Origin of the sequence: Bradyrhizobium sp. ISRA464 (genome assembly GCF_029910095.1) — a bacterium.
In the GTDB taxonomy this organism is placed as follows: Bacteria; Pseudomonadota; Alphaproteobacteria; order Rhizobiales; family Xanthobacteraceae; genus Bradyrhizobium.
Genome location: NZ_CP094526.1, coordinates 8,239,012 through 8,462,457 on the forward strand (window position 1 = coordinate 8,239,012; position 223,446 = coordinate 8,462,457).

Genomic DNA, 223,446 nt, shown 5'->3' on the forward strand with positions numbered 1-223,446 from the left:
CTGCGCCTCGCTGCCGCCGCGCGACAGCGCCGACGCCGCTACGACGGACGTCGCGAGGAACGGCGACGGCATCAAGGTGCGGCCGATCTCCTCCATGACGATGCCGGCCTCGACGCAGCCGAGCCCGCTGCCGCCGAACTTCTCCGGCACCAGCAGGCCGGAGAAGCCCATCTCGGCAAAGGTCTTCCAGAGCTCGCGGGAGAAGCCGGTGGCATCCTTGCTGTCGCGCAGATGGCGCAGATGCGACACCGGCGCCTTGTCGCTGATGAGGCCGCGCGCGCTGTCGCGCAGCATGGATTGTTCTTCGGTGAGGACGAGAGCCATTGATGGGTTCCGAATCTACGACGATGAATTTTCCGACGGTTGAACCCCCTCCCCCTAAAAGGGGGAGGGTTGGGGTGGCGGTCAGGTGAAGATCACGCTCCCGGCAAATCGAGGATGCGCTTGGCGACGATGCCGAGCATCACCTCGCTGGTGCCGCCCTCGATCGAGTTGGCCTTGGTGCGCAGCCAGGCGCGCGGCCGGGCGCCGCCCCTGGAGCGCTCGCTTTCCCATTCCAGCGCGTCGATGCCGCCCGCCGACATCAGGATCTCGTAGCGGCGCTTGTTGAGCTCGGTACCGTAATATTTCATCGCCGACGAGAACGCCGGATGAGACTGCCCGGCCTTGGCGAGATCGACCGCGCGCTCCGCGGCCGCGGCGAGTGCCGCTTCATCCACCTCGAAGGTCGCGATCTGGCTGCGCAGTTGCGCATCGTCTAGCCGACCTTGCGCGTCCGCGCCGACGGAGTCCGCCGCGATCTGGCCGAGTGGACGGCCGACGCCGCGCTCGCCCATGCCCGAGATCATCGCGCGCTCGTGCTGCAGCAGGTATTTTGCGACGTCCCAGCCGCGGTTGACCTGACCCACGACATGCGACTTCGGCACGCGCACATTGTCGAAGAAGGTTTCGCAGAACGGCGAATAGCCCGAGATCAACAGGATCGGCTTGGTGGACACGCCCTTCGACGTCATGTCGAACAGGATGAAGCTGATGCCGTCATGCTTCTTCGCCGCCGGATCGGTGCGGACCAGGCAGAAGATCCAGTCGGCATAGTTCGCGTACGAGGTCCAGATCTTCTGGCCGTTGATGATGTAGTCGTCGCCGTCGCTCTCGGCGCGGGTCTGTAGCGAGGCAAGGTCGGAACCGGCATTCGGCTCGGAATAACCCTGGCACCAGCGGATCAGGCCGGCGGTGATCTTCGGCAGATGTTCCCTCTTTTGTTCCTCGGTGCCGTATTTCAGCAGCGCCGGCCCGAGCATGGAGATGCCGAACGAGGTGAGCGGCTGCCGCGCGCCGATCGCCGCCAGCTCCTGGCGCACGATCTTGGCCTCCTCGCCGTCGAGGCCGCCGCCACCATATTCCTTCGGCCAGTGCGGCACGGTCCAGCCCTTGTCGCGCATGCGCTCGAACCAGACGCGTTGCGCTTCGGAGGATAACTTGGCGTTGCGGCCGCCCCAGAACGTGTCGCCATCCGACGTCATCGGCTTGCGCATCTCCGGCGGGCAATTCTGCTCCAGCCAGGCGCGGGTCTCACTGCGGAATTTTTCGAGGTCAGCCATTGTGCGTTTCCGGTCAAAAATCGACGAATTGGAATCGACCTTAGCCAGCGCCCCGTGGAATTCAATATGTCTTGCGACCGCGCCATGCTCTGCTGTCGGTGGTCACTTTGCCCGATCGGGTGTATGCGCGAGATGGGGTAACGATTGAAAAGCAAGAGGAAACGGACATGCGGCTCAAACTCCTTTCGCCTGGCGAAATGAACGCCGCCCAAAAAGAAACCTATGATGAGTCGATCGCCGGCAAGCGCGGGGCCCCGCCGGCGCCGATGATGGCTTGGCTCAACAGCCCGGAGATGGCGCGGCATGCCACGCGCCTTGGCGAGGTGCTGCGCTTTGACACGATCTTTCCGGCAAAGCTGTCGGAGATCGCGATCCTCGTCACTGCCCGGCACTGGACCGCGCATTACGAATGGTATGCGCACAAGCGCCTGGCGCTGAAAGGCGGCCTCGACCCGAAGATCATCGAAGACATCCGGGTGCGACGCGTCCCGACCTTCGACGATCCCAAGGCCAAGATGATCTACGAGCTCGCCAAGTCGTTGCACGAGGGCCACGGCGTGGCCAAGCCGCTGTATGACGAGGCGGTCGAACTGTTGAGCCTGCGCGGCGTCGTCGAGATCATCGGGTTGTGCGGCTACTACACCATGGTGTCGATGACGCTGAACACGTTCGAGTTCGAGGTACCCGGCGGCGAACTGTCGGAACTGGCATAAGTAGCGGGCTCCGGCCCGCAACTGAGACGCTTCCGGAAACCTTGGGTTTCCGGATCGACCGCTCTTCGATCCGCGGATTCTGATTATATTAGGTTTAGAGGCTTCCCGCGGGTGGGAAGCCACACGCCAGCGGAGCCAGAACGTGTCGCAGACCCCTCCCATCATCGCGGGCACCCGGATCGGGCATGTCCATCTCAAGGTCGCCGATCTCGATCGTGCGCTGGGGTTCTATTGCGGCGTGCTCGGCTTCGAACTGCAACAACGCATGGGTTCCGGCGCCGCCTTCATCTCGGCCGGTGGCTATCACCACCACATCGGCCTCAACACCTGGGAGAGCAAAGGCGGGCATCCGCCGCCGCCCGGCACCACCGGCCTGTACCACACCGCCATCCTCTACCCGAGCCGCCCAGCGCTCGCCGACGCGCTGCACCGCGTGCTCTCCGCCGGCATTCCGCTCGACGGCGCCAGCGATCACGGCGTCAGCCAGGCCCTGTACCTGCGCGATCCCGACGAGAACGGCGTCGAGCTCTACTGGGACCGGCCCGAGGCCGAATGGCCGCGCACGGCCGACGGCAAGCTCGCGATGTTCACCAGGCGGCTGGACATCGAGGATCTCTTGAAGCAGCGGGTGGTATAATTCCGTAGCCCGGATGAAGCGCAGCGCAATCCGGGACTTGCGCTCGCTGGGACAAATTCCGGACCGCGAAGCGACGCTGGCTACGGTCTCCGGTGGATCATGATCGCGACGGCGGCGATCAACTCAAGAGCGACGCAGCCATAGAACGGCGGCGTGTAGCTGCCCGAAAGATCGTGCAGCAATCCGATCACGCCGGGGCCGAAGGAATAGGTGATCTGGTTGATCGCCGTGAGCAGGCTGACGAGCACGCCGAACGTGCGCGGATCGAACTCGCGCTGGACGATCAGCGACGGCAGTGTGATCACGTTGCCGACGGAGAAACCGAACAGCCCGCAGGCGGCGATCTGCGCGACATCGTTGTGCAGATTGATGATGACGAGCAGCGCGACGGCCTGGCTGGCAAAGGACAGCGCCGATGCCAGCCGCTGGTTCAGCCGGTCGATCACGAAGGAGAACGAGACGCGGCCGACCACCGCCATCGCGGTCAACAGTGCGATCGCGACCGTGGCGCGCTCGCGCCCGATCACCTGATCCAGGAACGCGATCAGATGGACGATGAAGCCGACCTGGGCAAACAGCACCAGCGCAAATGCGACCGAGACCGAGAGGAAGTTGATGTCGCGCAGCGCCCGGGCGCGGACCTGCGTTGCCGACGGCGCGTCGGCGGCGGCCAACGTGACCGCGTGGAGATGAGCCGGCGGCGGCCCGACGAAGATCAGGGTCACCGGCACCATCACCGCGACCAGCAGCGCGGCGGCGGCGATCATCGCGCCCGAAAAGCCGAACGCGCCAATTCCCGCGACCAGCAGCGGCACGCCGACGATGCCGCCGAAGCTCGCGCCATTGAGCGCAAGACTGATCGCCATGCCGCGCTTCTTGTCGAACCACAGGCCGAGCGTGTTGGTGATGATGGCGAGGCTGGTGCCGGCCCAGCCGAAGGCGAGCAAGGCGTCCGCGAGGTAGAGCTGCCAGGGCTCGCGCACCTCGCCGATCGCGACAGAGGCGACGGCCATCGCGAGCGTGCCCGCGATCAAACATTTGCGCGGGCCGAACGCCTTGATCGCCTCGCTGACGAAGGCAACGAGCGCCGCGCCGAACAGGTAGAAGAACGTCGTGCCCGAGGAGATCAGCGACGCCGGCCAGCCGTGCAGCCGCTGCAGCTCGGCGACATAGACGCTCTGGCCGTAAAAGCCGAGCCCCCAGCCGAAGGTTGCAAGCAGGAAGCAGACGACGACGATGCGCCAGCCCTCGTAGCGCAGCGAGGTCTCATCGGGCGGGGTGTATGAGGATGCGTCCATTTTGTTGCTCTTGCTTCTCACATCGTCATGACAGGGAATTGCCGGTTCTGACGATGTAAATAGCCACGCAAGGCAATCACTTCGATTCAGATCGAAGTGTCAGCAATTGGCAGCAGGAGACCTGCTGCGCATGCCCCTGCGGGAAGACCGCAACGCACCTTTTCGTTTCCGGCTCTTGCCTAGACGCTGGGATCCGGAATCTCGTCCATCGCCCGTAATTTCGCTCGGCGTTTGGCGAACGACACGAGCGACAGCACGACGAGGCCGAGCAGCACCGGCGGGAACACCACCATGTTGACGGCGTTCCAGCCGTAGTGGGCGAGCAACTGGCCTGAGGAGAACGAGCCGATCGCCATCATGCCGAAGACGAGGAAATCGTTGAAGGCCTGCACCTTGTTGCGTTCCTGCGGCCGGTGGGTTTCCAGCACCAGCGCGGAGGCACCCACGAAAGCGAAATTCCAGCCGACCCCGAGCACGATCAGCGTCGCCCAGAAGTGCGGTGCGGTGATGCCGGACAGCCCGATCATCGCGGCCACCGCTTCGAGGATCAGGCCGAGCGCGACGATCACCGGCGCGCCGAACCGCGCGATCAGAGAGCCGGTGAAGAAGCTCGGGCCGTACATCGCCACGATGTGCCATTGAATGCCGAAATTGGAGTCACTCACCGTGAGCCCGCACATCTTCATGGCGAGCGGCGCCGAAGTCATCACGAGGTTCATCATCGGATAGGCGATCACGCCGCACAGCGCGGCGGCAATGAAGCGCGGCTGCTTCGCGATCTCGAGCAGCGGACGGCCGCCATGCAGGTCCGCCGCCGCGGGCTTCGGCGCATCGACGCCGGACAGCACCGCCATCGCGACCAGCGCAACCAGCGCCTGCATCACAAAGGAGAAGGCGAACAGATAGGGCGGCCAGACGTCCATGGTCCATTGCACGAGCTGCGGCCCGAGCACGCCGGCGAACACGCCGCCGGCCATCACCCACGACACCGCCTTGGGCCGAAACTCGGCGCTCGCGCCATCGGCCGCCGCGAAGCGATAGGATTGCGCCACGGCGCCGTAGAGTCCTCCGAGGAAGGTCGCGCCGCAGAACAGCCAGAACGACGCGTGCAGGATGGCCCAGGCACCGAGCAAGCCGGTGAGCGTGCCGCAGCCGGTGCCGATGATGAAGGCGACACGGCGGCCATAGGCCCGCGAGATCGCGCCGGTCGGCAGCGTGCCAGCGGCAAGCCCGAGCACATACATCGAGAGCGGCACCGTCGCGAGCGAGATGCTCGGTGCCAGCGTGGCGCCGACGATCGAACCGGTGGCGAAGATCACGGCCGAATTGGCGCCGGTCAGCGCCTGCGCCGCGGCGAGCCGCAATACGTTGCCGCGCGCCCGCGCGTCGTCGGCCGCTTCGTCCAAAGCTGTCACGTCGGTCATCGGCATTCCCGCCCTGAGCGTCCCCCGGCGGGAGCCCCCTGTTGCCGGCACTATGAAGAGCGGGCTCGGCGCGATCAACCGACGCAAATGGGCGCACCCCATGCGAGAATGCAATGAAATGCGGCTCAGCAGATCATTCTGCCCGTTCCGTCATCTTGAGGCGCGAGCTTTGCAGCGCATTTGCACTGCTGGGCGAGCCGCGAAGGATGCACGGCCACCGTCCGGACCGTCGCGCATCGAGACGCCGCTTCACGGCTCCTCAGAGGCGGTGAATGCATGCAGTCCGTCATTGCGAGGAGCGAAAGCGACCAAGCAATCCATACTTCCGCGTACGCCGCGCGATGGATTGCTTCGCTTCGCTCGTCTTTCCGGTCATAGCGAGGAGCGTCAGCGAGGAAGAACCCATCCTGCTTCCTCTCGACCAGGATTGCTGTCGCGCGTCCCTATCGCACCAGCTTCTTGGCCGGCCGCTTCCCGGCGCGCAACGCGCCGGTCTTGTGCACCTTGGAACGTGGCGCGATCGGGGCGCCGCGTGGATATCCGCCCGGCCATTCGAGCGCAAGCGAGCTCGCAAAACCGAAAAAGCTCGAGCGGCTCATGCCGAGCTCGGCGGCGCGCTTGTCGATCCGCACGATCAGGCTCTTCGGCAGATAGACATTCACCCTCTCGGACGGATCAGGCGGATCCACACCGACGATGAAGTAGGCGGCGACGTCGGAGCCCTTCGGAGCCACGATCTGCTCGATCGGCGTCGGCTCCGGCAGCACGCGACCCTGCTCGACCCAGCCGTCGACCGCCTGCGCCAACGCATGCTCGGCGCGTTCGATCGCCTCTTCCTGCGATCTGCCTCCGGCCACACAGCCCGGAAAATCGGGAAACCATGCGCCGAACGCACCGCGCGGACCGCGCGGACCGCGCTCCAGCACCGCCGGATAAAGCCGCCTCTTCATTCTGGCCTCCGTTGTTGAGGTATGCTATTTAACACACAGGGGTGTGTCAAATGACACATTGTCAGGCGGAAGAGCGGACATGGACCCGCAAGCCGAGCTCCGCATCATCCCGGCGGCCTATCGCTACGCCCTCCTGAAGGACAAGATCGGCTGGAATCGACGGCGACCGGTGAGCGCAGCAGCTAGTCCCGCGCGAACGCCAGAATCATGTTGTTGGCCGGCATCTCGAACGCGTCAGCCAACTTCAGGCCGACGCTCCTGGCCAGTTTTTTGAGGTCGGCGATATCGCGCACGCCCCACTCCGCGTCACGCCCCCGCAACGAGGTGTCGAACACTGCATTGCTGAGCGCGGTGTGCTTGCCGTCGCGCTTGAACGGACCGTAGAGGAACAGCCGGCCGCCGAGGCGCAAATGCCTGTTAGCACCGGCGAACAGGCCCTCGGCGACGCGCCAGGGCGCAATGTGGATCACGTTGGCGCAGAAGATCGCGAGCAGCTTGTCCGGGTCGCTGCCCCCTGATGGCACAGGCGACCATTCCGGATCCGACAGGTCGATCCGCTGGGGCGGTCGGATGTTGGGGGAGGCCCGCATGGGCACGCCACGCCGCGATGCTCCTCAAATGCGCCGCGTGGAGATCGCTCGGCCACCAGGTGATGTCGGGCGTATGACGCGCGAAATGCACGACATGCTGTCCGGTGCCGCTGCCGGCTTCCAGCACGTCACCGGACTGGCCGGCCAGAAACGGCTGCAGCACCGTCCAGATCGGCTGATGGTTGCGGTGGAACGCGGCCGCATCGAGCCGTCCATCCGCCTCCCCCGGCTGGCCATCCTTGCCGAACTCTGCGACATACTCCGCCACCGCGCCCTCCTCGGCTCAACCCTAACTCAACCGCACGACCATGACAGGCTGAAGGCGTGCAACACGGCCTGGTTCCGCGCGCCATCGCGGTGCATCGCGCCGACGTTACCCCCCGACGCGACGCGCTTGTCCTGCACATTGCCAATCGATCGCCTTTGTGCTTTCCACTCTCTAATATTGCGATATTGCGATGGGATCATCGAGATTGAAGCCCGGGAAACACCCTTGATCGCCAACTTCTCCAAGCCGGCCCTCGTCCTGGCGCTGCTGGCAGCTGCGGGAATGGCTGCACCCGCGCAGGCCCAGTCCGCCGCCGAGGGCCAGAAGCTCGCCTTCGACCGCGGCAAGGGCAACTGCCTGACCTGCCATGTGATCAAGGGCGGCGACCTGCCCGGCACGATCGGCCCTGCGCTGACCGACCTCAAGAAGAAATACAGCCGCGACGAGCTGACCGCGATCGTGTCAGACGAGACCAAGCGCAACCCGCTGACCGTGATGCCTCCGTTCGGACGAAACCGGATCCTGACCGAGAAGGAGATCAGCGCGGTGGTGGATTTCCTGCAGACGCTGTGACGCCGCGACGGTCGTTTTAGGAGTATTTGGAATGAGCATCACGACCAACGAATTTTCCGGGACGCGCCGCCTGGTGCTGAAGGGCGCTGGTGTCGCCGCGCTGATCGGCCTCGGCGTCATCCCGTTCGACGTACGGCAGGCGCTCGCGGCCGCCAACGACCCCTATCCGACCGAGGCGTTCAAGCAGAAGAACGAGGCCGACGCGATCAAGGCGCTCTATGGCAAGACGGCCGAACCGTCCGACAAGGTGAAGATGGACGCGCCTGAGATCGCCGAGAACGGCGCGGTGGTGCCGATCTCGGCCACCACGACGCTCGCCGACGTGACTTCGATCTCGTTCCTGGTCAGCGAGAACCCGATCGCACTGGTGGCCTCCTACAGAATTCCGGCAGGCACGTTGCCGAGCGTCTCCAACCGCATCAAGATGGCGAAGACCAGCAATGTGATCGTGATCGTCGAGGCCGGAGGCAAGCTCTACAGCGCCACCAAGGAGGTCAAGGTCACCGTCGGCGGCTGCGGCGGCTGACCACGCATGATCCGGAAAAGTGGGAACCGGTTTTCCGACAAGATCATGCGCAAACTATAAAGGAATAATCCGATGGCATCGAGCATTCGCGTGCGCGCCACGTCAAACGGTGAGACCACCGAGGTGCAGGCGCTGATCCAGCATCCGATGGATTCCGGCTTCGTCAAGGACGCCAAGGGCGAGATCATTCCGCCGCATTTCATCCAGCAGCTGACCTTCGAGCATGACGGCAAGCCTGTGTTCATCGCGGACTGGGGCGGCGGCGTCTCCAAGGACCCCTATGTCAAGTTCGCCTTCAAGGGCGGCAAGAAGGGCGACGATCTGAAGATCAGCTGGGTCGACAACAAGGGTGCGACCGACAGCACCACGGCGAAGATTCAATGACGCCGCGCCTTGCCATTCATGTCGCAACCGCAGCGCTCGGGTTGGGCGTGCTGGCGTTCGCGCCTTCAACGCGCGCGGCGGACAAGATCGATCCTGTGGCCGACAAGGCCGCCTTCCAAAAATACTTCACCACCAAATTCCCCAAGCTGAAGCTGGAGGATTTCGTCAACGGTCCCTATTCGATGAATGAGGACCTGCACAAGCAGTGGGAAGAGAAGGAAGAGTTTCCGCCCTACGAGTTCTCGCTCGAGGCCGGCAAGGAGATGTTTTCGAAGCCGTTCAAGAACGGCAAGACCTACGCCGACTGTTTCCCGAACAAGGGCATCGGCATCCGCCAGAACTATCCCTATTTCGACGAGAAGGAGGGCAAGGTCGTCACGCTCGAGCTCGCGCTTAATCGCTGCCGCGAGGCCAATGGCGAGGCGCCGTTGTCCTATGTGAAGGACGACATGGCGGCGCTCACCGCCTACATGGCCTTCACCTCGCGCGGCAAGCCGATGGACATCAAGATCCCGAACGATCCGCGCGCGCTCGAGGCCTATCAGAAGGGCAAGGAATATTTCTATACCCGCCGCGGCCAGCTCAATTTCTCCTGCGCGACCTGCCATGTGCAGAGTCCGGGCGAGCGGATCCGCGCCGAGGTGCTGGCGCCGGCGCTCGGCATCCTGAACGCGATGCCGATCTACCGCTCGGAATGGAGCGGCATGGGCACGATCAGCCGCCGCTTCACCAGCTGCAACAGCCAGACCCGCGCCGTGCCGCTCAACCCGCAGGACGACGAGTATCGCAACCTCGAATACTATCTCTCCTATGTCAGCAACGGGCTGCCGATCTCGGGTCCGGGAGCGCGGCCATGAGAACGGCGACCATCTTCGCAGCCGTGCTGCTGATCGCGAACGGAGCGAGCGCCCTCGCCGCCTCCGAGGCCGACTACAAGGCGGCCTATGCCGCAGCCGAAGCCGCCAACAAGGAAGCCGGCTCGCTGCGCAACCAGTGGACCACCACCGCCTCGAAGCTGGCTGCGGCGAAAAAGGCCGCCGACACCGGCGACTTCGACACCGCGGTCGCGCAGGCCAAGGAAGCGGAAGCACTGGCAAAGGCCTCGATCTTCCAGGCCACCAGCGAGAAGCAACGCTGGAAGGACATGGAAATTCGCTGATGTATGTTGAGATGACAATGAACTCATTCCGCATCGCCGGTGCTACACCTCTCTCATCGGGAGAGGCCGCGCCAAAGGCGCGGGTGAAGGGTTACATTCTCTCGTGTGGCCCGCGGCCCCTCACCCGGCGCTGCGCGCCGACCTCTCCCCGATGGGGAGAGGTGAAGCGGGCCGGGCGGAGAAAATCATGATCATCCGCCGCCGGGATTTCTTGAGAGCGACGGCCGCCGCAACGCTGACGGCCGGCCTGCCGGCGCGCTTTGCGCGCAGCGCCGACACCGCAAGCGTCTACGATCTCGAACGCTTCGGCAATGCGCGCGTCCTGCACATGACGGATACGCACGCGCAGCTCAGGCCGGTGTTCTTTCGCGAGCCCAGCGTCAATCTCGGCGTCGGCGCGATGGCCGGCCAGCCGCCGCATCTGGTCGGCAAGGCGTTCCTCGACCGTTTCGGCATCCGGCCCGACAGCGCCGATGCCTATGCCTTCACCAGCGTCGAGTTCGAGAAGGCAGCTAGCCGCTTCGGCAGGCTGGGCGGCTTTGCGCATCTGAAGACGCTGATCGACAAGCTGCGCGCCGATGCCGGCCAGGGCCGTTCGATTCTGCTCGACGGCGGCGACCTCTGGCAGGGCACCGGGCTCGCCAACGCCGTGAAGGGCGCCGACATGGTCGAGGCTGCCAACCTGCTCGGCATCGAGGCGATGACCGGCCATTGGGAATTCACCTATGGCGAACAGGCGCTGCGCGACAATCTCGCCCGCTTCAAGGGCGAGTTCCTGGCGCAGAACGTGTTCCTGACCGAGGAAGCCGCGTTCAACGACGCCAAGGCGTTCGACCCGGCGTCGGGGCGCGTCTTCAAGCCGTCTGTCGTCAAGGAGATCGGCGGCCACCGCATCGCGATCATCGGCCAGGCATTTCCCTACGTGCCGATCGCGCATCCCAGGCGCTTCACGCCGGACTGGACCTTCGGCATCCGCGACGAGGAGTTGCAGAAGCTCGTCGACTTTCACCGCAACAACGACAAGGTCGAGGCGGTGATCCTGCTGTCGCACAACGGCATGGATGTCGACCTCAAGCTTGCGAGCCGCGTCACCGGCATCGACGTCATCCTCGGCGGTCACACCCATGATGCGATCCCGCTGCCGATCACGGTGACCAATGCCGGCGGCGTGACGCTGGTCACCAACGCCGGCTCGAACGGCAAATTTCTGGGCGTGCTCGATCTCGACCTCGCCAAGGGCAAGGTCGCCAATGTGCGTTACCGGCTGCTGCCGGTGTTCTCTGAGCTGTTGAAGCCCGACCCTGCGATGCAGGGGCTGATCGACCGGGTACGCGAGCCGTATGTCGGCGAGTGGAGCGACAAGCTCGCCTCCGCCGACCGCCTGCTCTACCGCCGCGACAATTTCTCCGGCACCGTCGACCAGTTGATCTGCGACGCGATGTTGAACGAGCTCGATGCCCAGATCGCACTGTCGCCGGGCTTCCGCTGGGGTCTTACCATGCTCGCCGGCCAGCCGCTGACCATGGAAGACGTGCTGTCGGAAACCGCAATCACCTATCCCGAGACCTACGTCACGACCATGACCGGCAGCCAGATCAAGGACGTGCTGGAAGACGTTTGCGACAATTTGTTCAACGCCGACCCCTATCATCAGCAGGGCGGCGACATGGTCCGCGTCGGCGGCCTCGCCTACACCTGCGCGCCGGCGGAAACCGTCGGCAAGCGCATCTCCGAGCTGAAGCTCGCCAACGGCAAGCATCTCGAAGCCCGCAAGAGCTACAAGGTCGCGGGCTGGGCGTCGGTCAACGAACAGAAGGGCGCGCCGATCTGGGATATCGTCGCAAAGCACCTGCGCGCCGGCCGGCCGCCGAACCGTGCCGCGCCGGGCGTGACGCTGAAGGGCGTCGACGACAATCCGGGTATCGTGAGGCAAGGATGACGATGCGGCAGGCGATCACCACGATGCTTTGCCTTGCGCTGATCGCCCTCGCGGCGCCGCCGACCTACGCCCAGCAGGAGCCGCCGCTGCAGGACAAGCCGTTTGCCGAGCACAAGATCGTGCTGCAGCTCTCCGACAACGATCCGAAGAAGCAGGGTCTCGTGATCAGCGTCGCCAACAATCTGATGAAGCGCTACGATCCCGACAAGATCGCGATCGAGATCGTCGCCTTCGGCCCGGGCATCGACCTGCTCAAGCCCGACAACCCGAACCGCAAGCTGGTCGAAAGCCTGGTCGCGCAGGGCGTGCGGGTCGATATCTGCCTCAACACCGTCGATACGATCGAGCGCGAGAATGGGAAGCGGCCGGACTACATCCCCGTCGCCACGCCGGTGCAGGTCGGGGTCGCGCAGATCCTGCGGCTGACCGAGAACGGATACACGCTGGTTCGGCCTTAGGGAGAATTGCCATGCTTCGTCGCCTTGCCACCGCTGGTGCGGTGTCGCTCGCGCTCACAGCAACCGCCTTCGCCACCGACAAGCCGCACCGCATCGCAATCCAGGTCGACCAGAACGACCCGCAGGTGATGAATCTCGCGCTCAACAACGCGACGAATGTCATCGAATACTACCGCGCCAAGAACGAGGACGTGGACGTCGACATCGTCACCTACGGCCCCGGCCTCAACATGCTGCGCAGCGACACCTCGCCGGTGCAGGACCGCATCAAGCGGCTGAAGGACCTGGTGTTTCCGGGCAAGATCCAGTTCTCCGCCTGCAACAACACCAAGCAGGCCATGGAGAAAACCGAGGGCCATGCCATCTCGGTGGTCCCGGACGCCACCATCGTACCGTCAGGCGTGGTCCATCTGATGGAGCTGCAGGAGCAGGGCTGGAGCTACGTCAGGCCTTAACGCCACGCACCTCAAAACCTCCTTAGGCCCCATCATCCTGAGGAGCCGCATAGCGGCGTCTCGAAGGATGCACGGCCCCCAATTCTTCAGCGCGCATTTGCCCCTCTTGCGGAAAGAGTCGGGCCGTCGCCCTTCGAGACGGCTGCGGAGCCTATCATCGGGCCGCGCTTCGCGCGGACCCGTTGGCAGACTCCTCCAGCGACAAGGGCAAAGCCGTTGCGCGCGGGGTGACGGTGACGGATGAGCGCAGGGATGGATTTGCTTTGAGCAGACCATATCTATGGAATAATATCCTCCTTGAGACTCGATCCGAAGAATAGGTAAGCCGCCATGATCTTTCGCCAGCTGTTCGACAGCGTGTCCGGCACCTACAGCTATCTGCTCGCGAGCCGCGCCGGCGGCGAGGCACTGATCCTCGATCCGGTGCTGGAGAAAGCCGACCGTTACTGCAAGCTGCTGCAGGAACTCGACCTGCGGCTGGTCAAGGCCGTCGATACCCACCTGCACGCCGACCACGTCACCGGTCTCGCCGAGCTGCGCGACCGTACCCAGTGCATCACGATCATGGGCGAGCAGAGCAAGGCTGACGTGGTGTCGATGCGCGTCTCCGACGGCGACAGGGTAACGATCGAAGGCCTTTGCCTCGAGGCGATGTACACGCCCGGCCACACCGACGATTCCTATAGCTATTTGATGGGCGACCGCGTCTTCACCGGCGATACGCTGTTGATCCGCGGCACCGGCCGCACCGATTTCCAGAACGGCAGCGCGCGGGAGCAATACGACTCGATCTTCAACCGCCTGTTGAAGTTGCCCGACGAGACGATGGTGTTCCCCGCCCACGACTACAAGGGCGACACCGTCTCCACCATCGGCGAGGAGAAGCGCTACAATCCCCGCCTGCAGGTGAAGTCGGTCGACGACTATGTCGAGCTGATGAACAACCTCCATCTGCCGAATCCCAAGATGATGGACGTCGCCGTGCCTGCCAACATGCATGTCGGCTTGCACCAGGACGAGCTCGCCAAGCAGGGGCTTGCACTGACCGCGCGCGACGCCATCGCGAGCCTCGGCCGGCCCGATATCTTGCTGGTCGATCTGCGCGAGAATGGCGAGCGAGCCAAGCACGGCACGCTCCCCGGCGCGATGCACGCGCCCTACCCCGGCATCTGCGAGAGCCTGCAGCCCGGCGGCATGCTGCGCGAGGTCGCGGCCGCAACCGGCCGCCGCGTCGTGTTCTTCTGCGCCTTCGGCGAACGCTCGGCGATGGCGGTGGCCGCCGCAAAGAAAGCGGGATTAGCGAACACCGCCCACATCGAAGGCGGCATCGACGCCTGGAAGAAGGCCGGCGGCCCGGTAATGCCCGGATGATTTCGTAGCCCGGATACAGGGTCAACGCGTCACCCGCTTCAATTCCGCCGTCAGGCGATCCAGCGCGTCGGCGAGCATCACGCCGCCGCACACGGTGAGCCGCCCGGGCAGCACGATGCGCTTGTCCGGCGGATAGAAGCGCTCCAGCGCGGGATGCAGCAGGAAGGCGCGGCCCTCGTCCTCGGCGCGATCGCCGGCTTCCGACACCAGAATGAAATCCGGCCGCAGCTTCACGATCGCCTCCAGCGAGGCAAATCCGCCGGCCTCGAGGCCGAGTTCGCCGGCGGCATTGACCAGGCCGACTTCAGTCAACAATGAGCTGACCAGGCTGTTCTTGCCGGATACCCAGCCGCGCCGCTCCAGCGGCAGCACGCGATAATGATGAGCGGTGACCGCGGCCCGCGCACGGGCGATTGCAGCATCGAGGCGTGCGATCTCGGCGCTGGAGCGATCCGCATGTTGCACGACATCGCCCATCTCGCGGATTTGTGCCTTCACCTCGTCGAGCGTGCGCGGCACGGAGAATTCGACAAGATGAAGCCCATTGGCCTTCAGCAGGTCGCGCGTCTCGCGCTTGTCGAACCGGCTGACCACCACAACATCCGGCTTCAGCACCAGCACGTCCTCGGCTCCGCCGGACAGAACAGGATAGCGCCGCGCCGCGTCGGCCGCCCAGGATTGCCAGGCATCGCGTGCGAACGGGCTGAGCCCGAGGATCTGATCCGGATCAGCCAGCGACAGCACGAGCTGGTCGGTGCAGACATTCATCGAGGCGATGCGTGGTCCGGCGGCGAGCGAGGCGCTGGCTGACATCATCCAAGCCAGAGCGGCAAACGTCAGCGCGCAAAGGAATGAGCAAAGCTGTCGGCCACGACGGGGCTGCGCCCCCTCTCCCGCTTGCGGGGGAGGGCTGGGGTGGGGGTCTTGCCGCGAATCGTATTGTGGGGAGAGCCCCCTCCCGCTGCGCTCGTTGAGCGCAGCGACTTCCCCCGGAAGCGGGAGAGGTGCAGCGAACTCGCCGTGATACCGCGCGCACATCACACGTCCGCCCAGGGCACGATCACCGCCTCGCGCTGATACTCGGCGCGATAGGCGCTGATCCGGAACACTTCGGCCATCACCGCTTCCGACAGCGCCTCAGCAGGCGCGCCCTGCGATGCCAATCGTCCCTCCGACAGCACCAGCACATGATCCGCAAAGCGCGCGGCGAGGCCGAGATCGTGGGTTACGACGATCACGAGTACGCCCGTGTCGGCGACGCTACGCAGCCTCTGCATCACGTCGATCTGATGGCGGGGATCGAGCGAGGCCGTCGGTTCGTCGGCGAGGATGACAGGCGCCTCCACCGCGAGCACGCGGGCCAGCGCGACGCGGCTGCGCTCGCCGCCGGAGAGTTCGGTGACGCGGCGGTCGCTGAACGCGGTGACATCGACCGCCTGCATCGCCCGCAGCACCGCCTCCATGTCGTCAGGCGACAGCCGGGCCGGATCGGTCGCGCCGTGCGGATAGCGGCCGAGCGCGACGATGTCGCGCGCCGGCAGCGGCCAGTGCACCATGTGCCCCTGCGGCAGATAGGCAAAGCGCCTGGCGCGCTCGCGCAAGGACAGCGACGACAGCGCATCGCCGCCGATCCTGATGTCGCCGCTGGAGGGGATCAGCCCGGCCAGCGCGCGGAGCAGCGTGGTCTTGCCCGCGCCGTTCGGACCAACCAGCGCCACCAGATGCCCCGACGACAGCGACAGCGAGATGTCGTGCAGCACGTCCCGGCGGCCGAGCGAGGCGTTGAGATTGGTTGCGGACAGCAGCGTCATGCCACGCCTCCGCCGAGCGCGCGGCGTTCGCGCATGATCAGATAGAGGAAGAACGGCACGCCGATGATCGAGGTCAGCACGCCGACCTTGATGTCGGAGGTCGAGGGGATGATGCGCACCGCGATATCGGCCGCCAGCAGCAGCGCCGCGCCCGCGAGCGCGCTCGGCACCAGGAGCCGCGCCGGATCGTGGCCGATCAGGGGCCGCATCAGATGCGGCGCGACCAGTCCGATGAAACCGATCGTCCCTGTCACGGCGACCGCACCGCCGACCCCGAGCGCGACACCCGAGATGACGAACAGCCGCAAGCGCCCGACATCGACGCCAAGGCTCTGCGCCGCCTCCTCGCCGAGCGTCAGCGCGCGGAAACTGCTTGCCTGGCTGAGCAGGACGACCGCGCCGGCCAGGATGAAGGGCAGCGCAATCGCGACATGCTGGAAGCTGCGGTCCTCCAGCGAGCCGAGCAGCCAGAACGCGATCTCCAGCGCCACGAACGGATTGCTCGAGAGGTTCATCACCAGCGCCGTCGCGGCGCCCGCGAAGCTGGAGATCGCGAGACCCGAGAGGATCAGGATCAACAGTCCGGCGTTGCGTCCCGCGATCGCAAGCAGGGCGAACACCGAGCCGAACGCCGCGATGATCGCTGCGACCGGCAGCGCGTAGGACCGCACGTCGGCGAGCCCCAGCGCGATCACCAGCACCGCGCCGAACGCCGCGGCCTGCGGCGCGCCGAACAGCGACGGCGAGGCCAGCGGGTTGCGCAGCAGCCCCTGCAGCGCGGCGCCCGACAATCCCAGAATGCCGCCGATCGCAAACGCCAGGATGGTCCGCGGCAGCCGGATCTCGCACACGATCACCTGCGCCACGTCGCTGCCGCCGCCGAATAGCGCCTCGATCACCTTGAGCGGCGAAAGCCGCACCGGCCCGATGCCGAGCGAGATCAGCACGAGCAACACCACGAGCGCCGTGAGCGCCACGGTCGCGCCCAAGCGGCGCCGCGCCGCGACCCCGGCCACCAGGGCAAAATCCTGCACGTTCATCGGATCAAAGCTCTTACAGCGAACGCCGTGGCAGGCAAGCGACACTCGGTGAAAACCGTGCCCGTCCGGCCGCAGCCGCACTTCCGCCGGGATTGACTTTGGTCGCCGGCCGAACCCTAGTGACCATGACGGTTCTTTCATGAGATGAAAAGGGAATGCGGTACGGCCCCCCAAGGCCGCGGCTGCCCCCGCAACTGTATGCGGTGAATCCTTCGTCACAGGCCACTGGGAATCTCGGTCCTGGGAAGGCGACGAAGGGTAACGACCCGCGAGTCAGGAGACCTGCCGTCAGCCGTGGTCACACGCGACGATGCCGGTCGGGGAGTACAGGCATTGGCTTCACCTGAGGTCGGTCAGCGTGAACAACCTGTTCAACGCGCTCTACTCTACTACGACTACGCCATCGCCAGCTCGTTCACCGCGGGCCGCTTCTCCGCCTATCCGCTGCCGGGCCGGACCTACATGGTGCGAGCGGGCGCGACGTTCTGACTTGTTGCGGCGCGGCGGAAGGCGATCCCGCCGCGCCGTCTGCTCGCATTTCAAGCGCTTGCAAACTGGGGTAGACTTTCCGGCAACCATCGACCGCGCAGGGGAAATGCATGGGCAAGGCCGGAAAGAAGAGCAAGGGCCGCAGCAAGGCCAGCGAGCCGCCGAAAAAGCCTCCGCCGTCCCCATCGGCGCAGGACGACGAGTATTACGAGGACGGCGACATCGCCACGCCGAAGCTCGACCGCCACGGCAATGACGACGAGCCGTTGTAGGCCCATACCTATCCACGCCGTCGTCCTGGCGGAAAGCCAGGACCCATTACCACTGAAGCGAGTTGGCGCGGGAGCTACGGCCCCAGCCTGCTACCAAACTTTCAGTGGTGGTTATGGGTCCCGGCTTTCGCCAGGACGACGTGTTGAAGCATCGTCCAAGAACCCCTCACTCTCGATCATTCGGATGCTCGCGGCATCGAGCAGATGCGCGCCAAAGCCGCCGCGCGATAGCGACGATGCGAGCTGCGGCGATGCCAGCAGGAGTGCAGCCGTCATCGCCAGCGGCAGCGCGCTTGGCCAATCGAGCCGCACGGGCGTCAGTTCCTCGGTGCTGCCCCGATAGGGACCGCTGCCCGCGGCGATGCGGCCGCATTCCCCGATGATGTCGCGCCGCGTGCCGTCGCGTGATGCGCTGCCGAGCAGCGCCAGCATCGCAAGATGCGTCCGCACGCCGGCGCGGCTCTCGGCAAGCGGCTCCGGCGTCTCGCCGCGCGAGACGCGCAGCAGCAGATCGACGAGATCGGTGCCGGCGCGGTGCGCGTTCATCGGCTCGACCAGCCGCGGATTGCAGTCGATCAGCAGCGGAGTTGCGCTGTCGAGCGGCATGATGACATCGACCGAGAGCGCGCCGTGCCAATTGAGGTGCGCGCCGATCGCCTCGAGATAGCCGCGGATCGCCGGCCGGCTGACGCTCTCCTTGATCGCCTCGCCGCCGCCGACTCCGGCGGCGACCTGCCGATAGGCATGGAAGCCAAGCAATTTGCCGTGGCAAAACACCGACTGCCCCTTCTCGGTGGTGCCGGTGACGAGGTCCTGCACCAATAGCTTGCCGCCAGGGTCGCCACTCCTTTCGAGATCGTAGAGCGCGAGATTGAGATCGCCTGCGTCGCGCACGATCCACACCCCGCGGCTGGCGGTGCCGATCGACGTCTTGATCACCGACGGAAACCGCGTCGCTTCGCGCAGTTCGTCGAGCGAAGTCACGATCCGGGTCGGCGGCTGCGGCAGGCCGAGCTGATCGAGCAGGCGGCTGAAACCTGCCTTGCTGTGCACCCTGCGGTAGCTGGCGAAATCCGGCAGTGCGAGCCCAGCGCGCGGCTTCAGCCGCGCCTCGGCCCGGGCGAACAGGAAACCCTGCTCATGGGTCGGCAACAGCACGTCGAAATGTTGCGATGCCAACAAACGCTCGACGAAGCGCAGGAAGCCGCCCGGATCGCTGCGCAGGCCGGGACAATGGTGGAATTTGCGGACAAGGCGCGAATAGCGCGCCAGGCACCAGCGCGAGGGGTCGCAGACCTCGATGTGATGGCCGGCCGCACCCAGAATCGTGATCGCCTCGCGGCCAGAGGTGCTGGATCCCTCTGACACGAGCACCCGGAGCGGCTTTTTGGCGTCGATCATGGCCGATCATCGCCGCACCGCCGCGCTTTGTCGCCGCCTTTAATGCCGCACGTGTCGATCCGGCACCCACCCCGGGGGCAGCCATGCAGCTGCGTTCATGGACAATTATTGGCCAATGTCTATTTTTCATGGCGCCCTGCCGGGCAGTGACGACATGGGGTTCTCTTTGAGATGGTCGACGTTCTGGCCGCACCGCAACAAGCGAAGGCCGACAGCGCGCTCCGCACGCTGACGGGGATTTCCGTCGCGCATTGGGTCAGCCATTTCCATATCTTCGTGCTGCCGATGCTGTTCCCGTTCCTGAAGCAGCAGCTCGGTGTCGGTTATGTGGAGCTCGGATTCGCGCTGACGGTGTTCGCGGTGGTCTCTGGCCTGACCCAGGCGCCGATCGGCTACCTCGCCGACCATATCGGGGCGCGCAGGATCCTGCTGATTGGGCTGGCCGTCGGCGGCTGTGCGTTGATCGGGCTCGGCCTGCACCTGAGCTATTCTTCGCTGATCGTCTGCGCCGTGCTGCTAGGGCTCGCCAACAGCGTCTACCATCCGGCCGACTACGCCATCCTCTCGGCGCATATGGACGCGGCGCGGATGGGCCGCGCCTTCTCGATCCATACCTTCGCCGGCTTCCTCGGCGGCGCGGTGGCGCCGGCGATCATCGCGGCGCTGGTCGCTTCAATCGGCGGGCTCGGCGCCCTGATCGTGGCCGGCGCAGTCGGCCCGCTGGTGGCGCTGTTTCTGATCGTGCTCGGCATCCCCGATGCGGGCGCGAACAGGACCAAGGCCAAGGACGACACCGCGCCGAAGGCCAGCGTGATCACGCCGGCGCTCATCGTGCTCACGGCCTTCTTCACGCTGCTCAGCCTGTCGACATCAGGCATCAACAATTTCGGCGTGGTCGCGCTGATGGGCGGTTATGGCGCATCGTTCTCGACCGCCAACATCGCGCTGACCGCATTCCTCGGCGCCAGCGCCGTGGGCGTGCTCGCCGGCGGCTATCTCGCCGACTGGACTCACCGCCACAGCCAGGTCGCGGCGGCCTGCTTCGCCGTCAATGCCGCGCTCGTGCTGCTTATCGCGCTGGTCAATCTGCCGTCGGCGGTGCTGACGCTGGCGATGGGCCTTGCCGGATTCCTCGGCGGCGTGATCGCGCCGTCTCGCGACATGATGGTGCGCAACGCCGCACCGCCCGGCGCCGCAGGCCGTGCCTTCGGCATCGTCTCCACCGGCTTCAACTTCGGCGGCATCGTGAGCCCGCTGCTGTTCGGCTGGATCATGGACCAGCACATGCCGCATTGGGTGTTCGGCGCCTCCGTGGTGTTCATGGTGCTGACGGTGCTGCTGGCGCTGGTCACCGAGCGCAAGCCGCAAACCTCGGAATATCCCGCCGAGGCGACGAGCCGACGCGCCTGACGCGGAAGCCCCTGGCGCGGCGTGATTGCGCCGCGTCGGATAGGTCGCGAGCGAAGGCGCATTCATTCCGATCGTCGCGACAGCACCTGCTTCAGCAGCGGCTCGATCCGCGACAGCTCATCCAGGTGAGCCGCGGACAGCTTGGCGAGATGATCGGCCGCGAGGCCGGTCAGCTTCAACAGCACCCGCCGCTGGTCGGAGGGATCGAGGACGCGCTCGACCAGCCCTGCCTCGGAGAGCCGGTCGACGAGCTCGACCGTGGTGTGGTGACGAAGCCGCAGCCGTTCGGCCAGATCGCCGATCGCGACCGGTCCGCCGCCCGGATAGCCCCGGATCGCCAGCAATGCCTGATGCTGCCGCGGCGTCAGGCCCTCGGCTTTCGCGGCCTCCTGGCTGAACTCCAGAAAACACCTGATCAGGTAGCGAAATTGCGACAGCGCCTCGTAATCGGCCTGGCTCGGAACCCGCTTTCGGGCCCGGCCAGGCGATTTCAGAGGATTTTTCGACGCTGCCATTCCATATCTCCGGCTTGTAATTATATCGCAATGCGATATGAGGCCGCCCATTGTCAACCTGATCCGGGCCTTCCGCCGTCCATGAGCGTCCTTTCCGCCAAATCGAACCTCCCCGCCAAGACCACTCACCGTCTCGGTGACTTCACGACCGACCCGCGCGTCGTGGTGATCTCGGCCATCGCCGTCGTTGTTGCCAGCGCCGGCGTGATCGCCGGCGTCGTGCTGCTGCAACTGATCAGGCTTGCCACCAACATCGCCTATTTTGGCCAGTTCAGCTTCGCCGACCTGAAGCTGCAGGACTCGCCACTCGGCCTTTGGGCCGTGCTGGTGCCGGTCGCAGGCGCGTTCATCATCGGCCTGATGGCGCGTTTCGGCAGCGAGAAGATCCGCGGACACGGCATTCCGGAGGCGATCGAGGCCATTCTGCTCGGCCGTTCCCGGCTCGACGCCAAGGTCGCGGTTCTGAAGCCGCTCTCATCGGCGGTCGCGATCGGCACTGGCGGCCCGTTCGGCGCCGAGGGCCCGATCATCATGACGGGCGGCGCGATCGGCTCGCTGATCGCGCAGATGCTTCCGGTGAGCGACAACGAGCGCAAGACCCTGCTGGTGGCGGGCGCCGCCGCCGGCATGACCACCGTGTTCGGAACGCCGATCGCCGCGATCATGCTCGCGGTCGAGCTGCTGCTGTTCGAATGGACGCCGCGCAGCTTCATTCCCGTCACGGTCGCGGCCGTGGTGGCGGCGGTCGAGCGCACCTTCCTTCACATGCCCACCCCGCTGTTCCCGTTCACCGGCAGCGTCGACATCTCGGTGATCCAGCTCGGCGCCTGGGTGCTGATCGGAATTCTCTCCGGGCTGCTGTCGGGCGTGCTCACCCAGCTCGTCTATGGTTGCGAGGATTTCTTCCTGAAGCTCCCGATCCACTGGATGTGGTGGCCGCTGATCGGTGGCCTGGTGGTCGGCCTCGGCGGCCTGATCGAGCCGCAGGCGCTCGGCGTGGGCTATGACAACCTTGCCGCGATGCTGCGCGGCGACGTGGTGCTGAAGGCCGCGTTGCTGCTGCTCGTGGTGAAGGCCATTATCTGGTCGGTCGCGCTCGGCTCGGGCACGTCGGGCGGCGTGCTGGCGCCGCTGCTGATCATGGGCGGCGCGATGGGGACGGCGCTGAGCGGCTATCTGCCGTCCGCGAGCCCCGGCTTCTGGGCGCTGCTGGCGATGGCGGCGACGATGGGCGGCACGATGCGCTCGCCGCTGACCGCAACCTTCTTCGCCGTCGAGCTCACCGGCAACACCCACGTGCTGCTGCCGCTGATCGCGGCCTGCGGCACCGCCCATGGCGTCACGGTGCTTTTGATGCGGCGGTCGATCCTCACCGAGAAGGTCGCCCGACGCGGCCATCATTTGGTGCGCGAGTACCGCGTCGATCCGTTCGCGTTGACGCGTGTGCGCGACGTGATGACCAAGGCGGTCGAGACGGTCCCCGATACCATGACGCTGCACGGCGCCGCCGCCTTCCTGACCAATCCGAAGACCGGGCACCCCAGCTTTCCCGTTGTCGATGCCAACCATCACGTGCTCGGGGTCATCGATCCGCCGGCCGTGCTGCGCTGGCGTCGCGCCGGCAAGCATCGCACCGCGATGCTCAACCAGCTGTTGACGGGAAGCAAGATCACCGTCGCCTATCCCGATGAATATCTTGATAGGCTCGCCGACCGCCTGATGCAGGTCAACGTCTCGCACCTGCCGGTGATTTCGCGCGAGGATCAGCGCCTCGTCGGCTATATCGGCTGGAAGGACCTGATGCGGGTGCGCGCCAAGCTTCAGGCCGAAGAGACCCAGAAGACATCCTTCTTCGGCGCACGATAGATCTACACCAGCCTCCGCGGCGGAGGGGCATCCGCTCCCCGCCGCGGAACAAATTTCCACCAGGCGGTCGCGCGATCTTGGCTGGTAAAACGCCGCCAACGCATCCCAGAGCTTCATCGGCAGCGGTTGACAGCATCATGGGCTCTCCCATGATGCCGGCTAACCAAGAACAGCCAACGGGATGAAATGCCATGACCTCGACCCCTGACCTCGTGATCCGCGGCGGGACCATTGCCGACGGCAAGGGCGGTGAACTCTTTGAGGCGGACGTCGCCATCGCCGGCGGCCGCATCGCCGAGGTCGGCAAGGTGCAGGCCAAGGGCAAGGAAGAGATCGACGCCAAGGGCAGACTGGTGACGCCCGGCTTCGTCGACGTCCACACCCATTACGACGGTCAGGTGACCTGGAGCCAGGACATCACGCCGTCGTCGCAGAACGGCGTCACCACCGCGATCATGGGCAATTGCGGCGTCGGCTTCGCGCCATGCCGGCCGAGCGACCACACCAGGCTGATCCAGCTGATGGAAGGCGTCGAGGACATCCCGGAGCCGGTGCTCAGCGCCGGCATTCCCTGGGAGTGGGAGAGCTTCCCCGACTACATGGACTGGCTGTCGAAGCGCAATTTCGACATGGACATCGGCGCGCAACTGCCGCATGCGGCGCTGCGCGTCTACGTGATGGGCGAGCGCGGCGCGCGCCGTGATCCCGCAACGCCTGAAGACAACAAGGCGATGGCGGCGCTCGCCGGAGACGCGGTGCGTGCCGGCGCACTGGGTTTCTCGACCTCGCGCACGCTCAACCACCGCACCTCGACCGGCGACTACACGCCGACGCTGAAAGCGGGCGAAGACGAATTGACCGCAATCGCCGGCGCAATGCACGGCGTCGGCCGCAGCGTGCTGCAATTCGTGCTCGACCAGAGCACCGTCCACGAAGATCTGCCGATGATGCTGCGGGTCGCTGACAATACCAAATGCCCGATCTCGTTTTCCGTAGCCCAGGCCGACAAGGCGCCGCGGCGCTGGCGGCAGACGATGGACACCATCAATGAAGCCGCCGCCCGCGGCCTGTCGATCACAACCCAGATCGCCGCGCGACCCGTTGGGCTGCTGCTTGGGCTGGAATTGTCGCGCAACCCGTTCCAGACCCATCCAAGCTACCGCGCGATCGCCAAGCTGCCGCTGGCCGAGCGGCTCGCGCATTTGCGCCGGCCTGAGGTGCGCGCGGCCATCCTGAGCGAAACGGCGACGGCGACCGACGATCCGCTGTTCTTCCGGCCGAACTACGACAAGATCTATCTGCTGGGTAATCCCCCGGACTATGAGCAGCCGCCGGAGAACGCGCTCGGCCCGCAGGCGCGCCGCCAGGGCCGGCAGCCGGAAGAACTCGCCTACGACGCGATGCTGACGGACGAGGGCCGCGGCATGCTCTATGTGCCGTTCCTGAATTATGCCGACGGCAATCTCGATGCCGTGCATGAGATGCTTCGCGAACCCAGCGCCGTGCCGGGATTGAGTGACGGCGGCGCGCATTGCGGCATCATCTGCGATGCCAGCTTCCCGACCTATCTCTTGACGCACTGGACGAGAGACCGCAGCCGCGGCGAAAAGCTCTCGATCCCGTTCGTGGTCGCGGCGCAGTCGCGCAAGACCGCACTGTCGGTCGGGCTCCACGACCGCGGCGTGATCGCGCCGGGCTTCAAGGCCGACGTCAACGTGATCGACTACGACCGGCTGCATCTGCATCCGCCGAAGGTGCACTACGACCTGCCGGTCGGCGGCCGCCGCCTGATGCAGCAGGTCGACGGCTACGACGCCACCATCGTCTCGGGCATCGTCACGCGACGCGACGGCAAGGCCACCGGCGCACGCCCCGGCAAGCTCGTGCGCGGCGCGCAGGGATTGAATTGATCGCGTAGCGACGTAGCCCGGATTCCGCGTCGTCATGGCCGGGCTTGTCCCGGCCATCCGCGTCTTCCTTCACGTGGAAAACCAAAGACGTGGATGCCCGGGACAAGCCCGGGCATGACGAGTTTGTGGGTAGACCTATTAAATCACCGGCATCGAACGCGCAGCACAACCGGCATATGCGATTGCCCTCCCCTTTCCGGGGAGGGTGAACCCATAGTCTCACGTCGGCGACACCGCGCCCTTGATCGCACCGGCCTGCTGCGGCGTGCCGGTCAGCCGGGCGCGTTCAGTGTTCGGCCACAACAGCAGCAGCCCGAGCAGGCCGGAGCCGGCCATGATCGCGGCATTGATGGTGAAGCCAGTCATGTAGCCCTGCAGCGCCGCGCCGGAATGCTGGATCACGTTGCCCATCACCATCGGCGCCAGGATGCCCGAGATCGTGTACAGCGCGCCGTAGATCGCGATGATCGCGCCGCGCTGCGATACCGGAGTGAACTCGCCGAGCATCGGCGGGCAGACCACATAGATCGACCCGCACAGGCCGGAGCCGATCACGAGAAGCGCGATCATCAGCGCGCCTGGCGTGACATGAGGTAGCAAGGCGAGGATGCAGCCGCCGACGATCAGCGGCACCGAGCCGAGCACGCCGCGCGCGCCACGGGTGGTGAAGCCGCGCGCCAGCATCAGCTGCGAGATCCACCCAGTGAGGATCACGATCGTCGCGCCAAAGATCCAGGGCAGGATCGAGATGAAGCCGGCTTGCTGCTGCGAGAAGCCGAGCCCTTCGATGATGAAGGACGTAAACCAGGTGAGCCCGAGCGACAGCGCCCAATAGGCGCCGAAGGTGGCGATGACGCAGCCGACGAAGGTGCGTGACGTCAGCAGTTTCGAGTAGGGAATCCGCGGCTCGTTGGCGGCGACCGCCGCGGTCGGCACCAGCGGCCCTTCCTTGCCGAGCGCGAACCAGGCAACGGCCCACAGCAGGCCGACGATGCCAAGCGCGCCGAAGGCGTGATGCCAGCTGTGATGGACGATGATCCAGTTCAGCGCAGGCACGGCGAGGATCACGCCGAACGCCGAGCCCTGCGACAGGATCGCGGTCGGCAGCGTGCGCTTCTCATCCGGAAACCATTTGTAGATGGCGTGGGCTGCGACCGAGAAGGCCGGCCCCTCGCCGGCACCGAGAATGATGCGACAGATCACCAGCGTCGTGAAGCTGACGGTCCCGATCATCGGAAACTGTGCCAAGGCCCAGACAACCGCCAGGATCAGCAGCACCCACCGCGTCGAAGCACGGTTGACGATAAAGCCGACCACGATCGCCGAGATCGAGAACAGCAGAAAGAAAGATGAGCCGAGGGTGCCGAACTGCTCCTGGGTGAGGCCCATGTCAGTCTTGATCGGCACGCCGGCAAGCCCGACCACGATCTTGTCCGCAAAGTTCACCACCATGAACAGGAACAACAGGAAGGTGATCTTCCAGGCGCCCTTGGGCGTATCCATGGGCGTCGGTTGCGTCGTCATGTCTGGCTCCCCGTCGTTTCGTTTGTCGGCTTCGTGAGATCGGCCCCTGCCGGAGATGCTAGCCACGCCTCGCCGGACAACGCAACACCGCATTTCCTCGGGATCCGTGGCCTCCGCGACACGACGGTCAATGGCTGCGCATCGCGCGTCCCGACATCGATCACGATCGCGTCGCCGCCTGATTGCACCGGTGATCTGTCATGGGACGGCTGCTATGCTCGCCACAACCAACCCCGAGGTCATGCCATGAACAGATCGATCCTTCGCCGCACCGCCGTCAGCACCGCGCTTGCGGCCATCGCGCTGCTCATCGCGCCAAATGCCCGCGCAGAGGACGCCGCGAGCCCGGACTATGCCACGATCGTCGCCGCGCCCGATCGCACGGATTCGGACCGCCTGGCCGACCAGCGCCGGCAGCCCGCCAAGATGCTCGCCTTCGCGGGGGTCAAGCCCGGCATGACGATCCTCGACATGGAAGCGAACGCGGGCTACAGCACCGAATTGCTGGCGCGCACCGTCGGCCCGACCGGCAAGATCTACGCACAGGACTCGGCCGACGTGATCGCGCAGCATGTGAAGGACAAGTTTGACACCCGCGCCCAGAAGCCGGCCATGAAGAACGTCGTTCATGTCGTACGCGACTACGACGACCCGATCCCGCCCGAGGTCTCGAACCTCGACATGATCACCTTCTTCTTCGCCTATCACGACATGACTTACATGCCGGTCGATCGCGCCGTCATGAACAAGAAGATGTTCGCCGCGCTCAAGCCCGGCGGCTTCCTCGTGATCGCGGACCATTCGGCCAAGCCCGGCGACGGCGCGAGCGTCGGCAAGACGCTGCACCGGATCGAAGAGGGCACGCTGAAGCAGGAGATCGAAGCCGCCGGCTTCAAGCTGGTCGCCGAGGGCGATTTCCTGCATCATCCTGAAGACCCCAGGAACATGCCCGTCTTCAAGGCGTCGGTGCCGATCGACGAGTTCGTCCTGAAGTATCAGAAGCCGCAATGAGGCACGGCCATCGCTCCGCCTGAGAAGACCACAGAGCTGCTCCGCGTCACCGGATTGACCAAGAGCTATCGTACGACGAGCGAGAATGTCGCCGTGCTGCGCGGCGTCGATCTGGCCGTTGCGACCGGCGAGAGCGTCGCGCTAACCGGCGAATCCGGCAGCGGCAAGAGCACGCTGCTGCATCTGATCGCGGGGCTGGACGCCGCGGATGGCGGCGAGATCAGGCTTGCCGACACGCTGGTCTCCGGGCTCGACGATGCCGGCCGCGCCGAGCTGCGCCGCGACCGGCTCGGCCTCGTGTTCCAGCAATTCAACCTGATCCCGAGCCTGACAGTTGCGGACAATCTCACCTTCCAGTCGCGCATCGCCGGGCGGCACGATGCAGCATGGCACGATGAGCTGGTCGAGCGCCTCGGCCTGAAGTCCCTGCTCAAGCGCTATCCGGAACAATTGTCGGGCGGCCAGCAGCAGCGCGTCGCGATCGGCCGCGCGCTGGCGCCGAAGCCGCTGTTGCTGCTCGCGGACGAGCCGACCGGCAATCTCGACGAGGACACTGCCGACGAGGTGCTCGCGCTGGCGCGCGATCTCGTGGCGCGCACCGGCTGCGGCTTCCTGATGGTCACCCACAGCGTGCGGCTCGCCGCGACGCTGGACCGCCAGGTCACCCTGCACGCCGGGGTGATCGCATGAGGCGCGCGCTCTGGATCCTCGCCGTGCTGCTCAGCCACTGGCGCCGGCATCCGATGCAGCTCGCGACCCTGCTGATCGGGCTGATCTCGGCGACCGCGCTGTGGAGCGGCGTGCAGGCGCTGAACCAGCAGGCGCGCAACGCCTATGACCGCGCCGCCGCCACCTTCGGCGGTTCGCGCACCGCCGTCCTGGTCGGCAAGGACAGCGCGACATTCCCGCAAAAGCTGTTCGTTGACCTGCGCCGCGCCGGCTGGCCGGTGTCGCCGATGCTGGAGGGCCGCGTCCAGATCGACGGGCGCAGCTATCGCCTGCTCGGCGTCGAGCCGGTCACCTTGCCGTCCGAGGTCGGCAACGCGCCCGCGATCGGCAAGGCCAGCCTGCAATCCTTCGTCACCCCGCCCGGCGAGATGCTGGTGGCGCCGGAGACGTTGCGCGACCTCGGCCTCACCGAGGGCGCGCGGCCGCAGGCGAACGGCATGGCCTTGCCTCCCTTACGCGTGCAGCCGGAGCTCGCGCCCGGCGTGCTGGTCGTCGATATCGGAATCGCGCAAGAGATCCTGAAGATGCCGAACCGGCTGTCGCGGCTGCTGATCAGCAAGTCCAAGACGCCGCACGCGGCGTTGGAGAGCGTGGCCGGCGACAAGCTCCGGCTGGTCGAGCCGAGCGCGGAGACCGATCTTGAACGGCTGACCGATAGCTTTCACCTCAACCTCACCGCCTTTGGCCTGCTGTCGTTCTTCGTCGGCCTGTTCATCGTCAACTCCGCGATCGGGCTCGCCTTCGAGCAGCGGCTGCCGATGCTGCGCACGCTGCGCGCTTGCGGCGTGTCGGCACGGATGCTCAACACCGTGCTGGTCGTCGAGCTGGTGTCGCTGGCGCTGATCGCCGGCCTGATCGGCCTGGTCTGCGGCTATTTCATCGCGGCGGCGCTGTTGCCCGACGTCGCCGCCTCCTTGCGCGGGCTCTATGGCGCGCAGATCCCGGGCCAGCTTTCGCTCAAACCCGTTTGGTGGTTCGCCGGCATCGCCATCAGCATTCTGGGCGCGTTGGCCGCGGCGGCCGCGAGCCTGACCAAAGCAATCCGGATGCCGGTGTTGACGTCGGCGCAGCCGCAGGCGTGGCGGCAGGCGCAGCGGCGCTGGCTCATGATCCAGAGCGCGGCGGCGATCGCGGTGTTCGCGGTGGCCGGCGTCCTGATCTGGTTCGGCGATTCCCTGCTCGCGGGCTTTGCGGTGCTCGCCGCGCTGATGCTCGGCGCGGCTCTGATCCTGCCGATGATCCTGGAGATCGCGCTCTCGCTTGGCGAGCGCAGCGCGCGGCGCCCGGTCGGCATCTGGTTCTGGGCCGACAGCCGCCAGCAATTGTCGGGCCTGTCGCTGGCATTGATGGCGCTGCTGCTCGCGCTCGCCGTCAATGTCGGCGTCGGCACCATGGTGAAGAGTTTCAGCCGCACTTTCCTGGTCTGGCTCGACGGCCGGCTCGCGGCCGACGTCTACATCAATGCCGCGAGCGACGCGCAGGCGACCAAGATCAAGGCGTGGCTGCGCGAACGCCCGGAGGTGAAGGCGATCCTGCCCGGCGGCCGCGCTGACACCAAGTTCGGCGGCGCGCCGATCGAGGTGCTCGGCCTGCCCGACCAAGCGACCTATCGCGACAACTGGCCGCTGCTCGAGAGCACGGCGAATGCGTGGATCCGCTTACGTCCCGGCGACGCCTGCTTCGTCAGCGAACAGCTGTCGCGGCGGATGAAGCTTGCGATCGGCGACCGGATCTCCGTGCCCACCCCCGGTGGCGACTGGCCGCTCGAGATCGTCGGCATCTATGCCGACTACGGCAATCCCAAGGGCCAGATCGCGGTCAACTTCGCCGCGCTGACGCGGCACTTCCCGCAGATACCGATGACCCGCATCGGCCTGCGCGTCGCGCCGGGCAAGATCGCGCCGCTGATCGCAGCGCTGCAGCAAACATTCGGGCTCGACGACCGCAATGTCGCCGACCAGGCGACGATGAAGGCGGAATCGAAACGGATCTTCAACCGCACCTTCTCGGTGACCGCGGCACTCAACGCCTTCACGCTCGGGGTTGCCGGCGTGGCGCTGTTGACCAGCCTGCTCACGCTCGCCAATTCGCGGCTGCCGCAGCTCGCCCCGCTGTGGGCGATCGGCCTGACGCGGCGGCGACTCGCCGCGCTCGAGCTGTTGAAGACCATGGCGGTCGCGCTGATCACCGCGCTGTTCGCGCTGCCGCTCGGGCTATTGGTTGCCTGGTGCCTGCTTGCGATCGTCAACGTGAAGGCGTTCGGCTGGCGGCTGCCGTTCCACGTGTTCCCGCTGCAGCTCATCGAGCTGCTCGCGGTGGCGCTGGTCGCAGCGCTCTGTGCGGCGGCGCTCCCCGTGGCTAGACTGGCACGCATGGAGCCGGCGAGCCTGATCAGGATCTTCGTCAATGAGCGCTGAGATCGGATGAGAGCAGGTTGCGGCCGCGAGGAGGTTATGTTCCCTCTCCCGCTTGCGGGGGAGGGTCAGGGTGCGGGTCTCACCACGAGTGATATTGTGGAGAGAGCCCCCACCCGTATCGCATCTACGATGCGATACGGCCTCCCCCGCAAGCGGGAGAGGCGAAGCGAGGTTGCGGATGCCCCGATTCATTCGACATAGAGTCGTCGCTAACCGCGCCATCACACGCCGCGCCTTTGCCGGCGGCGCGCTGGCGCTCGGCCTTGGCGGCAAGAGCTTCGCGCAGGGCTTTGCCGGCCTTGGCGAGAGTGCCGATGGATTTGCCGCGGTCACGCCGGGCAAGCAGTTCACGTTCCCCGCCGATCACGGACCGCATCCGGAGTTCCGGATCGAGTGGTGGTATGTGACCGCGAACCTGTCGGATACGAGCGGCGCGGCCTATGGCGTGCAGTGGACCTTGTTTCGCCAGGCCATGAAGCCGGGCGGACCGATCGAGGGCTGGGCCAATCAGCAGGTCTGGATGGGCCACGCGGCGGTGACCAGCGCGGCGACGCATCGCTTCGGTGAGAGCTTTGCGCGCGGCGGCGTCGGCCAGGCCAATGTCGAGGCGACGCCGTTTCAGGCCTGGATCGACGCCTGGGAGATGCGCGGGCTCGACGGCTTCGACGCGCAAACCATAGCACCGATCGAGGTGAAGGCCGCGGCCACCGATTTCAGCTACGCGCTGCGGCTGCAGGCCGACCGGCCGCTGGTGCTGCAAGGCGACCACGGCTACAGCCGAAAATCGGACCGCGGCCAGGCCTCCTACTATTACAGCCAGCCGTTCTTCACCGCGTCCGGCACCATCACCATCGACGGCAAGCGGATCGACGTCACCGGGCAGGCCTGGATGGACCGCGAATGGAGCAGCCAGCCATTGGCCTCCGACCAGACCGGCTGGGACTGGTTCTCGCTGCATCTGCCCGGCAACGAGAAGCTGATGCTGTACCGGCTGCGGCAGAAGGACGGCCGCGAAAACCTGCTCGGCAACTGGATCACATCCGACAGCCGCTCCGCGGAGATCGCTGCCGCCGGCAACAGCATCACACCGACCGCCACGACCGAGATCGACGACCGCAAACTGCCGACGTCATGGCGGGTCACGCTTCCCGCGCGCGGCCTCACCATCGAAACCACGCCGCTCAATCCGAGGAGCTGGATGGGAACCAGCTTTCCCTATTGGGAAGGTCCGATCCGCTTTGCAGGCAGCCACGCCGGGCTAGGCTATCTTGAGATGACCGGCTACTAGAGCATGATCCGGAGAAGTGTGAAGCGGTTTTCCGAAAAGATCATGCGCAAACAAGGAGCCAAAGCGCGATGACGATTCGATCCAATCTCGTCGCGCTTTAGGACACCGCCGGGAGAACGGTGCAGCGGTTCCGAAAAAACTATGCTCTCGCGACGGCGAAGCAAAAAATCGCGCCGCCTGTCACACCGGCCGCTGCTGCCCCGTTATGCTATGGGGCCAACGGAATGAGAGGAAATGCCCGACATGTACCACTACACAGCCATCGTCACCTGCCTTGCCGTCGCGCTCCACTTCTTCTTCGCGACACAGGTCGCGCGGGCCCGCATCCGCTACGACGTCAAGCTGCCGGCGATCACAGGCAACCCGGATTTCGAGCGCATTTACCGCATCCAGATGAACACGCTGGAATGGATGCCGATCTTCCTGCCGTCGCTGTGGCTGTTTGCGATCTATGTGGGCGACGTCGCCGCCGCTGCCATCGGCGCGATCTGGATCGTCGGCCGCATCGTTTACTTCATCGGCTATCGCGAGGCGGTGGCCAGCCGCACCCCCGGATTCGCCATCCAGGCGTTTGCAGCGATCATTCTATGGATCGGCGCGCTCGGCGGTGCGGTGTGGCGGCTCGCGCACGGATGATGCCACAACACTCCGCCGTCGTCCCGGCGAACGCCCGGGACGACGGTCGTGTTGGTTCACGCGCTACGCGTCACTTCGTCAGCGGACAGCCGCTGTCCTTGGCCGTGAAGAAGGCCTGGTCCCCGGGCACCACAGCGAGCTGCTTGTAGTAGTCCCACGGCTTCTTCGATTCCGAGGGCTTCTTGACCTCGAACAGATACATGTCGTGGACCATGCGGCCGTTCGCCAGCACCTTGCCCTGGGCGAAGGCGTCGTCGACCGGCAACTCCTTCAGCTTCTTGGCAACGGCGTCGGAATCCTTGGTGCCGGCGGCCTTCACCGCCTTCAGGTAGCTCAGCGTCGCCGAATAGGTGCCGGCATGGATCATGCTCGGCATCCGCCCGGTGCGCTTGAAGAAGCGTTCCGAGAAGGCGCGGCTCTTGTCGTCATGATCCCAGTAGAAGCCCTCGGTCAGCACCAGGCCCTGTGCGGCGTCGAGCCCAAGACCATGCACCTCGGCAAGCGTCATCAGCAGGCCGGCGAGCTTCTGGCCCTGCTTGACGATGCCGAACTCGGCCGCCTGCTTGATCGAGTTGGTGGTGTCCTGGCCCGCATTGGCGAGGCCGACGATCTTCGCCTTCGAGCTCTGCGCCTGCAGCAGGAAGGAGGAGAAGTCCGACGAATTCAAGGGGACGCGAACCGAACCGAGCACCTTGCCGCCGGCGGCGGTGACGATCTCACTGGTGTCCTTCTCCAGCGCGTAACCGAACGCATAGTCGGCGGTGAGAAAGAACCAGGTGTCGCCGCCAGCCTTCACCAGCGCGCCGCCGGTGCCGACCGCGAGCGCGTGGGTGTCGAACGCCCAGTGGAAGCCGTAGGGCGTGCAGGCGCTGCCGGTGATGGCTGACGTCGCAGCGCCGACCACGATGTCGATCTTCTTCTTTTCCTTCGACAGCTCCTGGACCGCGAGCGCAACCGACGACGTCGTCAGCTCGGTGATCATGTCGACGCCGTCGGCATCATACCAGCGGCGCGCGATCGAGGTGGCGAGATCGGGCTTGTTCTGGTGATCGGCGGTGACCAGCTCGATCTTCTGACCGAGCACCTCGCCGCCGAAATCCTCGATCGCCATCTTCGCGGCTTCGACCGAATACTTGCCGCCATAGTCGGCGTAGACGCCGGACTGATCGTTCAAGACGCCGATCTTCACGCCTTGCGCAAACGCCGGCGCCGCCAGCATCAGACTGCATGCCGCGACGGCGGCCAGAAATCCCGATTTCATTTTTATGGTCTCCCCACAGTTTCTATCAGGAAAAAACGGCGCAACCTTATTTTATAACCTTGCGGCTGCCCATCTCTTTCGGTTCAGCCAATAGTTCAACGCTCGCACGGCCTCAGCCCCCGTCGTCCTGAGGTGCGAGCCCTGCGGCGCACTTGCGCCGCTGGGTGAGCCTCGAAGGGCGAACGGCCTCTGACCGGGCCGCGCACCCTTCGAGACGCGCGTCCCGCACTCCTCAGGGTGACGGAGATGCTATGGCGTCTTCATCATCGTGCACCCGCGTCACGGCGCATCAACCCGCCGCGGATGCCGTGGTTGCCGCCGGCTTCCCTTCTTTCTTCCCTTCCGCGAGGTTGCGCACGACCATGTAGAAGATCGGGGTGAAGATCAGGCCGAACAGCGTGACGCCGAGCATGCCGAAGAACACGGCGACACCGACCGCCTGGCGCATCTCCGATCCCGAGCCCGTCGATACCACCAGCGGCAGCACGCCGAGGATGAAGGCGAACGACGTCATCAGGATCGGCCGCAGACGCAGGCGACACGCCTCGATCACCGCCTCCAGCCGCGGCCGGCCCTCGAGCTCGATGTCACGGGCGAACTCGACGATCAGGATCGCGTTCTTAGCGGCCAACCCTACCAGCACCACGAAGCCGATCTGGGTCAGGATGTTGACGTCCTGGCCCATGATGCGCACGCCGATCGTGGCCGCGAACAGACACATCGGCACGATCAGGATCACCGCAAAGGGCAGCGTCCAACTGCCATATTGCGCGGCCAGCACGAGATAGACGAACAGCACGCAGATCGGGAACACGTAGAGCCCGGCGCTGGCGCCGTTGACCTGCTGGTAGGACAGGTCGGTCCACTCATAGGCGAAGCCCGACGGCAGCGTCTCGGCCGCGAGCTTCTTCATGATGTCGATCGCAGTCGCCGAGCTGGTGCCGGGCAGGGTGTCGCCCTGCAGTTCGGAGGAAGGATAGAGATTGTAGCGCGCGACACGGTCGGGGCCGGAGATGTCCTTGAAGTTCACGACGCTGCCAAGCATCACCATGTCGCCATTGGCATTGCGGGTGCGCAACCTTGCGAGGTCGGTGGTCTCCTTGCGGAACGGCAGGTCGGCCTGCGCGGTGACGTGATAGGTGCGCCCGAACAGGTTGAAGTCATTGACATAGGTCGAGCCGAAATAGGTCTCGATCGTGTCGGTGACGTTGGCGATGGGAACGCCGAGCTTCTGCGCCTTGACGCGGTCGATATCGACGAACACCTGCGGCGTGTTGGCGGTGAAGGGCGAGAACACCGATGTCAGCCCTGGCGCCTTGCGTGCTGCGGCGACGAGTTCATCGGTGGCCGAGGCGAGCAGTTGCGCTCCCCTGCCCTGACGGTCCTGGATGCGCATCGTGAAGCCGCCGCCGGTGCCGATGCCGGGCACCGTGGGCGGCGGGATCACGATGATGAAGGCACCCTGGATCGATGCAAGGCGCTTGCGCAGCTCGTTGGTGATCTTGGTCGCGGTCTCTCCCTTCCTGGCCCGCTCCTCCGGTTCGTCGAACACCGGGAACAGCGCCGCGGCGTTGCTCGCCTGGGTTCGCGTTGCGCCGGAGAAGCCGGCGAAGGACGGCACGCGGACGACGCCGGGCACCTCGAGCGCAATCCGCTCGATCTCGCGCACGATCTCCGTGGTGCGCTGGAGCGACGCCGCGCCGGGCAACTGCACCGACACGATCACATAGCCACGGTCCTGCGCCGGGATGAAGCCCTGCGGCGTGGTGGCGAGCAGCCATCCGGCGCTGCCGATCAGCGCCACATAGACCAGCAGCATCACCACCGAGTGCCGGATCACGAAGGCGGCGGCCGCTGCATAGCCATGCGACAGCCGGTCGAACACACGGTTGAACAGGCCGGTGAAGGTCGACCAGCCGCGTGCGATCACGTTCCAGCGCGCCGCCGGCCGCTTCTCCTCATGCGGAACCAGGATCTGGGAGGCGAGCGCCGGCGACAGCGTCAGCGAGCAGAAGCAGGAGATCGCGGTCGCGACCGCGATGGTGACGGCGAATTGCTGGAAGAACTGTCCGGAGATGCCGCCGAGAAAGGCGGTCGGCACGAACACCGCGCACAGCACGAGCGCGATCGAGACCAGCGCGCCGCCGACCTCCTCCATCGTCTTGAGCGCCGCATCGCGCCGGCTCCCGCCGTGCCCGAGATGCCGCTCGACATTCTCGACCACCACGATCGCGTCGTCGACCACGATGCCGACCGCGAGCACGAGGCCGAACAGCGTCAGATTGTTGATGCCGAAGCCAAGCGCGGCCATCGCCGCGAAGGTGCCGACCAGCGACACCGGGATCGCGATGATTGGGATGATCGAGGGCCGCCAGCCCTGCAGGAACACCAGCACCACGACGACCACGAGGATCATCGCCTCATAGATGGTCTTGATCAGTTCGTGGACCGACTGGGCGATGAACTCGGTCGGGTTGTAGCCGATGTTGTAGTCGAGACCCTTGGGGAAGCTCGTCTTGAGCTGCGCCATGGTGTCGTAGATGTGCTTGGCGGTCGCAAGCGCATTGGAGCCCGGCCGCTGCGTCACCAGCAGCGCCACCGCGGATTTCTTCAGGAGGAAGCTGTTGGTGGTGTAGGCCAGCGCACCGAGCTCGACGCGGGCAACGTCGCGCAGCCGGACGGTGCGGCCGTCATTGCCCGCCTTGACCACGATGTCCTCGAACTGGGAGATGTCCTTGAGGCGGCCGGTGAAGGCGAGGTTGGGCGAAAAGGCGCGGTCCGCGATCGGCGGCTCCGCGATCTGGCCGCCGGCGATCTGCAGGTTCTGGGCCCGGACCGCCGCGATGACGTCGCTCGAGGTCATGCCGAGATTGGCGATCTTGTCGGGATCCAGCCACAGCCGCATCGAGTAGTCGCGGGCGCCGAACATCTGGATGTCGCCGACGCCGTCGAGCCGCAACAGCTGGTCGCGCACCTGCAACAGCGCATAGTTCGAGATGTAGAGCTGGTCGAACGTGTCGTCCGGCGACAGCATGAACACGACGAGCAGGATGTCGGGTGAGTTCTTGCGGGTGACGACGCCGTTGCGCTGCACTTCCTCGGGCAGGCGCGGTTGCGCGATCGCGACGCGGTTCTGCACCAGCACCTGGGCCTTGTCGAGATCGGTGCCGAGCTTGAAGGTAACGGTGATGGTGAGCTGGCCGTTCGAGGTCGCCTGGCTGTACATGTACAGCATGTCCTCGACGCCGTTGATCTCCTGCTCGATCGGCGCCGCGACGGTGTCGGATACGGTCTGCGCCGAGGCGCCCGGATATTGCGTGGTGACCGTGACGGTCGGCGGCACCACCTGCGGATATTCCGAGACCGGCAGCGTGGTATAGGCGATCGCGCCCACGATCAGGAGCACGATCGACAGCACCATCGCGAGGATGGGCTGGTTGATGGAAAGCCTGCCGAGATTCATGGCTTGGCACCTGCCGGGGGGTTGGCACCATCAGTCGCTTTTGCGGCTTGCGGGGTCACCTTGGCGCCGACGCGGGCGCGCTGGATGCCGTCGACGATGACGCGATCTTCCGCCTTGAGGCCTTCGCGGATCACCCGCAGGCCGTCATCGAGCGGCCCAAGCACGACCGGCCTTGCCTCCACCGTGTTGTCGTCCTTGACCACGAACACGATCTTGCGCGACTGGTCGGTCACGATCGCAGCATCCGGAATCAGCAGCGCCTCATAGGGCGACGAACCGATGATCCGGACGCGGCCGAACTGCCCGGGCAGGATCGAGAGATCCTTGTTCGGGATGATGGCGCGGCTGCGCAGCGTCGCGGTCGAGACGTCGAGGCGATTGTCGAGGAAGTCCATCTTGCCTTCGTGCGAGGGCTTGGTCTCGCCGGTCAGCGCCACCTGCACCGGGTTCGGCGTGTCGCGCGAGCTCGGCCGCTTGCCTTCGAACCAGAGCTTGCTGTTGCGCTGATAGGTCGCCTCGTCGACGTCGAAATAGATGTAGATCGGATCGAGCGACACGATCGAGGTGAGCAGCGTCGCGCCGCCCTCGCTGCCCTGCACGAGGTTGCCGGGTGTCACGAGGTGGCGGCCGACGCGGCCGGTGATCGGCGCCAGCACGTGGGTGAATTCGACGTTGAGCTGCGCGGCTTTCAGCGCGCCCTCGGCCTGCGTCTCGGCCGCGTGAGCCGCCTGCAAGGCTTGACGGCGCTGGTCGACGACCTGTTCGGAAACCGCATTGGTCTGGACCAGATTCAGCCCACGGTCGAGTTCGCGCTTGGCAAGCTCCGCCTTGGCGCGCGCATCCGCAAGCTGTCCCTCTGCCTGCAGCGCGACCGCTTCGAACGGACGCGGGTCGATGGTGTAGAGCAGATCGCCGGCATGGACGATCGCGCCGTCCTTGAACTCGACGCTGTTGACGAAGCCGCCGACGCGGGCGCGGACCTGAACCTCCTCGATCGCCTCGAAGCGACCGGTGAACTCGTCCCAGTCGGTGACCGTGCGCTTGACCGGCTGCGCGACCGTCACAGGCGGCGGCGGAGGCGCCGCCGCCTGCGATTGCGCCTTGTCATCGCAGCCGCCGAGCGTCAGCGCGAACAGCAAGCCGATCGGCGCAAGGCCGCGCCATGCGGTACGGTGAATCAAACGGCGCTCACGGCCGGTCGCCGGAGCTGGACGCCCCGCTCTGTCAGTCGCACTCAATTCCGTCTCCCCAAGGACTCGAACGTCGCAAATGAAATTGCTGTGATTCGACGAAAGTGGATTGCCGCTACGTCGCCGCGGCGGACGCCTCAGATGTGACTGCTCGCCAGTCTGTTCAAGACGGCGTCCCGATCAAGTAAAATAGTTTCGCATTCTGAAAGCCTTGCGACGGCGATACCGCGTCGGTGGGCAGCCGAAAGGTAAGAACGGCTGGCGTATCGGGCCTGTGCGCTCAGGCAAGCTGTCAAACTGCTCCGCAGCGGGACAATCAGAAGGCGAGTGGGTGACATCCAATTGTCACATCGCGGTGAAAATCCAACAATTGCGATGCTCGACCTCCCGCTGTACAGCGCCATCAAAGTTACTTTTGCGCCAGCACCTGCTGCTGCTTCCTGTTGCAGGCCCAGGTCTAGCTCGCGACGCAAACGACCCGACGAGACTGGGCAAGAATGGCAACTAAGGGGCTGGGGCGGCTCGGAAAGCACTGACGACGAGCGACAGCGAGATTTTGGCGCGGAAGGGCCGCAAAGCAAGCCGAATGGCGCGCAGAGTGGCCGCAAGGAGGTTTGCGCCGGCAATGCGCGTCTTTTCTGCAAGGTACGCGACGAAGCGGTCGAAGCCGAGAATGCTGAGCACGCGGGTGAAGTTGTAGCAAAGCGCCATCAGGCTCCATTCGCCGCGGACCTTGTCGAAGCCGCGCACGAGAAAGTGCTGATAGCCGGCGCGGCATTTGAGTGTTCCGAAAGGGTGCTCGACGATGGCGGAACGGCGGCGCATCAATGTGGCAGCCTCGGCGCTTTGCATCCTCATGCGGTGACGTTCGAGAACGTCCTCGTGTTCCCAGCGCGCGATGCTCCGGTAAGGCGCCTTCGGGGCAAGACACCGCGCGCTCAGGGGACATGCTGCGCAGGCCGCCTTGCGCGCCAGGTAGCGGATCTCGATGCGGCCGCTCGTGTTCGTCCAGCGCCCTTCCGTCGGGCGCAGCAGCTCGCCGGCCGGGCAACGGTAGGCATCGGCGTTCGCATCGTAACTGAAGTCCTTGCGGCTGAGGCGGCCTTCCTTGAGCTTGCCATTGCCCTCGTGCAGCGGCACATAGGCAACAATGCCGTCATCCTCGCAGGCCTTCAGGTCCTCGCTGGTGGAATAGCCGGCATCGGCCGCCACCTGCAGAGTCTCGACGTCGAGGGCCTCTTTTGCCGCCTTTGCCATCTCATGAAGATGGCCCGCGTCGTTGCGGTTGACGACCTCGCTGGCAACGATGAGCGTGTGCTTGTCGTCAACGACGCTCTGCACGTTGTAACCCGCAATGGTCTGGTCGCCCTTGCTCAGAAGCCTTGCGTCGGGATCGGTCTTCGAGAGTTGCCCCTTGTCGCTTGTCTCCAGGTTCTTGAGGTCGGCTTGCGCGCGCTCGCGCCGGGCCATCAGCTCCTTCACCTTCTCGCCGACATCGCCGCTGCCCTTGCTGCCATCTCCCGGACCGGCACATCGCTTGGCTTCCTCGGCATCGTTGGCTTCAAGGGCCTTGCCATAAGCCTCGATCTCCTTGTCCAACGCGGCGATCTGTTTGGCCAGCTTCCCTTGCGTGAAGATGCTGCCCTTGCTGGCGTTACCATGGAATAGCGCCCCGTCGATCGCAACGAAGGTCCCACCGATCAGGCCGAGGTCGCGCAGGAGCAGCACGAAACTGCGGTTCGCGGCCTTGAGCGCCGCCCAGTTCTCCTTGCGGAAGTTGGCGATCGTCCGATAGCCCGGCTTCATGTTCTTCAACAGCCAGATCAGCTCCAGATTGCGGCAGGCCTCCCGCTCCAACCGCCGCGACGACCTGATCTGGTTGATGTAGCCGTAAAGGTAGAGCTTCAGCAGATCGGCCGGATCGTAGGGCGGCTGCCCCACTTCGTCCGCGGCACGATCCGCATGGCGGAAGCCGAGCTTTGAAAGGTCGAGCGCGCCAACGAAACTGTCGATCGCCCGCACCGGATTCTGCTGTCCGACATAGTCCTCAATCCGGGGAGGAAGAAGACTGGGTTGCTCCCGGCTGTCGCCGGCCTTGAACGTCCGATTCGCCATGCGCCGAATCGTACATCAACTCCAAAAAATGCCGAGTTCTTGCCCAGCCTCGACGGGCAAATCAGTCAGAAACCTGTCAAGACCTAGCGCGAGAAATATTTCCGTTTTCCAGAAATACAACTCAGTCTATGATCCACCCGTCTCACCCGCTTGAGGGGCGCTTCGCGATCGTCACGAGTGTTGGGTTGGGATGCGGTGGACGCCTCACGTGCAACTGACGAGTGCGCATGAGGCGGACGGCGAAGTCGTGCAGGCCTGACGCCCTAGTGGCAGGTGTCTCATCCGCAAGGGGCAAGATCTCTCGCTGATGACGGTGACAACAAAGCCCAGTCTCGCCGGGGAGAGCACGTATAAGCCGTAAACCATCGCGCAGGGAAAGCCGGAGTGTTCTCCGGTCTCACCTGTGGTCCTACCCCGGTGCTTTTTTTGTTGCACCGGGCCCATGGGTGCGATCGGCACCCGGCTTTCCCTGCGCCCTCTGCTCATCAGGAGGGACAAGTAAACGCAAGACTCGGACGCATCGCGCCGCGAGAATGCGGATTCGTGAGTCACGGGGAACAGCGCGAGCCCACCACGCCCCGCAGCAGTCCCTGATGACGATCGCAATTTCCTCCGCTAACCTGCCGCCAACAGCCGCCGGCAAGGGCGGCGCATCGAGGGAGGACAGGCGCGTGCATCGAGGCCGTGTCGTATTTGGCGCCATGGACGAGGTGGTCTTCGGGCGCCCGGCCCGTGAGGCGATCGTCGAGCAGTTGGACCGGCTTGGCGCGCAGCGCGCCTTCCTGATGGTGTCGGGCACGCTGAACCGCGAAACCGACGAGATCGAGAAGATCCGGAACGCGCTGGGATCGCGCTGCGTCGGCGTCTTCGACAAGATGCCGGCGCACACGCCGCGCGCCGCCGTGATCGCAGCGACCGGGCAGGCCCGCGCCGCGAAGGCCGACCTGATCGTCACCGTCGGCGGCGGCTCGATCACCGATGGCGCCAAGGCCGTGCAGCTTTGCCTCGCCAACAACGTCACCACATCGGACGGCATCGACAAAATCCGCACCCGCGGCGGCGTTTCGCCCAAGATGAAGGCGCCGACCGTGCGGCAGATCAGCGTGCCGACGACGCTCGCCGGCGGCGAATTCTCCTCGATCGCCGGCGTCACCAACGAGGCCAAGCGGCAAAAGGAGATGCTGCGCCATCCGCTGGTGATGCCGCGCGCCACCATCCTCGATCCGGAACTGTCGGTGCACACGCCGGACTGGCTGTTCCTGTCGACCGGCATCCGGGCCGTCGACCATTGCGTCGAAGGCATCTGCTCGCGCGAGGCGCATCCTTACGGCGATGCGCAGGCGATCAAGGGCCTCGAGATGCTGGCCCAGGGCCTGCCCCGCGTGAAGGCTGATCCGAAGGACATCGACGCGCGGATGGACTGCCAGATCGGCACCTGGCTCTCGACCGGCCCGCTCGCCTCCGGCGTGCCGATGGGCGCGAGCCACGGCATCGGCTACGTGCTCGGCGCCGAGCATGATGTCCCGCACGGCTACACGTCATGCGTGATGCTGCCGGCGGTGATGCGCTGGAACAAGCGCGACAACGCCGATCGCCAGGCGCTGGTCGCAGCCGCCATGGGCCATCCGGGCGAGGACGCCGGCGACGTGCTCGACCGATTCATCCGCGACCTCGGCATGCCGCGCAGCCTGCGTGAGGTGCATGTCGGCCCCGAACATTTCGACCGCATCGCCGCGCAGGCAATGCGGACACCCTGGGTGCCGCGCAATCCGCGCAGGATCGATGATGCGTGCCAGGTCCGCGAGATTCTGGTGATGGCCGCCTAGAGCGTTTTCAAGCGAAGTGGATACCGGTTCGCGTGAAGAAAACGCGTCAAAACAAGAATCTAGAGCACGACGGGGGAACGGAGTTCGATGTACACCGGCAAGCATGCTTACCTGCGCCCGCTGCAACCCGCCTTCATCATGGCCGGGACCGGCGAGACCGTCACCTATCGCGAGCTGGAGGCGCGTAGCAACCGCCTCGCACACCTGTTCCGCAACCGCGGCTTGAGGCGGCTCGATCACTACTCGATCTTCATGGAGAACAACAACCGCTACCTCGAGGCCTGCGGCGCGGGCGAGCGGTCCGGCCTGTACTTCACCTGCGTCAACTCCTTCCTCACCGCCGGCGAGCTCGCCTACATCCTCACCAACAGCCGATCGCGCATCCTCATCACCTCGAAGCTGAAGCTCGACATCGCGCGCGAGGCGCTGAAGGAATGTCCGCACGTCGAGTTCTGCATCGTCGTCGACGGGCCGAGCGAAAGCGATCGCATCGTCAGCTTGCAGGAGGCCACGGCCGGCCTGCCGATCACCCCGATCGCGGACGAATATGCGGGAACGGCGATGCTCTATTCCTCCGGCACCACCGGCCGGCCGAAGGGTATCCTGCGGCCGCTGCCTGAGCAGCCGCCGTCGCAGAATCTGCCGCTGTTCGATTTCCTGATCAAGCTCTGGCACTATCGCGAAGGCATGGTCTATCTGTCGCCGGCGCCGCTCTATCACTCGGCGCCGCAGGCCGCGGTCAATCTCACCATCCGCATGGGCGGCACCGCCGTCATCATGGAGAGCTTCGATCCGGAGCGTTACCTCGAGCTGGTCGAGACATGGGGCATCACCCACAGCCAGCTCGTGCCGACCATGTTCTCGCGGATGCTGAAACTGCCCGAGGAGGTACGTAACAGCTACGACCTGTCGTCGCTGGAGGTCGCGATCCATGCCGCCGCGCCCTGCCCGGCGCTGGTGAAGGACGACATGATCAAATGGTGGGGCCCGATCATCCACGAATATTACGGCGCGACCGAAGGGCTCGGCTTCACCGCCTGCAACAGCGAGGAATGGCTCGCGCATCGCGGCACCGTCGGCAAGGTGCTGCTCGGCGACCTCCATATCCTCGACGAGAACATGAAGCCCTGCCCGAAGGGCACGGCCGGCACCGTGTGGTTCAAGACGGCGACGCCGTTCGAATATTTCAACGATCCCGCCAAGACCGCGGAGGCACGTTCGGCGGACGGCAGCATGAGCACGGTCGGCGACGTCGGCTATGTCGACGACGACAACTTTCTCTATCTCACCGACCGCGCCACCTTCATGATCATCTCGGGAGGGGTGAACATCTATCCGCAGGAATGCGAGAACCTGCTGATCACCCATCCCAAGGTCGCCGACGCCGCCGTGTTCGGCGTGCCCAATGTCGACCTCGGCGAGGAGGTGAAGGCGGTGGTGCAGCCGATCGAGGGGATCGCGCCCGGACCGGACTTGGCGGAGGAGCTGATCGCGTTCTGCGCCAAATCGCTGTCGCGGCAGAAAGTGCCGCGCTCGGTCGATTTCGAGGCCGAGCTGCCGCGGCTGCCGACCGGCAAGCTCTACAAGCGTCTGCTGCGCGACCGCTACTGGGGCAACAAGACCTCGCGGATCGTGTGACCGGGGCGACGCGGCGAGCCGGACCGATGCAATCGGCGATGCCACAGCGCGCAACGGACTGGCCCGTCGCGCGCATTTCGCGCTATGGTCTGCAATCGCAAGCCAGCTTCGCCGGAGGCCGCCATGCCGTCGCCCCAGCCGCGCGAGCCGGAGCCGTTACAGGCCGGAAGGCTCGAATTCACTGCCGCCGAGATCGGTGCGCTCGCCCACCTCTATCGCGGCGAGGTCTACCGCAGCACGGTCTGGCGCACCCGCCTCGACAGCTCGACCAACTGGGCGGTGGTCACCACCGGCATCGCGCTGTCGGCGACCTACAGCAGCGCGGAGGCGTCACCCTTGCCGATGGTGCTGGTCGGCCTGCTGGTCACCGTCTTCCTGCTGTTCGAGGCGCGCCGCTACCGCTACTTCAACGTCTGGCGCGCCCGTGCTCGGTTGCTCGAGACGGATTTCTACGCGCCCATGATCCGCGGCGAGGGTCCCTCGCCGAACTCGACCTGGACCGAACTGCTGGCCAACGACTACCGCAATCCCAGGTACCACATCAGCTATGCCCGCGCGATCGGCCGGCGGCTGCGACGGACCTATGGCTGGATCCTTGCGATCCAGGCCATCGCCTATTACGGCAAGCTGGCGATCCACCCTTTGCCGCTCACCGCGATAAGCGAGATCTGGGATCGCGCCTCGATCGGTCCGATTCCCGGAACCATGGTCGTGCTGGCCGGTATTGCGTTCCATTCCAGCTGGGCACTGTTCGCATTCATCACCCATCGCATCGAGGTCGCCGACCGGCGCAAGCGGCACGATTTGATCGCGATGGGCTGAGGCGCCGGGCGGAGCCTCTTGCCCGCCGCAACGCAATGCCTGCTGCAAGCCAGACCCGACCGGCGCGCGCATTGCCGACCCTCCGCCTTTCCCCTAGGCTCGCCATAACAACAAAAGGGAGGATGTGCCGATGGACGTGATCCCTCTGGAGTCCGGCTTCGGCGCCGAACTGCGCGGCGTTACGCTCGCCGATGTCGCAAGCAGTGATGCCGCTTATGCGGCGGTGCGCGCGGCGTTCGAGGAACACTCGGTGCTGGTGTTCCGCGGCCAGGAGGTCACTGACGACATCCAGCTCGCCTTCTCCCGCCGCTTCGGCCCGCCCGAGGTGACCAAGGTCGGCTCGATGGGCACCGGCTCGCACTTCGTGATCCTCTCGACCTTCGGTCCCGACGGCAAGGTGGTGCCGGCGGATCACCGGCAACAGCTGCGCGCCAAGGCCAACCAGCTCTGGCACACCGACTCCTCCTTCAAGCGCGTGCCGGCGCTGACCTCGATCCTGTCGGCGCGCATCATTCCCGAGCATGGCGGCGAGACCGAATTCGTCTCCACCCGGCTGGCGTTCGAGCGGCTAGACAAGGACCTCGCAAAGCGGCTGGAAAATTCCTTCGCCTGGCATTCCTATGCGCATTCGCGCGGCAAGGTGGCGGCGGGGCTGGCAACATCGGAGGAGGTGGACGCGCTGCCGCCGGTGTGCTGGCGCATGGTCTGGCGCAACCCCGTCAATGGCCGCGGCGCACTCTATCTCGCGTCCCATGCCTATGGCGTCGAGGGCATGGACGCCGAAGCGGGCAAGGCGCTGATCGAGCAGTTGACGGAAGCCGCGACCGCGCCCGGTGTCAGCTATCTGCATCAATGGAAGCAGGGCGACGTCGTGATGTGGGACAATCGCGCCACCATGCATCGCGGCCGTCCGTGGCCGGCGCATGAGGGCCGGCTGATGATCCGCACCACGATCTCGGCGACCAACGCGGACGGCGTGCCCGGCATGCGCCTGCCGACGTCGCAGGCGGCGGAGTGAAGAGATGCAGCTTCCCCGTCATCCCCGCGCAACGGGGATGACGGGGAAAGTTGGGAGTTCGCTGGATGGTCCATATCGGCGACAAACTGTCGCTGATCGCAAGCGGCATTATTCAATGGGCCGCGACGCTCTGCATGGGAACTGAGAGGAGAATCGTCGCTGCATAGCAAAACAAGCTGCAAAACACGGTGCATCGGCACCAACAATTCCGATCCATGGAAATTTTAATGTCAGGGCGTCATCCGAATTGCCAATCCCCACGCGACCCTCGCCGGTTGCCCGACAGCCTCACCATGGTATCGTCAATGCCAATCGGCCATTGAGACCGAAATTTGTGGAGGGGACCATGCGGAGCGTGCAAACGCTGGCCGTCGCGGTGTTGTCTGTTCTGGCAATCAGCGGCGTTTCACACGCCGGCGAGCCGAAATCGGGCGGCATTCTCAGGATTTATCATCGCGACAGCCCCGGCAGCGCCTCGATCCACGAGGGCGCGACCTACTCGATCAACGTGCCGTTCATGCCGATCTTCAACAATCTCGTCATCTTCGATCAGCACATCGCGCAGAACAGCGTCGCCACCATCCGGCCCGAACTCGCCGAGAGCTGGGCCTGGAGCGCCGACAACAAGACGCTGACCTTCAAGCTGCGCAAGGATGTGAAGTGGCACGACGGCAAGCCGTTCACCTCGGCCGACGTCAAATGCACCTTCGACATGCTGATGGGCAAGTCGCCGCAGAAGTTCCGGCAGAACCCGCGCAAGACCTGGTACCAGCAGGTCAACGACGTCACCACCAACGGCGACTATGAGGCCTCGTTCAACCTGAAGCGGCCGCAGCCGGCGCTGCTGTCGCTGCTCGCCTCCGGCTACACGCCGATCTATCCCTGCCACGTCTCTCCGGCGGAGATGCGGACCAAGCCGATCGGCACCGGTCCCTTCAAGTTCGTCGAGTTCAAGGCCAACGAATCGATCAAGCTCGTCAAGAACCCGGATTACTTCAAGAAGGGCCTGCCCTATCTCGACGGCATCGAGTTCACCATCATTCCGAACCGCTCGACCGCGATTCTCGGCTTCGTCTCCGGCAGGTTCGACATGACCTTTCCGACCGAAGTGTCGATCCCGCTGCTGAAGGACGTCAAGTCGCAGGATCCCAAAGCGGTGTGTGTCGTGGAACCGAACAACGTCTCCACCAACATCATCGTCAACTCGAGCGCGCCGCCGTTCGACAATATCGACATCCGCCGCGCGCTGGCGCTGGCGCTCGACCGCAAGGCCTTCATCCAGATCATGTTCGAGGGTCAGGGGGATATCGGCGGCACCATGGAGCCGGCCCCGGCAGGGCTGTGGGCGATGCCGAAGGACATGCTGGAGTCGATTCCCGGCTACGGCCCCGACGTCGAGAAGAACCGCGAGGAAGCGCGCAAGCTAATGCAGAAGGCGGGCTATGGCCCCGACAAGCACCTGCAGATCAAGGTATCGACGCGCAACATCGCGGTCTATCGCGATCCCGCCATCATCCTGATCGACCAGCTCAAGAGCATCTATATCGACGCCGAACTCGACGTCGTCGACACCGCGCAGTGGTTCCCGAAGGTCGCGCGCAAGGATTACTCGCTCGGGCTCAATCTGACCGGCAATGCCGTCGACGACCCCGATCAATCCTTCTACGAGAACTATGCCTGCGGCTCGGAGCGGAACTACACCAACTACTGCAACAAGGACATCGAGAAGCTGTTCGACCAGCAGTCGGCCGAGACCGATATCAACAAGCGCAAGAAACTGGTCTGGGAGATCGACAAGAAGCTGCAGGAGGACGTCGCGCGTCCGATCATCTTCCACGCGCGGACCGGCACCTGCTGGCAGCCTTACGTGAAGAATATCACGATCATGTCCAACAGCTCCTATAACGGCTATCGTTACGAAGACGTCTGGCTGGACAAGTGAGCGAAGGCACAGATGAGATGAGAATTGGTCGGCCTGGCGTGCGACATGTTGCACCTCTCCCATTGGGAGAGGTCGCGCCGAAGGAGCGGGTGAGGGGTTACACTCGACGGTGGAAGCTGCGGCCCCTCACCCGGCGCTTCGCGCCGACCTCTCCCCGCTGGGGAGAGGTGGAGACCTCGTTCGTATCAATTCAAGCAAATATCATCCTGTAACGTGTCGGCGACGAAAGGAGAGAGCCAGGGTGTTTGCCTATATCGTCCGACGCCTGTTCCTGATGCTCGTGACCCTGTTCGGGATCTCGGTCATCATCTTCGTGCTGCTGCGGGTGGTGCCCGGTAACATCGTCGACATCCTGTTCGACGCCGCGGGCTTCGTCGATCCGGCCGACAAGGCGAGTATCGAGCGGGAGCTCGGCCTGAGCCAGCCGATCGTGATCCAGTATCTGCACTGGATCGGCGGCCTGCTGCACGGCGATCTCGGTTATTCCTATGTCTCGGAAAAGCCCGCGCTGGAGGAGATCCTGCCGCGGATCCCGATCACGGCGCGGCTGGCCGGGTTGGCGCTGTTGTTCTCGGCGGCGATCGGCATCCCGCTCGGCGTCATCAGCGCCGTGCACCAGGGCTCGCGGCTCGACTATGTGCTGCGCGTCGTCAGCCTGAGCGGCCTGTCGCTGCCGGCGTTCTGGCTCGGCCTGTTGATCCTGATGGCGTCGGTCTCGATGTTCGGCACCATGCCGATCTTCAATCCGAATCCGAAGACCTGGCTCGAGGCGTTCACCATCTATGCCGTGCCGGCGATGGCGGTCGGCTTCCGCAGCGCAGCGCTGACCATGCGCATCACGCGATCCTCGATGCTGGAGATTTTGCGCCAGGACTACATCCGCACCGCGCGCGCCAAGGGCGCCTCGGAAGCTTCCGTCAACTACCATCACGCACTGAAGAACGCGGTGCTGCCGGTCATCACCGTGATCGGCATCGAGGCCGCGTTCCTGATCGGCGGCCTGATCGTCACCGAAACCGTATTCAACATCCCCGGCATCGCCCGCTTCCTGGTCGAGGCGCTGCGGTGGCGGGACTATCCGATCGTGCAGAACCTCGTGATGTTCATCGCTGTGGTCGTGGTGGTGGTGAATTTCATCGTCGACATGCTCTATGCCGCGATCGACCCGCGCATCCGGTTCGGAGACTAGCCGTGGCGACGATCAACTTCGAAGCCGAACTGCGACGCGCCGGGGCCAACGCCACCGGCGGCTGGCGCCGGCTCGCCTTCCTCGCCCAGCGCTACATGCTCGGCACGATCGGTCTCGCCATCATGCTGATGTTCGTGTGGATGGCGCTCTTCGCCGACGTCATCTCCCGCTACGATCCGCTCAGCGTCGATTCCGCCCACCGCCTCGCTTCGCCCTCCGCGCTGCATTGGTTCGGCACCGATTCCTTCGGCCGCGACGTCTGGAGCCGGATCATCCACGGCGCGCGGATCTCGCTTGCGGTCGGCATCGGCTCCACGGCGCTGGGCGCGTCGCTCGGCGTCATCGTCGGTCTCGCCTCCGGCTATCTGTCTGGCTGGGTCGATCTCGTGTTCCAGCGCGTCACTGACATCCTGCAATCGCTGCCGCTCCTGGTGCTTGCGTTGGTGATGACCGCAGCGCTCGGCCCGTCGTTGCCAAACGTGATCCTGGCGATCGCGATCCCGCTGATTCCCACCGTCGCCCGCGTGATCCGCGCGAACACACTGGCGCTGCGCGAGCAGCCCTTCGTCGAGGCCGCCAAGTCGATCGGCATGAGCGAGATGCGAATCGCGCTGCGCCACGTGCTGCCGAACACCATCGCTCCGCTGATCGTGCTCGCCACCGCCCAGCTCGGATCGACCATTCTCACCGAGGCGTCGCTGTCGTTCCTCGGGCTCGGCATTCCCGAACCCTATCCGTCCTGGGGCCGCATGCTGTCGGAATCCGCCGCCGAATATGTCCGCACCGCGCCGTGGCTCGTGATTTTCCCCGGCATTGCGATCAGCCTCGCGGTGTTCGGCACCAATCTGTTCGGCGATGCGCTGCGCGACATCCTCGATCCAAGGCAGCGCGGCTGATGAGCGAGCCAATGGCGGCAGAGACGGTTCTCGAGGTAAAGAACCTGCAGACGGTATTCTTCACGAATTCCGGGCTGTTCCGCGCGGTCGACGACGTCTCGTTTTCGGTCCGCCGCGGCGAGACGCTGGCGATCGTCGGCGAATCCGGCTGCGGCAAGAGCGTCAGCGCGCTGTCGATCATGCGCCTGGTGCCCGACCCGCCCGGCCGCATCATCGGCGGCTCGGTGACGCTGGAAGGCACCGACCTCTTGACCATCGACGAGGCCGCGATGCGCGACGTCAGGGGCAATCGCATCTCCATGATCTTCCAGGAGCCGATGACCTCGCTCAATCCGGTGATGCGGATCGGCGACCAGATCATCGAGGCCGTGCGCTTGCACCAGAAGGTCAGCAGCAAGGAAGCCTGGAAGCAGGCAGTCGACATGCTGCGGCTGGTACGCATCCCCGAGCCGGAGCGCCGCGCGCAGGAATATCCTCACCAGCTCTCGGGCGGCATGCGCCAACGCGCAATGATCGCGATGGCGCTCGCCTGCCGGCCGGCGCTGCTGATCGCGGACGAGCCGACCACCGCGCTCGACGTCACCATCCAGGCGCAGATCCTCGCCCTGATCGTCGACTTGCAGAAGCGGCTCGGCACCGGCTTGATCCTGATCACCCATGATCTCGGCGTCGTCGCGCAGACCGCGCAGCGCGTGATCGTGATGTATGCCGGCAAGAAGGTCGAGGAAGCGACCGTCGAGGCGCTGTTCGAGACTCCGCTGCATCCCTATACACGCGGACTGATGGCCTCGATCCCCGCGGTGCCCTCGTCCGACGCCAAGGCCGACGCGCGGCTGGTCGAAATCCCCGGCATGGTCCCGTCACTGACCAAGCTGCCGCCCGGCTGCGCTTTCGCGCCGCGCTGCAAGCTCGCGGTCGACCGTTGCCGCCAGGCCTATCCGCCGCTCGAGGAGGTCCGACCGAATCACTGGGCGGCGTGCTGGCGCGCCGACGAGATGGAGGAGGCGTCATGACCGAGCAGCGTCCGCTCCTGGAAGTCACCGACCTCATCAAGCACTACGCGGTGCGCGGCGGCGTCTTGCGCCGGCAGGTCGGCACCGTGCATGCGGTCGACGGCGTCAGCTTCTCGCTTGGCACGGGCGAGACGCTCGGCCTGGTCGGCGAATCCGGCTGCGGCAAGTCGACCGTGGCGCGCACGGTGCTGCGGCTGGTCGAGCCGACGAGCGGCGCGATCAAGCTCGATGGCGAGGACATCGCGCCGCTCAGCAAGACTGCGCTGCGGCCCTATCGCCGCTCGATGCAGATCGTGTTCCAGGATCCGTTTGCTTCCCTCAACCCGCGCATGACGGCGGGCGACATCGTCGGCGAGCCCTTGACCGTGCACGGCCTCGCGACAGGAAAGAAAAAGCAGGACCGCGTCGCGGAATTGTTCCAGCAGGTGGGCCTCAGGCCCGACCAGATGAAGAACTTTCCGCATCAGTTCTCCGGTGGCCAGCGCCAGCGCATCTGCATCGCGCGGGCGCTCTCGCTCGGTCCGCGCCTGATCGTCTGCGACGAACCGGTCTCGGCGCTCGACGTCTCGATCCAGGCGCAGGTGATCAATTTGTTGATCGACCTGCAGCGCAAGCAGAACTTCTCCTATCTCTTCATCGCGCACGACCTCGCGGTCGTCGCACATATCAGCCATCGCGTCGCGGTGATGTATCTCGGCCGCATCGTCGAGATCGCCGACAAGCACGAGCTGTTCGCCAACCCGCGCCATCCCTACACCCAGGCGCTGCTCGCCTCGGTGCCGATCGCCGATCCCAAGGCCAAACGGCTGGCACCCATGATCGACGGCGACGTGCCGAGCCCGATCAATCCGCCCTCCGGCTGCGCCTTCCACACCCGCTGCCGCTTCGCCATCGACCGCTGCAAAACCGAGCGTCCGGCGTTGAAGGAAGCCGACACCGGCCACCAGGTGGCGTGCTGGCTGAATGACGGGACGGGACGTAAAGATAGTCAGTGACCGTCATTGCGAGCGAAGCGAAGCAATCCATCGTGCGGCATATGCGGAGCCTTGAATTGCTTCGTCGCTATCGCTCCTCGCAATGACGCTATTTAGGCCGCTTGCTTGTCCGCCTCTATCTCCACCACAATCTTACCCGTCGTCACCTGCTCGCCCTCGGCGACATCGATCGACGACACCGTGCCCGCAACACTAGCGGTGTGCACATGCTCCATCTTCATCGCCTCCAGCGTCATCACCGGCTGGCCGGCCGCGACTGTGTCGCCGGCCTTCACCAGCACCGAAACGACACGGCCGTTCATGGCGGCGCGGACCTTGCCGTCGCCGCCAGCGGCCGCAGCACTTTCCGGCGGCGCCAACGTGAGATCGCGGACCGACAGCGTGACGCCGCGATGCAGGACATAGAGCCGATCGCCATCGCGCAGGAACCTTGCCGATTCCATCAACCCGTTGCGGCGATACCGGATGCTGTCCGGCCCGAGCTCGTCGATCTCGAGACTGAAGCGGTCGCCATTGCGGGCCGCGACATAGCTGCCGTCGCGCTCGCGCGTGATCTCGACCTCCTGCACGCCATGGCCAAGGTCGATCCGCAAGCGGAGCGGGAATGTCGCAGCGAGCGACCGGCCGCGCTGCCAGGGCGGCGCGTGAGGGTTGGTGACGTAGAGCAGCAGCGCGGCGAGCGCGACGTCGCTGGCCCGGTCGGTCCGCGGCGCCAGCAACACATCGCGGTTCTGAGCGATGAAGGCCGTGGTCGCCTCGCCCCTGGCAAAGACCGGATGGCGCAGGCAATCGATCAGGAAGCCCTGGTTGGTGGTGACGCCGAAAGCCGCGACCTGCTCCAGGGCGCAGATCAGCTTCCCCCGCGCCTCGTCGCGGGTCGCGCCGTGGCTGACGATTTTCGCGATCATCGAATCGTAGAATGGCGGGATCTCCGCACCCGACTGCAGCGCGTGCTCGACGCGAACATCGTCCGGCATCTGCCACAAAGCCATCGTGCCGGATTGCGGCATGAAATCGTGCCCGGCATCCTCCGAACAGAGCCGCACCTCGATGGCGTGGCCGGAGAAGGTGACGTCCTCCTGGCTCAACCCAAGCGGCTCGCCGCGCGCGACCCGGAGCTGCAGCTCGACCAGATCGAGCCCGGTGATCGCCTCGGTGACGGGGTGCTCGACCTGCAGCCGCGTGTTCATCTCCATGAAATAGAAATTGCCGTCGCGGTCGAGCAGGAACTCCAGCGTGCCCGCGCCTTCATAGCCGATCGCCTTCACCGCCTGCACGGCGACCGTGCCCATCCGCGCGCGCAGCTCCGGCGTCACGGCCGGCGACGGCGCTTCCTCGATCAGCTTCTGATGCCGCCGCTGCACCGAGCAGTCACGCTCACCGAGATGGATCGCGTTGCCATAGCGGTCGCCGAACACCTGGATCTCGATATGGCGCGGATCGACGATGGCACGCTCCAGAATCACCGTCGGATCGCCAAACGCACCCTGCGCCTCCGAGCGCGCACTGCGCAGCGCATCCGGAAATGCCGCGGCATTCGTCACCAGCCGCATGCCGCGCCCGCCGCCGCCGGCGACAGCCTTGATCATGACGGGGAAGCCGATCGCGTTGGCTTCCGCCAGCATGACGCCGTCGCTCTGGTCAACACCCTGATAGCCCGGCACGCAGGGCACGCCGGCCTCTCGCATGATCGCCTTGGCGCCGGCTTTGTTGCCCATCGCGCGGATCGCCTCCGGCGACGGGCCGATAAACACGAGCCCGGCGTCGCGGCAGGCCTGCGCGAAATCCTCATTCTCGGCGAGGAAGCCGTAACCCGGATGCACGGCGCTGGCGCCACTCGCCTTCGCTGCGGCGATGATCGCATCGATCTTCAGATAGGACTGCGCCGGCAACGCTTCGCCGATCTGCACCGCCTGGTCGGCCTCGCGCACATGCAGGGCATCGCGATCGGCATCGGAATAGACCGCGACCACGCCGTAGCCGAGCCGTCGCGCGGTGCGCATGATGCGCAGCGCGATCTCGCCGCGATTGGCGATCAGAATCTTGAAGAACGGCGTCCGCTTCACTGCTGCACCGCTCATGGCCGCGCCACCGAGAACTGCATGCGCTGCGGGTTGCGCGCCTCCGCCTCGCGGCAGATCGCCAGCACCTCGGCCAGCACGCTGCGGGTGTCGCGGGGATCGATGACGCCGTCGTCGAGCACGCGCGCGCTGGTCGAGAACACATCCATCTGGCCATCGAACACGCCGGTGATCTGCGCCTTCATCGCGTCAAGCTTCTCCTTCTCGATCGGCTTGCCGCGCCGCGCGGCCGCGGCCTCGGTGACGATCGCCATGGTCTCGGCGGCCTGCTCGCCGCCCATCACGGCGGTCTTGGCGTTGGGCCAGGAGAAGCAGAAGCGCGGATGGAAGCCGCGACCGCACATGCCGTAATTGCCGGCGCCGAAGGAGGCGCCGCAATAGAGCGTGATCTGCGGCACCGTCGCCGAGGTCACCGCCTGGATCATCTTCGAGCCGTGCTTGATCATGCCGGCCTCTTCATAGGCTCGGCCGACCATGTAGCCGGTCGTGTTGTTCATGTAGAGGATCGGCGTCCGCGACTGGCAGCAGGCCTGGATGAAATGCGTCGCCTTGTTGGCGCCGGGCACGTCGAGCGGACCGTTGTTTGTGATGATGCCGATGGCGTGGCCCTCGATACGGGCGTGGCCGCAGACCGTCGCCGGGCCGTAATTGGCGCCGAACTCGGTGAAGTCGGAATCGTCGATGAAGCGCGCGATTGCCTGGCGCATGTCGACGGGGCGCTTGTGGTCCATCGGCATGATGCTGAGCAGCTCCTCTGCGTCGTAGCGCGGCGGCTTGAACGCGGCCTGCGCGGACTGCGGACGGTCCCATGGCAGCTTGGCCATGATGTCGCGCGCGATGCGAAGCGCATCGCGGTCGTCTTCGGCAAGATAGTCGCCGAGGCCCGAGATCGAGGTGTGCATCTCGGCGCCGCCGAGCTCCTCCTCGGTCGCGATCTCGCCGGTGGCGGCCTTGAGCAAGGGCGGCCCGGCCAGGAAGGCCCGGGTGCGGCCGCGCACCATCACGATGTAATCGGACAGGCCGGTCTGATAGGCACCGCCCGCCGTCGAGGAGCCGTGGGTGACGGTGACGACGGGAAGCCCCGCCGCCGACAGCCGCGCCAGATTGCGGAAGATATTGCCGCCGCGGACGAAATCCTCGACGCGGTAACGCAGCAGATTGGCGCCGGCGCTCTCGACCAGCTGCACATAGGGCAGCTTGTTCTCCAGCGCGAGTTCCTGCACCCGCAACGTCTTGTCCAGGCCGTACGGCTGCAGCGCGCCGGCGTCGATGCCGGCATCGTTGGCGCTGACCATGCAGCGGATGCCGGAGACGAAGCCGATGCCGGCGATCAGGCCACCGCCGGGCACGCTCTTGTCGGCATCGGTCACGTCGAACATGTAGCCGGCGAGTGTCGACAGTTCGAGGAAGGGCGAGCCGGGGTCGAGCACCAGCGCGACGCGCTCGCGCGGCAAGAGTTGCCCGCGGCTGTGGAAGCGGTCCTTCGCAGCCGCCGAAGCGGCACGGGTGCGCTCCTCCAGCGCGCGCATCCGCGCGATCAACGCAAGCATGCCGTCGCGGTTGGCCTGGAAGGCCGCGCCGCCGGTTGCGATGGTGTTCTCGATGGTAGCCACTAGGCGCGCTCCGAAAAATACTCGCTGTACTTCTGCCGCAGTTCGACCTTGCGCAGCTTGCCGGTCGCGGTCATCGGCATCTCCTCGAGGATACGCACCAGCTTCGGCACCTGGAAGCCGCCGAGATGCTTGCGACAATGCGCCTCGATCCCGGCTTCGTCGGCCACCGCGCCCGGCTTCAGCTTGACGAAGGCCGAGACCGCCTCGCCCCATTGCGGATGCGGCAGGCCGACCACGGCGGCGTTCTGCACGGCGGGATGAGCCAGCAGCGTCTCCTCGATCTTGACCGACGCGACATTCTCCCCGCCCGACTTGATCATATCCTTCTTGCGGTCGAGGAACAGCACCTCGCCATTCGCGTCGATCAAGGCAAGATCGCCGGTATGATGCCAGCCGAATTTGCGGGCCTCCTCGGTCGCCTTCGGATCCTTGTAGTAGCCCATCATCACATTGGGGCCGCGATGCACCAGTTCGCCGACCTCGCCGCGCGGCAAGAGATTGCCGCTGTCGTCCATGATTGCGGTCTCGTTGACGATCAGCGATTCGCCCCAGTAATTACCGAAACGGTTGAGCTGCACCTCCGGCCGCGACATCGTCGTCGCCGGATACATCTCAGTCTGTCCGCTGGACAGCACGAAGTTCGGGCAGAGATCGGCGATGGCGCGCTCGAGCAGCGGTTTGCCCATCGGCGCCATGGTGTAGATGCAGCAGCGTAGGCCCGAAAGATCATAATCGCGCCGGCGCGGATGGTCGAGGATCGCCTGATACATCAGCGACAGCCCGACGAACACGGTGAGCCTGTCGCGCACGATCGCCTCCATGCAGGCGACGGGGTCGAAGCCGCGCATCAGCGCCATGCGGCCGCCGACCGAAAGATAGCTGAGCAGCAGCACATGGCCGGCGCAATGGAACAACGGGAATTGCCCGGTAATCCCGTCGTCGCGGGAGAGCTGCATCTCGATGCAGTTGCTCATCACGGCCATGACCACGGCGAGATGGCAATGCATCGCGCCCTTCGGCCGCGAGGTCGTGCCCGAGGTGTAGATGATCATCGCGAGATCGCGGTCGTTGATCTCGATCTCGGGCTCGATGTCGGACTGGCCCTGCAGGAGACCTTTGAATTCTTGCAGACCGGTCTTTGCGACGTTGCCGGTCAGGTCGATCGCGATCATCTCCATGCCGCGTGCCTCCAGCGCAGCGCGCCGGTCGGCCTGGGCGTGGAGATTGTCATCGATGATGGTGAAGCGCACCTCGGCATGGCCGAGGATGTAGTCCATGTCCGTCGGACCGAGCATGGTGTTGATCGGCACCCAGACCAGGCCGGCGCGATGGATGCCGAACAGCGCTTTGACGAACTCGACCGAGTTGTTGCAGATGGTCGAGATCTTCTCGCCCGGCTTCAGCCCGCGTTGCACGAGGTAGTTGGCGAACCGGTTGGCGTCACGTTCGAGCTCGGTGAAGGTGACGCGGCGGTCGCCGTCGGTCAGCGCAATGCGATCGGGAAACCGCCGCGCGGCGCGTTTCAGGAGGTCACCGATCGCGACCCGTCCGATGCGGCCTGGCCCGGCGACGCCGCCGGTTGCAGTTAGGTCCTGCATGTGGCTTTTCCTCCAGTTCATCGGCATCGGCGGTGAGCTACCTCTCCCCTCGTAGGAGAGGGTTGCGGTGACGGGGCTCTATCCATGGAGACAGACCCCTCACCCGGCATGCTTCGCATGCCGACCTCTCCCACAAGGGGAGAGGTTGATCGAGTTCGCGGTACTTTCGGGCCCACTCGCGATGCGCCGAGCTAGTGCCTGACCCCGAAAATCTGCCGCGCTTCAGCCGGGCTCGCAATCTGGCGTCCCGCGCGCTTCGCACAGGCCGCGAGCGCCTCGACGAGTTGCCCGTTCGACGTCACCTTGGTGCCGTCGCCGAGATAGAACGTGTCCTCCAGCCCGCTGCGCAGATGACCGCCCAGATCGGCCGCGCGCTGGTGCAGCGGCCAGATCTCGGCACGGCCGATCGCGGTGACCTGCCAATGCGCTTCCGGCGCCTTCAGCTTCAAGAGGATCGGCAAGAGCTCGGGATCGGCCGGCATGCCGGAGGCAACGCCCATTACGAAGTTGTATTCGAGCGGGCCGGAATACATGCCGGTCTGCCGGTACATGCCGACGCAGCGCACGATGCCGACATCGAAGCACTCGAATTCGGGGATCGTGCCGACCTCGTTCATCACAGCGAGATAATCCTGCACCTTCTCGACCGCGTTGTCGAACATCATCGGCGGCCAGGCCCAGGTGTTGTCGGCCTTCACCTTCAGATAGTTCAGTGAGCCGGCGTTGCAGGCGGCGATCTCGGGCCGCGTCTCGCGCACGCAGTTGAGCGCACCCTGATAGTTTGGGCCCGAGGTGCCGGTGGTGTGATTGATGATCACGCCGGGGCAGGCCTCACGAATCGCCTGCTGGATCTCCTTGCTGACACCAACCTCCCACGACGGCAGGTGGCCTTTGTTCGACTCCTGCTGGCGCAGATGGATGTGCATGATGCTGGCGCCGGCGTTGAACGCGGCCTTGGCCTCGCGCGCCATCTCTTCCGGCGTCACCGGAACGTTGTGCTGCTTGGGATCGGTAAGCACGCCGTTCAGCGCGCAGGTGATGACGGCCTTGTCGCTCATGATGTCGCTTTGTCCAGGTTGCAGCGCACTAGCGCTGCTGATTTTCCCATGATGAGAAATTTGTCTCGGCGCCATCTTGCGTTGACTGGCTACCCCGATGCTCTGATGCGGCGACACGTCGCCAGCCGGTCAACACAAGACGGAAAGCAACGCAGCGCGTTAACTTTGCCGCGAGCAAAAGCCCGGCGCGACACGCCGGCATCGCGGGGAGAACGTCATGGTCTCGATCAACCGGCGCACATGGCTCGCAGGCGCGACAGGCGCCGGCCTCACGGCATTCACTGGTCTCCGTCCCTCCTTCGCCGACGACACGCCGGGCGTCACCGCGACCGAGATCAGGATCGGCAGCACGACGTCACTGAGCGGCCCGGTGTCGGCGCTCGGTGTGCAGGCGCGCTGCCAGGAAGCCTATTTCAGGATGCTCAACGAGCAAGGCGGCATCGCCGGCCGCCAGATCAAGTACATCTATTACGACGACGCGTTCAACCCGGCGAAGACGGTCGAGCAGGTGCGACGGCTGATCGAGAGCGACAACGTCGCCTTCCTGTTCAACATGCTCGGCACCGCGCCGAATTCGGCGGTCGTCAAATACATCAACGCCGCAAAGGTCCCGCATCTGTTCCTGTCGGTGAACGGCGACAAATGGGGCGACTACAAGACCTATCCCTGGACCATGGGCTTTGCGCCGAGCGCGCGCACCGAGGCGCAGGTGTTCGCCAAGTATGCGCTGAGCCAGAACAAGAACGCGAAGTTCGCGGTGCTCTACCAGAACGACGATCTGGGCAAGGATTTCGTCGCCGGCACCAAGGACGTGCTGGGCGAGCGGTTCGCAAACCTGGCCGTGGCGGCCTCGCACGAGGTCACCGATCCCACGATCGATTCCCAGATCGTCAGCTTACGCGGTGCCAGTCCCGACGTGCTGATCTCGGGCACGACGGCGAAATTCGCCGCGCAGTCGATCCGCAAGATCCACGAACTCGGCTGGAAGCCGATGCACTTCATCGCCAGCGGCGCCGCCTCGATCTCCTCGACCATCGCGCCGGTCGGCTTCGACAAGGCGCAGGGCACGATCTCGTCGGCCTATGTGAAGGACGTCGCCGATCCGACCTGGGCCAATGACCCCGGCGTGAAGGACTTCGTCGCGTTCATGGCGAGGTACTTTCCCGATGGCAATCCGAAGGAAGGCTATAACCTCTATGCCTACACGGTGGCGCAGGTGCTCAAGATCGTGCTCGAGCAATGCAAGGGCAACTTCAGCCGCAGCAACATCATGGCGCAGGCGAACAACTTGAGGGACATCGAGGTGCCCACGCTATTGCCCGGCATCCGCGTCAACACCAGCCCGACCAACCACCACCCGCTGCGGCAACTTCAGTTGCAGCGGATCGAGGGCGACGGATGGCTGCGGTTCGGCGAGGTGATCGAGGGCGCGAATTTGTAGGTTTGAAAAATGCGAGTAGGCGGCCCTCTTCACCTCTCCCCTTGTGCGAGAGGTCGGATTTTACGCGCTAGCGGAAAATTCGGGTGAGGGGTTCAGGTCCCTCGATGGACCGCAACCCCTCACCCGGATTGCACCTGCGATGCAATCCGGCCTCTCCCACAAGGGGAGAGGCGGATCTACGCAAGCAGCTGCCGCGCGAGACCTAGGTCAACACCGGTTCGTTCACCGCCTGTCCGGTCCGATAGATCGCGAGATCGCGCGAGCCGGAGAAGATCGCGCGCGGCTTCAGACCATAGAAGCGGCGGATCGAGTGGCTGAAATGGGTCGAGTCGGGATAGCCGATGTCCTGCGCGAGATGCGCGAGGTTGATATCCTGGTTGGCGAAGTGCAGCAGATGCCGCGCGCGCTTCCAGGCGCGGAAGGAGCGGAAGGAGATGCCGGTCTCCTCCTTGAAGAGGTGCAGGAAGCGCGACGGCGATAGCCCCGCCTCGGCCGCACAACCCGCCGCGGTCACCGGCTCGCCGGAAAACTGGCCGATGCGGGCGATCGCGCGCACCACGCGCGGGTCGAGCACGCGTTGCGGCAGCGCATCGCCGAAGCACATGGTGTCGAACTCGGCATTCGAGATCGCGTCGCGATGTTGCATCTCGGCGAGCGTCGCATAGGCGGCCCGGATGCGATTTGCGAACAGGCCGGAGTCCGGGCCTTGCAGGCGGCGGGCGACCGCCTCAAACGTGCCGTCGGGCACGCTTTCCGGCTCGATCACCACCGCGATCGCCGAGCGGTATTCGCTGGTGATGGTGTGGCGCAGGTTTGGCATGGTCACGGCGAGCTCGCCATGGAACTGGCGGCCATCGCTGGTGGACAAATGCAGGCCGTCGCGGATCGCAACATAAACATAGAACGCGCCCGGACAGCGCTCGCGCGGGCGGCCGAGCAGCCCGGCGTAAAACACCCGTTCCGGCGTGATCAGCATCCGGTGGCCGGAATCTTGGTCCTTTGCGTGCACAATGGCATCCATGGCAGGCTCCTCCGCGCGCGGCTCTTTTGGCCACTGCGACGGCGGCTACCATAGCGCAAATTCGCAAGCTGTCACCGAAAGCGTGGGTTAATTCCGGGACAGACGGACGCCCGCCAAATCAGGGCCGCACCCTTGGCGCAACATTCTGTTCCACCCCGGCTTTTTGCTCTGCCGCCACCGCCCGCTTGTAGCCGTCGCGCTGCTGCAGGCGAGCCCAATAGGCCGCGACATTCGGCCCGAAATCCTTGGCGAGCCCGATATTGGTGGCGAGCCTGAGCGCATAGCCGTTGGTGATATCGGCGGCGGTGAAGCGTCCCGCGCAGAGGAATTCCGAATTCGCCGCCGCGGCCTCCACCGCGCGCAGGCGGCCCAGGAACCATTTTGCATAGTCGCCCGAAACCTGCGGGTGGCGCCGCTCCTCCGGCTCGAGCTGGCTGTAGCGGAGCACCAGCGTTTGCGGGAAGGTGAGCGTAGCGTCGGAAAAATACATCCAGTTCAGGAACGCGCCATAGGCCGGCTCGTCGACGCCGACGATCAGCGGCGACGGCCCGTATTTGGTGCCGAGGTAATGGCAGATGCCGGAGGACTCCGTCATCCTGGTCTCGCCGTCGATCATAAAGGGGATGGTGCCGAGCGGATTGATGCCGAGATACTCCTTGGCGAACACACGCGGCGGGAACGGCAGCATCTTCAGCTCATAGGGAAGCCCCAGCTCCTCCAGCATCCACAACGGACGGAACGAGCGCGCAGCGTCGCAGTGATACAGCGTGATCATCAGGCATTTCCCATGTTCTTTGGCCGCGCCACCATGGAGCGCGCGCGAGCCGACTGCAACAACGTCATCGCGCCGCGTTGCAGGATTCCACGACGCGGAGCCGACGAACTCGCTTCATGCATTGCTATGCTTGCGCAGTTCGAGCCTCGCGATCTGGTTGCGATGCACCTCGTCCGGACCGTCGGCAAGACGAAGCAGCCGGGCCGTTGCATAGGCCGCGGCGAGCCCGAAATCGTTGCTGGTGCCGCCGCCACCATGCGCCTGGATGGCCCAGTCGATGACCTGGCAGGCCATGTTGGGGACCGCGACCTTGATCATGGCGATTTCGGCCTTGGCGGCCCGGTTGCCGACGGTGTCCATCATGTGGGCCGCGTTCAGCGTCAACAGCCGCGCCTGCTCGATCATGATGCGCGATTCGGCAATCCGCTCCTGCGTCACCGTCTGTTCCGCGACCGGCTTGCCGAACGCAACCCGGCTTCTGGTCCTGACGCACATCTTCTCCAGAGTGCGCTCGGCGAGCCCGATCAATCGCATGCAATGATGGATGCGGCCCGGTCCGAGGCGCCCCTGCGCGATCTCGAAGCCGCGGCCCTCGCCGAGCAGCATGTTGCTGGCGGGGACGCGTACGTTGGTGAACACGACTTCCGAGGCACGGTCGGGCACGCCATAGAACCCGAACACCGGAAGCGGGCGGAGCACCTCGATGCCGGGCGTATCCATCGGCACCAGGATCATCGACTGCTGGCGATGCCGGTCCGGATTGTGCGGATCGGTCTTGCCCATGAAGATGCAGATTTTGCAACGCGGATCGGTGGCGTTGGTGGTGTACCACTTGCGGCCGTTGATCACGTAGTCGTCGCCGTCGCGCACGATCGAGCTCTCGATATTGGTGGCGTCGCTCGAGGCAACGGCCGGCTCGGTCATGGCGAAGCAGGACCTGATCTCCCCTGCGAGCAGCGGCTTGAGCCAGCGCTCCTGATGCTCCCTGGTGCCATAACGCGCCAGCACTTCCATGTTGCCGGTGTCGGGCGCCGAACAATTGAACAGCTCGGGCGCAAGGTGCGACCGTCCCATGATCTCGCACAACGGTGCGTATTCGAGATTGGTCAGGCCCGCGCCGTGCTCGCTCTCGGGCAGGAACAGATTCCAGAGCCCCTCGTCCCTCGCGATCGTCTTCAGCTCCTCGACGACAGGATAGACCTTCCACGGACCAAGCTCCTCCGCCTCGCGATAGAATCGCGCTTCATTCGGATAGACATGACGATCCATGAACGACTGAAGGCGATGCTTCAGCGCGATGACCTTTTGGCTTTCCTGATAGAGCATGTCTGCTTCCATTCCTGCTTCGACCGGCCGCGCGTTCAGCCTGCCGATCATGTCTGACGGCTATTTCTTCTGGCCCGGCAGCGTACCCATCATCTTGCATAAGACCATGAGCATCACCTCGTCGGCGCCACCGCCGATCGAGGTGAGGCGGCTGTCGCGATAGGCGCGGCTGACCGGCGTCTCGTTGGTGAACCCCATGCCGCCCCAATATTGCAGGCAGGCGTCGGTGAGCTCGCGGCCGAGCCGGCCGGCCTTCAGTTTGGCCATGGTCGCGAGCCGTGTCACGTCCTCGCCCTTAACCAGCGCCTCGCCGGCACGATAGATCAGCGAACGCAGGAGTTCGACCTCGGTCTGCATCTCCGCGAGCTTGAAGTGCACCACCTGGTTGTCGAGGATCGAGCCGCCGAACGCCCTGCGGTTGCGGGTGTAGTCGATCGTTGCGTTGATGATGAACTCGTGCGCCTTCAGGCAGGCCGCCGCGCCCCACAGCCGCTCCTCCTGAAACTGGATCATCTGATAGGTGAAGCCCTGGCCCTCTTCGCCGATCCGGTTGCGCTTGGGCACCCGGACATTGTCGAAGAAAATCTGCGCGGTGTCGGAGGAGCGCATGCCGAGCTTGTCGAGCTTGCGCGCGACCTGCACGCCCTTCGTCTTCATCGGCACGCAGATCAGCGACTTGTTGCGATGGACCTGGCCGTCGCTGGTGTTGGCGAGCAGGCAGATCCAGTCGGCCTGGGTGCCGTTGGTGATCCACAGCTTGCCGCCATTGATGACGTAATCGTCGCCGTCGGAGCGCGCCTGCGTCTTGATCGAGGCGACGTCGGAGCCGGCGCCGGGCTCCGAGACGCCGATGCAGGCGACCTGGTCGCCCGCTATCGCCGGAGCCAGAAACTCGCGCCGCACCTCGTCGGAGCCGAACCGCGCCAGCGCCGGCGTTGCCATGTCGGTCTGCACCCCGATCGCCATCGGCACGCCGCCGCAGGTGATGGCGCCGAGCTCTTCGGCCATCATCAGCGCGTAGGAATAATCCAGCCCCTGGCCGCCGAACTCGACCGGCTTGTTGAGGCCGAGGAAGCCGAGATCGCCGAGCTTCTTGAACAGCTCATGCGCCGGAAAGATACCGGCCTGCTCCCACTCGTCGACATAGGGGTTGATCTCGGCCGCGATGAATTTTTGCAGGGCACGGCGGGGTTCGTCATGGTCGGCGGTGAAGAGCATTGTGTTCTCGCGTTTCCTCGTCGTCTCGCTTTTCACCTCCCCCTGAAAGGGGAGGTCGGCGCGCTCGGCAACGCCGAGCGGGCCGGGTGGGGGCCAAACTGGCAGTCGGACTCGCGGCTTGACCCCCACCCTGCCCTCCCCCTTTCAGGGGGAGGGATCGCAGCCGTCGTCCAACTCGACCACAACCCCTCCAGCTTCGTTCAGAGCCCCATCTGCCGGCTCGCAAGATCCTTCATGATCTCTTCGGTACCCCCGCCGATGGCGTTGACCTTGACCTCGCGGTAGATGCGCTCGACCTTGACGCCGCGCATGAAGCCGGCGCCGCCGAAGATCTGCACCGCCTCGGAGGCGCAGTAAGCCATGGTCTGCGTCGCCTGATTCTTCATCATGCAGATCTCCGCGACCGGGCTTTCGCCCTGGCCGAGCCGCCACGCCAGCATTTCCAGCATCGCCTGCGAGGCCGCGACCCTCTGCGCCATGTCGACGATCTTGTGTCTGATGACCTGATGCAGCGCGATCGGCTTGCCGAAGGTCTTGCGCTCCTTGGCGTAGGCGATCGCCTCGTCGACGCAGACGCGGGCATAGGCCGTGCAGCCCGCCGCCATGCCCATCCGCTCGCTGTTGAAGTTCTGCATGATGATCTTGAAGCCCTGCCCCTCCTCGCCGATCAGGTTCTCGACCGGCACGCGGCATTCGTCGAAATGAAGGGTTGCGGTGTCGGAGGCCCACCAACCCATCTTCTTCAGCTTGGTGCGGGAGAGGCCGGGCGTATCGCCCTCAATCAGCAGCAGGCTGACGCCGCCGGCGCCCTCGCCGCCGGTGCGCACCGCGACCGTCAGATAGTCGGCGCGCATGCCGGAGGTGATGAAGGTCTTCTCGCCGCTGACGATGTAATGATCGCCGTCGCGCCGCGCCCTGGTGCGCAGGTTGGCGACATCGGAGCCGCCGCTCGGCTCGGTGATCGCGAGCGCGGAGATCTTCCGGCCCGACAGCACCTCCGGCAGCACGCGTGCCTTCACCTCGGGCCGCGCGGCGCGCGCGATCGGCGGCGAGCCGATGGTGTGGCTCATCAGGCTCGCGCTAATGCCGCCGGCGCCGGCACGCGCCAGCTCCTGCGAGGCCACGATCTTCATGAACTGGTCGGCGGCGATCCCGCCATATTCCTCGGGGAAGCCGAGGCCGAGCAGCCCGATCTCGGACGCCTTCACATAGAGCTCGCGTGGAAACTCGCCCGCCTCGTCCCATTGATGGGCGAAGGGCTCGATCTCCTTCGCCACAAAGCGGCGCATCACCTCGCGAAAGGCCTCATGCTCGCTGGTGTAGAACGGGTTTGCCATCCGCCTCGCTCCGTTGATTCCCGCATCCGACGATGTCCGGATTTCTCATCGCTAACTTGCGTCGAGTGGCTGTCCAGAGGCGACCGGGGTCCAGGCTGGCTGTTCCCAGCCACTAAACGCAAGACAGTATCCCGATAGGCCCCCTCCACTGCTGATCCATGCCATCGATTGGGCCAGGAACAGGCGGCGCAAGACTGCCGTTCCAGGAGGAGGGAAACGTGCCGGTTCGTTACTACGACTGGATCGCGCATCATTGCCGGCGCACGCCGGACAAGATCGCGATCGTCGATCTCGCCAGCGGGCGCCGCTTCAGCTATGCGGAGCTCGACGCGCGCGTCTCGCGCCTGGCCAGCCATCTGCGCGACAGCCTCAAGGTCGGCAGCGGCGACCGCGTCGCGGTGCTCGCGCTGAACACCACGGATACGCTGGAAGTGCAGTTCGCCTGCTTCCGGATCGGCGCAATCTTCCTGCCGCTCAACACCCGCCTCACCGTTCCCGAGCTGCGTTACATCACAGGCGACGCCTCACCCAAGGTGATGATCCACGACGACGATCTCGCCGACACGGCGCTCGCGGTCGCCAAGCTCTGCAATGTGGCGTCCATGATGCGGTTCGGACCGGGCGGATCGTATGAGGCCGGGATCGCGTCGGCCAGACCGCTCGAGCGGACCGAAGAGGTGATGCTCGATGACATCTCGACCATCATGTACACCTCGGGCACGACCGGTCAGCCCAAGGGCGCGATCATCACGCACGGGATGACGTTCTGGAATTGCGTCAATCTCGGCGGCCCGGCCTATATCTCACCGTCCTCGGTGCTGCTCACGGTGCTGCCGCTGTTCCACACCGGCGGGCTGAATTGCTACACCAACCCGGTGCTGCATGCCGGCGGCACCGTGCTGATCATGCGCACGTTCGATCCGGGCGAGGCGCTCAGGCTGATCAGCGATCCCACCCAGGGCATCAACGTGTTCTTCGGCGTGCCCTCGATCTATCAGTTCATGGCGCAGCATCCGGCCTTCGCGACTTCGGACTTCAGCCGTCTGATCAACGGCGGCGTCGGCGGCGCGCCGATGCCGGTGCCGCTGCTGAAGACCTGGGAAGCCCGCGGCGTCGCGCTGCAGCAGGGCTACGGCATGACCGAGACTTCACCGGCGGTGCTGACGCTCGACCGCGAGGACGCCGCGCGCAAGGCCGGCTCGTCCGGCAAACCGCTGCTGCATACCGAAGTGCGGATCGTGCGTCCCGACGGCAGCGATGCCGATGTCGGCGAGCTTGGCGAGCTCTGGGTGCGGGGCCCTAACGTCACGCCGGGCTACTGGAACAGGCCGGACGCCAACGCCTCCTCCTTCACCGACGGCTGGCTGCACACCGGCGATGCGACGCGGATGGACGAGGACGGCTTCTACTACATCGTCGATCGCTGGAAGGACATGTACATCTCCGGCGGCGAGAACGTTTATCCGGCCGAGGTCGAGAGCGTGCTGCATCAATTGGCGGCCGTCGCCGAAGCCGCGGTGATCGGCATCCCGAATGAGCAATGGGGCGAGGTCGGGATGGCGATCATTGTCGTGAAGCCCGGTCACTCGCTGACACCGGCCGAGGTTCACGCGCATTGTCAGGCCAATCTGGCGCGGTTCAAATGCCCGCGCCTGATCGAATTCATCGACGCTCTGCCGCGGAATGCGACAGGCAAAATTCATAAGCCCACGCTCCGGCAGCAGTTCAACCTGCCGAAGCCGACCGATACTGCGGCATGATCCCGCAAACGTGTGTAGCGTTTTCCTGTTCATGCCGAGACAAGGAGCTGCCCCGTAACCGTCTGCCGGGACCGGCTACGGGTGTGTTGCGTAAGTCCCCAACCAAAATAGATCGAGGAAAATGCCTTTATGACAACCAAGAAACTGTCGCTGCTCGCGGCCGCCACGGCGCTCTGCCTGCTCTCTACCCAGGCCGCTTTCGCACAAAAGAAATACGACACCGGCGTCTCCGACACCGAAATCAAGATCGGCAATGTCGAGGCCTATAGCGGTCCGGCTTCCGCCTACGGCATCATCGGCAAGACCGAGGAAGCCTATTTCAAGATGATCAACGATGCCGGCGGCATCAATGGCCGCAAGATCAACTGGATCTCCTATGACGACGGCTACTCGCCGCCGAAAACGGTGGAGCAGATCCGCAAGCTGATCGAAAGCGACGAGGTGTTCCTGGTGTTCAACGCGCTGGGCACGCCGACCCAGACCGCGGTGCAGAAGTATCAGAACGCCAAGAAGGTGCCGCAACTCTTCCTCGCCACCGGCGCCAGCAAGTGGAATGATCCGAAGGAATTCCCGTGGACGATGGGCTTCCAGCCGAGCTATCGCGTCGAGGCGCGGATCTTTGCGAAATATATTTTGCAGGCCAAGCCGAACGCCAAGGTCGCGATCTTCTATGCCAACGACGATTTCGGCAAGGACTACCTGGCCGGCCTCAAGGAGGTCCTCGACAAGTCGTCTGCCAAGATTATCGCGGAAGAAAGCTATGAGACCACCGAACCGTCGATCGATTCGCACATCGTCAAGCTGAAGGACACCGGCGCCGACGTGTTCGTCAACATCTCGACGCCGAAATTCGCGGCGCAGGCGATCAAGAAGATCGCCGAACTCCAGTGGAAGCCAATGCAGGTGATGACCGACGTCTCGATCTCGATCGGCGCTGTGATGAAGCCCGCCGGTCTCGAGGCTGGTGAAGGCGTGCTGTCGGCCGGCTACCTGAAGGACGCCTCCGACCCGCAATGGAAGGATGATGCGGGCATGAAGAAGTTCATGGCCTTCATCGAGAAGTACATGCCGGGCGCCAACATCTCTGACGCCAACCTAGTCTACGGCTACGCCGCGGCGCAGACCATGGTGCAGGTGCTGAAGCAGTGCGGCGACAATCTCACCCGGGAGAACGTGATGAAGCAGGCGGCGAGCCTGAAGGACTTCACGCCCGACACGCTGATCCCCGGCATCCGGGTCAACACCAGCGCGACCGACTTCGCCCCGATCGAGCAGCTCAAGATGATGCGGTTCAAGAACGGTCAGTGGGAGCTGTTCGGCGACATCATCAGCGCGGAGACCGGCGGCTAGGACGGATCTCACGAGACCGGTGAGACGAACTCGGTGCACCTCTCCCGCTTGCGGGGGAGGTCGGATCGCATCGATAGATGCGATCCGGGTGGGGGCTCCCTCCCACAGAGGGTGTCGATCGTGGAGCCACCCCCACCCCAACCCTCCCCCGCAAGCGGAGAGGGAGCGCCTCTCCTTCGCGTCCGCCATCACCCAATCGCATCATCTCTAGGCGATCGCGGCGTGATGGACGTCCTTGTGATCGCTCCCCGAAACTCCCAACTAACAGGGTAGGGCCGAAACCAAACGGTCATACCGATGGATTCGAACGTTCAGTATTTGCCGCTGACGCCGGGATTCTTTTCGATCCTGGTGTTGCTGGCCGTGGCGCTGGTGATCCTGATCCAGCTTCGCATCCTGAGATACGCCTATATGCGCCTCGGCGTCGGTCCGGGGGTCGCGTTGTTGCTGCTGTTCGGCTCGTTGATCGGCAGCTATTTCAACATTCCGATCACGGTGCTGTCCGGCCCGCCGGTGCGATCCGGTGAGATCGTCGACTTTTTCGGCATGCGCTATGTCGTGCCCTTCGTGGTGTCGCCCAGCACGATCCTCGCCGTGAATGTCGGCGGCGCGGTGATTCCCACCGTGATGTCCACCTACCTCGTCCTTCGCTATCAGCTCTGGCTCAGGGCCGCGATCGCCACCGCCGTCATCGCCTTCATTGTGCATGTCAGCGCCACGCCGGTGCAGGGAATGGGAATCGCCGTTCCCGTGTTCGTTCCCGTCATCGCGACCGCAATCCTCGCCTTGCTGCTGTCCCGCGAATACGCAGCCCCCCTCGCCTATATTGGCGGCTCGATGGGAACGCTGCTCGGCGCCGATCTCTTGAACCTCGACAAGATAGGCAGCCTCGGTGCGCCGATCGCCTCGATCGGCGGAGCCGGCACGTTCGACGGCATTTTTCTGACCGGCATTCTGGCCGTGCTGCTCGCCGGGATCGTCGCACCGCCGAGCCCACGGCCGGCATAGCCTCGCTTCCTCCGACGTCACTCGGCCTGATACTCTATCCAGACAGGAAGATCGCAAACGGCTCGTCGATCGTCCGGCGCAAATGCTCGCGATAGACGTCGTAATTCGGATCGCCGGCCGACACCCGGCCGACGCTCGGATTGGGCACGTTCTTCGCCGGCAGGAACGCGATCGGCGCCGCGATCGGCGTCAGCAGCGAGCCGCGGCCGGCGAGCAATGTCGTGATGATGCCGTACATCTCGCCGGTGATGCGCGGACGCGACACCGTGATCAGGCGATGCTGTCCATGCCGGTTGGTGACCAGATAGACGAAGCCCGACTGATTGGGGACGGCGACCTCGCCGAACTGCGTGTAGGTGGCGTCGAGGCGCTCGCCCTCGCGGAAAGCCAGCGATGACGCCGCGGCGTCCCAGACAATTTCCGTGCGATAGGCGTAGACTGCGTCCTTCTCGCCGAATGACGGGCGCAGCGTGATGTAGATTCCTTCGATCCAGGTGACGGCGCGACGCGCATAAGCCCCCAACGCATCCGGCGCGATCTCGCCGTTCGCTTCGACCGCGGGGGGCGGGAGCGCGGCCTCCGGCAGCTTGCGCAGGGACACGCCGAGCGCCTGTTCGAGCCGCACGGTGGTCGCGAGCGTGAACGGGCGGCGACCGCCGAGCACCTTTTCCAGCGTGGAGAGGCTGAGCTTCGCCTCCTCGGCCAGCGTCTGCCGCGAGATGCGGCGGCGCGCGATTTCCTCGCGAATGGTCTCCGCCACCTGCCGGCTCTGCTCGGCGGAAAGCTGCTTGTCCGGCGTCGGCATCGAAGCCCCTTGCGCGATTCCCTTATCGATTTGCGCAGTCTAGCAGACCGGACAATCCATCACAAAACCGCACGAACCCGCCGCGGCCATCGGCGGACCGCGCCGAACCGCGGCCAATCATTACCGATCATTCTGCTCGCGCCAGAGCCCCCGTTCTCCATGATTGCGAGGCAGCGAAAACCTCGCTCGGAGTGATGAAAATGACGATTTGCGATGTAAGTGAGAGCAGCCAGCGGATGCGGCTGTCGCGCAGGATGCGCATCCTGCTGTTCTTCCTGGTGGAAGGCGTGGCCGCGCTGGTGATCGGCTTTACGGCGCTTTTCCTGAGCTTCGATCCGGTGTGGTCGGCGGAGCAGCCACAGCAGGCCGCGTTGCGGCCGGCCGACGCACGCTCCGGCTCGCTGCTGCTCAAGACCGACGACGGCTATGCGGACGCGGCGCGGCTCGGCATCGATGTCGATCTCACGGTGTCGGGCCCGACGGTGCGCGCCCGCGTTACCCAGCTCTTCCGCAACCCGACACAAAGCTGGATGGAGGCGACCTATGTCTATCCGCTGCCGGCCGGCAGCGCCGTCGACACGCTAAAGATGGTGGTCGGCAACCACGTCGTGGTCGGCGACATCAAGGAGCGGCACAGGCCCGCGCCATCTACGAACAGGCTCGCTCGAGCGGCCAGAAGGCCGCGCTCACCGAACAGGAGCGGCCGAACATCTTCACCAACTCGGTCGCCAATATCGGTCCCGGCGAGACCGTGCTGGTGCAGATCGAATATCAGGAGCCGGTGCAGCAGAACGGCAACGAGTTCTCGCTGCGGGTGCCGATGGTGGTCGGCCCGCGCTACAATCCGCAGCTGGTGGTGCAGAGCGTCGACCTCCGTGCCGATGGCAGCGGCTGGGGCACGACTGCCACCGATCCGGTCCCGGATCGCGACCGCATCTCGCCGCCGGTGCTCGACCCCGCCGACAATGCCCCGATCAATCCGACCAACATCACGGTGCACCTGCAAGCCGGCTTCGCGCTCGACGAGGTGAAGAGCCACTTTCACAAGGTCAACATCGAGAGCCCCGACAGCACCACGCGCATCATCAAACTGGCAGAAGGCCCGGTGCCGGCGGATCGCGACTTCGAGCTGACCTGGAAACCGGCCGCCGAAAAGGCGCCGTCGGTCGGATTGTTCCGCGAGCATGTCGGCAATTCCGACTACCTGCTGGCCTTCGTCACCCCGCCCTCGGTCGAGCAGGCGAGCGAGAAGCCGCTGTCGCGCGAAGTGATCTTCGTGATCGACAACTCCGGCTCGATGGGCGGCACCTCGATCATCCAGGCCAAGGCAAGCCTGCTGTACGCGCTCGGCCGCCTGCAGCCGACCGATCGCTTCAACGTGATCCGCTTCGACGACACCATGGACGTGCTGTTTCCGACGCCGGTGGCCGCAACGAGCGGCAACATCGCCAATGCGACGTCGTTCGTCAGCGCTCTGCAGGCCCGCGGCGGCACCGAGATGTTGCCGGCGATGCGCGCGGCGCTTTCCGACACCAACCGTGACGACGCCAGCTATGTCCGCCAGGTCGTGTTCCTGACCGACGGCGCTGTCGGCAACGAGCAGCAATTGTTCGAGACAGTCAGTGCGCTGCGCGGACGCTCGCGGGTCTTCATGGTCGGCATCGGCTCGGCGCCCAACACCTATCTGATGACGCGCGCCGCCGAGCTCGGCCGCGGCGCCTTCACCCATATCGGTTCGGTCGAGCAGGTCGAGGAGCGCATGCGCAGCCTGTTCGCCAAGCTGGAGAATCCGGCGGTGACCAACCTGTCCGCAAAATTCTCCGAGGCGACCGCCGATCTGACGCCGTCGGCGATCCCGGACGTCTATCGTGACGAACCGCTGGTGCTTGCCGCCAAGCTCGATAAGCTCGCCGGCTCGATCGAGATCAAGGGCCGCATCGGCGACCGCCCGTGGAGCGTGACGCTGCCGCTCGCGAATGCCGCCGAAGGCAAGGGCCTCTCGAAGCTGTGGGCGCGCCGCAAGATCGCGGATGCCGAGGTCGCGCGGACCACGCGCCAGGTGAGCCCTGAGGACGCGGACAAGACGATCCTGGCGCTGGCGCTGGCGCATCAGCTCGTCACGCGGCTCACCAGCCTCGTCGCAGTCGACAAGACGCCGAGCCGTCCCGAGGGCGAACCGCTGAAGCTCGCCGAGCTGCCGCTCAACCTGCCCGCCGGCTGGGACTTCGCCAAGGTGTTCGGCGAGCGTCCGCGTGCACCATTGGCTCCGACCGAACGCCGCGCCGACGCGGGCGATGGCAAGGTACAACTTGCGGCGCTGAAGCGGCCGATGCCGGTCGTGACCACGGCACCCACGATCCAGCTGCCGAAGACCGCGACCGACGCCGAGCTGAAGATGATCGCGGGCGTGATCCTGCTCACGGTCAGCCTGCTCATGCTGGTGTTCAACCGGCGTCAGACGTCGCCCAACTGACGCCGGATGAAAGGAGGAGGTGCCCCCGACCTCCTCTTTCAAAAGCGCGCGCGGCCTCCCACCCGTCCCCAAGGGCCGCGCGCGCCACTTTTACCCAAGCTGTTATTGCGAGCGAAGCGAAGCAATCCATGTCAACGCGCCAGGATAGGATGGATTGCTTCGTCGCTTCGCTCCTCGCAATGACGGGAGCAAGCAATGCCCCGCTTCATCGCCCCCGCAGTCTTCGCCCTCATCGGCCTGATCCTGTTCGGCCAGGGCGCCTACATCCACGCTAAGGCGCTGCTCGCGCAGGTGCTGCTGGAGCGCGCGCTTGCAAGGACGATCGCCACCGGGCATCCCGTGAAGCCGTGGAGCTGGGCCGACACTTGGCCGGTTGCCCGCATCGAGGTGAAGCGCCTTCACGGCTCCGCGATCGCGCTGGCCGGCAGCAGCGGCCAGGCGCTGGCCTTCGGTCCTGGCCACCTCGAGCAGACGGTCGACGCCGGCGAGCGCGGCGTCGCGGTTTATTCCGCGCATCGCGACACCCATTTCCGCTTCCTGAAGGATGTCGCTGTTGGTGACGAGATCGATGTCACAAGAAGCGATGGCAGGACGTTCCGCTATCGGGCCGATCGCACCGCCGTCGTCCGCTTCGACCAGTCCGGCATCGATCCCCTGACGGATCAATATGAGCTGGTGCTGTCGACCTGCTGGCCGTTCGACGCGTTGTCCTCGGGCCCGGAACGCTATCTGCTGCACGCCACCCTGATTGAACCGGGCTCCTGATGCAGTCCATGAATTTTGCGTCTGCCGGGATATCGCATGCGATGCCCTGATTTGCGCTGGCGTGAGTTGCCACGCCCCTCTTCCCTGCGCCATAAGAACAATGAAAAATCCTGGCCGGCGGCGATCGACCGCCGGCCAGAGGAAACAAAGACAAGGATAAGGGCAGGCTCCATGGAAGCTTTCGCAAGCACCGCGTCTCATCCCTCCACCAAATGGACGCCGCCCATTGATGCCAGCGACATCGTCAAGAGCATTCATGCGATGCTGCACCCGCGCAACATCGTGCTGGTTGGCGCCACCGACAAGCCGGGCAATTATGCCGAGCGGATCTGGAACAACCTGATCAAGTACAAATATGCCGGCGGCCTGTTCCCGATCAACGCCAAGCGCGAAACGATCTGGGGCGTCACCTGCTACAAGGACTTTGCCAGCCTCCCCGAAAAGCCTGACCATGTGCTGGTGCTGGTGCCGGCACGCTTTGCGGTGCAGGTCATCCGCGACGCGGCCGCGGCCGGCGCGCGCTCGGCGACCATCGTCACCTCGGGCTTTAGCGAACTACAGGACGAGGAGAGCCAGCGGCTCGCGGTCGAGCTGAAGCAGGCGATCGAGGAGACCGGGCTCGCGGTCACCGGCCCGAACTGCCTCGGTAACCTAAGCGCCGGCGAGAACCTGTTCACCAATATCGACGACCGCATCGTCACCATGGAGCAGGGCCCGGTCGCCGTCGCCGGCCAATCCGGCGCGATCGTGATGGCGATCCGCCAGGCACTGGAGGATCGCGGCGTCGGCGTCGGCTACATGGTCACGACGGGCAACGAATCCGGGCTCGAGACGCCCGACCTGATGGCCTATTTCGCCGCCGATCCGAGCATCCGCGTCATCGTGGTCTATCTCGAAGGCGTCCGGAACACGAAGGTGTTCCGGGACGCCTGCAAGGCGGCGCGCGCCGCGGGCAAGCCGGTGATCGCGCTCAAACTCGGCGCATCCGAAGGCGGCCGGGCCGCTGCGATGGCCCACACCGGCGCACTCGCCGGCTCGATCGAGACATTCGACGCGATCTCGACCCGTGAAGGCGTGATCCGCGTGCGCGGCCTGGACGAGCTGATCGAGACCACGGAGTGCTTCGTCCATGCCGATCCGCCGAAAGGCAATCGCCTCGCGGCGGTGTCGCTGTCGGGCGGCAAGCGCGGCCTGCTGATCGACGCCTTCTATTCCGCCGGCCTGAATTTCGCGCCGCTGGGCCCCAATGCCAGCGAGCAGCTGGCAAAAATGCTCGGCCCCGGCAGCATCGTCGGCAACCCGCTCGATGCCGGCTTTGCCGCGGTGGTCGATCCGTCCGTCTACATGAAGTCGATCAAGATCATGATCGACGATCCCGACACCGATATCGTCATCATCGATGCCGAGCTGCCGAAGGCGCCGCACGAGCTGCGCGAGCGTAACCTTCGCATCGTCAACGAGATGGCGGGCCAGGCCAACAAGCCGGTGATCTATATCAGCGCGATGTCGATCGGCTTCACCGAGTTCACCAAGGGACTGCGCAAGAGCCTGCCCAATATCGCGGTGCTGCAGGGCCTCGACCGCGCAGTCGGCGCCATCAAGTCGCTAATCGACTATGCCGGCCTGCGCAGGGAGGTGCCCGACGTCGTGTCGAGCTCGAAGCCTTCGGCGCGTGCTCTGCTGGAAAAGACGCTGAAGGCCGCCGACGGCGCCGCCGCGCTCGACGAGGTCGCATCGAAGAAGCTGCTCAAGGCCTATGGCATTCCGATCTCGAAGGAAGAGGTCGCGCAGACCGCGGCGGACGCCGTGAAGATCGCCAACACAATCGGCTTTCCGGTGGTCGCAAAGGTGGTCAGCCCTGACATCCTGCACAAGTCCGACATCGGCGGCGTGGTGCTCAACCTGAACAGCGCGGCCGAAGTGAAGAAGGCCTTCAACGACATCACCGCGCGGGTGAAGAAGCTGAAGGGCAAGCCGAAGCTCGAGGGCATTCTGATCGCGCAGCAGGTCAAGGCCGACCTTGAGCTCGTGGTCGGCGCCTCGCTCGATGCCGAGATGGGCCCCGTGGTGCTGTTCGGCACCGGCGGCATCGACATCGAGCTGATGAAGGACGTCGCGCTCGCCGGCGCGCCGCTCGACGCGGCCGAAGCGAAAGAGCTGATCGCGAAGACCAAGGCCGGCGTCAAGCTCAGGGGTTATCGCGGCAAGCCCGCGTTGCACGAAGCATCGGTGGTGAAGGCGCTGGTCGGCCTCTCCAACCTGATGGCGGACGCCGATGGCCGCATCGCCTCGATCGACGTCAATCCCTTCCTGATCAACACCAGGCTCGGCGTCGCCGTCGACGGCCTGATCGTGCTGAACAACGCCGCGGCGAAGAAGGCGGCGGAGCATTGATCATCAAAGATTCGAATCTCTTGCGATGGATCGCCGGGTCAAGCCCGGCGATGACAATCGCTGTCAGGAGATCGTAGGGTGGGCAAAGGCGCTCTTGCGCCGTGCCCACCATCCTTGCACGGCTCGTGAGGGTGGGCACGCTGCGCTTTGCCCACCCTACGACATCACTGCGCTAGAAGCTCGCCCCCCACTGCCGCGCGGTTTGCATGACCCAGTCGCGGTAGATCGTCAGTGGCGTGACGCCGGTGATGCCGCCGCAGCCGGCAGTGCCGTTCGGCCCGGTCGACCAGCTCACCACGCCGACGATTGCGGGCCCGCTCTGCTTGTCCTCGAACACCGGCGCGCCGGAATCGCCGGTGCAGGCGCCGAGCCCGTCGCGCATGCCCTGCCCGACCGGATCGACCAGGCGAATCTGCAGCGTGCCGGGCTTGCCGCTCGCGATCAGCCCGGCGACGCGGATGGTGCCGCCGCTCTTGCCGTCGCCGCGCACGGTGACGCCGACACCGGCGATCGTGAAGCGACCGCCGACCTGGATCGGGATGTTGGGCATGCCGAGGGCAGCCGGCGCCTTGCCGGCCACCGGTGCCGCGAGCTGCAGCAGCGCGACATCGGCGGTCGCGGCATGATTGAGCATCGCCTGCATCCGAAAGCCCGGATGGATCGTCACCGTCCTGACGTCCTGCAGCCTCGGCTGCCGGTCCCCTCCATACTCGACGATCTTGTAGTCGGCGCCGGGCTGCACGCAATGCGCCGCGGTCAGCACGACCTTCGGTGCGATCAGCGCGCCGGTGCAGAAATTGCCGCGCGAGCCGACGATGGTGACGACGGAGCGTGCGACGCCCCCTGTCGACGGTGCGCCGCCACCGACGATGGCGAGCGCAGGAGCGGAGGCGAGCGACAGCGTGGCTGCAAGGATCAAGCGAGGTATTTTCATGGGCGCAGCAATAGCCTGAGCCGTCCTCATCGCCAAGCCGGATCGGGCTGGTCCCGATCCCCGATCCGTGTTAGCCGCTGCCCCATGCAATGCAGCATTGGGCAGGAAAGCGATGATTGAAGCAGTGATCTGGGATTTCGGCGGCGTCTTGACCACCTCGCCGTTCGAGGCGTTTGCACGCTACGAGACCGAGCGCGGGTTGCCGATCGACATCATCCGCCGCACCAACGCCGCCAATCATCTCGAGAACGCCTGGGCCAAATTCGAGCGCGCCGAGATCGATGCCGAGACCTTCGACAGACTGTTCGCCGTGGAATCGAAAGCGCTCGGCGCCGAGGTGCGGGGCAAGGACGTGCTGCCGCTGCTCTCCGGCGACCTGCGCCCCGAGATGGTCGAAGCGCTGAAGCGCATCAAGGCGAAATTCAAGACCGGATGCATCACCAACAATCTGCCGTCGAACGCGATCGGCAGTCACAGCGGGCGCACGCTCTATGTCGCCGAAGTGATGGCGCTGTTCAACCACGTCATCGAGTCCGCCAAGATCGGCCTGCGCAAGCCCGATCCGCGCATCTACCGGATGATGGTGGAGACTCTGCAGGTGAACCCGAAGAACTGCGTCTATCTCGACGACCTCGGCGTCAACCTGAAGCCGGCGCGGGAGATGGGCATGACCACGATCAAGGTGCTGAACGCTGCGCAGGCGATCGGCGAGCTCGAGGCCGCGACCGGCCTCACGCTGAGGTGAAGCGGGCTTCGCACGCATTCACCGCGCATTCAGGCACCCGCTTTTAATTGTCGGCCTCCTTTCCTGGTCTGGCATGACCTTTCGGACAACCGGTTTCCACGTGTCCGAAGCATGCTTGTGGAGGCACCAATGAAACGTTCCGTCGCAGCCCTCGTCTCAGCCGGCTCGCTGCTGTTCTCGGTCGCGGCCTTTGCGCAATCCACGACAAGTCCGGCCCCCGCCGCGCCGGCACAAGCGGCGGCCCCTGCGCAGGACAACACCGCGACGGCTCCCGTACCCGGCGCGAAGCGCGCGGCCTGCCAGAGCACGGCGCAGGCCTTGAAGGGCCAGGAGAGGCGTGACCAGATGCAGCTCTGCATGGCGCAGGCGCGGCTCGATTGCCTGAAGCAGGCCGTGGCTCAGAAGATCGTCGGCCCGCAGCGCAAGGATTTCGTGAAGAGCTGCGCGAGCTAAACCTCACAGCCGTATTGCGCTCGGCGGAATACGCCGGAACCATGCGCCAACCCCGCGCTGTTGCGGGCCAAACGAGCCTTGTGCTTTGCCCGCAACGGGGGCAGAACAGGTTCGAGTTCAAGGCAAATTCGGAGCTGATCCTCGTGGCTGACACTAGGCCCACCGCCTCGATCGAGGCCGTGGAAGGCGGCCTCGCCGCGCAAGGCTATATTGCAAGCCGGCAGATCGCGACCGCGGTCTATCTGTCGCAGCAGATCGAGAAGCCGATCCTGGTCGAAGGCCCCGCCGGCGTCGGCAAGACCGAGCTGGCAAAAGCCATCGCGGCCTGGCGCGGCATGAAGATGATCCGGCTGCAGTGCTATGAGGGCCTCGACGAGGCCAAGGCGCTGTACGAGTGGAAGTATGCCAAGCAGCTGCTCTACACCCAGATCCTGAAGGACAAGCTCGGCGAGGTGCTCGGCGGCGCGCAGACATTGCATGCAGCGCTCGACCAGCTCCACACCTTCGGCGATGTGTTCTTTTCCAAGGAGTTCGTCGAGCCGCGCCCGCTGTTGCAGGCGCTCGAGCAGCCCGCCGGCTGCGTGCTCCTGATCGACGAGATCGACAAGTCCGACGCGGAATTCGAATCGCTGCTGCTGGAGATCCTCTCGGACTTCCAGGTCACCATCCCCGAGCTCGGCACAGTGTCGGCGGTCGCGCCGCCAACCGTGATCCTGACCTCGAACAGCGAGCGCGATCTCGGCGATGCCTTGAAGCGGCGCTGCCTGCATCTGCATATCGGCTTCCCCGAGCAGAAGCTGGAGGAGCGCATCGTGGAAAGCCGCGTGCCCGGCATCTCGCAGACCCTGCGTAAGCAGATGGTCAGCTTCATCCACGAGATCCGCAGCCTCGACCTGAAGAAGCTGCCCTCGGTCAGCGAAGCGATCGACTGGGCGCGTGTGCTGGTGCTGCTGGAGACAAACGAGCTCAATCATGAGATCGTCAAGGACACGCTCAACGTGCTCCTGAAATACGAGGCCGACATCGAGGCCGCGACGCCCCAGATCTCGACCTTCATCGCCAAGGCGTCGCGGCAAGGCGTGTTCAGCTAACCCGGATGCGCGAGAACCTGCATCGCTTCTTTCGTGCGGCGCGAGGAGCCGGGGTCCGGGTCTCGCCCGCCGAAAGCATCGATGCGATGCGCGCGGTGGCCAAGATCGGCTTCACCGACCGCGCGATCCTGCGCGACACCTTCCTGCTGACGCTTGCCAAGACCCAGGACGAGAAGCGCGCGCTCGGCGATTGCTTCGATCTGTTCTTCAGCCAGCCCGAGCCGCAGCAGGACAGCAGCGAACAGAGCAAGTCGGACGACAACGATGAGTCGGGCGCCAATCCGTCGGCCGATGCCCACGGCGACACCAGCGGCGGCGCCGCGAACGAGAATATCGGGCCGCTGGCGCAGATGCTGCTGTCGCAGGACCGCAGCGCGATCTCGACCGCGGTCGCCAACGCCTCGGGCGCGGCGTTACTGTCTGACATCCGCTATTTCACCCAGCGCGGCATCTTCCAGACCCGCATCCTCGACGCGATGGGCATCCAACGTCTGCGCGACGACATCGACGAACTGACCGCGAGCAATCTCGCGCTCGCCGAGCGGCTGCAGGACGCGCTCAACGGCCTGCGCGGCGCGGTGCGAGACGCGGTCTCGCAGGCGCTTCTGTTGTACGGCCGCGAGGAGGCGGAGAACCTGCGCAACGAGATCCTGCGCAACGCGCCGCTGGCGCGGATCGAGCCGCGCCAGGTCGAGCAGATGCGCACGCTGATCCGCCAGATCGCGCGCCGCCTGCGCGAGCGCTACTCCAAACCGCGCAAGCGGCAGCGCCGCGGCCACCTCGACGTCCGCCGCACGCTGCGGCGAAACGCAGCCTGGGGCGGCGTGCCCTTCCTGACCGCCTGGAAGCGCAAGCACCGCGACCGGCCGAAGATCGTGGCGCTGTGCGACGTCTCCGGCTCGGTCGCGCGGGTCTCGGACTTCTTCCTGCTTCTGATCCACAGCTTGCACGAGGTCGTGGACGACGTCCGCTCGTTCGCCTTCTCCGGGCACCTGATCGAGGTCAGCCGCATCCTCGAAACCAAATCGCCGGAAGAGGCGATGAAGGAGATCATGGCCAAGGTCGGCTTCGGCTCGTCCGACTACGGCAATTCATTCGCCGATTTCGAGGATGAGTGGATGAGCACGGTGACGCCGCAGACCACCGTGATCGTGCTCGGCGACGCCCGCAGCAACAATCTCGATCCGCGCGCCGACATCCTGCGCCGCATCGGCGAACGCTCCAAGCGGCTGGTGTGGCTCAACCCCGAGGGACGCATGACCTGGGGCTTCGGGGACTCGGAGATGCCGCGCTATGCAACCTTCTGCAGCGTGGTGCGCCAATGCTCCACCGCCAAGCAGCTCGAACGCGCCGTCTCCGACATCGTGGCGACGTATCAATAGGTTTGAGGTTGTCTAGACCGTGGCGTCGACGGTCAGCCAGTCGCGGAATAGCCAACCGACGAACGAGATCAGGGTCAGCGCGATCGCCGCAGAAATGCTGACGAGTTTGATCGTCGTGATCGCCTTCAACATCGGGACCGTCCGCTCCGTCCCGTTCGGATCGCCGCGCAACAGCAGCCACGCCAGCAGGCGTCCTCGATCAGGTCGCTGAGGAGATAGACCGCCGGCAGCAAAAGGCCGAGCCATTCGACGGACGGATCGAGCTGCTTGATCCAGTGCGCCGATGCCGCGCCCATCGAGCCCGCAAGCGCCAGCATGACGATCAGATCGAGCGGGAACAGGATCGGACAGATATACTTCATCCGAAGATCTGACGTGACGAGTTCGCCGAGCTGGGCGCCACGGATTGCCGCAAGCAGACGCGTGCCGACAACGTGCGGCCGGGCGGTGGGAGCCTGTGTTCCAACCGACAAGGTGCGGCCCGTGTAACACAACATCCTTCAATTAAAGATTGAATCCCGAGCGCATCCTGGCTTACATAGGCGCGAGAATTCACGGCGACCGCAGGGGCTACGGATGCCGAAGGATATTGTGATTTGTTGCGACGGCACCGGCAACGAGATCGGCGCCAATATTTCCAACATTCTGAAGCTGTTTCGCGTTACCGAGAAGAACGGCCGGCAGCGAATCTATTATCATCCCGGTCTCGGCACGATCGGCCTGCAGAGCGCCTGGGGGCGCTTCAAGCAGCAGGTACGCGGCGTGCTCGGGCTTGCCACCGGCGCAGGCCTCGACGAGGACACGCTCGGCGCCTACGTCTTTTTGTGCAGAACCTGGGAGCCGGGCGACCGGGTCTGGCTGTTCGGCTTCAGCCGAGGTGCCTACACGGTGCGCGTGCTGGCGGCCTTCATCCATGTGATGGGCCTCTTGCCGGTCGATCAACTCGACCTCGCCGGCTACGCGTTCAGCTCTTACAAAAAAGCCAGTTCGGACAGCCAGAGGTCCGACGGCACCTTCGACCCGGAGCCCTTGAAGGAGGCCTGGCATTTCAGCCAGATCGCCGGCGGCCGCAACATCGACATCGAATTCGTCGGGGTCTGGGATACGGTGGCCTCGATCATCGTGCCGCGGCAGGACAACTTCCTGTTCGATCTGCAGACGCTGCTGTTCACCCGCACCAATTCGAGCGTCAAGCGATTCCGCCAAGCGATCTCGATCGACGAGCGGCGGCGCATGTTTCGCCTCAACCGCTGGATCGAGCCGCAGAAATACCGGTCGGATCCGTTCGATCCAGCAACGGAAGTGGACCAGGACATCCGTCAGGTCTGGTTCGCCGGCGTTCACTCCGACGTCGGCGGCGGCTATCCGGAAGATCAGAGCGGAGCATCGAAGTTTCCGCTGATATGGATGCTCGTGCAGGCCAAGGCTGCCGGGCTCACCGTGGACCAGGCGCTGATCGATCATCTCGCCTGGGGGCTGCCACTGCCGCCACACAAGCACGAATATGTGCCGCCAAGCGCGACGGCGCCGTTGCATAATTCGCTGACGGCCGCCTGGAAGATCCTTGAGTGGATTCCAAAGAGCGCCAAATGGAAGGAATGGCCCGAGCGAAAATCCTTCCTCGGCTTCTATCTGCCGCGCGGTGAGCCGCGACCGATTCCGGAAGGGGCGACCATCCATGCTTCGGTGCTGGAGCGCATGGAGAAGGATCCGACCTACCGGCCGATCAACCTGCCGAAGACCTACAAGGTCGAGCCACTGACGCCGCCACCGGCGCCACCCGTTCCAACGGTCTGACGCCTACGCGTCGATCGCCTCCTTGATGCGCTTGCGGCTGAGCGGCAGGTCGCGCAGCCGCTTTCCCGTCGCATGGGCGATGGCGTTGGCGAGCGACGCGGCAGCCGGCCCCTGCCCGGTCTCGCCGGCGCCGAGGAAGGGCTGGCCGGGGCGGTTGATGATGTGGACGTCGATACGGTCGGGTACCGCACTGAAACGCAGGATCGGATAGGTCTGCCAGTCAATGCTGGTGATCCTGGCCTCGTCGAAGCTGACGCTTTCATACAGCGTCCAGCTCGAGGACTGCACGATCGCGCCTTCGATCTGGTTGGTGATCCCGTCAGGATTGACGACCTGCCCGGCATCGACGGCGGCGACCGCGCGCACCAGCCGCGCGCGGCCGGTCTCGCGATCGACCTCCACCTCGGAGGCGATGGCGCAATAAGCGGCGAGATTCTTGTAGCGCGCGAACGCAAAGCCGTAGCCGCGGTTCGGCGGCGCCGTCTGGCCGGGCTTCCAACCGAACCCCTCGGCCGCCTTCTCGATCACCGCGCGGCCGCGCGGGTCGTCGAGATGTTTCAGGCGGAATTCGACCGGGTCGGTTGCGGCGAGACCGGCCAGTTCATCCATGAAGCTCTCGAGCGAGAACACGTTGTGATAGGCGCCGAGCGCACGCATCGCGGAGATCCGTAGCGGCATCGCCGGGATGAAGTGATGCACCACATGCGCGTTCGGAAAATTGTAGAGCGGGATCGCATTGCGATCGCCGCCGCCCTCCGGCAGCGGTAGCGGCTTCGGCGCGGGCACCGCAAAGGCTCGCGCCATGTGCTGGGCCGCGAGCAGCGCGCCGGCGCCGCCCGGCCGCATCGAATGCGTGTTGCTCCACACCGCAAAATTCCAGTCGGCGATCCTGCCGCTCGCGTCGAGCGAGGCGCTCAGCTTGGTCACCATCGCCGGACCATAGGGCTCCCAGCCGTGTTCCTGCTCGCGCATCCACTGCAGCCGCACCGGACGCCCGGGAAGCGCGCGGGCAATCAGCGCGGCGTCGGCTGCGGCATCGTCGGCACCGTTGTGGCCGTAGCAGCCGGAGCCTTCGGTATGGATCAAGCGGACGCTCTCCGGTGGCAGGCCGAGCATCTCGGCGATCGCCTGGCGGTCGGGATAGACGCCTTGCGTGTGCGTCCACACGGTCATGGTGCCGTCGACGAAATGGGCGACCGCGCAGGAGGGCCCGATCGAGCCATGCGACTGGTAGGGCCGCGTATAGGTGGCCTCGAGCGCCTTCGTGCCGCTCACCGATGGATTGCTGCGCTGGAGGATCGTGAAATCCTGCGACGGCAGCGCGGTCAGCGCGCTTGCCATATCGTTCTGGTTCGGAAGCTTTGCTCTCTCTTGCCACTTCGCGACGGCGGCCAGCGCCTGCATCGCCTTGATCGCCGCAAACTCCTTCTCCGCCACCACGGCGAGAAAATTGCCGTCGCGCATTACCCGCACCACGCCGGGCATCTTCTCGATTGCGGAAGTGTCGCATTCGGTCAGTTGCGCGCCATAGCTCGGCGGCCGCACCACGCGCGCGTGCACCATGCCGAGGAGCCGCATGTCCTGCACATAGGCCGCGCCGCCCGTGACCTTCGCCGGGATATCGACGCGCGGTACCGGTTGGCCCATTACCTTGAAGCTTGCCGGATCCTTAAGGCTCGACACCGGCTGCGCCTGGACGTGCAGGATGTTCGCGGCGACAAGCTCGCCATAGCTCAGCCGCCGACCGTCGGGCGCGACGACCGCCGCATTCTCCGTCCGCAACCCGTCGGCGGGGAGCCCGAACCGTCGTGCGGCTTCCGCGATCAGCAGCGCGCGCGCCTGCGCCGCAGCGTTCAGGATCGCGGTGCCGCTGTCCTGCATCGAGTGGCTGCCGGCGGTGTAGCCTTCGTTCGCCGTGAGCCTGGTGTCCGCGGTGATCACCTTCAGCGCATCGAAGGGGACATCGAGCTGTTCGGCAGCGATCTGCTGGAACGCGGTCCTGAAGCCCTGACCGAGTTCGGCCTTGCCGGTGAACGCCGTGATACGGCCGTCGGCATCGATGCGAATCCAGGAATCCAGATAGGGCGAGGTCGCGAGGCTGCCGGGCAGCTTCGGCCTACTACCCGCCCTCTGCTCCTGCGCCGCCGCAGGGCGCAGCGCAAAGCTGATGATCAGCGCGCCGCCACCGGCCAGCACGCTGCGGCGATCGAGGATCACGGGCGCGTTCATCGCTGGCTCCCGTCGCTCGCGGCATCAGCCGTGTCGATCAGGCGCGCGGCGCGATGCACGGCGCGCAGGATGCGCATATGGGTGCCGCAACGGCAGAGATTCGATTCCAACTCGGCACGGATCTGCGCATCGGTCGGCTTCGGATTGCGCAGCAACAGCGCCTGCGCGCGCATCATCATCCCCGCGATGCAGTAGCCGCATTGCGCCGCCTGCTCCTCCATGAAGGCGCGCTGGATCGGCGCCGGCGCTGCCACGGTGCCGAGCCCTTCGAGCGTCGTCACCTGCTTGCCCTCGAGCAGAACCAGCGGCGTGACACAGGACAGCACCGCCTTGCCATCGACGATCACCGTGCAGGCGCCGCACTGCCCGAGCCCGCAGCCGAACTTGGCCGCATTCAGCCCGAGGTCGTCGCGCAGCACATACAGCAGCGGAGTATCCGGGTCGGCTTCGACCCGATGGTCCCCGCCATTGACCTTCAATGTCATCATGGCTTGCCTCCCGGTTTGGGGTTGGCCGGCGCGTCGCGCGCATCGGGCGACGCCGCAAGCGAAACGGCTTGGCTGGCGCGCGCATCGCGCACGGTCTTGTCGAGATCGCTCCAGGCCGGCTGCTTGCCGAAGCGGGCGCGCAGATAGTTCAGCAAGGCGACCATCTGCGCATCATCCATGCTGGCGGCAAACCCGGGCATGATCGGGCTGTGCTCGCCCTCGACGCCCGAGACGCCGGACAGCACGGTGTTGATGAGATTGCGCGGAGCGGGGCTCGCGATCGCCGTGCTGAGCGCGAGATTGACGCCGCCATAGGGCAGCGGCCGGTTGCCCTCGTGGCAGGAGGCGCAGGCCGCGGCATAGATTGCCGCACCTGCGGCATTCGCCTGCGGCGCTTCCGCTGGAGATGATTGCGCCACCACCGCACCGGCGGAACGCGTGCGGTCGGGCGCCGGCGCGCCCGAGATATCGGCCATGTAGACGGCGATGGCGCGCACGTCGCTGTCGGCGACCGACGACAGATTGGCGACGACCTCGGCCATCGGCCCGCGCGCAGTGCCGTGGTCAGAGTGCCAGGCGTGACGCAGATACGCGTACAGCGCGTCGGCGTGCCAGCGCACCGGTGCATGCGACGCGTCGTTCAGCGCATAGGCGTGCCAATTGTCGACCTCGCCGCCGGCAAACTGCGCGTTGACGCGCTCGGCACCGAGCGCATTGCGCGGCGTGTGGCAGGCGCCGCAATGCGCAAGTCCTTCGACCAGATAGGCACCGCGGTTCCATTCCGCGCTCTTCGTGGCATCAGGACGAATGTCGGCGCTCCGAAGGTACAGCAATTTCCACCCGGCGATCAGCGGCCGATAGTTGAACGGAAAGGACAGCTCATTCTTCGGCGGCGATGCATGAACCGGCTCCCGGGTCATCAGGAACGCGTAGAGCGCCCGGTCGTCGGCATCCGAAACATTAGTGAAATGGTCATAGGGGAAGGTCGGGTAGAGATGATGGCCGTCGCGGCTGACGCCCGAGCGCATCGCGCGGACGAACGCCTCTTCCGACCAGCGCCCGATCCCGGTCTCGGCGTCGGGCGTGATGTTGGAGGAAAACACGGTTCCGAACGATGTGGGAACCGGAACGCCGCCGGCGTAATTCGCAGCCCCACGCAGGGTATGACAGGTGTTGCAATTGCCGATCGCGGCGAGATCGCGGCCGCGCTTGACGATATCAGGATCGAACGTATCCGGCCGCGGTGGCGCAACAGCCGCGATCGACGGCCGCCAGGCCACGGCGAAGCCCGCGGCCGCGACCACCAGCACGACGACAACGACGCTTGCGACGATCCGCGATTGACCGGCCATGCCTGAATCGAGTTTATGGTTGGCTCGTCTGTTAACCTATCTCCCCCGGGATCGTTCGGCCGCCCGGCCTTCGATCACCGCCTGTTGACCCTCGGATCATGACCGCCCAGCCAGCCCTCGATCGCGCACCCGCCGAGTCCCGCGATGCGCTGTCCGTGCTCAATTCCGTGTTTGGGCTGCCGGGCTTTCGCGGCGCGCAGGAGAAGATCATTCGCCACGTCACCGGCGGCGGCAATTGCCTGGTGCTGATGCCAACCGGCGGCGGCAAGTCGCTGTGCTACCAGCTGCCGTCGCTGCTGCGCGACGGCTGCGGCATCGTGGTGTCGCCGCTGATCGCGCTGATGCGCGACCAGGTCGCGGGCCTCACGGAGGCCGGCGTCAACGCCGCGGTGCTGAACTCGACGCTCACTTACGAGGAAGCCTCCGAGGTCGAGCGGCGGCTGATCGCCGGCGATCTCGACCTGCTCTATGTCGCACCCGAGCGGCTGCTGACGCCGCGCTGTCTCAATCTGCTCGGCCAAGCGCAGATCGCGCTGTTTGCAATCGACGAGGCGCATTGCGTCTCGCAATGGGGCCACGACTTCCGACCCGAATATATCGGCCTCTCGGTGCTCGCCGAGCGCTTTCCCGACGTGCCGCGCATCGCGCTGACCGCGACCGCGGATGCGCTGACGCGCAAGGAGATCGCCGAGCGGCTGTCGCTCGCGGATGCGCCGCAATTCGTCTCGAGCTTCGACCGCCCCAACATCCGCTACGAGATCGTCGACAAGCAGAATGCGATCACGCAGCTGAAGCATTTCATCAAGGACCGGCACGCGGGCGACGCCGGCGTGGTCTACTGCCTGTCGCGCGCCAAGGTGGAGGACGTCGCAGCGTCGCTGAACGCCGTCGGCATTCCGGCGCTACCCTATCATGCCGGGCTCGATGCCGCCGTGCGCGCCCGACACCAGGACCGCTTCATCAACGAGGACGGCGTCGTGATCGTCGCCACGATCGCGTTCGGCATGGGCATCGACAAGCCGGACGTTCGCTTCGTCGCGCATCTCGACCTGCCCAAGAGCGTCGAGGCCTACTACCAGGAAACCGGCCGCGCCGGCCGTGACGGCAAGCCGTCGACCGCATGGATGGCCTACGGCCTGTCCGATATCGTGCAGCAGCGCCGCATGATCGACGAATCGAACGGATCCGACGCCTTCAAGCGCGTCTCGATCGGCAAACTCGACGCGCTGGTCGCGCTCGCCGAAACCGCGCATTGCCGCCGGCAGCGCCTGCTCGGCTATTTCGGCGAGATGCACGACGGCGAGAACTGCGGCAATTGTGACAACTGCCTGACGCCGCCGCGCATCCGCGACGGCAAGGTGCTGGCGCAGAAGCTGTTATCGTGCGTCTACCGCACCGGCCAGCGTTTTGGCGCCATGCACCTGATCGACGTGCTGGTCGGGCGGCTGACCGAGCGCGTCAAGCAGTTCGATCACGACCAATTGTCGGTGTTCGGCATCGGCCGCGAGCTCAACGAGAAGCAATGGCGCGCGGTGCTGCGTCAGCTCGTGGCGATAGGCCATCTGCGCGCCGACAGCGACGCCTATGGCGCGCTAAAGCTGACCGACAGCGCGCGCGGCGTGCTGAAGGGCGAGACCGCGGTGATGCTGCGCGAGCGGCCGGAAGGTGCGCGCAACCGCGCGATCCGCGGCAAGTCGCGCCGCGGCGAGCTTGCGCCCGCGGCCGACGGCAAGGGCGCCGCCGCTAACCCCGCGCTGCATGCGGCACTACGCGCCTGGCGCGCGGAGATCGCGCGGCAGCGCGGCGTGCCGGCCTATGTCGTGCTGCACGATTCGACCATCGACGGCATCGCCGCAATGCAGCCGGACACCCTGAGCGAGCTCCGCAACATCGCCGGCATCGGCGACAAGAAGCTCGAGCATTACGGCAACGACCTGATCAGGCTGGTGAAGTCTTCGCAAGAATAGGCAGCGACACGACGCAACGATCGGCTTGCCATGATCTCGGCCGTGCCGCGGACCGGCCCAATCCCGGGCTCAAGGTTGATTGGTGAGGCAGCATTTCTTGTATTTCTTGCCGCTTCCGCACGGGCATGGATCATTACGTCCGACGTGACGCAGGGGATTCCTCACGGGCTCCGTGGGTATCCATTGCGTACCGAGATCGTCGTCGGAGAGCTGGTCGGTGGTATCATCGTGATCGGTCCACTCCAACGCTTCGACCACATCCGCGATGTAACCAAGATGGGCTTCCTCAAAGCGACTGATGTCCTCGGGTCTCTGCTCGGCCTCGGCAAGCAGGTCGTCGAACTCGCCGCGTCCAAGCATCCAGTCCGGGATACAGCCATCATCGATCGCGCGATGCACCATCGGGGCCAGATCGCGCAGCCCCAACAAGGCAATTGCCTGCTGCCAGCCGTACCAGGCCTGGTCCTCGTCCTCAGCGAGTTTGTCCTCGTAGAATGCCACAAGCAGGCGCCGCATCCGGTCGAGCTCGATGCGTCCATCCCAAGTGAGGAACGTCGCGGCACCGAAAATCTGGTCACGGGCGAATTGATCGACGGATCGATCCGCAACGAGGCCGAACAACGCGTCGACGTCGCCGTCGAAAACGCCCGCCACAATGCGGGCCATGCTTTCAGTCAAAACGTCTCCGAGCACATCATCGAGCTCGGACTCGGGGCGACGCAGCAGCCGCAGTAAATCGCGGCAAGCTGCGGTGTCGCGGCCTCCACCCAGAATGTACAGGCCGCGAAACAACAGCACGACCTCTTCATCGGATAGCGATTCACCATTCGCGGCGCGCGCGACCAGGGCGCGCAATGGAGGAGCCGCCTCCTCCATCCTGAGCAGGCACATTCCGATGGCGACCACAGGCAGGCGCGGTTCGGTGGCGACCATTTCCAGATAGCCTTCGATCGGTTCCAGGTCACCCTGCTTCAAGATCGCCTCAAGCTCTTCCTTCTTCACGGACCTTGATCCTTTCCCTGTGGGTGAAAGGTTACGATGAAATGCCTTACCAGACCACCACTGGTCACCGCTATTTGCCGTGGCCCCGGCATAGGAGCCATACCCGACACGGCCATGCACGTGCTTGCGGGCCTCGCCGAACTCGCCCTAATCTTTTCCTTGCTGCGTCCAACGAGGCGCAGCCAGGACAAATGAAGAGACCAACACAGGGAAGAGACCGCCATGGCTCAGGAGAGTGCCGCGCGCGGCAATGCGCGCCCTGCGGAAACGGGAACGTTCGATGCCGTCGTGGTCGGCGCGGGTTTCGCCGGCATGTACATGCTGCATCGGCTGCGCGGACTCGGCTTTACCGCACGCGTGTATGAGGCCGGAGGCGGCGTCGGCGGCACCTGGTACTGGAATCGCTATCCCGGCGCGCGCTGCGACGTCGAGAGCCTGCAATACTCCTTCTCGTTCTCCGAAGAGCTCGACCAGGAATGGAGCTGGTCGGAGAAATATTCGCCACAGCCCGAGATCCTCGCCTACGCCAACCACGTCGCCGACCGCTTCCACCTGCGCAGCCAGATCGTGTTCGACACCCGAGTGACCGCGGCGACCTTCGACGAAGCCGCAGGCATGTGGACGATCGAGACCGATCGCGGTGACAAGGTTGCGGCAAAATTCTGCATCATGGCGGTCGGCTGCCTGTCGGCGCCGAACCGTCCGGCCTTTGCCGGGATGAGCGATTTCCGCGGGCCGATCTATCACACCGGCGAATGGCCGCATGAGGGCGTCGACTTCACTGGCCTGCGCGTCGGTGTCATCGGCACCGGATCGTCAGCGATCCAGTCGATCCCGATCATTGCGCAGCAGGCCTCGCAGCTTACCGTGTTCCAGCGCACCGCGACCTGGTCGGTGCCGGCGTGGAACGAGGCGCTGTCGGCGGAGTATTTGAAAGAAGCCAAGGCGCATTATCCTGAATTGCGCGCCAAGGCACGCGCGCGCCCGACCGGCTTCTACTTCCCATTCAACGCCCAGTCCGCCTTGCAGGCGAGCGCGGACGAACGCGAGCGGCAATATGAGGAAGCCTGGCGGCGCGGCGGCCTGCCCTTCCTCGGCTCGTTCGGCGACCTCCTGTTCGAGAAGGCCGCCAACGATACCATCGCTGATTTCGCGCGGAACAAGATCCGCAGCATCGTCAAGGATCCGGCGACCGCCGAGCTGCTGTGCCCGCCGAACGTGTTCGGCTGCAAGCGGCTCTGCGTCGACACCAACTATTTCGAGACCTACAATCTGCCGCATGTGAAGCTGGTCGACGTGTCGAAAACGCCGATCGAGTGCTTCACGCATGATGCCATCGTCGTCGACGGCACCGGATACAAGGTCGACGCGATCGTCTCGGCGACCGGCTTTGCCGCAATGACCGGCTCGTTCGACAAAATTGCGATCACCGGCCGCGGCGGCCGGACGCTCGCCGAGAAATGGCGGGCCGGCCCTCGCGCCTATCTCGGCCTCGCCTCGGAAGGATTTCCGAATCTGTTCATGATCACCGGGCCCGGCAGCCCGTCGGTGCTGGCGAGCATGATCCAGGCGATCGAGCAGCATGTCGACTGGCTGGCGGATTGCCTCGGCCATATGCGCGATATCGGCGCCGGTACGATCGAGCCGCTCCGCGAAGATGAGGATGCCTGGGTCGCCCATGTCAACGACGTCTCGACGGTCTCGCTGCGTTCGACCTGCAGCTCCTGGTATGTCGGCGCCAACATCCCCGGCCGTCCCCGCGTGTTCATGCCCTATATCGGCGGCTTCCCCGTCTATGTGCAGAAGTGCAACGAGGTGATGAATTCGGGCTATGACGGCTTCGTGCTGCAGGGCGCGCAGGGCAGCAACGCGCCGCCCCAGGTGCGCTTCACCGAACGCTGGCAGGTGCCGCTCGACATCGAGGTGATCTCGCCGGCCGCGGTCGCCGCCAGGCGTGTGCCCGTCGTTTGAGCGGATCGCCACGATTTGCCCGCGCCGGCGTGATAGTGTCGCGCCGAACCCGCCGCGTTCCGCCGCGGGTCCAGACCGAGGGCGATGATCGACACCGATTTGCAAGGACTGATCGAGCGGATCGGCGCCGACCATGTCGCGCGCCGGCTGGCGGTCGAGACCAGGCATGAGGCGCAGCTGTTTGGGCAAGGCACGCTGCTGTTCAATGTCGAGAACTGGAAGCGCGCGCCAAGGCTCGTCGAGGCCGCGCTCAAGGCCACCGGCCTCTATGGCCGCGCGCGACGCAACGCCGACCGGGTGGAAGTGCGGCGCAACCTGGTGATCTCGGCGCGCCTGCCGGCGGCCTTCGACGGCTTCACCATCCTTCAGCTCAGCGACCTCCACGCCGACATCAGCCCAGGGGCAATGCGGCACCTGATGGACATCGTGCGCTACATCGCCTGCGACATCTGCGTGCTGACCGGCGACTATCGCGGCAGGACCTTCGGTCCGTTCGACGCCAGCCTCGCCGCGATGAAGGATCTCTGCGCGCGGATCAAGCTGCCGCTCTACGGCATCCTTGGCAATCACGACAGCATCCGGATGGCGCCGGCGCTGGAAGCGATGGGCATTCGGATGTTGTTCAACGAATCCGAGGCGATCAAGCGCGGTGGCGAGACGATCTATCTTGCCGGGATCGACGATGCACATTTCTATCGCGCCGACGACATTCCGAAAGCCGCCGCGGCCATCCCGCACGAAGCGTTCTCGCTCCTGCTCGCGCATACGCCGGAATCATATCGCGAGGCAGCAAAGGCCGGCTTCGATCTCATGCTGAGCGGCCACACCCATGGCGGCCAGCTCTGTTTGCCCGGCGGCATCCCGATCAAGCTGGAAGCGCGGCTGCCGCGCCGGATGGGCGCCGGCGCCTGGCGTTTCGACACACTCGCCGGATACACATCGGCGGGCGCCGGCACCAGCCTCGCGCCGGTGCGGCTCAATTGTCCGGCCGAGATCACGGTGCATACGCTGAGGCGTCCGGGGTGATTCATGCTTGCCCCGACGCTTGCCTCGCCTCGCCCCGCTTGTGCGGAGGGAGAAGACACGGCCTCAATTGCCCTGCCGCTTCGCGCCCGCGCTCTGCTCATTCACCGTGCAGGTGATCAGCAGCGTATATCCGCGCGCGTTCCTGGCGATCTCGGCCGTCTCCTTCTTCATCTCCTCGCGCCACTCTGCGGTCCGGTACGCCACCGCGCTGTTATCGAGGAAATCCCGCAGCGCGCCGGTCTTGATGGCGAAGTTGATGTTCTCCGGGATGGTGCCCGTTGCTCGCGCGACCCTGACCGCGTCGAGCTTGGCGGCGACCACGCCGACCACGGCACCGGTCAGATCGAACAGCGGCCCGCCGCTGTTGCCCGGCTGCACCGCGGCGCTGATCTGCAGAAAGCGGGTATCGTTGAGGATGCCGCTCAGCGAGCTCACGATGCCCGTGGTCACGGTGAAATCCGACGTCAGCAGTCCATGATAGGGAAAGCCGATCGCCACGACGCCGTTGCCGACCTGGATGGCGTTCTGCCGGATGCTCGCGACGTCCTTGAATGGGGTCGGCGCCTGCAGCAGCGCCAGGTCGTTGGTCTCGTCGCCGGACACCAGCCGCAGCTTGACCGGCGCCTCGCCGCTCAGATTGCCCGTGATCCCGCCGCAGCCGTCGATGACGTGATGGTTGGTCACGACATGACCATTGCTGCTGACCACGAAACCAGTGCCGGTCTGCGTCCCGGACTTGCCCTGCTTCGGCGGCGAGCTCGGTGTAGCCTGCGGCGGCGGCGTCGCAGCCGCCGGCTTCACAGCGACCGCGAACTCGCCGGCATTGGCGACGCCGTTCTTCTTGACCGACATCACGCAATTGAGCAGCGCGGGCAGCAACTGCGCGGTTTGATTCAGGTTGAACTGAAACAATTGTCCCTGCGCGAAGGCCGTCATCTGCCGCGCCTTGCGGAACTGGTTGACCAGCGCCGAGTTCACTGGCAACTCAACACTCACGAGCTGCGCTCCGATCGGCATGCCATAGACGTTGAACGCCGGTTGGCCGTCGAAGGTCAGGGCGAGCGGGAAGGCTTCACCCGGCGTCAACCGCCAGCTTTCATGCGAGAAGCCCAATCGCCAGCTGCCGTTCGCGCCGATCGAGACCATGAAATAGATGCCGCTCTGATAAGAGCTGCCCGCAGCGCAATGAGTGAACGCGCCGTTCTGGTCGTTGGTGTAGGCGCCGCCCTTCCAGTTGCCGACGCTGATCGATCCGTACGGACCGCGCGCATGCGACGATGTCGCTGAAGCAATTAGCCACGCGGCCGCGACGACCGTCCAGATCGCAACTCTCATGATACGCCCCCCAGCCCAGCACCGATCACAGAAGGAGCGTGAAGATTCACCGCAGGTGGTGAGGAGGCTATCGTTGGTCCTGCGACCGCGCCGCACCGCCGCGGATGAGGCAACCGCCACATCCTCTGGTTACAGCGACATGTTCCTATTTTGTTCTATATATGTCAACCCAGACACATAGTCGTAGCCGACCCCTAGCTCGGCTCCCGAACCGATGACGCAGCAGGCCGATTCGGCTGTCTGAGGTGGTCGAACCAGTACCAGGAGGCCAGCGCATGCACGCCGACTCCGATCAGGAAGATGCCGGTATAGAGCTCGAACTCCCATACCCGCCCATGCAGCAGGCAGGGATGGTCCTCGCACACCCAGAACCAGTGCCCGACGGCGATGATGCCGGCGCCCAAGGCAGCAATGGCCCGGCCGAACGCATTCATCATCCACACGTGATGTCTCCCGACTCGCCCGGCGGAACCAAGCTACCGGGCGAACCTGACACGAACCTTAACATGGGGCGGCGACTAGTCAGCCACGCCTCCGCAAGAATCTCGCGGCCGGAGCGGTACGCATTGCGCGAATGCGTCCGATGGCTCAATCCGGCTAAGGGCTGCAAGCGCCTCGCCGGCTCAGCCGTTGCGGAAGGTGTAGGCGTACCCGTTGATCGCCGGCGCGCCGCCGAGATGGGCGTAGAGCACTTTCGATCCGGCCGGGAAGAAGCCCTTCTGCACGAGATCGATCATGCCCTGCATCGATTTCCCCTCATAAACGGGGTCGGTGATCATGCCTTCGAGCCGCGCGCTGAGACGGATCGCCTCTTTCGTCGCCTCTGACGGCACGCCATAGGCCGGATAGGCGTAGTCCTCGATCAGCACGACGTCGTCCTCGACGATGTCGCGGCCGAGCTCGACCAGCTTCGCCGTGTTTTGCGCGATCGCCAGCACCTGCGCCTTGGTCTGGTCAGGGGTGAACGAGCCGTCGATGCCGATCACGTTGCGCGCGCGCCCGTCCGCGGCAAAACCGACCAGCATGCCGGCATGGGTCGAGCCGGTCACCGTGCAGACGATAATGTAGTCGAACTTGAAGCCGAGCTCTCTCTCCTGCGCGCGCACCTCTTCGGCGAAGCCGACATAACCGAGCCCGCCGAACTTGTGCACGGACGCGCCGGCCGGAATTGCATAGGGCTTGCCGCCCGCGGCCTTTACCTCCTCGATCGCCTGCTCCCAGCTTTTGCGGATGCCGATGTCGAAACCCTCGTCGACCAGGCCCACATCGGCGCCCATCACCCGCGAGAGCAGGATGTTGCCGACACGGTCATAGACCGCATCCTCGTGCGGCACCCAGCTTTCCTGCACCAGACGGCACTTCATGCCGATCTTGGCCGCGACCGCCGCGACCATGCGGGTGTGGTTCGACTGCACGCCGCCGATCGAGACCAGCGTGTCGGCGTTGGAGGCGATCGCGTCGGGAATGATGTATTCGAGCTTGCGCAGCTTGTTGCCGCCGAAGGCAAGGCCTGAGTTGCAGTCCTCGCGCTTTGCATACAGCTCGACCTTGCCGCCGAGATGCTTGGAGAGGCGATCGAGCTTCTCGATATGGGTCGGCCCGAAGGTGAGCGGATAGCGCGCGAATTTTTCCAGCATGCTGGCATCCCCGTTGATGTCTTGGAACGGCGCAACACCTATCACCGCGGATGCGAAAGGTGCTCCCTAACTCGGATCAGACTTTCCGTGAATGTTGCATCTGGATTGGCATCTATTATGCTTTCTCTCGTCAAGCTGGCTTTATCTGAAAGATTCTTCCATGCCTGCGCGCCTCGACCGCATCGACCTCAAGATGTTGAGATTGCTGCAGAAGAACGGCCGGCTCAGCAATGCCGAGCTGGCCGATCAGGTCGGCGTCAGCCCCGCCACTTGCCATCGCCGCACCCAGGCGCTGTTCGACGAGGGCTTCGTCAGTAGCGTCCGCGCCATGGTCGCGCCGCGCAAGGTCGGCAAGGGCACGCTGGTGATGGTCGGCGTGGTGCTCGACCGCTCGACGCCGGAAAGCTTTGCGAGCTTCGAGCAGGCGGTGGCGAAACTGAAATGCGTGCTCGACTGCCACCTCGTCGCCGGTGACTTCGACTATTTCCTCAAGATCCGCGTCGGCGACATGGAAGACTTCAACCGCATCCACGGTGACCAGCTGATCGCGCTGCCCGGCGTACGGCAGACCCGCACCTTCTTCGTGATGAAGGAGGTGGTGGACAACGCGATGCTGGAGTTCTGAGCGACGGCCGGACGCAGCGCTTGTGCCGCGTTGCGTCAATTAGACTGACCGAAGGTGTACCCAATCAGAGAGCTTGATGGACTGAACAAATCGGAGCAATCTTCGCCAGGAGGTCGAACCGCTGCGCTCTTCGACAGCCGCGCGAGTTGGTCAACGGACGTGAATCATGGCCGCCATATCGATCAGCCGAATGGTTGTGCCGTTCATCGCACTCGTTGCGGGCGGCGGCGTGGCATTGATGTTGGATGTCCCCCGCTCCTTGCAGCAGCCGCCAGCCAATATGGCGGCTCTCGATGCAAAGAGCGCTGCAGCCGCAGCGCCGGCGGCAGACGCGCGCGATCACGGCGCAGCCGCTGCCGTTGCGGCGCAGTCGGAGGCAGACAAGCTTTCGGCCGCGCTTGCGCCTCCAACGCCGGGCAGCGACCAGTTACCCGAATTCGACGTCGTTCGCGTCGAACCGAACGGCGAGGCCGTGATCGCGGGCCGTGCGGCACCGGGCGCCACCGTGGAATTGTTGCGCAACGGCGAGCCGCACGATCGGGTCGTCGCCGATCCATCCGGCCAATTCGCCATGATCCCGCGCGCGCTTCCGCCAGGGAAAAACGACCTGAGCTTGCGCGTGCGGCAGGGCGACGGCCGGGAGGTCGTATCTCGACAAAGCGTGGCAGTCGCGGTCGACCCCACATCGAGCGAGCGGCCGGTCGTTGCGCTGATGAGCCCCAATGAGCCAACCCGGTTACCGTCCACGCATCCGACATCCGAGCCCGCGGCCGGCAATGCGGTTGTCGAGGCCACCGGCGCCGTACCGACACTGCCCCCGGCGTCGAGCCAGGCAGAAGCGCCCGTCGCCTCGCAGCCGCGACTGGCGGCCGCCAACGCGACCCTGGTCCGGGACAAACCCTCGCCGTCATCCGTGGTCGTGCCCAAGACCACGACAACCACCGTTTCGCGCGGCGACAGCCTGTGGCGCATCAGCCGACGCGCCCTGGGCGCGGGGCCGCGCTACGTGGGCATCTACCGCGCAAACAAGGCGCAAATCCACAATCCCAATTTGATCTACCCCGGCCAGGTGTTTGTGATGCCGACGCGGTGAGGCGGGGTGTCATCGGCTCACGCCTCGCCAAGGCTTGCAACGCTGCAACGGGTTGCGCGGGCGGCGTCGAGCTGTCGTGAAGAGCGCGCCCGGAAAACCGCCAATATTCACCTAAAGGATTGAAGCAACCCGGCGCCCCCAGTCAGGGGTGACATCCGGCAGCGGAGCAGCAAGGCCATGCGCACCATCACGCTTGAGGAGCATTTCGCCACGCCCGCCTTTCTCGATGGCCCGGGCCGCGATCTCAAGGAGCAGGCTCGCCAGGTCGGCAGCCGCGCCGAGCAACTGATGCGCGACCTCTGTGACCTCGGCGAAGGCCGGATCGCCCAGATGGACACCGCCGGCATCGACATGCAGGTCGTCTCGCTGACCGCGCCGGGCATCGAGCAACTGGACACCCCGAGGCGGTGACGCTTGCGCGCGACACCAATGACGCGCTGGCCGATGCGATCGCAAGGCATCCGGCAAGATTGTCCGGCTTCGCCGCGCTGCCAATCGCGGCGCCGGACCTTGCGGCAAAGGAGCTCGAACGCCGCCTGAGCAAAGAGGCCTTCGCGGGCGCTGTCATCAACGGCCATCAGCGCGGACGCTATCTCGACGACAAATTCTTCTGGCCGGTGCTGGAGGCCGCCGAATCGCTGGGCGCGCCGATCTATCTGCATCCGACGCGACCGCCCAAGCCGGTGATCGACGCCTCGTTCGGCGGCTTTGCGCCACTCGTCACCGAGATGCTGGCCGGCCCCGGCTTCGGCTGGCACATCGAGACCGCGGTGCATGTGCTGCGCATGGTGCTGGGCGGCGTGTTCGACCGCTTTCCCAAGCTTCAGATCGTGATCGGCCACATGGGCGAAGGCCTGCCGTTCTTCATGCAACGGGTCGACGTGATGCCGGTCGAGCTGACGAAGCTCAAGCGTCCCGTCAGCGCCTATCTGCGCGACAATCTGCACTACACTTTCGCGGGCTTTAATTTTCCGCCGACGTTCCTCGATCTGCTGCTCGAGATCGGCGTCAGCCGCATCATGTTCTCGGCCGACTATCCTTATGCCTCGATGACCAAGGCGCGCGCGTTTCTGGATCAGATTCCGGTTTCCGCCACCGACCGTGCGCTGATTGCGCATGGCAACGCGGAGAAATTGTGCAGGCTCTGAGCGTTCATAGATCGACCGCGCGGCATGCCCGGCGCGGCCGATCTGTTCGGGTTGACTGCGCCTTGACGGGCTGGCGCAGCGCTGCCCGAGCCACTAGATGTGCCCGCATGCAGCAGCACGCCCTGGAACAATTCGTCGCGCGCCACCAGCGCCTGTTTATCCTGACCGGGGCCGGCTGCAGCACCAATTCCGGCATTCCCGACTATCGCGACAGCAACGGCAACTGGAAGCGGACGCGGCCGGTCACGATCCAGGCATTCCTGGGCGAGGCCGGCACACGGCAGCGTTATTGGGCGCGCAGCATGGTCGGCTGGCGGCGCTTCGGCCGCGCCGCGCCGAACGGCGCGCATCGCGCGCTGGCAAGGCTGGAAGAGCAAGGCAAGTGCGAGCTGCTGCTAACCCAGAATGTCGACCGGCTGCATCAGGCGGCCGGCAGCAGGCAGGTGATCGACCTGCACGGCCGTCTCGATGTGGTCCGCTGCCTCGGCTGCGCCGCGACGATGCCGCGCGAGCGGTTCCAGGGCGAACTGGCGCGGCGCAATTCGGCGTGGCTGGAGTTCGACGCCGCCGACGCGCCCGACGGCGACGCCGATCTCGATCACGAGGACTTTTCGTCCTTCACCGTGCCGGCATGCGAGGCCTGCGGCGGCGTGCTCAAACCCGACGTGGTGTTCTTCGGAGAAAACGTGCCGCGTGATGTCGTTGCATCAGCGCGAGCCCATCTCGAACAGGCCGACGCCATGCTGGTCGTCGGCTCCTCGCTGATGGTCTATTCGGGCTTCCGCTTCGTGCGGATGGCGAAGCAGCGCGGGCTGCCGATTGCCGCGGTCAATCTCGGCCGCACCCGCGCCGACGAGCTGCTCGCGCTCAAGGTCGAGGACCAGTGCGAGACGGCGCTGTCGTTCCTGCTGTAGGCCGCCGGCCTTTCCACGTCACAGCGAGCGAAGCGACGCAATCCATTGTCTCCGAATGCGCGGATGGATGGATTGCTTCGTCGCTATCGCTCCTCGCAACGACGGGACCCCGAGGTCACCGGGCCTCACGCCCGGTGCCGATGCGGCCGGGCATTGACCGGGCTGGTGCTCCAGTGCGTCCAGCTCACGCTGGCGAGGCTGCCGCGGTCCGTTGCCAGCGGACGCCGGGTCCGGCGCTCATATTCGGCGATGCAGCGGCCCGACTCCCAGATCTTGCGCTCCAGCTCGGCGATCGTCTTTTGCATCCGGCGGCTCGTGCCGCAGGTGGGATCCTTGAGCTGATCGACTTCGAGCGCCTTCAGCGCCGCGCGATGCTTCCTGAGCTGCGCGCGTTGCCAGGCAATATGACTGTTGCTGTCTGCTGTCATGTGGCCGCCACCATCATTGATCGTTGCACGCCGTTGGGCACCTCGATATCGACCTCGAGCATCGACACGAACTTGCCCCTGTCCATCTTGACCACGACCTTGTCGGGGTCGAGATCGACATGTTTGGACACCACGCCGAGGATTTCGGCGCGGAGAACTTCGAGAAGATCGGGACCACCGGTCCGGCCGCGCTCATGCGCGAGCAGGATCTGTAGCCGCTCCCGCGCCACAGGCGCGGAGCCGGCGCGGCCGCCGAAGAGCCGCATCAGGTTCATCATGCAGCCCTCCGTCGCAGCAGCCGATCCATCAGCCCCTTGCGCTCGGCCGGCACCGTCATCGTCACCGTCTCGCCCATCAGACGGCGCACGGCGTCGATATAGGCCCGCGCCGGCGCGCTGCTCGCGTTGTTCAACGTCACCGGGCTTCCGACGTTGGAGGCCTTCAACACGTCCTGGCTTTCCGGCACGATGCCGAGCAGCGGCGTGGCCAGGATCTCCAGTATATCGTCGATCGACAGCATCTCTCCGCGCGCGGCGCGCGCGGCGTCGTAGCGGGTGACCAGAAGATGCTTCTCGACCCGCTCGCCGCGCTCGGCGCGCACCGTCTTGGAATCCAGCATGCCGATGATGCGGTCGGAGTCGCGCACCGAGGAAACTTCCGGATTGGTGACGATGATGGCCTCGTCGGCGTAGCGCATCGCCAGCGTCGCGCCGCGCTCGATGCCGGCCGGGCTGTCGCACAGGATCCAGTCGAATTTGGTTCTGAGGTCGGCGATCACCCGCTTGACCCCCTCTTCCGTCAGCGCGTCCTTGTCGCGGGTCTGCGACGCCGGCAACAGCCAGAGATTCTCGAGCCGCTTGTCGCGGATCAGCGCCTGCGGCAGCTTCGCAACGCCCTGGACGACGTTGATGAGGTCGAACACGACCCGCCGTTCCGCGCCCATCACCAGGTCGAGGTTACGCAAGCCGACGTCGAAGTCGATGACCACGACGTTCTGTCCCATCTGCGCGAGCGCAGCACCAAGTGCGGCGGTGGATGTGGTCTTTCCGACCCCGCCTTTGCCGGACGTCACGACCAAGACTTTGGCCATTCTCTTCTCCTTCTGGTCGATCAGTTCAAAGCTGTGATTCGCAGCATTTCGCCCTCGAGCCACGCCTGAGCGGGCCGGTTGCGCAAGCTGTCAGAGACCTGTTCAGCGGTCTGGTAATAGCCGTCGATGGCGAGCAGCTCGGCCTCGATCTTCTGACAGAAGATCCGCGCCGCCGAGTTGCCGTTGATCCCCGCCATCGCGCGGCCGCGCAGCGTGCCGTAGACATGGATCGAGCCTCCGGCCACGATCTCGGCGCCGGAGCCGACCGAGCCGAGCACGGTGACGTCACCCTCGGCAAAGACGATCGATTGACCGGAGCGAACCGGGCTCTCGAGCAGCAGCGACGGCGACTTCGCCTTGGTCTTCACCTGCGGCGACGGGTCGACATGGGTGATGGCGCAGGCCCGGCCGCCGGTCAAAAGCGGCGGCAGATTGGCGCCGAGCTTCGCCTCGTCGACGCCTTCGATGCCGAGCACGCGGATGTTGCGTTGATCAAGGCTGCCGACGAGATGGGCGATCGCGGCGGCGCTGAGGTCCACCGACGCCAGATCGAGCACGACAGGCTTACCGGTGAAGAAGCCCGGCGAGCGCGCCAGCGTCTGGTCGATCTCCTCGAGCCAGGACACGATCGGCACGACAGGCGTGAACACGAACGCGACGTAGGAACGGCCGCGCATGCGAACCTGCTGACGTGCTGGCTGTTGAGTAGCGTTCATCGCCCCTGACTCGGTTGTCTTTTCGAATGGTTAACAATCGGCACGCATGGTTAACCGAAGGTTAATAACGTCAGGGTTTTCACGGATTTGAGTTGGGCGTGTCCGCGGCGTGCCATGCAGGCCTGGCGCTGCACGGTGTCGTTCGGCCCCCCGACTGGGCGAAGGCCGGCGCGATCGAAACCGGGGCTGCAAAGGGCGGTTTGGGCGGAAAACCGTCCCGAATCGTTGCGAATCAGCCGATTGCGCGCCCCCGCGCCTCGGCCGCGACAGCGCAGACGCAACAAACACTGCGAATCACGCGTGCCTCCGTACTCTTACGGAACCATCGATCATGCTTACGCCCCATTGCGCCGCGCACACTCCGCGTCGGGCTAAGGGTGGAGTGCGTTATGCCGGCGGATGCCAAACCGTCTCCGGAGGCCGTGACGTATTCGTGCGAGGCCTGCGGAAATCACATGACCTTGCTGGCCGCCCTGCCGAGGACGGCGAAGCACGAGGCTATTCGCATCTTCCGTTGCTATGGTTGCAACGCGGTCAGGACCGAGCGCGCCTGAAAGCCCGCGCTGGGGGCGCGCTGATTCGGATTTCTTTTCTCCGCGCGATTGCGTGGACACTCAATCGAGCAAACAGGCAGCCCAGCCAAATCGTCATGGCTGACGCCGGCGATCGATCGACTGTGGCGGTGCGCGACGCTCTGATGGGGCCGATCACGTGCGTGGTTTGCCGCGGCACCGCATCATTTCATCATTTCGCGCCCGCGAAGACGCGCGTTGGACAAAGGTCTAATCCGCACTACAGGCTTTCCGTTCGCATGCGACCGCAAACCGACTAAGCTCGCGGACAACAATGCTGGCCTCAGGGACCATCGATGGTCCCGGGGCGCAAAAACACAGTCACGGTCTTCAGGGAAACGCACATTTCGCGCTCGGCACGAGAGCGCGGCTCCCATCGTGTGGCGGAGAAGACGCGCTGGCCAGCCGATGGTTTCAGGGAATGCAGAACAGCATCTCTTCTCCATTCATTCGCTATCCGATCGGCACCTCGCTGCTGATGGCGGGCATCCTGTTCGTGGGGCTGGTCGCGTATCCGCTGTTGCCAGTCGCGCCGCTGCCGCAGGTCGATTTTCCGACCATCCAGGTTTCCGCGAGCCTGCCCGGCGCCAGCCCGGAGACGATGGCTTCCTCCGTCGCCCAGCCGCTCGAGCGCCAGTTCGCACAGATCCCCGGCATCGCGCAGATGACGTCGACGAGTTCGCTCGGCTCGACCTCGGTCACGATCCAGTTCGACCTCGGCCGAAGGATCGACGCGGCGGCCGGCGACGTTCAGGCTGCGATCAACGCCGCCAGCGGACAATTGCCGAAGAACCTGCCGTCGCCGCCGACCTATCGCAAGGTCAACCCGGCGGATTCGCCCATCATGATCCTGTCGGCGACCTCGGACACGCTGCCGCTGACCACCGTGAGCGACCGCACTGACGCCCAGCTTGCGCAGCAGATCAGCCAGATCTCCGGTGTCGCCCAGGTCTTTGTCGGCGGCCAGCAAAAGCCTTCGATCCGCATCCAGGTCGATCCGGCGAAGCTGGTCGCCAAGGGCCTGTCGCTGGAGGACGTGCGCGCCCAGATCGCGATCGCCACGACCGACAGCCCGAAGGGCAATATCGACGGCGAGCGGCATGCGTTCACGATCTACGCCAACGACCAGCTGATGCAGGCGAAGGACTGGAACGACGTCATCATCGCCTATCGCAACGGTGCGCCGTTGCGGGTCCGCGACATCGGCCAGGCGGTGGCAGGCCCGGAGGACGTGAAGACCGCGGCCTGGGCCAACGGCCAGCGCGGCGTGTTCCTCGTCATCTTCAAGCAGCCCGGCGCCAATGTGATCGACACCGTCGACCGCATCAAGGCGCAGTTGCCGCGGCTGGTCGCGGCGATCCCGCCGACCATCAAGATCAAGGTCATCAGCGACCGCACCCTGACGATCCGCGCCGCGGTGGAGGACGTGCAGATCACGCTTCTGATCACCATTGCGCTGGTCGTGATGGTGATCTTCCTGTTCCTGCGCAGCTTCTGGGCGACGATCATCCCGAGCATCACGGTGCCGCTGGCGCTGCTTGGCGCCTGCTCATTGATGTGGGTGTTCGGCTATTCGCTGGACAATCTTTCGCTGATGGCGCTGACGATCGCGGTCGGCTTCGTGGTGGACGACGCGATCGTGATGCTCGAGAACATCACGCGCTACGTCGAGAAGGGCGAGCAGCCGATGGCCGCCGCCTACAAGGGCGCCAGCGAGATCGGGTTCACCATCGTCTCGATCAGCGTCTCGCTGGTCGCCGTGCTGATTCCGCTTTTGCTGATGGGCGGCATCATCGGGCGATTATTCCGCGAATTTGCGGTCACGCTGGCGATGGCGATCTTCGTGTCGCTCGTGGTCTCGCTGTCATTGACGCCGATGATGGCCTCGCGCTTCCTGCGCGCCGATCACGAGGTCAGGCACGGCCGCTTCTACCAGTGGAGCGAGCGGATGTTCAACAAGCTGCTCCACACCTATGAGCGGGGCCTCGATCGTGCGCTGCGGCACAGCTTCATCACGCTTTGCGTCTTCTTTGCAACCGTCGCGCTCTCGGTCTACCTCTTCGTCATCATTCCCAAGGGGTTCTTTCCGCAGCAGGACAACGGCTTCCTGACCGCGGTTTCGGAGATGCCGCAGGATATCTCGTTTGCCGAGATGAAGCGGCGGCAGGAGGAGCTCAGCCAGATCGTGCAGGCCGACCCCGCGGTCTCCTCAATTGCGATGTTCATCGGCGGCGGCGGCACGGCGCTGAATTCGGGCCGCATGTACATCACCCTGAAGCCGCGCGAGGAGCGCAATGTCGACGCGCAACAGATCATCGCGCGGCTGCGCCCCAAGCTCGACAAGGTCATCGGCGCGCGGCTGTTCATGCAGGCGTCGCAGGACGTGCGGCTGGGCGGCCGCGCGACCCGGACGCAGTTCGAATATACCCTGCAGGACGCCAACCTCGACGAGCTGAACGAATGGGCGCCGAAGATCCTGGCGAAGATGAAGACGTTGCCGCAGTTGCGCGACGTCGCCACCGACCAGCAGACCGAAGGCACCACGGTCCAGCTCACGATCAATCGCGACATCGCCTCGCGCTTCGGCATCCAGCCGCAGCTGATCGATGACACGCTCTATGACGCGTTCGGACAGCGTCAGGTCGCGCAGTATTTCACGCAGGTGAACAGCTATCACGTGATCCTGGAGATCACGCCCGAGCTGCAGGGCAAGATCGACACGCTCGACAAGATCTACATCAAGTCACCGTTGACGGGCGATCAGGTGCCGCTATCCGTGTTCTGCAGATGGACCGATGTCCCGGTGCGGCCGCTCGCGATCGCCCATCAGGGACAGTTTCCGGCCGTGACGATCAGCTTCAACCTCGCCCAGGACGTGGCGCTGGGACAGGCCACCAATGCGGTGCAAAGTGCCGTGGCCGAGATGGGCGTGCCCGGGACGCTGGCGACGAGCTTCCAGGGCACCGCGCAGGCGTTCCAGCAATCGCTGAGCACGGTGCCGATGCTGATCGTGGCGGCGCTGATCGTGGTGTATCTGATCCTCGGCGTACTCTACGAGAGCTACATCCATCCGCTGACCATTCTCTCCACGCTGCCGTCCGCCGGCGTCGGCGCGATCGCGATCCTGATGGCGTTCGGCTTCGATTTCAGCCTGATCGCGCTGATCGGCATCATCCTCCTGATCGGCATCGTCAAGAAGAACGGCATCATGATGGTGGACTTTGCGATCGCCGCCGAGCGCGAGCGGCATCTGACGCCGCGGCAATCGATCCGCGAAGCCGCGCTGCTGCGCTTCCGCCCGATTATGATGACGACGATGGCCGCATTGCTCGGTGGCGTGCCGTTGATGCTCGGCACCGGGACCGGCGCCGAGATTCGTCAACCCCTGGGTTATGCGATGGTCGGCGGCCTCCTGGTGAGCCAGGCGCTGACGCTGTTCACGACGCCCGTCGTCTATCTTTATCTCGATCGCCTCTCCAATTTCCTCTCGGACAGGATACAGGGCAAGCCGCGCGAGCAGACGGGCGATCGGATGAAGGATGCCGCCGAGTAGCGGGATCACACTCGACTGCTGACGATAGCGCCGGCTCGGCCGGTGTTATCGCGAGGCTTGTGTATCTTACGGCTGGGACGAAACCGCCGAACCCGGCAGCGGCGCAAACTGCATCCCGCCAACGGCAGAGCCGGCATATGCAACGGCGATCAACATCACGATCCTGATAGCGACGAACATGCGCTTCCCTCTTGTTCTCGTCTTTGCCTCAACCTGACAGAGACTCATTGCCATCAGGTGAGAGAAGCTGGTTGTCAGTAGCTTTACGGCATTGGTGAGCGAGAGGTTTACGGATCACGTCGAGAAGCCGGAACCCTATTCACGCGCCGCGAACGGTGTTGCGAGATCGATCCGGCCGTTAAACGCGCGATTCAGTGCCGCCCGGGCAGTGTCGAATGAGACAGCCAGGAAGGCGCAAATCATTATGCCAGTTTTTCGATATTCGCTTATTCCAGTATCCGGGTTCCTTGCTTCGTTGTTTGTTTACGATGCTTGCTTCGGTTTCGCTAACGACGTGACATCTCCTGCCAGCGTGGTCGCGCTGCGCTGGCCGGACATCGATGAGTTTCGCTTAACCAAAAATGCGGCCCATGTATCGCCTGCCGCGATGACGCCCGCCGCGCGCGTTAGGGAAACGTTTGCGATGTTTCTGCCGGGCGATCATCGGCGCATGCGCGACACGGCGCGGCCGCTGGCCGGCGCAGTGGGGCGACAGGGATAAGAGCGCCCGATCATTCTACAACCTGAGTTTAGCGGGTCTCTCGCCGGCAATCACGCGACGCAGCCTGGCTGCGTGGAGCGCAAGAGCGCTTGCCTCACCACTCCACCGAAGCCGAATAAGTGCCTGCTTTGAGCAAGTCGGGTATTCCTAGTCGCGCGCCGTATACACATCGGCGCGTCGCAGGACGAAGTCGTAAACGCTGAGCGGCGGCACGCCGGTGACCTTCTCCACATCGGACGTCAAGCGGTCGTACCGGTTCTGCTGTTTGAGAAGAGCCATTGTCGCGAGATGGGCAAGTACATGCGGAGACAACCTCCCGCTATCCTCAAGCTGCTTGCGCCAAGGTTCCCAAGGCACGTCCACATAGGTGATTGGACGTCCGAGAGCCCTGGAGAACTCTTCAGCAACGCCGTTCATGTCCTGGGAGCGCGGTCCCGTCAGTTCGTAGATCTTGCCGACGTGCCGGCCCGGGTCTTCGAGGATCGCAGCAATCACCCGCGCGACATCTTCACTTGCGATCGGCGAGGTCTTTCCATTCCCGAAAGGCAGTCGAATTTGCTGATGCTCGCGGATTGAATTCGCCGATAGCAGGAGGAAGAAAGTATCCAGGAATGACGTCGGGCGGACATGCACGACAGGCACTCCGGACCAATTCAGCGCCTGCTCCGCGAGCCAGTGCAGCTTCTGCTGTGGGCTGTCGGTGGTCGCATTGATGCTCATTTGCGATACGGTCATCTGCGAGATGTTCACGAACGCGCTCACATTATGATACTTCGCTACGGCGGCGGCATTGACCGTTGCCTCGAGATACGACGCCGAAACCGTCATACCGAAGTAGACCCGCTCGCAGCCTTCGATCGCTCGATGCATGGCGTGAAGGTCGAGAAGATCGCCGACGACGACTTCGACCCCGAGCTCGGCAAGTTTGGCTGATCGAACGTCCTGGTTGCGAACGAGGGCCCTCACCTTGGATCCTTGTCGGATCAGCAGCTCGCATACAGCATGACCAACGGTTCCTGCGGCACCAGTGATCAAGATGGGAGATTCCATGTCTTCCTCCTCGGGCGCGCCCTGCGAGCTGAGTCTGGGCGCCCTGAATAATAGGGGCATATCAAACCATAGTCGATATATGGCAGGAAACCAAAGCGCGCAACGCTCTCTCGCGCGCACCTGTTCTGGAACTATCGACAGCAAACACGAGCCGGTGATATCTTGGGAATTGAGAGGGTATTAATGCCGAAAGCAGCACTAAAAGCATCGGATTGGGTCGATGAGCCTGCACGTTGTAACTGCAACCAAGTCCGACGTGCAGCCAGGCGTCTCTCCCGGTACTACGACCTTGCCCTTGCCTCGAGCGGGCTCAAATCGACGCAATATAGCCTGTTGGGTTACCTTGTAACGTCGGGACCGATGGCTATGGCGCGACTGGCCAAGCTGATGTCCATGGACCGCGCGACCATGGGGCATAACCTGAGGCCGCTCCTGCGTGATGGTTTCGTTGAAATTTCAGTCGGCAAGAATGACCGGCGGGAGCGCATCGTTACCGTCACAAAGCAGGGGCATAGGGCGCATACCCGAGCCCTGGCTGCATGGCGGCGCGCGCAGACAGCCTTTGAAGAGGCTCTGGGGAAACGCGAAGCCTCTGCTCTGCGCGATTTGATGAATCGGATCGTTGACATCCCCCTTCCCCGCCCTGAGTAAATTGTATGATCCGGTGTGGCGCTCCAAAATCGAGCGCGCGCCGCGACGGCCGCAAAGCGTCTGATCACCCAGAGCGCGACGGCACGCATGGCATACGAAGGAAGAGCTGCTGAGGCGGAGGGCCGCAAGCCGGTGTATCACGGCAACTGATCGGAGATGCGCCTACGCATCGCTCAAATCCCCATTGCGCCTGCGGCACGCCTTACGTTCCCCAAGCGCGGTTTCCTCCTTGGAAACTTTCGGACGCCGGCCGCTGAACACCCGGATGCGATTCTTGGTGTCTCGAATGGCTGTTGCGCGCGCCGTGTCGCTCATGCGCCACTTCGATCACGCCCCCACCACGAGAGGCGGCAAACTACCGCTTGGCGTGAAAATCAAACCACTCGCCAAGACGGTTCTTGCCCGCACGTTCGTCGAAATCCTTCAAGAACGCCCAAAGCCCTCTGACTTCGCCGACCGAGCGCCACCGGCCGGGCGTGCCCTCAGCAAATGGACCGGACGAGCCCAAAGGAAATTTCCGGCCCTGGAAAGACCGTACACCCAGAGTTCGATGTGGCGAACGTCTGCTTTTGCGTCGGCAGCTGCGTCGTTGCGCTTCGCTGGCTGGCGATAGACGAATTTCGCCTCCAGAATTTAATTCTCGCGCGGACACACAGCCAGGTGCCGCAGGACGACCTGCCGAGTTGTCTGCTCATCGCTTGCGAACACAATCGCGAGCCGTTCCGTGACGCGCCCCCCGCATCTGCCGCGCGTCGCCGAATAGTGGCTTCAGCTATCTCGGGGCGATTACCGCAATTTAATTCCGCGACGGTTGAAAGTCGGGGAACCAGCTCGGAAGCCAGATGTTGGCGCTTCAGGGACGACGCGCCTTGAAGGCCATTCTATCGGAGGAAACAGATGATTGCGCTTCGCCCCGTCGCTGCGCTGGCGGCGATCGGATTGCTTGCGGCTGCCGGCATGGCTGCCGCGCAGAACACGACCAGCAAACACGAACCCGGCGTCACCGACACCTCGATCAAGATCGGGAATATCATGCCCTACAGTGGCCCGGCTTCCGCCTACGGCGTGATCGGGACCGCCGAAGCCGCCTACTTCCGCAAGATCAACGACGAGGGCGGCATCAACGGCCGCAAGATCGACTTCATCAGCTATGATGACTCGTACAGTCCGCCCAAGACCGTGGAGCAGGCACGGAAGCTTGTCGAGGACGACGGAGTGCTCCTGATCTTCAATTCGCTGGGTACGCCGACAAATACGGCGATCGAGAAATACTTGAACGGAGAGAAGGTCCCTCAGCTCTTCGTCGCGACCGGGGCGACCAAGTGGAATGACCCGAAGGAGTTTCCCTGGACCATGGGCTGGCAGCCAAGCTACCAGACTGAAGCGCACATTTACGCAAAATACATTCTGGAGAACAAGCCCGATGCGAAGATCGCAGCCCTCTACCAGAACGATGATTATGGCAAGGATTATCTCAAGGGTCTGGAGGATGGGCTTGGCAGCAAGGCCAACCTGATCGTCGCCAAGCAGGCCTATGACGTTTCCGAGCCGGCCATCGACTCGGAGATGGTCAACCTGCAGGCTTCGGGCGCGAACGTCTTCGTGGACATCACGACGCCGAAGTTCTCAGCTCAATCGATCGCCAAGGCAGACGAACTCGGCTGGCACCCGCTGTTCATCCTCAACAACGTCAGCGCCTCGGTCGGCAGCGTGATCAAGCCGGTAGGCTTCAAAAAAGCCCAGGGTATCATCTCGGCGGCCTATCTGAAGGATCCCACCGACCCGCAGTGGAAGGACGATGCCGAGATGAAAGCCTGGCTCGCCTTCATGGACAAATACCTGCCCAACGCGGATAAGAGCGACGCCAGCAACGTCTACGCCTACGCGGTTGCGCGCACGATGGTCCATGTGCTGAAACAATGCGGCAACGATCTCACCCGCGCGAACGTCATGAAGCAGGCGGCTAACCTGAGGGATTACGACCCCGGGATGTTGCTGCCGGGAATCAAGATCAACACCAGCCCGACGGAGTTTGCGCCAATCCAGCAGCTCCAATTGATGCGTTTCAAGGGCCAGACCTGGGAGCGGTTCGGCAAGGTGCTGAGCGGCAGGATCGGCAGCTGACAGTCCGGTCTCGATTCGACGATTGATACCGGCCGTCGCAGCTCGTTTGCGGCGGCCACGGATTCGTGCACCTGATCTGCTCCCCTCATCCGCCGATTGCCCTTCACTCGCCCGATGACAATCGTCAGGATCTGCCTCAGCTGCAACCACGCATCCGCATGAATAGCGCTCCGACGACCCCGGCAATCTGCGGGCTGGAACCGGTTGCCTCCAAGAACACTCGACGACTATGCGGGGCGACCCGAAGAATTCATTGGTCATCAATGTTGTGCTGGCGATATTCAACATCCTGGTTGGCATACTCCCCCGCGGGCTGGCAACGCCGGTCGCGAGACCCGAGCCATACGGCATGGTCATTCCAATCGGGCTGCTCATCGTGCTGCCGCTGCTTGGAGCGCAGCTCGGACTCGGCCCCAATGCAGTTTCGCATGTGCTCGCTTCTTCCGCGGACAGGACGATCAGCGAAATACTTCGCGTAACGAGGAACGCCTGAGCCGATGCTATCCGCGTCGACGATCGGCCTTCTGGAAGGTCGACCGTAGAAAGGTGACGGTCGGCCGCAGGATGGTCAGGTCGGCAACCAGAGCCAGAACCATTGCGAAGGTGCTGAGCCACCCGAACATCCGCAGCGCCGGCAGATTGGAGAACACCGTCACGATCAGCCCGCATGACAGCACGACCGAGGTCAGAATCAGGGCCGGCCCGACCAATATCGTAGCCCGCCTGACGCTGGCGGCCGAACCGTCACCCAGGAGTTCCTCGAGCCGCAGGCGATTGAGGAAGTGGATGGTCGCGCTCAAGCCCAAACCAAAGGAGACAGTGAGTGCTACAACGCTGGCAAACTGCAGGCCGTCGCCCAGCACCCACAGCACCGTTCCGGCGACCACAATCGGAAACACCGCAGGCAGGATGCTGGCAAGCATGGCCTGCATCGATCGGAAAGCGAGGCCGATGAAGGCGGCGACGAACACCGCCTCCACTGTCAGGCCGCGACTGAGCTTTTCGATCATCCTTGCGCTGTTTTGCGCCGCGACCGCGGACAAGCTCGTCACGGAAATTGCATAGCCCGGATATTGCTTCCGCACCGCATCCAGCGCCCGGTCCAGCGAGGCTACGATTGGGCGGATCTGGCTGGCATCGATGTCGGGGACGCGCCCGGCGACGACCACGGCATCCTGATTGGCGGACACGAACCGCCGCACCAGATAGCGGGGAAGAATGTCGACATAGCGCTTCAGCGTCGCTGTATCGGGCTTGCCGGTCTGCGCCAGCCAGCGCCGCAGGGTCTCGAGCGACCAGACATTACTGATCCCGCGCTGATGCTCCATGATGCCGTGGACCTCGGCGATAACGTCGAGCGTTTGCGGCACATAGAGCGATGCGCCCTTCGGGAACTGGATCATGACATTGATCGGGTTGGATCCGGTCAGCTCGGAATCAAGACGACCGGCCGCTGCGACCGCCTGGCCGCGGTCGGGCACCTCGTCGGCAAGGCGATAGCGCGGTTGCAGATGTTCGTAGATCGAACCGAAGCCGATCACGGCGAGGAGCCCGATCATCGTATAAAGCCCAGGACGGGAAACGATGCGGCCTGCGATCCAGCCGCAGGCAAGGCGCAGCGCATTCACCGCCCGATCGGCACGCCGGGCCCGTTCTGCAAATCCGGCTTCGTGGCGAACCAGCAGGATTCCGAACAGCGGCACCAGCAGCAGCACCGTCACCAGCGCAATGACGGTTGCAATCAGGCCGGCCTCGCCGAAGGCGCGGATCAGGTCCGACTGCGTGAACTGCAGCGCGATAAACGATAGGGCTGCCGTGCCGTGGGTCAGCACGCAGGCCGGCCCCACGACGATGATGGCATCGCGGAACGCCGCAAATCGATCCTTGCCGGCGATCATCCTATCGCGGGCAAAGAAGGTGAGCTGCATGCTGTCGGAGAAGCTGATCACCATGATCAGCGGCGTCATCACATTCAGGAAGATGTTGAGCTTGAATCCCAGCCAGCCCAGGGTGCCGAGACCAAGCAGGATCGCGATCAGCGGCGGCCCCGCCGCAACGGCCATGAACGACACCCGGCGGAAGAACAGAATTGAGATCAGACAGCCGGCGGCAAAGCCTGCGGCGTTGTAGATGACCCGGTCGCGCTCCAGCGCATGGCGGATTTCGAGCTGCATGACCGGCACGCCGGTGAGACTTGCCTTCAGCCCCGTCCCGGCAAGGTCGCCTGCGGCGGTGGAGCGGATATCGTGGACGATCGCAGCGAGCTTGGCGCCCCGTGCCGCCTGGGGATCGAGCGCCAGTACGATCAGGGTGAGATCGCCGTCCTTCGACAACAGTTTGCCGCGAATAATCTCGTTCGAAGCGATGCGGGAAACCAATGCTTGATAGGCGTTGCCATGCGGCAGCTGACCGGGGACCAGCGGCGCAGGCGGCCGGTCGCCCTGCGGCGGCTCGCGGGCCGAGAACAGCGAAATCACGCCCCTCGTCCCATCGATGAGCTGCAAGTCGGTGACCAGGTTGCGCAAACGGCTAAGTGAGGTACGCTCGAGCAGCGATTTTCCTTCGATCACGACGAGGACGTCGAATTCGCTGGAGGGAAAGCGACGCGACTCCAGCTCATATTGCCTGAACGAAGGTGTATCGGACCTGAAGAGCTGGCTTAGCGAATCGTCGATACGGATCCGTGGAATGCCGAACCCGGCCGCAACAACCAGCACCGCCGCAACACTGGCCACGATCGCCGGGAATCTCAAGGATAAGAGTCCCATACGCTCGATACCAAGCGCGAGCTCGCTTCGGCGATCGCGCAAGATCCGCCGACCTCGCCGCAGTGCGCGCATGATCTGCAGCCTGCGGTTCATGCAATCCTCGAAGCGCTCATGATCCGCGCCGCTCCGGTCGATCGGTCGGATCCGATTGCCCGGAACCAAACATCGCCTCAAGTGCCCGCCAGACCAGCTCGACTAATGATAACAGGATGAGCAAGGTGACCGATGACAGCAGTATCCCCAATGCCAGTTGGTCAGTTCCTCGCGTGGCCCAGAGGGCGATTAGGGCCGCCGCGACCAGCGCCGCCCATGACAGAACCGCCGCGGCCTCGCGCTCTGTCCTGCTTTGTTCACCCCGCCGATTTTCCAGGATATCGTTCGCGAGTCAGTGCTCAGCATTCCAATCCGGCGACAGGCCCGCTTGTTCCTGAACCTTTGCCTGAACAGCAACCGGGTGTCACAAATCGCCGTGAACCGCCGCGTTGCGCGACCGACCACAAATCTCAAGATGAATTCACGTTGGAAGTTCACGTTGGTAGCTTTAGCCCTTTGCGGATGCCGCTCATGCGCGCCGCTTGTCAGACTGTTCGGAACAAAGAGGATCGACGAACGTTCGAAAGTTGATCGTGGCGGGGGCCGGACGCCACATATGCCATCCGGCCAAGGTGGCAACCGAATCCACCTTCAATCGGCGCATCGACCGCCATGGATTCCTTTGAGCTGAACAAGGTCCTCGGAGCGATTTTGGCGGGCTGCATCGTGGTGCTCTGTGTCCACCTTCTTGCAAACTCAATCTTCGCTCCCGTTCAGCCGGCCAAGCCAGGCTTCCAGATCGCGGCTCAGCAGCCGGCCTCATCCGCTCCGGCTGCGAGGACAGAGGCGCCAGCACCGATCGCGACCCGCCTTGCCAGCGCGGACGTCAATCGCGGCAAGTCGGAGACCAAGGTCTGCATGACCTGTCATACGCTGAACAAGGGCGGCCCGAACAAGGTCGGCCCGAATCTCTGGGGCGTGGTCGATCGGCCGAGGGCATCCCATCCAGGGTTCGACTACTCGGCTGCGATGAAGGCCAAAGGCGGCAAATGGACCTTCGACGAGATCGACAAATTCCTGACCCACCCACAAGGCTATATTCCCGGAACCAAGATGACTTTCAGTGGAATCCAGAGTTCTGGCCAGCGGGCCAACCTGATCGCCTATCTGCGCACTCTCTCGGATAATCCCGTGCCGCTGCCGCAGGCCGCTGCACCAGCCTCGTCGGGCAGCGCGCAAAGCCCATCACAGAAGGGCAAGGCTGGAGGCTAGCATCGAGGCCGATCGGCAGTCGAGACAGATTCAGATCTGCTTGATCGAGGAGAATTCAAAATTGGAATCCGACGGGTTCTCGCCGATGCGTATCATGGTATCGCTCAGAAAATGATAGGGCGGGATTGGGAGGTTGTAGGGCGCGGGCACGCTGTTGAACACGCGCCCGGCCAGATCATGCTTCGAGCCATGGTAACCGCCGGGCCAGTTGGCGGGCGGCGACGTCGGATTGGGCTGCGGTTCATAGAGCGGGATGCATCCTAGGTGAGTACAGATGCCGACGACGACGCCGAACTCTGGTTTGGTCGAGCGATGCCCATTCTCCACGTAAGGCGCCTGTTGTAGTTCGGACGATTTCGGATCGGCCAACCGTACGCCGCACAGCGCGAACCTTTCTCCGATTTCATGATCGCTTCGCCCGGAATTAAGTTGATTTTGTTCGGCTCTGCATCGAAGCTTTCCAGATTGATCATGCAGACAATGACATCACCCGGTACGCGCTCCGGGCGGAGGCGCGTTGTCGAGTTCAATTCAAGCAACGACGCCGGGCGCCAGAGCCGAGGGCAGACGCAAATCAGCGAGGCAGCAAGCACAAGCCGACATAGCCAAGAGGTCAAGACCAGCGGATAACCGCACTAAGAGAGATTGCAATAGACAGCGGAGGGCACCGTGCCACAATTCGATCGCGAGCTTGTTGCGCTCATGCGGAGCGCGCTTGAGGATGTGATGTCGAAGGTGCCTCCGAAGATCTCCAACACAGCAACCAAGGCTTTTCTCGCAGAATGCATTCTCAAGGCTGCTGCGCAGGGCCACACCAGCTACAACGAGCTCCTGGCTGCGGCGACTGATCACCTTCAATCCATCATGACGATGTTTTCATGAGGACCGTCGGCGACGCACTTCCAGACCGAGGACTTCTGTAAAGTTGCTGTCTGCATCAGACAAGGCAGATGATCTGGTCAATTGCTGATGCAGCCTGCAGCGTCACGCGGCGCGGACGTTTTGCTCCACCAGCAGCACGGAAATTCCAGAGGCACGAGCCCCGCGGATGACCTTGAAGACGTCGCGAACGACAAGCGGCGCAAGTTCCTGCGACGGCCCGTCGAGGATCCGAGTGCACGGTCGCCGCTTCGCTTTGTTACGAAATGTTCATTCGCGCCGACCGCTGGGAGCGACCGCCGGTGACTACCAGCGGGAACCTTCGAACGACTTTTCTGTTGCTCTAGTTGCTCAGCACGAGACCAAGCTGATCGGACCTGCATTCAGCGAACCGGCCAGCGTGAGTTGCGATCGCCGACTGATCCAACTCTCTTGGCGAGCCTGCTGCGAGTGAATCCATCTTTTGCGCTCGACCTGTTGCGCGCAAGGGATAGAGCGTCGCTCGCGATCTCAGACGGTCAAAGGTGCACGTGATCCTGGGATGTCGCCACCCAAAGTTCGGTTTCGTCAGCCTGATTGGTCCCGCCAGATGAAGTGATCGAAAATGGCCACAGAGCCGGTGCGCCGGGAATGGCGCTGGTCCAAACCGCCGAGAAACCGGGACACCGGCCTCGCACCCCAAGGATCGCCCCGACGATGGGGGTTGTATCTTGTTTTAGCTATCCTGATAGGAGCGATCCTGCTCGAAGTCCCGGCCTATCTCCAGAAGTGGCTGTGGATGCGACAACTCGGCTATCTCGAAATCTTCCGGACCCTGCTCTCGGTCCAATGGGGCATGTTTTTCCTTGGCTTTGTGTTCGCCTTCCTGTTCTTCTGGTCCAACCTTCGACAGGCGATCCGCAGCGCCTTTCTTTTGCACGGCGGATTCCCGACCGAGGACCTTGGCGGCCCTTGGGGGACTGCGACCCGCAACGTGCGCACCCAGCAGTACGGACTCGCCTGGCTGCGGGCGGCTGAAATCGGGACCAGCGGTATCGTCGCCTGGGCCTTCGCCCTCGCCTTCAGCTCGAATTGGAACACCTACCTGCGCTTTCGCTACGGCGGCGACTACGGATTGCGCGATCCTCTGTTTGGCATCGATATCGGCTTCTATCTTTTCCACCTGCCCTTCTACGAACTGGAGCAGCATTTTCTCGGCTATCTGGCTTTCGTCACGCTCGCTGCGGTCGTCGGGGTCTATATTATCGGCTCGTCGTTTCAGGCGATCGGCGGCGACCTCACATCGCATACCACCCGAAGCGCGATCAGGCACACGTCTGCACTGCTCCTGGTTCTGGTCGCACTCGCCGGCTGGGAGTTCTATCTCGACCGCTACAATTTGGTCTATTCGACGCTGGGAGTCGTCTACGGAGCGGGTTATGCCGCCGATCATGTCACCCGGATCGCGCTAATGTTCATGCTGGGCGTCTCGATCGCATCCTGCTTGCTGCTAGCAATCAGCCTGTTTCGACCGCAAATGCGTACCATCACGACGGGCACCGTCGCATATGTTGTCCTGTATTCGCTCAGCGTCTTGTTGCTGCCGGCCGTTGTTCAGCACTATGTCGTTCAACCCAACGAGTTAGCCCTCGAGACCCCTTATCTCAAAAGATCCATTGCGTTTACCCGGACAGCCTACGGGCTCGAGAAGGTCAAGGACGCCTCTTATCCGGCCCTCGCGGATTTGACGTCTGCGGCAATTGCCAGGAATCAGGATACAACCGGCAACATTCGGCTATGGGATGATCGCCCTCTGCTCCAGACCTATCAGCAGACCCAGGCGATCCGCCTCTATTACAAGTTCTACAACGTCAGTACAGACCGCTATCGCCTCGCGGACGGTTACCACCAGGTCATGCTTTCGACCAGGGAATTGTCGTCAAAGCTCCCTTCAAAAGCTCAAACCTGGGTCAATGAACGGCTGCAGTTCACGCACGGCAACGGCGTCGTCATGAACTTCGTTTCGAAGACCGCGGGAGACGGTGTCCCGCAATACATCCTCGACAATATACCGGCGCGATCAGATTTCGGATTACAGGTCACACGGCCGGAAATCTATTACGGCAAATCAATGCGGGGATATCGAATTGTCGCCACTCGCGTGAAGGAATTCGATTATCCGAAGGGCGACGACAACGTCTACACCAGCTACGCAGGCAGCGGGGGCGTTCCACTGGACAATTTCTGGAAGCGAGCGCTGTTTGCCTGGACTCAGGGCGACGTCAACATTCTCTTGACGTCCTATCTAAACCCGGAGAGCCGTATTCAGATCTGGCGCCGCGTCCGCGAGCGAGTTGCGCAGATAGCCCCGTTTCTGCGTTTTGACGACGACCCCTATCCCGTGGTCAGCGATGGCAAGCTGTACTGGATTGAGGACGCCTATACGGTTTCCGACTATTTCCCGTATTCAAATCCTTCGCGCGCGCCCGTGCAGCAGAGTCACGTCGAGGCAAGGAGAGGCTTCGCGGTCAATCCGGGCGGCCACATGGTCCCGCCTCCAACGACTGCCGCAGAGGCCGACACCGAGCTGACCAGCGGTCTGAATTACATCAGGAACTCAGTGAAGGTTGTGATCGACATGTATAATGGCACGGTCCGATTCTACGCGATGGATCCTGCAGACCCGATACTGGCCGTCTATCGTCGCGCATTCCCGGGCGTGTTCGCCGACCTCTCGAAGCTCTCGGGAGACCTGAAGAGCCATTTGCGTTATCCCCAAGGCCTGTTCGCGATCCAAGCCGACCAATACAGGCTCTTCCACATGACGGATCCTCAGGTTTTCTACAATCAGGAGGACCTCTGGCAGTTTCCGAACGAGCACTACGAGGGCGAGACGCATTTCATGCAGCCGTACTATGTCCTGATGAAGTTGCCCGGCAGCGAGAGGCTCGAGTATCTGCTCATGACTCCGTTCACTCCGCCGGGCCGCGACAACATGATCGCGTGGATGGCAGCAAAATGCGACTTTCCCGACTATGGAAAGATCATCGTCTTCCTGTTGCCGAAAGAAAAGCTCATCTACGGACCGAGCCAGGTCGAGGCCATGATCGACCAGAATACCAACATTTCCCGACAACTCTCCCTGTGGGACCAGCGCGGCTCACATGTTATTCGCGGTAGGCAAATCGTCACTCCGGTCGAGAACTCATTTCTCTACGTGGAGCCGATTTACCTGACGGCCACGGGTATTCCCTTTCCGCAGCTCAAGCGCGTCATCGTCGCAGCCGACGGCAAGGTGACGATGGCGCCGACACTTGATGCGGCGCTCGTCGACCTTTTCAGGCCGCAACAGTCGGCGACAGGGCCAGCACTGACGACGGGTCAAAGCGGAAACGGGCGGAAGCAAATGAGCATCGATCAGGCCAGAAAGGCCTTGGACCAAGCAAAGAAGGCATTGCAGCTAGGCAACTGGGAAGAGTTCGGCAAGGCGATGGGCGCGCTCGATCGCCAGCTATCGACAACATCAAATTGAGTGTGGCGCATTGGCGGGCCGCAAACAATTTGCCTAGTCGAGCGCGCCTTAACATCATGGACGATGTCATCGCGAACAGAGATCGCCCGGGCTCTGGCGAGACGGCAGAGCCTTCGGGGAGTGCTCGCGCGGCCAGGGATGAGGAGACGTTCCGTTCGTCGTGCCTGAGACGCATACCACACTGAAGATGACGTCGACCGATCTTCTGGAATCGACAAGTGCAACGGCTGAGGCGGCGTTCCGTATCTCGATCATAGTATTGTCGGACAAGCGCAGAAGCTTGGCTATGATGCGCCACAACACCATTCTATCGCGATCCATCAAGGAGACTGATCTCCTCTACAAAACTCCCGCCCCAGGCCGATCGTCGTTGAGCACGACGTGCCACCGCACTCGTGCTGCAGTCAGGGGATCACGGACGAAAGGTTCCATTAATTCCATGTCATGCCTGGCGGACCACGCGATCCGCGGGGAACCTTTGGTTGGACCGTTTGTTCTCGCGAGAAGAAAACGACAGCGACAGGCGATGCCGCACGAACGGACGACCGGAGCGCGGTACAACAAGCCTGTTTGCGCAGCCAACCCAGCCGGGTAGCGGGGTCGCGGGAGATCAAGGCAACACTGATCAGCGAAGCGGCAATGCCGACTGATCAGGCGCTGGCATCGAGGACTTGGAAAAAACCTCCATGAAACCGTTGAGCGTCGGCCTCGCCCTGACTGGCCTTATCGCGCTGCTTCAATCCGCAATTGAACAATCTCCTCCCGATGCGCTTCTCGCTGCGGTGGTCCTGATCAGCGCTTTGACGACTTTCCGTTCGACCGGGATATCGGCCTTTCTCAAGGTCTTCGTCGGCATCTTCTCGACCGAGACGATGATTTCTGGACTCGTCGTGATTGCCGGTCAGGGCGGCTTGTGGCCCGCCCCGTATGCCCACTATCTGCCGCCTGACACGCTGCCGCTGACGTTGGCGATCTTCTCGATCATCGTCTACGTCGTGGCGCAGCTCGGAACGGTGCGCCAGATCATGCAGATCGCCGACCGCTATTTCAATGCCGCCGAACTGGCGCCGGCGCGTGTCTGGCCGTTTCGCCCTTTCAATGCGCCCGAGCGGCGCGTCGCCGTCGCCCTCGTTGTTGCCCTCGTGCTTCTGAACCAGGCGGAGGTGGGTATCCTCATTCGGCTGAACTTCTTCAACCGCGCCTGGTTCGACGCCATACAAACCCGCAATGCGGCAGTGTTCTGGCAACAGCTGTTGCTCGTCTTCACGCCTTGGGCTTTCACATACGTAACGATGGCGGTTGTCGAGTTCTTCATGCGCTCAATGCTGGTCATCCGCTGGCGGCGCTGGTTGACGGACCATTTCGTATCGCGTTGGCTGACCCACCACAATCATTACAGGATCAGCCTCGTCGCCGGCCAGACCGACAATCCCGACCAGCGCATTGCCGAGGATATTTTCCGCTTCATCAACGGCGGCTCCGACGGGTCGGTCACGGCCTACGGCATCTACGATTTTTCCATTCTGCTCGTATCGACCGTCAGCTCATTCGTTTCCTTTGCCGTCGTGTTATGGGGCCTGTCGAAAGCGTTCACGCTCCCGGGCACAAACATCATTGTTCCCGGCTTTCTGTTCTGGGTCGCCCTGATCTACGCGGCCTGCGGAACGCTCATCACCCATCTTATCGGCCGGCCTCTGATCGGCCTCTACTTCGAGCGCCAGCACAGGGAAGCTGATTTCCGGTTTTCGCTTGCTCGACTTCGCGAATACACCGAGCAGGTCGCACTCTTGGGCGGAGAGATGGCAGAGAACAACGCGGTCGGGCATCGCTTCTCCGCGCTTATCGCAAACTACCTGGCCGTCATCTTTCGTCTCATGAGAGTCACGGCATTTACAGCCACGTTCGGCCAGCTCTCACCGATCATCCCTTTCGTCTTCACAGCGCCGTTCTATTTTGCCGGCAAGATCGAACTCGGTGTGATGACGCAGACCGCGCAAGCGTTCGGCCATGTGGCGACGGCGTTGACCTTCTTTGTGACCTATTACACCTATCTGGCGGCGTTCAAGTCGGTAGTCGATCGTCTGACCTCATTCGACGTCGCGATCGAACAAGCGCAAGCGCTCAAGGGCGCAGGACCGGCCCACGTCGCAAGCGCCGACGGCGAGCGCAAGATCGTCCTTGACGGCGTCGAGCTCTTGCTGCCGGACGGACGGCCTGTCGTTAGGACTGGCCATCTCGAATTGGCGGGCAGTGAAAGCGTGGCTATTTCCGGTCCATCAGGATCCGGCAAGTCGACATTGTTTCGCGCAATTGCGGGAATATGGCCCTACGGCGAAGGCCGCATCAGCGGTCCCGATGGCACAAACGCGATGGTCGTGCCGCCGAAGCCCTACCTTCCCATCGGCACGTTGCGCGCGGCCGTCAGCTATCCGGCGCTGCCCGGCAGCTACTCGGACGATGACATCCGCAGCGCGCTGGTCGACGCCCATCTCCCCAATCTCGTCGATCAGCTTGACCGCGAGGACGTCTGGTCACAACAATTGTCGAGCGGCGAGCAGCAGCGCGTGGCCATCGCACGCGCACTATTGATGCGGCCGGACTGGCTCTTCCTGGACGAATCGACGTCCGCCGTGGATGAGAAGCTGGAGGCCAAACTCTACGCCGTCCTGGCTCGTCGGCTGCCGAACTCGACCATCGTATCCATCGGACATCGCTCGGCGGTTGTCCGGCTGCATCAGCGGCATCTGGCGATGCGGTCCGCCGATGGCGACTTTATCCTTCGCGATGCCGCTGAGGGTGATTCCGTGGACACCGCATCCGGCAAGGTCATGAACGCCCCGCGGAGCGATTCACCCGGCCGTCAGCGATGATGACCGCCGCCAAAACCTGGTCCGCCAACATGGCGCATGCCTGCCCCGACGTGGCCCATGCTAGCCATGTGCGCGCCAAATCCACCCGGCATCGCGTGGCCGATGGCGCCCATCCGACCGGCAGCGAAGTGCGGCTCGCCGCCACGGGACGCAGCGAAACCATGCGCCGCGAACTGGGGCCGAGCGCCCAACGCACGCATGGGATGACCGATCTGACGGGTGGCGAACACGCGGGTCCCGCCAAGCCGGTAAGGCCCGGCCGACTCTCGATACTCGCCGCGATACTCGCCGCGCTCGTGTCTGAATTCGTGTCGGTGACCGACGAACCCAAATTCAAAGCCCTCGTCGGGGAGCCCAAAAGCGTAAGCAAATGGCTCATAGTACGCATACGGCCCGTAATAGCCGTAATACCCGTACGATGGGTAATAATACGGCTCGACTGCGGCTGTCTCGATGTCGAGATAGGCTCGGCTGGCATAGCCCTCCTCTCCGTCATAGGAGACTCGGCACCACCCGACGGCGCAGTCGGTCGCATTGACGGTGGCCCCCGCGGGCAGCGTAGCGATCACGGCGAACTCTGTTCCCGGGCCGTTTCGCAGGTTAACACTGGATTCGACGACCGCTGGCGCGGCCATGGCCGCTCCGGCGGAAAGTGCCACGAAGCTGACGCCGAGCAACAGGCGTTTCATCATGCACATCTCACTTCTTCCTCATACGTGAACACGCTTCAAAGAACAAACCCTGCCAAATTGCGTACGTTCCGGTGTTACCGATTTTCAATGTGTCTGACTGTCGAGACGGACGAATGCGGGTCATCACCAAACCGATAATTCACCACACAAGAACCACCCGGAGCGATCGGCTAGCCCGGATCGGGTCGGCACCGGATCGACGACGGGACCATTGGCCTCACTCACTATCGGCCGCTCCTGGCGAACTGCGGCTGGGGCAACAGGCAATTGCAATACTGTCGCCTCTTGCCCTGGGCGCAGAGCGGTGAGTAACACGATTTGCCCGTTCGGAAACTCGACAGCATCGTGATGCGTATCGGGCCAGCCCAGGTTGACCTGCCGAAAGCGCACCAGCCTTCCGGTCGCCTGCCTTTTCTCGAAGAACCTGAAAAGGGGCCAACCCCATTCAATGTCCTTCTCGAACACCAGCTCAGTACCGGGACGAAGGCACACGGCAACCCCCGGTTTACCGACTGCGGCAAAGCCACGCCTGGACGTGTAGGCGAAAGATGCGGTCACCCACCGCGTCGGCTTTCGATTAGACGAAGGACGAGGCACACTCGACGATTGGAGCGGCGCCACGCGGATCGCTTCAATCGAGAAAATCGTTCGCTCTGCCGCACGACTTCGTGAAGCGCCGCGATAGGCACGAGAAGTCTCCAGCAGCGTTTTCAATTTAGTCGGGGCCGAAGGTGGACACTCATGTCCAGAATGAAGAACGGTCTCGTCTTCCTCGTGATAACCCTGGCGGTGTGTGGCATCGCCTCGATGTTTGGCGTGGTTGCGAGCCAAGACTGGGTTCAGCGTGCTGACGCAAGCGGCGTCGGCAAGGTGGTCCTCGGCATGCCGGTCGACTGGGAATTGAATTTTCCGTACGCTGGCACACCGTTCGGACGAGACCTCTTCAGGTTCCACAACTTGTTATTCAGCGTCGACCTGGCCATCTGCTCGCTGGTTGCGATCCTGCTTTTTTATTCGGTCTGGCGTTTCCGAAAATCGAGAAACGCCGTGCCATCCGAGAGGACGCATAACACCCCCCTCGAGCTCCTATGGACTGTGCTTCCGGGCCTCGTCCTCGTGGGCATCGCCGTACCCTCGTTTAGCCTGGTCTATCGTTACAATGTCATTCCGGCGAGCGAGATGACACTGAAGGTCACGGGTCACCAATGGTATTGGGAATATCAGTATCCAACCAATGGCAATCTCGACATCACCAGCACGATCCTGCCGGACGCCAAGCTCAAATCGCAACAGGGTCAGAACAGTGTCCGCCTTCTCGCCGTCGACAACTACGCGGTCCTGCCGGTCGGGACAGTGATCCGCATCGAGGTCACTGGAGCCGACGTCATTCATTCGTTCATGGTCCCCTCACTCGGATTGCAGAAATACGCGATCCCGGGCCGCATCAACGAAATCTGGACGCGGATCGACCGAGAGGGAGATTACTACGGGCAGTGCTCCCAGCTTTGCGGGCAGAACCACGCTTTCATGCCGATCGGCATCCGGGCCGTTTCGAGGAAGGCCTTTGATGACTGGGTCAAAAAGCAGAAAGAGCAGAACGTGTCTCTGCTGGGCGTGCATGGGGCCGCGCCGGCAGGGGGAAACGCTCGCGTCGAATAAGGTTGCCGGAGGTTAAGCATGACCGAGGTCGCGTTACCTGAGCCTGCCAGCGAAGCGCCCGAATCCTTCGCGCAGCGCTGGCTTGAAGCCACCAACCACAAGAACATCGGCACGCTTTACCTTTGCGGGGCAACGCTCGCCGGTATCCTGGCGGTTGGCCTCTCCATCGTCATGCGCGTGGAGTTGCAATCCCCCGGCGTGCAATTCCTCAAGGACGCGGCCGGCAATCCTGACGGGCAACTCTACAATGTGATCGTGACCGCCCACGGCCTCTTGATGATGTTCTTTGTCATCATCCCTGCGATGTTCGGCGGGTTCGGCAACTATTTCGTGCCGTTGATGATCGGCGCGCCGGACATGGCGTTCCCGCGCTTGAACAATCTGAGTTTCTGGCTCTTCATCGCCGGCCTGGTCATGCTGATATCGTCGCTCCTGGTTGGAAGCGGCCCAGGTACGGGGTGGACTCTTTACCCGCCCCTGGCTTCACTCACCGGGCAGCCGGGCCCTTCCGTAGACATGGCGATCCTGTCGATCCATTTGTCTGGAGCTTCTTCGATCCTGGCTTCGATCAACTTCATCACCACCATCCTGAACATGCGCGCACCGGGGATGCATCTGTTCAAGATGCCGCTCTTTCCGTGGGCCATCCTTTGCACTGCCATCCTGATGATTATCTCGATCCCGGTTCTGGCCGGCGCCATCACGATGCTTCTCGTCGACCGCAATTTTGGTACCGCTTTTTTTGACCCCACCGAAGGGGGCGATCCCATGGTGTTTCAAAACCTGTTTTGGTTCTTCGGACACCCGGAAGTCTATATGATGATCCTTCCAGCCTTCGGCGTGATCAGCCAGGTCATCGCCACCTTCAGCGGCAAGCCCATATTCGGCTATGTCGGCATGGTCTTTGCGCTGGTGGGCATCACACTGATCAGCTTCATCGTCTGGGCTCACCACATGTTCGTCACCGGGATCAGCCTGGAGGCGCAACTCTTCTTCTCGTTTGCCTCCATGGTCATCGCGGTACCTACCGGCATCAAGGTATTTTCCTGGATCGCCACCACTTGGGGAGGCTCGCTTGACTTGCGCACTCCGATGTTGTGGGCCCTTGGCTTCATTTTCGTCTTTACAGTGGGCGGGGTCACCGGTGTCAATCTCGCCAGCGCGAGCTTCGACGTCGCCGCACACAATACCTACTATGTTGTCGCGCACTTCCACTATGTCATGTCACTCGGCGCCGCCTTCGGCCTCTTCGCCGGCTTGTACTACTGGATCGGCAAAATCAGCGGCCGGCAATATCCGGAATGGGCAGGCAAGCTCCATTTCTGGGCGACCTTTGTCAGCGTCAACCTGACCTTCTTCCCGATGCACATGCTAGGCGCGGAGGGCATGCCGCGCCGCGTGATCGACTATCCCCAAGCCTTTGCCGGCTGGAATTTCATCAGCTCGATTGGCGCCTATCTCGGCGCAATTTCCTTCGTATTCGGTCTTGGCGTGTTTGCGTACACCCTGCTCGCGGGCCGGCACGTCCATGAGGCCAACTATTGGGGCGCCGGCGCCACCACACTCGAATGGAGCTTGCCATCCCCGCCTCCCTACCACACGTTCGAAACGCTGCCGCTCATTCGCTAGGCGCTTCAATGGAGATGACCGCGACGGACAGGATCAACAGAGACACCACGCCTTGGCGTCCTGCAAAGAACGCAGCGGAGGACGCGCATCGAGCCGGCAACCGCGAGGAGCCGCCGGCCGGTCGCACCACCGCCGTCGAGTGGAGCGACCTGGTGGCCGGCACCCTGCTGATCGTCACCGCCTTTCTCTTTTGGTGGCTAAGCGCCGCTCATGCCTCGGCCATGCCTCTCTGGGCGCCGTGGGACTTCTCCTGGGTTGAGTTCGTAAGCACTTGGCTCGTGATATGGTGGTTTGCCCGCGGTCTCGTCCGCACGGAAGCGCCGAACAGGCCTTCGCCGATACAGCGGATAGGCTTTCTAGCCGGTACGCTTGCGATCTATTCGGTACTGCAGACGCATTTCGAGTACGCAGCCCAGCATATGTTCGTGCTCAATCGGATCCAGCATGTCGTGATGCATCATCTGGGGCCTTTGCTGATCGCACTTTCCTGGCCGGGCGCGACAATCGCTCACGGCATGCCACGGACACTGCGCGCGTTGGCGCGGCATCATCTGGTACTACGCGCCGTCAACCTTGTGCAGCAACCGATTCTCGCTGCGACGCTGTTCGTAGGCATCATCTTCTTCTGGCTGATTCCAGCGGTGCATTTCCGTGCCATGCTCGATCCCCGCCTATTCGCGATCATGAATTGGAGCATGGTTGTCGACGGGATCCTGTTTTGGTGCCTTGTCCTCGATCCCCGCCCCTCACCGCCTGCCCGCACCTCCTTTGCCGTCAGGGCGATGCTCGCCATCGGCGTCATGTTTCCACAGATTCTCGGCGGCGCTCTGATCGCATTCAGCCGCCGCGACCTCTATCCCAGTTACGATCTGTGCGGTCGCCTATTTCCCGGGATTGGTGCTTTGGCAGATCAGACGCTCGGCGGCCTCGTGATATGGATTCCGCCGGCAATGATGAGCGTGCTTGCGTTAATCCTGGTCCTGAATGCATCGCGACGTTACAGTGAAGCGCAGCAGGAGAGCAGCGGCCACGCTCGGTTGTGCTCGACCTCTATCGAGGCAAGGCTTTGGACTGGATGACGGGCCTCCGGTCAAGAAATGTGCAGGAGATGTGCGAGCCATTCCCGCTCGGATGGCGCGGCGAGAACATTGCGCACATCCTGCGTCATTGCTTTCAGGTCGCGAGGCGCAGGTCTTTCCAGCCCTGCGAACAGCCGCTTCACGTTTCCTTCCCTGTCGAACAAATAGACGCCTGTGCCGTGCGTCACCTCATAATCGCCAGTCCCCGCAATCGGCTTGACGGAGTAGGCGACGCGATAGCGCTTCGCAAGCGCTGCAAGCTGATCAGGTGTGCCCCGCAAACCGACAATCTGCGGCGCAAAGGAACTTGTATACTGCTTCAAGGCGTCCAGGCTGTCGCGGTTGGGATCGATCGTGACGAACAGGACGCGAATCTGATCGGCGAGTGTGCCGAGATTGCCAAGCATCGTCGTCAGGTTGAAAAGCGTCATCGGGCATATGTCAGGGCAGGAAGTATAACCAAAGTATAGGAGAACGACCTTTCCACGATAGTCGGCAGCCGTTACTTCCCGACCATCGGCGGCCCGGCGCATCGTGAAGGCCAGCTGAGGCAAACTGCCTGAGATATCGACTGAAGATCCTGTATTCGGGGCGTTGTCCTCGCTGCATCCGGAGAGAACGGCAAAGCACATTCCTGCACCCAATAGCCGGAAGAAAGTCCGGCGCGTTGGAACTGTCATTCGAGGTGCCATCATAAACCGGGGTGCCATGCGATTATAAACGACCGCGGGTTGCTCGAGTTCCACCCATGAGGTGTCTGCCGAGCGAGGCGCAGGCCGGGCTTGCGCCCAACTTCGCAAGCACCTGGCGCTCCCCCGCACAAGGGCCGCGGTTCAGTTTCGCGCCGTTCTCATAGGCCGGGGACAACACCCAAGCGCAATGCGAATTTGCGTGCGTTAAGCAAGCGACTCCATGCGCATCATAATCTTTGCCCTCGTGGCACTCTAGTATGGCTTGATGATAGCCCTGTGCACCGAAATCGGCACCCTGCACGGGCCTCGCTTGCTGCGCTGGTGACCGCCGTCGCTCGAAGTTTACCCAAGGTCTCAAAACCTTACTTGCGGCGCCTCGTCGACCACTCGGCGTTCATTGCCAACGCCAAAGAATTCGTGCGGTGCAAAGCCAAGAGCGCGCGCAACCAGCATGGTGGGAAGTTGCTGGATCATACTGTTATACCCCTGCACCATGGCATTGAATGCTCGGCGTGCGGCCGCGAGCCTGTTCTCGATAGTGGTCAATTCGGCCTGAAGTTGCTGGAAATTGCTGTTCGCCTTGAGGTTCGGATAAGCCTCCGCCAACGCGAACAATTGGCGCAACGCACCGCCCAACGTGGATTCGGCCTCTGCCTTTGCCGCAGAGCCTCGCGCCGCCACTGCGGCGTTCCTCGCCTGCACCACCGCGTCGAGGGTGCCGCGCTCATGGCCGGCGTAGCCTTTCACGGCTTCGACGAGGTTGGTGACAAGATCATGACGCTGCCTAAGCTGAACGTCGATATCGGCGAAAGCCTGATTACATTGCTGGCGCAGCGCGACGAGCCGGTTGTAGCTCGCAAAGCCGAGCAGCACGACGACCACCACGAGGGTAAGAATGATCCATGCGGAAATGGACATGGCAGGGCTCTCAGGCTGCTGTCGCTCCATAGCGTAGCGCGGGCGCAGCGGGAGTCTATCCCGAATGCTTCAACTGAATGCGAAGAGATCCCCGCGCTCTCGAGAGTTGGTCTCACAAGAGCACGGGGAAATTATGCGCATATTCACATCACTGCTGGGTGCTTGGCCGAGCGGGAAGCTCATAGAGCTCCCAGCCCGCTATGCAGAGAACGAGGATACCGACGATCAAAGCGTTCCGCATGGTCACCTGATCACCGCTGAAGCGAAGGAGCCAGGGTGAGATGGCGACCCAAAGGCCGAGCACAACATTGGTCCATTCCTCCCACCTCTGTACCTCGTACAAGGCCACTGCGGCGAGGACCGCGATGATAGCCCCGAAGATCCAAGCGTTCCAAGCCGCTGCCGTCGCACCAGTGAAGTGCAGCAGCCAAGGTGAAGCGAAGAGCCAAAGCCCCAGGATCAGGTTCGCCCAATCCTGCCAGGCATTGGACTGCCTGTCTCCACGCGGAGTTCCATATGAAGTCATGACTAGCCTCCACTCGTTAGAGATTCTGCCCAACGTTCGGGTGTCCTGGAACGTAGTGTTTCCCGTAAATGGAAGGTCAAGGCACAGCCTCGTCCGGTTTACCGACGCGCGAGGCTCTCAGGGGGCGCCTACGCGAGGGATGCCGCGACTAGGGGCCACAGGCTCTGTTGCATGCCGAGTTCTCAGTCCATGAACCCTCACACCTACTTTTTCTTTCCTGCGCCTTGACCTTCCAGCGACTGGAAGGTGCACATTCCACCTAACAGGAATGTATGTGGGAAGCCTGCCATGAATGGATCTGCCGATATTCGAGCCCCGGGTGCCGTAACGCTCGCGATCCAAGGGATGACTTGCAGCGGTTGCGCGCGGACAGTCGAGCGAGTGCTGCGACGGGTACCTGGCGTGGACAACGCGACCGTCGACTTCGATCTCGGTCTCGCTGTCGTGAATGGAGCGGCCACCCCGGCGGCGCTGATCGCCGCAGTCGAGGGCGCAGGGTACGGCGCCTCAAAAGCCTGAACGTCCTTAATGTGGGTGCAACAAATGGAACGAACAAAGAGCACCGCCCAATCGGCGGCCGTTGAACGAAAACATGTCGTTCTGCCCATCGAAGGCATGAGCTGCGCGACCTGCGCCGGACGGGTCGAGAAGGCGATTTCAGCGTTGCCGGGAGTAACGGCAACCGTAAACCTCGCGAGCGAGCACGCAGATGTCGAGTACGACGGCTCCCAGGTGAGCCCCGTCGCCCTCGCCGAAGCCGTGGTGGGCGCTGGCTACGAGGTGCGACGGGAAACCCGCAAGCTTGCGATTTCGGACATGAGCTGCGCCACCTGCGCCGGGCGTGTTGAAGCGGCCCTCAAGCAGGTGCCGGGTGTCACGCACTCGGAAGTGAACCTCGCGAGCGAGAAGGCAGCCGTCGAGGGCATTGCAGGCGTCTTGCGACCATCCGATCTGATTGCCGCAGTACGGAAGGCCGGCTACGGCGCCGAATTGCTGACCGGTGATCGCGAACGCGATGAAGCGATCGTCGCGGCCGAAGACCGGCGGCTTCGGCGCGAGACATGGCGGATCATCGCCGCGGTCGTGCTGAGCGCGCCGTTACTGTTGCCGATGTTCGGGATGATGCTGCCTGGATGGCTGCAGTTCGCGCTCGCCACCCCCGTCCAGTTCGGCGTCGGCTGGCGGTTTTACATAGGCGCATGGCGAGCCCTGCGGGCCCGCACTGGCAATATGGACCTCCTGGTGTCGCTCGGCACCTCGGCCGCATATTTCTACAGCGTTTACCTGATGCTCGCCGGTCCGCCGGGCGGTCACCTCTACTTTGAGGCGGCGGCCGTGGTCATCGCCTTGATCATGGTCGGTCGTTGGCTTGAGGTCCGCGCCAAGCGCTCGACCACCGCTGCTATCCGGGCGCTCATGTCGCTGCGCCCGGAGCGCGCGCGGATCGAGCGCGACGGCGGCGAGATCGAGGTGCCGGTCGCCGATGTTGCCGTCGGCGAGATCGTGGTGGTGCGGCCTGGAGAAAGAATTCCAGTCGACGCCACAGTACTGACCGGACGGAGCGAGGTCGATGAGAGCCTGCTGACAGGTGAAAGCCTGCCGGTGCCGAAGGCCGCCGGCGACAAGATCATCGGAGGGTCGATCAACGGCAGCGGTCTCCTCCGGGCTCAGGCGAGCGCGGTCGGCGAACAGTCGAGCCTGTCGCGGATCATCGCCTTGGTGGAGCACGCCCAAACGAAGAAGCCGCCGGTGCAGCGCTTGGTCGATCGCGTTGCTGCGGTCTTCGTGCCGATCGTGCTGGCAATCGCCCTGGCGGCCTTTTTGGGCTGGTGGCTGATGGTCGGAGATATGACGGCGGGCGTCGTTGCCGCGGTTTCGGTGCTGGTCATCGCCTGCCCTTGCTCGCTCGGCCTCGCAACGCCAACTGCGCTGATGGTCGGCACGGGTGCTGCGGCGAAAGCAGGCATCCTGATCCGCGACGCCGAGGCGCTCGAGCGCACGCACCGGCTTGATACGATCATCTTCGACAAGACCGGCATGATCACCGAAGGCAGGCCCGCGGTCACGGAAATTGTCTGCCACGGCGTCGATGAAGCGCAGCTGCTGGCGCTCTCAGGTGCTGCCCAGACCGGCAGTGAGCATCCGCTCGCCAGGGCCGTGCTGATGAAAGCAAAGGGACTGAGCTTCCCGAAGCTCGTGGATTTCCAGAGCCACACCGGCCTTGGGCTGACGGCCAACGTCGACGGGCGCAGGATCGTGATCGGCAACCGCCGGCTCATGGCTGAGCACGGCGTGAGCCTCGATCCGCTCGTTGCCGAGGCCGCTCGCCTAGAGGAGCGAGGCCGCACGGTCATGTGGGTCGCCGAGCTCACCACCTCAGCCGAATTGCTGGGCATCATTGCCGTAGCCGATCCGGTGAAGCCGACGGCGAGCGACGCCGTGCGGCACCTGCACGATATCGGAATCGAGACCGTTTTGTTGACGGGCGACAACGAGCGGACCGCTGCGGCCGTCGCGGCTCAGGTCGGGATCGACCGCGTGCTCGCGGGCGTTCTTCCCGGCGAGAAGTCGAACGAGGTGCAGCGGCTGCAGAAGGAAGGCAGGCGAGTCGGCATGGTCGGGGACGGCGTCAACGACGCGCCGGCACTCGCCGCAGCTGATGTTGGTATCGCGATGGGTACCGGTGCTGACGTCGCGATGGAGACCGCGGGAATCACGCTGATGCGCGGCGATCCGCTGCTGGTCGGGAATGCAATCTCGGTGAGCCGAGCAACCTACAACAAGATTCGGCAGGGCCTGTTCTGGGCCTTCATCTACAATGTGGTGGGCCTGCCGCTTGCCGCCTTCGGGCTGCTCAGTCCAGTGATCGCGGGCGCAGCGATGGCTCTGTCCTCGGTGAGCGTGGTGACGAACGCGCTGCTATTGCGTCGCTGGCGGCCGGCTGGCGTCGGCAAGGCGTCGCGTGTTGTCAAGCCATCTGACCCGGCGCTCACCGCGGTAACCCAAGTTGGAGGACCGTAAGATGGATGCGATGACGATCGGCCAGGCGGCGCAGCGCTCGGGCGTACCGCCGAAGACCATCCGCTACTACGAAAGTGTGGGGCTCGTCAGCCCGGCGGCGCGCGGAGAGAACAAGTATCGCGCCTACGGCGACAAGGAGGTCGAGATCCTCCGCTTCATCAATCGCGCAAGAGGCCTTGGTTTCTCGCTCCAGGAAGTGGAGGAACTCCTTGCACTCTACCGCGACCGCAGGCGGCCAAGTCCCGAGGTGAAACGCCTTACGCTGCGCCACATTGACGATCTCGATCGCAAGATCGCCGAGTTGCAAACGATCAAGAAGGCCCTTCTGCACCTCGCCGAAAAATGCCGGGGCGACGACAGGCCAGACTGCCCGATCCTGGATGATCTTCAGTCCGGCCGCGCGCTGTCAGCCGCGGCGTCGGCGCGAGGCCGCCGAATCCGACCTCGCGCGGCGGGAGCGTCGAACGCCAATCGAGCGAATCATTGGAGATAAAGATGCCGGTCATGCACCGTAGGTCATTGCTCAAGGGAGTGCTCGCCGCCGCTGGAACTGTCATCAGCTTCCTGCTCGCCCGGTTCGGCCGCGCCCAGACCATGATGCCCGGCATGGGCGGAATGATGGAAGACCATATGGGCGGCATGATGAGAGGCGGCATGGGCGACATGATGGGCCCGATGCGGACCGGCATGCAGCTCTTTCGCCGCCACGCCGCAATCCACCGCAAAGTGACGGCTCTCTCGGACGGTGTCCGGACCGTCACCGAATCGGACGATCCGGAAGTGGCTGCGCTCATTCAGAAGCATGTCGCCGACATGTACACGCGGATCGATCAGGATCGGCCGTTTGCATATCCGATGAGCCGAACAGTGCCGGTGCTGTTTCAGAACACCGGTCGGTATAGCCGGCAATTGGAGGTGACACCAAAGGGCGTCGCAATAACCGAGACGGCGTCAGATCCCGACATGATCGAGCTTATCAAGGCGCACGCGCGCGAGATTACCGGCTTTGTCGATGAGGGCATGCCGGCGATCATGCGGAACATGATGCAGTAGAGGTGGCTCCTGGCGCGGCGTCCTGGGGTTTCGTTGATAAGGCAACTCCGGCGCAGGACTTTTCAGATCGGGGCAACAAGAGCATCACTATTGGCGGATCTTGCGCATTTGGAACGAGACCGCTCCATAGGTGCAAACAGCATACGGGACGAAGTAAGTCAGAATGATCTTGATCCAATTGATTGGCGTTGCGCCAAAGAGTGCGTCGCCTTGATTGATGACGTTCAGCACCGTCCCAACAACAAGAGCAACTAGAAATGAACGGCGAGGCACGCCATCGGAGAACGCACAACGACAAGCGAGCCTCAACATCGACATTTATCTCCCACTTGCCTTTACATTTGTCGGATCGCTCCGACGATTCTCGGCAGTTCGGCTAGCGTTTCGATTTCGTGGTCGGGGTTTCCGGGCAGACGCTCTTTGCGTTGTCGGTAGCGATTGCACCAGACGACCTTCATCCCGAAGGACGATGCGGCGTAGGCATCCCAGGCGTTGGAAGACTGAAAAGAGATTTGCGAGGCTGGAATGCCCAGTTGATCAACCGCGAGCTGATAGACTCGAGGATCCGGCTTGTAGACGCCAACTTCCTCGACCGACAGTACCGCATCAAGCAAGCTGTCGATCCGCGCATTCTTTACGGCCGAATCGAGCATTGCGGGCGTTCCGTTCGACAGGATCGCGGTTTTTGAACCAGCAGCCTTCAGCTGCTCGAGAACGCTTTGCACTTCCGGGAACGTGTCGAGCGTCAAATAGAGCTCCATCAAACGATCGCGGAGCCCCTTTCGATCCAGCATCAGGGTCTCCAACGAAAAGTCCAAAGCATCGCCCGTGACCTGCCAGAAATCAGCGTGACATCCTTGCGCGGCGCGAAGCCAGGTGTATTGAAGCTGCTTTTCGCGCCAAAGGGTGGTCAACTTGTCGAAGCTATCGCCAAGTACGTCGCGGCAGCGGCGCGCGGCGGACGCAAAGTCGAATAGCGTTCCGTAAGCATCGAAGACACAGGCCCGCACGGCGCCTGACAAGTTCGTGCTCATAGCCTTACCTCCGTCGATCTCCAGACGGTCGAGCTTTTGGCGCAGCGCGGCATTGTTGAACCCAGCTGCCGCTCAGGTCCTATCCCACCCCGGAACCGCAAGTCGCGCTTTAGACCCGTTCGTTCTTGGCCCGCCGAATGTTACGTCGGTATCGACCGATCTTATGGGTAAGCCGAATCTTATGGGTAAGCCGAAGTCGGCGCTAGGCGTTGGCGGGGTGGCTGCTATCGCACCGCGAGATTCCCCCTGACGGCGACCTCCTCGGGTAACCTTCCCGCGTCAGGAGCGAACTTATAAGAGCGAAGTCCCCGCCAATGCGCTGGGCTCCACGGGGTCGGCACCAAAATGGAAAGTGCTCGGTTCGAGGCAATGGAGCGGAAACGACATGCGTACAACATCTCCGCGCTCTGTCCGCATCACCCATCGATCGAGCGGCGAGGTCATTGCCGAAGGGCCGCTCGGTCTTTGGGGCATCACGCCGTTTGAAGGAAATCTCTACATCAGGCGCAAATACCTGAGGACGAGCCACCTGCGACCAAACTGGGTGCCGGGACTTTGCATCTATAAATTTCTGTACGTTTGGCTTGATCTGCGGCTCCCCAACGGAGCGCGTGAGCCGTTTGTCGGATGGATGTACTGGCTGCCGAATCCGCTGCTGCCGTTCATCGCGTTCCGGCCCGCCGTTCCTCGCATATCGCCGGCGCTTCAGGTCGAAGAGATTTTGGGATGAAGTGAGCAGATTCGAGGTTCTTTCCAGTGGTGACCAGGCGATCCGGCCCTGCTCCGGTCTATCCCAATGCAAATGTCCCGTCGCGGTACGATGGCAGAGTCTTTAAGGCCTCAAGGTAACATTTTCGGTACTCCGAGCGAACTGTCCGTAGGGTATCCGACGGAGATCGACAGATATGCTTTCAAAACACTCTACAGCTTTGCTGGTCGCGGCGACGCTTCTTACCTCGTCGGTCGTCGCTTGGGCAGAACAGCCGTTCGACGCCAAAGCATTTCAATCCGCACAGGCTGGGGAAAAGGCCATCCTTGTGGACGTCACCGCGTCCTGGTGTCCGACCTGCAAGCAGCAGCGGCCGATCGTCGAGCAGATCGAGAAAGAAAAGCCGGATCTGGTTGTCTACGAAGTCGATTTCGATACAGCAAAGGACATCTTGAAGCAGTTCCGTGTCCAGCACCAGAGCACGCTGATCGTCTTCCACGGCGCGAAGGAGGTTGCGCGCTCAACCGGCGAAACCGATCCCGCGATCATTCGCGCAATGATCGCCAAGGCATTCTGACGGTGTTCGGTATCAGTAACGTGGTACTCGGCTACACTGCCGGCGCGTTATCGACGTTGTCGCCCTGCGTGCTGCCTATTCTGCCCATCGTCCTTTTCGGGGTGATCGAGCGCATGGGGACCGCTAGCGCTGGCCGCGGGACTTTCGACCTCTTTCGCAGCCGTCGGAATTGTCATCGCATCGATCGGCTTCAGCGTCGGAGTCGATGAATCGACGCTGCGCCTCGTCGTTGCGGCTCTGTTGGCGGGCGTCGGAATCGTGCTTCTCGTTCCTGCGCTTCAGGGCAGGCTGGCAACCATCGCTACGCCAGTCGCGACAAGGGGCCAGGTACTGCTTGACCGACTTCACCCGTCGGGGATCGGAGGCCAGTTCGTCCTTGGCGCTCTGCTCGGAGTGATCTGGTCTCCTTGTTCAGGTCCGACGCTTGGGGCGGCGGTCGGATTGGCAGCTCAGGGCAATAGCGTCACGAACGCCGCGGCCACCATGATCAGCTTCGGTCTCGGCGCCGCAACGCCGATCCTGGCTCTCGCTTACGGCTCAAGGCAAGCCATCTTCGCGCGCCGCGATTGGCTGGCGCGCGTGTCGCACATCGGAAAGCCTCTGATGGGCGCGGCCTTCGTTGGCATCGGCGCCTTTGTCCTTACCGGCCTCGACAAGATCGTCGAGACCGCCCTGACGCGCGCCATGCCAGACTGGCTGGTCACCGTGACGACGCGGTTATGAGGCCGCCGCGAATCTTTTTCGCCCCTTGACTCAGTACTACGGTACGGACCCCATTCTCCGTATCGAGGTGAGACCATGCGAGATCTAACGATCGCAAAAGCCGCACGGGAGGCTGACCTCGGCTTCCTTCCGATTGCCCGCATCCGGTTCGATAAACGCGCGTGCCTCCGCCATCCTGCGTCTATGAGCGATTGCCGCAGATCGTCGGCTTCTTCTTCGGTCGGCTTTTCGGCGCCTGCGCCGTAATCCATGTGTGACTAGTCCGCACTAGGAGCCTGTCTGAGTAGTGACTGGTCAAGAGGGTGCGAGTCTGATTCCTTACATAGCGATGAGCAAGGAATTTCGCCCCTGGAAGATCGATGAGGCCCAGCTTCTGCCGCCGCGCGTGCAGGATTATGTGCCGCAAGATCACGTTTCGCGGTTGATCGTGTCGCTGGTCAGGGAAAGCCTTGATCTATCGGCGCTCCTCGGCAGCTACCGGAGTGGGCTGGGTCAGCCGCCGTTTGATCCGCGGATGATGACGGCGCTGCTTCTGCACGGCTATGCGAGCGGCATCTACTCGTCGCGGCGGATCGCCAAGGCGACGGTGGAGCGGGCGGATTTCATGATGATCGTGGCCGGCGACCCGCCGGACTTCCGCACGATCTCGGAGTTCCGGCGGCGGCACCTTAAGGCGCTGGCCGACCTGTTTGTGCAGGTGCTGAAGCTCGCCGAGAAGGCCGGGTTGGTGAAGCTCGGGCACGTTGCGCTCGACGGCACCAAGATCAAGGCGAACGCGTCCAAGCACAAGGCGATGAGCTACGATCGCATGAAGAAGCGGGAAGCGGAGCTTGAAGCGGAGGTCGATCGCTGGCTCAAGGCCGCCGAGGCCGCCGATGCGGAGGAGGACCAGCGCTACGGCGACCAGCGCGGCGACGAAATGCCCGATTGGGTGGCCGACAAGCAGAAGCGGCTTGAGAAGATACGCGAGGCCAAGGCCGCGCTGGAGGCCGAAGCCAAGGCTGCAGCCGAGGCGGAGAGCAAGGCGCGGGCCGAGGCCGAGGAGCGTCGCGTCGCCGAAGGCCGCAAGAAGAGCGGCAAGACGCCGACGAAAACCGAGCCCGACGGCAAGGCGCAACGCAATTTCACCGACCCGGAGAGCCGCATCCTGAAGACCAAGGACGGTTACATCCAGGGCTACAACGCCCAGGCCGCGGTCGATGGTGCCCATCAGATCATCGTGGCGCAGACGCTGACCGGTTCCTCCAGCGATCAGGCGCAACTGGCGCCGTTGCTCGACGGGATCAGGGCCAATTTGGGGACCAATCCCGACGAAGTGTCGGCCGACGCCGGCTACTGCTCCGCCGCCAATCTTCGCACGATCAAGCGGCGGCGCATCGAGGGCTACATCGCCACCGGGAGGCAGAAGCACGGCACCCCGTCCGCCACTGCGAAAACGGCTTCAAGAGCCGGATCGCTGATCGCCAGGATGAGCACCAAGCTCAAGCGCGCCGGCTACCGAAGTCGCTACCGCTTGCGTAAGCAGATCGTCGAACCCGTCTTCGGACAGATCAAACAGGCAAGAGGGTTCAGGCAATTCCTGCTGCGCGGCATCGACAAAGTGAAGGCCGAATGGGCCCTGATCTGCACCGCTCACAACCTCGTCAAGCTGGCGAGGGTCGCATGAGCCGCTATCATTAGCCCGCCTTCCCGGAGCTAACTGGACAGGCTCCTAGCGTTGGAGGTCGCAAATGACTGCTCTGGCTCAATCGATCGTTCGTGCGTTTTCGGCGAATTCGTTGCAAATCAGCGTTATCCGAAATCTTTTCTTGCTCGCACTCGCTGTGTTGTTCGTTGCGATTCTGAGGGCCACCTACGGCCTCGATCTCGGCCCGGGATTCTTTTGAGGCCGGCGACACTTTTTCAGCCGCAAGTCATATTAGGTTAACCGGACCGGGCTAGCTAAGCGGACGCTTCACTTGCATCTTGAACCTGGGCCGACCTCTCATGGATAAGCCGATGCGCTGCCAGTGCGGCAGGACGCGAACCATTGCGCTCGACAAGCATTTTCGTACCGCGCTGGTCTGCCTGAAATGCGATGAGGTCGAGCTGGCCCGGCCGGTCAGGCCGGAGGAAGAAGTGCTAACCGGGCGATAGCGCGGTCGTTTTCGGCCTCGAAACCCGGTAGGCTTCGCTTTCCGAAACGTTCGAAGCGAAGCCAGCGGATGCCGCAAGATCCCGACAGTGCCCAAGCCGCCGTGACGCTCGCCGACGTGCGCCGCGCCGCCGCGGTTATCCGTGACTCGGTCATGGTCACGGTGTGCAACGAAAGCCGCACGCTCGGCGAGATCTGCGGCTGCCGCCTGTTCCTCAAATTCGAGAACCTGCAGTTCACCGCGACCTTCAAGGAGCGCGGAGCGCTCAACCGCCTGCAGGCGCTGTCGCCCGAGGAGCGCAAGCGCGGCGTGATCGCAATGTCGGCCGGCAATCATGCCCAGGGCGTGGCATACCATGCGAAGCGGCTCGGCATTCCCGCCACCATCGTGATGCCGATCGGCACGCCGATGGTGAAGATCGAGAACACCCGGCGTCACGGCGCCGAGGTCATCATCACCGGGCAGACGCTGGAGGAGTGCTTCGCATTCGTCGGGTCGTATGCCGCCGAGCACGGCTTGATCCTGATCCATCCCTATGACGATCCTCTGATCATTGCCGGCCAGGGCACGATCGGGCTCGAGATGCTCGAGGCCGTGCCCGACCTCGACGTCCTGGTGGTGCCGATCGGTGGCGGCGGGCTGATCTCGGGCATTGCGATCGCGGCGAAGGCGCTGAAGCCGTCGATCCAGGTCATCGGCGTGCAGGCGCGGCTCTATCCATCGATGTACAACGCTATCCGCGGCGAGCAGCTGCCGATGCGCGGCGACACGCTCGCCGAGGGCATCGCAGTTAAGGCGCCGGGACAGATCACCACCAAAATCTGCCGCGCTCTGGTCGACGACATTCTGCTCGTCAGCGAGGACCAGATCGAGCGCGCGGTCGCAACGCTGATCTCGATCGAAAAGACCGTGGTCGAAGGCGCCGGCGCGGCCGGGCTCGCCGCCGTGCTCGCCGGACCGGAGCGCTTTGCCGGCCGCAAGGTCGGCCTCGTGCTGACCGGCGGCAATATCGACACGCGCCTGATCGCTTCGGTATTGACCCGTGAGCTGGCGCGCGAAGGCCGGCTGACACAGCTTGCGCTCGATATCGTCGACCGGCCCGGGCAACTCGCGGCGGTGTCGATCCTGCTCGCCGATGCCGGCGCCAATATCATCGAGGTCTCGCATCAGCGGACCTTCTCCGATCTGCCGGCAAAGGCAACGCTGCTGGAGCTCGTGATCGAGACCCGCGACCGCGCGCATCTGGAAGACGTGCTGGCCAGACTCGGCGCCGCCGGATTTGTCGTGCGGGAGACCTAGCATTACAGTTGCATCTTCCTGAAGGTTCTGAATCTATGGGCGACCATGATTCGGGATCTGATGATTGGTGGCGCGTCGGTTGAGGATACGCTGACGCTGTGGGCTTCGTCGTTGCGAGATGCCAAGCAACGCATCCGTCCGCTGTTTACGCAAGAGCGGGTCGCGGCCTCGGCGGGGCAATTTCTCGACGGACTGTTGGGCAACGAGCCGCGCAAGACGGGTTGGATGCGGGCGGAAGCGGCTGGCGATCCAGGCCCGTGGCGCCAGCAGGCGATTCTGGGTCGGGGGCAGTGGGATGCCGACGCGCTGCGCGATATTGTACGTGAGTACGCGCTGGAAACGCTGGGTGACGAGGACGCGGTTCTGGTCATCGATGAGACCGGCTTTTTGAAACAGGGCAAGGCCTCGTGTGGGGTCGCGCGCCAGTACACTGGCTCGGCGGGCAAGATCACCAATTGCCAGATCGGAGTGTTTGCCTCCTATGTGTCGCGGCATGGCCATGCCTTCATCGATCGGGCGCTCTACCTGCCAAAGGAATGGACGGACGAACCCGCTCGCCTGAAGGCCGCACATGTCCCGAGCGATGTGAGCTTTGCGACGAAGCCCCGGATCGCGCATCAAATGATCGCTCGCGCGATCGCCGCAAAGGTGCCGTTCTCGTTCATAGCAGCGGACAGCGTGTATGGCACGGGAGCGATCGAAACCCTGCTGCGCAAGGCGGGCAAAGGCTATGTTCTGGGGGTTGCTTCCAATCACGTGTTCTATTCCTGGGGCAAGCAGCAGCCTGTCGCCGGCACTGCCTCTACGATCGCGCAGAGCCTTCCCAAGAAGGCCTGGCGCCGCCTGCCGTCCGGCGAAGGAACCAAAGGTCCGCGCTGGCACGACTGGGCCTATCTTGAGCTGGCCGATCTCGACGCCGGCGAATACAACGACGACCTTGCCGGGGAATGGACCCGAGGTCTTCTGATCCGCCGCAATATTGCCGACAACAGCTTAGCCTTCTTCTCCACATGGTGCCCCAAGGGCACGTCCATGCAGAAGCTGGTATCCGTGGAAGGCCATCGCTGGGCCATCGAAGACAGCTTCGAAACCGCCAAGAACGAGCTCGGTCTTGATCACAACGAAACCCGCTCCTGGCATGGCTGGCATCGCCATGTCTCACTGGTCATGCTTGCCTTCGCCACGATGGCCGTCATCCGTCATCGGGCCAACACCGGAGCATTGCTTAAAAAAACGCGACCGCGGCCCCGACCGAAGCATCGTTCTTGATCCGCTGGTCGATCCAGGAAATCCGCCGCATCGCCATGAAGCTCGCCCAGCGGCGCATCCCGCATGCCCACATCCTCGCATGGTCATCCTGGCGCAGGGCTCATCAAGCCAACGCGCGCAAAGCGCATCTCAAGCAAAAATTACAACTGTAATGCTAGGCCCGCCGCACCCTCAATCCTCATGGTGAGGAGGCGCCTTGGCGCCGTCTCTGGACGATGCTTCGCATCGCCAAGCGAACCATGAGGCCCGGCCGGTGGCCTCATCCTTCGAGACACTTGCTTCGCAAGTTCATCAGGATGAGGTGGCAGAGAGTCGACGAGAACATCCGCTGGATTATGAACCCTCCGCCGCCAGCGTGGCGAGCTTGGCGATCGTGTTGATGTTGCGCGCGGTGCCGTTGGCGGCTGCGGGGATCTTCAGCTTCGAGCGGCCCATGCCGCTGCCATAGGCGACATAGATCTCCCGCTTGCCGAGCCGGACCTGCTCGTCCTGCTGGCCCTTGATGTCCTTCAAGGCATCCTTCGCCGGCGGGTCGTCGAGAAAGATCGCAACCGTGTAGTTCGGCGGCTCCTTCGGGAACGGATTGGCCTTCAGCACGGCGGCGATCTCGTCGGCGCTGCGGACCACCACGCCGACCGGCTTGCCGGCATAGGTGTGCAGCCGCTTCTCCAGCGCCGCCTTGACCTTCGCCGCGCCGAGCTTCGAGGACAACACCACATTGCCGCTGGCGATGTAGGTCTGGACCTCGCCGAACCCCTCGTTGACGCACATCGCCTTCAATTCGGTCATCGGCAGCTTGCCGGTGCCGCCGACATTGACCGCGCGTAGCAGGGCGACGTAACGGGGCATTGCAGCCTCAGTGATGATGCGATTCTAGGCGTCCTCTTTCTTCTTCGCGGGCTTCTTCGCCGGCGGCGGCTCCTCCATCGCCTTCTTGATGGCGCGGGCATAGGCGTCGGCGGCGTTCTCCGCCGAGTTCTGCAGCCGCTTGGCGGTCGCCGTTGCGTTCAGCATGGTGCTCTTCGCCATGAAGCGGAAGTGCGCCTTGGTGTCCTTGTCCTTGGCCTTGGCGGCGCGTGCCACCCACACGGCCTGGCGTTTCTTGGCGGCCGCCATCAGGGCCTTGGTCTGCGCTCTTGCGGTTTGCCGGATGACGGCGTCGAGGTCGGCTTCAGCCATTCAGATGCACTCATTGACTGGACGTGCGCCGGAAGGGCGCACGGATCTGGGAAGGGCGCTATCACTAGCGCACCCGGCGCGGTTTGAACATGCGATCCTTGGCGGCCGCAGCCATTGTCTCCGGCCGGCCGCTCCGGCATAACCGTCCGGCCAGAGGAGAGCGGCCCGCGGATGATGGCGCGGTTCAGTCGGCGCGACGTGGTGATGCATACGGCAGCGATGGCCGCCGCAGGCACGATGACAGATGCGTCCCTTGCGAGGTCGGCGCCGCTCCACGCCCTGCGGCAAGTCCGTGACATCGATGCGGCATTGCGGGCCCAGGTCGATCGCGGGGCGGTGCCCGGTGTCGTCGCCATGGCCGCCAGCGCCCAGGCCACGATCTATCAGGGGGCATTCGGCGGCCGCGCGCTGGGTGCAGCGGCGAAAATGTCCGTCGACACCGTGTTTCGCATCGCCTCGATGGTCAAGCTGCTGACCTCGGTCGCGGCGCTGCAACTCGTCGAGCGGGGCGGGCTGAAGCTGGACGAGCCCGCAGCCCGTGTCGACCCGGCGCTCGCCTCGCTCCAGGTCCTTACCGGATTCGACGCCAAGGGTACCCCGCAGCTGCGTCCGCCGCGACGGCCGATCACGCTGCGCCAACTGCTGTCGCATACGTCGGGCTTCAGCTATCCGCTATGGGACGTCGGCGTCGTGCGCTACCAGCAGGCCGTGCGATCCGATCCGGCGCTGCCGCGCAGCGTGCTGATGTTCGATCCGGGCAGCCGCTGGGCCTATGGCGGCGGCCTCGACCATGTCGGCCGGCTGGTGGAGATTGCGAGCGGGCTGCCGCTCGATCGCTATTTCCAGGATCATATCCTCCGCCCGCTCGGCATGAACGATACCGGCTTCACGATCGCCGAGCCGCAGCGCGGCCGCGAGGCGCATCTGCATGTCCGCCAGGGCAATGGTTCGCTGGTGCCGCAGCCGCTGGAAAGGCACACGGTGCCCAGGACATTCTCGGGCGGCGGTGGCATCTGCTCCACCGCGCCCGACTACCTCACTCTGTTGCGGGCGCTCCTGAACGGCGGTAGCTTCGCCGGCCGATCGATCCTGCGGCCGCAGACGGTCGCTCTGATGGCGGCCAACCAGATCGGCGATCTCGATGCAGGCGTGATGAAGACGACCAATCCGGCGATCTCGAACGACGTCGATTTCTTTCCGGGCGTTCGGTTGCGCTGGAGCCTCGGTCACATGATCAACCTCGATCCGGTCGAAGGCGGCCGCAAGGCCGGCAGCCAGACCTGGGCCGGCCTCTATAACACCTATTATTGGGTCGATCCGGCATCCGGCATTGCTGCGGTGATCATGATGCAGATCCTGCCCTTTGCGGATGTCGGCGCGCTCTCGACCTGTCGGGCATTCGAGCATGCGCTCTACCGCGCGCGTGTTGCGACGTGATATAGCTGGTGGCGCGGCCGTGGACTGCGCGGTGCGACCGAGGTGTCGATGCGAACACTGAGCCGACGAAGCCTGCTTGACAGTCTCGCCCTCGTCGCGGCCACGGCTTCGACTTTGCGGATAACGATCCCATCACGGCCGATGCCGTCGGCCGCGTGTCCCGCTTTCTTCGGGTGCGCCTGAGCACCACCTGAGCCTTTCGATCAACCGTCATGGTCGCGCCGCGCTCTGCACGGCGATGACCTCACTGTTCAGGCGTACCCGGCGGCATCCTTGCGCCGGCGAGCAGCCCGGCCAGCTCCACCTGTCGCCTCTGCCCGGTCTTCGCCAGCACCGCCTTGAGCTGGTTGCGCACCGTTTCGCGCGAGATGCCGAACGCGCCGGCAATGGCCTCGACCGTACGCCCTTCGCCGATGCCGCGCGCGACGCGCGCCTCCGCCGGCGTCAGGTCGAACAGGCCCTGCAGCACCTCCGCCGTCGGCACCTCGGAGGGCACGACCGGCGTCACCATCACGATCGCGGATGCGCGATCGAAGAGGTCGTGCGCCGCGCCGTGGATCGGCACCACATGCACGATCATCGGCGGGCGATCATCCTGTGCCGCAATCGGGACCGAGCGCACCTCCGCGCTGATCGGCCCGTTGTCGAGCGCCGCAAGCGCCTGCGCAAACAGCACGTCCGCGGTGGCCGACGCCAGCGTGAGGCGCTCGGCGCGATCCTGCATGACGTCGGGCACCAGGCGGTCGAACAACGGATTAGCCGTCATCAACCGGCCACCGCGCCGCAGCACCGCCGCGGGCAGCCCGAGCATCGCCAGCGACACGGTTGCCGCTCGCGCGCGCTCCATGCCGAGCCGCGCCGACAGCAGCGCTGCGCGCGCCAGATGCGGTCGCAGCGCGTCGAGCTGGTCGATCGCCTCCTGCTCGATCGGCCCGCGATCATATTCGCGCTCGACGCTGTAGATCAGCACGTCGCCGCTCGGCACCGGGATTGCGGTGCCCGCGCCCCATCCGAGCCCGCGCGGGCGGAAGAATTCACGGATCTGAAGGTCCTGCTGCACCTCTTCGGGCGTAGCGAACACGTCGATGTCGCGCAGGAAGCCGGCGTGATTAGCCGCCAGCAGGCGCGGCAACCGTCCGTTGCGCTCGTGCCAGCGGCCCTCGACATAGGCGACCGTGTCGTCGTGCATGTCCGGAGAAGCGACCCAGCGCATGTCGTGTGGATCCGCCGTCAGCAGCACGACCCCGCGTGCGCGCGCGATGCCGCCGACCTGATGCAGGACCTGCGGCCACAGCTCCGGAACGACCGCGGCTTCATAGACCAGTTCGATCAGATGCTCGTGCAGGTCGCCCTTCATCGGCCGTTCCAGAAGCGTTGCTGCCTGGCAGATAAACCCGCCGACCGCCGAAATATTTCGTTAGATCGATTCGGGTTGACGCGGGAGTCCGTGAGACTCCGGGGGCATGACGGCGATCGCCGCGGATTGCTGCGTCATTTTGACCTTGCCCGTGACTTTCGCTGGGGCGCCGGGGGCGTGTTCTCGTTTGGCCGCGAGCCGCCGGGCGGCCGCCAGCACAGATGGACAGCGCCCGGTCACCTCATCTGCATCATGACGTCAGGATCGAGGAGTGCGGGTCCGTGCCACACGCGGCATCAGCTTTAGACCCGCAGCGCAATTAAGATTGTTGACGAATTGAAACGTTCTGAAGCGTTCAGAAATCAATCGACAGGAATGACGCGAGCGCGAGCCTGGAATCGTCGCATCTTTGCAACGCCGCTTCGGCGCGTTCGACCATGAACATCCTTTAATTTGCGTCGCCGCGACTTCTCACGCCAGCTAAAGCGCGATGAGATTGCGTTGAATCGTCATCGCGCTTTGGCTTCCTGTTTGAGCATGATCTTTTCGGAAAACCGCTTCACACTTTTCCGGATCATGCTGTAGCGGACGCAAGGTGACCAATGATCAGCCGCAGGGCGCTGTCCAGATTGTTGATGACGCTGGTCGGGCCGGCCTCGATGGCCGGCAGCGACGGGCTTGGGCTCGGCCGTTGCCGCGGAGCTTGTGCAAACGTCGATCTGCCTTCGCTCGGCTATGACGCGTTCTGCCGGTCGTTCTTCGACATCGCCGCGAGCGGAAAGTTGAGGGCCGGCGCAACAGGCCCGGAAATTAGAAGGGAGATGAGATCGCTGTTCATGCAACGTCGTCTCTATCGCGCCTCCAGTGACGCGATGCTCGTCCTCTGGCGGAAGAGGCAGGATGCTTTTTCCGTCGTGAAGGTCGAGCTCACTCTGGAATGCGGATTGCCGGTGTGGGGATGCCTCGGAATTCCCGACGGCGAGATCAAGGGATTGATGCTGCTCGCTCACGGCATGGCTAGCACGCCGGAGCGGTGCTTCGTCGACGCGGATCCGGACTACATGAACGCCATCGGCAAGCAGCTGTGCCAGGATGGCTACGTCGTCTGGTGCCCGTACATCGTCCAGATCGGGAATCAGGAAAGCCAGAACAACATCGCCGCCATGCTGGCGTAGCACCGCATCTCCGCCCACAACGTGTCGTGCGCATCGATCGATGCCGGCGAAACTGTTTGCAGGAAGCTGACCGGACTGTCCGGTCTGAATGTCGGCGTCTACGGCGTTTCCTGGGGCGCGTTTCTGGCGCTTCATCTCGAGGCTGCGACCGGGCGCATGAGGCCGACCGTCGTCTCGGGATATATGCGCGACGAGACGAAGTTTCTGATGTCGCCGATCTTCAGCAAGAATCTCGGCATCGAGCTCGCGACATACATCCATTTCAGCAACAGCCGCGCCAAATATGTCGGAAGAGTGTTGGCGCACCTGATCTGTCCCTGTCCGCTCTTCATCGAGCTCGGAAATCGCGACGTCGCAAACTCGATCGAGTATGGGAGAGACGAGAAGTTCGCGGAAATGCAGTCGGTGTACGCATCGTCCGGCCACGCGAATTTGATCGGCATGACCATCTTCGATGGCGTGCATGAGGTGAACGGCAAGAGCGCCAGGCCGTGGCTGCAGGAGCGGCTGGCATCGCCCGCCTATCAAGCGACATCCCGCCTGAAGAACGCCATCGCCTTGTGAGACGTCGTAGCCGCGTCAGATCAGCTTCGATGCGCGTCAAACCGTGCCAAGCGCAAGAACGCGCCACGGCCGTGTTGTCCGACACCGCTCGGGGGCGCTACCTCGGTATGGTCGTCGTGACGCCTTGATGACAGCCTCATCCTGACATGCGCATGCAGCGCCGCCGCTTGCGAGGCCGGGAACGCGCCGAGCCGAAGCAGCAACTCGCGAGCATTTGAGTACAATCACGCTGACAGCCCCGTGCCGCTCGACGTGCCGGCCTGGCCAACGCGGTCTTATTTGGCCCTGTTATTCCTGCATGGTTCGATCACCGAAGCTGCCGCGTCGCGAGCACAGATGCGGAACGAGGCAATCGGGTTACAGGATTGTCGGATGCGGATTGGGCGCGTTATGATCCGCTGCAGCGCAGCCAGCCTATCCCCGACCTTCGCGTCCGAAGGAACTCGACCTCAACTCTGCTTCGTGAAAACCGCCGATAGCCGAAGGGTTCGACACCATGAATGGTACGGAAAGAATGCGCGGTCGAACGGCAGGTCTTCTCGTATCGGCGGGATTGGTATTTGCGGGGGTATCGGCTGTTGATGCTCAGACGGCGCCGCCAGGGCCTCCCGCGGTGGGCGTGATCGAGGCGGTCAAGCGTCCCGTCACCGAGTCCAGCGAGTTTCTGGGACGAATAGAGGCGACCAACCGGGTGAATGTCGTCGCACGCGTCACCGCATTCCTGGAGAAGCGGAACTTCGCCGAAGGGGCCGAGGTCAAGTCCGGCGATCTCCTTTATCAACTCGAGCGCGGCCCGTTCGAGGCCGACCTGGCGTCGAAGAAGGCGCAGGTCGCACAATTGCAGGCGACGCTGGTCAACGCCAAGCTGACGACGGACCGCGCCAAGGCCCTGCTCGGCGGGCCCGCCGGCCAGCAATCGACCTACGATGCCGCCGTCGCCAACCAGCAGAGCCTCGAGGCGCAGGTGCAGGCCGCGCAGGCGCAGGTTGATCTGTCCCAGATCAATCTCGACTACACGGAGATTCATTCGCCGATCGACGGCAGGATCGGGCGCACCGCGGTGACCGAAGGCAACGTGGTGACGCCGAGCTCGGGAACATTGACAACGATCGTCAGCCAGGACCCGATGTATGTCACCTTCCCGGTGCCGGTGCGCGAGGCGCTGACTCTGCGCGCACGCTACGTGACGCGCGGCGGCTTCAATGCAGTCGTCATCCGACTACGCCTGCCGGACGGCCGGCTCTACGACAAGGTCGGCCAGCTGAATTTCGTCAACAACACTATCGCGCAGAATACCGATACGATCACGCTGCGCGGCACCATCCCGAATCCGTCACTGTACAAGTCGACTGAGACCGGTGGCGCGGTGCGCGAGCTCACCGACAACGAGTTCGTGACCGTCCTGCTGGAGGGCGTGCAGCCGGTCGAGGTGCTCGCGATCCCGCGCTCGGCGGTGCTCTCGGACCAGGAGGGCGAATATGTCTATGTCGTCGGCGCGGACAACAAGGCCGAGCAACGGCGGATCAAGCTCGGGCAATCGACGTCCACGATCGCGGCGGTGACAAGCGGGGTCTCGCTTGGCGACAAGGTGATCGCCGAGGGGCTGCAGAAGGTGCGGGCGGGCGAGGCGGTCGCGCCAGGGCCGGCCAGCGCGTTGATCCAGTCGAGCATGAAGGTCTCGGCCGAAGACAGTGGCGGGGCCGGCGGCTCGAAGTCGGGCGCCAACCCATGATTTCCACGGTCTTCGTCGATCGTCCGCGGCTCGCGATCGTCATTGCGTTCGTGATCACGATCGCAGGCGCGCTGGCGCTGCTGCAGATCCCCGTCGCCCAGTTCCCCGACATCGTGCCGCCGCAGGTCACGGTCTCGGCAGTGTTTCCCGGAGCTTCCGCCGACGTGGTGGAATCGAGCGTCGCTCAGCCGCTGGAAGCGCAAGTCGTCGGCGTCGACAAGATGCTCTACATGAAGTCGACCAGCGGCAATGACGGCAGCTACACGCTGACGGTATCGTTCGCGCTCGGCACCAATCCGGACATCAACACGGTCAACGTCAACAACCGCGTGCAGAGCGCACTTGCGCAACTGCCGACCGAGGTGCAGGCGCAGGGCCTGACCGTGCAGAAGAAATCCTCGGCCGTGCTGCAGTTCATCGTGCTGTACAGCAAGAGCGGCCAGCAGGATCCGCTGTTCATCACCAACTACGCCATCATCAACGTGCTGGACGCGATCTCGCGCACGCCCGGCGTCGGGCAGGCGTCGCTGTTCGCGAAGCTGAACTACTCGATGCGGATCTGGTTCGACACGCAGCGGCTCACCAGCCTCAACCTGGCGCCATCGGACGTGATTGCCGCGATCCGGGCGCAGAGCGTGCAGGCGCCGGTCGGCCGCATCGGCGCGCGCCCGATCAGCAATGATCAGCAGTTCCAGTTCAACGTACAGACGCAGGGGCGGCTGACGACGTCGGAGCAGTTCGGCAACATCGTGCTGCGCGCCAATCCGGACGGTTCGGTGCTGCGGATCAGGGACGTTGCCCGTGTCGAGATCGGCGCGCAGAACATGGACTCTGAGTCGCGGATCGACGGCAATCCCGGAGTGCCGATGGGCATCTATCTCGCGCCCGGCGCCAACGCCGTGACGACTGCGAAGGCCGTCCAGGCCACGCTGGCGAGGCTGTCAGAGCGGTTTCCGCCGGGCCTGACCTATCTCGTGCAGTATGACTCCACCACCTTCGTCACCGACACGATCAAGGAAGTGATGAAGACGCTCGGCGAGGCCTTTGTGCTCGTCGTGATCGTGGTGTTCCTGTTCCTGGGCAATCTGCGCGCCACCGTGATTCCGGCGGTTGCGGTTCCGGTCAGCCTTATCGGCACCTTCGCGGTCCTGCTGGCGATGGGCTATTCCGCCAATACGGTGTCGCTGCTGGCGATGGTGCTCGCCATCGGCATCGTCGTCGACGACGCCATCGTGGTGGTGGAGAATGTCGAACGCGTCATGGAGGAGGAGCCGGAGCTGTCGCCCGCCGACGCCACCAAGAAGGCGATGGCGCAGATCACCGCGCCGATTATCGCGATCTCGTTGGTGCTGCTCTCGGTGTTCGTGCCGATCGCCTTCATCCCCGGAATCTCCGGAACGCTGTTCCGTCAGTTCGCGGTGACGATCAGCGCGGCGATGGTGATCTCGGCCCTGAATGCGCTCACGCTCTCGCCGGCGCTCTGCGCCGTGTTCCTGCGCCATGGCGGACCGCGCCGCGGCATCATGGGGCGGGTGCTTGGCGGCATCGATTGGGTGCGCGACCGTTATGCTAGCATGGTGCGACGGCTGTTGCGTCTGGCGATGCTGTCGCTGGTCGCCGTTCTGGTGTTCGCGGGCGGCATTTTCGGTGTGTCGCGGATCACGCCGACCGGCTTCCTGCCCGAGGAGGACCAGGGCGCGTTCTTCATCGCCGTGCAATTGCCCGACGGCGCATCGGTGGCGCGTACCAGCGAGGTCACCAAGCAGGTCGAAGCGCTGCTGAAGAAGAACCCGTCAATCGATCACGTGCTGTCGATCATCGGCTTTTCGCTGCTCGACGGCGGCAGCGAGCCCAATTCGGCCTTCATGGTCGCTCGCATGAAGCCGTTTGCCGACCGCAAGGCCGTGACCGACTCGGTGCAGGCCGCAATCCGGCAGACGTTCATCGGCGGCTCGCAGATCCGTCAGGCTTCCGTGCTGCCGTTCAACCTGCCGCCCATCATCGGGCTTTCGACGTCGGGCGGCTTCGAATACCAGCTTGAAGCACTTGAGGGGCAGGATCCCGCTGCGCTCGGCAGCGTGATGGGGGGATTGATCGGCGCCGCAAACCGCGACCCGCGGTTGACCCGCGTGTTCTCGACCTTTACCGCGACCAATCCGTCGATCTATCTCGACATCGATCGCGCCAAGGCGCAGGCGCTCGGCCTCAACATGGCCGACGTCTTCACCGCGCTGCAGGCCACGCTCGGTGGCATCTACGTCAACAACTTCAACCTGTTCGGCCGCACCTGGCAGGTCAATGTGCAGGGCGAGGCCGCCAACCGCGCCGACATCCCCGATATCTGGCAGATCTATGTGCGCAACAGCGGCGGCGAGATGGTGCCGATCCGTTCGATCGCAAGCTTACGGATCGTCACCGGGCCGCAGGTGATCACCCGCTACAACAACTATCGTTCGGTCACCGTGAATGGCGGCCCGGCGGCGGGCGTGTCGTCGGGCACCGCGATTGCGGCCATGGCCGATATCTCCAAGGCGACGTTGCCGGCCGGCTATTCCTACGAATGGACCGGCACCGCCTATCAGGAGCAGGCGGCCTCAGGTCAAACCGGTATCATCCTCGCGCTCGCGGTGCTGTTCGCCTATCTGTTCCTGGTCGCGCTGTACGAGAGCTGGACCATCCCGATTCCCGTGCTGCTGTCGGTCGCGGTCGGTGTGTTCGGCTCCTATCTCGCCATCAAGGTCACAGGCCTGAATCTCGATCTCTACGGCCAGATCGGCCTCGTCGTGCTGATCGCGCTCGCGGCCAAGAACGGCATCCTGATCGTCGAGTTCGCCAAGGAGCAGCGCGAAGCCGGCCTATCGATCCGGGAAGCCGCGGCCCTCGGATCGCAGATGCGCTTCCGCGCGGTCATGATGACGTCGATCGCCTTCATCCTGGGCCTGGTTCCGCTGGTGGTCGCGACCGGCGCTGCCCAGATCAGCCGTCGCGCCGTCGGCACGGCCGTGTTCGGCGGCATGCTCGCCGCAAGCTCGATCGGCATCTTCCTGGTGCCGATGCTTTACGTGACCTTCCAGCGCTGGCGCGAGGGCGTGAAGAATCGGTTCGGCCGAAAGGGCGGGGGACCGGACGCCTCGGCCCACGAGCGGCCGGAATGAAGGCGAAGGTCCCGAGAGTGTAACGATTTGATTTGCTGGGTGAATTGTCCCTCTATGACGGTGCAATGGCCCCTGTGCTCACGCCGGGCGGCCTGCCGGCCGGTTGAATTCGCGGCCCCAGAGTCCTATGCGTGGGCGCCATGGACACCCTCGCCGCCACTGCAAAGCCCCTGAGCTCCTGGTCCCGCCACCGGGCGCACCCCGGCAAGCCGGCACCGTTCATGCCGATGAGCCGTGCCGAGATGACAAAGCTCGGCTGGGACGCCTGCGACATCGTGCTGGTGACGGGCGACGCCTATGTCGACCATCCGAGTTTCGGCATGGCGATCATCGGCCGGCTGCTCGAAGCCCAAGGCTTCAGGGTCGGCATCATCGCGCAGCCCGACTGGCAGTCGGCCGAGCCGTTCAAGGCGCTGGGCAAGCCGCTGCTGTTCTTCGGCGTCACCGGCGGCAACATGGATTCGATGGTCAACCGCTACACCGCGGACCGCCGGCTGCGCCACGACGACGCCTATACGCCCGCCGCGGAGGGCGGCCGGCGGCCGGATCGCTGCACCATCGTTTACGCCCAACGCTGCCGCGAGGCGTTCAAGGACGTGCCGATCGTGCTCGGCGGCATCGAGGCGTCGCTGCGCCGCATCGCGCATTACGACTATTGGTCCGACAAGGTGCGCCGCTCGGTGCTGGCGGACGCCAAGGCAGACCTCTTGCTCTACGGTAACGCCGAGCGTGCCGTCGTCGAAGTGGCGCACCGGCTCGCCAACGGCGAAGCGCCGCGCGATCTCGACTCTATCCGGGGCGTCGCGCTGTTCCGCCGCGTGCCCGACGATTACACGGAGCTGCATGCCGACGATCTCGACGCTGCCGACGAGGGCGCGGCGCGCCATCCCGGCGATGTTGTGATCCGCCTGCCGGCCTGTGAGCAGGTTGAGCAGGACCGCGAGGCCTATGCCCGCGCCTCGCGCGTGCTGCACCGGGAGAGCAATCCCGGCAATGCGCGGCCGCTCGTGCAGCGCCACGGCGACCGCGATCTGTGGCTCAACCCGCCGCCGATCCCGCTGACGACGGCCGAGATGGATGCGGTCTACGATCTGCCTTACGCCCGCGCGCCGCATCCGTCCTATGGCGATGCCAAGATCCCCGCGTGGGAGATGATCAAGTTTTCGGTGACGATCATGCGCGGCTGCTTCGGCGGCTGCACCTTCTGCTCGATCACCGAGCATGAGGGCCGCATCATCCAGAACCGCTCGGAGGGCTCGATCCTGCGCGAGATCGAGCGCATTCGCGACAAGACGCCGGGCTTCACCGGCGTGATCTCCGACATCGGCGGGCCGACCGCCAACATGTACCGGATGGCGTGCAAAGATCCGAAGATCGAGGCGGCATGCCGGCGGCCGTCCTGCGTCTTCCCCGAGATCTGCCCGAACCTCAACACCTCGCATGACGAGCTGATCCGGCTCTATCGCAAGGTGCGCGAGGTGAAGGGCATCAAGAAGGTGATGGTCGCCTCCGGCGTGCGCTACGACCTCGCGGTGGAGAGCCCCGCCTATATCAAGGAGCTCGTCACCCATCACGTCGGCGGGTACCTGAAGATCGCGCCCGAGCATACCGAGCGCGGCCCGCTCGACAAGATGATGAAGCCGGGCATCGGCGCCTACAACCGCTTCAAGCGGATGTTCGACGCCGCTGCCGAGCAGGCCGGCAAGAAATACTATCTGATCCCGTACTTCATCGCGGCGCATCCGGGCACCACCGATGAGGACATGATGAACCTCGCGCTCTGGCTCAAGAAGAATCGTTACCGCGCCGATCAGGTGCAGACGTTCCTGCCCTCGCCGATGGCGACCGCGACGGCGATGTATCACACCGGCGTCAATCCGCTGCGTGGCGTGCGCCGTGGGGCGAGCGACAAGGTCGAAGCGATCAAGGGGCTGCGGCAGCGGCGATTGCACAAGGCGTTCCTGCGCTATCACGACCCCGACAACTGGCCGCTGCTGCGCGAGGCGCTGAAAGGGATGGGCCGCGCCGATCTGATCGGCTCGCGTCCCGAGCAGCTCGTGCCCGCCCACCAGCCGCCCGGCACCGGCAAGGCCGCCGGCACACGCCGGCCCGTGCGCCCCGGCGGCAGGACGCAGCGCTTCACCACCAAAGGCCTGCGGATGGGCAAGTAATCGGCTCGGCGGTCTAAACCTGCTTGTCGCAATGTTTTGCCAACCATGCGCGCTTTCCGCCCTGGCCGCTAACGGATCAAAAATAGTTCTGCCGCAAGTTCGCGCCCGGGAAAGGGATGGGGAGTTCCAAACATGACCGGGCTGGCCGTTATGGAGAACGTGCGCCGCTACCGCGCGATAGCTTCGCTTTGTCGCCAGGCCGCAGCCTTCCGCCCGGTCCAGCGACCCTCTCTCCTTAAGCAGGCTGAGGAATGGGAGCGCCGCGCGGTCGTAGAGCTCGAAGGTTACTTCGCGGGTTCAACAACCACCTTCCGATGATGCTTCCGTGTGGCCCATTCGGTTCGGAAATAAGCTTCAAATAACCTTGGGCGGTCTCTACGAGACCTACCAATCACATCGCGCCACGGCCGATGAAGATGGGCACTACTGCTTCGCGCTATGATGGGGAGCCTGCCATCTAGCCAATCGGTGAACTGCGATGGGTCGAGAGTTTGCGCGCCGTCCGTAGGACCGGCCGCCCATTTCTCGCCGCCATTATCGTTCACGAAACTTGCAGGGGCTGGTCGTATAGCGACGGTGTTCCCAAAAGGTTCCGTGTGATCGTCCCATATTTGCTACAGCAAGATGTTGTTGTGTCCCGCCGCGCGCTCCTGGGCGGACTTTCGTCCTTAACCGGCGCACTTGCGCTTGGCGGATGCGCTGGCTTGGCCGCGACAGGCGCGCGCTTCGACGCATCGTCACTCTCAGTTGACCCCACATTGCTCGTCACAACCACGCGCAAGCGGGTGAACGGCGGGCGCGCGAAGCCTTGGTTCGGACCAGAGCGGGCTTCGACGATGACCGTCGCGCGGGCGAGGCTGGTGCCGCCGGACGACGGCCGCCTCTCGCTTGCCGCAGTCGGTCTTGCTGACTGGCGTCTTGATCAGGTCGAGCCGGTGTCGGGGGAGGTCGGCGATCTTCTTGCGCAGGCCGGTGGCGGAGGAGACGTCCTGATCTACGTGCACGGGTTCAAACAAACATTCGAGACGGCGGCGCTCGATGCCGCGCACCTCTCCGATGGAATCAAGTTCCGCGGCCGGACAATGGTATTCTCCTGGCCTTCGAAAGGGGGGCTGTTCGACTACGCCTATGACCGCGACAGCGCGATGTGGTCCCGCGACGACTTCGAGCGCGTGCTCTCTTCCATCATGTCGGCTTCGGGCGTCGGCCGCGTCCACATTGTCGCGCACAGCATGGGGACCATGCTGGCGCTGGAAAGCCTACGTCAGCTCTATGCGCGATACGGTGACACCGTTGCGGGCAGGATCGGCGCGATTGTGTTTGCCGCGCCGGACATCGATATGGACGTGTTCTCGTCGGCGATCCACCGCATTGGTCCGCTCGCCGGCAAGATCACCGTGATCGCCGCGACGAACGATCGCGCGTTGGCGCTGTCCGGACAAATCGCTGGTGGCATGACACGAGTCGGCGCCGCCGAGAAGGCTGCCATCGAGCGGCTCGGGGTGCGCGTGATCGACGCTTCCGACGCGGGCTGGGGCATCATCAACCACGATTTGTTTCTGTCGAATGCGGAAGTGCAGCGGGTGATACGCCGCTCGATTGATACCACAGCCGCGTGAACTCGGCTTTGAGAAAGCGATTGCGCAGGGCGGTGCCTGCTAGCCGCGATGCCGCGCCTTTGCGAGAATGGCGCACCCGACACGATTCGAACATGTGACCTTTGCCCTCGGAGGCGAAGCGGTGAATCGCCCCCGAACATTGCCCCCACAGATACGAAACCAATCAAGCGCTTAGGACGTCGACCGGCGTTCGGATCCCACACCGGATAACACTCAGGACCAGATCACCCGAAGGGCGACATTGGATCAAGGCGGGATCCGGGGTCGTGTGTGGCGGTTAGTTTAGATTTAGTCTTACTATAAACTACTGAAAATAAAGGGATTTTTTGTTGACCGTCGGCTTTTTTCACGGCAAATCGCCCGGCACTCATTTCGCATCTTAATCCGGAAAGCTGTTGCTAGATGCCGCCGAAAGTTACTTGTCGCCCTGTTGCCGGTCTTGCCTCTACCGTCAAATCACTCCCGACATTCTCCAGGCCGACAGCTTTCGCGGCACCTATCGCCTTCATCGCCTTGTTCAGCGAGGGCTTTCTGCATCGCGCCAACGCGCAAGGCGCCGTGCCAGTGAATGAGCAGAGCACAACGTTGCCGGCAGTGACCGTCACCGCAGACGTGCCGAAGCATAGAGCACGTCCGCGATCCAACCCGGGCCGAAGGGTGGTCCGCGGAGGCGTGCCGGCGAGCGAGCGGAGCAAGATGCAGGCGGAATTGACGCCCACCGCGTCGAGGCCAGGCGCGCTGCCACAGTCTTATCCAGGCGGGCAGGTGGCCCGTGGAGGACAAGTTGGCTTGCTGGGCAACAGGGACTTCATGGATACGCCGTTCAACATCACCAGCTACACGGCGAAGAAGATTGAAGACCAACAGGCAAGCACGGTGGCCGACGTCGTGAGCAACGACCCTTCGATCCGTTTCACGGGTCAGACCGGCGGCATTGTCGACTCTTTCTTCATCCGCGGCTTTCCGATCGGCGAAGGAAATCTCGGAGAAATTGCCTTCAACGGTGTCTATGGTGTCGCACCCAATTATCGCGTGTTCACCGATTACGTCGAACGCATCGAGGTCATCAAGGGCCCGACTGCGCTGCTGTACGGCATGGCGCCGAACAGCAGCGTCGGGGGCACCATCAACATCGTTCCGAAGCGTGCCTCCGATGTCGATCTCACACGGATTACGACCGACTACGCGACAAGAACGCAGCTCGGCGGGCACCTTGATGTGAGCCGGCGGTTCGGTGAGAATCGTGAATTCGGAGTTCGATTCAACGGCAGCTATCACAATGGCGATACGCCGCTGGACAACCAGGGCCGGGAGGCGCATGTCGGTGCCGCGGCCTTCGATTATCGCGGCAACAGGTTCAGGGCTTCGCTCGACTTCATTGACCAGGAGGAAAAATTCGACGCCCCGACTCGCCCGTTTCTGGTCGCTACAGGCATAGCAGTCCCATCAGCGCCCGATGGCAGGCGCAATGTCACACAGCCATGGGAATGGTCCAAAATCCATGACAAATCGCTGCTGGCACGCACCGAATACGATGTGACGGAAGCCGTGACGGTGTTCGCTGACGCCGGTGGGGGCAGAACACAGGTCGATCGTCTCTTTGGTACCCCGACAATCCTGAATTCGGCCGGCGACACGACTTCAACGCCAGGTCATTTCAAGTTCGACATCGAAAGAAATGTCGCCGACGCCGGCCTGCGCGCCCGGTTCGACACTGCCGCGATCAGTCACACTGTCACTTTCCAGGGAAGTTACTACACCGATCAGTTGTCGCGAGGCTCCACGTCCGGCACCCCGGTCCTGTCGAACATCTATGCACCGATCACTCGTCCCGAGCAGTTCGTTCCGGCTCCCGCAACTGTGCCGAAACTGTCGGATACCGAATTGACCGGTCTTGCGCTGGCCGACACCTTGTCAATTCTGCAGGAACGGCTGCAGCTGACCGTCGGCGTGCGGCAACAGGGAGTCAGATCGAATAACTTCAACACGACCACCGGCGCCGTCACCGCCTCCTATGACCAGGCCGCCCTCACGCCGATGGTCGGCCTCGTCATCAAGCCATGGAACAACATCGCATTCTACGCGAACTATATCGAAGGGCTCAGCAAGGGCGACATCGCACCGATGACCGCGAGCAATGCCGGAGAGGTCCTTTCGCCTTACATCAGCAAGCAGCAGGAAGCAGGCGTCAAAATCGACTTCGGCATGCTGGCTACTACGATCAGTGCATTTGAGATCACCAAACCCTCGGGGCAACTTGGCGCGGACAAGATTTTTCGGACCGACGGTGAACAGCGCAATCGCGGCTTGGAATTCAATGTGTTTGGCGAGGTGCAACCCGGCATTCGCGTGCTCGGCGGCGTGACGCTGATCGATGCTGAGCTGACAAAGACGAACATCCCCGCCGCTCTCGGCAAGACGCCGATCGGCGTGCCTCACGTGCAAGCCAACTTGAGCACCGAATGGGATACCCCCTTCGTGCCCGGACTGACGCTGGTCGCAAGCACCGTCTATACGGGCTCTCAATATATCGATGCGACAAACACTCAGAGCATTCCGGCCTGGACGAGGCTCGACCTTGGTGCCCGCTACAGCACAAGGATCGACGGCAGGCCGGTCACGCTGCGCGCCTTGGTCCAGAACGTGTTCGACACCAACTATTGGTCCGGTGTGTCGAGCTTTTCCGGATTGTCGCAAGGCGCTCCGCGGACCGTGCTGGTGTCGCTCACGACAGATTTTTGAGTTGATCTGGCCGCTTATATGTGTGGTGGCCGAGGCAGGGCCGGTTTTGGCGATCGATATCGGTGCGCAAGGGCGTTTCGCTTCTTCGATTCGTTGTCGACGTTCATAACACGGCAGGTTTCTGGGCATCGATTGCGCTCCCCGTGATCTCAATCACCGGCGTCGGGATCATTTTTCCCGACGCGGTGCGTCCTGTCGTTGGCCTCCTGTCGCAAGCGACACCTGATCCCTCGCCTCCCGCAGCAGCAGCCGCAAGCGCTACGGGTGCTCAGGCGACCGTGACCTGACACCAGATTTTTTCGATCGTCGTTCTACGGCTCCGTGACTTCATTCAACATGTCGCGCCCGAGGGCCTTGAGGAAGCACCAAGCGTCCGACCCTGCCGCCATAATACTCAGTGAACCACAGCGCGCCGTCCGGCCCAGTCGTTATGCTGTGAGGTCCGCTACCATCCGATGGCACAGCAAATTCAGTGACTGAACCGGTGGTCGTGATGCGGCCGATTTTGTTGCCAATGGCGCAGCGTGGGCCCGGCTGGCGAACGCAACTGGCTTCGGTAAACCACAGGGCACCGTCTGGTCCCCTCGTGATACCCCACGGCTGGGCATCGGAATTGGGGAGAGCGAATTCAGTAATCTTGCCATCGACGGTCATTCGCACGATTTTGCCACTAACCGGTTCGGTGAGCCACAGCGCGCCGTCTGGTCCAGTGGTAATACCCCCCGGGCTACTATCCTCCGGCGGGATCGTGAATTCGGTGACCGCGCCCGCGGTCGTAACCCGTCCAATTTTGCCACGAACACCTGTGAACCACAGTGCGCCATCTGGTCCAGTCGTGATCTCTCCACCCTTGGCTGTGGGGGCCGCGAATTCGGTGACCGTGCCGATAGTTGTGATCCGCCCGATTTTGCCTGCAACCCCTTCGGTGAACCACAAGGCGCCATCTGGCCCGGTCGTGATGCCCAGGGGCCCAGGGACCGCAAATTCGATCAGTTGTAAGTTTTCAGCCGTGGCGTTCGCCGGAATGCGCCCGATCTTATTTGACGTGAACTCAGTGAACCACAGAGCGCCGTCGGGTCCCGTTATGATGGAATGCACAATGCCGCCGCCCTTGATCGGGAATTCGGTGAGGCCCTCGCGAGCCGTGATCCGCCCAATCTTGCCCCCAGCCTCGGTGAACCACAGCGCGCCGTCTGGCCCAGTCGTGATCGCGGAGGGACGGCTGGCGGGAGTCGGTAGACCGAATTCAGTCAATGTCTGGGCAGCAGCAGGCATGGTCCCCACGGCCGCCGCCAATTGGGACGCTATCGCCAGCAACAATGACGCGATCGCAATTCTCATGGCCCATTTTTCAGCTTTGCCCGGCGCGATCACGCCCATCGCGCGCGTTTCGCGGAGTGCCGCTGCGTCGCGTCACGCCGCCGGGGCCGCTTCCGACAGGTCCATGACTTCACCGCGCGCCGGGTAGTTGTTCTTCAGGACATAGTCGATTGCGGCGAGAATGTCGGCGAAGTGCGGGCGCGCGAACGGCATGGTCTGGACGCTGCCGAAGTAGAGCGTGCCGTCCGGCCGTATCAGATAGAGCGCCGGCTCCGAGAAGCGCGCCGGCTCCTCGACCCCGGTCGAGGTCATGCCGCGCCCTGAGGAAATGAATAATCCCCAACGGCGTGCAGCCGCCAGATCGAGGCCATAGCCGATGCGCAACCGCGTCAATCCCCAGTCGTCCCTGGTCTGCGTGGCCCGCTCCTTCGTATCGGACGATACGGCCACCACCGCAATGCCGCGCTTGTCGAACTCCTCGAGCTTCGATTCCAGTTCCCTCAGCTGGGTCTTGCAAATCGGGCAGTGAAGGCCGCGATAGAACACGAGCAGCGTGAAATGCTCAGGCTTCTCGCGTGCAAGATCGAAGGTGCCGCCGCTCGCGAGGTCAACGCGAAGAGGCGGAACGGCCCGCCTTGGAAACAAGTGCACGAAATCTGTCATATGTCTTGCTCCTTCTCAGTTTCTGTTGTCAGAACTCGGCGCCAGAGCCTGTGATCCCTCATTGGTGGCCGATATTTCGAAAACCACATGAACAGCGCCGGTACAGGCAGAAGAAGCCAGAGGCGCGACCGGTCAGGGAGTTTGACCAGGAAGGTCTCAATCGCTGCCAGCGCGCCCGTCAAAAGCGTCGAGACGAATAATCGAAGCTGGATTGTCGGACGAATTTTCTGCTTCTGCTGCCCTCTGCCTGAGGAATTCCTATGGCGCGGAGTTAGCGGTGCTAGGCGTTCGCTTCGCCTGGAGCCGCATATCTGGTCAGATGCGCCGAACCGGGCCGATTTGCCGCTAGCCGGGCGACCTCCAGTGTTGCGCGGTGGGCACACCATGCAGTCGTCTGCGGCCGCGCCAACCATTGCCCCTGCACTTTCAAATACTCCCGAGTACGTTGTGAGATATAGATTCTACAACCGCGAGGAGCCTGGTCAGGCAACCGGCCGATAAACCCTCGCAATGTGCTGGGCGAGTGATCAATACATATTTGAAGGCGGGACGCTGCCAGATGCAGGATGTTACGTTTCGTATTCCGGCCACCGCCAGGAAGGCGATCGACGCTGCGGCTGGCGACCGCATCTTGGCGGTCCTCGCAGCGATGCTGCTGTCCGCCACGGCATTTACATCTACATCCGTCGACGCACAGACCCTGAGTTTCGGCTCCGCCGGCGCCGGCGGTTCCGGCGCGTGGGATAATACCACTGTCGATTGGTTCAACGGCTCGACCGCCGTGCCGTGGGCCAGCGGAGCAACCGCCGTATTTGGCGGAGCCGCGGGTACTGTGACCGTGAGCGGTACGGTCGCTGTTGGAGGCGCGACCTTCAACACCAACGGCTATACGATCACCGGCGGTACGCTGGCCATTGCTGGCAGCGGACTCACTATCGCGAGCGCAAGCAACGGTATCGGCTCAACCATCGGCTCGACCATCTCCGGCTCGAACCTCACTGTTCTCGGCGGTTCAGTCACATTGTCGTCCCTCGGCGCCATTTCCTATACCGGATCTACCACGATCACCAACGGCGCGACGCTTACTTTCGCCTCGCCGAACATAGCTTCCGCCATCCAATCGACGGCGTTCTTTGTGAACGGGCCATCGACCTTGGTCGTCAATGCGCAGAACCGTGAAGACATTCACGGGACGATTACGTTCGATCGGGCAGGCGGCGGGACAGTGGATTTTACGGGAACCGGCAATTTCGGCGGCGTGGTAGTGTCGAACGCGGGGCCCCTGACGATCGTGGCGACAGGTGGTGCTCAAGATCGGGTGATCAGTTCTACAGGTGTCGGCCTCAATATAAACCTGAACGATCCAGGGCTCATACTGAACACTGCGGATGCCTCGAGCAGTCTGCTGGTCAGTTCACGGTTGTGGAATGGGGGAAGTGTCACGAAAACAGGTCCTGGCACGGCCATACTGGCTTTCGCCAACATCTATACCGGCCGCACCGTGCTCAACGGCGGCGTGCTTAGCGTATCGAACCTCGCGAATGGTGGAGTCGCCAGCAACATCGGACAGTCCACCAACGCGGCGACCAATTTGGTCTTTAACGGCGGTGCTCTGCAGTACACCGGCGTCGGGGCCAGTACCAACCGCCAGTTCACGCTGGGCACCGGTGGCGGCACCATTGATGCGTCTGGTTCCGGCGCACTGAACTTTACGAACACGGCGGCGATTGCTTTCAGTGGTCCGGGCCCTCGCGTCCTCACCCTGACCGGTAGTAATACCGCAACCAACACGCTGGCCGCCGTTCTGGGCGACAGCGGCGGTTCATCCTCCCTCATCAAGGCAGGTGCTGGCAGATGGGTGCTGACGGGGAACAACAGCTACACGGGCGGCACAGCGATCGACGGCGGGACCTTGCAGGTCTCGGCCGACAACAATCTCGGTGCGGCCACGGGAGTCCTGACCTTCAACGGCGGCACGCTGGAGAACACGGCGGCCTTCACCACCGCGCGCAACGTCACGCTGGACACCGCCGGCGGCACCTTCCAGACCGACGCCGACCTGACGGCTTCGGGCACGATCACGGGCGCGGGCGGCCTCACCAAGACCGGCGCCGGCAACCTCATTCTCACGGGCGACAACACCTATACCGGTGGCACGACCATTTCGGCCGGCACGCTGCAGCTCGGCAACGGCGGTACGACAGGGTCGATCATCGGCAATGTGCTCAACAACAGCGTTCTGGCGTTCGCTCGCTCCGATACACTCAGCTTCGGGGGCCTGATCTCGGGCTCCGGCTCGGTGAACCAGCTCGGCAGCGGCGCGACGGTGCTGACCGGCAACAATACCTATACAGGCGCAACAACGGTCAGCGCAGGCAGTTTGATCGTCAACGGCGACCAGTCCGCGGCCACGGGGCCGACCTCGGTTGCCAGCGGCGGCACGCTCGGCGGCACCGGCATCGTCGGCGGCAGCGTCGCCATTGCGAACGGCGGCATCCTTTCGCCCGGCAATCTCGGCAGCAGCCCGGGCGCGCTCACGATCCAGAAGGATTTGTTGCTAAGCGGCGGATCGATCCTCAACTACAACTTTGGCAAAGCCAACACGCCAGGCGGCCCCTTGAATGACCTCACCCAGGTCAATGGCAACCTGACGCTCGCCGGCACAATCAATGTCTCCGCCTCACCCGGCGGCAGTTTTGATCCGGGCGTCTATCGCGTGATCAACTATGCGGGCACGCTGACCAACAACACACTTCAGACCGGCACCATCCCGTCGCCGGATTATTTCGTTCAGACCTCGATCGACAAGCAGGTCAATCTCGTCAACACCGGCGGCTTGACGCTGAACTTCTGGGACGGCAACGCAGGCCCGAAGAACGACAGTGCCGTGAACGGCGGTGATGGCGTGTGGCACACCGCCGGTGTCGATAACAACTGGACGGACATCAGCGGCGTCGTCAATGCGCCGTATGCGAACGGCTCGTTTGCGATCTTCTCGGCAATGCCGGGCACGGTGACCGTGGACAACAGCCTGGGCCAGGTCACGGCCACCGGCATGCAGTTCGCTTCGAACGGCTATCATCTCCTCGGCGGCGAGATCGCGCTGGTTGGCTCCCCCACGTCGGTCATCCGGGTGGGAGATGGCACCCTTGCGGGTGCGAGCTTCGTTGCGACGATCGATAACGTGCTGAGCGGCAACACGCAGCTTGTGAAGACCGATCTCGGCAAGCTGGTGCTGAACGGGATCAACACCTACACCGGCGGGACCGCGATCAACGGCGCCACGCTCGCGATCTCCAGCGATGCCAATCTCGGCGCCGCGGGCACCGGGCTTACGCTCGATACGGGCGTACTGCAGACCACGGCCAATATCACCAGTGGCCGTCACGTCGTCGTTCCGACACGCGGCACCTTTCTGACCGATTCCGGCACCACGTTGACCTTGAACGGCACGGTCTCCGGGGCCGGCAACGTGGTGAAGGACGGCGGCGGCGTGCTGCTCCTCAACGGCGCCGCCACGAATACGGGCAGCACCACGGTGGCCGGCGGCACGCTGCAGGCGGGGGCTGCCAACGTATTCAGTGCGGTCTCTGCCTTTTCGGTTCTGGGCGGCGCCACGCTCGATCTCAACGGTCGGGACCAGACGATCGCGAGCTTGAGCAACGCCGGGACGGTCAAGCTGAGCGGAGCGCCGGGCACGACATTGACTGTGACCGGCGACTACGTCGGCAATGGCGGCCTGCTTGCTTTCAATACCGCGCTCGGTAATGACGCATCGGTGACGGACAGGCTTGTCGTAAACGGGAGCACCGCGGGCACGGGCTCCGTCAAGGTGACCAATGTCGGCGGGCTTGGCGCGCCGACGACTGAAGGCATCAAGATCATCGACGTTGCCGGCGCCTCGAACGGCGCGTTCGCTCTGCTCGGCGATTACATGATCCAGGGACAGCAGGCGGTGATCGGTGGCGCCTACGCCTACACCTGCAGAAGAACGATACCAACGGCGACTGGTATCTGAAATCGAGCCTTGCCAATCCGCCGCCGACCACCGTGCCCCCGCCGCCTCCGCCAGCCGCGCCGCCGGGGCCGCTCTACCAGCCGGGCGTTCCGCTCTATGAGTCCTATGCGCAGGTCCTGCTGGGGCTCAACGAGCTGCCGACCTTGCAACAGCGCGTTGGCAACCGCTACCGGGGCGGCAGCGACGCCACCGCGCGCGCCGGCATGGCCTATGCTCAATTGGACGGCGCCGCGCCGGAGTCGCCGGTCTGGGCTCGCGTCGAGGGCCGGCACGCGACGATGCAGCCCTCCACCACCAGCGGCTCAACCTATCAGGCCGATCAGCTCAAGGTGCAGACCGGCATCGACGGACTGGCGCTGGAGAACGACAAGGGCAAGTTGATCGTCGGGCTCACCGCGCAGTACGGCACGGTGGCGGCGGACGTCGCTTCGGTCTTCGGCAATGGAAAGATCCGCGCCGATGGTTACAGCACCGGTGCGACGTTGACGTGGTATGGTGACAGCGGCTTCTACGTCGACAGTCAGGCGCAGACCACCTGGTACAACGCCAATCTGACCTCGGCGCTGACCGGCACCATGGCCCACGGCAACGATGGTTTCGGCTATGCGTTCGGCGTCGAAGGCGGTCGCCGTTTCGGTGTGGCCAATGGTTTCTCGCTGACTCCCCAGGCGCAGCTCGTCTATTCGGCCGTGAACTTCGATACGTTCTTCGATCGCTTCGGCGCGCGGGTGTCGCTCGGCCGCGGCGACAGTCTCCTGGGTCGCGTCGGCCTCTCGCTCGATCATCAACGGACGTGGCGCGACGAGGCCGGCCGGCTCACCCGCTCGGACGTGTACGGGATCGCCAACCTGCACTACGAGTTCCTCGATGGCGCGGTGGTCAACGTCTCCGGCGCGAGCCTTGCGAATGCCAATGATCGGCTGTGGGGCAGCATAGGCGCCGGTGGCACCTATAGCTGGGCGGACGGCCGCTACGCGGTTTATGGCGAGGTCTCCTACAATACGAGCCTCAGCCCTGCGGGCGACAGCCACAGCTACAAGGGAGCTGGCGGTTTCCGGGTCGTGTGGTGACGTTCTCCGGCGTCTCGCGCGTCGCTGATAAAGGCCGGCGAGTCGGGCGTTGACCGCCTTGCAGTTCGCGCCATTTGATAGCTCAAAGGTATAAACTTCAAAACTATCATGGAAAGAAAAAGGCCGATCTCTCCAAGAGAGATGGCGCGCCATTCAGAACAAAACTACGAACCCTTATGTTATTGAAATTGTTATCTAAATTATAGCCACCCCCCGGAAGGATATGGATGCGGAGTGGCTCCACCGAGTTTCTATGTCGGGGGCTCAAGTCACCGGAGCGCTACCTACGTTCCCCCCGAACGCTTTCCGCTGAGTTTATGGTGTCCGGGTTTGAGACCGCCGGTCGCGAACAAGGAAACCATCGTGGCAAACGTCTCCGTGGTCACGCGAGCGATTTCCCCAAATCCCGGCGCGACCATCATCTCGTCGTAAACGAAGTCCGTGCCGTAGGGATGACCCAACAGGAAATTCGTGCGGTGCACGTTCTTGATGTTGATCGGTGCCATTGGGAACGGCACGAGCCACACGTTCATCCTCGGGTCGTATTCGGGGATGAGACCCGACGGCTGAGACGGCCCGGTGAACCCTGGCGTCAACGCGAAGGGATCGGTCAGCATCCGGATCAGGGCCGGATCGCGCGCGGCGGCGGCCAACGTCGCTTGAGCGCTCGCCGCGGTGCCGCCAGACATGCCACCTTTCACCTTGCGCAGGCGGGCTTTGACCCGTCGCGCCGCGCGGCCGAATTTCTCACGCGCCTTCTCCTGCAACGTGAGCACGCCGAGATCGAACGGGATGGAATCGAAGCCGCAGGAGAAGACGATGCGCGCCCCGTGCGTTTTGCCTCTTCGTGATGGGCGTCGATCATGCGCCGCATCCAAGCCGGCTCCCCTTGGAGACAAGAACAAGTCTATGAAAGCCTTTGCGCCCCGGCTCTCCGCGCACCTGATCAGGGCGTGCTGCCGCGCATCGAGGCGGGATGGCCGGGAAGCTTGAGTGGCAAGCCCACTGGCACCAGCTTGTTACCGGCGAGCCGGTAAGTGGCCAGCTCCTGTTCGCCCAAATTGGCAATATACAGGAACCGTCCGTCGGGACTGAAGGCGATTCCTTCGGCCAGGGTGCCGACCTCGGTCTCGCCCAGCTTGCGCACCTTCTTGCCGTCGGTCTTGAGAAGCACCGCAACCGCATGGTCGTGACGGAAAAAGGCGTTGTTTGGCACGGAGCCGCCCGAGCCATTGGTCAGGAGCGTCACGGCATAGGCGTCGGTCGGGTTTACTGCCAAACCTTCCGGCCCGTCCCCCACCACCACTTGGTCGACTTCACGCGGCGGATCGAGCGTCATGTCGATGACCGCCACCGTGCTCACCTGACCGTCGGCGACCCCGGCATTGCCGTCGTGATTAACCAGGCCGCGCCTGCCGTCTGCGGTAATCTGGACGTTGTACGGAAACACGCCAGTTAGCATGTCATAACCTTTGTAGGTCACCGTAGTACCATCGATATCGAGAAGGGCGACCTTGTTCGCCGTCGCCTTGGCCACCAGCGCGCGCTTGCCGTCGGGCGTGATGGCCACGGCGGATGGTTGCTGGCTCGGCGCGTCGGCAGGCGCGAGCGCCACCGTGCCGACGACGGCGACGGTCTTTCCGGAAATCGACAAGACGCTCACGCTGTTGTCCGCACGATTGGCAACCAGGGCCAAATTTCCCGCACGATTGATCGCCATGCCTGAGGGTTGCTTGCCGGTTTGGATCGTGGCGATGACCGCTGGCGGCGAGGTCGTCAGATCGATGACGAAGAGATTGTTGCCCGGCACACTTTTCAAAGTGTCGCCATCCTTGACCACGTCGATCGAATTCGTCACCAGCGCCAGCTTGCCGTCCGGCGTGATCGCGAGGTTGGTCGGCGGCCCGAAGACCGAGTTCTCGAGCGGCAGATTGACGACGATGCGTGGCTTGGCGCGATCGCGGATATCGATGATCGACACGGTGTCCTTGCCCGGCGGGCTCAACACCGGCTTGCCGTCGGTGAAAGCGACCTTCTCATCGTTGCCGACGATTAGATATTGGGCCTGCGCCGCGGCGGCGAAGCCCATCGCGGCGGCAAGCGCGGCCGCAGCTAAAGTCCTTGGCATGGTTTTCCTCCATGGACCCGGTTTGTGCTGGTGGGAAACTCTTCCTCGTACTCTGGCGCGAGCGTCAAGCGCAAACGCAGGTATTAATAGCGCCGGAAAAGGATGACGCTCGAATTTAGAATGCAATGCCTGCCGACGGCGCGATCGCTGCCAGTTCGGCACGTCCCACTTCAAGGGCAGCTGGTTTAAGACTACACCACCTCGCCTACTCATGAAAAGGAGGGCCCGACCACCCACGCGCCCCACAGTCGACCAGGGATGCAATGTCCGAGTCGAGTCGGGAGCGGCGCTGAGCCCCCGCGCGAAAGTCTTCCGGTGTACCCCTGATAGCCGACTGCCCGGCAGGGACTATGTTGTTCGCCTCAGGGTAGAGTCGAGATGTGGCGGGGTCGCGGTAGGCTGAACATATCTGTTTGCCGCCTCTTTCGTCTGGCGGTGCCTTAGTGGTTCACCCTTGGCTCCGTTTCCACATCCCGCTCATCGAACCGGACAGGCAGATTTCCCGCATCCGGCTCTCGGACAAGACTTCATGCCTTCGCCCACGGCAAGTCGCGCCCAAGCGCGGTTAGGCGTACGAGCCCGAAGTACCCGTAGAGGTGCGAGAGTGGATAGGTCCCGCCCCTGCGTCGCCTGACCTTGTGCTTGAAGCGCAACCACCGGCGCAACCGCGCAGCCGCGTAGTTGTCGAGCGCCCGATACGCTTTGGTGACGGTGCCTACTTTGAAGTAGTTCGCCCATCCGCGCAGCGTGCGGTTCAACTGGCCTACGAGCTCCGTGGTCTCTTGCCAAGTTCCTGATCGGGCGGTGAGCGCGCGAATGCTTTCGATCACGCGTTTGATGCTCTTGCGCGATGGCCGGTACCCCAGGCGCGCCTGGCCGGTTTTCGCTGAGTACATCCGTCCGAACGAGTAACCCAGGAAGTCGAACTCTCCTTCCGGTACCTTGCAGATTCGTGTCTTCTCCTCGTTGACCATCAGCTTCAGCTTTCTCATGATCTCGCGCAGTTGCTGCAAGGCTTCTTCGGCTTTGCCTCTCCGGCACAAGATCACGAGGTCGTCGGCGTAGGTCACGATGCGAGTGCCAAGGCTTCGCTCCAACCCAAGCATCTTCCATCCCAACACGAACCGGCGCATGTAAAGATTCGCCAGCAATGGTGAGATGGGTGAGCCTTGCGGGATGCCGCGCCGCTTGTCCCGGGCCTCGGTCGTCCGTGTCGTCCTTCCTCGATCATCGGTTTCTTCCACGGGACATTCCAGCCACATCTTGATCAGATGCAGCACGCGCCGATCAACAATTCGGCGTGCTACCGACTTTAGGAGTTCGGCATGCGGAATGCTCCCGAAGTAGTCCGCGAGGTCGGCGTCAACGACTTCCGGGTGGCCGCGGAACAGCTGCGCTTCCACCTCGACCACCGCCTGTTGGGCATTGCGCCCGGGACGGTAGGCATACTGCTCTGGTGGAAGATCGGCCTCAAAGATCGGTTCCAGCACCAGCATCGCTGCCGTCATGCAGACCCGATCTCGCAAGGTCGAGATGCCCAATGGCCTGAGTTTGCCATTGGCCTTCGGTATGTACACTCTTCTGATAGGGTCCGGCCGGTACGTCTCCTGCCTGAGCGCAAGCGCCAGTTCGCCAAGCCACCGCTGCTCCCCATACGCTTCGATGTCCGCGAAGTCCTGCCCATCTACCCCCGGTGCGCCCTTGTTGGAACGGCATTGGGCATAGGCATGGGCCAGGATGTCTTCCCGGCTGATCTTGTCGTACAGGGCGTAGAAGCGGTAGCCAGCTTCTGCCTTCGCTTTCGCGTGTAACGCCGTCTGCAGTTTCTGAACACTCTTCGGAGTTGATAGGTTGCCCAATCTCCAGGTCCCTCACCACGTCTTTGCGTCTGTCTTGAACTGAGGTCCCTTCCCTCCACCGGCGTTACCCGGCTTCAGCGGTACTACAAACCTCTCCGCCACCCCAAGGCGACCGGCCTGTCCCTCGCGGGCGTCCGGTTGATCATCCCTGACCACGCCTTGGGGTCTCCCGTGTTGCGTACGCTTTCCTTGTGTACATGCCGTCGCCACTACCCCGGCACAGCGACTGGAGGTATTGCTTCGCTCACTTCGCCCCAGTCGTGTCAGCCTTCCCTGATATGGCCGTCAGGTCGGCCTGTGCATCGTCCTTTTCGAGGCTTGCTCGGCGTTCACTCGCGTTACGACCTGCACACTCGCGCTGTCACCAATTCGTGACACGCTATCCGAAGGCTTCAGCCACTTCGTCACCTCCATAGCTGCTCCGGTTGCTTCCGGCTGGAGCGTTTGCCGGGTGGGACTTGCACCCACTGGAAAGCGCCGCCTTGTCACGGCGCACGCCACATCCGGACATTCGCACCGACGATTTCTCAAGTGTTTCAGAGAGCGGTGCCCGCATCAGTGAGCCGGAGAAAACAGCGCAACCGACTCTGAAAATCCCTTCAGCGTTTCAGAACCCGCTGGCGCAAACTCGAGATCGACATTGGTACACTCATCCCTGACCTCACGAGATACAAGGATCGCGTCTGCTTGGGCAATATCACAAATTCGAGCCGCCATTTGCACCGCCGAACCAAAAAGATCATCGCCTTCCTCGACGGGTTCGCCGGCATGTATGCCGATCCTTACATGGATCGGGGTCTCACTGTTCTTGTTATAGGATGCGAATTTTTCCTGAATCTCAATTGCACACGCGACCGCAGCTGGTGCGTCGTCGAATGACGCCATAAGGCCGTCGCCCAAGTGTTTTATTTCGGAGCCGCGATAATGTTCCAAACACCGCCGGATGATCGCATCGTGAGCCCTGAGCAGCTCCATCGCCTTCGTATCGCCGAGTCGCACCGTCATCTCGGTCGAGCCGACCATGTCCGTGAACATGATGGCGCGGAATGCTGATTCGTTGATCGGCACCGTTTTTGCCGAAAGCGGATCCTGGATGCGACCGAGAAAAGCCTCGACAGCCGACAGATCCACGGCGATCATTTGGTTGGCCACGTGCCCATGGGCCTCTGCATGGACCTTGTCGGCTGTCTCCCTATCTGGTGCATCCACAAGACAGAATGTCGTTCGGCGTTCAGCATCGTACCAATACGTCAGAAACTTCACGCCATATTTGTCTTGGACTTCCAGGTCCTTGAGGTGCAGTTTGGCAACTTCTTCCGCCGAGTATTCGACTACATCGTGACGATCCAGGAAGATTGGCATTTCTCTCTCTCCCCATTTGCCCGGCAACATCCTAGCACTGAATTGTTGAAGCCCTAACTGCGAAGAGATGCCAACGACTAAGCGTGTCTTGCTTGTATTCGCATCCCACCACTCGGCACGTGTTACAACTACTGGTGTGGGTCACAAGCGCCGGTCGAACCAATGCGCTGTTCCCCACTTCCTTCGCCTTGGGGCCAATTGCTGCCGTGCCGCCGATGTGCATGCGAACGAACCATCGGCCGTCAATCCTCTTTCGCTCCGTTACCGGTCCATGGCGCAACAGGTTGTCGATCTTGCGCTCGAGCTCCGCGTTGCGAGCGGGCTTCGAGCACCTTCAACGAAATCGGCTAACTAAATCCATCGTCGCACGCGCCCGGCATAATCCAGATAGGTCTCCCCGAATCGCGCTTGTAGATGCCTTTCCTCCCACTCGGTGGCGAGCTTTTGCACTGTGAATGCGGCGAGGATCGCAAGGAGCAAAAACCACACAATGCCCGAGACCAGCCCAATCCCCAGTACAAGCATCGTGCCGGCGAGGTAGAGCGGGTTGCGCGTAAAGGAGAAGGGGCCGTCCGTGACGAGGTGACCCGTACCGCGATCCGGTTGTCCGGGTCCACCGGATCGATTTCGTTTCGGCGTCATTCCGCGCGTTAAGGCAGATTCGGGTCATTTTCGACCCAGTCAGCTGGCCTTATCTGCTAGCCTCCTTTCGCTTCACCCTGAACAGCTGACGTTTGCCGCCGTACGCATAAACTCTACTTTTTGAAAAGATGTTTCGCCTGCAAGGCCGTAACGGCAGAAGAGTAGCCGACGTGCAAAAAAGGTCGTCTTCTGTAGCCGGTGGGGCGCTTAGGACAGGGCTCGGCTTTTTTCGTCCTTCCATTTGATCGAGCAGCCAATAGACGCCTTTTGGTCAGCCGGCGCCATACCGGTGGTCGCAATCGCACGCATGGCCTCGACAAGCTCTCGCGGCGCCCCCGCGCGAGGCGGAGTCGTGCGGCCTTCGTCGAGCCGGCCGCGATACTTGAGCTTCCGGTCGGCATTGTAACCGAAGAAGTCCGGCGTACAGACCGCTCCATACGCTCGAGCGACTGTCTGGGTCTCGTCGTGGAGATATGGAAACGGGAAATCATGAGCTTTCGCGAAGCGCTTCATATTCTCAAATGAGTCTTCGGGATAGCTCGCCGCATCGTTCGAGCAAATAGCTGCAAAGCCGACGCCCTCCGACATCAGCACGCGGGCGTCCGAAACCATGCGGTCGATCATCGCTTTAACATAGGGACAATGGTTACAGATGAAGACGACGACCGTGCCTTTTTCGCCCGCAACGTCGTCCCGTGCGTAAGTCTTGCCATCGGTGGCCGGAAGCCGGAACTCCGCCGCCGGCGTATCAGGAACGACTTGGGTCGCTGTTGTCGCCATATCGCACCTCCTTGTGCCAAAATCTATGCTGACGACGGCTTGCCGGGCACAGTTTCCAAACCCTGCTCGCGAGTCGCGTCACGTCAGCCATTTCCGGTCTACGCCCTGACAGCCGACGTGAAAAGAAGTGTTGAGGTTGGTCGGTCAGGGCACCAGGGCGGACGTTTCAGCTTGCCGCGATCCTGTGCGTCCAATCGGAGATTGTGCCGATCGCAAGCAGCATGTTGCCGACTTGACAGTCCCAGGGCGCTTTGCGGTCCGCGCGCGGGGGCACTTCATTTGAGTAGTAAGAGGAGCGATGCGGCGTTTGGACAGTGTTGCTGTCGGATTACATCGCTTGCGATGGAGCAAATTTGAGCGTTGAATTTTGCGGGTGGGTCAAGCGAGGCGAGTTTGGCTTGACGCTGGCGCAATTCTTGCGGGTCACCAAGCCACCTCCTGCCCGGCAAATTCCTCAGAGAGGAGTCACCATCATGTGCGCAGGCGATGATCAAGCGTGCCCGCAATTTGAGCTGCATCGACAGAAGCTCCTTGAGGACCTCGACCAAGAGCGGCGCGCATTCCTTAAGAGCGCATTCGTCGCGGGCGGTGGTGCGGCAGCGTGGGCTGCAAGCGGCACGCTGGCCACTCCGGCGTCGGCGCAGACTAAGCCCGGCCAGCCGACCTACCACTACTTGCCGGCCAACTCGGACACGGTGCATTGGGGCTATTTCAGCAAGCTACTAAAGCCTCAGCTCGAAGTGGATTCGGGCGACTACATCACCATTGAGGCCGTGACCCACCACGCCGGCGACGACGTCGAACGTATGGTCAAAGGCGATCCGGGTATTGAGAGTATTTATCTTTGGACCAAGGATAAGAAAGGCGTCAATCGCCGTGGCGCCGGCCCGATCGACGGCAAGCAGCTCGGGCGCGGCGCAGGCGAAGGCTTCGGCGTGCATATCTTGACCGGTCCAGTTTTTGTTCGCGGCGCCGAGCCGGGCGATATCATTGAAGTCCGCATCATGGATGTAAACCCCCGGCCCTGCGCCAATCCGGCGTACCCGGGCAAGTCATTCGGCAGCAACGCGGCGGCTTGGTGGGGCTTTCATTACAATGATCTGCTCACTGACCCGAAGCCGCGCGAGGTGTGCACGATCTACGAGATCGACACCAGCGGGCAGCAAAACTGGGCGCACGCGGTCTACAACTTCCGCTGGGTGCCTCAAACCGATCCGTATGGTGTCGTGCACAAGATCATCGACTATCCCGGCGTGCCGGTCGACCATTCGATCGTGCAAGAGAACCACAACATCCTCAAAAACGTCCGCATCCCGATCCGACCGCATTTTGGAGTCATGGGCCTGGCGCCAAAAGAAGCCGACATCGTCGATTCTATTCCGCCGAGCTATTTCGGCGGCAACATCGATAATTGGCGTATCGGCAAGGGCGCGACCTTGTACTATCCGGTTGCAGTGCCAGGCGGCTTGTTCTCAGTCGGCGACTCGCACGCCGCGCAAGGCGATTCTGAATTGTGCGGCACCGCCATCGAAATGTCGCTGACCGGGACCTTCCAGCTTATCCTGCACAAGCAGAATTCACTGAGCGGTGCGCTCGCCGGGCTGAATTACCCGCTGCTTGAGACGCAGGACGAATGGGTCCTGCACGGATTTAGCTTCCCCAATTATCTCGCGGAGCTCGGCGCTACGGCGCAGCAGGACATCTACAAGAAATCCTCGATCGATCTCGCGCTAAGGGATGCGTTTCGCAAAATGCGTAGCTTCCTGATCACGACCAAGGGACTGAGCGAGGACGAGGCGATTTCGCTCATGTCCATTGGAGTCGACTTCGGCGTCACGCAGGTGGTCGATGGCAATTGGGGCATCCACGCGATCATCAAGAAGAACCTGTTTGCCGGTATAGCGACGGCTTGAAGCTCCAGGACCCGTGAAGCGACGGGAATGTTAGAATCGGACCAGCAATAGCCCTCGGGCGACGCGCAATGTCCGAGGGGATCATTCGCGTCGTTTTGGCCACACGTCGACCATTTCCGATCTACCCCTCACGGCCGACATGTGGACGATCGCTGGATTTCGTCGGTATGGGCCAGGACCTGGCTCATGACCCGCAGCAAACGACATTCGTCATCCGATCACCTCGTCGGCGCGGGCAAGCAACGTGGGTTGCACCGTCAGGCCCAGCGCCTTTGCGGCGTGATTTTGAGTGCTCGGTCCCAATTTCAGATATAAGATTCAATCGGAGGGTGTCGGTCGAGGAGTCTGGAAGACGAGCCGCGGGCAGGACAGTGGAGCCTGTGTGCATGACCGAGATCGAGCGGTCGGTGCTGACCGCGATGTTCAACCGCGTGGTCTATCCCGAGGACCTGCGCGATGCCGCCGGGTCGACGCTGCCGAGAAGGACCTTCAGCATCCGCTTGTCGCGCTCGGCCGCGCGGTGTCCGCGGTGTCGAGGAGCGCGGTATCTGATCGGGGGAGATTTCACGGCGTCGCCGACCTCAACGTCGCCGCCATCCTGTCCTGAGCCTGGCCGGCGCGGACGGATTTCGGCCCGTTCCCGAAAGCCGCAACTGGCTCTCGCGGCGCCGGCTCGGGCCGCGCGTGAATTGCAACGGTAGGAGGACATCATGAGACGACGCCGCGTGTTGCAACTCGGGCTCGGCGGGATCGCTGCGCTCGGCGCCCTTCCCCTGATCGGAGCACAAAGGGCGATGGCTGCTGATGGCCCCGAAACCTTCGTCTACGTCTCGAACGCCGGCACCAAGGACATCTCTGTCCTCGGCATGAACCGCGACACCGGTGAGCTCACCATGATCGAGAAGGCGCCAGTGCCGGGCGCGGAGAAGACCTCGCTAGTCAGCCTGCCGATGGCGCTGGCCCCAAACAAGCGCTTCATTTACGCGCAACTGCGCAGCGAGCCGTATCCGGTCTCGACGTTCTCCATCGACCACCCCACCGGGAAGCTCACCCATCTCGACGCGACGCCGCTGGTCGATCAGATGGCCTACATAAACGTCGATAAGACTGGCAAATACCTGCTCGGCGCGTCCTATGCCGGCGCCAAAGTGGCAGTCTATCCGATCGACGCGCGCTATATCGTAGAAGACAAGGCGACGCAAATCATCGACACCAAGCCGAAGGCCCATTGCGTCTTCATCGACGCCAGCAACAAGCATGCCTATGTGCCGGTGCTCGGCGCCGATTACGTCATGCAGTTCAAGTTCGATGCCCGCACCGGCATGCTGACGCCCAACGATCCGCCCACGGTCGCCACCAAGGCCGGCGCCGGCCCGCGCCATTTCATCATCCACCCGAACGGCAAATGGGGTTATCTCATCACCGAGACGACCGCGACGATCGGCACCTATTCGATCGACGAGGACAAGGGTACCCTTACCGAGGTGGCATTCGTCGACACCGGCGATTACAACCAAAAAGATTCGGCCTTCGCATCCGACATCCATATCACGCCGAACGAAAACTTCCTTTACGGCGCCGTGCGCACGACCAGCATGCTGCATGGGTACAAGATCGATCCCGAGAAGGGCACGCTGACCGGGATCGGCAAATGGCCGACCGAGAAGACCCCGCGCGGCTTCAACATTGATCCGCGCGGCAAGTTCTTGCTGGCCGTGGGGATGGATTCAGCGAGCCTGACCGTCCATGCGATCGACCAGAAGAGCGGCGAGCTGAACAACGTCAAGCAATATCCAATGGGCAAGCAGCCGAACTGGGTCGAGATCGTCGATAGGATCCACGACTAGCCGCCCCTCATACCGTAATGGCCGCGCTTAACCCGGCCAACCAACAGACCCCCGGGTCAAGCCCGGTCAAAAAAGTCCCTAGAACGGTCGCATCGCGGTGCGCAGTTACGCATATCATTTCCAGCGTAGCGCAAAATGCTTTACGATTGCGTTCGCGTTTTGAGGCGGGCAGATGAAGCTGAACAGCACCGTATTCGCTTTGCCTGCACCGTTGTAGCGGCGACCTTGACGATTGGGTCTACGGTCTGGAGCGCCGCGGCCGCACCTCCCGCTGCATCAACGAGCAGCACGTCAAGAGAGCCTAGCGCTTGCCACACACGAACCGCGCACCGGGCGGTTCCTCTACGCAGTCAATCAGGCGGCGGCGATACGGGGTTCCATATCGGTCTACGACATGGGTACCGAACATCGTCTAGTTAAGACCATCGAGACCGTTCGTGACGTGGACGACGTGAAGGGGGTCGCCGCTAGCTAGTTTCTGTCGCGAAACGCCCGGATTAAATGGTGGCGATCCAGGTTATCTCGATGGATTGGGCACAAAATGCCAATGGAGGCCAGCATCGGCGAGCCCCGGACGGGTCGATTTTCGAGCTTGGGCTCGGTGTTGGTTGGCAAACGTTCAGCTCGAGAACGTTGAGCCGCGGCCGTTCTGATCTGTCGGGAAGCTTGCGTATCGTCAAGCAGCTCTTCGTCGGCGAGGCGACCGCGTCGTCAGTAGCGCCGCGATTCTCATGAGGTTGTTGGCGAGCACAGCGGCGCCGACCCACAATTCGAAGCGGTCGTGTCCTTCGGCGAGACAGCGCTTCATGCCCCGGCCTCGGAACAGCACCGAGATGCGTCCTTCGATGCCGGCGCGAAAGCGCTGACCATCCTTGAAGACCGCGCTCTTCTCGTAGGCTTCGCGTCGTCCCGTCCTCTTGCCGCCACGCTGCGGAATGCACACCACCTTGACGCCGGCATGCTTGCACGAGGCAAGGTTCTGCTCGCTGAAGAAGCCGCGATCCGAGCCATACAGCTGCGGGGCGCGGCCAAAGGCTTGCCTGTGGCGCTGGAGAGAAGATGCCACGTGAACTTCGTCGGGCGGATTGCCTTTCAGCACCTCATATTGCGTGATCAGGCCGGCTGCGCTTTCGGCGAGGAAGACTTTGTGGCCGAACTCGACCGGCGTGCGCACCTTGCCGCGCTTAATCAGGTCGGTATGAGGCTCGAAGATGGAATAGATCTTCTCGTCGGTAGCGAGCTGCTCGCCAAAGAGCACGCGACGGCGTGCCTGATCGATGACACGATCTCCCAGGTGGCAAAAGTGCTCGATCTGCCCGCGCAGGTCCTCGATGGCCATGTCGGTGAACACGTCCTTGCCGCGGATCGTGCGGGTTCTCTCGAGCCCCGCGCGGGCGTTTCCTACGACCTCCTCGGCGATGTCGATGAGCATCCGGTATGTGCGGGCCTGCTGCTCGTGACGCTGCCTCGTCGTCATGCGCTGGATCTCGTACATCCGCCGCCGCGCGGCGCGCGGGCGGTCGCAAAAGCCTTTGATTCTTCGCAATTCCAGCGCTTTGGCCAGACGGCGGACCAGGCGTGTGACGACGCGGACCACATCCCATAGCAACGTGTTGTCGGTTGGATGATGAATGTCGGTCTGCACCACCGTCGTGTCGACCCGCAACTTAGCGCCGTCCTCCAATCCGAGCTCGACCGCTGCCCGAACCACCAAATCGTTGACCGCTCTCAGCGTTTGTGGGGTCAGACGGATGAAGCCACGCTGAAAGGCGTCATGCTTCGGCACCGGCGCGCAGTAGAAGTCGGTGAACTGACGAAGCGTCAATCCATCTGCGATGCGTTCACGCAACTCGCGATAGTCCCAGTTCTTGAGCCGCATCAGAACCAGCGAGCGCAGAACCTGCGTCGCCGTCAATCCGTGACGACCGCTATCGGGCTGCTTCAGGCCACGCACCAAGTCCCGCCGGACGCGCTCGATGACGTCCCGCTGGTCGTCGAGAAAGCCGGATATCGCCTCCAGCGGCGGCTCCAGGCGAATGCCCTGATCGCGTTGCCGCATCAGCTCCCAATCGGCAAAGCTGATCTGTCGCGCCGTCGCTCTCACATCGCTCGGCTCTTCTTGCTTTTGGATGCTTCGGCGCGTTCTCGCTTCAGCGCTTTGATGTATCGCGGTGCCGCCTGGTGCAGCAGATCCTGCAGAGCGCGCCCGTTGTCCAGGCTGCGCTGAACCTCCGGCACAAGCTCTTCCGGCACGTAGACGGCAACGCGACGCCCGTTCGCGCGACCGTAGAGCACAAAACTTTGATGCTGTTCGCCAGACCGGCACGCCGGGCAATTCTTGCGGATGCACCGGCTACGACGAAGGCTCAGCGAACCCAGAAGCGCAGGCCAGAGACTCGTCGATTCGCTTCGCAGCCAGCGCGCAACATCCGAAGGCGATTCCGAATCGACATGCGTCATATAAAGAATGTGATACTATGCACATGTACCGTGCAAGAAAAACGTGCGCGAAAATCGCGCGATACCCCATATTTTAAAGGGTGAAATGCGTTTCGCGACAGAAACTAGCTAGCGCGGCGACCGGCCGGCTCTACGTGGCCTACCGCACCCGCTCAGGAATCGGGATGATCTATTGCCTTAATCTCTACGATGACGTGGTGCTCTGGAATCGCGCCATCGATCCCGATGTCGATCGGCTGGCGGTTCATCCGGGCGGGCAGCTCTTGTACGTTCCGACCTGGGAAGGCCGCTCGGCCGACTTTCTCAACGTTGTCGATGCCAGCACGGGCGATGTCATCCGCAAGGTGCATTTCTCTAGTCGATTGCACGATACCCTGTTCCCGCTGTCTGGGCCGCTCTTTCAGGAGACCAAGGCCGATGACGGAAGCGGGAAATACCTCTATTTGATCGATCCGCAGAGCTACACGGTCTCCCGCGTCGGCCCTTACGCTGGCATTCTCGGGCCCTACGCGGTCGATGGCATGAGCCGCTACGTGGTGAACAACGTGACCGGCCTGTGGGGGATGCAGGTTGCGGAGCTCAAGAGCGGCCGCATCGTCACCGCCAGCCTTGCGGAGCATCCAGCCGGCGAAGCTGGGCTGCTGCACGGGATTGGATGGACACCCGACGAGCGCGAGGTGTGGCAGAGTAGCAGTGCGGACGATCCGCACATCTATGTGTGGAGCATGCGCGATCCGATGGCCCCGGTATTGACCGAGCGGGTCAGGATGAAAAGTCGCCACGGGGCGCATTGGGTGACCTTCGACATCGAAGGCGACTACGCCTATGTCGCGCCCAACAAGAATAGCGATGACGCCACCGAAATATTCGACGCTCACACCCACAAGTCCGTGGGCCTGATCGGCTCGTCGGAGGACATGATCGAGATCGATTTTGGCCACGGCAAGGTCAGCCGCGTCGGCGATCAATTTGGCATCGGACGGGTCGTCCGCGCCTCGACGAACTGATCGATACAGGATATCGCCCAGCGATCATCTCGATAGCACCCAGCCAAAATGTCGTCATAGCCGGAAACAAAGCGCACCCGCACGAGCCTCACTTCCGCAGATGGGTCATCAGGGTCTATCCAGCCTCTTCTGCGCCACGTCCGGTCCACCTGTGCCGGCATGTGGACGAAACGCTAAATCCCGCCGCTGTGGGCCCCAATAGGCGACATTGGCTCGCCTATTTCCTCCGGCGACCGGGCGCTGATGAATCCGATCACCAGCATTGCCAGCTGCTGCGCGCGCGCCGAGAGCGGCCACGCTGCCGCCGCACCGCCGAGTAGGGTGATGAACTAGCGTCGATGTGGTTGAACGAACGGCATCCGACCCTCAACGCAACCAGTCATCGAGCCGCAGCGAGATTAAGGCTGGCGAGCTGTTGCACGAGCCTTCGCGCTTATTCGTCTTCGTCGGGTTCTCTGACGACTGGCGGCTGGCGCTCGTCGTCCGGTTCGGTGTCGTTGTCTTCGTCCTCGTCATCATCATCATCGTCATCGTTGGGGTCTCGCGGCGGCATCGTGCTGCCCATGATGGTGACGAGTCCCCATTCGGCCGCGGAAACGTTCTCAGGGATGCGCTGGGTCATGGTCGGCTCCTTGCTGGAGGTTGCGACATTCATGCGCGTGTTATCGCGCGGGGCCAAGGTCCCGCAAAAGGGCGCCGACGCGATAAGGCGGCGCGGCGGGGGCCGCCGGGCGGATGGAAAGCTACTGATGTGCGCACATTCTTCTTTGGCCGCCTCGTGCTAATTGCAGACGGATGTGCCCGCGTTCCTCCCAGGCACCATGCAGGTCAGGTTGGTCACACTCGGAATAGCTCGCGCTGAGCACAACGAGTCCGCTTTACTTCGAGCCGCCGACATAAGGGCACGCTTCGAGGTAGTCTGCGTCGGGCCAAACCCGGCACGCGCGGCTGCGTCCTTAGACGACGATGTCAGCCCTTGTGCTCTCGACGATAGCCACGACCTCGGCCCGCTCGGTCGGAGGGACTGCGAACCTGTCGACCGTCGGCGCCACGTCGTCCATGAAAGCGTCCCGCTCGCCCTTCTCCGGATGTAGGGAGCTCTTTTGCGCTCGGTACTGCTCGATCAAGAGAGCGACGCCGTCTAATGTGAGCTGGTCGGTGATGCGCATGGACAGGCTTTGAGATGTGCGATCTTCGCGTCAAACTCAGCGCACTTCTCGCACATAGCGAAAACTCTCATTTGGAAGCGGTCCTTACCACTTCTCCTCTTGACGGAAGGGCTCGTAAGTCTTGCGGCCTATAAAAGCGTCGGGGATCGGCCGTCTTCGCAGAGTTTGGCTTTTCAGGATTACATCCATAGCCGTTCGATGGCCTTAAGGCTTTCAAGAACGGGGTCGTCCGGGCGAAACACGTCGCGCAGATTGTCCATGACCGTCTCGCAGGCGCGCGCCCTAAGCTCAGAGAGCTAATTAACATAAGCCAATTCGGTTCCGTTTCCCTTCATGTCCGCGCGGAAAAGGAGCCGCATCGCTAGACGGGCGTCCGTCTCGCCTGCCGCCGGACGGTGAATGTTCCCGCGATTAGGAACGGAACCACCTTTAAAGCCGTTAGAAGCTGTCATTCGAACGCGCCCTGGTCGGGTTGCTGCGCCCCCTAAGCCAAGCAGCACATGCGGGACCATATCCAGCAAACCGAAACTTTCGATAAACGCCTTGGAGAACGCGCTTATTGAAAGAAGCGCGAGGCACTCTGCCTGGTTGAGCGTGAGAGGCTCATCCGCCGAGCGCGGCAGGCTGAAACAGCGCTCCAAATAGCGGAATGGCTAAACTCGCGTGGGCGTCAGCCGCCAAAATAGTCAGCGCAGGTATAGCAACGATCCATCGGGTTGCCCTCGCGCTTCGCGCGATGTCAGCCTGCATTCACCGGGGCATTTTCGTCGAGTTCAAGATAGCTTTGATGCAGGCTAACCGGACACTTCATTCCATCGAATAATACACGGACCGTCAGCTTGCTCGCCTTGCCAGCGCCAACTACCCGTCCGGTCTTCGAGGGCGCCCTTCTTATGCGACGGGCGCCGAGTTCGCTAAGACGTACCTGATCGCCGATCCGGAGAATTGGTGCGTTCGTTCGCGATGGTCCGTGCCTCGCACAAAGGCTTCAATCCGAAAGCGAATAGCTTAAACGATTCGTGAGCTTCAGGGCTTCCAGCCCTTCGTAAATGGCACCGCGTGCCCGATCCTGTCATGCTGTTTCGGCACGACGTTCACAGATCCAGCCGCGCCGCAAACTTTGCATACCAGGGTCGGCGCCTCAGATCAGGCGGACAGCCGTTCAGGGCCTTTGGGGTGGACTCGCTACTTCTCTGACGTCGCCGGGTTTCATGCGTAAGTCTGCCACGTCCTTTGAACTCAGCTTGTTCTTTAACAGGCTGGCCGTCCAACCCTCGGGGATAACGTCAAGAACGCGGGCTACGGCCTTGTTGCGCGGCGTAGCCGCCAGCCAAACTCTCCGCTCGCCATCATCGGTGGTCACACGAACAAGCTGGATTTCCGAAGCATAGGTCTGGTCCATGACTGTGTATATGCAGATGGGAGTGATAAGTTTTCTTTTACCGTTGTTTTTGCGTGGGCGTGGCGAGGTTTGGCAGCGCGCCGCTTGGCCGCTTGCGCTGATCGATGGGCTTCTTTACGGGCGCGGCGATTAGTCCTTCCCGGATCGCTTGGTTGCGGGCGAGCTTGCGGGCACGGCGGATCGCTTCGCTCTTTTCCCTTGCCGCTTTTTCTGACGGTTTCTCATAGAAGCTTGCGCGTCGCATCTCTCTGAAAACGCCTTCGCGCTGCATCTTTCCTTTTAGGATGCGAAGCGCTTGATCGACATTATTGTCGCGAACGAAGACTTGCATGAAGCGCAACTCCTTGTCTGTTGCATCGACTTGTCGCCTGCAGGCGAATCGTTGTCTCACCTAAACCGTTTCGGCCGTCTGGCTTTCGCTGCGGGCGTCCCTGCCCGAATTTCAGTTCGGTTTGAGTCGGTCTCTTTCGCCAGTCTTAATGCCCTGAGGCGTTCCATTTTTTACGCACGGCGATGGCGTTGTTTTCGGCTTCTTGCATGGCCTTCGCCCCGTCCTCTTTCAGTAGACGGAGCCGGTTCGCTTTTGCGATCCCATCTGAAGATCGATCATCTGGAGCTGTCATCAGACCCGCAGATTCTCTGCGCTGCTCTTCCCGCGCTTTGTATCGACTTTGACTTCGTAGGAAACTTTTTGCCCCTCAGCCAAGCCGGATAACCCTGCGCGCTCGACTGCGCTGATATGAACGAAGACGTCGTTGCCGCCATCATCTGGAGCGATAAATCCGAAGCCTTTCTGGTCATTGAACCATTTTACGGTACCTGTCGGCATTAGATCATTTCCTCTAATCTGTTTCATGGGGGACTTAGTAATAGTCGCGAGCCTTCGGGTGCCGTACCAAAGTTCAACGTTGCACCCGCCAGCGAGGTCGCCGGCTCAACCAAGGCTGCGCTGGCTTCCTTGCAGAAGATGTCGTGGCGGGAAACAATTCTGTCGTCGGCGCCTAACGTATAGGTGTGAAATTCCATCATGGTCGTGCTTTCTGCGACAGGCGAAAGCACACTTGGTCTCTCAGCCACCGACGCCCGAGGCTCTTAGCCGGTGATGGATTGAGGGTACGCCAATCTGAGACCAAAGCGAAGCGAGTTTCTGGCGATAAACTCGCTCCGCGCAACACAGCCACGCCGTCGATAGCTGGGGTGCCGAGGAAAAGCCGTTTCAGCTTGGTAACAAGCATCTGTTCATGGTGATTACCTCGGCGGGCCATTATCTCTCGGGTGCGATCGAAGCATTGAAGGAAAAGGATCCGCATGCCAAGATAGCCATGGTCTATTCCGCTGATCCATTCTCGAAGAGCGTGCTCGCTGCGGCAAAGGAGCAGGCCGAGCTCGAAGTCGTCATGGACGAGTCGTATGCTCCCTCGACGACCGATTTCGGACCGGTCGTCAATAAGATCATTTCATCCAACGCTGATACCTTCATGGGCGGCGGCCATTATTCGGACGGCGCCACGCTGGCACGCCAGATGTACGACCAGAAAGCCAATCTGAAGTGGATATCGATCCTTGTGGCACTCGCAGACGACAAATTCGCTGAGCTCGGAGCCGCGGCCCTCGGCGTGACGGTGCCATCGCAATGGAGCTTCAGGTCAACTACAAGCCGCAATTCGCGCCTTCCTACCCACGCCAGGGCCGAGCGCGGGTTGGCCCTGGTTCCGGAAGGGCGGCAGTTGATCAGCACCATGACCGTCGATGAAAATCTCGAGCTTGGCGCCTTTTCAAGGCACGCAACTATGGCGTTCGCCTTCGAGACGTTTTTGCTCTGTTTTCCCGCCTTGGCGAGCGGCGGCGACAGATCGCCGGCACGCTGTCAGGCGGCGAGCAGCAGATGCTGGCCATTGCGCGCGGCCTGATGTCCGATCCGAGCATTCTGATTATCGATGAAATGTTCACTCGGGCCTGGCGCCAGTGCTCACCTATCAGCTCTTCCTCACGCTCAAGAAGTTGAGGCAAGCAGGATTGACCATCCTGTTGGTCGAGCAGAACGTGCACCTTGCCCTGGCCGTCAGCGACTATGCGTATGTTGGTCGCCGAGGGGCGGGTTTTCACTGAAGGGGCGCCCGGTCCGCTCGCAGCAATGCCGGAAATCCGGCGTGCGTATCTCGGCTTGTGACATCGCCAGCGGCGTCTCGCCGAAAGTCCAGGTGAGTTGAGTGCAGGGCGGCAAGCGAACAGCCGCGTACCCGGCACTCCACGAGGTCTGCTCGGGAAGCTCTTCTCGCTCCGGTTCGATCCTCACGCCCGAAAAAATGCGTCAGTAGAGCTGCCAAATCATTCAGTTCGCACCAGCACGTTGCTGTCGCCGCAATTGATTGAGCGGGTGGCGGAGGCGCTGTCATTTCTCCGGGGCTGATTTCGCAATGGGTCAATCTCGCCCTTCCGGCGGTATTTGCGATGTGTCCGCTTCACTGGATGGCCTGAGTGTTGCGTCGCCTTCCAGGGGCAGAATGCGGCGTTTGGCGGATGTACGACAGGATAAGCCGGATGTAGCCTGTGCACGTGGGGCCCCAATGTACGAGGAGAACCCCATGAAACCGCTCCTGTACACACGGCGTGCTTTGAACGCGGGGGCCGTTGCCCTGGCCGCGGTCGCCGCGTTTGGTAGATGCACCGCAGCATTAGCCGCCCAAAAGGTGGTCAAGATCGGCATTACCGTGCCCCTCACGGGTGCCGACGCGGAGGACGCTGCCCTGATCAAGAATGGGGCAATGATGGCGTTCGACGAGGCCAATGCCGATGGCGGAGTTGCGGGTTATAAGATTGTCCCGGTTATCTACGACAACGGTACGGCTACCGCCGGACAGTATGATCCCGCGCAGGCCGCCACCAATACGAAGAAGCTGATCGCCGACCCGCAGGTCGTCGCCAATGTCGGACCGCAAATGAGCGGCAGCGGCAAAGCGATGTCGCCGATCCTCAGCGAAGCGCAGATGGCGACGATAACGCCATCCTCGACCAACCCCGATATTACCGATCCGAAAATGGCCGGCCAATTCAGGCCCAAGCAAAAGGCCGTCTATTTCCGAACCGTGACGACGGACGCCTACCAGGGTCCGAATATGGCCAACTTCTATAAAGAAAAACTCCATGTGAAGACGGTATTCATCCTCGACGACTCCGGTGCTTACGGCGTCGGGCTCGCTAATGCGTTCGAAAATCAGGCGAAGAAGATCGGTATCGAGGTTCTCGGTCACGACCAACTCGATCCCAAGGAAGCCGACTACACAACCGCCTTGACCAAGATTAAGGCCGTCAATCCCAACGCCATCTATTATGGCGGTGTGGCGCAAGCCGGCGTCAAGGTCGCCAAGCAGGCCTATGAGACCCTTCCGAAGATGATCAAGGGAGGCGGTGACGGCGTGGCCGGCGGTAGTTTCCTCAAGGGCGGCAGCTTCCCTGCGATTGAAGGCTGGTATGCGACAAACGCCGGCCCGCACCTGACGGAAAGCCCGGTCGCGGCCAATTTCGTGAAGGCCTTCCAGGAGAAGTATCACGGCACCCCGGACGACTATTCGATAACCGCCTATGATGCCGCGAAGGTCATTCTCGCTGCCGTCGCGGAAGTAGCAAAAAGCGGCAAGGAAATGAGCCGCGCCCATATCCGCGACGCGATTCAGGCGTCGCACGTCAACACGCTGCAGGGAGTCGTTGCTTTCGACCAGAATGGCGACATTCTCGACCGCACGGTCAGTGTCTTCCAGTACCGCCACGATGACAAATACCCTGCGGACGACATCACGCACCAGTTGAAGTATCTCGAAGCAGCGCCGCAGTCGTGAACTCTCTGCTCGTGATGCCGTATCGAGAGAACCGGCAATGAGTCATTGGGATGTCCTGCTCCAACAGGTGATCAACGGTGTAAGCCTCGGCGCGATGTATGCGCTGCTCGCGCTAGGCTTCACCATGGTCTACGGCATCATCGAACTGATCAACTTCGCGCATTTCAACGTCTTCATGGTAGGCTCGTTTCTGGCCATGTGGGCGCTGGAGGCGATGGGCGTTTACGGTCAGGCGCACGTTCTCCACGGACTGCCGTTGGCCGGCATCCTTGTCGCTGCGTTCATCATAGCCATGCTGGGGGCGGGCATTCTCGGCGTCGCAATCGAACGGTTCGCGTTACGGCCTCTGCGCGGTGTACCGGGCACCGCGCCGATGATCACCACGATCGGCATGTCCTACATCTTGTACAACATCATTCTGCTGTCAGCCGGCGCCGACTCGAAGAACTACTCCAACCCGATGCCTAATACCGCCTGGAGTTTTGGTGGCGTCACCCTGCACCTGCGCGAGGTGCTCCTGTGGGCCATCTCGTTCTTGCTCATGGTGGCGCTCAACTATTTCGTCCGACGGACGAAAATGGGCAAGGCGATGCAGGCGATGGCGCAGGATCAGGAGGCGGCCCGCATGGTCGGCATCGACGTCGACCGCGTGGTGGTCATCACCTTCTTTCTAGGATCTGCTCTCGCCGGCGCGGCGGGGCTGATCTTCGGGCTCTACTACAATTATACGAGCTACCTGATCGGCTACACCACCGGCCTACGGGCCTTTACTGCGGCGGTTCTCGGTGGGATCGGCAACATACCGGGGGCGATGCTCGGAGGGGTGCTGATCGGGCTCATCGAATCGCTGGGCGGCCAGTACATCGCCGTGCGTTGGACCGATGTGATCATCTTTTCGCTTTTGGTGATGGTGCTCGTCTTACGACCGACAGGGCTGCTCGGCCGCGCGGCTCCGACGCAATCTTAAGGGCTAGTTACGTGTCAGAGTCAGAGGCGAAACCCACGCAAGAGGCAGCGCCCCCAGCGGTGGCGCGCTCACACGGCTGGATTGCCGCAATCCGGAATCGCGCGCGCAGCGAGCGGCTCCGTCCGTATCTGCTCGTTATCATCCTCATGGCGGCGCTTGCCTTCCCCTATCTGGATGGCAATGAGGGCGATATCGATGCGGCGGCGAACGCGTTCGCCTTTGTCATGCTGGCGCTCGGGCTCAACATTGTCGTCGGTTTTGCCGGCCTCCTCGATCTCGGTTATGCCGCGTTTTTCGCCATCGGCGCCTACACTTATGGCGCGCTGTCGTCTTATCAGATCCAGCCGCAGTGGGGCAGCTTCTGGGAGCCTTTCCAGTGGCTTGGCCTGGTCGAGCACCTTGAGGTTGGGGGCGGCATTGGCACCGTCCATTTTGACGTATCGTTCTGGCTGATGTTGCCGGTTGCGGCTGTGGTCGCTGCCTTCTTCGGAGTATTGTTCGGCGCGCCGACGCTGAGGCTCAAGGGGGATTATCTGGCCATCGTGACGCTGGGCTTCGGCGAGATCGTGCCGATCGTAGCGCGCAACACGCCCTCGATCACCAATGGCGCGCAAGGCCTCAACGGCGTCACGACGCCGAAGTTCTTCGGCTACGAGTTTGGTGTGATGTCCACGCCTTACTACTACCTCGGGCTTTCCCTGATCGTCCTGCTGATCTTGATCAGCGCACGGCTGAAGCACTCGCGCATCGGCCGAGCCTGGCTTGCCATACGCGAGGACGAAATCGCAGCAGAGGCAATGGGGGTCAACAGTACCAAGCTCAAGCTGCTCGCCTTTGCCATCGGTGCGAGCTTCGCCGGTATGACAGGAACCTTCTATGTGGCCAAACTGCAGACCGCTGCGCCCGAGATGTTCATGTTCCCAGTCTCGGTCATGATTCTGGTCATGATCGTCTTGGGCGGCATCGGCAGCGTTGCCGGCGTGGTGGTCGGCGCGCTCATCCTGCAGTTGCTGCAATCATGGTTCTTGCAGGACCTGACGCAGTGGATACACGCACTCGGTGATTTGACCGGCACGGCCTTTCTGCAAGAGCTCGATCTCGTGCAGTCGATCGAACTGATCTTCGGCATTATTCTCGTGGTGATGATGCTCTATCGCCGGCAGGGGCTCATCCCCGAACGCGCTACAGTGACAGCGCTGACCTATGAGCAGCAGGACGCAATGCCATCGCGAACCTCCGTCGCGATATCTGCCCCCCTTCATCGGCGGACGATTGATCCGGGCAGGCCGCTGCTCGAGATCAAAGGGTTGGCGAAGTCGTTCGGCGGCATCAAGGCCGTCAACCGCGTCGATCTCAATGTCATGCCCGGTTCGATTGTCGCCATGATCGGGCCGAACGGCTCCGGCAAGACGACGTTCTTCAATCTCATCACCGGCCTCATCGAACCCGATGGCGGCGAGGTGCTCCTGGCGGGTGAAAACGTTACCGGATCGAAGCCGCACCGGATTGTCGAGAAGGGTATTGCGCGTACCTTTCAGAACCTGCGCCTCTTCTCGAACATGACGCTGCTGGAGAACGCGCTGGTGGGAGCGCACACGCGCACCTCAACCGGGGCTGTCGGAGCAGTGCTGCGCCTTCCGCGCGTGAAGCGCGAAGAAGCGGCGGCACGCGCGCGTGCGCTCGAAATATTGGGCATTTTCGGCAACCGGTTGATGCCGCGCCTCCAGCACCTCGCCTTATCTCTGTCATACGCCAACCGTCGGCGGCTTGAGATCGCGCGGGCGCTGGTCACGGAGCCTGTGCTTCTTTTGCTCGACGAGCCGACGGCCGGCATGAATCCGACGGAGACGCTGGAACTGGCGGACCAGATCCGGCGTCTGCGCGAGCGAGGCGTGACGATCCTCCTGATCGAGCACAAACTCACTGTGGTCAACGAAATCGCTGACAAGGTAATCGTGCTCGATCACGGCGAGAAGATCGCCGAGGGCACGCCTAGACAAGTTCATTCGAACAAGGAGGTGCTGCGTGCCTATCTTGGACGAACAACAGACGCCGCCGCAGCGACCGCCGCCGCTTCTTGAGTTCAAGGACGTCAACACCTACTACGGCGAACTTCACGTCTTGAAGGGCGTCGATTACCAGGTTGGCGAAGGCGAGATCGTCTGTTTGCTCGGCGGCAATGCTTCCGGAAAATCCACGACCATGAAGACGATTCTCGGGATCGTGATGCCGAAGAGCGGCGCAGTCACCTATGAGGGCGCGCGCATCAACGACCTGCCGACTGCCGAGCGGGTGAAGCGGGGCATTGCGCCGGTGCCCGAGGCGCGGCGGCTGTTTCCCCGCATGACCGTACTTGAAAATCTGGAAATGGGCGCGTTCACGCGCAACGACGCGGCCGCGATCAAGGTCGACAAGGAACGTGTTTTCGCCCTGTTCCCGCGCATTAAGGAGCGTCTCAAGCAACAGGCTGGCACGCTGTCAGGCGGCGAGCAGCAGATGGTGGCCATAGGTCGTGCACTGATGGCGCGGCCGAAGCTCCTGTGCATGGACGAGCCATCCATGGGCCTGTCGCCGGCATTTGTCGAACGGGTGTTCGAAATCATTCAGGCGATCAATCGCCAAGGGACCAGCATCTTCATGGTCGAGCAGAATGCCAATATGGCTCTATCGATCGCCACCTACGGCTACGTGCTGCAGACCGGCCAGGTGGTGCTGCATGGCTCGGCCCAGAGCCTGCGGGGCAATGAAGTGGTCCAGCGGGCCTATCTTGGCGAAATGAAATCGTAGTCAATTTATCTTGGGGCTGCCAGGAGACAAACATGCTCCAGCATGCACCCCGTAAGGGCCCTCTGACCAATGCTTGAAGCTTAGAGCCGCTAGTCGGCAGCTTGCGTCGGGCGCGGGCGTGGTTCGCGAAAGGGTTTCGTTTGCCGCGGGCGCCCCATCAGAACTGGCTGGAATAGTAGCACGGCCGCCATGGCACATGGCAATGCCAGAGCCATCATCTTGCCCATGCTTGACATGCCCGGATAGCTCGATGCCCACATGCTTCCGAACGCGGCCGCATTGGTCATGGCCCTGAATACCACCATGTTCGCCCGCAAACATCGAACGGGTAGCGGCAGCAGCCGATCCGGCGTTCAGGGTCATGCACGAGCTTCTAGTCTAGTCCAGGGGCAGGCAGCAGGGCACCTCGCCACCGGAGACCCCGAGCGGGTTGGAATTGTCCTCTTCGCCACGATGCAGAGCATGGCGACGAATATCCCGAGGCCCTGGCCATCGCGCGCAAAGCGGGATGGCAGTTCGAGATCATGTCGACCTCGTTCTACCTGTCGCGTCGCTCGCTCAGGATAGCCGCTCGCTCGGAGATGCCGCGCTGGCAGGATCGGCTGTTTATCACGCTTGCCTCCGGGGCGAGCGATGCCACCGATTATTTCCGGATCCCGACCGGCCGTGTTGTCGAGATCGGTGCGCAGGTGGCGATCTAAGCTGCCCCAGGTCTGGTTTGGGGTCACGAGCGGCGGTCGGGCTTCGCGCTCGGCGGCTCCGGTCTACCCTTGACAGCCGTGCTGGCGGATGGTCAACCGTTTAGCTTGTACGAAGACGGTCGTTGAGGGCAGCCTGTCACGCCGGGCGGCCGTGACAGGAAGTCACCGGCTCCGGCGTCAAGTCTTACCGACGCGGTAAATGCGCCTCGCAGCCGCCGGTCCTGTGGAAGATCGCGGCGGGTGTATACACCTCGCGTCTACTTTGGCGCACGAGTGGGCCGTCTCGGAAAAGACGGGATTTTGCTCCGCGGACCTCATGGCGTGTCCGCTCGCGATAGGCAAGCAGCAAGACACGGCAATCGGGCTGTAGCCCGCGCCTCACTGGCCCGACGGCGTGCGCAGGCCGTGCCAGGCGTCGCGCACCTGATGATAATGCACCTCGGGCAGATAGTCGGGCGTGTTTAGCCCCAGCGTCTTGACGTCGAGGCGTCCCACCGCGGCGAGCAGGGTGTAGGACGCGATGACGCGGTCGCGGTGCGCACCAATCAGCCGCGCCTTGGCGTTAATCAGGTCCTGCTGCGAGTTCAAGACGTCGAGAGTGGTGCGTTGGCCGCCAGCCGCCTCTTTTTTCACGCCCTCCAACGCTACAGTCGCCGCCCGCACCTCGGACTGCGCGGCGGTCACCGCAATCTTTGCGCCCTCATTGGCCGTCCAGGCGCTGACCGTCGCCGTGCGTGTCTGATTGCGGACCTGATCGAGCACCAGGCGGCTTTGGGCGGCTACTTCCTTGGCTTGGCGGGTCTGCGAAGCCGCCGTGCCTCCATCATAGATCGGGGCGTCGACCTTGGCGACGATCGTGGCTTGATCGGTGCGGAGCGTGCTGAGCGTCGGGTCGTTCTCCACGTTGTGGCTGGCGCTTCCTTGCAGCGTGGCGGTCGGAAGCAGGCTGCTTTCAGCGACGCGGATCTGGGTCGACGCGACGTCGACGTCGAAGCTTGCCGCTGTAACCGCCGGATGTTCCTTGTTGGCCATTGCGATTGCATCCTCGCGCGTGCGCGGCAGATAGCGGTCTACGGGTTCGGCTGCTCTTAACTGCGAGGGCGGACTGCCGATTACTTGGGCATAGGTCGCTTGACTCACGGCGAGATTGACTTCGGCAGCATTGAGATCGGAACGGCCCCGGCTCAGCCGCGCCTCGGCCTGGGCGGTGTCGGTCGGCGTAACGTCGCCGGCGTTCAGTCGCCGTTGGGTGACGTCGAGTGTTTCCTGCAAAAATCGCACATTGTCCCGTTGCGCCTCGACTAGCGCTTGGTTGGCGAGCACGTTGGCATAGGCCGTCGCCGCGTCGAGCAGCACGCCCTGCCCGACATTGCGCAGCGCCTCGCGGCCCGACTGCACCTGCAGCTCGCCCACGCGCACGCTGTTGGCGGTCTTGAAGCCGTTGAACAGGACCTGAGTCACAGTGACCCCGATGGTCCACGGTTTTAGGGTTGCCGACTGGATGGTGTTGTCCGGCAAAAGGTTGCGGACCGCCTGCAGGCCCGCGCTCAGGCTCGCGACGATCTGCGGCCGGTAGCCCGCCAAGGCCTGCGGCACGTTCTCGTCGGTCGCACGCTGGCGGGCCCGCGCGGCATTGAGCTGCGGATTGGTTTGATATGCTTTGGCCAGAGCCTCGACCAGCGATTCGGCCCGACACGGGGTAGCGGTAAAGCCGAGGCACATTGCCATGCCGAGGCGGATGCCCAATCGTGGCATGCTCACTCTAACGTGGCTCAATCTAGCGGCATGTCCCACGATGTAATTCCGTGACTTCGGTAGTGCCCCCCCGCCGACGCCCTGCCTTCCTTTTTAGGGCCGGCACTTGCAACGGCGCGCCGCAAAACTGAATTCGATTCTTGGCTGTTGCGTTCGTCATAGACCAACGCCGCGCACAAATGTTGAATCGGCGCCACCATTCAAGGTTCCAATCTAGAGGGAAGAAATACATCGACGTTCGGCCGGCGCGAATGTGTCTGTCGCTATACGGCTGGAGATGCCGACCGTCGCCGACGTCCGGGGGTGGACCGCAACAGCCCTCAATTGCACTTGAGGCGCGCTTGCTCTTGGAAGGATCTTTCTACGCATAGAACAGAACCGGCTCTGGATTCTTGCTTGCAACTGTCGAATGCGCGATCTCCGCAGCATCATGCACGCGGTGCTCCAAAAGATATCCCGCTGAAAGGAGTTGGCTTCCATGAGCACGACTCGCGCCACCCGCAAAATCGTCACTGTCCTTATGCCCGCGATGATCGTGATCACATCATGTCCGGCCGTCGCCGGCGTGAAGCGGCTCGTGTCGATTCCTCAGCCCCTCTGGGGCGCGTGGGCACCAAACGCGGATGCCTGTAGCAACGCTACAGATGAATCGATCGTCGTCCTGTCAGCCAAGTCCTACAGAAGCTCGCGAACTTCATGCAACATTATCGATCTAAGCGAAACGCCTGGCACAAACGGCCCAGTTTATTCCGCTCGTTCGCGGTGCACCAAGCAAGGACAGACACAACCCACAATATCAAATCTGATTGTTCGCACAGAAGACTCGAATCGGATTTCAATCGGTTCTGATTTCACAACTCTGAAGATGCACCAAAAGTGTTCTGCAAATGAGCCAATCACCGAGCGAACCCGATAAGTGGATGGTAATCACCCAACTGCAAGCCGTTAGGCCGCTGGATATCGGTAGTTCAGGCGGCTCTTTCTCGAATCCAAAGTATCAGGTGAAGAATGCGAAGCCTGCTGTTCCTGACGGTCGTACGTCATCACCCATCACGGGCGCCGTCGCTGTGTACGGCTCGTCGTCCTTGATCTGCACTGGGTCTTTTCGCTTCGCTCAATGGAGCCCGCTCAGGACGCGCCCCGATCACCTAGCATGTGACTTGAGAAACTGTGCAAACGCTTTCAACGTGACGTCTGAGACGTGATTGAGATCCTCAGAACACATCTATTGTTCTCAGCTGCGGCCAGTTTACCAGAGCCGTTCTAAGCCGACTCCAGGGCGCTATGAACTGCTAAAGAAGCGGCATAGGATGGCGATTATCACTTAATCGATCGCGTGGTCGTTGATTGCAATCACATCACCGGTGGAGGCATCACGGGCGGGCCCCGATTTTGGTCTGGAAGTCGCCCAGCAATCCGCGCGGAAGAGACCGCCCGGCCGATTCAGCCCCTCCTCAAATACAATCCAAAGTCGTCACTCGACGCCGGATCGTCGGGAGCCACCCGGCTGCACCTCGTCTCCCGCTCGCAGGGCCCGCAAGCGGGAGAGGGAGCGCACTTCTGTTGCGGCATTCGATGGTTGCACACAGCCGCCCGCTCTGCGCCGTCCGCAGATCACCGCGCCCGGCGCGAGAAGAAGGAGATCAGGACCGGCAGCGTCACCAAAATCACGAGCGGCGCCAGCATCATGCCGGTTACCACCACGATGGCGAGCGGCTTCTGCACCTGCGAGCCGATGCCTTGCGACAGCGCCGCCGGCAACAACCCGACGCCCGCCACCACGCAGGTCATCAGCACCGGCCGCAACTGCAGTTCGCCTGTGCGGATCACCGCGCTCATCCGGTCGTAGCCTTCCTCAATCAGCGTGTTGAACTGCGAGAGGATGATGATGCCGTCCATCACGGCGATGCCGAACAACGCGACGAAACCGATCGCGGCGGAGACGCTGAACGGAATGCCTGATGCCAGCAGCCCGAGCACGCCGCCGAAGATCGCCATCGGGATCACGCTCATGGCGAGCAGAATCTCGACGATCGATCCGAAATTGAACCAGAGCAGGATGGCGATCAGCGCGAGGCTGATCGGCACCACAATCGACAGGCGCTTGATCGCGTCCTGCAGGTTGCCGTATTCCCCCACCCATTCGAGCCGCGAGCCAGGCGGAAGCTGGACCTGGGCAGCGATCTTCTGCTGTGCCTCCTGGATCGCGCCGCCGAGGTCGCGCTCGCGCACCGAGAACTTGATCGGCAGATAGCGCTCCTGCTGCTCGCGGTAGATGAAGGCCGCGCCGGAGACAAGGTTAATGGAGGCGACCTCGCTCAGCGGGATTTGCGTGATGCCGCTCGGCCCGTTGACGCCGATCCTCAAGTTCTGGATCGCCTCCGCGCTCTTGCGATATTCCGGCGCCAGCCGAACGATGATCGGGAAATGCCGGTCGCTGCCGGGCTCGTAGACATCGCCGGCGCTGTCACCGCCGATCGCCACCTTGATAGTGGCGTTGATATCGCCGGGCGCAAGCCCGTAACGCGCAGCTTTGGCGCGGTCGATGTCGATCTGGATGGTGGGCTGCCCGAGCGAGGTGAAAACCGCAAGATCGGTGATGCCCTGCACGGTCGCAAGCACCGATTTGATCTTTTGCGCGGTCTCGGTCAGCGATTTGAGGTCGTTACCGAACAGCTTGATCGAGTTCTCACCCTTCACGCCGGATACCGCTTCGGACACGTTGTCTTGCAGATATTGCGAGAAGTTGAACTCGACGCCCGGAAAGCGGTCGTCCAATTGAGAGAGCAGCTCGGCGGTGAGCTCTTCCTTGTCGTGGGTGCCCGGCCATTCGCTCATCGGCTTCAGCGGCGCGAAGAATTCGGCGTTGAAAAATCCTGTCGCGTCGGTGCCATCGTCAGGGCGGCCGTGCTGCGAGACCACGGCTTCGACCTCGGGACGGCTGCGGATCAATTTCCGCATCTCGTTGACGTAAGTGTTGCCTTCCGCAAGCGAGATGGTCGGCGGCAGGGTCGCGCGAATCCAGAGATTGCCCTCCTCGAGCTTGGGCAAGAATTCCAGTCCCAGCGTACGGCCGAAGACAAATGTCATCGCGAAAAGCCCGATGGCACCGATCATCACCAGATTCCGGTTGCCGACGGCCCAGTTCAGCACGGGCACGTAGAGCCGATGCAGCAATGCCATCAACCGCGTTTCGGTTTCGTGCACGTGAGGCGGCAGGATGATCGCGCTCAACGCCGGCGTCACAGTGAAGGTCGCAAGCAGACCGCCGACCAACGCATAGGCATAGGTTCGCGCCATCGGTCCGAAGATGTTGCCCTCGACGCCGCTCAAGGTGAACAGTGGCAGAAACGCCGCAACGATGATGGTGGCGGCAAAGAAGATTGACCGGGATACGTCGGCGCCCGCACTGAGGATGGCATGGCGTTTCATGTCCATCGTCGTGTCGATCGAAAAATAACCTTCCTCGATCTCCGAGAGGGTCGAGGTTTCCGTCAGCCGCCGGAAGATTGCCTCTACCATGATCACGGTGGCGTCCACGATCAAGCCAAAATCGATGGCGCCGACCGACAGGAGGTTTGCGGACTCGCCGCGCAGCACCAGCACGATGACGGCGAAAAACAGCGCGAACGGGATAGTGGCGCCGACGATCAGCGCGCTTCGGAGATCCCCTAAGAAGATCCATTGCACCAGCACGATCAGGAGGATGCCGATCACCATGTTGTGCAGCACTGTCGAGGTGGTGAGATCGATCAGGTCCTTGCGGTCGTAGATCCGCTCGATATGCACGCCCGGCGGCAGGATGCTGGAGTTGTTGATTTTTGCGACCATCTGCTCGACTCGCGCGATGGTCGGTGTGCTCTGCTCGCCGCGCCGCATCAGCACTATGCCTTGGACGATGTCATCGTCGTCATCGAGGCCGGCGATGCCGAGCCGCGGCTTCTCGCCGACGGTGACGGTCGCGACATCCTTGACTAGCACGGGATTGCCGCCGCTCTGCGAGATCATGGTCTTGGCAAGATCGTCCATGGAGCGGATCAGGCCGACGCCGCGTACCACGGCGGACTGCGACCCGATATTGATGGTGTTGCCGCCGACATTGATGTTGGAATTGCTCACCGCCTGCAGCATCTGCGGCAGCGTCAGCCCGTTGGCGACCAGCTTGTTGAAGTCGACCTGCAGCTCGAAAGTTTTGGTCTTGCCGCCCCAGCCGGTGACGTCAATCACGCCGGGCACCGCGCGAAAACGGCGCTGGAGAATCCAGTCTTGGATCGTCTTGAGGTCGAGTACGCTGTAGTTCGGCGGCCCGACCAGCCGATAGCGGTAGATTTCGCCGATCGGGCTCGTGGGAGAGATCTGCGGCTGCACATTGCCGGGCAGTGGCGCCAGCTGCGCCAGCCGATTCAAGACCTGCTGCAGCGCTTCATCGTAGGTGTAAGCGAAGGAGAACTGCAGCTTGACGTCCGACAAACCGTAGAGCGAGATGGTGCGGATCGTGGTCACGTTCCTTATGCCCGCGACCTGGGTCTCGATCGGAATCGTGATGTAGCGCTCGATCTCTTCCGCCGATAGTCCCGAGCTCTGGGTCACGATGTCGACCATCGGCGGCGTCGGATCCGGATAGGCTTCGATGTTGAGCTGCCTGAACGCGATCAGGCCGCCGATCAATACGGCGACAAACATGCCAACCATCAGGTAGCGGCGGTTGACTGCAAGAGCGACGAGGCGATCCATTCAAATCAAACCTTCTTTGCTACCAGACGTCGCAGAAGATCCAGCAGCCGGGAATCTGGCGCATGAACTCGACGTCAGAAAAGAGGATAAGAATCAGATCGATGGAGCCATGGCTTATCACTTGATCGGCCACGCTGATGTCTTCGCTGCGGGCACAGCGTGTCATCGGAAGTTCCCGCCCACTCATGCGCTTTGCCTTCTACGCGAGAGGCGAATGATTCGCGCACTATGCTTCGACCGACAATGCTCGAATGCGCGGCATCGCCAACATCTTACAAGAGTTTCGCCAGCAGCGCATTGGCCTTTGAGAGGCTTCGGACCGAACAGCTCACGGCCTCGTCGTGCTTACGCACACAGTTCCAGATCGAGATGCCGGCGCTCTAAATCGGCGGTCACACTGCAAACATCTCTTGTTGCCTATCGCGTCGATATCGGCATGTCGGCCCTTGCGCGGCTCTTAGCGCAGAGCGGACCTCCATTGCGGCGCAATATCTGCGTTGGACCAAGGGACCAAACCACTCGCCCGGCAGGACGCCGCGGCAGACGGCTTAGCCTACATCCGGTTGGGAGCGTCTTGTCCAAAGATGAGGGGGCACCGACCTCCCATCAGGTCGCCACTGTGCGCCAGTCGAATTGCCGCGCGCCGATCAGGCGCGCGGCCGAAATTTTGGAACCGGGGCCGCTCGCGCGGCCCCGGCTTAAGCCTCATTCTGCGGCCTGCGAATACTCGTCGCTGTCCTGTACTTCGGTCGAAGCATCATCCCGATCCTGCGGCTTGGCTGTCTTCAGCAACGAGGGCAGCCAGCCAGTTGCTGCCAGCAGCTGTTCGGCGGCTTCTGCCATGTCGATCTTCTTCATATCGACCATCCGCTCGGCAGCCTCGCCGCTCACGCCTTCGCAAACTGCCTCCAGAATGCGGGCCTTGGTGACGCGGCCAAGGTAGCTGCGCACGGTCGGCCGCCAATAACCGGTCATGTCGAGAGAAACGGCTTCCGTCAGCCGTTCGGCTGTTGCCAGCGCTCGCGGCCGCCGCTCCCACGGCAGTTTCACCACATTGACGGTCAATGCGGCACAATGCGCAAACAAGGCCGTGCGGCTATCGTGGTCGAGTTCGACCACGAAAGTCCAAAGGCAAGTAGCGTCCCGGGGCATCTGCCTTGCCCAATTGGCGTGACGATCCGCCCAGGCCTTGCCGGCCGGTGTATCCTCGATGCCGTCCGCATGCCCAGCCAAACCCGTCTTGACCGGCTGGATACCGACGACATGCGCATCGGCACCGAGATAGAAGATTTGCGCCGCGAGCGCATGCGTGACTGCCACGATTGCCGTTTCGGGCTGTTCGCTCAAATTGTCATTCGGCCTGCAATATTGGCTCTGACTCACTTTTGATGCAGTTTGGGGGATGTCTGGCGTTTTGATTGGGGGAGAATCAGCGCCATGCAGCAAGCGCTCCACCGCTCCAGTCTGGTGCCGCGTGGGTTTGTTGTAGAGAGTGCGTGCTACGAGGGTGAGAAGGCCGTCATCACGGTTCGGGCGTCGGGAAGTGTCGGCGTGTGTCCATCGTGCGGGACAGTTTCGCGGCGTATCCATAGCCGATATCGGCGACGCGTGATCGATCTGCCGCTGTCCGGGCGGGTCGTAGAGCTCCTGGTGATCGCCCGCCGCTTCCGCTGCGACGCCGTCCTGTGCGGACGCCAGATCTTCACGGAGCGTTTCGCCGACGGGATATTGGCTCCATCGGCGCGACGCACGGCGCGGCTGGACTCTATCGTCCATCACCTCGGTCTGGCGCTTGGCGGTCGACCGGCAGCGGGCTTCGCAAAACGGCTGATGCTGCCTGTGAGCAAGGACACGCTTCTGCGCGTGGTCCGACGCCGCAGCCGTTCGCCGGCTGACCCTCTCAAGGTTATCGGCATCGATGACTGGGCCTGGCGGCGCAATCACCGATACGCCAGCATCATCTGCAACTTGGAAAGGCGCCGGGTCGTCACCCTGCTGCCGGATCGTGAGCCCGCGACCGCCCAAGCCTGGCTGGCTGCTTATCCCACGATCTCGGTCGTCGCCCGCGATCGTGGCGGGGGATATGGCGAAGCGGCAGCAAAGGCCCTGCCGCACGCGGTGCAGGTCGCCGACCGTTGGCATTTGATGGAGAACGCCAGTCGAGCCTTCCTTGACGCTGTCCGCAAATCGATGCGCCAGATACGCACCGTCATCGGCGCGACCACGATCGATCCCGAGCTGCTAACAGCCGCCGAGCGCCTCCAGTATGAGGGCTATCTGCGCCGCGAAGAGACCAATGCGGCCATCCTGGCTCTGTCGAAGAGCGGCATACCCATCAAGCAGATCGTGCGCCAGACTGGCCATAGCAGGAAGCTGGTACGGCAGGTGATCCGTGGCGAACGGAACGATGTCTTCCGGACCCGGCAAAGTTCGCTGGACTTGCATTTACCATGGCTCGACGATCAGTGGGCGTCCGGCTGTCGCAACGATGAAATAGCAGACTGCGAAGAAGGCGCTGCTGGCGACGAGGCTCCAGATCGCGGCTTCTGTCCCGATCATGAGGTCGATCGCAAGGGTCATGATCGTGAAGACAAAAACGGTAAACTCGCAAGCGAACAGCAGCCGCGGACGCCGCTTAACGACCAAGATGTCGTACTGAGCGGCTACCGCGAGGGTCAGTGCATGTGCGATCGCGATCGGCGCCGTAGGTCTGAATTTGACAGATCACCCCATGGGTTTTGTCGCGAAAATAACAGGAAACGGGAGCAGCAGCAGCTTTAGAGCCTTGGCGGCAAGCAGCTGCGACTTGCATCCCCTCGAACCAATGCTGAAGGTTCGGGATTCCCAAACGGGGCTTTGGGCGGCATTTTACCTTCGACCAACAGCCAGCGCGGAGATCAGATCAGATCCTCTTGCTGAATCTTTCAAGGCATCGGAGATCGTGCCGTTTCGCCTCGCCGTCGCGCGGAAGTTGATGGCGGGATCTGCGCAGTCTCGGAAGCCAGATTTTAGGTCGGTTCACACCTTTGCCCAGCGCATGGGTGGGCCGCACGCTTATATACTGGTTATTAGTGAGCAGGAGGCCGTCGGCCAAGGACGCGTCGGTCAGAATGAAATCGGGAAAATCGTGCTCGAATGGAACATCTCTGATGCCGTTGTTTCCTCGATTAATCGTTCTCTTGATCGCCTTGCGAGCTGGCTGGGTGGATCGCTAACTCGCGCCGATGGCGATCTACGCACACGGCTCTGGTCTGCAGCGCATCACAGCGGTGGCTGCCGTATTGCGGACGCCCCGAATCACGGCGTTGTCGATCGCAATTTGCGTGTGCACGGCACTAATAGGATCTATGTGTGCGACGGCTCCGTTCTTCCTTCGACTGGAGCGTCAAATACGGGTCTGACTATCGGCTCACTGGCACTTCGACTGGCCGATCACATCTGTAAGACGGTCGTTCGTGAACCGGTCGGCTCTTCGAGCAGGTTGCCAAAAATTGCGGTCTCCGGAGCAGGCGGGCACGTAGGCCGCATCCTCATGCCTGCGTTGGTCCGCAGCGGATTTGCTCCGCAGCCAATCTCGCTTCGAAAGGAATTGGGCCAGCCGGAGTTAGGAAAATCCACTCTGTTTCTGCATCTTGCAAATGCGCACGGGTCTGTCGAAGAGAATATGAGGCTGCAGAAAAGGACGGCGGAGTTACTTGCTGCTGCAGAGGTTTCACACATCATCGTTTTGCAGAGCTTCGCAACCCTACAGGATCCGTCATCGGTGCCAGACTCTGCGGCTGCGAACTTTGGATTTGAACGCCTAACGTACCGCGATCCATACATTCTTGGTAAGCTCGCTGTGGAGCAGTTTTGGACCAATTGGCAGCGAGAGCGGCCTGATCGCGGAGTAGCTTTCGTCTACGTTCCCACAATCCTTGGGCCGCAATCAGCCTGGACAAGAGAAATCGCCAATTACTGCCAGGGTCGTCCAATCTGGGTTCCGGCCATGCCGCGCTTTTTCTCCCTAACGGACGAGAAATTAGCTGCATCGATCGTTCACCTCTGTGGTTCTCCGGTGCCAAGAGGCATAAGTCGGAGGATGCTGTTTGATCGGAGCGGGTCTCTAGCGGAAGCAGTTGCTTGGGATCGCGGCGCTGACGATGTTGTTGAAATAGCTTTTCCATCAGTAGCGCGGCTTGCCGTTTCGCTTGCAAGGTTTGCGTTATTTAACAAGGTCCTGAACAAGGCTTTGCAGATCACAAACAGATGCTTGCATTCACGATACGCGATATTACCGGTCTCGCCAAAGTATTATGGGATTTTTCAATTGCAGTCGCGGTTTGCGAGCATCTTTAACGAGCCAACGGCTGCCGAATTAAGCGATGCTCACGCTGACCATTTGGTTCCCTAATTATCCAGCAAAGGCCTCCGAAGAACGCGAGGCATTTGCCAAAGTATCATCATGGAGCGCCCGCTAAGAATGGTTGTTTCCCGACGCGCATTGTCGCGCCGCAGGACACGATAAAGCGTTGCTACGCCAACGACCGGCTCGGACTACTTCGTAATTCCGGTGGGGATGGCCTGTCCGCCGGGCACGCAAAGCGTTACTGACTATACTCCGATGCAGGACCGCCGCTGAAGCGGAGTGCGCCCGGATGTGGTTGAACACAGTCGTCCTCTACGCGGGCACTCGCCGACTGGATATCACATGCAGGCCTTTCAAGTGATCGAACGAATAGCGCCGGGACGGTTGCGTCGGAGCGCTCGCGAGCTGGCCGATGCGATGCTCGTGGGCCGACGGTCTCGCCGCCGTATTCCTGTCTCGCCGCAGCTTGTAAATCGTGATTACGAGCGGGGCCGATGGGATTATCTCAGACTGCTATTGGCCGCCCGGTTTTTGTCGAAGGGGAAAATCCATTCTCCTGCCGTAGTTCAAACGGTGGGTTTTGGACTGGAAAACTCGAAAATGCTTTATCCTTCAATAGGGGGTTGACTGACTCCCTCTCCTCTTCCACGGCTATGGAAAAGTTTTAAGACCCCCTCAAAGGGAGCCGGAAACGGGGTTGACCGTTCCTAACAGAGCGGCCGCCCCGTTCAAGTAAGACAGAGATTTCGGGCAAACGAATCCAGTCGTCGACTGTCGTCGTCAATGGCCACATTGGTCAGCTCCTCTTACCCTGATTCGCTGCTGCCATGCAGGAAGCTTGGCACAAGGGCTTTGGGGAGGAGACATCATGAAGCCGGGCGGGGCGATGTTGCCGAGAACGGTCTTAGCCGTCGGCCTCAGCTCCCGCCTTCGGTTTGCACTGATGCGCCGTTGGCGGAAGCACGCAGCGTGATCAACAGTGCTAAGGCCAAAACAGAACGCATCGCATTTGCTCCAGTCGACCGACCGCCGTTCTCACGTGATGCGCGGCCGCGCCGCCGCAATCTGTGGCGGCTTCACGATCGGCAAATTGGCGGCACCATGGGCGCACGTCCGAGAAAATCACCTTCGCCGAGATGCGATCGGCCGGCGTGCGCGGGGTGCTGGTCGATTGCTCCCATTATCGCGGCAGCCACTGGTCGCGTCTCGGCGCCGATCGGGGGTCCGATGACATGCGGCCCTCCGAAATCGAACCCGGATTCGTGTGCCAGCGGGACCGGCACGGCGCCGACGTCAGGCCCCATTGGTGCCGAACGCGCCAATCAAATTAGGACAGCGATGCTGGTCGGCTTCCCCCGGCAATTTGCCGCTAGGCTTAGGCTAACACGTCTTTGGAGTCCAGCATTCTTCCTCCTTCCTCAATGGGCGCCGCTTTCTCGGGCGATCCGCCAAGATTGGCAGCGGAAAGGCGACGTCATTTGCCCTAAGTTGTAGGCCGGTTTCCGACGGCTGGCAGAGAGCCTTTGAGGAGCCAATCCCTCTGCCGGTTGGTGGTCAGCTCCTCACGCTTCGCGATGCCGCCACCTGCATCACGAAGCTGTCGAAAGCCGAACATGACGCGGCGGAATGGCGCGATGCTATCGACGATGATGATGGGACGCCGTCCGTCAACCGGCGCTGCGGACCCGATCTTCCTCCTGCGTTTGATCCTTGCGCGGCAGTGCCAGCCGATTCCAGACGTCCACGAGCGCTGCAGCCAGCTGATCGACTAGGAGCCTGTCCAGTTAGCTCCGGGAAGGCGGGCTAATGATAGCGGCTCATGCGACCCTCGCCAGCTTGACGAGGTTGTGAGCGGTGCAGATCAGGGCCCATTCGGCCTTCACTTTGTCGATGCCGCGCAGCAGGAATTGCCTGAACCCTCTTGCCTGTTTGATCTGTCCGAAGACGGGTTCGACGATCTGCTTACGCAAGCGGTAGCGACTTCGGTAGCCGGCGCGCTTGAGCTTGGTGCTCATCCTGGCGATCAGCGATCCGGCTCTTGAAGCCGTTTTCGCAGTGGCGGACGGGGTGCCGTGCTTCTGCCTCCCGGTGGCGATGTAGCCCTCGATGCGCCGCCGCTTGATCGTGCGAAGATTGGCGGCGGAGCAGTAGCCGGCGTCGGCCGACACTTCGTCGGGATTGGTCCCCAAATTGGCCCTGATCCCGTCGAGCAACGGCGCCAGTTGCGCCTGATCGCTGGAGGAACCGGTCAGCGTCTGCGCCACGATGATCTGATGGGCACCATCGACCGCGGCCTGGGCGTTGTAGCCCTGGATGTAACCGTCCTTGGTCTTCAGGATGCGGCTCTCCGGGTCGGTGAAATTGCGTTGCGCCTTGCCGTCGGGCTCGGTTTTCGTCGGCGTCTTGCCGCTCTTCTTGCGGCCTTCGGCGACGCGACGCTCCTCGGCCTCGGCCCGCGCCTTGCTCTCCGCCTCGGCTGCAGCCTTGGCTTCGGCCTCCAGCGCGGCCTTGGCCTCGCGTATCTTCTCAAGCCGCTTCTGCTTGTCGGCCACCCAATCGGGCATTTCGTCGCCGCGCTGGTCGCCGTAGCGCTGGTCCTCCTCCGCATCGGCGGCCTCGGCGGCCTTGAGCCAGCGATCGACCTCCGCTTCAAGCTCCGCTTCCCGCTTCTTCATGCGATCGTAGCTCATCGCCTTGTGCTTGGACGCGTTCGCCTTGATCTTGGTGCCGTCGAGCGCAACGTGCCCGAGCTTCACCAACCCGGCCTTCTCGGCGAGCTTCAGCACCTGCACAAACAGGTCGGCCAGCGCCTTAAGGTGCCGCCGCCGGAACTCCGAGATCGTGCGGAAGTCCGGCGGGTCGCCGGCCACGATCATCATGAAATCCGCCCGCTCCACCGTCGCCTTGGCGATCCGCCGCGACGAGTAGATGCCGCTCGCATAGCCGTGCAGAAGCAGCGCCGTCATCATCCGCGGATCAAACGGCGGCTGACCCAGCCCACTCCGGTAGCTGCCGAGGAGCGCCGATAGATCAAGGCTTTCCCTGACCAGCGACACGATCAACCGCGAAACGTGATCTTGCGGCACATAATCCTGCACGCGCGGCGGCAGAAGCTGGGCCTCATCGATCTTCCAGGGGCGAAATTCCTTGCTCATCGCTATGTAAGGAATCAGACTCGCACCCTCTTGACCAGTCACTACTCAGACAGGCTCCTAGGCCTCGGATTTTGGTCGCGGCTGATGCGCCGAGGTTCAACGCTGAGAGAGCCCAACCCCCGGGCCGGGCTTTTGCAGCAGCTATCGGGGCATGCGCGGCTTGCCGCGCTAGAGGTTCGGCACCGCTTCCGACGCAATCGCCGTCAGCCCGCCGAAGCGGCGTTCGCGGCGATGGAAGGAGGCGAGCGCATCGGCGAGATCGTCTGCATCGAATTCGGGCCACATCCGCTCGGTGAAGTGCAACTCGGCATAGGCGCCCTCCCAGAGCAGGAAGTCCGACAGCCGCTTCTCGCCCGAGGTGCGGATGATCAGATCGACGTCGCGCAGGCCGGCCTCGCCGGTGATGAGATCGGCGAAAGTCTCGCGGCTGAGCTCGCCGACGCTGGCCGCGCGTACCGCCGCGTTCAGGATCGCATCGCGCGCCGAATAGTCGATCGCGATGCGCAGATGCAGCGTCGTGCCAGTGGCAGTCGCGGCCTCAGCGCGCGCGATGGCGCTGGCGATGCCGTCGGGCAGCCGGTCACGCCGACCGATCACGGTGAGGCGAACGCCGTTGCGCACCAGCGCTGCGACCTCGTTGGCGAGATAGAACCGCAGCAGCGCCATCAGCGCGGCGACTTCGGCCTTGGGACGGCGCCAATTGTCGCTCGAGAAGGCGTAGAGCGTCAGCGTTCCGACGCCCTGGTCCGGCGCGGTCTCGACCACGCGGCGGATGGCTTCCACCCCCGCCTCGTGTCCGCGCAGCCGCGACAGGCCGCGCCGCGTCGCCCAGCGGCCGTTGCCATCCATGATGATGCCGACATGCAGCCGGGCGGCTGGTTCCAGCTTGAGCGCGACGTTACTTTGCATCACAAAGTCTCCAGGCAAAAATGGGAATGGTCAGACCGTCTGGATACCGAGGCGACGAGGGGCGCCTTCGTCGGGACCCGCGGCTTTGGCGGCATCGCGCACCAGCTGTTCGAGCACGGCGAGATAGTCGAGGAAACGGCGGCGACCGGACTTGGTCAGGCGGCAGGTGGTGTGCGGGCGGTTGCCCTCATAGCCCTTGATGACGTCGACCAGGCCGGCCTCCTGCAGCACCTGCAGATGCCGGCTGAGATTGCCGTCGGTGAGGCGGCAAAGCTGCTTGAGATCGGCAAAGGCGAGCCCCTTCGGGTGCGCCATCAGCGAGGTCAGGAGGCCGAGCCGCGCCTTCTCGTGAATGACGCGGTCGAGGCCGTCATAGGCGAATGGCGCGCTGGCCGCGTCAGTCTTCGACATCAGTCTCTCCGGAGGCGAAATAAAGCAGCGCCGCGAGCACGAGCTGGCCGATTGCAAACGGCAGCCCCATCGTCCAGGGCGACAGCGCGTGGGTCTGACTTGCGATCAGAAGCACCGTGAAGCCCGACAGGAAATACCAGGCGCCGCCGAGCGCAATTGAGCGCGGCAGCGAACGAACCGAGGCGAACACGCCGAGACTGACGAGGACTTGCCACAGGCCGGGCAGCATCCACAGCGTCTCGGGCGCGAATTTCCATTGCAGGATCGCGAGCAGCACGCCGGCGATGGCAGCGGGAAGGAACTGCTCGATCGCCTGCTGGATCATCGCGTCCGCGAGGCCGGAGTGATGCCGCCGCGACCGCGCCTGCATCTCGATCCAGATCAGCACGGCAGAAACCAGCGCCGCGGCCGCCCAGCCGGCGAGGAACGTAATCGGATGCGAGGTGGGATCGTCGAGCCAGAGATGCTGGGCGAGTGCGGTGATGAGCGCAATACCGCTGGTGGCGGCAACAGTGGCGGGACCATAGCCGCGGAATGCAGTTCCCGCCGCAATCTGGCTACGAATCGCGAGGATATCTGCCAAGGCCTTGTCGAGGTCGCGCATCGGTTCACCCGAACTTTGTATCGCAAAGTATATGGATTGCCAAGTAAAGGCAAGCTGGATCGCAACAGCGCGTCCATCAACATGTTTAACGGTTGGTTACTGCAAGAATGAGGCAGACCGCCTCATGCCTTCACCAGGCTGGCAAACCCGCCATAGACCATCCGCTTGGCGTCAAACGGCGCAGTCTTTGGATCCATCGACGCCAGGCGAGGATCCGCCATCACCCTGGCGTTGATCTTGTCGCGCTGCGCGCGCGACTTGTAGGTAATCCAGGCGAAGACCACGGTCTCGCCGGCCTTTAGTTTCACGCTTTGCGGAAACGACGTCAGCTTGCCCGGCTTGACGTCGTCGGCGACCCACTCGCGATAATCGAGCGCCCCGTATCCGCGCCAGATCTTGCCGGCCTTCTTCGACAGTTGCGCATAGGCCTTGAGCTTCTTCTTCGGCACGGCGACGATGAATCCATCGACGTAAGGCATTTCGGCGTTTCCTGCTGTGTGGTTGCACCATCATTGCGAGCGCCAGCGAAGCAATCCATCCTTCCATGGGCCGAAGAATGGATTGCTTCGTCGCTTGCGCTCCTCGCAATGACGGCGCGTGACGCGCGGCGCATCAACTATGACAGCAGGATGCCTGAACCGGTGACGGTTGATACTGGTCACGTAGCCGCACCCAATCCATCGGATAGGGCAATCCCTCCTCGTGACGCCCAAGCGGCGTCAGGTCGAGATAGTGATAGGCGGCGTTCATCATGTCGAGGCCGCGCGCGAAGGTGGAATAGGTGTGGAACACGTCGCCGGTCTCGTCGCGATAGAACACGCTGATCCCAGGCACCTCATCTCCGTAGGGCGGCGTGGTTCCGAAGTTGTATTGAGCCTCGCCTCTGTCCATTTGCTCGCGGGTAAACGAGACGCCGTAGTCGTAATTGAAGTCGTTTTTCCCCGACGAGACCCAGTCGAAGGTCCAGCCCATCCGCTTCTTGAAGGCCTCGAGCTTGGCGAGCGGCGCGCGCGAGATCGCGACCATCGTGGTGTCGCGCGCGGCAAGGTGCGGCACCATGCGCTCGAAGCCGTCGACCCAGAACGAGCAGCTCTTGCAGGCTGCATCCCATTCGGGAGCAAACATCACATGCTGTACCACGAGCTGTGGCCTGCCCTTGAACAGATCGCCGAGCGTGACCTCGCCGTTCGGCCCGTCGAAAACATAGTTCTTGTCGATCTTGACCCAGGGCAGCTCGCGCCGCTCCCGGCTGAGCACTTCGCGCGCCCGTGTCAGCTCCTTCTCGCGGGCCATGAGGGCCTTACGGGCTTCGATCCATTCGTTGCGGGAGACGATCTTGTGCTGATGCATCGGATGCTCCTTTGTTTGCTTTCAGGCGTCGACGAAGTTTTGCAGATTGCCAAGAAATTCGGTCCAGCCGCGCTGATGATTGTCGCGCGCCGTCTCATCGACGAACTGCGCGTGATGGAAGGTGAGCAGCGTGCCGCCGGCATCGGGCCTGATCGAGATCGTCACAACGGACTCGCGCTCCGGCGTCGAATGCCAGGCCCAGCTGAACACCAGCCGCTCGTTCGGCACCACCTCGCGATAGACGCCGCCGACCTCGTGATATTCGCCGTTCGACCCGGTGAAGCTGATGCGGTAGCGCCCGCCGACGCGGACATCGAGATCCGCGCGTGTCGTGCCGGGCTTGACCTGCCCCGGCCCGAACCATTGCACTAGGTTTTCCGGCTCGGTCCACGCGGCGTACACCTTTTCCGGCCGCGCGCGGAGACGTCGGGTAAGGGTGAGGCTTGGGCGCGCGGCGAGGCCGGCGTCGGCGACGACTGCGGATTTGTTGGCCATGGGTCGTTCTCCACAAAGGCGGCAAGGCGGTCGAGGTTATCGGACCAGAACTGCGCATAGCGATTGAGCCAGTTCATCGCCTGCTCCATCGGCCGTGCGGTGAGCCGGCACGCCACCGTGCGGCCGGTCTTTTCGCGCGCGATCAGACCGGCATCCGAGAGCACATCGAGATGCTTCATGATCGCGGGCAGCGACATCGCAAACGGCTGGGCCAATTCGCTCACCGACAGGGTTTCCCGCTCGCCGAGCCTGGCCAGCAGGGCCCGGCGGGTCGGATCCGAAAGCGCCGCGAAGGTGCGGTCCAGCGTTTCGTCCTGATGCTTAACCATATGGTTTAGTATAGCTGCATAGGGCGCGGCGTCAAGGCCTCGGCTTCACGATCGCGTCAAACGCGCCGGATCGTGGCAGCATCCACGTCAGGAATCGTCAGCGGCATGCCGCGCGCCGCACGTTCGCGCGGCCCCGTGATCACGTCACAACCGCATGTCAGTACGGACGAGCGTGCCGGCGATAATACCGGCGCGGCTCCGGCGGCTCGCGAAACAGGAAGCGCGGATTTTCCCCGCAATAAAGATAACGGCCGGACACGCTCGCGAGGCACTGCTCGTAGGTCCGGTAAGCGCATTCGCCGGGATAGCCCAGGCTCGGGCCCTGCGCACACCACGGATAGTCGTAAGGATCGGCAGAAGCAGGACTGCTGCTTGCGATACCGGTGAGCATCACTGCTCCTGCCACGAGCATTGCCAATCGCGATGCACGCATGATCCAACCTCCTCTCACGCGCCGCAAGAGATAGCGCGACGCACCGGATTAAGGTTCCTTTATGCCGATTTATTCCACTGCTGGCCAGCGCGAGCACGCTGCATCGGTTCGCAGCTCCGCCATGACGCAGGGGAATGCCGAGCCCGCGGTGCGGCAGGACTCGGCCCGATGGAAACAGCGACGCGTCAGCCGGGTCGTTGTGCGGCTCGCAAAGCGCCTACTCGACCTTCAAACCGGCAAACTGAACCACCTTCTGCCACTTGTCGGTCTCGGCCTTGATGTCGTTGCCGAAGGCTTCCGGCGTCTGGATCAAGGGGTCGCCGCCGAGCTCGACCAGGCGCTTCTTCATCTCGGGCTCGGCGAGAACGGCGTTGATCTCGCTGTTGAGCTTGGCGATGTATTCCTTCGGTGTGTTCTTCGGCGCCCCCATGCCGAACAGCGCACTCGCTTCATAACCCTTTACCGTCTCGGCGATCGCCTGCACGTCGGGCAGTTGCGACGAACGCTCTGCCGTCGTCACGCCGAGCGCGCGCAGCGCGCCGGAACGGATGTGCTGGATGATCGAGGGCATGTTGTCGAAGATCACCTGCACCTGACCGCCCAGCATGTCGGTGATCGCAGGCGCGGCACCGCGATAGGGCACGTGCTGCATCTTGCAGCCGGTCATCGACACGAACATCTCGCCGGAGAGATGCACCGACGTGCCGTTGCCGGAGGAGGCCATGTTGACCTTGCCGGGGTTGGCCTTCACATAATCGATGAACTCGGCAACGTTCTTGGCGGGGACGTCCTTGTTGACCGTCATCACGTTCGGCACGCGGTTGAAGGATGCAATCGGCGCGATGTCGCGCACGAAGTTGAACTTCAGGTTCGCGTACAGCGAGGCGTTGATGTAGTTCGCCGGATTGACCAGAAACACGGTATAGCCGTCAGGCTCGGCGTTGATCGCGGCTTCGGTGCCGATGTTGTTGCCGGCGCCCGGCTTGTTCTCGATCACGAACTGCTGCCCGAGCTTCTCCGACAGCCGCTGCCCGATCAGACGCGCGATGATGTCGGTAGCGCCGCCCGGCGGATAGCCGACGATCCAGCGCACCGGCCGCGCCGGATAATCGGCTGCGGATGCACGGCCGATCGCAAATGTCGAAATTCCCGACCCGATCAGGCCCAGCGCGGCGCGGCGTGAAATCATGAAGTTTTCTCCCGATACGACAGGGTTTGGCTCCCTGCCCGTTTCTGTTGAATTGCGTGCGCCGAGGTTTTAACAAACAATGTCTGATGCGGCCAGTGCGACACATATGCAGGCGACCGCGACAAAAGACTAGGCCGAAAGGATCGATCATGTCGGTCAAGGTGAATGCGCTGGACCATCTCGTGATCAACGTCACGGATGTCGTCCGTTCGGTTGCCTGGTACAGCAGGATCCTCGGCATGGAGGTGAAGGTGTTCGATCCCGGCAAGGGCAAGACGCCGCGCACCTCGCTGGTGTTCGGCAACCAGAAGATCAATGTGCGGCCGCGCGATGCCGACAAGGTCGAGTGGTTCACCGCCGATCACGCGACGGTGGGCAGCGACGACCTCTGCTTCCTCACCACGAGCACGCCCGAGGAGGTGGTCGCGCATCTCAAGGCCAGTGGCGTCAGGATCGAGGAAGGTCCGGTGGCCAAGCAGGGCGCGCGCGGCACGCTGCGCTCGGTCTATTGCCGCGACCCGGACGGCAGCCTGATCGAGATCTCGTCGTATGAGGACTGACGCGGCTTGACCTCTCCACGTCATTGCGAGGAGCGAAGCGACGAAGCAATCCATACTTCCGGTGAGGAGGTATGGATTGCTTCGCGGAGCCTGTCATCGGGCGCGCATTCGCGCGACCCGTTGGCTCGCAATGACGGGAACGAGGGACGCCCGCAATCCCGATTTGCGCGCCACCTCTTCCGATGGCAGAAAGACCCCGACAACAAGCAAGCAGCCACTGAAGCTGCGCGGGAGGACACATGACCAATTCGAAGCCAGCGCCAGGCATCGTGGGACCGTTCGCAGGGCTAGACGTGCCATGGCTGCTGAAGATGCGCGCCGAGGTGCGCCGCGATCACCCGTTCCTGATCTGGGCCCCGTTCGACGCGCCGGCGCGGCGCTGGAGCTACGGCGAATTCCATGAGCGTGTCGGCGCGCTGGCCGCCGGCCTCGCCAAACGTGGCATCAGGCAGGGCGACTATGTCCTGATTCATCTCGACAATTGCATCGAGGCCGTTCTGTCGTGGTTCGCCTGCGTCGAGCTCGGCGCCATCGCCGTCACCACCAACACCCGCTCGGCAGCCGCCGAGATAGAGTATTTCGCGGGCCATTGCGGCGCGGTCGCAGCCATCACCCAGCCGGCCTATGCCGAACTGGTCGCCGCCAACAGCAAGAGCCTGCGCTGGATCGCCGTGATCGCGCACGACGCGGGGCAACCGCCCGCGCAGGCGCCCGCACGCGGCGACAGCTTTGAATCGCTGTTTGCCGACAGCGCCGACCGGCCGCGACGCCCGACCGATCCGCTGGCGCCGTGCAGCGTGCAATACACCTCCGGCACGACGTCGCGGCCGAAGGCCGTGCTGTGGACGCATGCCAACGCGCTGTGGGGCGCCAAGATCAACGCGGCGCATCAGGACCTGCACGCAGCAGACGTGCACCAGACCTATCTGCCGCTGTTCCACACCAATGCACTGGCCTATTCGATGCTGTCGACACTGTGGGTCGGCGGCTCCTGCGTGATCCAGCCGCGCTTCTCGGCCAGCCGCTTCTGGCCGGTGGCACTGGAGCACGGCTGCACCTGGACCTCGACGATCCCGTTCTGCATGAAGGCGCTGCTCGAGCACGAGATCCCGAAGAATCACAAGTTCCGGCTCTGGGGCACCGCGGTGAACGAGCCGCCGCCATTCGCCGTGTTCGGCGTCAAGATCATCGGCTGGTGGGGCATGACCGAGACCATCACCCACGGCATCATCGGCGAGGTCGACCAGCCCAACACGCCGATGTCGATCGGCCGCGCTGCACCCGAATACGAGATCCGCATCGTCAATGACGACGGCACGCCGACCGCCGTCGGCGAGACCGGCAACCTGCTGATCAGGGGCATTCCCGGCCTGTCGCTGTTCACCGAATACCTGCACAACGAGAAGGCCACGCGCGACAGCTTCGACGAGCACGGCTATTTCATCACCGGCGACCGAGTCACCCTGCTCGACCGCGGCTACATCAAGTTCGGCGACCGCGCCAAGGACATGCTCAAGGTCGGCGGCGAGAATGTCGCGGCGTCCGAGATCGAGCAGGTGATCGCCGTGGTGCCGGGCGTGCGCGAGGCCGCGGTCGTGGCGAAGAAGCATCCAATGCTGGACGAGGTGCCGGTCGTCTTCATCATCCCGCAGGCCGGCGTCGCCGCATTGCCGGCCGACCTGCACGACAAGGTCATGGCCGCCTGCCGTTCGGGACTCGCCGACTTCAAAGTGCCCAGGGAAATCCGCTTCGTCGACGAGATGCCGCGCTCGACGCTGGAGAAAGTCGCGAAGGCGGAGCTGCGGAAGATGCTGGAGTAGCCGCCTCCGTCATTACGAGCGAAGCGAAGCAATCCATGGTTCAGCGCATGCGGGACGACGGATTGCTTCGTCGCTTCGCCCCTCGCAATGACGTGAAATCTCAATTTACCTCGAACCGTATCGGCAGCTTCTTCGGCCCATTCACAAAATAGGCCTGCGTCATCTTCACCTCGCCATCGAGCGAGAGCGACTTCAGCCGCGGCAGCAGCTCCTCGAACAGGATGCGCATCTCGAGCTTTGCCAGATACTGGCCGAGACAGAGATGCGCGCCGTAACCGAAGGCGACGTGGCGGTTGGGCTTGCGGTCGCTGCGGAAGCGATAGGGATCCTCGAACACCTCCTCGTCGCGATTGCCCGAGGCGTAGCACAACATCAGCCAGTCGCCCTTCGCGATTCTGCGGCCGCCCAGCTCGGTGTCCGCGGTCGCCGAGCGCATGAAATGCTTGACCGGCGTCATCCAGCGGATCGCCTCGTCGACCAAGCCCGGGATCAATTCCGGATTGGCTTTGACCTTGGCAAACTCGGCCGGATCTTCCGCCAGCGCCCAGACCGCGCCAGCGGTCGAGGACGAGGTGGTGTCGTGGCCCGCGGTCGCGACGATCATGTAATAGCTGGTCGCGTCGTGCTCGGGCATGTAGTCGCCACCGATCTTCGCGTTGGCGATCACGGTGGCGAGATCGTCGCGCGGGTTGCGGCGACGATCCTCGGTGATCTTGCGGAAATAGGCGGAGAAGTCGCCGACCACCGCCTGCATCATCATCGAAAACTGCTCCGCGCTCAGCGCCTCCCGGCTGCGCGCCGTGTCGGGATCCTGCGGGCCGAACAGCTCCTGCGTCAGCTTGAGCATCCGCGGCTCATCCGCCTCGGGCACGCCGAGGATCTCCATGATGACATGCAAGGGATAGCCGAGCGCGACGTCCGCGACGAAATCGCAGGCGCCGCCCTTGGCCAGCATGCGCTGCACCGTGGCCCGCGCAATCTCGCGGACGCGCCCTTCGAACTTGCCGAGATTGGCCGGCATGAACCAGCCCTGCGTCAGCGCGCGGTACTTCGGATGGTCGGGCGCGTCCATCTGCACCAGCGAGCGCACCAGATTGGGGCCGCCGGTGATCTTGCGGACCCGCTCCTCGACCGCCTGATTTGTCAGCGTCGTCGGGCGGTCGGCATTGTGGAACAGCTCGTTCTGCCGGCTGATCGCCTGGATATGCGCGTGCTTGGTGACGACCCAGAACGGATCGAACCGGTCCGGCTGGGCAATGCCGAGCGGATTGTTGGCGCGCAGCCAGCGATAGCTGTCATGGATCCGGTGATCGGCATAGGCGACGGGATCGACGAGGGTCGCCGCGATGTCGGCGGGAATGTCGAGACTTCCGGTTGCTGTCGTATTCATGGGTCGCCCTCGCCGGTGGCCGCCTGTCAGGGACGCCGATCTTCACCGACATCTAGGCGGCGGCAAGGCCAGGGACTTGCGTTGAATGGCCGGAGCGCGATCCGGAAAGTGTTAAGCGGTTTTCCCTCGCGACAAACGCGGAACGCGTTTGCGCGGAGATCATGCTCAAACAAGGAGCTAAAGCGCGATGACGATTCAACGCAATCTCATCGCGCTTTAGCGCCAGGCCGTCGTTCCGGGGCGACGGCGGATCGCTTAGTAATGCCCGAACGCCACTGGGCGGAACGCCTGCAACAATTGCTGATCGAGCTTGCCGCCCATCTCCTCCATCATGGAGAACGCCTTGGCGTGGGTGAATTGTAGCCGGTAGGCGCGCTTCTCCACCAGCGCGGCATAGACATCGACGATCGTGGTGACGCGAACGATGTCGCTGATCTGGTCGCCGCTGAGGCCGTTGGGATAACCGGTGCCATCGAGGAATTCGTGATGGTGCAGGATCACGTCGAGCATTTCCGGCGGGAAGCCGCCTTGCGCGGCCAGCGCCTCGTAACCTCGGCGCGGATGCTCGCGCATCTCCGCCATTTCCTCGACCGTCAGCGCGCCGGGCTTGTCGAGCAGCGCCACCGGAATGAAGGCCTTGCCGACATCGTGCAGCAGGGCGGCACGGGCAAGCCGCCGCTGATCGTCCTCGCGCATGTCGAGATGCTGGGCGAACGCCACCGCAAAGCCGGTCACGAACAGGCAGTGACGGTAGGTCTCCTGGTGATGGCAGCCGACGGCGGTCAGCCATTCGCGCAGCGAGTTGTGCTTTATCGCCTTGAGGATCTTGCTTTCGGCGGCGACGATGTCGTCGAATTTCAGCGGCTCGCCGGCGCGCATCCGCTCGAAGATCTTGACCATCACCCCGTGCGCCGCCTCGACGCCGCGGTTGAGCGCCTTGCCGCGGTCGGTCTCGTCGTAGCCGCTGTTATCGGGGAATGCGGCGCGGATGCGCTGCAGAATGCCGCGCGCATCGAACGGCCGCGAGATCGTGTCGGTGGCGCCGAGCGCCCAGGCCTGCATCGAGGCGTGGTGCAGCGCGTCTGCCAGCACGAACAGCCGCGGCATCTCGCGATAGGCCTCGCCCTGCAGCTTGGCGCGCACGAGCTGCACGCTCTCCGGTGAGCGGAGGTTGATGTCGACCACGATGCCGGAGAGATCGCCGGCCGGGCGCTCGGGAATTTCCGAGGTCGGGATAGTATCGACCTCTCCTACCGACCGCAGGATGCTGGCGAGTTCGTTGCTCTGATCGCTTCGATCAGACGCCAGCAGCAAACGGCGCTTCGAAGTCTTGTTGGCTAAGGCAGTCATGGATTCCCCGTCGCGGTAACGACCGACGGCCAAGGCTACCCGACGAGATATTCCCTCCGACTTAATGGGGATGCTGAACGGTGATTGAGCGCAATGGCTACAATTTGAAGGACCACATCATCCGGCAACAGAATCAGCGCGGGCGCACAAGGAAAATCCGCCGAGAAGGTTCTCGGCGGATTTTCTTTTTTGGGTGGCTGACGAGCCTTATGCCTTCATCGCCGCCTTCACCGCCTCCGCGGAGATCGGCAGGCCGCGGACGCGGGCACCGACCGCGTTGAAGACGGCGTTGCCGATCGCCGGCGCCACCACCGTCACCGCGGGCTCGCCGACGCCGGTCGCCCTTTCACCATTGGCGATGACGTTGACTGCGACTTCGGGCAGCTGACTCATCCGCAGCGGCGTGTAGCTGTCGAAGTTGGTCTGTTCGATGCCGCCGTCCTTCAACGTCGCCTTCTCGAACAGCGCAAGCGACATGCCCCACAGCGCCGCGCCCTCGACCTGGGCACGGATGCCGTCGGGATTCACCTGCGTGCCGACGTCGGTTGCGACCGTCAGCTTCTTCACCGTCACCTCGCCCGACGGCGCCACCGCGACGTGGGCGACGCAGGCGGTCCAGCTGGCGGTGGCGCGTTCCTGCGACGACACGCAGGCCACGCCCATGCCTTCACCCTTCGGCAGCTTCTTGGTGCCGTAGCCGGCAAGGCCCATCGCGGCGAGCAGCGTGTTACGCAACCGCTGCGCGCCGCCATCGTTCTTGCCCTTGCCGTCGAGCAGTTCGACCCGGAACAGGGCCGGATCCTTGCCGGTCGCATGCGCGATCTCGTCGATCATGCTTTCGACCGCCCAGAAGGTCCAACCCGGGGCCACCGAGCGAAGCTGACCGGACGGGGTGGCGTTGTGCGCCATCTCGTTCTTGATCGCCCGCACATAGTGGTTGGGCACGGTGTAGAAGAAGTCCGCGCCATTGACCGTGAAGGCGTCGAGCGGCCCCTTCTTATCGACCGAAGGCGACAGGAAATCGGGGATTCCCCACCGCGCGGTCGGCCAGGCCGAGACCACGTCGTGGCTGAGCGCGACGAGCTTGCCATCGCCGTCCATGCCGGCCTTGATCTTCTGGTAGGTGAGCGGACGCGAGAAATCCATCGTCATGTCGTTCTCGCGCGAGTAGATCACCTTGACCGGCTTGCCGACGGCCTTCGCCGCCTGCACCGCGGGCACCATCATGTCAGCGTCGAGACGCCGGCCGAAGCCGCCGCCCAGCCACATCTGGTGCATCACGACATATTTCGGATCGATCCCCGCCGCGCCCGCGGCGATCGCCCCGGTGCGTGTCGCGAACTGGTTGCCGGAATAGACGTGCAGGATGTCGCCCTTGAACTCGGCCGTCGCGTTCATGGGCTCCATCGGACAGTGGATATTGATGTTGGTGGTGTATTCCGCCTCCATCACCTTGGCCGCCGAGCCGAACACTGCATCCGGATCCCCGTCCTTGACGAAGAACTGGCCGGAATCGCTGAGGCCCTGCAGCCGCTTGGCTTCGGTCAGCAACGACTCGCTCGACAGCTTCGCGTTCGGACCGCCGTCATAGTCGATCTTGAGCGCTGCCGCCGCCTTGCGGGCATTGGCGTAGGTGTGGGCCACCGCGACCACCCAGCCGGTCGTCGTGCCGGTCTTGTCGTCGATCGTGACGGCCTTGATGAAGCCCGGCACCTTCTTGGCCGCGGAGTCGTCGACCGACTTCACGGTGGCACCGTAGCGGACCGGCGGCGTGACCAGGGCGCCATAGACCATGCCAGGCAGCATGACGTCGATGCCGTACTTCGCGGTGCCGTTGGTCTTGTAGGGGATGTCAATCTGCGGCACCGAGACGCCGATCATCGTGTACTGCTCCGGCGATTTCAGCTTGATCGCCTTGAGGTCGTCAGCCGTGAAGGTCTTGGTCGCCTTGCCGCTCTTGACCACGTCGGCAAACGACATCGACTTCTTCGACTTCGGATGGCTGATCACGGAATCGCGGACCACCAGTTCGCCGGCCGGCGCGCCCATCGCGCTTGCTGCGGCTTCGGTCAATGCGATGCGGCCCGCCGCGCCGGCGCGGCTCATCGCATCGAAGTTCATCATCGTCGACCAGCTACCGCCGGTGATCTGCGCGCCCAGCACGGGATCGTTGAACTTGGGATCATTGGAGGCGAGCTGGACCCGCATGTCCTTCCAGTTCGCGCCGAGCTCCTCGGCCACGATCTGCGCCATAGTCGAGGCGATGTGCTGGCCCATGTCGGCCTTGCCGCAGGTCACGGTGACGAGACCGTCGTGACCGATCGCGTACCAGACGGTCGGCTCGAAATGGGCGGGCGCCGCGGCAAGGGCCTGATCGATGCCGGGAACGGCGGCATAGCCGAGCACGAGGCCGGTTGCCGCGGTGCCGACCAGGAAGGAACGGCGGCTGAGGTCGGCGGATGTGCCTTGCGGAATTTTCACGTGGCTATTCATGTGGGCCTCCGGTCGCTTCCGGTGGCCGACGCGGTGCGCATCTCGGATGCTGCGCGCATGATCGCCTTCTGGATTCGTGAGTAGGTCATGCAACGGCAGAGATTGCCGTCCATATGCGCGACCACTTCATCCTTCGTCGGGTTGGAGTTCTTCGACAGCAAGGCTGCCGCCTGCATGATCTGGCCGGATTGGCAGTAACCGCATTGCGGGACCTGCTCGGCGATCCAGGCTTTCTGCAAGGGGTGATCGCCCTTGGCGGAGAGCCCTTCGATGGTGACGATCTTCTTGCCCACGGCGTCGGCGACGGAGGTCTGGCAGGACCGCACCGCTTCGCCGTTGAGGTGGACCGTGCAGGCGCCACAGAGACCCGCGCCGCAACCGAACTTGGTGCCGGTCATCTGCAATTGCTCGCGGATGACCCATAGCAGCGGCGTGTCGTGTGCCGCCTCGACGGACATATTCCGTCCGTTGATATTGAGATTAGGCATCTCTCTCCCCTTCCGGTGCATGAAGCCGCTTACGGCGGCAACTCACTTTTTGGGTCGTGGCTGGCGCCCACCGGGTCAGCGACAGTTGCCGTGACAATGATCCGGTTACCGTCGGGAGGCAATTCAATTTGGAACTGTTCGAAGAGAATAGTTTTTTGAAGCGAACGATTGTGCGATGCGGCACAGATCTGTCACCGCGATGTCAATGACAGACCAGTTTGCCGGCATCCTCTGCCGTCTGCGTATTTCTCAACGGCGAATGGATCGCGTTAGGATCGGGCTGCCTTGGGAAATCGGGAAGCCAACATGCCAAAGCTCAATCGCGACGGGGTCAACATCCACTACGAGGTCTACGGTAGCGGCCCGCCGCTCATCCTCACCCACGGCTATTCGTCAACCTCGGCGATGTGGCAGGGCCAGATCGAGGCATTGTCGAAACACCACAAGCTGGTGTTGTGGGACATGCGCGGCCACGGCCTGTCAGACTATCCCGACGATCCCGCAAGCTACAGCGAGGCCCTGACGGTCGGCGACATCGCTGGTCTGCTCGATGCCGTCGACGCCGACAAGGCGATCGTCGGCGGCCTGTCGCTCGGCGGCTACATGTCGCTTGCCTTCCATCGCGCTCACCCGGAGCGGGTGCGGGCGCTCCTGATCATCGACACCGGCCCGGGCTTCAAGAAGGACGATGCGCGCGAGGTCTGGAACAAGCGCGCCCGCGACACCGGCGACCGGTTTGAGCGCGAGGGGCTTGAGGTGCTGAAGTCGCTGAGCCCTGAGCGCTCGTCCGTGACGCATCGCAATGCCAAGGGTCTGGCGCTCGCCGCGCGCGGCATGCTGGCGCAACGCGATGCGCGGGTGATCGAATCCCTGCCCGACATCAAAGTGCCGTCGCTGGTCGTGGTCGGCGCCGACGATACGCCGTTCCTGGCCGCCTCCGACTACATGGCGGCGAAAATTCCGGGCGCGCGCAAGGTGGTGGTCCCGAACGCCGGCCACGCCGTCAACATCGATCAGCCGCAGGCCTTCATCGAAGCCGTGCTGCCGTTCCTGGACGGCCTTAAAGCTGACGCGCCGGGAAAGGCTGCATCGTGAAGGCGATCTTCGTTGCCTTGCTGCTGGCAGCCGGCGGCACGGCCGCCAGCGCTCAGAAGCTGCCGTCGTTCGGCGGCTCGGCCACGCCCTCGTTCGCCGCAACACTGTCGAACAACACGCCGCTGGTGTTCGGTATGGGCCTCGACGAGGCACGGCGGGCGCTCGGCACACCCTTCACCCATGTCAGCGGGCCGCCCGGCGAGGAAGTCTTCCTGGCCTTTCGCGATATCGGCGGCAGTGGGCTGTTTCCACACCACGACCGTCTCTATCTGCAATTCCGCAAGGGGCGGCTTGCCGGCTGGAAGGGTGACTGGGGCGAGAACTGGATGTGGCGATAGCGCGCCACGCATCGCCAATCCCTAACCGAACAAGGACAACCCATGGGACAAGATATCAAGCTCAAGGCTTCGGATGGTTTTGCACTCGGCGCCTATCGTGCCGATCCCGCCGATGCGCCCAAGGGCGCCATCGTCGTGATCCAGGAGATCTTCGGCGTCAACCATCACATCCGCTCGGTCTGCGACCGGCTGGCGAAGGAAGGTTATGTCGCCGTGGCGCCGTCGATCTTCGATCGCATCGAGCCGAACTTCCAGAGCGGCTATTCGCCGGACGAAATCGCCAACGCGCGGAAGTTCGTCGCCAATCCGGACTGGGCCGCCATGCTGCGCGACACCCAGGCCGCGATCGACGCGGTGAAATCCGTGGGCCCGGTCGGCATCATCGGCTTCTGTCTCGGCGGCAGCGTCACCTATGCGGCCGCGACCAAGCTGTCCGGGCTCTCCGCTGCGGTCGGTTATTATGGCGGCGCCATCGTCCGCTTTGCCGACGACAAGCCGGCCGTGCCGACGCAATTGCATTTCGGCGAGAAGGACGCCGGCATTCCCCTGAGCGACGTCGAGACCATCAAGTCGAAGCGGCCCGAGGTCGAGATCTTCATCTATCCCGGTGCGCAGCACGGCTTCCATTGCAACGAGCGTGCAAGCTACGACAAGGCAAGTGCCGACATCGCCTGGCCGCGCAGCATGGCGTTCTTCGCGAAGCATTTGCGCTGAGTGTTATGCCGGGCGAAAGCGCGAAGCGCGTCTTCACACAGAAGACCCGGCAATCCATCTTCTCGGAAGACTTTCGGCGGATGGATGCGCGGGTCAAGCCCGCGCATGACGAGTCGTGATCAGAACCAGCGCTCGTTGACGAACACGGTGTCGCCGGGGCCGATCGGGGTGCCGAGCGGCACCACGAACCGGCCGGAGCCGGACGCGTCGGTATGTGTCAAGGTGACGCTGTCGCGCTTGGCGCGGGGCGAGAAGCCGCCGGCGATCGCGACCGCGCTCTCCACGGTCATGTTGGGCACGTAGGGATATTGGCCGGGGGCGGCGACTTCGCCCAGGATGAAGAACGGGCGATAGGCCTCGATCTCGACCGCCACCGAAGGCTCGCGGATAAAGCCGTTGCGCAGCCGGCCAGTGATCTCGGCGGCGAGCCCGGCCGGGGTGCGGCCGCGTGCCGGCACCGTGCCGATCAGCGGCATCGTGATCGCACCGGCGGCGTCGATCGCATAGGTGTTGGTGAGGCCTTCCTGGCCGTAGACCACGACGCGCAGCCTGTCGCCTGCATCGAGATGATAAGCGTTGTCGTAGCGGGCTGGCCCTGATGGCGCGGAGTAGACGACCGGGGCGGCGGCCGGCGCGACATAGCCGCGAGGGGAACTTGCAAAGGCCGCGCGCATCGCGCTGATGGCGCCGCCACCGCTCGCATCCGCGACCGGAGCCTGCGCATAGGTCTGTCCATAGGCGACGGAATCGAGACTCCCTTGCGGGCCGACGGCCACCGGGCCGGACGTGCTCATGCAGCCCGACAGCGCGAGCGCCGTCGTGACGGCAGTGATCGGCAATCGTAACGCGTGCACAACCTGCACCGGACCATCCCCCACAGCGAGACAGCCCCAGTCTTGCACCGGTTATGGTTAACAAAGGGTTTTCGGGCAAGATCGAACGGAGAAACGGGAAGCCGAACCCGGCCTCCCGTTGATTCAAAGTGCGATCAGGCGGTGACACCGACGCCGATCGGGCAGGACACGCCGGTGCCGCCGAGCCCGCAATAGCCCGCCGGATTCTTGGCAAGATATTGCTGATGGTAGTCCTCGGCGAAGTAGAACTCGCCGGCCGGCGCGATCTCGGTGGTGATGGCGCCGAGGCCCTTGGCGGCGAGCGCCTTCTGATACATCGCGCTGGATGCTTCCGCGGTTTTGCGCTGCGCATCGCTGAAGGTGTAGATCGCGGAGCGATACTGCGTGCCGATGTCGTTGCCCTGCCGCATGCCCTGGGTCGGGTTGTGGTTCTCCCAGAATGTTTTCAGAAGCTTCTCGTAGGACATCTTCGTCGGATCGAACACCACAAGCACCACTTCGGTGTGACCGGTCCGACCGGAGCAGACCTCTTCATAGGTCGGGTTCGGCGTGTGGCCCCCGGCATAGCCGACGGCGGTGGTGTAGATGCCGTCGCCAAGCTCCCAGAACTTGCGCTCCGCGCCCCAGAAGCAACCGAGCCCGAACACGGCCTGCTCGAGGCCTTGCGGATAAGGCGGCTTCAACTTGCTGCCATTGACGAAATGGGTTGTGGCGGTCGGGATCGGCGTCGCGCGGCCCGGCAGCGCCTCGGCGGCGCTCGGCAACGCAGTGGTCTTGCGCATGAACAACATGGATCACCTCCAGGCAGAACATCGGCCGACGCGGCGAGGGCCTGCGGGCCGGCTGCCGATTATACGATTATATAAGTCCTTACGCTGGCGATGGCAGCCCCGTTACCCGGCGGCTGGCGGCGGCGATGGCGGCTCAGTCCCGCGTGTAACCGATCAGCGGCTTGCGGGGCCGGAACAGAACCATCAAGAGAATGCCGGCAATGCCGAGCACCGCGAATACCGGCTGGTCGAGGACGACCCTGATCACGCCGTTCCAGAGCCACGGCGCGTGGCTTTCCACCCAGACGCGGAACGCCTGCTGGCTGGACTGGTGGATGTCATTCCAGAACTGGCCGAACCGGGTGAACCGCAGGCTCTGGTCGGCGACGTAGCGGGCGCCGTCATAGACCAGGAAGATGAATCCGCCGGCCAGCAGCACGAGGCCGATGAGACGGAAAAAACCGCGGATCATGCGTCACCCCAATTTCCCTGTCGCGCCCCGAGCGTCGTCAGGCCTTACCGGGCGCCTCCCGGAAATTCAACCTCTTCAGGACCTTATCCGGGCATCGCAAGCCCAATTTCGGGCCCTTTTTGGGCCCGGAAAGCGTTGACGCTGGGGGCTGCGACATCTATAAGACCGGCCGATGGCGGCGGGCGCAATCCTGCCGCCGCTGTTCTTTGGACAGTGCCGCATGTGGGGGGAGCGTTCCGCTCCCTGGCATGGCCGCCTCAAGAACACCCTTGGACAATACACCCGAGTAGAGATTTGAACCGGCCGGTGCGCGCGAGCCCGACCACCGAGCGATCACCGCCGAAGGACAGTTGAGACCATGGCCAATACCACTTCCGCCAAGAAGGCGACCCGCAAGATTGCCCGCCGCACCATCGTCAACAAGTCGCGTCGCACGCAGATGCGTGGCGCGGTTCGCACCGTCGAGGAGGCGATCAAGCGCGGCGACCGCGATGCAGCGTTGAAGGCGATGACGCGCGCCGAGCCCGAACTGATGAAGGCCGCGCAGAAGAACATCATTCACAAGAACAACGCGAGCCGGAAGGTGTCGCGTTTGTCGCACCAGATCGCGAAGCTCGCTGCGAAGTGAGCTGACCAAAAAACACATCTCTCACGAAGCCCGGCTCGCGCCGGGCTTTTTGTTTGTGTGCGTAGAGTAGTTTCGTCACGCAAGAAGGATTGTGCTGCTGCGCAACCGAGCGCGCGTTGTGTTTCGTCGCATCCGTATTTTTACAGGTGCATTTGCTCGACGCGTTAAGCCTAAGCGCAATCTTCTCACGCTACGCAAGGTAGATGGAATGGCGCGCGACATCCGCTTCGAAAAACTGCGGGACGGGAGTTACCCTGTAAAAGTAATCGTGAAAAATCACGCTTCGCGAATTACTTATGCACATAGTGCTGAGGAGCGATTGGAAAATCGACCACCGCGAGAGCGAATGTAAATTTTCTATGAAAATTTTTTAGTATTACACCGCCGTCTGTGACACGCGCGATTCTGCGCGCGGATTCAAAAACTTGCTTTCGCAGTTTCGCATTTGCAGCTCCGCAACAGTCGCGAAGAGTCTTGGTCTCCGTCGAATCCACGGATTGTCAGGAAATCCGCTTGGTGTATTTGTTTGTTGTCCGCGACGCCCACGGCTCTCCAGATCAGCGCGGTTTGAGACCCAAGGGCGGACGTGCAAATCGGCGGCGGTGTGCGCGTTAGCGACGCTCTCCAAGCGAAGCTAGATTGACAACTCATAGCGATATGAGGACGGTCGACCTGTGTCAAAATTCCTCCGGCGAGGCAGCGGGATTTCCCGGACACCTCGAACAAGAGAGACCAGGAAAGATCGTCAGAGTCTGGCAGCTGGAACGCGAAGCGAGCGGACGGGTTGACGAGGAAGATACGCGGCGGCGCAGCGCCGGGCATTTCGGTGTTCGGTAGCGGCAACTGAATTTGAAGACACCAGCAAGCTGATAGCTTGCCGTGATACGTCGCGGCGGGAGGGGGAGGGGTTATGATTTACGGGATCATCACTGCAGTCGACAACGCGACCGCTGGAGTGCAGATTTCCAATGGTGTCGTAATCAACCCCTCGGACTCCGGCTCTGGCTCGCAGAGACCGTCGAGTACGCGCTGACCTCGCGAGACGCTTCTTCTCCAAACAGCTGATCTGACAGGTGACGCATTGTCGTCACACGGGAGGTCTTTGTCTGGAGCAGACAGCACCCGCTAGAGGTCGCGCCGTCGCAGGAAGCTGCGCGGCGCTTTCGCAACAAACATCTCTCAGACTTGGAAGTACGAAGGCA

At 63.3% G+C, this 223,446-nt stretch carries 185 protein-coding genes, 8 pseudogenes and 1 riboswitch (1 of these 194 only partly in view); of the genes and pseudogenes, 105 read left to right on the top strand and 88 right to left on the bottom strand.

From position 1 onward, the window contains the following. A protein-coding gene (locus MTX19_RS38220; protein ID WP_280981772.1) for an acyl-CoA dehydrogenase family protein crosses the window boundary here: on the bottom strand, nucleotides 1–324 show its beginning. Its footprint begins 816 nt before the window's first position; the window shows 324 of its 1,140 coding nt (coding positions 1–324); its start codon is at nucleotides 322–324; the stop codon falls past the left edge of the window. Between the two features lie 92 nt (nucleotides 325–416). Next, nucleotides 417–1,601: an acyl-CoA dehydrogenase family protein gene (locus MTX19_RS38225; protein WP_280981773.1), complete on the bottom strand. Its 1,185-nt coding sequence runs from the start codon at nucleotides 1,599–1,601 to the stop codon at nucleotides 417–419. A gap of 167 nt (nucleotides 1,602–1,768) precedes the next feature. On the opposite strand from MTX19_RS38225, the gene MTX19_RS38230 reads away from it, so the two are divergent. After that, nucleotides 1,769–2,314, top strand: a complete 546-nt coding sequence (locus MTX19_RS38230; protein ID WP_280975188.1) for a carboxymuconolactone decarboxylase family protein — start codon at nucleotides 1,769–1,771, stop codon at nucleotides 2,312–2,314. A 142-nt stretch (nucleotides 2,315–2,456) separates the two neighbouring features. Beyond that, nucleotides 2,457–2,951 (top strand): VOC family protein, encoded by a 495-nt coding sequence (locus MTX19_RS38235; protein ID WP_280981774.1) that lies wholly within the window; start codon nucleotides 2,457–2,459, stop codon nucleotides 2,949–2,951. An 80-nt stretch (nucleotides 2,952–3,031) separates the two neighbouring features. Here MTX19_RS38235 and MTX19_RS38240 read toward each other — a convergent pair whose 3' ends face one another. The 4 genes and pseudogenes from MTX19_RS38240 to MTX19_RS38255 form a co-directional block, all read right to left on the bottom strand. After that, nucleotides 3,032–4,249, bottom strand: coding sequence for an MFS transporter (locus tag MTX19_RS38240; RefSeq protein ID WP_280985757.1), 1,218 nt, complete (start codon nucleotides 4,247–4,249; stop codon nucleotides 3,032–3,034). Between the two features lie 179 nt (nucleotides 4,250–4,428). Continuing rightward, the gene (locus MTX19_RS38245; protein ID WP_280975185.1) at nucleotides 4,429–5,673 is read right to left on the bottom strand and encodes an MFS transporter; all 1,245 of its coding nucleotides are present in this window, start codon (nucleotides 5,671–5,673) and stop codon (nucleotides 4,429–4,431) included. Nucleotides 5,674–6,116: 443 nt separating this feature from the next. Next, nucleotides 6,117–6,623: a type II toxin-antitoxin system HicB family antitoxin gene (locus MTX19_RS38250; RefSeq protein WP_280981776.1), complete on the bottom strand. Its 507-nt coding sequence runs from the start codon at nucleotides 6,621–6,623 to the stop codon at nucleotides 6,117–6,119. Nucleotides 6,624–6,805: 182 nt separating this feature from the next. Continuing rightward, nucleotides 6,806–7,481 (bottom strand): annotated as a pseudogene (locus MTX19_RS38255) (DUF938 domain-containing protein). A gap of 282 nt (nucleotides 7,482–7,763) precedes the next feature. On the opposite strand from MTX19_RS38255, the gene soxX reads away from it, so the two are divergent. The 9 genes from soxX (at nucleotide 7,764) to MTX19_RS38300 (ending at nucleotide 14,346) form a co-directional block, all read left to right on the top strand. Further along, nucleotides 7,764–8,054 carry a sulfur oxidation c-type cytochrome SoxX gene (gene soxX / locus MTX19_RS38260; protein ID WP_280984633.1) on the top strand — a complete coding sequence of 97 codons (291 nt, stop codon included), beginning with the start codon at nucleotides 7,764–7,766 and terminating at the stop codon, nucleotides 8,052–8,054. Between the two features lie 31 nt (nucleotides 8,055–8,085). Continuing rightward, nucleotides 8,086–8,580 (top strand): thiosulfate oxidation carrier protein SoxY, encoded by a 495-nt coding sequence (soxY, locus tag MTX19_RS38265; RefSeq protein WP_280981777.1) that lies wholly within the window; start codon nucleotides 8,086–8,088, stop codon nucleotides 8,578–8,580. A gap of 72 nt (nucleotides 8,581–8,652) precedes the next feature. Continuing rightward, nucleotides 8,653–8,964: a thiosulfate oxidation carrier complex protein SoxZ gene (gene soxZ / locus MTX19_RS38270; protein WP_280975181.1), complete on the top strand. Its 312-nt coding sequence runs from the start codon at nucleotides 8,653–8,655 to the stop codon at nucleotides 8,962–8,964. Further along, nucleotides 8,961–9,821 (top strand): sulfur oxidation c-type cytochrome SoxA, encoded by an 861-nt coding sequence (soxA, locus tag MTX19_RS38275; RefSeq protein ID WP_280981778.1) that lies wholly within the window; start codon nucleotides 8,961–8,963, stop codon nucleotides 9,819–9,821. The genes soxZ and soxA overlap by 4 nt, the downstream gene beginning before the upstream one ends. Beyond that, nucleotides 9,818–10,123, top strand: coding sequence for a hypothetical protein (locus MTX19_RS38280; RefSeq protein WP_280981779.1), 306 nt, complete (start codon nucleotides 9,818–9,820; stop codon nucleotides 10,121–10,123). Before soxA ends, MTX19_RS38280 begins: the two co-directional genes overlap by 4 nt. 187 nt (nucleotides 10,124–10,310) lie before the next feature. Further along, nucleotides 10,311–12,062: a thiosulfohydrolase SoxB gene (gene soxB / locus MTX19_RS38285; protein WP_280981780.1), complete on the top strand. Its 1,752-nt coding sequence runs from the start codon at nucleotides 10,311–10,313 to the stop codon at nucleotides 12,060–12,062. Further along, nucleotides 12,059–12,520, top strand: coding sequence for a hypothetical protein (locus MTX19_RS38290; RefSeq protein ID WP_280981781.1), 462 nt, complete (start codon nucleotides 12,059–12,061; stop codon nucleotides 12,518–12,520). Before soxB ends, MTX19_RS38290 begins: the two co-directional genes overlap by 4 nt. Before the next feature lie 11 nt (nucleotides 12,521–12,531). Continuing rightward, nucleotides 12,532–12,975 carry a DsrE family protein gene (locus MTX19_RS38295; protein WP_280981782.1) on the top strand — a complete coding sequence of 148 codons (444 nt, stop codon included), beginning with the start codon at nucleotides 12,532–12,534 and terminating at the stop codon, nucleotides 12,973–12,975. 330 nt (nucleotides 12,976–13,305) lie between these two features. Continuing rightward, on the top strand, nucleotides 13,306–14,346 hold the full coding sequence (locus tag MTX19_RS38300; RefSeq protein ID WP_280981783.1) for an MBL fold metallo-hydrolase: 1,041 nt from the start codon (nucleotides 13,306–13,308) through the stop codon (nucleotides 14,344–14,346). A gap of 21 nt (nucleotides 14,347–14,367) precedes the next feature. On the opposite strand, the gene MTX19_RS38305 is transcribed toward MTX19_RS38300, so the two are convergent. From MTX19_RS38305 to MTX19_RS38315, 3 genes are all read right to left on the bottom strand, one after another. Further along, entirely contained in the window at nucleotides 14,368–15,159 is a 792-nt protein-coding gene (locus MTX19_RS38305) for an ABC transporter substrate-binding protein (RefSeq protein ID WP_348638256.1), read from the bottom strand. 224 nt (nucleotides 15,160–15,383) lie between these two features. After that, on the bottom strand, nucleotides 15,384–16,157 hold the full coding sequence (locus MTX19_RS38310; RefSeq protein ID WP_280981785.1) for an ABC transporter ATP-binding protein: 774 nt from the start codon (nucleotides 16,155–16,157) through the stop codon (nucleotides 15,384–15,386). Then, nucleotides 16,154–17,197, bottom strand: coding sequence for an iron ABC transporter permease (locus MTX19_RS38315; protein WP_280981786.1), 1,044 nt, complete (start codon nucleotides 17,195–17,197; stop codon nucleotides 16,154–16,156). Before MTX19_RS38315 ends, MTX19_RS38310 begins: the two co-directional genes overlap by 4 nt. Nucleotides 17,198–17,309: 112 nt before the next feature. Next, a riboswitch (cobalamin riboswitch) is annotated at nucleotides 17,310–17,502 on the top strand. Nucleotides 17,503–17,530: 28 nt separating this feature from the next. Here MTX19_RS38315 and MTX19_RS38320 point away from each other — a divergent pair. After that, nucleotides 17,531–17,686, top strand: a complete 156-nt coding sequence (locus MTX19_RS38320; RefSeq protein WP_280981787.1) for a hypothetical protein — start codon at nucleotides 17,531–17,533, stop codon at nucleotides 17,684–17,686. Nucleotides 17,687–17,796: 110 nt separating this feature from the next. After that, entirely contained in the window at nucleotides 17,797–17,958 is a 162-nt protein-coding gene (locus tag MTX19_RS38325) for a hypothetical protein (RefSeq protein ID WP_280981788.1), read from the top strand. Between the two features lie 111 nt (nucleotides 17,959–18,069). Here the strand turns inward: MTX19_RS38325 and MTX19_RS38330 are convergent, their stop codons facing one another. Continuing rightward, nucleotides 18,070–19,359: a hypothetical protein gene (locus MTX19_RS38330; RefSeq protein ID WP_280981789.1), complete on the bottom strand. Its 1,290-nt coding sequence runs from the start codon at nucleotides 19,357–19,359 to the stop codon at nucleotides 18,070–18,072. 171 nt (nucleotides 19,360–19,530) lie between these two features. Between MTX19_RS38330 and MTX19_RS38335 the strand changes: the two genes are divergently transcribed. Beyond that, nucleotides 19,531–20,769: an MFS transporter gene (locus tag MTX19_RS38335; RefSeq protein ID WP_280981790.1), complete on the top strand. Its 1,239-nt coding sequence runs from the start codon at nucleotides 19,531–19,533 to the stop codon at nucleotides 20,767–20,769. 62 nt (nucleotides 20,770–20,831) lie between these two features. Here MTX19_RS38335 and MTX19_RS38340 read toward each other — a convergent pair whose 3' ends face one another. Then, nucleotides 20,832–21,284 carry a MarR family transcriptional regulator gene (locus MTX19_RS38340; RefSeq protein ID WP_280981791.1) on the bottom strand — a complete coding sequence of 151 codons (453 nt, stop codon included), beginning with the start codon at nucleotides 21,282–21,284 and terminating at the stop codon, nucleotides 20,832–20,834. A gap of 81 nt (nucleotides 21,285–21,365) precedes the next feature. Between MTX19_RS38340 and MTX19_RS38345 the strand changes: the two genes are divergently transcribed. Further along, a complete protein-coding gene (locus MTX19_RS38345) occupies nucleotides 21,366–23,150 on the top strand; it encodes a chloride channel protein (protein WP_280981792.1) in 1,785 nt (594 codons plus the stop codon). A 191-nt stretch (nucleotides 23,151–23,341) separates the two neighbouring features. After that, entirely contained in the window at nucleotides 23,342–25,060 is a 1,719-nt protein-coding gene (locus MTX19_RS38350; protein ID WP_280981793.1) for an amidohydrolase family protein, read from the top strand. 219 nt (nucleotides 25,061–25,279) lie between these two features. Here MTX19_RS38350 and MTX19_RS38355 read toward each other — a convergent pair whose 3' ends face one another. Then, nucleotides 25,280–26,584, bottom strand: a complete 1,305-nt coding sequence (locus MTX19_RS38355) for an MFS transporter (protein WP_280981794.1) — start codon at nucleotides 26,582–26,584, stop codon at nucleotides 25,280–25,282. Between the two features lie 246 nt (nucleotides 26,585–26,830). On the opposite strand from MTX19_RS38355, the gene MTX19_RS38360 reads away from it, so the two are divergent. The 5 genes from MTX19_RS38360 (at nucleotide 26,831) to MTX19_RS38380 (ending at nucleotide 32,665) form a co-directional block, all read left to right on the top strand. Beyond that, the gene (locus tag MTX19_RS38360) at nucleotides 26,831–27,595 is read left to right on the top strand and encodes a class I SAM-dependent methyltransferase (protein ID WP_280981795.1); all 765 of its coding nucleotides are present in this window, start codon (nucleotides 26,831–26,833) and stop codon (nucleotides 27,593–27,595) included. Between the two features lie 36 nt (nucleotides 27,596–27,631). Then, nucleotides 27,632–28,285, top strand: a complete 654-nt coding sequence (locus MTX19_RS38365; protein WP_280984634.1) for an ABC transporter ATP-binding protein — start codon at nucleotides 27,632–27,634, stop codon at nucleotides 28,283–28,285. Continuing rightward, the gene (locus MTX19_RS38370) at nucleotides 28,282–30,741 is read left to right on the top strand and encodes an ABC transporter permease (protein ID WP_280985758.1); all 2,460 of its coding nucleotides are present in this window, start codon (nucleotides 28,282–28,284) and stop codon (nucleotides 30,739–30,741) included. The genes MTX19_RS38365 and MTX19_RS38370 overlap by 4 nt, the downstream gene beginning before the upstream one ends. A gap of 178 nt (nucleotides 30,742–30,919) precedes the next feature. Beyond that, nucleotides 30,920–32,029 (top strand): lipocalin-like domain-containing protein, encoded by a 1,110-nt coding sequence (locus tag MTX19_RS38375; RefSeq protein ID WP_280981796.1) that lies wholly within the window; start codon nucleotides 30,920–30,922, stop codon nucleotides 32,027–32,029. A 243-nt stretch (nucleotides 32,030–32,272) separates the two neighbouring features. Further along, on the top strand, nucleotides 32,273–32,665 hold the full coding sequence (locus MTX19_RS38380) for an MAPEG family protein (protein WP_280981797.1): 393 nt from the start codon (nucleotides 32,273–32,275) through the stop codon (nucleotides 32,663–32,665). A 70-nt stretch (nucleotides 32,666–32,735) separates the two neighbouring features. On the opposite strand, the gene MTX19_RS38385 is transcribed toward MTX19_RS38380, so the two are convergent. The 4 genes from MTX19_RS38385 to MTX19_RS38400 all read right to left on the bottom strand — a co-directional run bounded on the left by MTX19_RS38385 (nucleotide 32,736) and on the right by MTX19_RS38400 (nucleotide 40,694). Continuing rightward, nucleotides 32,736–33,926 carry an ABC transporter substrate-binding protein gene (locus tag MTX19_RS38385; RefSeq protein WP_280981798.1) on the bottom strand — a complete coding sequence of 397 codons (1,191 nt, stop codon included), beginning with the start codon at nucleotides 33,924–33,926 and terminating at the stop codon, nucleotides 32,736–32,738. Between the two features lie 289 nt (nucleotides 33,927–34,215). Then, nucleotides 34,216–37,389, bottom strand: coding sequence for a multidrug efflux RND transporter permease subunit (locus MTX19_RS38390; RefSeq protein WP_280981799.1), 3,174 nt, complete (start codon nucleotides 37,387–37,389; stop codon nucleotides 34,216–34,218). Next, nucleotides 37,386–38,570 carry an efflux RND transporter periplasmic adaptor subunit gene (locus MTX19_RS38395; protein ID WP_280985759.1) on the bottom strand — a complete coding sequence of 395 codons (1,185 nt, stop codon included), beginning with the start codon at nucleotides 38,568–38,570 and terminating at the stop codon, nucleotides 37,386–37,388. Before MTX19_RS38395 ends, MTX19_RS38390 begins: the two co-directional genes overlap by 4 nt. A 513-nt stretch (nucleotides 38,571–39,083) precedes the next feature. Further along, nucleotides 39,084–40,694: an IS1182 family transposase gene (locus tag MTX19_RS38400; RefSeq protein WP_280978673.1), complete on the bottom strand. Its 1,611-nt coding sequence runs from the start codon at nucleotides 40,692–40,694 to the stop codon at nucleotides 39,084–39,086. Nucleotides 40,695–41,365: 671 nt separating this feature from the next. On the opposite strand from MTX19_RS38400, the gene MTX19_RS38405 reads away from it, so the two are divergent. The 9 genes from MTX19_RS38405 to MTX19_RS38445 all read left to right on the top strand — a co-directional run bounded on the left by MTX19_RS38405 (nucleotide 41,366) and on the right by MTX19_RS38445 (nucleotide 52,033). After that, complete coding sequence (locus MTX19_RS38405) at nucleotides 41,366–42,520, top strand: iron-containing alcohol dehydrogenase (RefSeq protein WP_280984635.1); 1,155 nt, start codon at nucleotides 41,366–41,368, stop codon at nucleotides 42,518–42,520. Nucleotides 42,521–42,607: 87 nt separating this feature from the next. Next, nucleotides 42,608–44,158, top strand: coding sequence for an AMP-binding protein (locus tag MTX19_RS38410; RefSeq protein ID WP_280981801.1), 1,551 nt, complete (start codon nucleotides 42,608–42,610; stop codon nucleotides 44,156–44,158). 84 nt (nucleotides 44,159–44,242) lie between these two features. Further along, complete coding sequence (locus MTX19_RS38415; protein ID WP_280981802.1) at nucleotides 44,243–44,980, top strand: DUF2270 domain-containing protein; 738 nt, start codon at nucleotides 44,243–44,245, stop codon at nucleotides 44,978–44,980. A 130-nt stretch (nucleotides 44,981–45,110) separates the two neighbouring features. Further along, the gene (locus tag MTX19_RS38420; protein ID WP_280981803.1) at nucleotides 45,111–45,998 is read left to right on the top strand and encodes a TauD/TfdA family dioxygenase; all 888 of its coding nucleotides are present in this window, start codon (nucleotides 45,111–45,113) and stop codon (nucleotides 45,996–45,998) included. Between the two features lie 346 nt (nucleotides 45,999–46,344). After that, a complete protein-coding gene (locus tag MTX19_RS38425) occupies nucleotides 46,345–47,940 on the top strand; it encodes an ABC transporter substrate-binding protein (protein ID WP_280981804.1) in 1,596 nt (531 codons plus the stop codon). A 241-nt stretch (nucleotides 47,941–48,181) separates the two neighbouring features. After that, nucleotides 48,182–49,129 carry an ABC transporter permease gene (locus MTX19_RS38430; RefSeq protein WP_280981805.1) on the top strand — a complete coding sequence of 316 codons (948 nt, stop codon included), beginning with the start codon at nucleotides 48,182–48,184 and terminating at the stop codon, nucleotides 49,127–49,129. A 2-nt stretch (nucleotides 49,130–49,131) separates the two neighbouring features. After that, a complete protein-coding gene (locus MTX19_RS38435; RefSeq protein ID WP_280981806.1) occupies nucleotides 49,132–50,025 on the top strand; it encodes an ABC transporter permease in 894 nt (297 codons plus the stop codon). Nucleotides 50,026–50,036: 11 nt separating this feature from the next. Continuing rightward, the gene (locus MTX19_RS38440; protein WP_280981807.1) at nucleotides 50,037–51,038 is read left to right on the top strand and encodes an ABC transporter ATP-binding protein; all 1,002 of its coding nucleotides are present in this window, start codon (nucleotides 50,037–50,039) and stop codon (nucleotides 51,036–51,038) included. Then, nucleotides 51,035–52,033 carry a dipeptide ABC transporter ATP-binding protein gene (locus tag MTX19_RS38445; protein ID WP_280981808.1) on the top strand — a complete coding sequence of 333 codons (999 nt, stop codon included), beginning with the start codon at nucleotides 51,035–51,037 and terminating at the stop codon, nucleotides 52,031–52,033. Before MTX19_RS38440 ends, MTX19_RS38445 begins: the two co-directional genes overlap by 4 nt. A gap of 92 nt (nucleotides 52,034–52,125) precedes the next feature. Here MTX19_RS38445 and MTX19_RS38450 read toward each other — a convergent pair whose 3' ends face one another. The 4 genes from MTX19_RS38450 to MTX19_RS38465 form a co-directional block, all read right to left on the bottom strand. After that, nucleotides 52,126–54,114 carry an acetyl-CoA carboxylase biotin carboxylase subunit gene (locus tag MTX19_RS38450; protein WP_280985760.1) on the bottom strand — a complete coding sequence of 663 codons (1,989 nt, stop codon included), beginning with the start codon at nucleotides 54,112–54,114 and terminating at the stop codon, nucleotides 52,126–52,128. Next, nucleotides 54,111–55,727, bottom strand: coding sequence for an acyl-CoA carboxylase subunit beta (locus MTX19_RS38455; protein WP_280981809.1), 1,617 nt, complete (start codon nucleotides 55,725–55,727; stop codon nucleotides 54,111–54,113). The genes MTX19_RS38450 and MTX19_RS38455 overlap by 4 nt, the downstream gene beginning before the upstream one ends. Beyond that, nucleotides 55,727–57,325, bottom strand: coding sequence for an AMP-binding protein (locus MTX19_RS38460; protein ID WP_280981810.1), 1,599 nt, complete (start codon nucleotides 57,323–57,325; stop codon nucleotides 55,727–55,729). The genes MTX19_RS38455 and MTX19_RS38460 overlap by 1 nt, the downstream gene beginning before the upstream one ends. Before the next feature lie 191 nt (nucleotides 57,326–57,516). Further along, nucleotides 57,517–58,383, bottom strand: a complete 867-nt coding sequence (locus MTX19_RS38465) for a 3-keto-5-aminohexanoate cleavage protein (protein ID WP_280981811.1) — start codon at nucleotides 58,381–58,383, stop codon at nucleotides 57,517–57,519. A gap of 217 nt (nucleotides 58,384–58,600) precedes the next feature. Here MTX19_RS38465 and MTX19_RS38470 point away from each other — a divergent pair, with 217 nt between their 5' ends. Then, nucleotides 58,601–59,824 (top strand): ABC transporter substrate-binding protein, encoded by a 1,224-nt coding sequence (locus MTX19_RS38470; protein ID WP_280981812.1) that lies wholly within the window; start codon nucleotides 58,601–58,603, stop codon nucleotides 59,822–59,824. A gap of 202 nt (nucleotides 59,825–60,026) precedes the next feature. Here MTX19_RS38470 and MTX19_RS38475 read toward each other — a convergent pair whose 3' ends face one another. From MTX19_RS38475 to MTX19_RS38495, 5 genes are all read right to left on the bottom strand, one after another. After that, nucleotides 60,027–60,845, bottom strand: coding sequence for a helix-turn-helix domain-containing protein (locus MTX19_RS38475; protein ID WP_280981813.1), 819 nt, complete (start codon nucleotides 60,843–60,845; stop codon nucleotides 60,027–60,029). Between the two features lie 118 nt (nucleotides 60,846–60,963). After that, nucleotides 60,964–61,620, bottom strand: coding sequence for a glutathione S-transferase family protein (locus tag MTX19_RS38480; RefSeq protein ID WP_280981814.1), 657 nt, complete (start codon nucleotides 61,618–61,620; stop codon nucleotides 60,964–60,966). 114 nt (nucleotides 61,621–61,734) lie between these two features. Further along, entirely contained in the window at nucleotides 61,735–62,946 is a 1,212-nt protein-coding gene (locus MTX19_RS38485; RefSeq protein WP_280985761.1) for an acyl-CoA dehydrogenase family protein, read from the bottom strand. Nucleotides 62,947–63,006: 60 nt separating this feature from the next. Next, complete coding sequence (locus MTX19_RS38490) at nucleotides 63,007–64,164, bottom strand: acyl-CoA dehydrogenase family protein (RefSeq protein WP_280981816.1); 1,158 nt, start codon at nucleotides 64,162–64,164, stop codon at nucleotides 63,007–63,009. 200 nt (nucleotides 64,165–64,364) lie between these two features. Next, the gene (locus tag MTX19_RS38495; protein ID WP_280981817.1) at nucleotides 64,365–65,501 is read right to left on the bottom strand and encodes an acyl-CoA dehydrogenase family protein; all 1,137 of its coding nucleotides are present in this window, start codon (nucleotides 65,499–65,501) and stop codon (nucleotides 64,365–64,367) included. Between the two features lie 218 nt (nucleotides 65,502–65,719). Between MTX19_RS38495 and MTX19_RS38500 the strand changes: the two genes are divergently transcribed. The 3 genes from MTX19_RS38500 (at nucleotide 65,720) to MTX19_RS38510 (ending at nucleotide 69,619) form a co-directional block, all read left to right on the top strand. After that, nucleotides 65,720–67,261, top strand: coding sequence for a long-chain fatty acid--CoA ligase (locus MTX19_RS38500; protein ID WP_280981818.1), 1,542 nt, complete (start codon nucleotides 65,720–65,722; stop codon nucleotides 67,259–67,261). A 129-nt stretch (nucleotides 67,262–67,390) separates the two neighbouring features. After that, the gene (locus MTX19_RS38505; protein WP_280981819.1) at nucleotides 67,391–68,611 is read left to right on the top strand and encodes an ABC transporter substrate-binding protein; all 1,221 of its coding nucleotides are present in this window, start codon (nucleotides 67,391–67,393) and stop codon (nucleotides 68,609–68,611) included. A 297-nt stretch (nucleotides 68,612–68,908) separates the two neighbouring features. Continuing rightward, nucleotides 68,909–69,619, top strand: coding sequence for a DUF1614 domain-containing protein (locus MTX19_RS38510; protein WP_280981820.1), 711 nt, complete (start codon nucleotides 68,909–68,911; stop codon nucleotides 69,617–69,619). A 34-nt stretch (nucleotides 69,620–69,653) separates the two neighbouring features. Here the strand turns inward: MTX19_RS38510 and MTX19_RS38515 are convergent, their stop codons facing one another. Further along, complete coding sequence (locus MTX19_RS38515) at nucleotides 69,654–70,424, bottom strand: helix-turn-helix transcriptional regulator (RefSeq protein ID WP_280981821.1); 771 nt, start codon at nucleotides 70,422–70,424, stop codon at nucleotides 69,654–69,656. A 200-nt stretch (nucleotides 70,425–70,624) separates the two neighbouring features. Here MTX19_RS38515 and MTX19_RS38520 point away from each other — a divergent pair. The 3 genes and pseudogenes from MTX19_RS38520 to MTX19_RS38530 all read left to right on the top strand — a co-directional run bounded on the left by MTX19_RS38520 (nucleotide 70,625) and on the right by MTX19_RS38530 (nucleotide 76,056). Continuing rightward, nucleotides 70,625–72,897 (top strand): annotated as a pseudogene (locus tag MTX19_RS38520) (marine proteobacterial sortase target protein). A 195-nt stretch (nucleotides 72,898–73,092) separates the two neighbouring features. After that, nucleotides 73,093–73,662 (top strand): class GN sortase, encoded by a 570-nt coding sequence (locus tag MTX19_RS38525; protein WP_280981822.1) that lies wholly within the window; start codon nucleotides 73,093–73,095, stop codon nucleotides 73,660–73,662. A gap of 171 nt (nucleotides 73,663–73,833) precedes the next feature. Then, nucleotides 73,834–76,056, top strand: a complete 2,223-nt coding sequence (locus tag MTX19_RS38530; RefSeq protein ID WP_280985762.1) for an acetate--CoA ligase family protein — start codon at nucleotides 73,834–73,836, stop codon at nucleotides 76,054–76,056. 172 nt (nucleotides 76,057–76,228) lie between these two features. On the opposite strand, the gene MTX19_RS38535 is transcribed toward MTX19_RS38530, so the two are convergent. After that, nucleotides 76,229–76,990 (bottom strand): trypsin-like serine protease, encoded by a 762-nt coding sequence (locus MTX19_RS38535; protein ID WP_280981824.1) that lies wholly within the window; start codon nucleotides 76,988–76,990, stop codon nucleotides 76,229–76,231. 112 nt (nucleotides 76,991–77,102) lie between these two features. Here MTX19_RS38535 and MTX19_RS38540 point away from each other — a divergent pair, with 112 nt between their 5' ends. The 4 genes from MTX19_RS38540 to MTX19_RS38555 all read left to right on the top strand — a co-directional run bounded on the left by MTX19_RS38540 (nucleotide 77,103) and on the right by MTX19_RS38555 (nucleotide 80,661). After that, complete coding sequence (locus MTX19_RS38540) at nucleotides 77,103–77,735, top strand: HAD-IA family hydrolase (protein ID WP_280981825.1); 633 nt, start codon at nucleotides 77,103–77,105, stop codon at nucleotides 77,733–77,735. Nucleotides 77,736–77,864: 129 nt separating this feature from the next. After that, nucleotides 77,865–78,188, top strand: a complete 324-nt coding sequence (locus tag MTX19_RS38545) for a hypothetical protein (RefSeq protein ID WP_280981826.1) — start codon at nucleotides 77,865–77,867, stop codon at nucleotides 78,186–78,188. A 143-nt stretch (nucleotides 78,189–78,331) separates the two neighbouring features. Beyond that, complete coding sequence (locus MTX19_RS38550) at nucleotides 78,332–79,279, top strand: MoxR family ATPase (RefSeq protein WP_280981827.1); 948 nt, start codon at nucleotides 78,332–78,334, stop codon at nucleotides 79,277–79,279. Between the two features lie 5 nt (nucleotides 79,280–79,284). Continuing rightward, nucleotides 79,285–80,661 carry a VWA domain-containing protein gene (locus MTX19_RS38555; protein WP_280981828.1) on the top strand — a complete coding sequence of 459 codons (1,377 nt, stop codon included), beginning with the start codon at nucleotides 79,285–79,287 and terminating at the stop codon, nucleotides 80,659–80,661. A 125-nt stretch (nucleotides 80,662–80,786) separates the two neighbouring features. Here the strand turns inward: MTX19_RS38555 and MTX19_RS38560 are convergent, their stop codons facing one another. Beyond that, nucleotides 80,787–81,023 carry a hypothetical protein gene (locus MTX19_RS38560; protein WP_280981829.1) on the bottom strand — a complete coding sequence of 79 codons (237 nt, stop codon included), beginning with the start codon at nucleotides 81,021–81,023 and terminating at the stop codon, nucleotides 80,787–80,789. A 214-nt stretch (nucleotides 81,024–81,237) separates the two neighbouring features. Between MTX19_RS38560 and MTX19_RS38565 the strand changes: the two genes are divergently transcribed. Next, on the top strand, nucleotides 81,238–82,458 hold the full coding sequence (locus MTX19_RS38565; RefSeq protein ID WP_280985763.1) for a DUF2235 domain-containing protein: 1,221 nt from the start codon (nucleotides 81,238–81,240) through the stop codon (nucleotides 82,456–82,458). Between the two features lie 3 nt (nucleotides 82,459–82,461). Here the strand turns inward: MTX19_RS38565 and MTX19_RS38570 are convergent, their stop codons facing one another. From MTX19_RS38570 to MTX19_RS38580, 3 genes are read right to left on the bottom strand one after another with little or no spacing between them, the layout of a single operon-like run. After that, the gene (locus tag MTX19_RS38570; RefSeq protein ID WP_280985764.1) at nucleotides 82,462–84,687 is read right to left on the bottom strand and encodes a molybdopterin cofactor-binding domain-containing protein; all 2,226 of its coding nucleotides are present in this window, start codon (nucleotides 84,685–84,687) and stop codon (nucleotides 82,462–82,464) included. After that, nucleotides 84,684–85,175: a (2Fe-2S)-binding protein gene (locus MTX19_RS38575; RefSeq protein ID WP_280981832.1), complete on the bottom strand. Its 492-nt coding sequence runs from the start codon at nucleotides 85,173–85,175 to the stop codon at nucleotides 84,684–84,686. Before MTX19_RS38575 ends, MTX19_RS38570 begins: the two co-directional genes overlap by 4 nt. Then, entirely contained in the window at nucleotides 85,172–86,527 is a 1,356-nt protein-coding gene (locus MTX19_RS38580; RefSeq protein WP_280981833.1) for a cytochrome c, read from the bottom strand. Before MTX19_RS38580 ends, MTX19_RS38575 begins: the two co-directional genes overlap by 4 nt. Before the next feature lie 98 nt (nucleotides 86,528–86,625). Here MTX19_RS38580 and recQ point away from each other — a divergent pair, with 98 nt between their 5' ends. Next, nucleotides 86,626–88,494 carry a DNA helicase RecQ gene (recQ, locus tag MTX19_RS38585; protein ID WP_280981834.1) on the top strand — a complete coding sequence of 623 codons (1,869 nt, stop codon included), beginning with the start codon at nucleotides 86,626–86,628 and terminating at the stop codon, nucleotides 88,492–88,494. Nucleotides 88,495–88,563: 69 nt separating this feature from the next. On the opposite strand, the gene MTX19_RS38590 is transcribed toward recQ, so the two are convergent. Next, on the bottom strand, nucleotides 88,564–89,496 hold the full coding sequence (locus MTX19_RS38590) for a DUF1186 domain-containing protein (protein ID WP_280981835.1): 933 nt from the start codon (nucleotides 89,494–89,496) through the stop codon (nucleotides 88,564–88,566). A 222-nt stretch (nucleotides 89,497–89,718) separates the two neighbouring features. Here MTX19_RS38590 and MTX19_RS38595 point away from each other — a divergent pair, with 222 nt between their 5' ends. Both MTX19_RS38595 and MTX19_RS38600 read left to right on the top strand, forming a co-directional pair. Beyond that, the gene (locus tag MTX19_RS38595; protein ID WP_280985765.1) at nucleotides 89,719–91,467 is read left to right on the top strand and encodes an NAD(P)/FAD-dependent oxidoreductase; all 1,749 of its coding nucleotides are present in this window, start codon (nucleotides 89,719–89,721) and stop codon (nucleotides 91,465–91,467) included. A gap of 84 nt (nucleotides 91,468–91,551) precedes the next feature. Beyond that, nucleotides 91,552–92,493 (top strand): metallophosphoesterase, encoded by a 942-nt coding sequence (locus MTX19_RS38600; protein ID WP_280981837.1) that lies wholly within the window; start codon nucleotides 91,552–91,554, stop codon nucleotides 92,491–92,493. A 63-nt stretch (nucleotides 92,494–92,556) separates the two neighbouring features. Here MTX19_RS38600 and MTX19_RS38605 read toward each other — a convergent pair whose 3' ends face one another. From MTX19_RS38605 to MTX19_RS38615, 3 genes are all read right to left on the bottom strand, one after another. Then, nucleotides 92,557–93,828 carry a trypsin-like peptidase domain-containing protein gene (locus MTX19_RS38605; protein ID WP_280981838.1) on the bottom strand — a complete coding sequence of 424 codons (1,272 nt, stop codon included), beginning with the start codon at nucleotides 93,826–93,828 and terminating at the stop codon, nucleotides 92,557–92,559. 194 nt (nucleotides 93,829–94,022) lie between these two features. Then, complete coding sequence (locus tag MTX19_RS38610) at nucleotides 94,023–94,265, bottom strand: hypothetical protein (RefSeq protein WP_280984636.1); 243 nt, start codon at nucleotides 94,263–94,265, stop codon at nucleotides 94,023–94,025. Between the two features lie 186 nt (nucleotides 94,266–94,451). Further along, nucleotides 94,452–95,465 (bottom strand): 1-aminocyclopropane-1-carboxylate deaminase, encoded by a 1,014-nt coding sequence (locus tag MTX19_RS38615; RefSeq protein WP_280985766.1) that lies wholly within the window; start codon nucleotides 95,463–95,465, stop codon nucleotides 94,452–94,454. A gap of 160 nt (nucleotides 95,466–95,625) precedes the next feature. Between MTX19_RS38615 and MTX19_RS38620 the strand changes: the two genes are divergently transcribed. The 5 genes from MTX19_RS38620 (at nucleotide 95,626) to MTX19_RS38640 (ending at nucleotide 99,245) form a co-directional block, all read left to right on the top strand. After that, entirely contained in the window at nucleotides 95,626–96,090 is a 465-nt protein-coding gene (locus tag MTX19_RS38620; protein WP_280981839.1) for an Lrp/AsnC family transcriptional regulator, read from the top strand. Nucleotides 96,091–96,256: 166 nt separating this feature from the next. Then, the gene (locus MTX19_RS38625; RefSeq protein WP_280981840.1) at nucleotides 96,257–97,183 is read left to right on the top strand and encodes a LysM peptidoglycan-binding domain-containing protein; all 927 of its coding nucleotides are present in this window, start codon (nucleotides 96,257–96,259) and stop codon (nucleotides 97,181–97,183) included. Nucleotides 97,184–97,360: 177 nt separating this feature from the next. After that, the gene (locus MTX19_RS38630; protein ID WP_280981841.1) at nucleotides 97,361–97,594 is read left to right on the top strand and encodes a hypothetical protein; all 234 of its coding nucleotides are present in this window, start codon (nucleotides 97,361–97,363) and stop codon (nucleotides 97,592–97,594) included. Next, nucleotides 97,591–98,331: an amidohydrolase family protein gene (locus MTX19_RS38635; RefSeq protein WP_280981842.1), complete on the top strand. Its 741-nt coding sequence runs from the start codon at nucleotides 97,591–97,593 to the stop codon at nucleotides 98,329–98,331. The genes MTX19_RS38630 and MTX19_RS38635 overlap by 4 nt, the downstream gene beginning before the upstream one ends. A gap of 62 nt (nucleotides 98,332–98,393) precedes the next feature. Next, nucleotides 98,394–99,245: an NAD-dependent protein deacetylase gene (locus MTX19_RS38640; RefSeq protein WP_280981843.1), complete on the top strand. Its 852-nt coding sequence runs from the start codon at nucleotides 98,394–98,396 to the stop codon at nucleotides 99,243–99,245. Nucleotides 99,246–99,370: 125 nt separating this feature from the next. Here MTX19_RS38640 and MTX19_RS38645 read toward each other — a convergent pair whose 3' ends face one another. Genes MTX19_RS38645 through minC form a run of 4 tightly spaced genes read right to left on the bottom strand, consistent with a single transcriptional unit; the run spans nucleotide 99,371 to nucleotide 101,479 of the window. After that, nucleotides 99,371–99,673 (bottom strand): hypothetical protein, encoded by a 303-nt coding sequence (locus tag MTX19_RS38645; RefSeq protein ID WP_280975114.1) that lies wholly within the window; start codon nucleotides 99,671–99,673, stop codon nucleotides 99,371–99,373. Continuing rightward, nucleotides 99,670–99,948, bottom strand: coding sequence for a cell division topological specificity factor MinE (gene minE, locus MTX19_RS38650; RefSeq protein WP_280978347.1), 279 nt, complete (start codon nucleotides 99,946–99,948; stop codon nucleotides 99,670–99,672). Before minE ends, MTX19_RS38645 begins: the two co-directional genes overlap by 4 nt. Next, complete coding sequence (gene minD, locus MTX19_RS38655; protein WP_280981844.1) at nucleotides 99,948–100,763, bottom strand: septum site-determining protein MinD; 816 nt, start codon at nucleotides 100,761–100,763, stop codon at nucleotides 99,948–99,950. Before minD ends, minE begins: the two co-directional genes overlap by 1 nt. A gap of 20 nt (nucleotides 100,764–100,783) precedes the next feature. Further along, a complete protein-coding gene (gene minC / locus MTX19_RS38660) occupies nucleotides 100,784–101,479 on the bottom strand; it encodes a septum site-determining protein MinC (RefSeq protein ID WP_280981845.1) in 696 nt (231 codons plus the stop codon). Between the two features lie 993 nt (nucleotides 101,480–102,472). On the opposite strand from minC, the gene MTX19_RS38665 reads away from it, so the two are divergent. Both MTX19_RS38665 and MTX19_RS38670 read left to right on the top strand, forming a co-directional pair. After that, complete coding sequence (locus MTX19_RS38665) at nucleotides 102,473–105,604, top strand: multidrug efflux RND transporter permease subunit (protein ID WP_280981846.1); 3,132 nt, start codon at nucleotides 102,473–102,475, stop codon at nucleotides 105,602–105,604. A gap of 424 nt (nucleotides 105,605–106,028) precedes the next feature. After that, nucleotides 106,029–106,325, top strand: coding sequence for a hypothetical protein (locus MTX19_RS38670; RefSeq protein ID WP_280985767.1), 297 nt, complete (start codon nucleotides 106,029–106,031; stop codon nucleotides 106,323–106,325). A gap of 147 nt (nucleotides 106,326–106,472) precedes the next feature. Here the strand turns inward: MTX19_RS38670 and MTX19_RS38675 are convergent, their stop codons facing one another. After that, complete coding sequence (locus MTX19_RS38675; RefSeq protein ID WP_280981848.1) at nucleotides 106,473–107,375, bottom strand: SDR family NAD(P)-dependent oxidoreductase; 903 nt, start codon at nucleotides 107,373–107,375, stop codon at nucleotides 106,473–106,475. A gap of 183 nt (nucleotides 107,376–107,558) precedes the next feature. Here MTX19_RS38675 and MTX19_RS38680 point away from each other — a divergent pair, with 183 nt between their 5' ends. From MTX19_RS38680 to MTX19_RS38690, 3 genes are all read left to right on the top strand, one after another. Next, on the top strand, nucleotides 107,559–108,026 hold the full coding sequence (locus MTX19_RS38680; protein ID WP_280981849.1) for a MarR family winged helix-turn-helix transcriptional regulator: 468 nt from the start codon (nucleotides 107,559–107,561) through the stop codon (nucleotides 108,024–108,026). Nucleotides 108,027–108,983: 957 nt separating this feature from the next. Then, nucleotides 108,984–110,150, top strand: a complete 1,167-nt coding sequence (locus MTX19_RS38685) for an ABC transporter substrate-binding protein (RefSeq protein ID WP_280984637.1) — start codon at nucleotides 108,984–108,986, stop codon at nucleotides 110,148–110,150. A 253-nt stretch (nucleotides 110,151–110,403) separates the two neighbouring features. Further along, entirely contained in the window at nucleotides 110,404–110,643 is a 240-nt protein-coding gene (locus MTX19_RS38690; protein WP_280981850.1) for a hypothetical protein, read from the top strand. Nucleotides 110,644–110,650: 7 nt separating this feature from the next. Here MTX19_RS38690 and MTX19_RS38695 read toward each other — a convergent pair whose 3' ends face one another. Further along, a complete protein-coding gene (locus MTX19_RS38695; protein ID WP_280984638.1) occupies nucleotides 110,651–112,990 on the bottom strand; it encodes an MMPL family transporter in 2,340 nt (779 codons plus the stop codon). A 633-nt stretch (nucleotides 112,991–113,623) separates the two neighbouring features. Between MTX19_RS38695 and MTX19_RS38700 the strand changes: the two genes are divergently transcribed. Beyond that, entirely contained in the window at nucleotides 113,624–114,223 is a 600-nt protein-coding gene (locus MTX19_RS38700) for a cytochrome c family protein (RefSeq protein ID WP_280981851.1), read from the top strand. 30 nt (nucleotides 114,224–114,253) lie between these two features. Here MTX19_RS38700 and MTX19_RS38705 read toward each other — a convergent pair whose 3' ends face one another. Further along, nucleotides 114,254–114,592, bottom strand: coding sequence for a hypothetical protein (locus MTX19_RS38705; protein ID WP_280981852.1), 339 nt, complete (start codon nucleotides 114,590–114,592; stop codon nucleotides 114,254–114,256). Between the two features lie 300 nt (nucleotides 114,593–114,892). Here MTX19_RS38705 and MTX19_RS38710 point away from each other — a divergent pair, with 300 nt between their 5' ends. From MTX19_RS38710 to MTX19_RS38720, 3 genes are all read left to right on the top strand, one after another. After that, nucleotides 114,893–115,105, top strand: a complete 213-nt coding sequence (locus tag MTX19_RS38710; RefSeq protein WP_280985768.1) for a hypothetical protein — start codon at nucleotides 114,893–114,895, stop codon at nucleotides 115,103–115,105. A gap of 601 nt (nucleotides 115,106–115,706) precedes the next feature. Continuing rightward, nucleotides 115,707–118,613: a UPF0182 family protein gene (locus MTX19_RS38715; RefSeq protein WP_280981853.1), complete on the top strand. Its 2,907-nt coding sequence runs from the start codon at nucleotides 115,707–115,709 to the stop codon at nucleotides 118,611–118,613. Nucleotides 118,614–119,284: 671 nt separating this feature from the next. Continuing rightward, nucleotides 119,285–121,483 (top strand): ABC transporter ATP-binding protein/permease, encoded by a 2,199-nt coding sequence (locus tag MTX19_RS38720; RefSeq protein ID WP_280985769.1) that lies wholly within the window; start codon nucleotides 119,285–119,287, stop codon nucleotides 121,481–121,483. Here the strand turns inward: MTX19_RS38720 and MTX19_RS38725 are convergent. Both MTX19_RS38725 and MTX19_RS38730 read right to left on the bottom strand, forming a co-directional pair. Then, a complete protein-coding gene (locus MTX19_RS38725) occupies nucleotides 121,474–122,175 on the bottom strand; it encodes an SH3 domain-containing protein (RefSeq protein ID WP_280981855.1) in 702 nt (233 codons plus the stop codon). The genes MTX19_RS38720 and MTX19_RS38725 overlap by 10 nt on opposite strands. 123 nt (nucleotides 122,176–122,298) lie before the next feature. Next, on the bottom strand, nucleotides 122,299–122,889 hold the full coding sequence (locus MTX19_RS38730) for a hypothetical protein (protein WP_280981856.1): 591 nt from the start codon (nucleotides 122,887–122,889) through the stop codon (nucleotides 122,299–122,301). A gap of 27 nt (nucleotides 122,890–122,916) precedes the next feature. On the opposite strand from MTX19_RS38730, the gene coxB reads away from it, so the two are divergent. From coxB to MTX19_RS38745, 3 genes are read left to right on the top strand one after another with little or no spacing between them, the layout of a single operon-like run. Next, a complete protein-coding gene (gene coxB / locus MTX19_RS38735; protein ID WP_280985770.1) occupies nucleotides 122,917–123,834 on the top strand; it encodes a cytochrome c oxidase subunit II in 918 nt (305 codons plus the stop codon). 18 nt (nucleotides 123,835–123,852) lie between these two features. Beyond that, nucleotides 123,853–125,463: a cytochrome c oxidase subunit I gene (gene ctaD / locus MTX19_RS38740; RefSeq protein WP_280981859.1), complete on the top strand. Its 1,611-nt coding sequence runs from the start codon at nucleotides 123,853–123,855 to the stop codon at nucleotides 125,461–125,463. Between the two features lie 8 nt (nucleotides 125,464–125,471). Then, nucleotides 125,472–126,542, top strand: a complete 1,071-nt coding sequence (locus tag MTX19_RS38745) for a cytochrome c oxidase assembly protein (protein WP_280981860.1) — start codon at nucleotides 125,472–125,474, stop codon at nucleotides 126,540–126,542. 11 nt (nucleotides 126,543–126,553) lie between these two features. On the opposite strand, the gene MTX19_RS38750 is transcribed toward MTX19_RS38745, so the two are convergent. From MTX19_RS38750 to MTX19_RS38760, 3 genes are all read right to left on the bottom strand, one after another. Continuing rightward, nucleotides 126,554–127,222 carry an SCO family protein gene (locus tag MTX19_RS38750; protein ID WP_280981861.1) on the bottom strand — a complete coding sequence of 223 codons (669 nt, stop codon included), beginning with the start codon at nucleotides 127,220–127,222 and terminating at the stop codon, nucleotides 126,554–126,556. A 366-nt stretch (nucleotides 127,223–127,588) separates the two neighbouring features. Next, nucleotides 127,589–128,152: a LemA family protein gene (locus MTX19_RS38755; protein ID WP_280981862.1), complete on the bottom strand. Its 564-nt coding sequence runs from the start codon at nucleotides 128,150–128,152 to the stop codon at nucleotides 127,589–127,591. A 148-nt stretch (nucleotides 128,153–128,300) separates the two neighbouring features. Further along, the gene (locus MTX19_RS38760) at nucleotides 128,301–128,678 is read right to left on the bottom strand and encodes an SPW repeat protein (protein WP_280981863.1); all 378 of its coding nucleotides are present in this window, start codon (nucleotides 128,676–128,678) and stop codon (nucleotides 128,301–128,303) included. A 288-nt stretch (nucleotides 128,679–128,966) separates the two neighbouring features. Here MTX19_RS38760 and MTX19_RS38765 point away from each other — a divergent pair, with 288 nt between their 5' ends. Genes MTX19_RS38765 through MTX19_RS38780 form a run of 4 tightly spaced genes read left to right on the top strand, consistent with a single transcriptional unit; the run spans nucleotide 128,967 to nucleotide 132,752 of the window. Next, nucleotides 128,967–129,197, top strand: a complete 231-nt coding sequence (locus MTX19_RS38765; protein ID WP_280981864.1) for a heavy metal-associated domain-containing protein — start codon at nucleotides 128,967–128,969, stop codon at nucleotides 129,195–129,197. Nucleotides 129,198–129,221: 24 nt separating this feature from the next. Next, the gene (locus MTX19_RS38770) at nucleotides 129,222–131,699 is read left to right on the top strand and encodes a heavy metal translocating P-type ATPase (RefSeq protein ID WP_280981865.1); all 2,478 of its coding nucleotides are present in this window, start codon (nucleotides 129,222–129,224) and stop codon (nucleotides 131,697–131,699) included. Between the two features lie 10 nt (nucleotides 131,700–131,709). Next, the gene (gene cueR / locus MTX19_RS38775; protein ID WP_280984639.1) at nucleotides 131,710–132,192 is read left to right on the top strand and encodes a Cu(I)-responsive transcriptional regulator; all 483 of its coding nucleotides are present in this window, start codon (nucleotides 131,710–131,712) and stop codon (nucleotides 132,190–132,192) included. A gap of 2 nt (nucleotides 132,193–132,194) precedes the next feature. Further along, entirely contained in the window at nucleotides 132,195–132,752 is a 558-nt protein-coding gene (locus MTX19_RS38780; RefSeq protein ID WP_280981866.1) for a hypothetical protein, read from the top strand. Nucleotides 132,753–132,839: 87 nt separating this feature from the next. On the opposite strand, the gene nrtS is transcribed toward MTX19_RS38780, so the two are convergent. Together nrtS and MTX19_RS38790 are read right to left on the bottom strand one after the other, a co-directional pair. Beyond that, nucleotides 132,840–133,070, bottom strand: coding sequence for a nitrate/nitrite transporter NrtS (nrtS, locus tag MTX19_RS38785; RefSeq protein ID WP_280981867.1), 231 nt, complete (start codon nucleotides 133,068–133,070; stop codon nucleotides 132,840–132,842). 17 nt (nucleotides 133,071–133,087) lie between these two features. Continuing rightward, nucleotides 133,088–133,786: a haloacid dehalogenase type II gene (locus tag MTX19_RS38790; RefSeq protein WP_280985771.1), complete on the bottom strand. Its 699-nt coding sequence runs from the start codon at nucleotides 133,784–133,786 to the stop codon at nucleotides 133,088–133,090. A gap of 352 nt (nucleotides 133,787–134,138) precedes the next feature. Here MTX19_RS38790 and MTX19_RS38795 point away from each other — a divergent pair, with 352 nt between their 5' ends. The 8 genes from MTX19_RS38795 to MTX19_RS38830 all read left to right on the top strand — a co-directional run bounded on the left by MTX19_RS38795 (nucleotide 134,139) and on the right by MTX19_RS38830 (nucleotide 140,650). After that, entirely contained in the window at nucleotides 134,139–134,516 is a 378-nt protein-coding gene (locus MTX19_RS38795; protein WP_280985772.1) for a hypothetical protein, read from the top strand. 199 nt (nucleotides 134,517–134,715) lie between these two features. Further along, complete coding sequence (locus tag MTX19_RS38800; RefSeq protein WP_280981870.1) at nucleotides 134,716–135,072, top strand: thioredoxin family protein; 357 nt, start codon at nucleotides 134,716–134,718, stop codon at nucleotides 135,070–135,072. Nucleotides 135,073–135,246: 174 nt separating this feature from the next. Beyond that, nucleotides 135,247–135,795 (top strand): cytochrome c biogenesis protein CcdA, encoded by a 549-nt coding sequence (locus MTX19_RS38805; RefSeq protein WP_280984640.1) that lies wholly within the window; start codon nucleotides 135,247–135,249, stop codon nucleotides 135,793–135,795. A 328-nt stretch (nucleotides 135,796–136,123) separates the two neighbouring features. Then, complete coding sequence (locus tag MTX19_RS38810; RefSeq protein ID WP_280979491.1) at nucleotides 136,124–137,461, top strand: IS1182 family transposase; 1,338 nt, start codon at nucleotides 136,124–136,126, stop codon at nucleotides 137,459–137,461. A 64-nt stretch (nucleotides 137,462–137,525) separates the two neighbouring features. After that, nucleotides 137,526–137,681, top strand: a complete 156-nt coding sequence (locus tag MTX19_RS38815) for a response regulator (RefSeq protein ID WP_348638259.1) — start codon at nucleotides 137,526–137,528, stop codon at nucleotides 137,679–137,681. A 318-nt stretch (nucleotides 137,682–137,999) separates the two neighbouring features. After that, entirely contained in the window at nucleotides 138,000–139,229 is a 1,230-nt protein-coding gene (locus tag MTX19_RS38820) for a threonine ammonia-lyase (protein WP_280981871.1), read from the top strand. Nucleotides 139,230–139,274: 45 nt separating this feature from the next. Beyond that, nucleotides 139,275–140,498 carry an IS701 family transposase gene (locus MTX19_RS38825; RefSeq protein WP_280984181.1) on the top strand — a complete coding sequence of 408 codons (1,224 nt, stop codon included), beginning with the start codon at nucleotides 139,275–139,277 and terminating at the stop codon, nucleotides 140,496–140,498. Then, complete coding sequence (locus MTX19_RS38830) at nucleotides 140,495–140,650, top strand: hypothetical protein (protein WP_280978692.1); 156 nt, start codon at nucleotides 140,495–140,497, stop codon at nucleotides 140,648–140,650. Before MTX19_RS38825 ends, MTX19_RS38830 begins: the two co-directional genes overlap by 4 nt. A gap of 181 nt (nucleotides 140,651–140,831) precedes the next feature. Here MTX19_RS38830 and MTX19_RS38835 read toward each other — a convergent pair whose 3' ends face one another. Continuing rightward, the gene (locus MTX19_RS38835; protein WP_280981872.1) at nucleotides 140,832–141,347 is read right to left on the bottom strand and encodes a DUF1697 domain-containing protein; all 516 of its coding nucleotides are present in this window, start codon (nucleotides 141,345–141,347) and stop codon (nucleotides 140,832–140,834) included. A gap of 24 nt (nucleotides 141,348–141,371) precedes the next feature. Beyond that, the gene (locus tag MTX19_RS38840; RefSeq protein ID WP_280974576.1) at nucleotides 141,372–141,677 is read right to left on the bottom strand and encodes a hypothetical protein; all 306 of its coding nucleotides are present in this window, start codon (nucleotides 141,675–141,677) and stop codon (nucleotides 141,372–141,374) included. Nucleotides 141,678–141,851: 174 nt separating this feature from the next. Here MTX19_RS38840 and MTX19_RS38845 point away from each other — a divergent pair, with 174 nt between their 5' ends. Beyond that, nucleotides 141,852–143,114 (top strand): serine hydrolase domain-containing protein, encoded by a 1,263-nt coding sequence (locus MTX19_RS38845; RefSeq protein WP_280981873.1) that lies wholly within the window; start codon nucleotides 141,852–141,854, stop codon nucleotides 143,112–143,114. 244 nt (nucleotides 143,115–143,358) lie between these two features. Here the strand turns inward: MTX19_RS38845 and MTX19_RS38850 are convergent, their stop codons facing one another. Next, a complete protein-coding gene (locus tag MTX19_RS38850; RefSeq protein ID WP_280981874.1) occupies nucleotides 143,359–144,471 on the bottom strand; it encodes a helix-turn-helix transcriptional regulator in 1,113 nt (370 codons plus the stop codon). Between the two features lie 659 nt (nucleotides 144,472–145,130). Between MTX19_RS38850 and MTX19_RS38855 the strand changes: the two genes are divergently transcribed. From MTX19_RS38855 to MTX19_RS38895, 9 genes are all read left to right on the top strand, one after another. Beyond that, nucleotides 145,131–145,646 carry a hypothetical protein gene (locus MTX19_RS38855; protein ID WP_280985773.1) on the top strand — a complete coding sequence of 172 codons (516 nt, stop codon included), beginning with the start codon at nucleotides 145,131–145,133 and terminating at the stop codon, nucleotides 145,644–145,646. 21 nt (nucleotides 145,647–145,667) lie between these two features. Further along, nucleotides 145,668–146,210, top strand: coding sequence for a hypothetical protein (locus MTX19_RS38860; RefSeq protein ID WP_280981876.1), 543 nt, complete (start codon nucleotides 145,668–145,670; stop codon nucleotides 146,208–146,210). Between the two features lie 496 nt (nucleotides 146,211–146,706). Further along, on the top strand, nucleotides 146,707–147,942 hold the full coding sequence (locus MTX19_RS38865) for an efflux RND transporter periplasmic adaptor subunit (RefSeq protein WP_280981877.1): 1,236 nt from the start codon (nucleotides 146,707–146,709) through the stop codon (nucleotides 147,940–147,942). Next, complete coding sequence (locus MTX19_RS38870) at nucleotides 147,939–151,097, top strand: multidrug efflux RND transporter permease subunit (protein ID WP_280981878.1); 3,159 nt, start codon at nucleotides 147,939–147,941, stop codon at nucleotides 151,095–151,097. Before MTX19_RS38865 ends, MTX19_RS38870 begins: the two co-directional genes overlap by 4 nt. A 140-nt stretch (nucleotides 151,098–151,237) precedes the next feature. Continuing rightward, nucleotides 151,238–153,268 (top strand): YgiQ family radical SAM protein, encoded by a 2,031-nt coding sequence (locus MTX19_RS38875; protein ID WP_280985775.1) that lies wholly within the window; start codon nucleotides 151,238–151,240, stop codon nucleotides 153,266–153,268. 132 nt (nucleotides 153,269–153,400) lie between these two features. Next, nucleotides 153,401–153,586, top strand: coding sequence for a hypothetical protein (locus tag MTX19_RS38880; protein WP_280981879.1), 186 nt, complete (start codon nucleotides 153,401–153,403; stop codon nucleotides 153,584–153,586). Between the two features lie 278 nt (nucleotides 153,587–153,864). Then, nucleotides 153,865–154,887, top strand: a complete 1,023-nt coding sequence (locus MTX19_RS38885) for an alpha/beta fold hydrolase (RefSeq protein ID WP_280981880.1) — start codon at nucleotides 153,865–153,867, stop codon at nucleotides 154,885–154,887. Between the two features lie 696 nt (nucleotides 154,888–155,583). Then, the gene (locus MTX19_RS38890; protein ID WP_280984642.1) at nucleotides 155,584–157,629 is read left to right on the top strand and encodes a TonB-dependent receptor; all 2,046 of its coding nucleotides are present in this window, start codon (nucleotides 155,584–155,586) and stop codon (nucleotides 157,627–157,629) included. A gap of 20 nt (nucleotides 157,630–157,649) precedes the next feature. Next, the gene (locus MTX19_RS38895; protein WP_280981881.1) at nucleotides 157,650–157,916 is read left to right on the top strand and encodes a PepSY domain-containing protein; all 267 of its coding nucleotides are present in this window, start codon (nucleotides 157,650–157,652) and stop codon (nucleotides 157,914–157,916) included. Nucleotides 157,917–157,956: 40 nt separating this feature from the next. Here the strand turns inward: MTX19_RS38895 and MTX19_RS38900 are convergent, their stop codons facing one another. Together MTX19_RS38900 and MTX19_RS38905 are read right to left on the bottom strand one after the other, a co-directional pair. Next, nucleotides 157,957–159,009, bottom strand: a complete 1,053-nt coding sequence (locus MTX19_RS38900; RefSeq protein ID WP_280981882.1) for a hypothetical protein — start codon at nucleotides 159,007–159,009, stop codon at nucleotides 157,957–157,959. A gap of 33 nt (nucleotides 159,010–159,042) precedes the next feature. Next, nucleotides 159,043–159,612: a peroxiredoxin-like family protein gene (locus MTX19_RS38905; protein ID WP_280981883.1), complete on the bottom strand. Its 570-nt coding sequence runs from the start codon at nucleotides 159,610–159,612 to the stop codon at nucleotides 159,043–159,045. Nucleotides 159,613–160,171: 559 nt separating this feature from the next. Between MTX19_RS38905 and MTX19_RS38910 the strand changes: the two genes are divergently transcribed. Together MTX19_RS38910 and MTX19_RS38915 are read left to right on the top strand one after the other, a co-directional pair. After that, entirely contained in the window at nucleotides 160,172–163,630 is a 3,459-nt protein-coding gene (locus tag MTX19_RS38910; RefSeq protein WP_280981884.1) for an autotransporter-associated beta strand repeat-containing protein, read from the top strand. After that, nucleotides 163,627–164,700: an autotransporter outer membrane beta-barrel domain-containing protein gene (locus MTX19_RS38915; RefSeq protein ID WP_280984643.1), complete on the top strand. Its 1,074-nt coding sequence runs from the start codon at nucleotides 163,627–163,629 to the stop codon at nucleotides 164,698–164,700. The genes MTX19_RS38910 and MTX19_RS38915 overlap by 4 nt, the downstream gene beginning before the upstream one ends. 329 nt (nucleotides 164,701–165,029) lie before the next feature. Here MTX19_RS38915 and MTX19_RS38920 read toward each other — a convergent pair. From MTX19_RS38920 to MTX19_RS38945, 6 genes and pseudogenes are all read right to left on the bottom strand, one after another. Then, nucleotides 165,030–165,589 (bottom strand): annotated as a pseudogene (locus MTX19_RS38920) (saccharopine dehydrogenase); the annotation flags it as partial. Between the two features lie 57 nt (nucleotides 165,590–165,646). Then, nucleotides 165,647–166,789 carry a YncE family protein gene (locus MTX19_RS38925; protein ID WP_280981885.1) on the bottom strand — a complete coding sequence of 381 codons (1,143 nt, stop codon included), beginning with the start codon at nucleotides 166,787–166,789 and terminating at the stop codon, nucleotides 165,647–165,649. Nucleotides 166,790–167,355: 566 nt separating this feature from the next. Then, nucleotides 167,356–168,687 (bottom strand): group II intron reverse transcriptase/maturase, encoded by a 1,332-nt coding sequence (gene ltrA / locus MTX19_RS38930; protein WP_280985776.1) that lies wholly within the window; start codon nucleotides 168,685–168,687, stop codon nucleotides 167,356–167,358. 555 nt (nucleotides 168,688–169,242) lie between these two features. Next, nucleotides 169,243–170,049, bottom strand: coding sequence for a nickel-binding protein (locus MTX19_RS38935; protein ID WP_280981887.1), 807 nt, complete (start codon nucleotides 170,047–170,049; stop codon nucleotides 169,243–169,245). Nucleotides 170,050–170,400: 351 nt separating this feature from the next. After that, nucleotides 170,401–170,634, bottom strand: a pseudogene (locus tag MTX19_RS38940) (isoprenylcysteine carboxylmethyltransferase family protein); the annotation flags it as partial. A 264-nt stretch (nucleotides 170,635–170,898) separates the two neighbouring features. After that, on the bottom strand, nucleotides 170,899–171,471 hold the full coding sequence (locus MTX19_RS38945; RefSeq protein ID WP_280985777.1) for a thioredoxin family protein: 573 nt from the start codon (nucleotides 171,469–171,471) through the stop codon (nucleotides 170,899–170,901). A 473-nt stretch (nucleotides 171,472–171,944) separates the two neighbouring features. Here MTX19_RS38945 and MTX19_RS38950 point away from each other — a divergent pair, with 473 nt between their 5' ends. The 3 genes from MTX19_RS38950 (at nucleotide 171,945) to MTX19_RS38960 (ending at nucleotide 175,231) form a co-directional block, all read left to right on the top strand. Then, the gene (locus MTX19_RS38950) at nucleotides 171,945–173,384 is read left to right on the top strand and encodes an acetamidase/formamidase family protein (protein WP_280984644.1); all 1,440 of its coding nucleotides are present in this window, start codon (nucleotides 171,945–171,947) and stop codon (nucleotides 173,382–173,384) included. Between the two features lie 386 nt (nucleotides 173,385–173,770). After that, nucleotides 173,771–174,085, top strand: coding sequence for a hypothetical protein (locus MTX19_RS38955; RefSeq protein WP_280981888.1), 315 nt, complete (start codon nucleotides 173,771–173,773; stop codon nucleotides 174,083–174,085). Between the two features lie 9 nt (nucleotides 174,086–174,094). Continuing rightward, on the top strand, nucleotides 174,095–175,231 hold the full coding sequence (locus MTX19_RS38960; protein ID WP_280985778.1) for a lactonase family protein: 1,137 nt from the start codon (nucleotides 174,095–174,097) through the stop codon (nucleotides 175,229–175,231). 676 nt (nucleotides 175,232–175,907) lie between these two features. On the opposite strand, the gene MTX19_RS38965 is transcribed toward MTX19_RS38960, so the two are convergent. After that, complete coding sequence (locus tag MTX19_RS38965) at nucleotides 175,908–177,290, bottom strand: ISNCY family transposase (protein ID WP_280981889.1); 1,383 nt, start codon at nucleotides 177,288–177,290, stop codon at nucleotides 175,908–175,910. Nucleotides 177,291–177,331: 41 nt separating this feature from the next. Then, nucleotides 177,332–177,691, bottom strand: a complete 360-nt coding sequence (locus MTX19_RS38970) for a DUF6788 family protein (protein ID WP_280981890.1) — start codon at nucleotides 177,689–177,691, stop codon at nucleotides 177,332–177,334. A 164-nt stretch (nucleotides 177,692–177,855) separates the two neighbouring features. Here MTX19_RS38970 and MTX19_RS38975 point away from each other — a divergent pair, with 164 nt between their 5' ends. Further along, complete coding sequence (locus MTX19_RS38975) at nucleotides 177,856–178,698, top strand: hypothetical protein (protein WP_280981891.1); 843 nt, start codon at nucleotides 177,856–177,858, stop codon at nucleotides 178,696–178,698. A 433-nt stretch (nucleotides 178,699–179,131) separates the two neighbouring features. Here the strand turns inward: MTX19_RS38975 and MTX19_RS38980 are convergent, their stop codons facing one another. The 5 genes from MTX19_RS38980 to MTX19_RS39000 all read right to left on the bottom strand — a co-directional run bounded on the left by MTX19_RS38980 (nucleotide 179,132) and on the right by MTX19_RS39000 (nucleotide 182,298). Next, a complete protein-coding gene (locus tag MTX19_RS38980; protein WP_280981892.1) occupies nucleotides 179,132–179,320 on the bottom strand; it encodes a hypothetical protein in 189 nt (62 codons plus the stop codon). Nucleotides 179,321–179,654: 334 nt separating this feature from the next. Next, on the bottom strand, nucleotides 179,655–179,867 hold the full coding sequence (locus tag MTX19_RS38985) for a hypothetical protein (protein ID WP_280981893.1): 213 nt from the start codon (nucleotides 179,865–179,867) through the stop codon (nucleotides 179,655–179,657). Between the two features lie 1,439 nt (nucleotides 179,868–181,306). Next, nucleotides 181,307–181,600 carry a 30S ribosomal protein S21 gene (gene rpsU, locus MTX19_RS38990; RefSeq protein ID WP_280981894.1) on the bottom strand — a complete coding sequence of 98 codons (294 nt, stop codon included), beginning with the start codon at nucleotides 181,598–181,600 and terminating at the stop codon, nucleotides 181,307–181,309. A gap of 291 nt (nucleotides 181,601–181,891) precedes the next feature. Then, nucleotides 181,892–182,098: a cold-shock protein gene (locus tag MTX19_RS38995; protein ID WP_280981895.1), complete on the bottom strand. Its 207-nt coding sequence runs from the start codon at nucleotides 182,096–182,098 to the stop codon at nucleotides 181,892–181,894. Nucleotides 182,099–182,121: 23 nt separating this feature from the next. Then, nucleotides 182,122–182,298: a hypothetical protein gene (locus tag MTX19_RS39000; protein WP_280981896.1), complete on the bottom strand. Its 177-nt coding sequence runs from the start codon at nucleotides 182,296–182,298 to the stop codon at nucleotides 182,122–182,124. Between the two features lie 203 nt (nucleotides 182,299–182,501). On the opposite strand from MTX19_RS39000, the pseudogene MTX19_RS39005 reads away from it, so the two are divergent. From MTX19_RS39005 to trkD, 6 genes and pseudogenes are all read left to right on the top strand, one after another. Further along, nucleotides 182,502–183,179 (top strand): annotated as a pseudogene (locus tag MTX19_RS39005) (ABC transporter substrate-binding protein); the annotation flags it as partial. Nucleotides 183,180–183,854: 675 nt separating this feature from the next. Next, complete coding sequence (locus MTX19_RS39010; RefSeq protein ID WP_280981898.1) at nucleotides 183,855–185,105, top strand: branched-chain amino acid ABC transporter substrate-binding protein; 1,251 nt, start codon at nucleotides 183,855–183,857, stop codon at nucleotides 185,103–185,105. 37 nt (nucleotides 185,106–185,142) lie between these two features. Continuing rightward, nucleotides 185,143–186,072: a branched-chain amino acid ABC transporter permease gene (locus MTX19_RS39015; protein ID WP_280981899.1), complete on the top strand. Its 930-nt coding sequence runs from the start codon at nucleotides 185,143–185,145 to the stop codon at nucleotides 186,070–186,072. A gap of 59 nt (nucleotides 186,073–186,131) precedes the next feature. Beyond that, a complete protein-coding gene (locus MTX19_RS39020) occupies nucleotides 186,132–188,153 on the top strand; it encodes an ATP-binding cassette domain-containing protein (RefSeq protein WP_280985779.1) in 2,022 nt (673 codons plus the stop codon). A gap of 40 nt (nucleotides 188,154–188,193) precedes the next feature. Beyond that, complete coding sequence (locus tag MTX19_RS39025) at nucleotides 188,194–188,859, top strand: ABC transporter ATP-binding protein (RefSeq protein WP_280981902.1); 666 nt, start codon at nucleotides 188,194–188,196, stop codon at nucleotides 188,857–188,859. 476 nt (nucleotides 188,860–189,335) lie between these two features. Further along, nucleotides 189,336–189,560 (top strand): annotated as a pseudogene (trkD, locus tag MTX19_RS39030) (potassium transporter Kup); the annotation flags it as partial. A gap of 378 nt (nucleotides 189,561–189,938) precedes the next feature. Here trkD and MTX19_RS39035 read toward each other — a convergent pair. From MTX19_RS39035 to MTX19_RS39050, 4 genes and pseudogenes are all read right to left on the bottom strand, one after another. Then, entirely contained in the window at nucleotides 189,939–191,288 is a 1,350-nt protein-coding gene (locus tag MTX19_RS39035) for a TolC family outer membrane protein (RefSeq protein WP_280984645.1), read from the bottom strand. Nucleotides 191,289–192,929: 1,641 nt separating this feature from the next. Then, entirely contained in the window at nucleotides 192,930–196,049 is a 3,120-nt protein-coding gene (locus MTX19_RS39040) for a CusA/CzcA family heavy metal efflux RND transporter (protein ID WP_280981903.1), read from the bottom strand. Nucleotides 196,050–196,068: 19 nt separating this feature from the next. Then, nucleotides 196,069–196,215, bottom strand: a complete 147-nt coding sequence (locus MTX19_RS39045; protein ID WP_280981904.1) for a hypothetical protein — start codon at nucleotides 196,213–196,215, stop codon at nucleotides 196,069–196,071. A gap of 539 nt (nucleotides 196,216–196,754) precedes the next feature. Then, nucleotides 196,755–197,399 (bottom strand): annotated as a pseudogene (locus MTX19_RS39050) (chromosome partitioning protein ParB); the annotation flags it as partial. A gap of 87 nt (nucleotides 197,400–197,486) precedes the next feature. Between MTX19_RS39050 and MTX19_RS39055 the strand changes: the two are divergent. From MTX19_RS39055 to MTX19_RS39065, 3 genes and pseudogenes are all read left to right on the top strand, one after another. Next, nucleotides 197,487–198,536, top strand: a pseudogene (locus tag MTX19_RS39055) (ISL3 family transposase); the annotation flags it as partial. A gap of 244 nt (nucleotides 198,537–198,780) precedes the next feature. Then, entirely contained in the window at nucleotides 198,781–200,442 is a 1,662-nt protein-coding gene (locus MTX19_RS39060) for a GMC family oxidoreductase (RefSeq protein WP_280985780.1), read from the top strand. 1,568 nt (nucleotides 200,443–202,010) lie between these two features. After that, nucleotides 202,011–202,169, top strand: a complete 159-nt coding sequence (locus MTX19_RS39065; protein ID WP_280981906.1) for a hypothetical protein — start codon at nucleotides 202,011–202,013, stop codon at nucleotides 202,167–202,169. Between the two features lie 45 nt (nucleotides 202,170–202,214). On the opposite strand, the gene MTX19_RS39070 is transcribed toward MTX19_RS39065, so the two are convergent. The 10 genes from MTX19_RS39070 to MTX19_RS39115 form a co-directional block, all read right to left on the bottom strand. Beyond that, nucleotides 202,215–203,552, bottom strand: coding sequence for an IS1182 family transposase (locus tag MTX19_RS39070; protein ID WP_280979491.1), 1,338 nt, complete (start codon nucleotides 203,550–203,552; stop codon nucleotides 202,215–202,217). A 168-nt stretch (nucleotides 203,553–203,720) separates the two neighbouring features. Continuing rightward, entirely contained in the window at nucleotides 203,721–204,461 is a 741-nt protein-coding gene (locus tag MTX19_RS39075; protein ID WP_280981907.1) for a di-trans,poly-cis-decaprenylcistransferase, read from the bottom strand. Between the two features lie 30 nt (nucleotides 204,462–204,491). Beyond that, nucleotides 204,492–204,872, bottom strand: a complete 381-nt coding sequence (locus MTX19_RS39080) for a transcriptional regulator (RefSeq protein ID WP_280974582.1) — start codon at nucleotides 204,870–204,872, stop codon at nucleotides 204,492–204,494. Then, on the bottom strand, nucleotides 204,859–205,476 hold the full coding sequence (locus MTX19_RS39085; RefSeq protein ID WP_280981908.1) for a hypothetical protein: 618 nt from the start codon (nucleotides 205,474–205,476) through the stop codon (nucleotides 204,859–204,861). Before MTX19_RS39085 ends, MTX19_RS39080 begins: the two co-directional genes overlap by 14 nt. Before the next feature lie 122 nt (nucleotides 205,477–205,598). Next, the gene (locus tag MTX19_RS39090) at nucleotides 205,599–205,955 is read right to left on the bottom strand and encodes a DUF1428 domain-containing protein (RefSeq protein ID WP_280981909.1); all 357 of its coding nucleotides are present in this window, start codon (nucleotides 205,953–205,955) and stop codon (nucleotides 205,599–205,601) included. A 133-nt stretch (nucleotides 205,956–206,088) separates the two neighbouring features. Then, entirely contained in the window at nucleotides 206,089–206,826 is a 738-nt protein-coding gene (locus MTX19_RS39095; RefSeq protein WP_280981910.1) for a thioredoxin family protein, read from the bottom strand. Nucleotides 206,827–206,847: 21 nt separating this feature from the next. Next, nucleotides 206,848–207,228 (bottom strand): SRPBCC domain-containing protein, encoded by a 381-nt coding sequence (locus MTX19_RS39100; protein ID WP_280981911.1) that lies wholly within the window; start codon nucleotides 207,226–207,228, stop codon nucleotides 206,848–206,850. Further along, nucleotides 207,195–207,650 (bottom strand): metalloregulator ArsR/SmtB family transcription factor, encoded by a 456-nt coding sequence (locus MTX19_RS39105; protein WP_280981912.1) that lies wholly within the window; start codon nucleotides 207,648–207,650, stop codon nucleotides 207,195–207,197. The genes MTX19_RS39100 and MTX19_RS39105 overlap by 34 nt, the downstream gene beginning before the upstream one ends. A 157-nt stretch (nucleotides 207,651–207,807) precedes the next feature. After that, a complete protein-coding gene (locus tag MTX19_RS39110; protein WP_280985781.1) occupies nucleotides 207,808–208,083 on the bottom strand; it encodes a DUF3551 domain-containing protein in 276 nt (91 codons plus the stop codon). Between the two features lie 217 nt (nucleotides 208,084–208,300). After that, entirely contained in the window at nucleotides 208,301–209,272 is a 972-nt protein-coding gene (locus tag MTX19_RS39115; protein ID WP_280981913.1) for a tripartite tricarboxylate transporter substrate binding protein, read from the bottom strand. Between the two features lie 149 nt (nucleotides 209,273–209,421). On the opposite strand from MTX19_RS39115, the gene MTX19_RS39120 reads away from it, so the two are divergent. Next, nucleotides 209,422–209,832 (top strand): VOC family protein, encoded by a 411-nt coding sequence (locus tag MTX19_RS39120; protein WP_280981914.1) that lies wholly within the window; start codon nucleotides 209,422–209,424, stop codon nucleotides 209,830–209,832. 239 nt (nucleotides 209,833–210,071) lie between these two features. Beyond that, entirely contained in the window at nucleotides 210,072–211,652 is a 1,581-nt protein-coding gene (locus MTX19_RS39125; protein WP_280981915.1) for an AMP-binding protein, read from the top strand. A gap of 100 nt (nucleotides 211,653–211,752) precedes the next feature. Here MTX19_RS39125 and MTX19_RS39130 read toward each other — a convergent pair whose 3' ends face one another. From MTX19_RS39130 to MTX19_RS39145, 4 genes are all read right to left on the bottom strand, one after another. Next, on the bottom strand, nucleotides 211,753–213,042 hold the full coding sequence (locus MTX19_RS39130) for a cytochrome P450 (protein ID WP_280981916.1): 1,290 nt from the start codon (nucleotides 213,040–213,042) through the stop codon (nucleotides 211,753–211,755). A 255-nt stretch (nucleotides 213,043–213,297) separates the two neighbouring features. After that, entirely contained in the window at nucleotides 213,298–214,392 is a 1,095-nt protein-coding gene (locus tag MTX19_RS39135) for an HD domain-containing phosphohydrolase (RefSeq protein ID WP_280981917.1), read from the bottom strand. Between the two features lie 207 nt (nucleotides 214,393–214,599). Further along, nucleotides 214,600–216,885, bottom strand: coding sequence for a molybdopterin cofactor-binding domain-containing protein (locus tag MTX19_RS39140; protein WP_280981918.1), 2,286 nt, complete (start codon nucleotides 216,883–216,885; stop codon nucleotides 214,600–214,602). Beyond that, entirely contained in the window at nucleotides 216,882–217,373 is a 492-nt protein-coding gene (locus MTX19_RS39145; RefSeq protein ID WP_280981919.1) for a (2Fe-2S)-binding protein, read from the bottom strand. Before MTX19_RS39145 ends, MTX19_RS39140 begins: the two co-directional genes overlap by 4 nt. Before the next feature lie 306 nt (nucleotides 217,374–217,679). Between MTX19_RS39145 and MTX19_RS39150 the strand changes: the two genes are divergently transcribed. Genes MTX19_RS39150 through MTX19_RS39160 form a run of 3 tightly spaced genes read left to right on the top strand, consistent with a single transcriptional unit; the run spans nucleotide 217,680 to nucleotide 219,520 of the window. Beyond that, nucleotides 217,680–218,468: an alpha/beta fold hydrolase gene (locus tag MTX19_RS39150; protein ID WP_280981920.1), complete on the top strand. Its 789-nt coding sequence runs from the start codon at nucleotides 217,680–217,682 to the stop codon at nucleotides 218,466–218,468. Beyond that, on the top strand, nucleotides 218,465–218,806 hold the full coding sequence (locus MTX19_RS39155; protein ID WP_280981921.1) for a hypothetical protein: 342 nt from the start codon (nucleotides 218,465–218,467) through the stop codon (nucleotides 218,804–218,806). The genes MTX19_RS39150 and MTX19_RS39155 overlap by 4 nt, the downstream gene beginning before the upstream one ends. Before the next feature lie 42 nt (nucleotides 218,807–218,848). Further along, nucleotides 218,849–219,520: a dienelactone hydrolase family protein gene (locus MTX19_RS39160; protein ID WP_280981922.1), complete on the top strand. Its 672-nt coding sequence runs from the start codon at nucleotides 218,849–218,851 to the stop codon at nucleotides 219,518–219,520. Between the two features lie 119 nt (nucleotides 219,521–219,639). Here the strand turns inward: MTX19_RS39160 and MTX19_RS39165 are convergent, their stop codons facing one another. The 3 genes from MTX19_RS39165 to MTX19_RS39175 form a co-directional block, all read right to left on the bottom strand. Continuing rightward, nucleotides 219,640–220,374 (bottom strand): polysaccharide biosynthesis/export family protein, encoded by a 735-nt coding sequence (locus MTX19_RS39165; RefSeq protein WP_280986156.1) that lies wholly within the window; start codon nucleotides 220,372–220,374, stop codon nucleotides 219,640–219,642. Between the two features lie 134 nt (nucleotides 220,375–220,508). Next, complete coding sequence (gene msrA / locus MTX19_RS39170; RefSeq protein ID WP_280981923.1) at nucleotides 220,509–221,165, bottom strand: peptide-methionine (S)-S-oxide reductase MsrA; 657 nt, start codon at nucleotides 221,163–221,165, stop codon at nucleotides 220,509–220,511. Nucleotides 221,166–221,298: 133 nt separating this feature from the next. Further along, nucleotides 221,299–221,616 carry a hypothetical protein gene (locus MTX19_RS39175; RefSeq protein ID WP_280974600.1) on the bottom strand — a complete coding sequence of 106 codons (318 nt, stop codon included), beginning with the start codon at nucleotides 221,614–221,616 and terminating at the stop codon, nucleotides 221,299–221,301. A gap of 358 nt (nucleotides 221,617–221,974) precedes the next feature. On the opposite strand from MTX19_RS39175, the gene rpsT reads away from it, so the two are divergent. Continuing rightward, nucleotides 221,975–222,244: a 30S ribosomal protein S20 gene (rpsT, locus tag MTX19_RS39180; protein ID WP_280981924.1), complete on the top strand. Its 270-nt coding sequence runs from the start codon at nucleotides 221,975–221,977 to the stop codon at nucleotides 222,242–222,244. The last annotated feature ends 1,202 nt before the right edge of the window (nucleotides 222,245–223,446 follow it).

Excerpts from the sequence above, each read along its gene's own strand:
- MTX19_RS38610 (WP_280984636.1), bottom strand. The coding sequence starts at position 94,265 with ATGATGAATGCGTTCGGCCGGGCCATTGCTGCCTTGGGCGCCGGCATC.
- MTX19_RS38475 (WP_280981813.1), bottom strand. The coding sequence starts at position 60,845 with ATGGATGCCATTGTGCACGCAAAGGACCAAGATTCCGGCCACCGGATG.
- MTX19_RS38540 (WP_280981825.1), top strand. The coding sequence starts at position 77,103 with ATGATTGAAGCAGTGATCTGGGATTTCGGCGGCGTCTTGACCACCTCG.
- MTX19_RS38900 (WP_280981882.1), bottom strand. The coding sequence starts at position 159,009 with ATGGGCGTGATCGCGCCGGGCAAAGCTGAAAAATGGGCCATGAGAATT.
- MTX19_RS38865 (WP_280981877.1), top strand. The coding sequence starts at position 146,707 with ATGAATGGTACGGAAAGAATGCGCGGTCGAACGGCAGGTCTTCTCGTA.
- MTX19_RS38760 (WP_280981863.1), bottom strand. The coding sequence starts at position 128,678 with ATGACTTCATATGGAACTCCGCGTGGAGACAGGCAGTCCAATGCCTGG.
- soxB (WP_280981780.1), top strand. The coding sequence starts at position 10,311 with ATGATCATCCGCCGCCGGGATTTCTTGAGAGCGACGGCCGCCGCAACG.
- MTX19_RS39115 (WP_280981913.1), bottom strand. The coding sequence starts at position 209,272 with ATGATTTCACGCCGCGCCGCGCTGGGCCTGATCGGGTCGGGAATTTCG.
- MTX19_RS38345 (WP_280981792.1), top strand. The coding sequence starts at position 21,366 with ATGAGCGTCCTTTCCGCCAAATCGAACCTCCCCGCCAAGACCACTCAC.
- MTX19_RS38595 (WP_280985765.1), top strand. The coding sequence starts at position 89,719 with ATGGCTCAGGAGAGTGCCGCGCGCGGCAATGCGCGCCCTGCGGAAACG.
- MTX19_RS38470 (WP_280981812.1), top strand. The coding sequence starts at position 58,601 with ATGGTCTCGATCAACCGGCGCACATGGCTCGCAGGCGCGACAGGCGCC.
- MTX19_RS38975 (WP_280981891.1), top strand. The coding sequence starts at position 177,856 with ATGATCTATTGCCTTAATCTCTACGATGACGTGGTGCTCTGGAATCGC.
- MTX19_RS38545 (WP_280981826.1), top strand. The coding sequence starts at position 77,865 with ATGAAACGTTCCGTCGCAGCCCTCGTCTCAGCCGGCTCGCTGCTGTTC.
- MTX19_RS38620 (WP_280981839.1), top strand. The coding sequence starts at position 95,626 with ATGCCTGCGCGCCTCGACCGCATCGACCTCAAGATGTTGAGATTGCTG.
- MTX19_RS38625 (WP_280981840.1), top strand. The coding sequence starts at position 96,257 with ATGGCCGCCATATCGATCAGCCGAATGGTTGTGCCGTTCATCGCACTC.
- MTX19_RS38605 (WP_280981838.1), bottom strand. The coding sequence starts at position 93,828 with ATGAGAGTTGCGATCTGGACGGTCGTCGCGGCCGCGTGGCTAATTGCT.
- MTX19_RS38820 (WP_280981871.1), top strand. The coding sequence starts at position 138,000 with ATGCCGCAAGATCCCGACAGTGCCCAAGCCGCCGTGACGCTCGCCGAC.
- MTX19_RS38875 (WP_280985775.1), top strand. The coding sequence starts at position 151,238 with ATGGACACCCTCGCCGCCACTGCAAAGCCCCTGAGCTCCTGGTCCCGC.
- MTX19_RS38565 (WP_280985763.1), top strand. The coding sequence starts at position 81,238 with ATGCCGAAGGATATTGTGATTTGTTGCGACGGCACCGGCAACGAGATC.
- MTX19_RS38325 (WP_280981788.1), top strand. The coding sequence starts at position 17,797 with ATGGGCAAGGCCGGAAAGAAGAGCAAGGGCCGCAGCAAGGCCAGCGAG.
- soxY (WP_280981777.1), top strand. The coding sequence starts at position 8,086 with ATGAGCATCACGACCAACGAATTTTCCGGGACGCGCCGCCTGGTGCTG.
- minC (WP_280981845.1), bottom strand. The coding sequence starts at position 101,479 with ATGAACGCTACTCAACAGCCAGCACGTCAGCAGGTTCGCATGCGCGGC.
- MTX19_RS38810 (WP_280979491.1), top strand. The coding sequence starts at position 136,124 with ATGAGCAAGGAATTTCGCCCCTGGAAGATCGATGAGGCCCAGCTTCTG.
- ctaD (WP_280981859.1), top strand. The coding sequence starts at position 123,853 with ATGACCGAGGTCGCGTTACCTGAGCCTGCCAGCGAAGCGCCCGAATCC.
- MTX19_RS38925 (WP_280981885.1), bottom strand. The coding sequence starts at position 166,789 with ATGGGCTTCGCCGCCGCGGCGCAGGCCCAATATCTAATCGTCGGCAAC.
- MTX19_RS38570 (WP_280985764.1), bottom strand. The coding sequence starts at position 84,687 with ATGAACGCGCCCGTGATCCTCGATCGCCGCAGCGTGCTGGCCGGTGGC.
- MTX19_RS38745 (WP_280981860.1), top strand. The coding sequence starts at position 125,472 with ATGGAGATGACCGCGACGGACAGGATCAACAGAGACACCACGCCTTGG.
- MTX19_RS38240 (WP_280985757.1), bottom strand. The coding sequence starts at position 4,249 with ATGGACGCATCCTCATACACCCCGCCCGATGAGACCTCGCTGCGCTAC.
- MTX19_RS38840 (WP_280974576.1), bottom strand. The coding sequence starts at position 141,677 with ATGGCTGAAGCCGACCTCGACGCCGTCATCCGGCAAACCGCAAGAGCG.
- cueR (WP_280984639.1), top strand. The coding sequence starts at position 131,710 with ATGACGATCGGCCAGGCGGCGCAGCGCTCGGGCGTACCGCCGAAGACC.
- MTX19_RS38480 (WP_280981814.1), bottom strand. The coding sequence starts at position 61,620 with ATGATCACGCTGTATCACTGCGACGCTGCGCGCTCGTTCCGTCCGTTG.
- MTX19_RS38530 (WP_280985762.1), top strand. The coding sequence starts at position 73,834 with ATGGAAGCTTTCGCAAGCACCGCGTCTCATCCCTCCACCAAATGGACG.
- MTX19_RS38490 (WP_280981816.1), bottom strand. The coding sequence starts at position 64,164 with ATGCTCTTCACCGCCGACCATGACGAACCCCGCCGTGCCCTGCAAAAA.
- MTX19_RS38400 (WP_280978673.1), bottom strand. The coding sequence starts at position 40,694 with ATGGCGAATCGGACGTTCAAGGCCGGCGACAGCCGGGAGCAACCCAGT.
- MTX19_RS39120 (WP_280981914.1), top strand. The coding sequence starts at position 209,422 with ATGTCGGTCAAGGTGAATGCGCTGGACCATCTCGTGATCAACGTCACG.
- soxX (WP_280984633.1), top strand. The coding sequence starts at position 7,764 with ATGGCTGCACCCGCGCAGGCCCAGTCCGCCGCCGAGGGCCAGAAGCTC.
- MTX19_RS39045 (WP_280981904.1), bottom strand. The coding sequence starts at position 196,215 with ATGACACGCTGTGCCCGCAGCGAAGACATCAGCGTGGCCGATCAAGTG.
- MTX19_RS38955 (WP_280981888.1), top strand. The coding sequence starts at position 173,771 with ATGACCGAGATCGAGCGGTCGGTGCTGACCGCGATGTTCAACCGCGTG.
- MTX19_RS38375 (WP_280981796.1), top strand. The coding sequence starts at position 30,920 with ATGCCCCGATTCATTCGACATAGAGTCGTCGCTAACCGCGCCATCACA.
- MTX19_RS38750 (WP_280981861.1), bottom strand. The coding sequence starts at position 127,222 with ATGACAGTTCCAACGCGCCGGACTTTCTTCCGGCTATTGGGTGCAGGA.
- MTX19_RS39140 (WP_280981918.1), bottom strand. The coding sequence starts at position 216,885 with ATGAATAGCCACGTGAAAATTCCGCAAGGCACATCCGCCGACCTCAGC.
- MTX19_RS38330 (WP_280981789.1), bottom strand. The coding sequence starts at position 19,359 with ATGATCGACGCCAAAAAGCCGCTCCGGGTGCTCGTGTCAGAGGGATCC.
- MTX19_RS38290 (WP_280981781.1), top strand. The coding sequence starts at position 12,059 with ATGACGATGCGGCAGGCGATCACCACGATGCTTTGCCTTGCGCTGATC.
- MTX19_RS38815 (WP_348638259.1), top strand. The coding sequence starts at position 137,526 with ATGACTGCTCTGGCTCAATCGATCGTTCGTGCGTTTTCGGCGAATTCG.
- MTX19_RS38700 (WP_280981851.1), top strand. The coding sequence starts at position 113,624 with ATGGATTCCTTTGAGCTGAACAAGGTCCTCGGAGCGATTTTGGCGGGC.
- MTX19_RS38335 (WP_280981790.1), top strand. The coding sequence starts at position 19,531 with ATGGTCGACGTTCTGGCCGCACCGCAACAAGCGAAGGCCGACAGCGCG.
- MTX19_RS38695 (WP_280984638.1), bottom strand. The coding sequence starts at position 112,990 with ATGCGCGCACTGCGGCGAGGTCGGCGGATCTTGCGCGATCGCCGAAGC.
- MTX19_RS38340 (WP_280981791.1), bottom strand. The coding sequence starts at position 21,284 with ATGGCAGCGTCGAAAAATCCTCTGAAATCGCCTGGCCGGGCCCGAAAG.
- MTX19_RS38555 (WP_280981828.1), top strand. The coding sequence starts at position 79,285 with ATGCGCGAGAACCTGCATCGCTTCTTTCGTGCGGCGCGAGGAGCCGGG.
- MTX19_RS38355 (WP_280981794.1), bottom strand. The coding sequence starts at position 26,584 with ATGACGACGCAACCGACGCCCATGGATACGCCCAAGGGCGCCTGGAAG.
- MTX19_RS38600 (WP_280981837.1), top strand. The coding sequence starts at position 91,552 with ATGATCGACACCGATTTGCAAGGACTGATCGAGCGGATCGGCGCCGAC.
- MTX19_RS38350 (WP_280981793.1), top strand. The coding sequence starts at position 23,342 with ATGACCTCGACCCCTGACCTCGTGATCCGCGGCGGGACCATTGCCGAC.
- MTX19_RS38715 (WP_280981853.1), top strand. The coding sequence starts at position 115,707 with ATGGCCACAGAGCCGGTGCGCCGGGAATGGCGCTGGTCCAAACCGCCG.
- MTX19_RS38525 (WP_280981822.1), top strand. The coding sequence starts at position 73,093 with ATGCCCCGCTTCATCGCCCCCGCAGTCTTCGCCCTCATCGGCCTGATC.
- MTX19_RS38870 (WP_280981878.1), top strand. The coding sequence starts at position 147,939 with ATGATTTCCACGGTCTTCGTCGATCGTCCGCGGCTCGCGATCGTCATT.
- MTX19_RS38995 (WP_280981895.1), bottom strand. The coding sequence starts at position 182,098 with ATGCCGACAGGTACCGTAAAATGGTTCAATGACCAGAAAGGCTTCGGA.
- MTX19_RS38970 (WP_280981890.1), bottom strand. The coding sequence starts at position 177,691 with ATGACGCATGTCGATTCGGAATCGCCTTCGGATGTTGCGCGCTGGCTG.
- MTX19_RS38280 (WP_280981779.1), top strand. The coding sequence starts at position 9,818 with ATGAGAACGGCGACCATCTTCGCAGCCGTGCTGCTGATCGCGAACGGA.
- MTX19_RS38670 (WP_280985767.1), top strand. The coding sequence starts at position 106,029 with ATGCCAGTTTTTCGATATTCGCTTATTCCAGTATCCGGGTTCCTTGCT.
- MTX19_RS38845 (WP_280981873.1), top strand. The coding sequence starts at position 141,852 with ATGGCGCGGTTCAGTCGGCGCGACGTGGTGATGCATACGGCAGCGATG.
- soxA (WP_280981778.1), top strand. The coding sequence starts at position 8,961 with ATGACGCCGCGCCTTGCCATTCATGTCGCAACCGCAGCGCTCGGGTTG.
- MTX19_RS38665 (WP_280981846.1), top strand. The coding sequence starts at position 102,473 with ATGCAGAACAGCATCTCTTCTCCATTCATTCGCTATCCGATCGGCACC.
- MTX19_RS38230 (WP_280975188.1), top strand. The coding sequence starts at position 1,769 with ATGCGGCTCAAACTCCTTTCGCCTGGCGAAATGAACGCCGCCCAAAAA.
- MTX19_RS38825 (WP_280984181.1), top strand. The coding sequence starts at position 139,275 with ATGATTCGGGATCTGATGATTGGTGGCGCGTCGGTTGAGGATACGCTG.
- MTX19_RS38370 (WP_280985758.1), top strand. The coding sequence starts at position 28,282 with ATGAGGCGCGCGCTCTGGATCCTCGCCGTGCTGCTCAGCCACTGGCGC.
- minD (WP_280981844.1), bottom strand. The coding sequence starts at position 100,763 with ATGGCCAAAGTCTTGGTCGTGACGTCCGGCAAAGGCGGGGTCGGAAAG.
- rpsT (WP_280981924.1), top strand. The coding sequence starts at position 221,975 with ATGGCCAATACCACTTCCGCCAAGAAGGCGACCCGCAAGATTGCCCGC.
- MTX19_RS38985 (WP_280981893.1), bottom strand. The coding sequence starts at position 179,867 with ATGCGCATCACCGACCAGCTCACATTAGACGGCGTCGCTCTCTTGATC.
- MTX19_RS39015 (WP_280981899.1), top strand. The coding sequence starts at position 185,143 with ATGAGTCATTGGGATGTCCTGCTCCAACAGGTGATCAACGGTGTAAGC.
- MTX19_RS38725 (WP_280981855.1), bottom strand. The coding sequence starts at position 122,175 with ATGATGAAACGCCTGTTGCTCGGCGTCAGCTTCGTGGCACTTTCCGCC.
- MTX19_RS38855 (WP_280985773.1), top strand. The coding sequence starts at position 145,131 with ATGGCCGGCAGCGACGGGCTTGGGCTCGGCCGTTGCCGCGGAGCTTGT.
- MTX19_RS39070 (WP_280979491.1), bottom strand. The coding sequence starts at position 203,552 with ATGAGCAAGGAATTTCGCCCCTGGAAGATCGATGAGGCCCAGCTTCTG.
- MTX19_RS38780 (WP_280981866.1), top strand. The coding sequence starts at position 132,195 with ATGCCGGTCATGCACCGTAGGTCATTGCTCAAGGGAGTGCTCGCCGCC.
- MTX19_RS38945 (WP_280985777.1), bottom strand. The coding sequence starts at position 171,471 with ATGGCGACAACAGCGACCCAAGTCGTTCCTGATACGCCGGCGGCGGAG.
- MTX19_RS39130 (WP_280981916.1), bottom strand. The coding sequence starts at position 213,042 with ATGAATACGACAGCAACCGGAAGTCTCGACATTCCCGCCGACATCGCG.
- MTX19_RS38485 (WP_280985761.1), bottom strand. The coding sequence starts at position 62,946 with ATGCTCTATCAGGAAAGCCAAAAGGTCATCGCGCTGAAGCATCGCCTT.
- MTX19_RS38630 (WP_280981841.1), top strand. The coding sequence starts at position 97,361 with ATGCGCACCATCACGCTTGAGGAGCATTTCGCCACGCCCGCCTTTCTC.
- MTX19_RS38890 (WP_280984642.1), top strand. The coding sequence starts at position 155,584 with ATGCAGGCGGAATTGACGCCCACCGCGTCGAGGCCAGGCGCGCTGCCA.
- MTX19_RS38850 (WP_280981874.1), bottom strand. The coding sequence starts at position 144,471 with ATGAAGGGCGACCTGCACGAGCATCTGATCGAACTGGTCTATGAAGCC.
- MTX19_RS38225 (WP_280981773.1), bottom strand. The coding sequence starts at position 1,601 with ATGGCTGACCTCGAAAAATTCCGCAGTGAGACCCGCGCCTGGCTGGAG.
- MTX19_RS39000 (WP_280981896.1), bottom strand. The coding sequence starts at position 182,298 with ATGATGGAATTTCACACCTATACGTTAGGCGCCGACGACAGAATTGTT.
- MTX19_RS38315 (WP_280981786.1), bottom strand. The coding sequence starts at position 17,197 with ATGAACGTGCAGGATTTTGCCCTGGTGGCCGGGGTCGCGGCGCGGCGC.
- MTX19_RS38910 (WP_280981884.1), top strand. The coding sequence starts at position 160,172 with ATGCAGGATGTTACGTTTCGTATTCCGGCCACCGCCAGGAAGGCGATC.
- MTX19_RS39110 (WP_280985781.1), bottom strand. The coding sequence starts at position 208,083 with ATGCGTGCATCGCGATTGGCAATGCTCGTGGCAGGAGCAGTGATGCTC.
- MTX19_RS38415 (WP_280981802.1), top strand. The coding sequence starts at position 44,243 with ATGGTCTGCAATCGCAAGCCAGCTTCGCCGGAGGCCGCCATGCCGTCG.
- MTX19_RS38505 (WP_280981819.1), top strand. The coding sequence starts at position 67,391 with ATGACAACCAAGAAACTGTCGCTGCTCGCGGCCGCCACGGCGCTCTGC.
- MTX19_RS38420 (WP_280981803.1), top strand. The coding sequence starts at position 45,111 with ATGGACGTGATCCCTCTGGAGTCCGGCTTCGGCGCCGAACTGCGCGGC.
- MTX19_RS39105 (WP_280981912.1), bottom strand. The coding sequence starts at position 207,650 with ATGGTTAAGCATCAGGACGAAACGCTGGACCGCACCTTCGCGGCGCTT.
- MTX19_RS39095 (WP_280981910.1), bottom strand. The coding sequence starts at position 206,826 with ATGCATCAGCACAAGATCGTCTCCCGCAACGAATGGATCGAAGCCCGT.
- MTX19_RS38685 (WP_280984637.1), top strand. The coding sequence starts at position 108,984 with ATGGCTGCCGCGCAGAACACGACCAGCAAACACGAACCCGGCGTCACC.
- MTX19_RS38980 (WP_280981892.1), bottom strand. The coding sequence starts at position 179,320 with ATGACCCAGCGCATCCCTGAGAACGTTTCCGCGGCCGAATGGGGACTC.
- MTX19_RS38835 (WP_280981872.1), bottom strand. The coding sequence starts at position 141,347 with ATGCCCCGTTACGTCGCCCTGCTACGCGCGGTCAATGTCGGCGGCACC.
- MTX19_RS39040 (WP_280981903.1), bottom strand. The coding sequence starts at position 196,049 with ATGGATCGCCTCGTCGCTCTTGCAGTCAACCGCCGCTACCTGATGGTT.
- MTX19_RS38245 (WP_280975185.1), bottom strand. The coding sequence starts at position 5,673 with ATGACCGACGTGACAGCTTTGGACGAAGCGGCCGACGACGCGCGGGCG.
- MTX19_RS39010 (WP_280981898.1), top strand. The coding sequence starts at position 183,855 with ATGAAACCGCTCCTGTACACACGGCGTGCTTTGAACGCGGGGGCCGTT.
- MTX19_RS38905 (WP_280981883.1), bottom strand. The coding sequence starts at position 159,612 with ATGACAGATTTCGTGCACTTGTTTCCAAGGCGGGCCGTTCCGCCTCTT.
- MTX19_RS39160 (WP_280981922.1), top strand. The coding sequence starts at position 218,849 with ATGGGACAAGATATCAAGCTCAAGGCTTCGGATGGTTTTGCACTCGGC.
- MTX19_RS38935 (WP_280981887.1), bottom strand. The coding sequence starts at position 170,049 with ATGCCAATCTTCCTGGATCGTCACGATGTAGTCGAATACTCGGCGGAA.
- MTX19_RS39145 (WP_280981919.1), bottom strand. The coding sequence starts at position 217,373 with ATGCCTAATCTCAATATCAACGGACGGAATATGTCCGTCGAGGCGGCA.
- minE (WP_280978347.1), bottom strand. The coding sequence starts at position 99,948 with ATGAACCTGATGCGGCTCTTCGGCGGCCGCGCCGGCTCCGCGCCTGTG.
- MTX19_RS38295 (WP_280981782.1), top strand. The coding sequence starts at position 12,532 with ATGCTTCGTCGCCTTGCCACCGCTGGTGCGGTGTCGCTCGCGCTCACA.
- MTX19_RS39085 (WP_280981908.1), bottom strand. The coding sequence starts at position 205,476 with ATGCGCGACCTCGACAAGGCCTTGGCAGATATCCTCGCGATTCGTAGC.
- MTX19_RS38575 (WP_280981832.1), bottom strand. The coding sequence starts at position 85,175 with ATGATGACATTGAAGGTCAATGGCGGGGACCATCGGGTCGAAGCCGAC.
- MTX19_RS38680 (WP_280981849.1), top strand. The coding sequence starts at position 107,559 with ATGCCGAAAGCAGCACTAAAAGCATCGGATTGGGTCGATGAGCCTGCA.
- MTX19_RS39080 (WP_280974582.1), bottom strand. The coding sequence starts at position 204,872 with ATGTCGAAGACTGACGCGGCCAGCGCGCCATTCGCCTATGACGGCCTC.
- MTX19_RS38580 (WP_280981833.1), bottom strand. The coding sequence starts at position 86,527 with ATGGCCGGTCAATCGCGGATCGTCGCAAGCGTCGTTGTCGTCGTGCTG.
- MTX19_RS38450 (WP_280985760.1), bottom strand. The coding sequence starts at position 54,114 with ATGAGCGGTGCAGCAGTGAAGCGGACGCCGTTCTTCAAGATTCTGATC.
- MTX19_RS39125 (WP_280981915.1), top strand. The coding sequence starts at position 210,072 with ATGACCAATTCGAAGCCAGCGCCAGGCATCGTGGGACCGTTCGCAGGG.
- MTX19_RS38950 (WP_280984644.1), top strand. The coding sequence starts at position 171,945 with ATGTGCGCAGGCGATGATCAAGCGTGCCCGCAATTTGAGCTGCATCGA.
- MTX19_RS38360 (WP_280981795.1), top strand. The coding sequence starts at position 26,831 with ATGAACAGATCGATCCTTCGCCGCACCGCCGTCAGCACCGCGCTTGCG.
- MTX19_RS38410 (WP_280981801.1), top strand. The coding sequence starts at position 42,608 with ATGTACACCGGCAAGCATGCTTACCTGCGCCCGCTGCAACCCGCCTTC.
- MTX19_RS39065 (WP_280981906.1), top strand. The coding sequence starts at position 202,011 with ATGACGCGGCGGAATGGCGCGATGCTATCGACGATGATGATGGGACGC.
- MTX19_RS38250 (WP_280981776.1), bottom strand. The coding sequence starts at position 6,623 with ATGAAGAGGCGGCTTTATCCGGCGGTGCTGGAGCGCGGTCCGCGCGGT.
- MTX19_RS38965 (WP_280981889.1), bottom strand. The coding sequence starts at position 177,290 with ATGCGGCAACGCGATCAGGGCATTCGCCTGGAGCCGCCGCTGGAGGCG.
- nrtS (WP_280981867.1), bottom strand. The coding sequence starts at position 133,070 with ATGTCGATGTTGAGGCTCGCTTGTCGTTGTGCGTTCTCCGATGGCGTG.
- MTX19_RS38770 (WP_280981865.1), top strand. The coding sequence starts at position 129,222 with ATGGAACGAACAAAGAGCACCGCCCAATCGGCGGCCGTTGAACGAAAA.
- MTX19_RS38960 (WP_280985778.1), top strand. The coding sequence starts at position 174,095 with ATGAGACGACGCCGCGTGTTGCAACTCGGGCTCGGCGGGATCGCTGCG.
- MTX19_RS39090 (WP_280981909.1), bottom strand. The coding sequence starts at position 205,955 with ATGCCTTACGTCGATGGATTCATCGTCGCCGTGCCGAAGAAGAAGCTC.
- MTX19_RS38765 (WP_280981864.1), top strand. The coding sequence starts at position 128,967 with ATGAATGGATCTGCCGATATTCGAGCCCCGGGTGCCGTAACGCTCGCG.
- MTX19_RS38880 (WP_280981879.1), top strand. The coding sequence starts at position 153,401 with ATGACCGGGCTGGCCGTTATGGAGAACGTGCGCCGCTACCGCGCGATA.
- MTX19_RS39075 (WP_280981907.1), bottom strand. The coding sequence starts at position 204,461 with ATGCAAAGTAACGTCGCGCTCAAGCTGGAACCAGCCGCCCGGCTGCAT.
- MTX19_RS38495 (WP_280981817.1), bottom strand. The coding sequence starts at position 65,501 with ATGGCAAACCCGTTCTACACCAGCGAGCATGAGGCCTTTCGCGAGGTG.
- MTX19_RS38460 (WP_280981810.1), bottom strand. The coding sequence starts at position 57,325 with ATGCAGGACCTAACTGCAACCGGCGGCGTCGCCGGGCCAGGCCGCATC.
- MTX19_RS39135 (WP_280981917.1), bottom strand. The coding sequence starts at position 214,392 with ATGACTGCCTTAGCCAACAAGACTTCGAAGCGCCGTTTGCTGCTGGCG.
- MTX19_RS38305 (WP_348638256.1), bottom strand. The coding sequence starts at position 15,159 with ATGTCAGCCAGCGCCTCGCTCGCCGCCGGACCACGCATCGCCTCGATG.
- MTX19_RS38385 (WP_280981798.1), bottom strand. The coding sequence starts at position 33,926 with ATGAAATCGGGATTTCTGGCCGCCGTCGCGGCATGCAGTCTGATGCTG.
- msrA (WP_280981923.1), bottom strand. The coding sequence starts at position 221,165 with ATGTTGTTCATGCGCAAGACCACTGCGTTGCCGAGCGCCGCCGAGGCG.
- MTX19_RS38380 (WP_280981797.1), top strand. The coding sequence starts at position 32,273 with ATGTACCACTACACAGCCATCGTCACCTGCCTTGCCGTCGCGCTCCAC.
- MTX19_RS39035 (WP_280984645.1), bottom strand. The coding sequence starts at position 191,288 with ATGGCAATGTGCCTCGGCTTTACCGCTACCCCGTGTCGGGCCGAATCG.
- MTX19_RS38390 (WP_280981799.1), bottom strand. The coding sequence starts at position 37,389 with ATGAATCTCGGCAGGCTTTCCATCAACCAGCCCATCCTCGCGATGGTG.
- MTX19_RS38755 (WP_280981862.1), bottom strand. The coding sequence starts at position 128,152 with ATGTCCATTTCCGCATGGATCATTCTTACCCTCGTGGTGGTCGTCGTG.
- MTX19_RS39150 (WP_280981920.1), top strand. The coding sequence starts at position 217,680 with ATGCCAAAGCTCAATCGCGACGGGGTCAACATCCACTACGAGGTCTAC.
- MTX19_RS38510 (WP_280981820.1), top strand. The coding sequence starts at position 68,909 with ATGGATTCGAACGTTCAGTATTTGCCGCTGACGCCGGGATTCTTTTCG.
- MTX19_RS38310 (WP_280981785.1), bottom strand. The coding sequence starts at position 16,157 with ATGACGCTGCTGTCCGCAACCAATCTCAACGCCTCGCTCGGCCGCCGG.
- MTX19_RS38300 (WP_280981783.1), top strand. The coding sequence starts at position 13,306 with ATGATCTTTCGCCAGCTGTTCGACAGCGTGTCCGGCACCTACAGCTAT.
- MTX19_RS39060 (WP_280985780.1), top strand. The coding sequence starts at position 198,781 with ATGGGTTTTGTCGCGAAAATAACAGGAAACGGGAGCAGCAGCAGCTTT.
- MTX19_RS38535 (WP_280981824.1), bottom strand. The coding sequence starts at position 76,990 with ATGAAAATACCTCGCTTGATCCTTGCAGCCACGCTGTCGCTCGCCTCC.
- MTX19_RS38675 (WP_280981848.1), bottom strand. The coding sequence starts at position 107,375 with ATGGAATCTCCCATCTTGATCACTGGTGCCGCAGGAACCGTTGGTCAT.
- recQ (WP_280981834.1), top strand. The coding sequence starts at position 86,626 with ATGACCGCCCAGCCAGCCCTCGATCGCGCACCCGCCGAGTCCCGCGAT.
- MTX19_RS38425 (WP_280981804.1), top strand. The coding sequence starts at position 46,345 with ATGCGGAGCGTGCAAACGCTGGCCGTCGCGGTGTTGTCTGTTCTGGCA.
- MTX19_RS38645 (WP_280975114.1), bottom strand. The coding sequence starts at position 99,673 with ATGACAGCAGACAGCAACAGTCATATTGCCTGGCAACGCGCGCAGCTC.
- MTX19_RS38615 (WP_280985766.1), bottom strand. The coding sequence starts at position 95,465 with ATGCTGGAAAAATTCGCGCGCTATCCGCTCACCTTCGGGCCGACCCAT.
- MTX19_RS38560 (WP_280981829.1), bottom strand. The coding sequence starts at position 81,023 with ATGAAGTATATCTGTCCGATCCTGTTCCCGCTCGATCTGATCGTCATG.
- MTX19_RS38790 (WP_280985771.1), bottom strand. The coding sequence starts at position 133,786 with ATGAGCACGAACTTGTCAGGCGCCGTGCGGGCCTGTGTCTTCGATGCT.
- MTX19_RS39175 (WP_280974600.1), bottom strand. The coding sequence starts at position 221,616 with ATGATCCGCGGTTTTTTCCGTCTCATCGGCCTCGTGCTGCTGGCCGGC.
- MTX19_RS38465 (WP_280981811.1), bottom strand. The coding sequence starts at position 58,383 with ATGAGCGACAAGGCCGTCATCACCTGCGCGCTGAACGGCGTGCTTACC.
- MTX19_RS38515 (WP_280981821.1), bottom strand. The coding sequence starts at position 70,424 with ATGCCGACGCCGGACAAGCAGCTTTCCGCCGAGCAGAGCCGGCAGGTG.
- coxB (WP_280985770.1), top strand. The coding sequence starts at position 122,917 with ATGTCCAGAATGAAGAACGGTCTCGTCTTCCTCGTGATAACCCTGGCG.
- rpsU (WP_280981894.1), bottom strand. The coding sequence starts at position 181,600 with ATGCAAGTCTTCGTTCGCGACAATAATGTCGATCAAGCGCTTCGCATC.
- MTX19_RS38445 (WP_280981808.1), top strand. The coding sequence starts at position 51,035 with ATGACCGAGCAGCGTCCGCTCCTGGAAGTCACCGACCTCATCAAGCAC.
- MTX19_RS38440 (WP_280981807.1), top strand. The coding sequence starts at position 50,037 with ATGGCGGCAGAGACGGTTCTCGAGGTAAAGAACCTGCAGACGGTATTC.
- soxZ (WP_280975181.1), top strand. The coding sequence starts at position 8,653 with ATGGCATCGAGCATTCGCGTGCGCGCCACGTCAAACGGTGAGACCACC.